Raw genomic sequence first — 223799 nt, 5'->3', positions numbered from 1 at the left:
GGCCGGGTCGTGAAGACCTTGATCGGCTCGTCGCGTCCCTCCACCTGGAAGGAGGCGAACGCGCCCTCGGACCGGCCGATCCAGTTCCGCTGCATCAGCAGGATCTCTTCGGGCCACTCCAGCAGCGACATGTCGTCCAGCAGGCGCTGCGCGTACTCGGTGGTCTTGAAGTACCACTGGGTCAGCTCGCGCTTGGTGACCTCGAACCCGCAACGCTCGCAGCGGCCCTGCACAACCTGCTCGTTGGCCAGCACGGTCTGGTCGTTCGGGCACCAGTTCACGTACGACGCCTTGCGGTAGGCCAGCCCGCGCTCGAAGAACCGCAGGAACAGCCACTGCGTCCAGCGGTAGTACTCCGGGTCGGAGGTGTGCAGCCGGCGCGACCAGTCGAAGCTCAGCGCGTACCGCCGGATCGACTCCGCCTGGGTCTCGATGTTGGCGTAGGTGTACGTCGCCGGGTGCTCGTTGCGCTTGATCGCGGCGTTCTCGGCCGGCAGCCCGAAGGAGTCCCAGCCGATCGGGTTCATCACGTCGTAGCCCTGCTGGAACCAGAACCGGGCCAGCACGTCGTGCAGTGCGAAGACCTCGCCGTGGCCCATGTGCAGGTCGCCCGACGGGTAGGAGAACATCGTCAGCGCGTACCGCCGCTCGGCCGATCCGTCGTCCCGCGCCTTGAACGGGTCGAGCTTCTCCCAGACCGGCCGCCACTTCGCCTGCATGGCGTCGAAGTCGTAGCCTCCCCGGTCGATCGGGCCGTCCGCCGCGTGCTCCTGCTCGCTCACCGTCGTACTCCTGCATCGTGTGTTGTTTGAGCAAACCCTGCCAGACGCCGTTCCGGCGCATAAAAAAGCCCCTCGCACAGGAGGGGACGCCGTACTGACCGGCGCTCATCGGGCGCCTGGATGCCAGTACGGCTAGCTAAGGAGCAGGTTCACTCGCATAGCACCAGATTACCCCATCCGCCAGCGCGATGTGACCGGGTTCACCGACCGGCGAAGGTCGTGCCACCGGTGCGTCGGTACTCCCCCGGTGTCCGGCCGTACCTCCGGCGGAAGGCGGTACTGAACGGGCGGACGTCGGAGTAGCCGCACGCGTGGGCGACGGAGGTGATGGTCGTCGACGGATCGAGCAGCAGCTGCGCGGCCAGCTCGAGGCGGAGGCGGCGCAGGGTGGACATCAGCGAGGAGCCGGTCACGGACCGGAACAGCCGCTCGGCGTGCCGCTCCGACAGGTGGACCGCGGCGGCGACCTCGCGGACGGTGATCGGCCGGGCCAGGTTGTCCAGCAGCAACCGCTGCATCGCGTCGACCACCACCGCGTCCCGCGCCTGCGACCGGGCCGTCGGCTCGACGGACAGGTCCTCGTCGAAAGCGAACGCGCGAGCGGTGTCGAGCACGAGCGTCGCGCCGAGGGCTGCCAGCGATGCCTGGTACCCCGACTGCGGGGCCGCCGCCTCGGCCGCCATTCCCCCAACCGTCGCGGCGAGCCCGCCCGTCCGCGCCGACACCACCGGCCCGTCGGTCCTGGTCAGCCCGGACCACCACCCCGCGCCCATCGGTCCTCGCGTGACCGGGCGGAAGGTGAAGCCCCAGAAGGCGATGCCGAGGGGATCGGCCCGGCTGGACTCGATCTCGTGCGCGTCGCCGGGGCGGGCGAGGAAAACGGTGCCGGGGCCGACGGCGTACTCGGTGTCGCCGGAGGTGAAGCGGCCCTCGCCGGCGTACGCGAGGCAGACCTCGTGGAAGGAGTGGCTGTGCCGGTAGTTGAGCCAGTACTCCGGCCGGTAGTGCCCCCAGCTGACGAAGTCCGCGCGGAACCCGTCGACCTCGCAGGACTCCAGCAGCCCCGCGAGGTCGACGAACCGGTCCGCCGTAACGACCGAACCCAAACTCAAACGCCGCTCCTGCCGGTCGGGTCCACTCCCCTCAGCATCATGCCCTGCCCGAGCGAGTGGTCGTGCGTCTTCACCGCGGGCGGGTCCGCCGGGTCGCGGTACTGCACCAGCCACGTCGTCCGCGCCTCGTCGCTGACGTTCACCCCGGACCCGTGCACGGTCAGGTAGGTGAAGAACAGCACGTCCCCCGCCTCGGCCGGCTGCGGCACCGCCGACTCGAACGGTACGTCGGGCAGGTGGAACGCGCCTTCCGGGTCGTGCTCGCGCGGCCCGTCGAGGTGGCTGCCCGGAACCACCCGGACACAGCCCTTCTCCTCCGGCGCGTCGTCGAAGTGGAAGATCGCGGCGCCGACCCGGTGCTCGGTGTGCGGGAAGAACGGGTGGTCCTGGTGCAGCGGGAACGGCGACCCGTTCTCCGGCGGCTTCACGAACAGCTTGGTGTGGTGCAGCTGCACGTTCTCCACACCCAGCACCGCGGCGGCCACGTCGGTGAACCGCGGGTCCACCAGCAGCCGGGAGAACGCCGCGTCGTAGAACTGCGCGTCGTGCAGGTGCTGGAGCCGCGTCGCGCCCTCGGACAGGCCCGCCGCGGACTGCCAGGTCGGGTCGTCGTCACGGTTCAGCTGGGCCAGCAGCTGGTGGCTGCGCTCCCGGTAGAAGGCCGCTTCCGCCTTGCTGAGCAGGCCTTTCACCAGGACGAAGCCGTTCTCGGCGTACTGCGCGGCCAATTCCGGCAGGTCCGTCCGGCTCGGCGTGATCGTCATCTCGAAGTCCTCCTGATCGGGTCCTTCGAGCCTAGGAACACCGGCGCCCGGGCGGCAGGACCGCGCCGGACGCCGATGTTCGCGAGACGGACACGCGGGGCCCGGGCAGCTACTCCCGCTCGGCCGGTGCGGCCGGGTCCGCCGGAACGACGATCGGGCGGATCCGGGCCCACAGCACGAAGAGGGCGGCGAAGACGAGCATCGCGATGCCGCCCCACAGGTTGATGTTCAGCCCGTCGGCCTTGGCGATCTCCTGCGGGTCGGCGATGATGCCGAGAATCGTCAGCACCACGCCGTACAGCCCGATCAGGGCCGCGATCACCACCCGGATGTCGAACGCCCCGGCTTTCTGCTTTTGGTCGGCCATCTGTAGTCCCCTTTCCGGGTCAGCCGAAGACGATGTTCAACGCGACGGTCAGGGCGAGCGCGATCCCGGCCAGCAGGGTCGGCTTGCGGTACCAGCCGTGGTCGCCCTCCTGGGCTTCCTCGGTCCGGTCGGCCTTCGGGGTCAGCGAGTACACCAGCCCCTTCAGCTCCTCGTCCGACTTCGGCGTGGTCCGCAGGCTGATCAGCACGCTGAGCAGGATGTCCACCACGAACGCCGCACCGGCACCGACGAAGCTCGCGCCCTGCCCCGGCAGGTTGATCACGCCGGTCTCGGAGAGCACGAACACCGCGACCGCGGTCGCCGTACCGCTGACCAGACCGACCCAGCCGGCCGTCGCGGTCATCCGCTTCCAGAACATGCCGAGAATGAACGTGGCGAACAGCGGCGCGTTGAAGAACGAGAACAGCTGCTGCAGGTAGTCCATCAGGTTGCTGTAGCCGGAGGCGATCGCGGCGGTGCCGATCGCGACCACCGTGCCACCGACGGTCACCCAGCGGCCGGTGCGCAGGTAGAAGTCGTCGCTGCGGTCCTTGACGATGTACCGCTCGATCAGGTCGTAGGTCATCACGGTGTTGAACGAGCTCAGGTTCGCCGCCATGCCGGCCATGAACGAGGCCAGCAGACCGGTGATCGCCAGGCCGAGCATGCCGTTGGGCAGCAGGTCCCGCATCAGCAGCAGCAGCGCGTCGTTGTAGGTCACCGAGTCGCCGGTGCCCGACTTGACCGCCTGCAGCTCCGGCACCGCGACCGCGGCGATCATGCCGGGCACGATGACGATGAACGGGATGAACATCTTCGGGAACGCGCCGATGATCGGGGTCCGCCGGGCGGCCGACATGTTCTTGCTGGCCATCGCCCGCTGCACCTCGACGAAGTTCGTCGTCCAGTAGCCGAACGAGAGCACGAAGCCGAGTCCGAAGACCAGTCCGATCACCGACAGGAAGCTGCTGTCGAACCCGCTCAGCTGGTTGCCCGGCCAGGCGCTCAGCTGCTCGGAGCCGGCGTTCGGCGCGACGGTGATCTTGTCCACCAGGCCCTGCCAGCCGCCGACCTTGTGCAGGCCGACGATGGTCAGCGGCAGCAACGCGGCGACGATGACGAAGAACTGCAGCACCTCGTTGTAGATCGCCGCCGACAGGCCGCCGAGCGTGATGTAGCTGAGCACGACGACCGCCGCGACGATCACCGACACCCAGATCGGCCAGCCGAGCAGCACGTTCACGATCGTGGCCAGCAGGAACAGGTTCACCCCGGCGATCAGCACCTGGGCGACGGCGAAGCTGATCGCGTTCACCAGGTGCGCGGGCTTGCCGAACCGGCGCAGCATGAACTCCGGCACGCTGCGGACCTTCGAGCCGTAGTAGAACGGCATCATCACGACGCCGAGGAACAGCATCGCCGGAATCGCGCCGATCCAGAAGTAGTGCACGGTGGGCATGCCGTACTGCGCGCCGTTGGCGGACATGCCCATGATCTCGATCGCGCCGAGGTTGGCCGAGATGAAGGCCAGCCCGGTCACCCAGGCCGGCAGCGACCGGCCGGACAGGAAGAAGTCCAGGCTGTTGGAGACCGCGCGTTTGGCCAGGTACCCGATGCCGAGCACGAAGACGAAGTACAACGCGATGATGAGGTAGTCGATCGCCTGGGCATCCAGCCTCAGGATCGATTCTTGCGCGAGCATCGGCCCTCCGCATCTATGACGCAAGGTGGTGTTACCGGTGGGGAACGTTACTCCTGGTTTCAACCACAGTCCCGGCGACCCGCGCCCCGGCGTTTCTCCACCTCGCTGTCCACCCGGGGCTGGTGCTCCGGCGACCTCCGCCGGTCTAATCTCGCGGCTATGAGTGCCTGGTCCGAGCTGAGCGGTCTGGCCGGACGCCACGGCCTGCCCGCCGGCCGGGGCCTGCTCGCCCGGTTGCTGATCACGATCGTCGCGATCGGCGTGCTGGCGTCTTCGACCCCGGCCGAACCGTGGGCGTGGGCCGTGCTCGCCGTCGGTTTCGGCGCGTTCGTGCTGGGCACGTTCCTGATGACCAGCCGCGCGCTGCTCTCCCTCGGCCTGCTCGCGTACGCAGCGCTCAGCGCCTCGGTGATCACCGGCATGCCCGGGTCGAACGCGCTGGTGCTGATGCTGGTCGGGATCACCGACATCGCGGTGATGACCTTCCCTCGCACGCCCCGGCTCCGGCGCAACCTGCCGCTGCTTGCCGTCGGCATCGGATGCGTCGCCGGCCTGGTGGCGTCGGCCGCATGGTTCGGCCGGTCGGAGAGCTGGTTCTTCAGCCAGCTGCTCTGGATGGCCGTGCTCGTCCTCTTCGGTCTCAACCGCCGGTACGACGAGGTGCGGGCGCAGCAGACGGCCGAGCTGCTGGAGCAGACGCGGCTGGCGCAGCGCGAGCACGCCCGGGCGGCGGCGCTCGACGAGCGGACCCGGATCGCCCGCGAGTTGCACGACGTGCTCGCCCACTCACTCGGCGCGCTGAGTGTCCAGCTCGAGGTCGCCGAGGCGCTGCTGGCCGAGCGCGGCGACACCGCGGGCGCCCTGGAACGGGTCCGGCGGTCGCGCCGGCTGGCGGTCCAGGGGTTGACCGAGGCCCGGAACGCCGTCGCCACGCTCCGGCAGGACGACGTACCGGCTCTGCCTGAGGCTCTCGCCGCGCTGACCGAGCAGCACCGGAAGGACCATGGCGCCGAGGCGCGGTTCGGCGTCATCGGCGTGGCCCGGCCGCTGGACCCAGGGGTGGTGGTCGCGCTGCTGGGCACCGCCAGGGAGGCGCTGACGAACGCCGCGCGCCATGCTCCGGGGCAGCCGGTCGAGGTGGGCCTGGAGTACCGGCACGCGGTCGTCCGGCTCGGTGTACGGAATGCGCTGGCGGCCGGCCGGAAGCCGAGCGAGCCGGTCGGGTACGGCTTGGCGGGGATGCGGGAGCGGCTGGCTCTGGTGGGTGGGACGCTGACGGCGGGGGCGAAGGGCGGGGACTGGGTCGTGCTGGCGGAGGTGGGCTATGAGTGAGCGGGTCCGGGTGGTGGTGGCGGACGATCAGCAGGTGGTCCGGGAGGGCCTGGTCGCGTTGCTCGGACTGATCGACGGCGTCGAGGTCGTCGGGGCTGCCGCCGACGGCGCCGAGGCGGTTCAACTGGTTGCCGAGCACAACGTCGACGTGGTGCTGATGGACCTGAAGATGCCGGTGCTGGACGGCGTGCAGGCGACCGCGCGGCTGACCGCGGACAACCCCGAGGCGGCGGTGCTGGTGCTCACGACGTACGCCGACGACGCCTCGATCGCCCAGGCCCTGCGCGCGGGTGCCCGGGGGTATCTGACGAAGGACGCCGGCCGGGTGGAGATCGGCGCGGCCCTGCGTGCGACGGCGGCCGGCCAGTCGACCTTCGATCCGGAGGTGGCGCGGCGGCTGGTGGCCGGTTTGTCACCGGCGCCGGCCGGGAGCAAGGACGGGCTGACCGCGCGGGAGACCGAGGTGCTGCGGCTGATCGCGCAGGGACTGAGCAACGGCGAGATCGCCGGCCTGCTGTTCATCGGCGAGGCGACCGTGAAGACGCACATCAACAACACCTTCGCCAAGATCGGCGCCCGGCACCGCGCCGAGGCCGTGCGCTACGCCTACCGCCACGGCATCGCCGAGGCCTGAGGCCGGTCCGCGAAGGTCAGACGGTGAGCTCGGCGACGACCGGGCGGTGGTCGCTGCCGGTGGGGTCCATCACCCAGGCCTTGGTCGGGGTGACGCCACGGACCATGATGTGGTCGATCCGCGCCATCGGGAACTTCGCCGGCCAGGTGAAGCCGAAGCCCTGCCCGGCCGCGCCCTGCGCCGACCGCAGGCCCGCCGTGACCGGCGCCAGGCTGCGGTCGTTCGCGGTGCCGTTGAAGTCGCCCATCACCACCACGCCGGCCAGCTTCTCGCCGGCGATCTGCTGCCCGAGCTGCTTGATCGTCTCGTTGCGCTGGTTGGAGGTGAAGCCGCTGGTGCCGATCCGGACCGAGGCCAGGTGGGCGACGTAGAAGGCGACCTTGCCCTCCGGCGTACTGACCTCCGCGCGCAGCGCGCGGGTCCAGGCGAAGCCGACGTCGACCGACGCGCTCTCCTCGACCGGGAACTTCGACCACAGCGCGACGGTGCCCCTGGTCACCACGTGCGGGTACGTCGCGGCGAACTGCTTCTTGTAGACCTTCAGGTCGGCCGAGGTGATCTCCTCCAGCGCCATCACGTCGGCGTCCGCCGCGAGCAGCTGCTGCGCCGTCCGGGCCGGGTCCGGGTTGGCCGCGTCGACGTTGTGCGACAGCACCCGCAGGTCGTACGGGCCGCCGCCCTTGCCCGGGATCAGCAGGTTGCCGAACATCAGCCCCCAGACCACCGCCGGGACCAGCAGCGCGACCCCGGCCGTCGCGGACCGGCGTACCAGCGCCGCCACCGCCAGCACCGGGACGGCGAGCCCGACCCAGGGCAGGAAGGTGTCCAGCAGGCTGCCGAGGTTGCCGATCGAGTTCGGGACGTGGCGGTGGAACAGCAGCGGCAGGGCGGACAGCACCGCGAGCACGGCGATCAGCCGGCCACGGCGCCACTTGCCCCCAGTGCGGCTCCGGCGGGCGGGACCACGCGGCGGGCGTTCGGCGAGAACGGTCTGGCGGTCGGACATGACAGTGATTGTTGCGGACAGCCGCTCCGGACCAAAGTCCGTGACACGTAAGGGGCGGGTAATTCATTCGATGGGACGACGAAGCAGCGCTGCGGCGACGCCGATCGGAGGACCCGCGGACCGAAATGACCAGCCGGTGGTCACCCCCTCGATCGCGCGGCGCACGGACCCGGCCGGACCGCGATCCTTGCCATCGGCAACATCAACCGCCGGCGACGGCGAACCGGACTCCGGCGGCTGCCGGCGCCGGACACGGTCAGCCCTGGCGCCTGGCCCCCACAGCGCCGACAATGCCGGTATGCCGCAGACCGAGACCGACGCCGCCCAGTCGTTCGTGGTGCGCAGGAGCCGCTGGGAGACCAGCGTCGGCCTGCTCTACCTGGGCCTGGTCGTCTTCGGCCTGATGGTGCTGCTGACCATCGGCTGCGTGGTGTTCGCCCTGGTCCGGGACGAGCCGGTCCGGGGGCCGCTGGAGGCCGTCTGGCTGTCGCTGGGCGGGATGCCGCTGATCTTCGCGGTCGGGCTGCCGGTCCTGCTGGGCGTCGGCTGGGTGACCACGGCCGAGTCGCGGCACGAGGACGACAGCGAGGACGTGCTGCTCGCGCTCGACAGCGAGGGCGTCTACCTGGGCGGCGACCAGCCGCACCAACTGCCTTGGGACCAGGTGCACGGCATCTGCCGCGTCGAGCGCCGGGACGTCGGCCCCGACGGCGACGAGGCGTGGCACGCGCACCTGATCGTGCTCAAGCACCCGGACGCCGAACTGCCCCGGTTGTCGAAGAACTGGGGGCCGTCCTGCGACTGGCCCGGCGGCCTGCTCACCAAGACCCTGTCCTTCGCGGAGCTGGAAGCCGCCGTCGCCCGGTACGCGCCGCACGTCGCCGTCACCGACCGCGGCCGCGTCGCCGGCTGAGGCGGCCGCGCCCGATCAGCTCTTGGTGGTGAGCAGCTTCTCCAGGTCGGCCAGCGTGGCCTGCGCGCCGATCGGGCCGAGGCCGAGGAACCACACCTCGTCGTCGACCCGGGCGACATGACCGGCCTTGACCGCCGACAGCGACTTCCACAGCGCGCCGTTCACGACGGTGTTCTCGGCCGTGGTCTCGGGCTTGCCGTAGCTGGAGTAGAAGATCCAGTCGCCGTCGGCCTGGCCGATGTTCTCCTGGGAGATCTCCAGCGCCAGCTCCTGGATGTCCTGCACCTTGGGCCGCGGCAGGCCGATGTCCTTGAGGATCACGCCGATGAACGACAGGTTGCCGTACAGCCGGATGTCGCCCGGCCGGAACCGGACCAGTGAGATCGTGGGCGACCCCTCGACCTTGTTCTTCACCTCGGTGGCCCGCTGCTGGTACGCGTTCAGCAGCTCGGTGGCCTTGGCCTCCTCGCCGAGCGCGTCGGCGACCAGCAGGAAGTCCTCCTTCCAGGGGAACCCCGGCCGGATGCTCATCACCGTCGGCGCGATCGCGCTGAGCTTGGCGTACAGGTCGTTGGCGCGCAGCTTGCTGCCCAGGATCAGGTCCGGCTCGAGGTTCGCGATCGCCTCGAGATTCAGCTCGGTGACGCCGCCGACCGTCGAGATGCCCTGCGCCTTGCCGGCCAGGTAGCTCGGTACGCCGCTCTGGCCCGCGGTGGTGGCCATCCCGACCGGGGTGGTGCCGAGCGCGAGCACGCCGTCCAGCTCGCCGCTGTCGAGCACCACGACCCGCTCGGGCTTCTTCTCCAGCGTGGTCTCGCCGAGCGCGTGCTTGACCGTGCGCGGGAAGGCGCCGTCGGCGGCGTCCGAGCCGAGCTTCGCGGTCTCCGCGTCGGCGGTCGAGAACAGCCGGCCGCCGGTGGCCACCTCGGTGTCCCCCGGTCCGGAGTCGGCCTGCGAGCCGCCGTCCCCGCCGCCACAGCCCGCCAGGACGACGGCCACCGCGAGCGCGCCGCCGAGGGCGAGCTTGATCCGGCTCTTCATGCCAGTTGCCTTTCTCCGGACAAATCGTCGGTCGAGGCTACATCGAGGGCGGTAAGGCATACCTAACGGGTCAGCCTTCGGCCAGCAGCTGCTCGAACGACAGCGGCACCGCGAACGGGTCCGCCACCCGGGCCGGCTCGCGCTGGGCGATCGCGCGGGCCAGCTGCACCGCTGCCCGGTCGATCCGCCGGGCCAGGGACTCGCCCGCCTCCTCGCCACCGGCCCAGTCCTCAGGTCCGGCGAAGACGCCGGTCGGCACGACGGTCGCCCGGAGGTAGGAGAACAACGGCCGCAACTCGTGGTCCAGCACCATCGAGTGCCGCCCGGTGCCTCCGGTCGCGGCGACCAGGACCGGCTTGTCCACCAGCGCCTGGTCGTCGAGCACGTCGAAGAACATCTTGAACAGCCCGTTGTACGACGCGCTGAACGTCGGCGTGACCGCGATCAGCCCGTCGGCCGCGGCGACCCGCCCGAGCACCGTCTCCAGGTCCTCGGAGGGGTAACCGACCAGCAGGTTGTTCACCAGCTCGTGCCCGTGGTCGCGGACCTCGATCACCTCCACCTCGGTGTCGATGCCCAGCGTCGTCAGCTCCCGGACCGTCGCGGCAGCCACCCGGTCGGCCAGCAACCGGGTCGACGAAGGCTGCCGCAGCCCGGCCGAGATCACCACCAGCTTGCGAGTCATCACCGCACCTCCTCAACGCTCTGCGGACCACCCACCGCGGCGAGGCTCGCCGCCTTCAGGGACTCGTGCGTCGGAGCTTCCGGTACGTGCGCCGGCCGCCCGACCGCGAACTCCTTGCGCAGGACTTCGGTGATCTCGCCCAGCTGGTCGATCTGCTCCAGCACGGTCCGGTGCGGAAGCCCCAGGCTGTCGACGTTGAACAGCTGCCGCTGGTAGTCGCCGGCGGCGTACTCGCGGAACTGCAGGATCCGCTCGGTCACCTGGTCCGGGCTGCCGACCAGCAACGCGGTGTCCCGCACGGTCTCCTCCAGCGAGGGGCCGCCGCCGTAGATCGGCGACGCGTCGTAGTACGGCCGGAACTCGCGGATCGCGTCCTGCGAGTTCTTCCGGACGAACAGTTGCGCGGCGAGCCCGACGATCGCCTGGTCGGCCGGCCCGTGCCCGTAGTGCTCGAACTGCTCCCGGTACAGCCCGACCATCTGCCGCACGTGCCGCTTCGGCCAGAACAGGTTGTTGTGGAAGAACCCGTCACCGTAGAAGGCCGCCTGCACGGCGATCTCCGGGCTGCGGATCGACCCGTGCCACACGAACGGCGGTACGCCGTCCAGCGGCCGCGGCGTCGAGGTGAACCCTTGCAGCGGCGTCCGGAACTTGCCTTCCCAGTCGACCACGTCCTCGCGCCACAACCGGCGCAGCAGCGCGTAGTTCTCGACCGCGAGCGCGATGCCGTCCCGGATGTCCTTGCCGAACCACGGGTAGACCGGGCCGGTGTTGCCGCGACCCATCATCAGGTCCACCCGGCCGTCGGCCAGGTGCTGCAGCATCGCGTAGTCCTCGGCGATCTTCACCGGGTCGTTGGTGGTGATCAGCGTCGTCGACGTGGACAGCATCAGCTTCGACGTCCGCGCCGCCACGTAGCCGAGCAGGGTGGTCGGCGAGGACGGCATGAACGGCGGGTTGTGGTGCTCACCCATCGCGAAGACGTCCAGGCCGACCTCCTCGGCCCGCTGCGCGTACTCGACCACGGCCTTGATCCGGCCTGCCTCGGTGGCCTGTCGCCCGCTCACGGGGTCGCGCGCCACGTCGCCCACCCCGAAGATCCCGATCTGCATGTCCGGTCGCCACCTCTCGTCGCACACTGTTCCCTTGGTTGACATGTCAACCGAAGGAGTGGCGCCACTATTCCCGGACCTCCGGACTTGCCCGGGGGCGTCAGGACGACGCGGCCAGCACCTCGGCCAGCTCGATCCGGCGGCGCTCGGTGGCCGAGCGGACCGCCGCCTCGACCATCGCCAGCGACGCGACGTTGCTGCGCGCGTCGGACTGCGCCGGGGCACCACTGCGCACACACCCGACGAACTCGGCCAGCGAGCCGGCCGTCTGCTCGGGCTGGTCACCGACCGGGACCGCGGCGACGGGATCACCGGTCACCGGGGCGTTGTCGCCGTCCCACAACGCGGTGCCGTGCTCGCCGCTCACCCGCCAGCGGCTGTTCCACGACGTCTCCTGGCCGGGGGCGCACCAGCTGCCGTGGAAGACGAACCGAGCGCCGCCGGGAAACTCGAAGATCGCGGTGGCGGCCGCGTCACCGGCGTACCAGCTCCAGCCGGGGTTGTACGACTCGCAGTACACGCCGACCGGGTCCGATCCGAGCAGCGCGCGGGCCGCGTCGAACTGGTGGATGGCCATGTCGACGAGCAGCGGGTACGGCATCTCCTCCCGGAAGCCGCCGAAGTGCGGTGCGCGGGCGAACTCGCAGGACACGCTCGCGATCCGGCCGAGCTCGCCGGCCGCGGTGCGGAGCGCGGCGAACTGATTCAGGTACCGCCGCGACTGGCTGATCATCAGCAACTGGCCGGTCTGCTCGGCAACGCCCGCGATGTACTGCGCGTCGGCGACCGTCGGCGCGATCGGCTTCTCGCACAGCACCGGCAGCCCTGCCCGCAGCGCCTCCTCGTTGACCGCGTTGTGCGCGGCCGGAACGGTGACGTTGACGACGGCTTGGGCGCCGGTGGCGTCCACCAGCTCGGACAGTGAGCGAGCGATCGGCACCAGCGCGGCCAGCTCACTCTCGCTCGCCTGCTGCGCCAGGCCGAGGTCGAGATCGACCAGGCCGACCAGCTCGGCGTCCGGTGAGGCGGCGATCGTGTGCAGCCAGGTACGGCCCATCGCACCGGCACCGACCTGGAGGATGCGCAGCGGCTCAGCCACTGAAATCTCCGACCGCGTGCCGGCGCAGCTCGGGAGCCTTGCGGGCGGGCCGGTCCTGGTGGGCCCAGGCGACGCCGTTCGCGATCACCCTGCGGACGGCCTGGTGGTGGTAGACCGGGTACTCCTGGTCGCCCGGCGAGAAGTAGAAGATCCGGCCGTGCCCCCGGCGGAAGGTGCAGCCGCTGCGGAACACCTCGCCGCCGCTGAAGTTGCTGACGAAGACCAGTTCGTCGGGCACCGGGATGTCGAAGAACTCGCCGTACATCTCCTGCGCCTCGATCTCGATCGGCTGCGGCACGCCCTGGGCGATCGGGTGCGTCGGGTCGACGGTCCAGACCAGCTCCCGGTCCCGCTCGTTGCGCCAGCGCAGCGAGCAACTCGTGCCCATCAGCCGCTGGAAGATCTTCGAGTAGTGCCCGGAGTGCAGCACCACCAGCCCCATCCCGGCGAGCACCTGCTGCTGGACCCGCTCGACCACCTCGTCGGCGACGTCCCCGTGCGCCAGGTGTCCCCACCAGACCAGTACGTCGGTAGCGGCCAGCACCTCGGCGGTCAGGCCGTGCTCCGGCTCGTCCAGCGTGGTTGTCGCGACCGTCGCGGCGGCGCCCAGGTTCTGCTCGATGCCCTGCTTGATCGTGGTGTGCATGCCGTCGGGGTAGATGGCGGCGACGCTAGCGTCCCGCTGCTCGTGCCGGTTCTCGCCCCAGACGAGGACGCGGACGGGGTCGGTTCCGGGCATGGCGGACTCCACTCCTGGAGGCGGCGGGCGGCAGTGGTGATACGGACGGTAAAACGGTTAACCTGAGCCTAGCCGCGACCGCGGCCACCATGTCAAGACCTGTCCGGGAGTACTGCGTGCCGACGGTTCGCGATGTCGCCGAACGGGCCGGGGTGTCGATCGCCACCGTCTCGTTCGTGCTGAACGGCAGCAAGCCGGTCACTCCGGCGACCCGGCAGCGGGTCGAGGCGGCGGTCGCCGAGCTCGGCTACCACCGCAACGAGCTGGCCCGGGCGCTGGCCAGCCGGAAGACCCGCATCCTGGCTCTGGCGCACCCGACCGCGGAGCACCGGTTCGGCAGCTCAACCACCGACTTCATCACCTCCGCGGCCCGGGCCGCCCGGGCTCGCGGGTACCACCTCGTGCTCTGGCCGATCGACACCGACGGCCAGGAGATCCACGACCTGCTCGGCCAGGGCCTGGTCGACGGTGTGGTGCTGATGGAGGTGAAGCTCGACGATCCCCGGGTCGACGCGCTCGCCGCCTCCGGTACGCCGTACGCGCTGATCGGGCGGACCCGTGATCCGGCCGGGCTGGTCCACGTCGACATCGACTTCGACCGCTCGGTGGCCGACGCGCTGGACCATCTGCAGGACCTGGGCCACCGCGAGATCGCCTTCGTCACCGCCGAACGGCCCGGGTACGGCCCGAAGGTCAGGTCGGAGGCGGCCTATCGACGGTTGTGCGCCGAGCGCGGACTCGAGCCGCTGCTGCTGGAGTGTGCGCCGACCGCGCCGGCCGGTCAGGGCCTGATGCCGCGGCTCGTCGAGCGCGTGACGGCGGTGATGCTGATGAACGAGTACGCCGCCTTCGGCGTACTGACCGGCCTCGCCCGCGCGGGTCTCGGCGTACCGGACGATCTGTCGGTGCTGTCGTTCACCTCGCCGGACATGGGCGCGCTGGCGGATCCACCGTTGACCACGTCGCACTCCCCCGGCGCTGAGCTGGGCAGCCTCGGCGTGCACGCGTTGATCGACCAGCTGGAAGGGATCGAGCCCTCGGCGCCGCGCCTGGTCCCGTGCACGTTGGTCCCGGGTCAGTCGACGGCCAGACGGCCGTGAATGTGCGCGTCGTGCCAGCCGTCCGCGTGCAGCATCGATCCGCGCAGGACGCCTTCCACGGGGAAACCCGCTGCGGTGGCGACGCGGCAGGACTGCTCGTTCTGGGTCGAGTGGTCGATGGTGAGGCGGTGCAGCTTCAGCGTGGTGAAGCACCACTCGGTCAGCACGCCGACAGCCCGCACGGCGAGACCGCGACCCCGCGCTTCCGGTAGCAGCCAGTACGAGAGGTGGGCCTTGGCTTCGGCGAGGTCGATCCCCCGCAGCCCGATCTGGCCCAGGGCGCGGTCCTGCTCGTCGACGACCGCCCAGCTGGCGGCCTCCTCGTCGGCCCAGCGACGCGGCCACTGGGCGATCCAGCCGAGCGCCTCGTCGTCGTCATCGATCCGCAGGACGTGCCAGCGCTGGATCTCCGGACCCGCGAAGGCCCGCCGGACGGCTGGAGCGTCGCCTTCGTGCCAAGGTCGCATCCCGGTCAACCGGGGTTGTTCCAGCTCCCGCAGCGTCCCGGCGGCCAGGGCGGGCTGGGTCAGCATCGGCATGGTCGAAAGTATCCCCGACAGGCCCTAGGGCGTGTTGATCGATTCCCTGCAGTCGCGAGCAGGTGCCCGGTGCGGTGGCTCGGCGTGCTGGAGTGAAGGCCTCGATGTTTTTCCATCGTGGCCTTTGCTCCAGTGCGGCGAGGTGCCGTGCCGGGTGCCGCGCAGCACGCAGGGAATCGATCAACACGCCCTAGGCGCGGGGGACGCCGGTGCGCGAGAGCTGGCGCTCGACGGTGCTGAGGTTGAAGGTACCGGCGTGCCGGCCGTTCCACAGCTCGGCCATCACCATGTTCACCCGGAAGACCTGCTGCAGCGGCTCGATCGCGACCAGCTCGTCGGCGGTCAACGGCATGCCCAGATCGGCCGCCGCCTCCTGATAGCCCATCAGCAATCCAGGAGACCGGTGCACGCGGGCGATCACCAGCTCCCAGCTCCGGCTGTCGCGATGCGTGAGGTCGAAGTCGATCACCCCGTCCAAGGCGCCGTCCTCGCCGAAGTGCAGGTTCCACTCCGCGAAGTCACCGTGCACAACCGTCTGCGGCAGCTCGAGCAAGCCGTACTGCGCGACCAGTCGCTGGCCGTTCGCCATCGCCGCGTCGGCCCAGTCGGCCAGGTCGGGGCGTACTTCCCTCAAGGCACGGACGCCGAGATCCCAGTCCTGGAAGTCACCCATCGCCGGCAGGTCGCAGCCCTGGAAGAAGCCTGGCCGCTGCCCCGGGTCCAGCCCGCGCAGATCGGCGTGCAGCCGGGCGAGCAACCCGCCGCGCTCGACCTGTTGCGGCGGAGTCTCGTCGCGATGCGGGCAGCCCGGCACGAAGCGGGTTGCCGCCCACCAGCGTCCGTCGTACCGGATCGGGCCGGCGACGGTGGTCGGCACGTTCCAGCCGTGAGCTGTGAGGTGGGCGAGGACTCGCGCCTCGAAGGCAAGGTCCTGCTCGGTGCGGAGTACGTGGTAGCGACGAAGTACGACGGGCTGCCCGTCGCCGGTCCGCAGGAGCCAGTTGCCGTTGCCGGGATGCGCCGGATCGGTGCCCTGCATCGCCGTCGGCCTCGCGCCGGACAGTCCGAGCTCGGCGGCGACGTCGTCCGCGGCGGTGGGCATCCGGCCATTATCGGGGTGCGACGGGCTCGGCGCACGGTGATAATCGGCGGCATGGACCTGCGGCTGCGCGCGATCGAGGTGACCGACGGCGTGGACGCCGTCCGGGCCGGCTTCACTCCCGAGCTCGTTGCCGTCGACAACGAGGTTCTGGTCGGTTGCGGAGCGCTGCGCTGGTGGGACGAGTCGGACGGGACCCGGCTCTACCTTCTGCTCGGCTGGGTCGAGCCCGTACTGCGCGGACGTGGCTACGGCCGCCGAATCCTTGCTCAGCTGGAAGATCGAGCCCGGGAGCACTTCGCCTGCCACCCTGCGGACGTGACGCCGATGTTCGGCGGCAACACCCGCGACGACGACCCCACGGTCGAGGCGTTGCTGCGTGCCGCCGGCTACCACGTCGCCTTCACCCGGGTGCAGCTCACGATGGAGCTCGACGCCGCGCCGATGGTCGACCTGCCGGCCGGGGTGGAGCTGCGGGCCGCCTCGGAGCAGGACCACCGCGCGGTCTTCGAGGCGAACGCCGAGGTGTTCAGCGACCGCTCGCTGGGCTACGTGCAGGACAGCTTCGAGGAGTTCGAGCGTGAAGCGGCCGAGGACTTCGGCGACCACGAGCTGTGGACCCTGGCGTACGCCGGCGACCGCCTGGTCGGCTGGGTGATCAGCGCGATCGAGGAGGATGGCGTCGCCGACACCCCGTGGGTCGGCGTCCGTCCGGACTGGCGCCGCCGCGGCCTCGCCTCCGCCCTGCTCCGCGCGAACCACGCCCAACTGCTCGATCACGGCGTTCGCACCACCGGCATCTGGACCCTCGAGGAGAACCCCACCGGCAGCGTCGCGCTCTACGAGTCCCTCGGCTACCGCCCGGCGGCGCGGCAGCCGAGGTACCGCAAGGAGTTCTAGTCGACGATCGCCCCGCAGGTCAGGTTGAGGACGGCGCCGGTCATCGCGCCGGCGTGGTCGGACACCGCGAAGGCCGCGGTCCGGGCCACCTCGTTCAGTTCGGGCAGCCTGCCGAGCGCTGTCCCGTCGATCAAGTGCTGCAGGCTGCCGTCGTCGGGGTTCACCCACTCCGGGTGGGTCTGGGGCGTGAAGTTGGGTCGCAGCGCGACCACGCGCACGCCGTACTTGCCGATCTCGCCGGCCAGCGACCGGGTCAGGCACTCGATGGCCGCGCAGGCGAGGCTGAAGCCGCCCATCTCGAAGCCCGACTCCCGGGCGGCCGACGACGACAGCATCAGGATCACGCCGCTGCCCTGCGCGGTCATCCGCCGCGCGGCCGCCGTCGCGGTGACGAAGTTGGTCCGGGCCGCGTCCTCGACCGGCCGGACGAAGTCCTCGACCGACATCGCGGTCAGCGCGACGTCCTGGGTCTCCCGGACGCTGACAGCGTTGCAGCAGATGTCGATCGGCCCCTCGACGGACGCGACGTGGCCGGCGACCGACTCGGCGTCGTACGCGTCGACGACGGCCGTGGACGCCCAGCCGCCGGCGGCGGTGATGTCGGCCGCGACACGTTCCAGCTTGGCCGCGGTGCGCCCGGCCAGGTACACCCTGGCGCCCTCGGCGGCGAACGCGCGGGCGAAGGCCCCGCCCATCGCGCCGCCTCCGCCGTAGACGATCGCGGTCTTGTTCTCCAGCAACATGGCCCTGCTCCTTCGTCGATCCCGGAAACACTTCTCACCCGGGGACGAAGCCGGCCCGACGATCTCGACATCGCGCAGACCTGACCCGACCATCACGGGGGAACGGCCGGGCCAGGCTACCTGCGATGGTACCTGTCGAAGGCTGCCTCAAGGTGTCGATCCTGAGTGGTTTCGCGCTGACCGGCCAGCGCGGCGGCACTGTCGCTGAGCCGGATGGCGTCCACAGTGGCGTACCGGAGCCGGCGGGGTTCACGACTCCAGGCAGTGAGCGGGCAGCCGCCGATCCGCACTGTGCGTGGTGGCTGCCGTTTGCTCCGGACCTGCGCCGGGCACCGGATCCCTGGCGGTGCGTTTGTGCCGCCGTGAGGCTTCACGCTAGGAGGCGTGTCATGGGTATCGGTGCGGGAATCTTCCTGCTCGCGGTCGGCGGCATCCTGTCCTTCGCGGTGTCGGACCGGATCAGCGGCGTCGACCTCACCATGGTCGGCTACATCCTGATGGGCGCCGGCGCCATCGGCCTGATCCTGGCCGTGGTGCTCAACAGCCAGCGCTCGCGTTCGTCCCACACGACGGTCGTCGAGGAGCGCCGCGCCCCCCGGCTGTAGGCCGCAGCCTTCGTCCAGCTCTGGTGGGCCTGCCTCAGGTCGCCAAAACAGCCACCACACCGGCCCCCCGTTGTGACGGTACCGTCACACTGATATATCTTGAGACAGTACTGTCGCAAGGGAGCCGCGTGCCCAGCAACCGCATGCAAGAGCTTGGAACCGCTGTCCGCGTCGAGCGCAGACGGCGCCAGCTCTCGCAGGCTGCAGTGGCCGCCGCCACGGGCGTCTCCCGCGAGTGGCTCAGCCGGCTCGAGAACGGCGCGCCGCGGCTGGAGGCGGACAAGGTCCTGCAGGTGCTGGACTTCCTTGGTGTTGCCGTCGTACGACCCGAGGAGCACCCGACCCGGGCCGACATCGCCAAGGCGCAGAAGGTCGCCTGGTCGATGGAACTGGAAGCGCAACCGCTCACCGAAGAAGGCTTCCAGAAGGTGCTGCGCAAGGTCGTTCAGCACCGATTGACTCGCTCGACCGCGTGAGCCACGCCGACCTGGGAGGCGACGAGGACGGTCAGACTCCGGTCGACGCCGACGATGCGCAGTACCTGACACCGGAGTACTCGTTCATCCGCACTCGCGGCGAACTGAACGACGCGGAGGCCTCCACATCGTCGACGCCGTGCTGTGGCTCGACGACGCGGTGACCTCGCCCGACGCCCTACTCAGCCAGAGCTTCCTCCGGGAACTGCAGCGGCGGATGTTCGCTGACGTGTGGTCCTGGGCCGGGCAGCTGCGGCAGCGGGACACCACCATCGGGGTCCGGCCGGCCCACATTCAGAAGCAACTGCAGGCGCTGCTGGGCGACGTCGCGTACTGCATCGAGCACGGCATGGACGACCGGACCGAGACTTGTGTTCGCTTCCACCATCGGCTGGTCTTCATTCATCCGTTCGTGAACGGCAACGGACGTCACGGCCGACTGGCCGCCGGGTCCCTGGCGGCCGTTCTTGGCTGCGACGACCTGACCTGGGGTGCACGGCGGCGGCCGCCCAGCGGCCGAGGCTCGCCAGGAGTACTTGACGGCGCTTCGCGCGGCAGACCGAGGTGACTACACGCTGCTGCTTGCCAGTGCTGTCGGCTGACGCATCCGGTACCGCGACGTACTGTGAACGGATGACCAGACCCTCGGAGCACGCCACAGCGCAGTACGCGGGATCGGACGCGCGGCTGAGAGCGCGGATGGCCGTGCACGAGTACGGGACCAATCCGCAGAACTGGTTCGCCTGGCTGGCCGAGCGGCTCGACGTGCGCGGCGACGTCCTGGAAGTCGGCGCGGGCACGGGCAAGCTGTGGAGCGAGGTCCCGTACGACGGGGCGCGGCTGACGCTGACCGACTTCTCGGAAGCGATGTGCGCGGAGCTGCGTCGGGTGCCGCGCGCCGTCGTCAGGCAGGCCGACGCGACGGATCTGCCGTTCGACGACGCGAGCTTCGACCTCGTGATCGCCAACCAGATGCTCTACCACCTCGACGACCCGTCGGCAGCCTTGGCCGAGTTCGCGCGCGTGCTGCGGCCGGGCGGACGACTGGTTGCCGCAGTCAACGGGCAGGACCACATGGACGACCTGCGTGCTCTCGGCCGGGTGATCGGCCGTCCCGGGCTGATCCGCGGTCTGGTGATGAACGACGTCGTCGCGGAGACGGTGGGCCCGCTGGTGGCGGAGCACTTCAGCGACGTCGCGGTCGAGCGCTATCCGTCCGACCTGCAGATCCCGACGGTCGAGCCGGTGCTGGACTACCTCAACAGCCTGACCACCTCGTCCCTCACCGCCGACGAGCAGGCGGCAGTGCGGGACGTCGTACAGACTCGGATCGATGCCGACGGCTACTTCTTCGTCCGCAAGCACGTCGTCCTGGTCACGGCCCGCGGCTGAATCACCAGCGCAGGTCGCACACCACCGCCTGGTGGTCCGACGGCGTGATCCCGTCCACGGGGTCCCCCGCGAGCTGTGCCTGGGTCACCTCGACCTCCTGGGAGAACGTGCCCGGGCGGTAGAAGATGTGGTCGATGCGCTGGTCCCGCAGGTCCGGCCCGGCTTCGTCGGGAGACGTGATCGCGTCCGGATCACCGGTCCAGGCGTCGCGCAGTACGTCGTAGAGGGGGCCGAGCACGCGACTGGTCGGACCGGCGTTCAGGTCGCCGGCCACGATCACCGGCGCGTCTCCGTCGTACGCCGGATCGGTGGCGAGCTCGGCCAGCAACCGCGTCTGCGCGATCCGGTCGTCGGTGAACGCCGGCTCGTACTCCAGGCACGACGTGACGACGTGCAGCGTGACCTGCGGGTGATCCAGCGACGCGACGACCGCGACCGGCTCGAGCTGCCGGTGCCGCGCCGGCATCGTACGGACCTTCCAGTCCGCGATCGGCCAGCGACTGAGCAGCCCCATGCCGAGGCTGACCGGGTCGTCGCCGCGCGCGATGTCGGTCTCCGGCGGGTAGGACGGACCGGCGTACCGGCAGTGCATGCCGAGCTGCTCGGCCAGGGTCTCGACCTGCTCCGGCCAGGCTTCCTGCACCGCGACGACGTCGGGGCCTACGGCACGCAATGTCGCCAGGATCGCCTCTTGACGGTCGACCCACTGCGGGCCGAACCGCCACCAGAGGTTCCAGGTCATCACTCGCACGGTCGTCGCGCTCATACCTCAACCCGTTCCCACGCGCTGCTGCTCCATGCACGCGGCGACGTCGATGCTCAGACAGGCGGCGCCACGCTCGCATCCAGCCGCCCCGACCGCCGCAACGCCTCGGCGACGAACCCGCTGGCCTTCAGCTCCTCAACCACGGTCGCCAGAAACGCGACCGTCTCCGCCTGCCGCCCCTTCCTGGTCGCCACCGCCTGCCGGATCTCCATGAACCGCTGCTGCACGACCCGCACCCCCGGCATCCTCGCCACGAACTCCTCCACCGGCCGCCGAATCCCCGCTCCCGCCTCCAACCCCTGGCCCAGGAACACGTCCACGCCTTCAGCTCCCCGCACGATCGATGCCCGCTGCAACGTCCGGGTCAGGAACAGGTCGTACGCCGAACCGTCCTTCACTCCCACCCGAACCCCGTTGCGATCCACGTCCTCCGGCGCCACGATCGCGGAGTCCTCCGGTACGACGTACACGCCTTCGATCACCACGTACGGCGCCGTGAACACCACCTCGTTCGCCCGGGCCGGCTCGACCGCCAGAAACGCCAACTCCGCCCGCCCCTCCACCAACGCCGCGAACGACTCCCGGGCGGCACCGAAGCACAAGAACTCGACTTCGGCCCCCAGCCGCCGGGCAACCTCCGTCGCGATGTCCACCGTCACCCCACGAGGCGCTTCCGGTGTTCCTTGCGCCAGCACCGGATTGCCCAGATTGATCGCGGCCCGCAGCACTCCCCCAGGAGCCAGCTCCCCAGCAACAGTGGTCATACCCGCGACCCTACGCGCCACGGCTCTCGACGCGGCGCACCTCCACCACTCGCCAACCACGGCCAGGGGCGCCGACGGCACCACGCTCACGCCTGCGACGACCGACCGGCCAGAGGTTGGTAAGTGGTGGAGATACCGCATCACCAGACGCCGTGCAGACTGGGCGCGTGGTAGCCGTCCTCATGACCCTCGGACCGCTGGCGGTCCTGGCCGGCTTGTATTTCTGGACCCGCTCACTGGTAACCAGCCGCTGGCGCCGAAGCCCCGGCTGGTTCGCCGGTACAGCCGCGCTCCTGCTGCTCGCCACGGGACTGGCCTACGTCATCGGCTCCTTGGCCGGCGCCAACCTCGACCCCGAGAAAGCCCGCCACGCCGACGGCGAACGCTACGACGCCACCTACCGCCGCGCTCACCTCGACGAGTACACCCAGTGGTTCCCCCTCCACGACAAGTGCCACGCCGGCTACGACCTGGTCCCCGCCTGGATCAACCCCGCCCTGGTCATCCTCCCGGTCCTGGCCACCGCCTGCCTCGCGTACGCCGTACTGCTGACCGTCACCCGCGGCACCAAGCTGCCGACGACGTGAGTATCCGCCAACTGCGCCCGCGCCATTCCCCGGACCCGACCTACAGTGCCGGTTGAGCTACGGCTGGCCAGGCTCTGTCATCGACCGCGAGCCACGGCTCGTCCGCGGCGGCCATCGGAGTGATCCCGGTGAACGCCCGGACGTCGTGGTGGAGGTGTGACTGGTCCACGTAGCCGGCGTCCGCCGCGACGCGCGCGGGGGCATGGCCGCGGACGAGGCGGTGCATCGCGTGGTCGAAGCGGACGAGCATGGCGGCGCGTTTGGGAGTCAGGCCGAGCTGCGAGCCGAAGCGCGACCAGAGTCGTTGCCGGCTCCATCCGGTGCGGGCCGCGAGGTCGCGCACACTGATCCGGCCGCGGCTGGCGACGATCTGGCGCCAGGCAAAGGCCACCTCGGGCTCAACCACCGGTCCCGCGGGCAGGCGTCCAGATAATTCCGTGGTCATCAGGGCGAAGCGCTCCTGCCACGTTCCGGCCTCGTGCAGCCGTTCACGCAAGCGCGGTGCGTCGCGGCCCCACAGGTCGTCGAGCGCGATGACGCTGCTACCCAGCTGTTCGAGCGGCAACCCGAGCAAGGTGTGTGCGGTCGGCGGAGAGAGGCGGATCTGTACACACGCGACGCTCTCGACGCGCACCCCGAACGCGCTGAAGGCGAGCCCCGCCGCCAAACTCTCCGTACGCAGGCGTCCGGCGGCGCCCTGGATGTCGAAAGGGCGGTCGCCGAACTCGAGCCCCACCGTGACAGCCGGGTGCGGAATGGCGCGTACTTCGACCGGACCGCGGATGCGGAATCCCGCCATGTCGACCCCGGGCAGCGCCGTCGCCTGTGCCGGGCGCGCGATCTCCCAGTCAGCGGCGGCGGCTGGCCGGCGTACTGGTTGCACCCGTCAACAGTACGAGCGGTTCGCCGACGGGAACAAGGCGCCGACATTTCTCCAAGACGGGCTTGCCCCGGGCGGTCGAGGGTGTCGGTACCCGGAACGACTCAGAGCGGAGAACGATGGACGAGACGACCAGTACGCCGGGCCGACACTCTCAGCGCGCGGGCGCACCGCCGTACGGGACGCACGACCGGCGGTCGGGGAGTCGGCGGCGGCGGATCGCGCTGTTGACCGCCTCCGGACTGGTTGCGCTGCTGGCGTGGAACACGGTGGTGGTGTCGACCAAGACCGCCGGGGCGACCGGTCAGCAGATTGTGCGCGTCCCCGGCGGGGACCTACACGTCGTACAGGACGGGCCGGCCAACGCTCCGGCCGTCGTACTCCTGCACGGTTTGGCCGGCTCGACGCGGTGGTGGGACCCGGTGCTGCCGGCGTTGCGGGACCTGCACGTGATACGCATCGACCTGCTTGGGCACGGTGAATCAGCCAAACCGGCCAACGGCTACAGCATCGCGGAGCACGCCGCCCGGGTGGGTGCGGTGCTCGATCAGCTCGGCGTACGCCGTGCGACCGTCGTCGGGCATTCCACCGGCGGCGCCGTCGCCACGTCGCTGGCCGAGCAGCGCCACGAGCTCGTGACGGGGCTCGCGCTCATCGACACCGGCCCGCGAGTCGACGCGTTCCTCGGCGAAAGCTTCGTCGCCAAGCTGATGACGACACCGGTGGCTGCGCAACTGCTCTGGCGGCTACGAACCGAGAGCGCGATCCGCACTGCGCTGAGCACGGCTTTCACCCGTGAGGTGCAGATCCCCGACCAGCTCGTCGCCGACGTACGGCGGGTGACCTACCGCAGCCTCACCGCCACCGACGAGGCTTCCACCGCGTACCTGACGGAACGACCCATTCCCGACCGCGCCGCCCGCCTCGACCTGCCGACCCTGGTGATCTTCGGCTCGGCGGACCGCCGATGGCAGCCGTCGTCCGCCGAGGACTACCGCCGAGTCCCCCGCGCCCGGATCGAGATCCTCGACGGAGTCGGTCACACCCCCATGTACGAGGACCCCGGCACAACCGGAGCCCTGCTGCACCAGTTCGCCATCGGGTGATCGGCTGCAGACGCTCCAGGGCGTTGAGCGACGACCCGACGGTCAAGCCGTCAGGATCGGAGTGGTTTGGGCGAGGGCGATGCGCCAGTCGCCGGCGGCGCGGGTCAGTACGTACGTCATGACCGCGGTGGTCGGCAGGTCCGTCGGGCCGGTGGCGGGGCGTTCGTCGTGAATGGTCTTGGCGAGGCTCACGATGGCGACATCCGGGGTGGCGAACCGAATGTCCTCGATGTCCAGCACGGTCCGGACGTCCTTGAGCGGCGTTGCGAGTCCTTCCGCCATGGCTGATCGGAAGGCTTCACGGCCGAACACCCGGCGGCCGGCGAGGTTGATGAGCACCAGGTCGTCGGTGTGTAGTGCAGGCAGTGCATCGGCATCGAACTGCGCGTCCTGGCTGCGAGCGACCAGGTCTCGGATCAACTGCTCGTCGGAGGTCATGCAACGAACGTAGGACTTCAACACGAGTTGAGATCAAGTCACTGACCCTGAAGCCTCGGGAACTTACTGGAGCGAACTCGCGTCGCGGGCCGCCCACGGGTTGCACTCGTAGACCGACGGGGCGACGCGAGCCGAGGACTTGACCGACGGGTGCCGGCCCCACGTGAACCAGCTCGCGATGTTGCGGTTGGTGCCGTGCTGCCGCAGTTCGCCGGGGCGGTCGCCGGCATGGCTGTTGTTCTCGAGCGCCTGCTGGGAAAGCGACCTGGTGATCGAACCCCGGCCGGCGTTCATGCCGTAGAACATGCCGGAGAAACACCACGCCTGGAGCTCCAGCTGGCGGGAGAGCAGCTGTCCTGCCTGGCTCGAAAAGCCAACGGCCTGGGCGCGCGCGTGGTACGCCGCCATCACGCCGATCTGCTGCTGCAGGTGGTGCCCGTACTCGTGGGACAGCACCGCCAGGGCATAGCCCTCGCCGTACCGGGCGATGGACCGCATCGAGTCGAAGGGCATCACGATCGTCTGGTCGGCCGAGCAGTAGAACGCCTCGCGTCCGGTGCTGTTGCGCCCGCAACCCCCGGCGTACTGATTGCCTTGGGCACCTGCCCACAGCCGCGGGCCGGCCAGGGTGAGACCGAAGTGCGCCAGCGTTGCTCGCCACGCCCGGTCATGACAGGCGATCGCGGCGCTGTAGTACGCCTTGGCAGCAGCCGCCTGGAGCCTCCACCCGGGCAGCCGGCAGTTCACCGCCCGGATGCCGTAGCCCGGCTGGAGATGGACCGGATTCGCTCCCAGCAGCGGATCTCTGGACACCGGCCCGGAGACCCGCGGCGACCAGGCGGTCCGAGCGGCCGTCGGCGTGGGCACAGCTGTCGGAATCGGCGCGCTGGTCGGCGTGACCGAGGGCAGGATCGGAGGCTGCGTCGGCATCAACGACTCAGTCGGAGCGGAGCTGACCGTCGGCCGCACACCCCCCGGCCGGGCAGTCTCCGCAGCACCGCACGCTGTCGCCGCCAGCGCGACCGCGGTCGTAGCCACCGCCACCATCACGGACCTCGACACCACGACACCAACTCCTTCTCGGGGGCTACGGCAGCATACGAAGAACTCCGGCCGTCTGACGGAGCAACTAGCCACCAGGTTCCCGTCGAGCGGTCAGGACTCCCCCGGACGGACGACGCCGGTCTCGTAGGCGAGAACGACGATCTGCACCCGGTCACGGAGCTCCAGCTTGGTCAGGATGCGGCCGACATGGGCCTTCACCGTCGCTGCCGAGACCATCAGTTCGCCGGCGATCTCGGCGTTCGAACGGCCCTTCGCCACCTCCACCAGGACCTCACGCTCCCGGTCGGTCAGCTGACCGATCCGTGGATCCGGGTCCGGCGCGGCGCCCGGAAGGCGCGCGGCGAACGCGTCCAGCAGCCTGCGCGTGACCCGTGGCGCCACCACGGCGTCGCCGGCCGCGACCGCGCGGATACCGCCGAGCAGGTCCTCGGGCGGCACGTCCTTGAGCAAGAATCCACTGGCGCCGGCTCGTAGCGCGGCGAAGACGTACTCGTCCAGGTCGAACGTGGTCAGCACCAGGACCCGGGCCGCCGAGCCGGTCTCGACGATCCGCCGGGTGGCCTGGATGCCGTCGACAACCGGCATCCGCACGTCCATCAGCACCACGTCCGGGCTCAGCGCGCGCGTCATCGCGACCGCCCGCTCGCCGTCGCCGGCCTCGCCGACCACCTCGATGTCGGGCTGAGTCTCGAAGACCATCCGGAACCCGATCCGGAGCATCGGCTGGTCGTCCACCAGCAGCAGCCTGGTCATCCGGCCACGCGGTCATCCGTGCGCAGCCGGGCCCACACGCACCAGCCGCCGACCGCCGTCGGCCCGGCTTCCAGCTCGCCGCCGTACGACGCCGCGCGCTCGGCGATCCCAGCCAGACCGTGCCCGCCGGACCGCTCATCCGCCGCGTCCGTCCTCGCCTGGCGGCCGGCGCCGTCATCGGTGATCATCAGCTCCAGATCCTCCTCGGTGCAGCGGATCCGGACCTCGGCACGGGCCCGCCGCCCGGCGTGTTTCAGCGTGTTGGTCAGCGCCTCCTGGACGATGCGGTAGACCGCCAGTCCGGCCCCAGGCCCCCAACGACCCAGGTCACCCTCGCGAATCAGCGACACCCGCAGTCCCGCCGTACGAACCTGGTCCAGCAGCAGGTCGATGTCGTCGACACCGGGCTGTGGGCTCAGTACGTCGCCCGACCGCAGTACGTCGGACGGCCGCGCCACCAGCTCGTCCTCGGCTCCAGCCGTCTCGCCCTCGCGGAGCAGGCCGAGGAGCCGGCGCATCTCGCCGAGCGCCTGGCGTCCGGTGGCAGACACCTTCGTCATCGTGTCCGCGGCCCGCTCGGGCGACCGGGTCGCCGTGTACGCCGCGCCGTCGGCCAGCGCGATCATCACCGCGACGTTGTGCGCCACGATGTCGTGCACCTCCCGCGCGATCCGGGTCCGCTCGGCGCTCACCGCCAGCCGCGCCTGCTGGTCCCTGTCCCGAGCGAGCCGGGCGGCGCGTTCCTCCAGTTGCGCGAGGTACGCCTCCCGCGTCCGGAGGTTGAGGGCGAACAGGATCACCACGGCGACGATGGCGGTCACCCCGACGGCCGATCCCCAGGCCGCTTGCTCGACCAGCGTGACGGTCAGCACCGTGGCCTCGACCGCCACCAGCGCGGGTACGAGCCGGCGACGCGTTCCGTGGCGGGCCACGGTGTAGATCGCGACCATCGGCATCACGACGGTCGCCGCGGTGTCCACGCCGACCAGTTCCGCACCCCAGGCCAGGCCGAACACGAGCCAGAACACCACCGCCGGCGCCCGCCGACGCCAGACCAGCGGGACTGTCATGAGCACGAGCCAGCCCCAGCTCGCCAGGTCCGGTGAGCGGTCGCTGAACTGGGCCCGGCTGGCCTGGATCGCGGCGCACACCGCACCCACCGCAACCGCCGCGGCGACGTCCCGGAGCGACCGGTTCCGCTCCGCGAGTGCTCGCACTTCCGCAAACCCGCCCATGCTCCCGAGGGTACGTACTGCGGCCCGCCGGGCGCCTCGCCAACCATCGACAGGTACCCGATTCCGCGATCGCGCCTGCTGACTCGGTGCGGGACTGGTCATGCATCCCGCCGGTTGAGCACCACGGCGCCCGCCGCCAACGCCAGCGCGGACCAGCCGACTACAACCAGCGCAGCCACTCCAGGAGACGCCATCTCGAACCCGCCACCACTGCCGTCGACGGAATACATCGCCTGCGCTGCGGCAACCGGTGAGTACGGCGCCACGTCATCGTGCACAGCGTCGGGCAACGCGGCGGGCAGCAACGACGGCACCACCAGCAGGATCGTCACCAGCGTGGTGATCGACCCGGCCGTGTGCCGGAGCGCCGTGCCCAGGCCGAGCCCGATCACGCCGAAGGCCACCGGCGCCGCGGCGGCCCCAAGGACGGCTCGCAGTACGGTCGCGTCGTCCAGCGCGACGTCGGCACCGCTGGTGGCACGACTGGCCAGGAAAGCGCCGAAGCAGACGACCAGCATCACCACGGCTGTCACGCCGACCAGCACGAGCGCCTTCGCCCAGAGCACGGGCAGTCGCCGGGGAACGGCGGCGAGCGTGGCCCTGATCAGTCCCGAGCTGTACTCCCCCGTCATCATCAGTACGCCGGACACGCCGATCACCAACGAGAACAGGTCGACGCCCAGGAACGCGCCACCGGCGACCTGTTCCAGCGTCACGGCCGTTGCCTCGTCGTTCGCCTGGCCGCGTTGCACCGAGCCGATCACCGCGGCCAGCCCGATCGTGACCAGGGCCGTTGCCCCGAGCACGATCCAGGTCGAGCGCAGCGACCAGAACTTGGTCCACTCCGACCGAATGACCCGGCGGAACGTCACGCCGTACGGCATCTCGTTGCCAATGGCAATCGTAGTCATGCCGCCACCTCGGCCTGTCCGCGCTGTGCCGTTTCGTCGGCGGTGTACTCGACCGCGGTCCGGGTGAGCTCCATGTAGGCCTGCTCGAGGGATGCTCGTTGCGGCGTGAGCTCGTGGACGGCGTACCGGTGTTCGAGGGCGAGATCGGCGATCGCCGCGGCGGTCAGTCCGTTGACGATCAGCAGGCCCGCCTCGTCGCTGGAGACGGTGGCGCCGTGCCGGACAAGCAGTTCGCGCAACTCGGTCCCGGCCGGCGTCCGAACCAGCACCTGGCCCACGCCGACCCGGGCGATCAGCTCGGCGACGGTCGTGTCGGCCAGCAGGCGGCCCCGGCCGATGATCACCAGGTGGTCGGCGGTCACCGCCATCTCGCTCATCAGGTGGCTGGACACCAGCACGGTCCGGCCTTCGGCCGCGAGTTCCTTCAGCAGGGTCCGGATCCACAGCACGCCATCGGGATCCAGCCCGTTGACCGGTTCGTCCAGGATGACCGCGGCCGGATCCGCGATCAGCGCGGCCGCGATGCCCAGCCGTTGCCCCATGCCGAGCGAGAAACTGCCGGCCCGGCGATCCGCCACCGCGCCGAGTCCGACCAGGTCGAGCACCTCGTCGACCCTGCCGGTGGAGAACCCATGGGTCTGGGCCAGGGCGAGCAGGTGGCTGCGCGCGGTTCGCCTCTTGTGCAGGGATTTCGCCTCCAGCAGGGAACCCAGTTCGCGCAGCGGCGCGGCGTGATCGGCGTACCGTCTACCGTTTACGGTTGCGGTGCCGCTGGTGGGCCGATCCAACCCGACGATCATCCGCAACGTGGTGGACTTGCCGGCGCCGTTCGAGCCGAGGAACCCGGTCACCTGCCCAGGGCGTACCGCAAAGGACAGCTCGTCGACGGCGACGGTGTCACCGAAGTATTTGGTCAGTGCCTGAGCTTCGATCATGCTGCCGACGCTAGGTTCCAGGCGTCTTCGCCACGACCGCCCCGAGGCTAGACCTGTGCCCCCGCGCCTACGCCTCAGGTCTACCCGGCTTCCGACTTGGCACGCGTCCGCGAACTTCGCCACAGCTTCGTGTGTCGCTGTTGCCCAGCTCATGCAAGAGGCCGGTTCCCCTGACGGGAAACCGGCCTCTGACCTGCGGTGGAGCTTAGGGGATTCGAACCCCTGACCTCTTCCATGCCATGGAAGCGCGCTACCAACTGCGCCAAAGCCCCGCGGTGTCTTGCGACTCCGGAAGTTTAGCGGATGGGGGGCCGCAAAGAAAAATCGGTATCGGATGGGTGGAGGGTGACGATGAACACGGGTGGGGCGGGTGCGTCGGGCTTGCGGTGGGGACGCTTCGGCGTGGGGCATCGCCTCCTCAGTGCGCCGTGTCGGGAATCTCTTCGGGGATGAGCGGTACGGCCCGGAAGGAGGCCTCGTCGCCGCGGTGGATGTAGATGACACCCTCCAGAGTGAGGTCGTCGAGCAGGACGGCCCAACCGCGCCCGCTGGTGGGGTCCAGCTCGTCGTAGCCGTCCCAGCTGAACTCGACGCCAGGACGGCCTTGGATCTCGGTGGCCCGGCAGTCCAGCGAGCCTTGCACGGCAACAACCACGAATTCGCCGGTGCGGTCATCGGCGAACTCGATGTAAGCGGGCTCGACGAGATGGAGAGCGTCATCGTCGAACTGGTCGAGCTCGACGATTCGCCAGCGTCCTGCAATGGCCATGGTCATGCTCCGCGTCGCTTTGCCGGGTCAGGGATGGGGCTGCGGGTCGTCGCTCATGACGGGTTCGGGGAGGGAGCCGGCGTTCCACTCCTCGATGCGCCAGCGGTTGTGGCGGCTGGGGAGCAGGGAGACCCAGTTGCAGTTGGAGAGGCCTCCGAAGGCGGGCCAGTGGGCCTGGGGGATGCCGAGGAAGAGGCAGATGCCTACGCGGGCGGCCAGGCCGTGGGTGGCCACCACGACGGTGTCGGAAGCGGTGGCCTGGTCGACGGCGCGGGTGAGGGCGGGGGCGAAGCGGGCGGCGACCTCTTCGACGGTTTCGCCGGCGGTGCCGCGGCGCTGGGGTTCGCCGGCCCGGATGCGGGCGGCGGCCTCGGGGTGCAGGTCGGCGAGCTCGGCCATCGTCAGGCCGGCCCAGTCGTCGACGTCGATCTCGCGCAGCGCCTTGTCGTACTCGACGGTCAGGCCGGTCAGGGCGGCGAGCTCGGCGGCGGTGGAGGCGGCGCGCTGGAGGTCGCTGGAGAACAGACGGGTGGGCGCCAGGGAGGCGAGGCGGGCGGCGGCGGCGCGGGCCTGCGCCTGGCCGACCTCGTCGAGCGGGATGTCGGCCTGGCCCTGGATCTTGTCCTGGAGGTTCCAGGAGGTCCGGCCGTGGCGCCAGACGATCAGGCGTCCTGCAGTCATAACGCGTGCTCCCGGTGGTGAGGAGCCGGCCCATCCGGCCGGCGGCGGTCAGGCGTCGAGCGAAATCAGCGTTGCGGGGCAGTCACTGCCTCGGACTGGTACGGGCCGCCGGAGCAGTTCGACGGACAGGGCATGCAGCGGTTCGACGGTCACCAGCCGTCGGGCGGCGCGCACGGTCGTCAACCCCGGTCGAGGCGTCCCGCAACCGACACCCCCAGGTACGGCGTACGGGCGGACGCGCTCAGTCCGTCGGCGCGCCGGGGACCGGCGACGGCAGCGGGATCGTCGGGCAGTCGCGCCACAGCCGCTCGAGCGAGTAGAAGCTGCGCTCCTCGGTGTGCTGCACGTGGATGACGATGTCCAGGTAGTCCAGCAGCACCCAGCGGCCCTCGCGGGCGCCTTCGCGGCGGACCGGCTTGGCGTCGAAGTCGACGCGGAGCTTTTCCTCGACCGCGTCCACGATTGCGCGGACCTGGCGGTCGTTGGACGCCGAGGCGACCAGGAACGCGTCGGTGATGGCGAGCTGCTCGGAGACGTCGAACGCGAGCACGTTCTCCGCCTTCTTGTCGTGGGCTGCCTCGGCTGCCGCGGTGAGCAGCTCGACGGCACGTTCGGAGGCTGGCATGAAGTTCCTTCTAGTGGTTGGTGTAGAGGTCGCGCTTGGCGATGTACTGGACGATCCCGTCGGGCACCAGGTACCAGGTGGGGTTGCCCATCGCGACCCTGGCCCGGCACTCGGTCGACGAGATCGCCAGCGCCGGGACTTCGAGCAGCGTGATCCGGTCCATCGGCAACCGGTCCAGCGGCAGCTCGGTGGCCTCGGTCCCCGGCCGGGTACAGCCGACGAACTGGGCGAGCTTGAACATCTCGTCGACGTCGCGCCAGGTGAGGATCTGGGCCAGCGCGTCGGCGCCGGTGATGAAGAACAGCTCGGCGTCGGGGTACAGCCGGGACAGGTCGCGCAGCGTGTCGATCGTGTACGTCGGGCCGGGCCGGTCGATGTCGACCCGGCTGACCGAGAACCGTGGGTTCGAGGCGGTCGCGATGACCGTCATCAGGTACCGGTCCTCGGCGGGCGAGACGTTGCGCTCGGTCTTCTGCCAGGGCTGACCGGTCGGGACGAAGATCACCTCGTCCAGGTCGAAGTACGACTGCACCTCGCTGGCCGCGACCAGGTGGCCGTGATGGATCGGGTCGAAGGTGCCACCCATCACGCCAAGGCGCCGGACCCGCTCCGGGAAGTTCACGTCAGCTCATCCGCCGCTCAGCTGTGCGGCCGGCCGTTGCCCAGGATCACGGTGACGGCCAGCAGGGCCACCAGCACGAACAGGGAGAACCCGCCGTACCACCACGGCGAGATGTGCGACGCCTCGCCGGCAGCTTCGGTGAGGGGCGCCAGTCGGGGCAGGAGTTCGGAAGCCATGGAGCAGAGCCTATCTCGAACGGCCCCGGACGAGCGCGACCGGTGGCCTCAGTGGGCCGTCCGGTCGCGCGAAGGGGTCAGTGCCGGCGGGTCGAGCGGGTCAGCAGCCGGCGCCAGACCGAGGGGCCGGTGGCGGCGCGCTGATGCATCGCGGCGACACGGCGCATCTCGTCGATGTGGGCACGGGCGACGTCGGGGGTGATCATGATTCCTTCACTGGGTTGTGACGAGCGTCCGAGGGGGCATCCCCGGACACTTGAAAGTGTACGGCATAAGCTGACGCAACACAAACGAATTAAAGGTAGATCAACGGATCTTCCTACGAATCTGCGGTCAACAGGAGTCTTCATGGATGCGATCGATCGGCAACTGGTCGAAGCCCTGCGCGCCAACGGACGGTCCAGCTGGGCCGAGCTCGGCCGGGTGGTCGGCCTGTCCGGACCGAGCGTCCAGGAGCGGGTGAAGCGGCTCGAGGAACGCGGGGTGCTGCTCGGGTACCGCGCGGTGGTGGCGCCGGAGCAGGTAGGGCTGGGCACCAGCGCGCTGATCGGGCTGTTCCAGCGCGACGACGTGGAGACCGACGACATCGTCGAGGGTGTGCGGGAGATCGCGGCGGTCGAGGACTGCTGGTTCGTCGCCGGGGACCAGGAACTGGTGGTCAAGGTCCGGGTACCGGACGTGCACGAGTTGGAGGCGGTCGTCGGTCAGCTCCGCCGGGTCAACGGCGTGGTCAGGACCCGGACGACGGTCGTCCTGTCGACCCGCTGGGAAGCCCGTCCGGCTCCCCTCCCCCAATAGCCGCTCCGGCATCCTTCACGGCCGCGACCTCCGGCCCGACGGCCAGGCTGACGCCGGTCCGGCCGGCGGCTCGTCCCGCGACCAGCACTGCTGCGGCCGCAGCGAAAGCCAGTACGGCGGCCGCCGGGTAGAGCAGGTCCGGCACATGCTCGTACGCCGTACCGCCGAGTGCCGGGGCCAGGAACATCCCGCTGATCGACGCGGCGGCGTACAGGCTGGAGTACCGCCCGACCATTCCCTCCGGCGCCGCGTCGGCGACATGCGCGGTCGCGGTCGGTTTGTAGAGCATCTCCCCGCAGGTGATCACCGCAACCGCCAGCGCCGCACCGCCAAGCGCCGGCCACACGCCCAGCGCCGCCAGACCGATGCCGACGAACACGAACCCGACCGCGACCACCCGCAGCGCCCGATGCCCACCGAGCCGAACGGCCAAGGGCGCTTCCAGCAGCACGATGACGACTGAGCTCAGGCCGATCAGTACGCCGTACGCGACGGCCGGCGAGCCGGCGTCTCGCAACAGCAGAGGCATCGTGGCGAACAACTGTCGGTAAACCGTGTCGACAACGACGATCGCGGCGAGCAGCACCAGGATCGAGCGGTCCTGCCGCAGCGCGCTCCACAGCCCCGACGCTTGCCGGACGACCACTCGTGACGCCCGAGGCACCCAACGCCAGACAACCACCGCCAGCACAAGACTGGTCGCCGCGTCGATGACGAACACCAGCGAGAAGTCGTACGCCGCGAGCAGTCCGCCCAGCGGCGGCCCGATCGTGAACCCGGCGTTGCTGGCGGACCGCGACAGGGCGATCCCCTCCCGCCGCCGATGCGCGGGCATCGCGGTCGCGACGAGCGCGCTGAGGTTCGGTCGACTGGCTCCACCGCAGAGTCCGGCGACGGCGGCCAGGACGGCGAGGCCGGTGGTCGGCACGATCGGCATCGCCAGGCAGGCGACGGCCCAGCTCACCTGACTGCCGACCGCCGCGGCCCGCAGGCCGAACCGGTCGCCGATCCAGCCACCGCCGAGATTGCCCCCGAGCAGCCCCACGCCGTACGCCGCAGCGGCGAACCCGGCCTGCTGCGGGCTCATCCCGCGGTCCTCGACGAGGTAGAGCGTCAGGTAGAGCCACGCCAGAGCGCCGGCCGAGCTGACCAGTTGGCCGAGCATCACCGCCTTCAACCACCCGGGAAGCTCCGCCACCCGCCGCCAGTACGCCGTCATCCGCGCCCCTCGCCGTCGTCTTTGCGTCGCCGTCGCCGTCCGGCATGGCCGTCGTCCTGCGTAACCGTCGTCTGCACGAGCCGCCGTGGCGGGTACAGTGAGTTTCCGAAGGGAACTTAGCCGGGCGGCTACCTTGGGCGCAACTGGCACGGGTCGAGGAGGCACTATGCGGCGCAGCAGTTTCTCGCCGGAACCGGACTGCGCGATCGCCCAGTCCCTCGCGGTCGTCGGGGACGGGTGGGAACTGCTGATCGTGCGGGATCTCGCCCGGGGTCTCGATCGGTTCGACCTGTTGGCGGAGTCGCTGCGGATCTCACGCAAGGTGCTCACCGAGCGGCTGGGCGGTCTGATGGACAGCGGCGTCGTCGAGCGAACGGCGTACCAGGAGCGGCCTACTCGGTACGCGTACCAGCTGACGGCGCGCGGGCGTGCGTTGCTGCCGGTGCTGGTCGCGCTGCAGGACTGGGGAGATCGCTGGGTTCTGGGCGACGGGCAGTTGACCGGGACCAACGCCGAGTCGGAGCCCACGGCCCATCGGCTGCACGAGCTCGTCGGCGCGGCCGTTCCGGCGGGATTGTTGCTACCTGCAACCGGCGGGGATGGCCCGCCGGAGTCCGTCGATGTGGTCGACGGGCAGGCGAAGGCGACGGTGCTCTTCGGGTATCCGGCGACAGGGCGGCCGACTCCGTTGCCTGCAGGCTGGAGTGAGATCGCGGGCGCGCACGGGTGCACGTTGGAGAACAGGCTGTTCGCGGAGCGGTACGACGAGTTCCGGGCGGGCGGGATCGCGGTGCACGGGGTGAGCACGCAGCGGCCGGAGGAGCAGGCGGCGTTTGCGGAGGCCGAAAAGATTCCGCACGTGCTGCTGTCGGACGTGGAGCTGCAACTGGCGGCGGCGCTGCGGCTGCCGACGTTCCGCGCCGGCGGGGTTGGGCGGCTCAAGCGATTTGTCCTGGTGGTCGGCGCCGACCGGGTCGTTCGCGCGGTGCGCTATCCGGTGACGGACCTCGCCGACGCCGTCAACTGGGCGTTCACCACCGCATCGGATCAGGCCGGTGGAGGCGCGGAGCGGCGTGGTTGAGGGTGCCGCAAGCAGGCTGTGGTGAAGGCGACCGGCGACGGGATGCGGACCGACCTGCGCAAGCTCGTCGTCAGCCCGCCCGATGGCTGACCCAGCCGGCCGGCCGAGTCAGCCCGGGAGTCGCCTGCGCGGCATGATCAGGTCCTGATCTGGCCCTCGCCGATGACGACGTACTTCGTGGACGTCATCTCCGGCAGGCCCATCGGACCGCGGGCGTGCAGCTTCTGGGTGGAGATGCCGATCTCGGCGCCGAAGCCGTACTCGCCGCCGTCGGTGAAGCGGGTGCTCGCATTCACCACCACGGCCGCCGAGTCGACCGCCTGCACGAACCGCCGCGAGGCCGCTTGTGACCGGGTGATGATCGCGTCGGTGTGGCCGGAGCTGTACTTGCGGATGTGCTCGACGGCGCCGTCCAGCGAGTCGACGACGGCCGCGGACAGGTCGAGCGAGTTGTACTCCGCGGCGTGGTCCTCGTCCGTCGCCGGCACCACGTCCTTGCCGAGCGCAACAACCTTGTCGTCGCCGTGGACCGTGACGCCCGCGTCGGCCAGCGCGGGCAGCGCGGCGGCGAGGAACTCGTCGGCCACCGTCGCGTGCACGAGCAGCGACTCGGCCGCGTTGCAGACGCTCGGCCGCTGGGTCTTCGAGTTCAGCAGGATGGTCAGCGCGAGATCGAGGTCCGCGTCGGCGTCGACGTACACGTGGCAGTTGCCGACGCCGGTCTCGATCACCGGCACCGTCGACTCCGAGACGACGGTCCGGATCAGGCCGGCGCCGCCGCGCGGGATCAGCACGTCGACCAGCCCGCGGGCCTGCATGAGCTCCTTGACCGCGGCCCGGTCGCCCGGCACGCCCTGGATCACATCCGCGGGCAGGCCGGCCTCGACGACCGCGTCCCGCAGCACGGCGACGATCTCCGCGTTGGAGGAGGCGGCCGAGGACGAGCCGCGCAGCAGGACGGCGTTGCCCGACTTCAGGCAGATCCCGGCGGCGTCGGCGGTCACGTTCGGGCGGGCCTCGTAGATGATGCCGACGACGCCGAACGGCACCCGGACCTGCCGCAGCTCCAGCCCGTTCGGCAGGGTGTAGCCGCGGACGACCTCGCCGACCGGGTCCACCAGGCCGGCGAGCTGCTCCAGCCCCGCGGCCATCGCGTCCACCCGGCCCCGATCCAGGGCGAGGCGGTCGACCGTCGACTCCGGCGTACCGGCCTCGCGGGCGGCGGTGACGTCGTGGGCGTTGGCCGTGACGATCCGGTCGGCGTTCGCCCGCAGGGCCGCCGCCATCGCGTGCAGGGCCGCGTCCTTGGTGGCACGGGACGCCGCGGCCAGCGCGTACGACGCTTCGCGGGCCCGGCGGCACAGCTCGATGATTTCACTCACGCCTTCATGGTATGGCGATCGCCGACCAGCCCGCGCGACCGTCTCAGCGCCTGTGGACAACGCTCAGGCGAGGGAGGCACTCCGCTGACGGAGCAGCTTGACGGCGGCGAAGACGGCCAGCGCCAAGCCGGCCGCCGCCAGAACGACCGACCACAGCACCGAGCCGCCGAACGCCAACGGAAGGAAGCCGAGCATGGCCGGTGCGCCGAGCAGAGCGCCGACGGCGTTCAGCGGCGTCATTCCCGGGATCAGACCGACCTCGTCACCGTCGACGGACCACCAGCCGCGCGCGGTCGACCGCTTCAGGACGGCGGACTGCAGCAGCAGCGGCAAGCCCGACAGCGCGAACAGACCGACGTACAGCCACAGCAGCCACCCACTGTGGCCCCAGCTCTCGGTCTCGACCCGCTCCCCCGGCTCCGGTTCGATCAGGACCGGAGCACCTTCCCAGAACAACGCCTCTGCTTGGTCACCGTCCGCCAGACGCCGGCTGTCAGCTGTGGAGAGGTCGACGTCGGCGTAGACGCGTCCCCCCACCTCCAGCCACCACTCGCTGCCCGGACCGCGCGAGTAGTGCGGCCCGGACAGCACCACGGGAACGCGTTCCAGGCAGCCCTGCGGAGCCGCCACCGCCGCTTCCGGGCGAACCGCTGAGCGGGGACACTCCCCCGCGCTCGTCATGCCCCTCGCATCGGCCAGCGCGCCCGGCACGGTCGCCAGGATCAGCAGGCCGAGGGCGCCCACCAGCAGGGCGTACAGCACGACCAGCCCCGGCCGGGTCCAGAACGCGCGACGCCAGAACTGCCACCACCGCGCCGGCTTCCGGCGTCGCTTCGCCATCGCCCGTCACCCCCAGGTCTCGATCACCCTGGTGACGATGTACCCATCGGCGGCGCGGCAATCGCGCGATGGCGTGCGCGAGCGGCACGACGGCGGCCAGCGCCGGGTTAAGCGCGCGTCAGACGGCGCAGACATCTCACCCTCGCGTGGTCGTTGACGAAGGCGTCGAGCAGTTCGGCGTACCCGGGTCGGCTCCTCGAAGTGCGGGAAGTGACCGGACCGCTCGAAGGTGACCACCCGGCCGCAGGTCCTGGAAGCGGTCGCCCAGTCCCCAGGCCAGTTCGTAGGTCTTGTCCTCAGGAGTCAGTCGGCGCGGCGACGCGGCCAACGCCCGGCACGCCACCGCCCGCAGCAGGACGTCCAGGTCCAGCCGGTCGTCCGGCCCCACCGGGTCGGACCGCAGAACCCCTCGCTGGTCCGGCGCGATCAGCCGCACGTGCCGGGACAGCCACGAAGAGGTTCGCGCCGTTGAGCTGCACCATCACAGCAGCACCAGATCATCCCGATGGACCACTTCGCGCTCGTACGCCGCGCCGAGCTCCCGCGCGAGCTCCCGGGTCGAGCGCCCGAGCAGTCCGGGGAGTTCAGCGGCGTCGTAGTTGACCAGGCCGCGGGCGACGACGGTGCCGGCCGGGGAGACCAGGTCGACCGGGTCGCCGGCCGAGAACGTGCCCTCGACCCCGCTGATCCCAGCCGGCAGCAAGGACGTACGGCGTTCGGTGACCGCGCGGACGGCGCCTTCGTCGAGCTGGAGCCGGCCCTGCCCCGAGGTGGCGTGTTCCAGCCACAGCAGGCGGGTCTTGCGGCGGCGTCCGGTCGGGTGGAACAGCGTGCCGACCGGTTCACCGCGCAGGGCTTCGCCGACCCGGCCCGCCGACGTCAGGACGACCGGAATCCCTGCTGCGGTGGCGATTCCGGCTGCTTCGACCTTCGTCTGCATCCCGCCGGTGCCGACGCCGGAGGACCCGGTCCGGCCGATCTGCAGCGGCTCCAGGTCGGCCGGGCCGCGGACGTCCGTCAGCATCGTCGTTCCGGGTTTGCGCGGGTCACCGTCGTACAGGCCGTCGACGTCGGAGAGCAGGACCAGCAGGTCGGTGTGCACCAGGTGGCTGGTCAGTGCGGCGAGCCGGTCGTTGTCGCCGAACCGGATCTCGGTGGTGGCGACTGTGTCGTTCTCGTTGACGATCGGCACCACGCCGAGTTCCAGCAGGCGCGCGAACGTGCGGTACGCGTTGCGGTAGTGGCTGCGCCGGGTCACGTCGTCGACGGTCAGCAGCACCTGGCCGACCCGGAGGCCGTGCGCGGCGAAGGCTTCGCCGTAGCGGGCCATCAGCAGGCTCTGCCCGACCGACGCGGCCGCCTGCTGGGTGGCCAGGTCACGCGGCCGCGAGCGCAGTCCCATCGGCGCCAGGCCGGCTGCGATCGCACCGGACGACACCAGCACCACCTCGGTGCCGTCGACGCGCCGGGCGGCGAGCGCGTCCACGAGCAGCCGGAGCCGGTCGAGGTCGATCCGGCCCCGCTGGGTCAGTGACGACGACCCGACCTTCACGACGATCCGCGTGGCCTTGACGACCTCCGCGCGTGACTTCATCGCTCACCCGTTCTGATCGGGTCCCTGTCCCGCGGTCTGCTCGCGCGCCTCTTTGCGCGCCAGCTTCTCCGCGGCCTTCGCTGCCGCCTTCGCCTCGGCCGGCGACAGGTCCACCTCGTCGTCGACCCAACCCTGACCGTACTCCGACAGGTCGCCGGAGGGACTCAGCTCGCCGGACCGGACGGCGTGGTACTCGCTGTCCTTCGCCTTGCGCCGCTGCACCGCCGGGCGCGGCTCCTCCAGCCGGTGGTCCTCACCGCGCCGGGCCAGGATCTCCGCACCGGCCTGGACCTCCGGCGCGAAGTCGAAGACGACCGCGTTCGGGCCGTCGCCGATGATCACCTCGTCGCCCTCGACCGCGCCACGTTCCAGCAGTGCCTTCTCGACGCCCAGCCGGTTCAGCCGGTCGGCCAGGTACCCGGTCGCCTCGGCGTTCGCGAAGTCGGTCTGCCGGACCCAGCGCTCGGGCTTCTCGCCCTGCACCAGCCAGCTGCCCTCGGGGGTCTGGCGGACCTTGAACTCCGGTCCGCCGGTCGCCTGCGGGCGGATGACGATGCGCGTGGTGTCCGGCTTCTCCTGCTCGGCGCGCCGCGCGGTGACCAGCTCGGCCATCGCGTACTTGAGCGCCTCCAGCCCTTCGTGGCTGGCGGTCGAGATCGAGAACACCCGCAGCCCGCGCTGCTCCAGCTCGGCGGTCACCATCTCCGCGATCTCGCGGGCGTCCGGTACGTCGACCTTGTTCAGCGCGACCAGCCGCGGCCGGTCCTCCAGGCCGCCGTGCGCCTTCAGCTCGGCCTCGATCGTGTCGAGGTCGCTGACCGGGTCGCGGCCCGGCTCGTACGTCGCGCAGTCGATCACGTGCACCAGCGCGGCGCAGCGCTCGACGTGCCGCAGGAAGTCGTGGCCGAGCCCGCGGCCCTCGCTGGCGCCCTCGATCAGGCCCGGCACGTCGGCGACGGTGAACGTGGTGTCACCGGCGACGACGACGCCGAGGTTCGGGATCAGCGTGGTGAACGGGTAGTCGGCGATCTTGGGCCGGGCCCGGCTGATCGACGCCACCAGCGACGACTTGCCCGCGCTCGGGAAGCCGACCAGGCCGATGTCGGCGACCACCTTGAGCTCGAGAACGATCGTGCGTTGCTCGCCGTCCTCACCGAGCAGGGCGAAGCCGGGCGCCTTGCGGGCCGAGCTGGCCAGCGCCGCGTTGCCGAGACCGCCCTTGCCGCCCTGCGCCGCGACGAACTCCGCGCCCGGGCCGACCAGGTCGGCCAGGATCTCGCCCTCCGGCGTACTGATCACGGTGCCGTCCGGGACCGGCAGGATCACGTCGGCGCCCTTGCTGCCGGCCTGGTGATCACCCTTGCCCTGGGCACCGTTCGTCGCGGAGCGGTGGCCGGAGCGGTGGTAGTCGACCAGCGTGGTCAGGTCGGGGTCGACGCGCAGGATCACGCTGCCGCCGTCACCGCCGTTGCCGCCGTCCGGGCCGCCGAGCGGCTTGAACTTCTCCCGGTGCACCGAGGCGCAGCCGTTTCCGCCGTTGCCACCGGTGACGTGCACGGTGACGCGATCGACGAAGCTGGGGATCGCCATCGGTTCTTCTCTACTTCCTGCAGGTGAATGTCTGTTACCAAAGCCGAAAGGCGGGCCGCGGTATTCCGCGACCCGCCCTTCGTCAGAGCTGTGTACGTGCCGGGTGGCGGTGTTACTCCGCCGGGGCCGGGACGATGTTGACGACGCGGCGACCGCGACGGGTGCCGAACTCCACCCGGCCCTCGGCCAGCGCGAACAGCGTGTCGTCGCCACCGCGGCCGACCAGCGTGCCCGGGTGGAAGTGGGTGCCGCGCTGACGGACGATGATCTCGCCGGCGTTGACCAGCTGACCGCCGAACCGCTTCACGCCGAGCCGCTGCGCGTTGGAGTCGCGACCGTTACGGGTCGACGCTGCTCCCTTTTTGTGTGCCATGGGTGATCAGCTCACTTCTTCTTCGCGTCGATCGCGGTGACCTTGACCTGGGTGTAGTGCTGACGGTGCCCCTGGCGCTTACGGTAACCGGTCTTGTTCTTGTACTTGAGGATGTGGATCTTCGGGCCCTTGGTACGGCCGAGGACCTCGGCCGACACGGCCACCTTGGACAAAGCGGCGGCATCGGTCGTCACGGTGTCGCCATCGACGACGAGGACTGCGGACAGCGACACCGTGTCGCCGACCTGGTCCGTCAGGCTGTCGATCTCGATGACATCGCCGACGGCGACCTTCTGCTGGGTGCCGCCACTGCGCACGATCGCGTACACCGTGGATCTCACTCTCTGTTTGTTCGGAAGTCTTACCGGACCTGGTGACTGGGAGGGGCGTCCCTCACAAAGTCACACCGTCCACACATAAAGGAGGTACGCGTGACGCGCACCGACTGTTGAGTTTACTACGCTAGCGGAGCGAACTCATAATCGGGTCAGCGGCCACTGGACACCAGCTCCACCGGCGCCTCGCCACCGCTGTCCGGCGCCGAACCGCCCTCGTCGCCGGCGGACTTCGACCGGCTCCGGCTGCTCCGCCGGCGGCGGCTGCTGCGGGAGGACCCGTTCGGCTCGGCGGCGTCGGTCGGCTCGGCCGTCGCCTCGCCGGTCCCGGCGTCAGCGCCGGCCTCCGCGCCGGATCCGGCCGAACCATCGGTCCGGTCGGCCGGGCCGTTGCCGCGGTCCTCGGCGGCCGGAGCCTCGGTGGCGGGCTCGGTGGCGGGCTCGGACGTACCGTGCCCGTTGCCGGCGTTGCCGTTGACCGTCGCGGCGGCGATCTGCGCCAGGCGCTGAGCGGCGTCGCTGTTGTGCTGGACCGGCTCCGGCGTCTCGGTGTGCTCGTCGTCGCGGCGGCCCTTGCCACGGTTGCGGCGGGAGCCCTTCTTGCCCTCGCCGTCCCCGGTACCGTTCTTGTGGTCGTGGCCGTTCTTCTGCTCCGCGCCACCGCGGCCGTCCTGCCGGCGGCGGGACTCCTTCGGCTCGTCGTGCAGGATCAGGCCGCGGCCACCGCAGTGGTCGCAGTTCTCGCCGAACGCCTCGAGCAGCCCGGTGCCGATCCGCTTGCGGGTCATCTGGACCAGGCCCAGCGAAGTCACCTCGGCGACCTGGTGCTTGGTCCGGTCCCGGCCCAGGCACTCGACCAGCCGGCGCAGGACCAGGTCGCGGTTCGACTCCAGCACCATGTCGATGAAGTCGATCACGATGATGCCGCCGATGTCGCGCAGCCGCAGCTGGCGGACGATCTCCTCGGCCGCCTCCAGGTTGTTCTTGGTGACGGTCTCCTCGAGGTTGCCGCCGGAACCGGTGAACTTGCCGGTGTTCACGTCAACGACCGTCATCGCCTCGGTCCGGTCGATGATCAGCGAACCGCCCGAGGGCAGCCAGACCTTGCGGTCCAGCGCCTTCTTGATCTGCTCGTCGATCCGGAAGTTCGCGAACACGTCGCCGTCGCCGGTCCACTTCGCGACCCGCTCGGCCAGGTGCGGCGCGACCGCCGAGACGTACTCGCTGACCTGGTCGAAGGCGTCGTCGCCGGAGATGACCAGCTTGGCGAAGTCCTCGGTGAACAGGTCGCGCACGACCCGGATCAGCAGGTCCGGCTCACCGTGCAGCAGCTGCGGCGCCTGGCCGGACTTCGACTTCTTGTCGATGTCCTCCCAGTACGCCTGCAGGCGGCTGACGTCGGCGGTCAGCTCCTCCTCGGTCGCGCCCTCGGCCGCGGTGCGCACGATCACGCCGGCCTCGTCGGGAACGATGTCCTTGAGAATGCCCTTCAGCCGGCTCCGCTCGGTGTCGGGCAGCTTGCGGCTGATGCCGCCGTTGCCGCCGCGCGGCACGTACACGACGTACCGGCCGGGCAGGCTGATCTGGTTGGTCAGGCGGGCGCCCTTGTGGCCGATCGGGTCCTTGGTCACCTGGACCAGGACCGCCTGGCCCGACTTCAGCACCGACTCGATCTTGCGCGGGCCGTTGCCGCCGCCGAGGGTGTTCCAGTCGACCTCACCGGCGTACAGCACGGCGTTGCGGCCCTTGCCGATGTCGATGAACGCGGCCTCCATGCTGGGCAGCACGTTCTGCACCCGGCCGAGGTACACGTTGCCGATCAGCGAGACCTGCTCCTCCTGGGCGACGTAGTGCTCGACCAGGACGTTGTCCTCGGACACCGCGATCTGGGTCAGGTCGCCGCGGGCGCGGATCACCATCGCCCGCTCGACCGACTCGCGCCGGGCCAGGAACTCGGCCTCGGTGACGATCGGCGCGCGGCGGCGGCCGGCGGCGCGGCCCTCGCGGCGGCGCTGCTTCTTCGCCTCCAGCCGGGTCGAGCCCTCGACCGCGGTGATCTCGTTCGCGGTGTTCTTGCTGCGCGGCTCGCGGACCCGGACCACGATCTCGTCCGGGTCGTCCGGCGCGGAGGCGGCGTCCTCGCCCTTGCGGCGGCGACGGCGACGCCGGCGGCGCGACGAGCTGCCCGAGCCCTCGGCGTCGTCCTCGGACTGGTCGGTGTCCTCGGCGTCGGCCTCGGCCTCGTCGGCCGGCTCGTCGTCGTTCTCGTCCTCGTCGTTCTCGTCGGCGCTGTCCTCGGCGCCCTCGCCGGACTTGCGGCGACGACGGCCACCGCGGCGACGGCGACGGCGGCGGGTGCCCTCGCCACCCTCGTCACCGTCGGAGTCGTCGGCCTCGGCCTCGACGTCGACGTCGGCCACGGTGGCGTCGTCGGCGGACAGCTCACGGGCTGCTTCCAGCACCGGCTCGGCGCGGTCGGCGGCGACCTCCTCGGCGTCGCGGCCACGACGGCTCCGGCGGCGCCGGCTGGTGCTCGGCTGCTCGTCGGTGTCCGCCGCGGTGCCCGGTCCGTCGGTCAGCTCGTCGGCAGCCTGCGCGTCGGCCACCGGGGCGGCGTCGGCGGCGGCACCGCGGCGGCTGCGGGTGCGCTTGCGCGGGGCCTCGGCCTCCGGCGTGGCCTCGACCGGGCTGGTGGAGGCGGCCTGGGGGGCCACCTCGACCGGGGCCTGGAAGATCGGGGCGGCGACCGGGGCGCGGCGGCGGGAGCGGCGGGTCGGGGCCTCGGGGGTCTCTTCGGGGGTCTCTTCAGCGGTGGGGGTGCTGGAGGACGGGCCGCCGAGGGAGACGTACGAGGTGCCGGTGGTGGTGATCGACTTCGGAGCACTCGTGGTGACGGAGGCCTGGTCGTCGCCGGCTGAGGACGTGTCGTCGGTCTCGGCGGCGGTGTCCTCGGACTGAGCGTCCTCATCCTCTTCGGCGTCCGCCACCGGGCCGTCGGTCAGAGGGGAGTCGGGGGTGAGCAGGTCGGGCTGGGGGGCCGCGGACTTCTTGGTGGTGCGGCGGCGGGTGGTCTTCTTGGCCGGTTCCGGCGCGGCCTCGACGACCGGGCCGCCGTCGGCGGGGGTCTCGGGGGTGGCCTCGGCGGCGGTGTCCTCGGGCAGGGGGTCCTGGCCGGTCGCCTTCCGGGCGGTCTTCTTCACCGTGCGCTTGGCCGCGGTCTTGGCGGCCGCCTTCTTGGCCGGCGCCTTGGCCGCGGTCTTGCGGGCGGCGGTCTTCTTCACCGGGGCGGGCGCCGGATCGGCGGCCTCGGCGTCGGACTGGGTGCTCACCACGGCGGCCTCGGCCGGCTCCGCGGCGGACGCGGCGGCCTTCTTGACCGTGCGCTTGCGCGGCGTGCTGCTCTTGACGGCCGTCTTCTTGGCGGCGGTCTTTCGCGCGCCGGCCTTGCGGGCCGGCTGGTCGGTGGCGGCCACGTCGGCCGCCTCAGTCGTGTTCGGCTCGTTGTCGAGCATGCAGTGCGGGTCTCCTCAGGCCCTCCGGCGCATCCTGCGACCCCTGTCACGGGTCCGGCGCGCCCAGACGGCGGTCACGGTTCGCCGCTACCGGCGGGGAGCCGGCACGGCGGAAGCCTGCTGGGGTCCCGCTCCCCTGCGCTTCAGGGCACAGTCGGAGCGGCGACGGCGCCCTCCGCTGGATGCGTCTCGTGGTCGACCGCCTGGCCGGTCGCGGTCGCCTGGTTGGCGTCGCGGTCACGAGCGAGCGGATCGTCCACTGTGCCGGAGGCCGCGATGAGCGGGCCCTGGGCGAGCCTGGTCAGCAGAGCCGGGCCCGTCACCGGAAGCGTCGCTACTTCGAGCACGCCGGCGAGAACGTCGTCGGGTCTCACGGCCGGGGTTCCGTGCCGTAACACCACTTGCAGTATCGCACACGTCGCAACCGGCACCGGTTCACTACCGACGGTGAGTCGGAGAACGGCGTCCCGACAGTCAAACGACCGAAGCCCTCGTTTGGTCATGCGCTCGACCAGAATTTCCTCCCGCGCCAGGAACGCCTCGACGGCGCTCGCCGCGGCGGCCGGATCCACGCCCGGGAGCGCGATCTGCCACTCGCTGGCCTCCAACTGCTCGGCGAGCGAACCCCCGGTCGCGGTCACCACCTCGAGCACGTCCAGGCCGGTCGGCAGCGCCTCGTCGAGCGCTGCGCGGACCACATCGGGGTCGCGCTGGTGTGTGAGCGAAATCTCCAGGTACTCCGCCTCCGAGGCGGCCCCGGTCGGTGCGGCCCCGGCGTACGAGATCTTCGGGTGCGGGCTGAAGCCGTGCGAGAACGCGACCGGGAGCTCCGCGCGGCGGACCGCCCGCTCGAAGGCGCGCTGGAAGTCGCGGTGCGACGTGAACCGCAGCCGCCCGCGCTTGGCGAAGCGGACCCGCAGCTTCTGGACCGCGGGGAGCTGCTGGGACGGCGGAGCTTGAACAGGTGCCACGTTCGCATTCTGACAGCCTCCGGGCCGGGACTTCACATCTCGGCCGGACGGTCGGACCTACCGGCCCCGGCCGGGCGAAGTGACTCAAGTCACACAGACGCCGTTCACAGCCGCTCCGGCCGGCGGGTCGGCCGATCGACGGTCGGCCGATCTGCGGGTCGGCCGGGACCAGTCGGCTGGTCAGGTGGACCCGGCCGGCGCGGGATCGTCGCGCCGGCCGGGGTCTGAAGTACAGGTCGGAGGTCCTGGTAACTCGGAGGTCCTGGTAACGAGGTCAGAGGCCGGCGCACTGGCCCGAGCGTGGCCCGGCGACCTGATTCGGAGCCTGCAAGTTGCCGGGCGCGAGGGTGTTGCCCGAGCAAGCGAGCGGGCCGTTGACCGTATTGCCCGCCAGTACGACGGGCTCCGCGGTCCGGGCGCCGACAACCGAGACCGGCCCGCTGACCGTGCTGCCGACCACCACCGCCGCCCCCGTCGTCCCCTCCAGCGACACCGGCCCGTTGACCGTACTGCGGAGCAGGTGGACCTCACCCGCGCGCGACGCGTGCACCGGGCCCACGATCCGGGTGTCCGTGGCCACCAACGACGCCCCGGCGCGCACCGTGACCGGGCCGTTCACCGTCGCGCCCTGCAGGCAGGTGACCCCGCTCGCCACGACCAGCGGCCCGTTCCGTACGCCGGTCACAGTGCTGGTGCAGGCCGGAGCCGGCCGCAGCAGCGTGACCGCGAACCGGCGCGCGTCGCCGATGTTGCCGGAAGCATCGATCGCGCGGTACTCGACCTGGTGCCGGCCGTAGCCCGGCGGCACGTCGTCCCACGGCACCACTCGCGGCACCCCGAGCTTGCCGTAGACGAGTTGGTCGATCTCGGTGCCCTCGGCGGTGAACCGGAACGGCGCGTCCGCGTCGGTCGGCCAGCCGTAGTAGTTGTACCAACCGTCGCCGTTGACCCGGAACTCCGGCACGACGTACCCCGGGCTGTCGTCGGTCGCAGCCAGCTTCATCGTGAACGCGTCGTTGTACATGTACTCCGGTCCGGATGGCTTGTGCACCGTCAGCAGCGGCTTCGACAGCGTCGCGGTCACCTCGGCCTGCACGGCGTCCACGGTCCAGGTCCGGGTGTCGGCGCCGACCGTCGCGGTCAGGGTGTGCCGGCCGGTCAGCTTCAACGGCTCCAGGTCGAAGTCGCGGTCGTTGCCCGGGTTCGCCACCGGCACCCCGTCGAGCGTCCACGTGACCGCCGGCTGGGCCGTGTCGGACTGCGTGGTCTCGGCGTAGACGACCTCCTCCGCGTTGACCGGGTGATCGGTGGCGGTCGAGGTGGTGAAGGTGGTGCCGACGGACTGGGCCGGCGGCGCGGGCCGGGTGGTGTCGACCGTCCAGGTGCGGGTCGCGGTGAGGGCGGCCGAGGCGCGCACGGCCGGGTCACGGACGAACTCGGTCGGGTCGACGATCTTCGCGGTCACCACGTGCGTGCCGGGCGTGAGCTCGAGGGCGCCGAGATCCAGCGCGCGGCTGTTGGCGGTGTCCAGCACGGTGCCGTCGAGGGTCCAGGTGACGTCGAGCTCGTGGCTCGCGGGGTGCAGAGTCTGCAGCCAGAGGACCTGGTCGGCGCTGACCACGCCGGGCGGCGTACTGCCCTGGAAGAGCGTCGCACGGGACGAGATCCGCTGCGTCATCCGCTCCCGGGAGACCTGGTCGAAGTAGTAGCCGAGCACCTTCATCATCGAGTGCCGGCTGGGCCGCCAGATCCCGGACCCGGCGTACTGGCCGGCCTCGTACCGGCCGATCCGGCCGCCGCTCTCACTCTCCTCCCCGAGCCAGCGCCACCACTTGCGCTGCTGCGCCAGCATCTCCTGCTCGGTGAGCACGGTGTGGTGGATCGAGCTGGGCTCCCCACCGACGTACGGCGCACCGCGCTCGCCGCGGGCGTAGTAGTCGTACTCGTCCTGGAGACCGCCGAGCGAGTGGCCGAGCTCGTGCGGCGTGATCAGCGCCGACAGGGCGTTGCCGCCGGACGCGGTCGCATAGCTGCCGCCCGCCCCGCCGTACGTGTCGCTGTTGCCGATGGCAAGAATCTGCCGGTTGGCGGAGCTGGTCCCGGCCACCAGGTCGGCGTACTGCGCGGCGGCGGTCGCGCTGACCGTCAGCAGGCGCTGCACGCTGGCCGGGTTGCAGCCGCCCCAGAAGCCCATCTGCAGCGGGGTGTCGACTTTCGGCGAGCTCAGGCCCGGGTCGCAGTCGACTCCGCTCTGCGGCGACGGGATCTCGAGCGCGTAGACGTTGAGGTAGTTGCGGTACGACTTGAACGGCTCGATGCTCCAGAGCACGTTCAGGTGCTTGTCCACCTGCTCGCGGAACTTCGGCAGCTCGGCGGCGGTGTAGCCGTCGCCCATCACCACCAGGTTGAACCGCGACGTCGCCGGCCCGGTGACCTGCAGCGGGACGACCGTCGCTTCCGCCGCCGCGGCGGCGCTCGTCGTACCGGCGGCCGTGCCTCCTCCGGCCGCCGTCGCGACCGCGAGCGGCAGACCGGCGAACACCGCCGCCGCGACCCCCAGCACCGCCGTCAGCCGGCGCACCCTGAAACCAGTCCTCACAACTGCGGCCCTCCTGCTCCGGGCGCCCCCGACGTGGCCCGTTCGGAGCCCGCCGTGAGAAGCCTACGAACCACCTGGCCTCCTTGTCAGCGGTTGCCGCGCGCCGTTCGTGATCGCCCGACGGGCCGGCAGCCGCCGCGACCCGGCGGCACAACGGCGCCGTACGGCGTCAGCGGGCGTCGTACGGCATCATGAGTCCTCGGGGGTTCGTGAGGAGAGGACATCGATGACGCAACCGGCACAGTCGCCGCGGCCCGAACCGGACCGCGACCACCCGGTGGACGAGGCCGGCGACGGTGACGGCAAGGGCATCTACTGGCTGCTGAAGAACGTGCTGATCGGCCCGCCAGTCAAGCGGCTGTTCCGGCCGAAGGTCGAGGGCGCCGAGCACGTGCCCGACCACGGCCCGGCGATCATCGCCAGCAACCATCTGTCCTACGCGGACTGGATCTTCATGCCCCTGGTGGTCCGCCGCCGGGTCACCTTCGTGGCGAAGTCCGACTACTTCACCGGGGCCGGACTCAAGGGCCGGTTCCAGCGCGGCTTCTTCAAGGGCACCGGGCAGGTCCCGATCGACCGCTCCGGCGGGTCCGCGTCCGAGGGGGCGATCCGGGCCGGGATGAAGGTGCTGGAGCGCGGCGAGCTGTTCGGCATCTACCCCGAGGGCACCCGCTCGCACGACGGCCGGCTGTACAAGGGCCGGACCGGCGTGGCCCGGCTGGCGCTGGAGACGAAGGTCCCGGTGATCCCGTGCGGGGTGATCGGCACCGACGTGGTCGCGCCGCCCGGCAAGGTGGTCGCGTCGCTGGCCTCCCCGACGGTCAAGTTCGGCGAGCCGCTGGACTTCTCCCGGTACGACGGGATGGAGGGCGACCGGCTGATCCTGCGCGCGGTCACCGACGAGATCATGTACCGGATCATGGAGCTGTCCGGCCAGGAGTACGTCGACATGTACGCCACCAAGGCCAAGCAGCTGGAGGGCCGGGCGGTCACCGGCGCCCCGAAGAAGGTCCGCAAGTCGGACACCTCATCCGGGAGCTGAGACAGCCGGGGTCTACGCTGGACGACGTGGACGGACCGATCGCGTACCAGGGTGAGCCAGGCGCCAACTCGGCGATGGCGTGCACCGAGATGTTCCCCGACCGCGAGCAGTTGCCCTGCACGACGTTCGAGGACGCGCTCGAGGCGGTCAGCACCGGCCGGGCCGCGCTGGCGATGATCCCGGTCGACAACTCGATCGCCGGCCGGGTCGCCGACATGCACCACCTGCTGCCGGAGTCCGGGCTGCACATCGTCGGCGAGCACTTCCTGCCGATCCACTTCCAGCTGATGGGTGTGCCGGGCACGACGCTCGACTCGATCCGGACCGTGCGCAGCCACGTGCACGCGCTCGGCCAGTGCCGCAAGATCATCCGCGAGCACGGCTGGTCGACGGTCGTCGCCGACGACACCGCCGGGGCCGCCCGGGAGGTCTCCGAGCTGGGGGACCCGACAGTCGCGGCGCTGTCCCCGCGGGCCGCGTCCGGCCTCTACGGGCTGGACATCCTGGCCTCGGACGTCGAGGACGAGCACCACAACACCACCCGGTTCCTGGTGCTGTCCCGCGAGCCGGACGTGCCGCCGGTCGGGTCCGGTCCGGTGATCACCAGCTTCGTGTACCGGGTCCGCAACGTGTCGGCCGCGCTGTACAAGGCGCTCGGCGGGTTCGCCACCAACGGCGTCAACATGACCAAGCTGGAGAGCTACCAGCTCGGCGGTACCTTCTTCGCCACCCAGTTCTACGCCGACGTCGAGGGCCACCCCGAGGACCCGAACGTCGCCCTCGCGCTGGAGGAGCTCGCCTTCTTCTCGGTCGAGGTCCGCCTGCTCGGCGTCTACCCCGCGCACCCCTTCCGCGACCGCATCGCCGAACCGGCCGCCAACCGCGCCCTCCGCCCCCACCACTGACCGATGCGGGTCACCCGCGTCACCCCGGGCCACCCGTCGGCGGTGTACGGCGAGGGGTCGGCGGGACCGGCGAGGGACGGCGGCGGCGCCTCGGCGGCGCCCGCGGGGAACGGCGCCGACCCGTTGGCGACGGCCGGCGACATCCCGTCGGCTGGTAGCGACGCGGCACCCGCCACGCCCGGCGTCGACCCGTCGGCGGCATCCGTGGTGGGCCGCGTCGACCTGGCTTCGGCGTACGCGGTGTTGGAGGAGGTTGCTTCGCTGCGGGAGTTCCCGACGCTGCTCCCTCGGGCCGAGGCGGAGACGTTGCTGCGGGATCCACCGCCGGAGTACCGGTTCGCGTGCTTCGCGTGTGTCGACGGCTCGCGGGTGGTCGGAGCTGCCTGGCTGACCTTCTCCCAGTCCGAGAACCGGCATCTGCTCGTCGCTGACCTCGCCGTTCTCCCGTCGGCCCGTCGTCGAGGCGCCGGCACGCTCCTGCTCGACGCCGTACGCCAGCAGGCCGCCGCCGACCACCGCACCGTCGTACTCGGCGAGACCTTCACCCCGTACGCCGCCGCGGGCCCGGTCCCGGGTCCGGCCTTCGCCGAGGCGCACGGCTTCACTCGCCAGTACTCCGCGCTGCACCTCGTTCTCGACCTGCCCACGGACCGTCTGGAAGCGCTCGCGGCCGAAGCGGCGCCGTACCACCGGGAGTACGAGCTGATCAGCTGGCCGGACGCGTGCCCGGCGCAGTACGTCGACGAGTACTGCGGGTTGCTCGGCCTGGTGGATCAGGAGGTCCCGCTCGACGAGCTGGCGATCGAACCGAAGCGCTGGACGGTCGAACGGCTGCGCACGGCCGAAGCCCATCGGCGCGAGCACGGCCGGACCGGATGGACGACGGTCGCCGCCGCGGGCGGGGTGCTGGTGGGGTTCACGGAGCTCGCCGGGACCCCGACGCGGCCGGGGCAGTTCGAGCAGCGGTCGACACTCGTACGCCGCGAGCACCGGGGCCGGCGGCTCGGAATCGCGCTCAAGGCCGCGAACCTGCAGGCGGCGACCCGCTCGGCGCGCGACGCCCCCGGCACGGTCCACACCTGGAACGCCGAGGCGAACCACCCGATGCTCGCGGTGAACCAGCAGCTCGGCTTCCGCGTGGTCGAACGCCAGGACCTCTGGCTCCGCACCTCACCCCCCACCTGCCCCCTTCCCCCACCCGCTCCTCACCCGCCCGGCAGCCCGCTCCGATGGGTTAACCCTTCAGATGATTGGTTGGCCCCCCAGAATCCGCTGGGCCAACCCTGCACCTCGCGGGCTAACCCCGCAGACGAGTGGTCGCCTCACCGGAATCTGCTGGGCCCACCCCGCGTCGCGTGGGTTAACCCTCCAGGCAAACGGTTGGCCCACCGGATTCTGCTGGGCCAACCCTGCGTCTGACGGGTTAACCCGCGAGACGCCGGGGGTGGAGCGCCACGGCGTCTGGGCCAGGCCCGCTGACCGCACGTCCCATCCCCCGGGGCTCCCCGCCGGCGCCGAGCACACCCCGGACGCGACGCTTCGGTCCCGCACGTTCAGGGGTTCACCCGCCAAGTTGTGGGTCCACCCACCCGAATGCGATGGGTGGACCCAGCATTTGGCGGGTTATCCCCCGAAAGAGCGGGCGGGGGGCAGGTTAGCTGGGGGTGGGGTGGGTCCAGGTTTCGGTGGTGGTGGTGCCGGGTTTGTACTGGCGGGGTTCGCGGGTTTCGTCGGCGAAGGCCTGTTGCCAGTTGGTGCGGGGTTCGAGGTACTGGTGGACGGTGTGCGGCAGGGTGACCGGGGCGCCGATGGGCATGGTGTCGACGCCGGGTTGGCGGCCGACGAGGCGCCAGGAGTCCTCCGTGCCGGCCGGGCCGCGGTACTGCGCGACGACGTGCGCGAGCTGCCGGTCCGAGTGGATCGTACGGCGGAACCCGTCGAAGAACTGGCCGCGCCGGGTGTCGACCAGGCCGTAGACGAACGGGCTGCCTGCCAGCGAGCCGTCCGGGGCGAGGCGGCCCAGGTAGGAGACCAGGAAGGCCTTGAACTGCTCGTTCGGGACCGGGCGTCCGAGCCGGCCGAGGAACAGCTGGTCGCCCAGCGGCTGCAGGTTCCAGGTCGACATCTCGCCGCCCGTGGCGGTCCTGCGCTGGTAGCCGAAGAAGGAGACGAACCCGCGGGCGTCCGCCCGCGGCACGCTGACTTTCACCGGTTTCGCCGTCCGGACGTCCAGCACGACGGCGGCGTCCCGGCGTACGTCGAACTCGGGCTGCACGATCCGGTAGTGCTGGCCGGCCGGCCCGAAGACGGTGGCGTCCAGCACGTACTTGCCCTTCGGCAGCCGGGTCACGTCCCGTCCGTCGAAGGGCTCCCAGCTGTCCAGCCGCGCGAACGACACGAACGCCTGCCCCGCCGGGACCGGCTTGCCGTCCGCGCCCAGCGTGGTCACCGCCACGTCGTAGCTCTCGACCTCCTTGTCGACCACCAGCGGCACAACGACCTGCTGCGCACCAGCGGTCGCGAGGAGCCGCCCGGTGTAGAGGCCGTCGGGCCCGGCGTGCGTGGTGTCGGAAACGATCTGCACCGAAGCTTCGCCACCGGCGGCGACAGTGAGCCGCTCAGCGCTCAGCCGTAGCGCGCCGGCCGGAGCCGGACTGCTGCCCGCCTTCAGCTCAGCCCGCAGGTCGAGCGTGACCGGCGTGCTGCCGAAGTTGCGGTACGTCACCTGCCGGGTCACCGGCTGGTCGTCGGCATGCGGCCAGCGCGCCGTCCCGAACGACACACTGGTCGTCGCGGCGACCACCGACTGCCCGACCGCCCGCGCCACGTCGACCCGCCCGGAACCCTGCTGGTACGGCGTGAGCTCCGGGTTGGCCTTGGCGGTCGAGGTGAGCGCGGCCTTCAACTCCGGCGCCTTCCAGCCGGCGTGCTGCTGCGCGAGCAGCGCGGCCGCCCCGGCGGCGTGCGGAGTCGCCATCGACGTGCCGGACATCTTGGCGTACCGGTCGCCGACCGGCTCCTCCGGGTGCGAGCCGCCGGCCCGCGCGGCGACGATCCCGACGCCCGGTGCGGTGAGGTCCGGCTTGATCGCGCCGCCCCGGCCCGGGCCGGGGGCGGAGAAGTCGGCCAGCTTCTCGTCCGCGTCGATCGCGCCGACGGTCAGCGCCGACGCCGCGGTACCGGGTGACTCGACCTCACGCCCGTTGTTGCCTGCAGCAACGACGAACAGCGTGCCGGCCTCTCGGGTGAAGCGGTCGAGGGCCTGCTCGAGCGGGTCGGTCTCGTCACCGGCCGGACCACCGAGGCTGAGGTTGACGACCTTGGCCTGCTGCGCGACCGCCCACTCGACACCGGCCAGCACGGTCGACTCCGAGCAGTACCCGAAATCGTCGCAGACCTTGCCGTCCAGCAGCTTCGCGTCCGGGGCGACACCCCGGTGGCCGTTCGTTCCCTTGCCGGCGATGGTGGAGGCGACGTGCGTGCCGTGTCCCCCGGTGTCGGCGGCCGGGTCGGCGGTGAAGTTCTTGGCGGCGACGACCTGCCCGGCCAGGTCCGGGTGCGTGCTGTCGATGCCGCTGTCCAGCACGGCGACGGTGACGCCCTTGCCGGTGTAGCCGGCCTGCCAGGCGGCCGGGGCGCCGATCTGCGGGACGCTGTGGTCGAGCGACGTGTGCAGCGTCCGGTCCAGCCAGATCTTCGTTCCGGTCGCCGTCTGCCGGCCGATGCCCTGGACACCGAACTGCTGGAGGAACCCGGCGGCCTTCGCCTTCGGCACCGACAGCGCCGTACCGGACTTCAGCGCGCGGACCGTCGTGGCCTCCCGCGCCGCGACCGTCGAGCCGGTGACCAGCACCGGGATGTCGCCGCGGGCGGCGTCGTCGTACCCGTCGCGCACCAGCAGGTCGAGGTCGAACAGTCGGCGATCCAGCTGCCCGCTCTGCACGGCGGCCCGGACGTCCGACGGCATCACCGTCCACTCTTCGGCGGTCCGGCGGCTCTCGAAGCCGACCTGCTCACGCCCGGCGGCCTGGACGATCGAGACCCGGTCCCGATCACCGCCGCGCAGCACGACCTGATCGCCGGTGATCAGCGTGACCACCTTGTCCGGGGTGGCCACCGGTGCGGCCGGTTCGGCGGCCTGGGTCGGCAGTGGCACCAGCAGCAGCGCCGGGGCCAGCAGGGCGAGCACCCATCGTCTTGTCCGCACGCGTCTCTCCTTCGTCGTCGGCTCCTCACCTCTTCATGTCCGGCCACCCGGCCGAACATTTCGGCCGGGTCGGAAACAGCCGGCGCGCGGCCGAGGCCAGAAGGTCGCCGGATGCGGATCGTGGAGGTGGACGGGCGGGACGGCGCGGTGTTCGAGCGGTTCTTCCGGGTGCGGGAGGAAGTTCGACAAGCGGAGCAGGAGTTTCCGGCCGGGCTCGGGCTGGAGGAGGCCCGGCTGGTGTTCGCTGCCGAGCACGCGGACGAGCGGTCCGACGGCTTCGGTCTGGTCGACGGCGACACCTGGCTCGGCATCGCCTGGCTCGACTGGTCGCTGCAGGAGAACACCCACCAGGTGGAGGTCGAGCTCGCCGTCGACCAGCAGTTCCGTCGGCAGCGCGTCGGCACCCGGCTGCTCGAAGAGGTGAAGGAGCGCACCCGTGAGGACGGCCGCACTCAGCTGTCCGGCTCCGCGCTGGGCGACCCGGTGACCGGGACCAGCGCTGGTACGGCGTTCGCCGAGGCGCGCGGGTTCGCCCGGAAGCACAGCGAGCTGCACCAGGTCCTGGAGCTTCCGCTGGCCGACGCCACGATCGACGGTCTCGAGCGGCAGGTGCCGGGGTACGACCTGGTGCAGTGGCGGGAGAACACCCCGCGGGAGTGGCTGGCCGAGTTCGCCGACGCGCTGACGGCGATGACCCGCGACGTGCCGCAGGGCGACCGCGGGCTGGAGATCACCCGCTGGACGGCGGAGCGACTGCTCGACCGCGAAGCGCGCCGGATCGCGCAGGGCCGGTTCTGCCACACCACCGTCGCGGTCGACGACGGCGGCCGGCTCGCGGCGTACACGCAGATGGGCGGCAATGCCGCGGCGCCGGACCGGCTGTACCAGTACGACACCTTCGTTCGGCCCGAGCATCGTGGGCGCCGGCTCGGGCGGGCGGTGAGGATTCCCAACCTGCGCTCGTTGCAGGCCGGGCTCGACCACCCGGCCGTGCTGCACACCTGGAACGCGCCCGAGAACGCCGCGATGATCGCGGTCAACGACAGGCTCGACTTCCGCCCCGCCGACCACCGGATCAGCTTCCAGCTGGGACTCTGAGTCCTGGGCTCAGCCGAAGGTCCAGTCCGGGTACCCGCGGTCGAGCAGTTCGCGGTGGCCGGACCAGTCCGCCGGGTCGGCGCGCTCGGGGTCGAGCGGATCGGCGTGGCCGCCGACGAGGCGGTAGCCCCAGGTGAAGGCGGCGATCGGGACCAGGACGCGGGTGTGGATCACGTCGGGCGCGATCACCAGCAAGGTCGTCGCCCGCCAGTCGCCGTCCGGGTGCTCAGGATTGGCCGGTGCGTCGAAGAACGTCGGCAGGTGGCCGTAGATGTAGAGCGGCGCGGCGCTCGCGAAGTACGGCAGGACGTCGACCGACCGCTGGTCGTCGAAGCTGCGATGCACAAGCTGCACCCAGCCCATGATCGCGTTCAGGCCGGAGCCGTGGTACCGCAGAGTGGCAGTACAGATCGGGAAACCGCGGTACGCGTCGGCGTTCAGGTCGGGCACGACCAGCTGGTGGCCCGACGCCCACGGGTCGTCGTTGGCCAGCACCCGGACGTTGACCAGTCCGCGGTGCCCGCGGGTCTCGAACGGCACGGACAGCTCTCGGCGCATCGACGGCCTCCCCCTTGAGGTTTCAGGCAATTCTCCCCCAGCCAAGGCGCCTGCACGTGCGTTGATCGACCGGATCGGCACGCCCTAGGCTGACCGGGGTGACGGATCTGGACTGGAACGGCTGCCTCAACGCCCGGGACGTCGCCGGCCTGCCGACCCGGTACGGCGGGACGACCCGCGCCGGGATCATCCGTACCGACTCGCTGCACCAGCTCGACGACGCCGGGTGGGCGGCGTTCCACCAGGTTCGGGCCGGGTTGGTGCTCGACCTGCGCTCCGACTGGGAGATGACCGAGCCGCACCCGCTCGACGGCGACCCGGCGTACCGGCGGATTCCCTGGATCGACCCGGTCGCGGACCAGCGGCGGATGCCGGCCGACGAGCCGCTGATGGTCGACATCTACCGCGGCAGCCTCGACCGAAACCAGGGCCAGATCCTCAAGGCGTACCGGGCGATTGCCGAGGTGCCGCTCGACGTACCGGTTGTGGTGCACTGCCGCTCGGGCAAGGACCGGACCGGGCTGCTGGTCGCACTGCTCCAGGAACTGGCCGGTGTGCCGGGGGACGTGATCGCGGCGGACTACGCAATGAGCGAGACCCGGCTCGGCATCCCCGACCGGATCGCCGCCCTGCCCGGGACCGACGAGGAGCGCGCGGCGGCCGGCCTGCTGTGGCGCAGTCTGCCGGAGACGATCCTCGGTGCGCTCGACCATGTCGACCAGCGGTACGGCGGGGTCCGCGCGTACCTGGCGCGGTGCGGGTTGTCCGCGCGGGAGATCCACCGGCTCGGGCTGCGGCTGCTGACGCCGGTCGAGTTCGAGGCGGTGGTGTTCGACTTCGACGGGCTGCTGATAAACACCGAGACCACACTCGTGGAGAGCTGGCAGGCCGAGGCGCGGGACCTGGGGCTGCGGGTCGGAATCGCCAGCAGCTCGCCGCGGTCCTGGGTGACCGGGCACCTGGAGCGGGTGGGCGCGCTCGACCTCTTCGACCTCGTCGTGACCGGGGACGAGGTGGCCGCTCACAAGCCGGATCCGGCCGTTTACCAGCTCGCGCTGTCCCGGCTCGACCTGCCCGGCCGGCTGGCGGTTGCCGTCGAGAACACCGCGCACGGGGTCGCCGCCGCGGCGGCTGCCGGGATGCGGACAGTCGCGATGGCCACCCCGGACGTACCGGCCGAAACGCTGACCGGCGCCGGTCTGGTGCTCACCGGCGCCGACCAACTGTCACTCAGCGAGGCGTTGTTCGCCGTGTCGCCGTAGGACTCAGACGACCGACAGCGGCATCAGCTTCTTGCCGGTGGGGCCGATCTGGATCTCGGTGCCCATCTGCGGGCAGACGCCGCAGTCGAAGCAAGGGGTCCAGCGGCAGTCCTCGACCTCGATCGCGCCGTCCTCCTCGAGCGCGTCCTGCCAGTCCTCCCAGAGCCAGTCCCGGTCCAGGCCGGAGTCCAGGTGGTCCCAGGGCAGCACCTCGGCGTACTCGCGCTCGCGGGTGGTGTACCAGGCGAGGTCGACCGGCTCGTCGGCCAGCGCCTGCTCCGCGCAGGCGATCCACCGCTCGTAGGAGAAGTGCTCGCTCCAGCCGTCGAACCGGCCGCCGTCGCGCCAGACCGCCTCGATGATCCGGCCGACCCGGCGGTCGCCGCGGGACAGCAGGCCCTCGATGATGCCGGGCTTGCCGTCGTGGTACCGGAAGCCGATCGCCTTGGCGTACTTCTTGTCCGACCGGATCGCCGCCCCCAGCTTGGCCAGCCGGGCGTCGGTCTCCTCGACGCCGAGCTGCGCGGTCCACTGGAACGGCGTGTGCGGCTTCGGCACGAACCCGCCGATCGACACCGTGCAGCGGATGTCGTTGCGCCCGGACACCTCGCGGCCGGTGGCGATCACCCGCTTGGCCAGGTCCGCGATCGCCAGCACGTCCTCGTCGGTCTCGGTCGGCAGCCCGCACATGAAGTACAGCTTCACCTGCCGCCAGCCGTGGCTGTACGCCGCCGCGACGGTACGGATCAGGTCCTCCTCGCTGACCATCTTGTTGATCACCTTGCGCATCCGGTCCGAGCCGCCCTCCGGGGCGAAGGTCAGACCGCTGCGCCGGCCGTTGCGGGAGAACTCGTTGGCCAGCGTGATGTTGAACGCGTCGACCCGGGTGGACGGCAGCGACAGCGACACGTTGCTGCCCTCGTACCGGTCGCCGAGGCCCTTCGCGACGTCGGCGATCTCGCTGTGGTCGGCGGAGCTCAGGCTGAGCAGGCCCACCTCCTCGAACCCGGACTGCTTCAGCCCGTTCTCGACCATGTCGCCGATCGTGGTGATGCTGCGCTCGCGCACCGGCCGGGTGATCATGCCGGCCTGGCAGAACCGGCAGCCCCGGGTGCAGCCGCGGAAGATCTCCACCGAGTACCGCTCGTGCACGGTCTCGGCCAGCGGAACCAGCGGCTTCTTCGGGTACGGCCAGGCGTCCAGGTCCATCACGGTGTGCTTCGCGGTCCGCCACGGCACGCCCGGCCGGTTCGGCGCGACCCGCTGGATCCGGCCGTCGGGCAGGTACTCGACGGTGAAGAACTTCGGGATGTAGACGCCGCCGGACTTGGCCAGCCGCAGCAGCACCTCGTCCCGGCCGCCCGGACGGCCCTCGTCCTTCCACTCCCGGATCACCTCGGAGATCGCCAGCACGATCTCCTCACCGTCACCGAGCACCGCCGCGTCGATGAAGTCCGCGATCGGCTCGGGGTTGAACGCGGCGTGCCCGCCGGCGAGCACGATCGGGTCGTTCTCGCCGCGGTCCACGGCGTACAGCGGGATGCCGGCCAGGTCGAGCGCGGTCAGCATGTTCGTGTAGCCGAGCTCGGTGGAGAACGACAGCCCGAACACGTCGAAGGCGCGGACCGGCCGGTGGCTGTCCAGCGTGAACTGCGGGATGCCGTTGTCCCGCATCACCTTCTCCATGTCCGGCCAGACCGAGTAGGTCCGCTCGGCGAGCAGGTGCTCCCGCTCGTTCAGCACCTCGTACAGGATCTGGACGCCCTGGTTGGGCAGCCCGACCTCGTAGGCGTCCGGGTACATCAGCGCCCACCGGACGCTGACCGAGTCCCAGTCCTTGCTGACCGAGTTCAACTCACCGCCCACGTACTGGATCGGCTTCTGCACACCCGGCAGCACCGGCTCCAGGCGGGGGAACAGCGATTCGACAGTCATCAGATACTTCCGCTACGGGGGACAGACCGCCTACCAGCCTAACGCCGCCCGCCCTGCTCCCCCGCATCCACCCGACTACGTCAGTCGGCGACTGCCTGTGATCAGCCGAGGTGGGTCAGCAGCAGGGGGTTGACGGTGTCGGGGTGGGACCAGGTGACCAGGTGGGCGGCGCCGGGAAGGATCTCGAGGTGCGCGCCCGGGATCTGGGTGGCCAGAGGGACGACGGTTTCCGGTGGCACGGAGGCGTCGGACTCTGCGGTGACCAGGAGGACCGGGGCGGTGATCGAGCCCAGGTCCGGGGTGAGGTCGAGGGCGCTGAGGGCCTCGCAGCAGGCGGCGTAGCCCTCGGCGGGAGTGGCAAGCAGTTGCTGCCGGATCAGGTCGACCTCGTCCGGGTGCGCCTCGGCGTACTCGGGCAGGAACCAGCGGCCGAGCGTCGCCTCGGTGATCGACTGGGTGCCCTCGGCACGGACCTGAGCCGCCCGGTCGATCCAGGTCTGGGCGTTGGCCGCGGGGTTGACTGGCGGGCAGAGCAGCGCGAAGCGGTGGAAGCGGTCCGGCGCGTTCTGCGCGAGCCAGAGGCCGACGGCGCCGCCGAGCGAGATGCCGACGTACGACGCCTGCTCGGCACCGAGCTCGTCGAGCAGCTCCAGCACGTCGCCGCCGAGGTCGTCGATCGTGTACGGGCCGGGCGGCGCCTCGGACGCGCCGTGCCCGCGGTGGTCGAAAGCGACGACCCGGAAGTGGTCGGACAGGGCGTCGAGCTGCGGCGCCCACATCGCGTGGTTGGTGCCCAGCGACGACGCCAGCAGCACCACGGGAGCATCCTCGGGACCGGTTGCCTGGTAGTTGAGTCGCATGGGTCCCACCTTAGGGACTGCCGGCTGGTCGCGGGCAGGTCTGCCGCGTCGGATCCCACGGGGCGGCGTACGGCGCAGTGCTAGCGTCCGCGGCATGTCGAAGGGTGTCCCGGGTCTGGATGGCGTCGTCGAGCTGGCCGCGGTGGTGCGCAGCGGGTTCGTGGAGAGCCGGCACTTCGGGATGGCGGTGGTGCTGGATCCCGAGGGCAGGCAGCTGTACGCCGCGGGCGATGCGGAGGCGGTGATCCTGCCCCGGTCGACGGCCAAACCGCTGCAGGCGGTCGGCTGCCTCGTCGCCGGCGCCACCTTGGACGAGCGAGCTACGGCGATCGCCGCCGGCAGCCACACCGGCGAGGACCAGCACGTCGCGCTGGTCGACCGGATGCTCTCGTCGGCGGGTCTCGACCGCTCAGCCCTCCGGTGTCCGCCCGACCGCCCGGAGGACGAGCCGACCCGCTTCCGCTTGATTGCCGAGGGCATCGGTCCGGAGGCGGTCCGGATGAACTGTTCCGGCAAGCACGCGGCCATGCTGCTGGCTGCCGTCGCCGGCCATTCCGCCGGGGCGGACGCTGACCCGGCGGCCGGCTATCTGGAGCCTTCGGCGCCGGTGCAGCGAGTCATCCAGGCGGAGATCGAGAGGTTGACCGCGGCAACCATTGATGTCGTCACCGTCGACGGCTGCGGAGCTCCCCTGCTCGGTATGCCGTTGTCCGGCCTCGCCCTTGCCTTCGGCCGTCTCGCCACCGCGTCGCCCGGCAGCCCGGAGCACCAGGTCGCCGCCGCGATGCGTGCCTACCCGCAACTCGTCGGCGGCCGCGGTCACCTGAACACCGACACCATGCGCCTCCTGCCCGGCGTTCTCGCCAAGGGCGGAGCCGAAGGTGTGATCGCCATGGCCGCGCCGGACGGTCACGCGGTGGCGGTCAAGGTCATCGACGGGAACCCCCGGGCGACGACCGCCCTGGCCCTCACGCTGCTCGCGAAGTGCGGAGTGGACGTCACGCCTGCCGCCGAACTGCGGCACGTCCAGGTCCTCGGCGGAGGACGTTCGGTGGGGCGGATCGTCCCTGCCATCTAGCCAGGCACCGACGGTCGAGGCCTACGGCCACGTGGTGGTGACCTCCGCGGTGGACCGGAGGGCGGCCAGAGACTCGGCTGCTTGGTCGAAGGCGTTCCTGGCCGCCGCGGACAGCGGGCGGAACGGGGAGAACGTGACCTGGAGGCGGTTGTCGGTGAGGCGGTGGCGCCAGGTGCCGACGATCTCGCCGTCGAGCAGGAGGGCGCCAGGATTCGCGACCGCCCGCCACAACTCGCGCTGATACTCGCGGTCGGGCACGACCAGTGAGCGCTCCCCCAGCAGGTACGCGTCGGAGGGCGGCAGCAGCTTCGCCGTACTCGGCAGGCGGCCGTCCAGCAGCGATTCGAGGTCGGCGGTGAGGGCCCAGCGTCGCTTCCCCTCGATCCGGCAGGCGGTCAGCTCCTCGGCGAGCAGGCTCCACGCCTCCTTGACGGCGCCGGCTTTGTAGTCGAGCCAGGTCGCGACCTCCGCCGGGCTGGTCACGCCGACCAGATGCACGTAGCGCCGGAACAACTCGGCCCGGGCCGTATCCCGATCCGCTGACGGCTGCGCTCCCGCAGATCGGAACACCGTCGGAGTCGCCTGCGCGTCCAGCTCGAACCCGGCCTGCAAGGTCGCCTTCCGGAACAGCCTTTCCCGGACATGAACCGACTGGCACCGCTCACACCACGCCCGCACGCCGTCCGACACCCGGCCGTTCAGCTCTTCACTCAAGTCCGGCCGTGACACCGCGTCGCCACGAACCACCTCGCGCATCGCCGCGGCGACCTCGTCGACCTCGGCGCCTTCCTGCGCGTCGAGCGGGTACAAAGCGGCGGCCAGCAGCGGCAGGTCGGTCCGCCTCACCACGTACGGCGCGCCGCGGGCAGCCATCACCACGGCGACCGGTCCGCCCGGCTCGAACAGAGCGGTCACCGTGTCCGACGACTGCTGCGTTCTCGCGGCGAGTCCGATCGCGCCCGAACCCGGCGGAGTGTTCTGCAGGCCGAGACCCAGGAGTGGGGTGTCTTGTGTCCGGCGAGCAGGCTCGGCCAGTGCCTGGACCACCGCGCGGTGCCCCAGAACCTGCTCCCGGCGCAGTTCCGGCGTCTCCATACGGGCACTGTACGAAGGGCCTCCGACAGTTCGCGCGGCCTTCGGGTGCCGATGTCAGCGGTAGAGCGCCAGTGCTCCGGTCAGCGAGTCCACCGCCGCGCGCGGCCCGTAGATGCCGAGCCCGAAGTACTCCAGGTCCTCGGCCTTCGTACCGCCGATCGTCGCCGCGAACTGCTCGTACGTCCGGGACTGCTGAGCCACCTGGTTCATGTCGTGCACGGTGACGCCGCCGCGAGAGGCGGCGGCGTCGCGGAGCTCGCGCAGGCGGTCAGCCGGCGCCCGCAGTACCGGAATCGGGTGAGCGCACATGCCGGTGTGCACGGCTCCGGACGCGTCGGTCACGGACGGGCCGACGACGTCGTCGTGGTGATGCCCGAGCGCGACGCCGAGCAGTGCGGCGGTGTTGAGCGCGACACCGACCGGCGCCTCGGCGGCGACGACGACCACCATCTTGTTCGCCAGCATGGCCTGATTCCCTTTCGTGTGCCCGATACAACGCCCAGAAAGCTAGCCAATCGATCAGTCTGGTGAACGCCGGACCGAACGAAATTCGGCGTACGGGGCAAACTGGTCGGCATGGACGAACTTGATACGGCTCTGCTCCGGATGCTGCAGAACGACGCGCGCCGTACCAACCGCGACATGGCCGCCGAGCTCGGCATCGCGCCGTCGACCTGCCTGGAGCGGATCCGCGGCTTGCGGGACCGCGGCGTGATCAGCGGCTACCACGCGGCCGTCGACCTGCAGGCGATCGACCGGTCCACGCAGGCGATCATCTCGATCAAGCTGCGCCCGCAGGCGATGGCGGTCGCAACCGCGTTCCAGGACTACGTGCAGAGCCTGCCGCAGACGCTGGAGATGTTCATGGTGTCGGGCGCCTCGGACTTCCTGGCCCACGTCGCGGTCAAGGACACCCAGGCGCTGCGCGATCTCGTCCTGCACCTGGCCAAGCGGCAGGAGATCGGTGACATCCGCAGCTCGGTCGTGTTCGAGCACCACCGCCGCACCACCGTGATGCCGCTCAGCTGATGGCCTCCCCCTGTACGCCGCACGCCGGCTTCCGGTACGCCGTACGAGGTCAGGCGAGGACCGCGACGGCCTCGATCTCGATCTCGACCAGCAGTCCCGGTTCGGCCAGTGCCGCGACGCCGATCCCGGTGAACGGTGGGACAGGGCTGACTCCCAGCTTGGCGAACGCGCGGGCGGCGCCGGCGAGGAAGTCCGGCATCTTGTCCGGGGTCCAGTCGACCAGGTACGCGGTCAGCTTCGCCACGTCGTCGAAGGTGGCGCCGGCCTGATCGAGCGCGGTGCCGAGGTTCAGGTACACCTGCTCCACCTGGGCGGCGAGGTCTCCTGCACCGACCAGCGTTCCGTCGGCGTCCCAGGCGACCTGGCCGGCCACGTAGATCTGCCGGGAGCCGGTCGCGACCGACACCTGCCGGTACAGGTCGATCTCGGGCAGTCCGGCGGGGTTCATCACGGTGATGGGCATCTACTGACCTTCCTAACTCTCTTGTGGTTACTCAGGAACTGTAGGAGAGTGTGGAGCGCCAGGGAAGAACGCACTTTTCAGTGACCGGGGAACCAGATGGTGATCAAGCAGTACAGCGGCGCCCCCGAGGACGCCGATCTCACCCGCGCGGACTCGCTGGCGCGGGAGATCTTCTCCGACATCGCCAACAAGTGGGCGTTCCTGATCATCGAACTGCTGGACGACCGCACGCTGCGGTTCAGCGAACTGCGCCGGGAGGTCGAGGGCATCAGCCACAAGATGCTCACCCAGAACCTGCGCATGCTGGAGCGGTACGGCCTGGTCGAGCGGTGCGTCCACCCGACCGTGCCCCCGCGCGTCGAGTACACGCTCACCGAACCGGGCCGCGCCCTGCGCGAGACCGTCAGCGGGATGTGCGACTGGACCCATCAGTACCTCGGCCACATCGAGGCCGCCCGCCGCCGGTTCGACGGCTGACCGGACGAGTTTCCGGCTGACGGTCAGACCTGGTGGGACCGGAGGTGGATGTTCTGCAGCAGGCCGATGGCCAGCAGGCCGGCGAACATCGAGGACCCGCCGTAGGAGACGAACGGCAGCGGCAGGCCGGTGACGGGCATGATGCCGAGCGTCATGCCGATGTTCTCGAAGGCCTGGAAGGCGAACCAGCAGACGACGCCGGTGGCGACCAGGCGACCGAACGCGTCGCGGGCGTTGACGGCGATGCGCAGCCCACGCCACAGGATCAGCACGAACAGCGCGATGATCGCGCCGGCGCCGATCAGGCCGAGCTCCTCGCCGGCGACGGTGAAGACGAAGTCGGTGTGCTGCTCGGGCACGAAGGCGTTCTGGGTCTGCGAGCCGTGGAACAGACCCTGGCCGAAGACGCCGCCGTTGCCGATCGCGATCCGGGCCTGGTTGACGTTGTAGCCGATGCCCTGCGGGTCCTGGGACGGGTCGGCGAACGCGACGAAGCGCGCCAGCTGGTACTCCTTGAGCACGTTGAACTGGATCGCCAGCGCCGCGATCACGGTGCCCGCGCTGACCAGGCCGAGCATCCAGCGCTTCGGCACACCGGACACCGCGATGATGCCGAACACGATCGAGCCGAGCACCATCACCGTGCCGAGGTCGGGCTGCAGCATCACCAGCACCACCAGCACCGCGGCGACGCCGATCGCCTGCGCGACGTCGACGGTCCGGGCGCTCTCCCGGTGGTTGGTCTCGCCCTTCTCGGCGATCAGCAGCGCCATGCCGACGATCACCGCGAGCTTGGCGAACTCGCTCGGCTGGACCGACAGCCAGGGCAGCTCGATCCACGACCGGGAGCCGTTGATCACCGCACCCACGCCCGGGACCAGGACCAGGATCAGCCCGACCAGCGACGCGACGTACAGCAGTGGGGCGAAGATGCGGACCCGGCGGTGCTCGGTGAGCGCCGCGCCGACGGCGAGCACGGAACCGATGGCGAAGTTCAGCGCGTGCCGGACCAGGTAGGCGTGCTCGTTGCCGCCGGTGAGCGAGCTGCGCTGGTGGGTCGCGGACCAGATCAGCAACGCGCCGATCGCGGCCAGCGCGACCACCCCGAGGACAAGCACCCAGTCGGCCTGCCACAGAGCCGAGCGGCGGTCCAGCCGGGCCCGGACCGCAGGCATCCCGGTCAACAGGCTCATGGCGTCGCCTGCTTCGCCGGCGGTGCCGCGGGTTTGAGGTTGTAGAGGGCTTCGTAGATGCGCCGCACGGCCGTACCCGACGCGCCCGAACCGGTTCCGGCCTGGCTGATCATCATCACCACGGCGTAGCGGTCGGTGTAGGACGCGAGCCACGAGGTGGTCTGCTTGCCGTAGACCTCGGCCGTACCGGTCTTGGCGCGGACCGGAACCCGGTCGAGCGGGAAGCCGTTGAACTTCCAGGCCGCCGTCCCCGTCCGGACTGTCTCCTGCAGCGCGCGATCGATGTACCGCAAGGTCGTCGCCGGCACCGGCAGCCGGGCGGAGATCTTGGCCGGCACCGGCTGGACCTTGCCGTTCGGCCCGACCAGCTTCTTGGCCACCCGGGGCTCCCAGAGAATGCCGCCGTTCGACAGCGCGGAGTAGACCGTGGCCAGCTGCACCGGGGTGAGGGTGGTGTCGCCCTGGCCGATCGCGAAGTTCACCGCGTCACCCGCGCGGTAGCGGTAGCCGTCGACGCAGAACTCCCGGGAGAACTGCTTCAGGAACGCCGACGTGCCGGCCGGCGGCCGCTCGGCGAGCTTGCAGTAGTAGTCCTTCTGGGCGTCGTAGTACTGCTTCTTCCACTTCCGGTCGGCGATCCGGCCGGCCGCCTCGCCGGGCAGGTCCACCCCGGTCGGCCGGCCCAGCCCGAACTTCTTCGCCATCTCCACCAGAGGGTCGAAGGCGTCGATGTTGCTGGAGTCGCCGCCCTCCTTCAGCCACAGGTCGTACGCGATCCGGTAGAAGAAGGTGTCGCAGGACAGCGCCAGCGCCTCGTCGAAGCCGATCATGCCGTAGGAGGCGGACTCGTAGTTCTTGAACTTGCGGTCACCGACCTCGAAGAACGACGTGCAGTCCAGCCGGGTCTTCGGGCCGTACCCCGCGCCCATCGCGGCCGCCGTGGTGATCGGCTTGAACGTCGACCCGGGCGCGAGCTGACCCTGCAACGCGCGGGACAGCAGCGGCGTGCCCGACGCCGGCGAGTAGAGCGCGTCCAGCTCCCGCTGCGAGATTCCACCGACCCAGACGCGCGGGTCGTACGTCGGGTAGCTGGCCATCGCGACGACCTGACCGGTCTTGGTGTCCATCACCACGGCTGCCCCGGAGTCCGCGACGTAGTTGCGCTTGGTGATCTTGTCGTACTGCTTGCGGGCGGTCAGGATCGCGCTGCGCAGCTCCTTCTCGACCGCCGCCTGGATCCGGGCGTCGATGCTGGTCACCAGGGTCGCGCCCGGCACCGGCGAGGTCTGCTTCTCCACGCCGGTGGTGTAACCGATCGCGTCGACGACGACGTTCTTGACGCCGGGCGTGCCGCGCAGCATCGCGTCGTACGTCCGCTCGAGCCCGGCGCGGCCGACCAGGTCGGAACGGTGCGGGACGGAGTCCTGGCCGGACTTGTCCAGCTCGTCCAGCTCGGAAGTGGTGATCGGCGAGAGGTAGCCGACGACGTGCGCCGCGTTCACCCCGTACGGCGCCGGGTACGCGCGCAGGGTGGCCGACTCGGCGCCGACGCCCGGGAAGTCCTCCCGGCGCTCCATCACCTCGATCGCGACCTGCGCGCTGACGTCCTTCGCGACCGGGATCGGCTGGTACGGCGTACCGTTCCAGCAGGCGGGTGGCTTGGACGCCCCGGGCTCACCGCACAGCATCGTGCGCGCCCGCAGGTCGGCCGGCTTCTGGCCGAGCACCTTCGCGAGCCGGTCCAGCATCGCCTGCTGCTGCGCGTCGGGCAGCTTCGCGAGCACCGACCGGTCGACCGTGATCACCAGCGACACCCGGTTGCCGACCAGCGTGCGGCCGGCGGCGTCGACGACGGCACCCCGCGGCGCCGGGATCAGCACCTCGCGGGTGTGGTTCTTCGTGGCGGCCTGGGAGTAGTCCTCCGACGACAGGACCTGCATGTACCAGAGGCGGGCGAACAGGGTGAGGAACAGGGAGAAGACCAGCACCCCGATGACGAACAGCCGCAGACGCGCCTGGAGCGGGGCCGGGTCGAAGCTGCCGGAGCTCATGACAGCACCCGGCGGCGCTCCCGGGCCGGCAGCAGCCGGCGCATCGTCCAGAGCACGAGCGGAATCACCACGATCGCGGCGACCACGTCGTACCCGGCGGCGATGCCGAGGCGGACGCCGAACTGGCTCCAGTCGACGGTCGGGTCGTGCAGCACCGCGCCGGTGGCGGAGTACACCAGCAGGGACAGCGCGGCGGAGAGCACCACGGTGCCGGCGGCACCGACCGGGCCGACCGGCGCGGCCGAGGCTTCGCGCCGGATCATGCCTGCCAGGTAGCCGCTCAGGGCGAGCGCGAGCGCCCACCGGCCGGCCGTGTGGTCCGCGGGCGGCACGATGTCGAGCAGCAGTCCGCCGGCGAACCCGGTGATCGCGCCCCACTCCGGCCCGCGGGCCAGGGCCAGGCCGACCACGACGATCAGCACCAGGTCGCACGTCACTCCGGCGACGGCCAGGTGCGGCAGGATCGAGGTCTGCACGGTGACCGCGAGGATCAGGAACAGCGCGGCCAGCCCGTACCGGAGGGGGATCATCTCACCGCTCCTGCGCCGGCGTGAGCACGGCGCGGGGCGCCCGGGCCGGTGGACCGGTGACCACGCCGACGGTGTCGATCCGGGTCGGGTCGACGAACGGCTTCACCGTGGCGGTGGTGCCCAGCGCGCCCGGACTCGGCGTGACCGACGTGATCGTGCCGATCGGCACGCCCGGCACGTACGGCGCGTTGCCGCGCGATCCCCAGGTGACGATCCGGTCGCCGGCCTTGGGCCGGGCCCGCTGGTCGACCAGCCGGTAGTCGAGCGTGCCGCCGGGTTCACCGCGGCCGGAGACGAAGCCGAGCGCCAGCGTCGAGTTCAGCCGGCCGCCGACGGTGGAGTTGCGGTCGCCGATCAGCAGCACCGTGGCGGTCGCGTCGGTGGCCCGCACGACGCGACCCACCAGCCCGTCCCCGTTCAGTACTGTCATGTCCGGCCGCACTCCGTCCGCCGTTCCGGCATCGATGGTCACTGTGTGGTGAAAGCTCTGCGCGGCCCCGATCCCGATCACCCGGGCCGGCGTCATCGTGAACGCCGGAGCCAGCTTCAGCAGGCGGTCCAGCTCGGCGGCGCGCTTGCGGGCGTAGTCGGTGGTCCGGAGCTCACTGGTGAGTTTCGCGTTGTCCGCTTGGAGTTTTTCGTTCTCTGCTTGCAATCTATCCAGTTCGGCGAACCGGTCGCGGAGGTTGTCCACAGGTTGCCGGGCCGACGTCGCGCCGGACTCCAACGGGCCGAAAACCGCCGCGGCGGCGTGCCGGAGCGGCTCCACGGGTGAGCTGACCGAGCGGCGCGCGTCCAGCACGATCAGCGTGCAGGCGGCCAGCACCACCAGCGCCAGCACGGTCCGGCGGCGGCGGATCTCGCGCGGCAGCCCGGCCGAACGGACCAGGCCTCTCGCGGGGGTGCCGAGGTCTTTGAGCATGGTGAAGGCCTCAGCGGCCGTCGGTGACGAGGATGCGGTTCAGCGTCTCGATGTTGTCGACGCACTTGCCGGCGCCGAGCACCACCGCGTCCAACGGGTTCTCGGCGACGTGGATCGGGATGCCGGTCTCGTGCCGGAGCCGCTCGTCCATGCCCTTCAGCAGGGCGCCGCCGCCGGTCAGCACGATGCCGCGGTCGACGATGTCGCCGGCCAGCTCGGGCGGAGTCTTGTCCAGGGTGGCCTTGACCGCGTCGACGATCGCGGTGATCGGCTCCTCGATCGCCTGCCGGATGCTCGCCGAGGAGACCTTCACGGTGCGCGGCAGGCCGGACACCATGTCCCGGCCGCGGATCTCGGAGTCCGGACCGTCGGCGGTCGGGAAGGCCGAGCCGATGGTCATCTTGATCTGCTCGGAGGTGGCTTCGCCGAGCATCAGCGAGAACTCCTTCTTGCAGTAGCTCACCACCGCCTTGTCGATGGCGTCGCCGGCCACCCGGATCGACTGGCTGGTGACGATGCCACCGAACGAGATCACCGCCACCTCGGTGGTGCCGCCGCCGATGTCGACCACCATGTTGCCGGTGGCGTCGCGAACCTCGAGGTTCGAGCCGAGCGCGGCGGCCATCGGCTCCTCGATGATGTAGACCTTGCGGGCGCCGGCCATGTAGCCGGCGTCGCGGACCGCACGCTGCTCGACCGCGGTGATGCCCGACGGCACGCAGACCACGATCCGCGGCTTGGCGAAGTACCGGCGCCGGTGCACCCGCTGGATGAAGTAGCGCAGCATCTGCTCGGCGGCGTCGAAGTCGGCGATCACGCCGTCCTTGAGCGGCCGGATCGCGGTGATGTTGCCCGGCGTCCGGCCGATCATCTTCTTCGCCTCGTGCCCGAACGCGACCGCCTCGCGCGGCTCGTCGGTCCGGATCGCGACCACGGAGGGCTCGTTGAGCACCACGCCGCGGCCCCGCACGTAGACCAGGGTGTTCGCCGTGCCGAGGTCGACCGCCATGTCGCGGCCGAGCATGCTGTTCGCCATCGCAGGCGCCCCTCCCGCTGCTCGGGTCCCGGGATCACAGGCTAAGCGCGGACCAGGCGCCACCCGGGGACCGACACGACTCCGTCCGTCCGGAACAGAGTGTATCGGTCCCCTTACGGAGTGAAGTCAGACACTCCGCAGCTTCCGCAAGCTCATGTCAGGGCCTTGCGCGCCCGCCGAGGTGCCGCAACGGCAGCTACCGTCCCGCCAGAAGTAAGCCTGCTGAAACGGTCCAGGCTTCGTCGAACACGCGGATCACATTCGCCGGGTCTCCCTGAGGCCGGCGATTGAGAGTTGCCACAGCTGTCATCCAGTCGGTTGATTTCGTCACACCGCCAATTCCCATGTTGTAGCCGACCCGGATGGATTGCTCCCGGCTGACGTACCTGTTCATCGGACTGGCACTCCTCGTCTTGTTCAACCGGTCCTCGAGAAATCCGATGTAATAAGCGGCGGCCTTGACAGACCGATGGATGTTGCCTCGGTCGGTCAGCCCGCGAGTGTCCCGCAGTCCGTAATCGATCGCCCCGCCGGAGAACTTCTGCGCGCGCAGGAACGCGTCCAGCTGCATGTTCGCCAAGCCGACGCTCTGGACGTAGATGTTGTTGTCATCCTTCACACCGGCGTGGTCATCCCCGCTTTCGGTGATGAGGATGGCCAGCAACAATTGCGGATCCACCCCCGCCTCGTTGGCGTACTGGGTGAGTTTGGCGAGGAAGTCGGGAGTCATGTTGTCGCCGAGCCACTCCTTGACGATGTTCTTCCCGGACGCTGTGGTGCAGCGACCGATCGAACACAGATTCATGGTGCGGGGAACTACTCGCGCGGAGTTACGCTTCGCGGCCTGGCAGCCGGACCTGTCCCCCTTGCAGGAGGCACCGAAGTCGTTGAACCTGGCGCGGGATGCCGGCGGCTTCGGCTTCGACTTCTTCTTCGACGCCGCATTGTTGACGGCTGCCTGGTTGCTGTAGGAGCGGCCGCTGTCGCCCTCGAAGAGCAGGAGGCCGTCGGGATCGGTGAAGGTGGCTGGGCTGTTGTTGGCATAGGCGTAGGGGTTGAGTTGCTGGGGGTCTTCGGGGTCGATGACGGGATCGACCGACAGGAAGCGGCCGAGTTCGGCGTCGTACTCGCGGGCGCCGAGGCGGGTGAGGCCGGTACCGGGGTTGGGGGTGCCGCCGACGAAGGCCCGGGTGCCCCCGGTCCAGCCGGTGCTGGTGCCGCGGGGGTTGCCGAAAAGGTCGAAGCGGCGTGGGGTCACCTTCTGGGTGGCGTCGGTGATGCCGAGCTGGGCGGTGCCGTGGCGGTCGGCAACGGTCCAGGTGAAGCCGGCGGCGGTGCGGGTGCCGATGCCGTCGTAGTAGCGGGTCCCCTGGGCGGCGCCGGTCGCGGTGGTGACGGTCAGTTCGCCGCTGCCGACGAACAGGGTCGCCGAGCCCTCGTCCTGACGGATCAACTGGTTGCCGTCGGCGTCGTACAGGTACTTCGTGTCGCCGACGGAGGCCAGCAGACCCTCGTCGTCCCAGGTGAGCGTCTGCGGAGTGCCGGCCGGACCGGGCCGGCTGACCGTGTTACCCGCCTCGTCGTAGCTGATCTGGGCCGCGGTGGAGCCGGTGGTCACCGACGTCACCGCGTGGGGCCGGTCCACGCCGTCGCCAGCGGTCGGGTAGGTGTAGGTGGTGACCGCATCGGCTGCTCCGCCGACTCCCTTGTCGACGAGCTTGGTCCGGTTGCCGATCAGGTCGTAGCTGAACTCCTGCCAGTACGGCGCCGGGCCCCCGACGACAGAGCTCGATGGCGCGGCGGCGCACTCGTCCGTCGCCGTCCATGCGGCCTTGGTGCGCCGAAGATGGTCGTAGCGGTAGCACTGCGTGTCGGTCGGAACGCCCGGAATCGCCTCGCTGCTCCGGAGCACGTTGCCTGTCTGGTCGTACCTGTACGTCAGCATGTCCAGCAGGACCGAGCCGTTCAGCTCCTTGTCGGTCCTGACTTCGGCCAGCCGGCCAGTGCCCTCCTCGTACGTCATCGTCCGCCAGTACCTCCGGGCGTCCGCACCCAGCTCGAGCTGCGTCACCTGGCCGAGACCGGTGTACTCCGTGTCCGTGACGTAGGGCAGCAGACCGGTCGTCGTGTCCGGCAGCCCGTGGTCGTCGTACTGGAAGGCGATGCTCTCCGCAGCCAAGTCTCCCAGCTTCGGGAGCCGGGTCGACTTCGCACTGCCGTCGGCGGCATAGCTGACGGTCGTCTCATAGCTGCCGGCGAGCGGACCGGTCGGGACGGTGACCTTCTCCCCTGTCGGGAGCCCGGCAAGGTTGTAGCCGGTCACCGCTCGCACGTAGGTGTCCGTGCCGACGTGGCGGGTCGAAGCCGTCAGCGAGCCCTTGGACAGAGTGTCGTAGAGCCAGCTGGCCACGGCCGTGCCGGAGCCGAGCTTCGCCTCCACTCGGCGACCGAGGTCGTCGTACGTCGAGGTCAGGACCCGCCCGCGGGCATCCTTCGTGCTCACCAGCTGACCGGCGTCGTCGTACGTGAGCTCGGTGATCCCCTTGTCGGGGTCGTCCGCGCGCACCTTCCGGCCGAGCACGTCGTACCCGTACCGCCAGCTGTTGCCGGCGGCATCAGTGATCCGAGACAGGTCGCCACGCTTGGTGTACCCGTACGTCGTGCTGTCGGCCTCGCTCGTGGTCGTCCGACCCTGGTACTGCAGCCTGGCGGTCACCCGGCCACGCGCGTCCGAGACCGTGGTGGTCAGCGTGCCGCCCTCCGGGGGCAGCACAGTGACCCGGTCGCCGCCGTACGTCGTGGAGGTCGTCCACTGCGCCACGTTGAACTTGGCGTACGTCTCGGTGACGGTCCTCTCGGCGCCGTCGTACGTGAGCACCATCGCCGTCGGTACCGCCCCGGCATCCGGCATGTACAACGTCGTGCCGGGTGACGAGTCCGCGTTGTAGTAGCCCGGCCGCCTGACCGACGTCAGGCCGCGGCTGTTGTACAGCACGTCCGCCAGGATGCGGCCGCCCGCTGGACTCGGCGCCTGCGTCTGCCGCTCGCGCAGGAATCCGTCGAACAGGCTGTACGACGCCACCTGGTTGTCGTTGGCCTTCAGCGTGAGCGTCTTGATCCAGTTCGGCCCACCGCTCTGGCGTACGCCGTACTCGTAGTGCAGGTGCGGTGTCTGCAGCACGACGTCCCGGCCGGGCTTCCAGACCTTGGTCAGGCGACCGAGCGCGTCGTAGCGCAGGGTCGTGCTGCGCAGGTTGGCGTCGACCTGCTTGACCGGTAAGCCCCAGGACGGCGTCAGGGTCTCCGTGCTGACGTGGCCGAGTGGGTTCGTGCGCTTGACCTGGGTAGTGAGCCCGAAGGTGTCGGTGTACTCGGTCCTGGTCAACCGGTTGAGCGCGTCCCGCTGCTCGATCGGCCGGCCGAAGCCGTCGTACCCGGTCGTGCCGGTCGTGACGTAGCCGGCGACTCCGTCGCTGTACGACTTCGCCTGCTCGGTCCGGGTCGCGTCACCGCGCACGGGCTGCGCTCCGAAGGCGCCGCCGTCGTACGACGTGCGGGTTTCCTCGATCGCGTCGGCCGGCAGAGACGGAGTCGCGCCGCACGCCACCCCGACGGTCCGGTCAGCGCTGGGCAGGCGGACGAGCATGGCCTGGGTGTTGTGCACGTACGTCGTGGTCGTGCACCGGTCGTCCGCGGCGGTCGCCACGTCTCCGAGATCGTTGACCTGCGTCGCGTTGCCGTACTGGTCGTACGTCGTCGAGACTTCGGTCCGGCGCACGCCACCGGCAGCCAGCGGAGTGCGGGTGCGAACCTTGGCGTCCTCGACCTGGTAGGCCTTGTCGCTGCCCTGGGTGGCGGTGAGGCGGGACCACGGGTCGTGGATCTCGGCGTTCACCTCACCGAAGCCGACGCCGTTGTAGGTCACCTGCTCGCGGAGAAAGCCGGCGTACGGCTCGAGGTCGGCCACGGCGGCGCCGGTCGTGTCGACGACGTTCACCGCCTTGCTGCCCCCGGAGGCGAGCCGGTCGCCGTGCATGCCGCGGAAATACTGGTACCGCGTGGCTGAGCGCGGCGCGTCCGGCTCCTGCCGACCGTCTCCCTTCACCACCACGACCTTCTCGTAGCCACGCCACTGCGACCACGTGCGGTACTTCGCCTCGATCAGCGGGTTGTCGTCGTAGGCCCAGGCGGCTGACCCCTCGTAGACGTAGGAGGTCACCACGTCCTTGGCATCGGTGACCAGATCGTGCTCGGTGGTGGACGCCACCACGTACTTGTGGAACCAGTTGTCCCGGGGCTCCAGCTCGGGAGGCAACGTCCACTTGACCGGGTAGCAGCGCTTGCCGTTGTTGTCCGCGGCCGTCGGTACGGCTACCGGTGTGCAGTCCGGGGCGGCGTAGGCGACGGTGATCTCCCCACCCGACTCGGTGGTGACGGAGGTGATCCGCGGCTTGTAGAGCGCCGGCATGCCGTCGGTCGGTGTGTCCACTCGGTTCGGGAGCAGGGTCGGCGTGAACTTGACGGCCGGCAGGCTGACCGGGCTTGCCGTCACGTCGGTGCCGGTGACGAGTCCGCTGTGGCCGATGCTGTCCAGCCACAGACCGGCGGCGGTGCCGTCGCCGGGCGCCAGGTACCTGTGGGCAAAGTTCCACCGCTCCACGTCCGCGTAGCCGCCGCTGCCGGTGGATACCTGGGTGGTCACACTCGCAAGCCGTTTGGCGGACCAAAAGGTCGGCGACACCTTGTCGGGGCAGGTGGCGCTCGCACACTGCAGATCCCACGGCACATCGGGCCAGGCCGGACCAGTGCTCTGCGTGGCACAGTTCTGCCCCGGTACGCAGCGGTCGGCACTGCTGAAGACCACCCGGGCCGGCGCACCGCCGTACGCGGTTGCCTTGGTGGTGCCGTAGTCGATCCGCTGCAGGACACCGCCACGCACGTACGTCGCCTTGGTCGCGCCCAGGTTCTGCCCGTAGGCGTTGGACTCGACGCCGTAGAAATAGCTCATGGTGTTGCCGTGCGGGTCCACGACATGGTCCAAGTTCCACCGGTACGCCTGCTGGCAGGCCGACGCCGCGAAGGTGGCCTGGTGGCACGGTTCGCCGGTGTCGTTGCCGAACACCGGTACTGTCCACGCGGACTGCGCCGTCTCCTTGCCGCTGACCCAGCCGGGCAGCCTGTTCAGGCCGAAGTAGTACTGCGTGCCGTCGGTGGTGGTGATCCGCCAGTACTCCCCGTTGTCGTCGCCGTTCACCGCGCCGGTGAGCTGCTCCACCCTCGTGCCGTCGTCGTCCTTGGGGTGCCAGACGCCGTTGTCCAGCACGAGCTCACCGGACTGTTCGCCGAACGACATCGTGGCGTTGGTGGTCTCCCAGCACAGGTCGCCGGTCTTGGTCTGCCCGTTGTTGCCGCCGAGGTCGATCGCGCACGCCTTGTAGGAGCGCTCGATGAAACCCTGCGACAGGTCCCAGCCTTCCCCCAGCCACGACGACTGGTTGTTGGTGGCGACAGTGCGTCCGTCGGAGGCCTGCGACGAGTACGTTGCCGCCAGGTCCGGAGCCAGTCCACCCGGGACCGGTGGTGTCCGGAACGGGTAGCTCCACGTGAAGCCCCCGCCAGAGTTGGAGACCTGCCACTGAGCGGACGGTGCCAGCGAGGTCGCACGGTAGTCGCCCGTGCTACCGCTGGAAGCGGACGTCACGGTGAAGGTCCGCGCGGTGCCGTCCACCGGCACCTCAGCCGAGACGGTGCCGGCGTCGACGTCGTTGCCGACGGGCTTCACCCGCGGGTCGGGCCGCTCCGGCACGATTGCGAGCCGGGCCGCCCAGTCACCGCCGTACACGTCCTTGAACGCGCTGTAGTCGACAGTGACCCGCACGGTGCCTGCAGCCGGTCGCGCACCGGCCGCGTGGGCGTCGGAGCGGCGGAGGGCGAATCGCAGCTCGCCTTCGCGCCCTGGATGGAGCTGGACCCGTACTTGACCGGGTACGGCGTCACCGGTCGCGCGCGGCGCCCCGATCCGGACGGGCAGCGCGCCGGCCCGGACGGCAGCCGCGCCGGCGCGGGGCACGCTGACATCCGCGGTGCCGGCTGTTGGCCAGGCTGTTCTCGGCATCGGTGTGCTCGGTCGTGGCTTGTCGGGGACCGCCGCCGGCGTGAACGCCTGTCCGGGCACGGACGGGACGCGTTGCGCCGGCGGTGCCACCGACGTTGCCGGAGGGCTTGGCGCGGCCTCGGCCGCCTGGGCCGGCACCGTCAGCGCGATGCTCAACAGTCCCGCGATCACCGGCACCGCGCGGCGGTGCCACTGCGTGCGATGGTGCATTCCTGGCCTCATCTCAGGGTTCGACATCTCAGGGTTTGACGACGACGTAGCCCAGCGGGCGATCGACCGTCTGGCCTTCGCAGTTGGGGTCGGTGGAGTCGAAGAGCTCGTTCCAGCCGGCCAGGCAGCGGAAGACCTGCCGGCTGGTCAGAGCAGCGGGCGGCTCGGTCCACACGTAGCCGGACGAGCCGATGACGGTCTTGCCCTCGCAAGCCGGATCGACGGAGCTGAACACGTCCGCACCGGTCGTGCACTGCATCCAGGCGGTCGTACCGGGCTGCTCGGTCATCGACAGGTAGCCCAGGGTGCCCTCAGGTTTCGGACCGCCCGGCAGCGCGCGGGTGCTCGATACGTGGTCGTAGGGATAGCCGCTCGCGACGTGCCGGACCAGACCGGCGTACGCCTTCGTGTAGCCGAGCAGGAACTCCATCTCGCCCTTCTCCTCGCAGCCGGCGTCGGTCGAGGCGAAGTGCGCGACGTTGTAGATGTAGCAGCGGTAGACCGGAACGCTGTCGACCCCGTCGGGCTTGCTGATCCAGAACTGCCCGACGGCGCCGAGGTTGGCGTGGTCGGCACAGTCCAGGTCCAGGAAGTAGTCCCTGGTGTTGTTGCGGCAGGAGTAGATGGTCCGGGTCCCCGGCGTGCCCGCGGGAGCCGGGACGCCGAGTGATGCCTCGTAGTGCGAGCCCGGCGGTACCGGCCCGTTGGTGACGATCCGGAGTCCGTTGGTGTTCGTGAATCTGGCCAGCTGTGCTCCGTACCGGCTCGGCCGGGAGCTCACCGGGGCGCCGTACTCGCTGAGCACCTGGTCACCCGTTCTGGCACCGGTCCAGACGTGGACGTCGTCGATCTGGCCCAGGAACGGGGTGGCTGGTCCGCCTGCCTGCTGACCGGCGCCGACGCGGAAGGCGCCGCCGGCTGTTGCCGCTGACTGGGCCGGCACGAAGCCACCCTCCTGCTGACCGTCGACGTACAGCCGGAGATGGCCGGCAGCGTGGTCGTAGACGCCGGTCAGCTGGGTCCAGGTTCCTGCCTGCGCCAGCTGGTCGGAGTCGACGACCGCCGTTGTGGTCGCACCGGTCGGAACCGAGAACGACCACTTGTGGTTGTCGCCGCGGTACCGCAGCTCGAAGCCGCTGGCCTGCGGGCCGTTCTGACTGAGCACGGTCCGCGTCGTACCGTCGGTCACGTCGAGTCGCACCCTGGCGCTGACGGTGAAGCCGGAGTCCGTCCGGACCACCGGGTCCGTGGTGCTGACGGTGCCTCCGGAACCGTCGAACCGGATCCCACCGGCGCCGACGTCGCCGGTGCTGCGGGTCACGCCGGCTCCGAGCGTGCCGAGCCGGTAGTTGCCGGAGACGTCCACCGCCGGACCGCTGCCTTCCTCGAACGGCCAGAACAGCTCCTCGGTGGCCGGCCGGCCGGCGAGGTCGTCGATCTCCGGCTCGGTGAGCACCCGCTGGTAGATGCGGGCGTCGTCGATCGAGCCGAGCCAGTAGTTGGTCATCGCCTTCTGGACTTGAGCGGCGCCCAGCTGCGCCAGCCCGGTCGCCTGCCACGGGGTGGTGTGACCGTTGACGGTGGCCGGTACGCCGTCGACGTAGAGCCGGATCTGCTTGGCCGCGTCGTCGAAGACGCCGGTCAGATGGGTCCAGCGACCTGCCACCGCGGCGGCCGGCGACTGGACGACGTCGCGGAAGGCCGTGTCGGAGTTCGTCGCGGGCAGGGTGAAGTTCCACCGCTTGGTGTTGCCGTTGTACTGCAGGAAGAAGCCGCTGATCGTGGAACCGCTCTGGCTCACCGCCGTGCGGAACGTCGAGTCGGCCTGGTCCAGCTTGACCCACGCCGCGACCGAGAACGACTTGCCGGTGTCGACCGCGGACCGCTTCGAGGTGGTGACGGCCGCGGTCCGGGTGCCGTTGAACCACAGGGCATCGCCGTGCCGGCCACCCCGCCACGCCACCGCGCCACCGCTGGGTAGAACGCCGTCCAGCCGCGCCGGAGACTCGTCCACCACCGCGGTGTCCGTTCCGTGCCCGTCCAGTCGCCAGTGCGCGACCGGCGGCGTTCCCCGGCCGACGAAGAACGAGTACGTCGTCACCACCGCCGAAACGTTGCCCGCCTTGTCGACGGCGCGAACGGTGAGAGTCTGCCGGCCGTCGTCCGGTGGGGTCACCAGAGTTCGGGCGACACCGTCCGCACCGATCGCGACGTAGCGCTCCTGCAGGGGCTCGCCGTCGCCGCCGCCACTGGCGTCCGCACCCTCCAGTGTGTAACGGAAGCCCGCCACGTCGGCGTCACGGCCGGAGGTGTCGCCGCCGGCCGTGAACTCGAAACCGCCGGTGAAGCCCACCGCACCGCTGGCCGGGCAGTTCACCTGGTCCGGGCACCGCTTGTAGGTCGGTGAGGTCACGCCGGGCGCGTACTTCGGGGCCTCCGTGTCGATCGTGACGTCACACCACGGCGACGGCGCGGAGTGGTCCACACCGTCGAACCCCGCGACGCGCCACGACAGCATCCGGCCGTTGACGTTGAACTGGCCGGGCACGTCGATGCTGAACCGGCCCGGAGAGTTCAGGCCGGTGGTGGTGACGGCGTACAGCTGGGTGGTGTGGTTGCGCTCGTACAACGTGTACTTCGCCTGCAGGGTGCCGCCGTCCTGGTCGGCGATCGTCGACCACAGCCGGGGCCCACGGCTCTGCTGCGGCGCGGACAGCTGCGGATTGATGCGGACCTCGCCGGCGCCGACGCCGCACGGCTTGCCGTTCTCGACCGTCAGGTCGGTCGGCACGCCGGGCACGGTGTTGTAGGTGACGCTGAGCGAAGGGTTCCAGGCGAACTTGCGCCAGTTGAGCTGGTCGGACTCGTTCCCGGCGCTGAGCCGGACCGTAGTGGTCCGCAGGCCGGTGCCAGGGCTTGTCGACCAGTTGACGACGGCATGCGCGTTGTACTCGGCGTACTGCTGCGACGGGCAGTCGGAACGGCCGCCGGCGACGTTGCGGCCCCCTAGGTCGAAGACTCCGGCCGGCTGGTTGCTCCAGGTGGTCCCGGTTCCGACCGGACCGGTGCCCCAGGCACGGACCGGGAGGGCGGCGCAACTGGGGGAGTAGACGTTCAGGGCCCGGAAGCTGGCACCGAGGATGTGCTTGCCGTTGAGCCAGCCGGTGTCGTACTGGAAGAACGCCCGGGCCACCCCGATGCCGTTGCACCAGCCGTCCTCGTAGCACCGCCCGACCTTCGCGACGCCGTCCCCGTCGCCGCCCCAGTAGCTACCGCTCGGGTAGCCGGAGAAGACCATCGCCCAGCCGGTCTGGGCCGGGGCGACCGGACTGCCCGGTACACCGGCCGCGAGGCTAGGTCCCGCAGCCTGTACCGGCGCAGCCTGCAGAGTGGCAGTGAGCGTGCCGTTCGGATTGGCGACCACCTTGCGGGTCGGTGTGCGCTGCGCAGTCACCTCCACCGAGCGCTTGGTGCGGCGCGCTTCGGCGAGCGCCCGGGTGCCGGAACCGCCTGGTGCGGTCGCGGCGGCCGGTTCGTTCGCGGTGGGCCTGGTTGTGGCGGGCCCAGCTGTGGCGGCCGCCGAGGTGGTCGTTGCCGGAGTTGCTCCGGCCGGCGTCACCGGCAGCAGTATGGCGACTGCTGCTGCCAGCGCGAGTCGTCTCGGCCGTCGCCTACCGCCGCCCCGGAGTCTGTGTATGAGCGCAAGCGCTTGCCCCACGGTTCCCTCCCTCATCCGCGGGCCCGCAGTCGGCCCGTCGCAGCGAGGATGAGGTGACGTCCTTTCAAAACGCTGTCAGTCCGGATCCGGCAGCGTGAAGCGCTTCGACGGGCGCAGCAGAACGGGTCGGAAACTGCGGGGCGGTGACGAGAGAAGCGCCCGGGTGGTGCCGCCGCCCAGTCGGGCGGCGGCACCACGCGCCCCCAGATCTCGCCCCTCCCCTGATGGGCGAGCGCTCCTCCCCACAGGCGCGACGCGGGTGACTGCGAGCCGGGCCTGAGGACCAGGACCGCGGTGACCGTGCGCCGCCACAGCTTGCCTGCTCGGGCATTCATCGCGCTTTCGTGCGGCTTTCGCCCGCCGTGGGGGCCAGAATGGCCGGATGGAGTTTCGCCTGCTCGGCCCGGTGGAGGTCCTCGACGACTCCGGCCGGCGGATCGAGCTGGCCGCGAACCGGCTGCGCGTGCTGCTCGCCGCCCTGCTGCTCCAGCCCAACCGGGTCGTCGCCGGCCAGGAGCTGATGGACACGCTGTGGGAGGAAGACCTGCCGGCCCGTCCTCGCGCGGCGCTGCAGACCTACGTGTCCCGCCTCCGGACTCTGCTCGGCCGTCCGCTGATCCGCACCGAGGCCGCGGGCTACGTGATCGCCGTCGACGCCGGTGACATCGACCTGACTCGCTTCCGAGACCTGGTTGGGGCCAGTACTGAGACCACAGATGCGGGCGAGCGAGTGCAGCTACTGACGGCTGCGCTCGCTTTGTGGCGAGGAGAGCCGCTGGCTGGGCTGGTCGCTGGGGCACTGATCCGCGACGCCATCCCCACGCTCACCGAGGAGCGGCTCCACGCCACCGCGCTACTGCTGACCGCCCGGCTCGAGCAAGGCGACCACGCTGCCGTCACCTCGGAGCTGCGCGGCCTGACCCGCCGGCACCCCCTGCGCGAGTCGCTCTGGGCTCTCCTCATGCAGGCACAGATCAAGGCCGGTCGGCCGGCGGATGCGTTGGCCACCTTCAGCGAGGCGTCCCACCGGCTGGCCGACGAGCTAGGTCTCGACCCTGGCCCGGGGCTGCGCCGTCTGCATCAAGCCGTACTGGCGACGGACGCCCGCGCGGCCGCCGTACGGAGTACGCGTGAGGTGATTCCGCATCAGCTGCCGACCGTGGGGCGGACGTTCGTTGGCCGGGACGCGGAGCTGGCTGAGCTCGACCGCGTGCTACTGAGCTCCACCGGGTCCATCGCTGTCATCTCAGGGACCGCTGGCGTGGGCAAGACCGCGCTGGCGGTCCGCTGGGCCGAGCGGGCGAGCGTGCAGTTCCCTGATGGTCAGCTGTACGTCAACCTGCGCGGCTTCGACCCGACCGGCGAGCTGGTCTCGCCGGAGGACGCCGTGCGCGGGTTCCTTGACGCGCTGCAGATGATGCCGGGCCGCATCCCGTCCGGCGCGGCCGCGCAGTACGCCCTCTACCGGACGCTGCTGGCGAACCGCCGGATGCTGATAGTGCTCGACAACGCGCGGAACGCCGCCCAGGTCCGTTTTCTGCTTCCAGGTGGGAACACCTGCCGCGTGGTCGTCACCAGCCGCAACGCACTACCGGGCCTGCTGGCGGCAGAGGGCGCTCACCCCCTCTCACTGGATCTGATGGACCGCGATCAGGCCCGGTCGTTGCTGGGAGATGCCGTAGGACGTCAGCGCCTGCAGGCCGAGCCGGAGGCGGCCGAGGAGCTTGTGACGCTCGCCGCCCGGCTGCCACTCGCGCTGTCGCTGGTGGCAGCTCACGCCGCCGCACACCCCAGCTGGTCACTCGAGGCCGTCGCAACCGACTTACGCCGTACCAGGCAAGGGCTTGACGTCTTCGCCGGTGAGGACGAGGCGACCGACCTGCGTGCCGTCTTCTCTTGGTCCTACCAGCTCGTCACGGCCACCTCGGCACGCGTGTTCCGGCTGGCCGGCGTACATCCTGGTCCTGATCTGCCCATCGCCGCCGTCGCCGCGCTCGCCGGTACGACGCCCGGCCGTGTGCAGCCCGCGCTGGACGAGCTGGAGCGCGCTCATCTGCTCACCCAGCACTCCCCCGGCCGCTACTCGACCCACGACCTCCTGCACGTGTACGCCGCGGAGCTCGTCCGGCAGCACCACGAGCGACACGATTCGCTCCGGCGCCTGCTCGACTACTACCTCCGTACGGCAGACGCCGGTGACCAGTGGTTGCGCCCACACCGAGACCCCGACGAACTGCCCGAGCCCGCCGGTACGCCGTACGCGCAGAGCTTCGGCGGTTACCAGGAGGCGTTCGACTGGTTCGAGGAGGAGTGGACGAACCTGGTTGCGCTGGTGGAGCAGGCGGCCCGTCGGGAGTTCGACACGCACGCCACCCAACTGGCTCGCACGATCACCGGGTTCCTGGAGCGGCGTGGGCTGTGGAGCACCTGGGTCGACGTCATGGCGACCGCCGTGCGCGCCTGCGAGAGGTCCGGCGACCGCGCGGGACAGGTGATGGCCCGTCGCTACCGTGCTCACGCACTCGCGCGGCAGCAGCGACTCGACGAAGCACGGGTCGAGGCGGAGACCGCGCTGGAGCTGGCCAAGCACGACCGGGTCGCTCAGGCGTGGTGCGAGCGGATGCTGGCTTTCGTCCTGGCTCAGCAGGACAGGCTCAAGGAGTCCTTCGAGCATGACCTGATCGCCTCGAACCTGTTCAAGGCAGCAGGTCACCGGACCGGCCAGGCGCTCGCGCTGAACTCATTGGGCCTGCTGCACGCCTCGGCGTTCGGTGAGTACGAGCAGGCGCTCCAGAACTGCCGGGAGGCTCAGCGGCTTTACCAGGAGGTCGGCCACAAACTCGGCGAAGCCGCCACCTGGGACCACCTCGGGTACACCTACCGCGCCCAGTCCTCGCACCAGGACGCCATCAGCTGCTACCAAAAGGCTCTTGCGCTCTACCGTGACCTCAACGATTTGTACTATCAGGCGCTGATGCTGCAGCATCTCGGTGACGTACAGCTCGAGCTGGGGGACGAAAGCGCGGCGGGCGGCTCGTGGGCGTCGGCACTCGCTCTCCTGACCGAGATCGACCACCCCGCCGCCGAAGCACTGAACGAAAGGCTCCGCGCCCTCGGATCCGACCTCGGCGACAACCGAATAGCCTCTCGGGGCATCCACGGCTGAGCGCACCAGCCCGGCGTTCCCATGGCGCCTTGTCCGTACCAACCCTGCCGTCATCACGCCGGTCCGTCTGGGGGAGACCAGCTTGTCCTTCGCCGCGCCACTGTTCCTGTGGTATTTCCTGCCCGCGGTGCTGCTGGCCAGCTGGATCCTGCCGCACCGCGCCCGCAACGGCGTGCTCGCGGTCTTCTCGCTCGGGTTCTACGCCGTCGGCGGCAAGGAGTTCGTGCTGCTGCTGCTCGCCCTGATCGCGGTGAACTACGCCGCGGGCCTGGCGATCGGCGCACTGCCGCTGCGGCGCCGCAAGGCGGTCGTGGTGGCGACGGTGCTCGCCGACCTGGCCGTGCTGGCGGTCTGGAAGTACGCCGGCTTCGCCTCCACCGCGGTGAGCTCGATCGCGAGCTCGCTCGGCCTCGGCGACACCCGCGTGGTCAGCCTGGCGCTGCCGATCGGGATCAGCTTCTTCACCTTCCACCACCTGTCGTACGTCGTCGACGTGTACCGCGGCGTCCGGCCGCCGATGCGCAACCCGCTGACCTTCGTCACCTACATCGCGATGTTCCCGCAGCTGGTGGCCGGGCCGATCGTGCGGTACCACGAGATCGCCGACCAGCTGAACGACGCCCGGCGCGACCGGCTGGCCGACTTCGCCGAGGGCTTCCCGCGGTTCGCCTGGGGCCTGTTCAAGAAGGTCGCGATCGCCGACTCGCTGGCCCCGATCGCCGACGCCGCGTTCGCCTCGCCCGACCCGTCGACGTCGACGGCCTGGATCGGCGCGCTCGCCTACACCGGGCAGATCTACTTCGACTTCTCCGGCTACTCCGACATGGCGATCGGGCTCGGCATGATGTTCGGCCTGCGGCTGCCGGAGAACTTCGCCCGCCCGTACTCCGCGATCTCGGTGACCGACTTCTGGCGGCGCTGGCACCAGTCGCTGTCGCGCTGGTTCCGCGACTACCTGTACGTGCCGCTCGGCGGGAACCGGGGCGGCACGTTCCGCACGTACCGCAATCTGAGCATCGTGTTCCTGACCACGGGTCTGTGGCACGGGGCCGCGTGGACCTTCGTGATCTGGGGCGCGTTCCACGGCCTGCTGCTGATCATCGAGCGGGCCACCGGACTCGGCAGCTCGGACCGCTGGGCCGGGCCGCGCCGCGCGATCACCTTCCTGCTGGTGGTCTTCGGCTGGGTGCTGTTCCGGGCCGAGTCGCTGCCCGCGGCCGGGCGGATGCTGCAGGCGATGGTGACTCCGGAGGGCTGGTCGATCGCGCCGGACGTGGCGGTGCTGCTCTCCGGCCACCGGATCCTGCTGCTCGTGCTCGTGCTCGCGTCCACCCTGCTGCCCGCCACCTGGGTGACCGGCCGGGTGATCGACGGCCTGCAGGACAACACCCCGGTCTGGGCCCGCCGCTCGGTCCGCGGTATCGCGGTCGCCCTGGCCCCGTACGCCGGCATCGTGGCGGTGGCCGGCACGTTCAGCCCGTTCCTGTACTTCCAGTTCTGAGGGTGATGTGGTGAAAGCCAGTCGGATGGCCGTGCTCGCGGTCGCGGTCGTGTTCGTGTTCGGGCCCGCCGCCGGGTACCTGGCCGGCTTCCGGCAGGCGCCGGTGGACAACCGGGCGATCGCGCCCGCGCCGGAGGCCTCGGACGGCTTCGACGCGCTGGACGCGGTCGGGCCGTGGGCCGCGGACCGGCTGGCCGGGCGGTCGAGCGCCGTACGGGCCAAGTCGTGGTTCGACTTCCACGTGCTGCGGGAGGTGCCGGCCTCGAACAAGGTGGTCCGGGGCTCCGACGGCTATTTGTTCCTGGGCGAGGACTTCACCAAGGCGTGCAACCTGACGCCGGGGTTCAAGCGAGGGCTGGACGGACTCGCCCGGCTGGCCGAGGTGATCCGCCAGTCCGGCCGCAGGGTCGTCTTCACCGCCGGCCCGAACAAGTCCTCGGTCGTGTCCGAAGCGCTGCCGTCCGTCGTACCGAAGGGGCAGTGCGCGCTGGACGGGATCGCCACCCAGCAGCAGATCCTCGACTCGTACCAGCACTCGCTGTGGGTCGGGGTCCGCGAGGAGCTGACGAAGTCGCAGACGTACTGGCGGACCGACTCGCACTGGTCGGGCGTGGGATCCGCGGTGTTCGCCAAGGCGCTGGCGGCGAAGCTGGATCCGCGGCTGGCCGCCCGGATCACCACCACGCCGGACTCCGTCACCAAGACCGCCGACCTGAACGTGCTGCTCGGACTGACCGAGACCGAGACGCCGCCGTCGGTGCAACTGTCCGCGGGCGGTACGGTGACTCCCCGCCCCGGCTACGCCGCCTACGACCCGCTGAAGGTGCTGTACGGCGTGGAGAAGTGGACCACGACGCCGTCGACCGGCCTGATCGGCGGCAAGTCCGTCATCATCGGCGACTCGTTCGCGTACTCCGCGCTGGGCAACCTGCGGCCGCTGTTCGCCGACGGCACGTTCCTGTGGATCGGCCACGTCAGCGAGGCTCAGATCTTCGCTGCCATCAAGGAGTCCGACACGGTCGTGATCGAGATCGTCCAGCGCAGCATCACCCCGGCGCACCCCTTCGCCACCCCGGCCTTCCGCCAGAAGGTGGCCGCCGCACTGCGCTGACTCCGGGTCCCCCGGCGCGGACCACCGAGCAGTCGCGCCGGGGAGCGGGCGTCAGGGGACGTCGGGGAACCAGAGCTTGATCTCGCGAGCGGCGGACTCCGCGGAGTCCGAGCCGTGCACGAGGTTCTCCCGGTTGGACAGCGAGAGGTCGCCGCGGATCGTGCCGGGAGCCGCCTTGCGGCCGTCGGTGGCGCCGTTCAGCGCGCGCACGACCTCGATCGCCTCGTCGCCCTCGAGCACCAGGGCGACCAGCGGGCCGCTGGTGACGAACGCGCGCAGCGGCGGGTAGAAATCCCGCTCGACGTGCTCGGCGTAGTGCTGGTCGGCCGTCTCGCCGTCGATCGTGCGCAGCTCCATCGCCACGATCGACAGGCCCTTCGCCTCGAACCGGCCAAGGATCTCGCCGACCAGGCCACGGCGTACGGTGTCGGGCTTCAGCAGGACGAGGGTGCGCTGCGACATGTCTCTCTTCTCTTTCTCGACGGCTCCGCGACGGGGCGGTGGTTGGGCCGCGAGCCTAACCGGCGGAGGCTTCGTGCGCCCGCTTGGCCTCTTCGATCCGCCGGCCCAGCACGATCGCCATCACCCAGAACGCGCCGAACGCGAGTCCGAGCACGAACATCACCGGTACGACGAAGCCGAGCCCGATCGCGCCGGCCTGGACGGCCCAGCCGAGCACGTAACCGGCCTGGGTGCGCAGCAGACCGGCCGCGACGATCGCGAGCACCGCGAGGCCGAGGCACAGCGGCAGCGCCGTACTGGCATCCACGCCGGCCACCGAGATCATCACGATCGTGGCCAGCGCGAGCACGATCGACTCGAACCCGAGCACGATCGACGCCAGCGACCTCATCGCCGGTCCCCGTCCTTGGGCTTGCGGACCAGCAGGGCGCGGGCCTCGCCGGCGGTGATCACCGAACCGGTGACCAGGACGCCGCCGCTGCCGAACGCGATCGCGTCCTGCTCGGCCAGCCGCAGCGCCTCGTCGATCGCGTCCACCAGGCGCGGGCGGACCAGCACCCGGTCCTCGCCGAACACCTCGGCCGCGATCTCGCCCAGCTCCTCGGCCGGCATCGACCGCTCGAACGAGTTCCGGGTGCAGACGATCGACTCCATGATCGGCTCGTACGCCTCGAGCACGCCGTACACGTCCTTGTCCCGCATCACGCCGACCACGCCGATCAGCGGGTTGAAGGTGAACGCCTCGGACACCGTCGCCGCGGTCGCCTCGGCGCCGTGCGGGTTGTGCGCGGCGTCGACGATGATCGTCGGGCCGGTCCGGACCACCTCCATCCGGCCCGGCGAGGTGACCTCGGCGAACCCGGCCTGGACGACCTCGGTGGTGACCCGGCCCTCGGTCTGCTCGGTCGCCCCCAGCAGCGCCTCGACGGCGGCCAGCGCGGTCGCTGCGTTGTGCGCCTGGTACTCGCCGTGCAGCGGAAGGAAGATGTCCTCGTACTCGCCGGCCAGGCCCTTGATCGAGATCAGCTGCCCGCCGACCGCGACCGTGCGGCTGGTGACGCCGAACTCCAGTCCCTCGCGCGCGACCTGCGCGCCGACCTGGGCGGCCCGGCGCTGCAGCACCTCCAGCACGTCGAGGCTCTGCTGCGCTATCACCGCCGTCCCGCCCGGCTTGATGATCCCGGACTTCTCGCCGGCGATCGTGACCGGGTCCCCGCCGAGCAGGTGCGCGTGGTCGACGGCGACCGGGGTGATCACCGAGACCACGCCGTCGGCCACGTTGGTGGAGTCCCAGGTGCCGCCCAGGCCGACCTCGAGGATCGCGACGTCGACGGGCGCGTCGGCGAAGACGGCGAACCCCATCGCGGTGATCACCTCGAAGAACGACAGCGGGTGCTTCTGCTCGGCGTCGACGACGTCCAGGTACGGCGCGATCTCGGCGTACGCGGCGACGAACTGCTGCTCGCTGACCGGCTCGCCGTTCAGCGTGATCCGCTCCCGGACCGTCTCCAGGTGCGGGCTGGTGAACCGGCCGGTGCGCAGCCCGGCCTCGCGCAGCAGGGAGTCGATCATCCGGGCGGTCGAGGTCTTGCCGTTGGTCCCGGTCAGGTGCACCACCGGGTACGCCTTCTGCGGGTCGCCCAGCAGCTCCACCAGGCGCTGGATCCGCTCCAGGCTGGGATCGATCTTGTTCTCCGGCCAGCGGGCCTGGAGCTTGGCCGACACGTCGGCGTAGGTGAGGTCGCTCATCAGGACGCCAGTCTAGTGAGGGCTGTGGATATCCGGTCGGAGCATCCCTTGACAACCACTACGATTGTGCGCATGACCGAGATCTCCCGCGTTCCCGACAAGCCCACCCTCGAAGGCCTCGAGGAGAAGTGGGCTGCGGTATGGCGGGAGCAGCAGACCTACGCGTTCGACCGGACGGCCGAGCGGGCCGACGTCTACTCGATCGACACCCCGCCGCCGACCGTGTCCGGGTCCCTGCACGTCGGGCACATCTTCAGCTACACCCACACCGACCTGATCGCCCGCTTCCAGCGGATGCGCGGCAAGAAGGTCTTCTACCCGATCGGCTGGGACGACAACGGCCTGCCCACCGAGCGCCGGGTCCAGAACTACTACGGCGTCCGCTGCGACCCGACCCTGCCGTACGACCCCGACTTCACCCCGCCGGCCAAGCCGGACCCGAAGAAGCAGCTCCCGATCAGCCGGCAGAACTTCGTCGAGCTGTGCGGCGAGCTGACCCACATCGACGAGCAGGCGTTCGAGGCGATGTGGCGCCAGGTCGGGCTGAGCGTCGACTGGTCGTACCTCTACACCACCATCTCGGAGGACTCGCGGCGGACGTCGCAGCGAGCCTTCCTGCGCAACTTCGCCCGCGGCGAGGCGTACCTGTCCGAGGCGCCGACGATGTGGGACGTCACCTTCCAGACCGCGGTCGCGCAGGCCGAGCTGGAGGCGCGGGAGTACGCCGGTGCCTTCCACCGGATCGCCTTCCACGGTCCCGAAGGCCCGATCCACATCGAGACCACCCGGCCGGAGCTGATCCCCGCCTGTGTCGCGCTGATCGCCCACCCGGACGACGAGCGCTACCAGGCGTTGTTCGGTACGACGGTCCGCTCGCCGCTGTTCGGTGTCGAGGTCCCGGTCCTGGCGCACGAGGCGGCCGAGCCGGACAAGGGCGCCGGTATCGCGATGTGCTGCACCTTCGGCGACCTGACCGACGTCCAGTGGTGGCGCGAGCTGCAACTCCCGGTCCGTACCGTCATCGGCCGCGACGGCCGGCTGCTGCGCGAGACGCCGGAGTGGCTGCAGGGCTCCGAGGTCGCCGGCGCCGAACTCTATGCCGAGCTGGCCGGCAAGACCGTCTTCAGCGCCCGCGAGCTGGTCGTGGCGAAGCTGCGCGAGAGCGGTGACCTGGATGGCGAGCCGAAGCCGACCCAGCGGATGGCGAACTTCTTCGAGAAGGGCGACAAGCCGCTCGAGATCGTCTCCACCCGCCAGTGGTACATCCGCAACGGCGGCCGCGACGCCGACCTCAAGGCCGAGTTCGTCGAGCGCGGCAACGAGCTCGGCTGGGTCCCCGAGCACATGAAGCACCGCTACCTGAACTGGGTCGAGGGGCTGAACGGCGACTGGCTGATCTCCCGCCAGCGCTTCTTCGGCGTGCCGTTCCCGGTCTGGTACCCGATCGGCCACGACGGCGAGCCGGACTACGACCACCCGCTGATGCCGAGCGAGGCCGAGCTGCCGATCGACCCGACCTCGCAGTGCCCGCGCGGGTACGACGAGTCCCAGCGCGGCAAGCCCGGCGGTTTCCAGGCCGACCCCGACGTGATGGACACCTGGGCGACGTCGTCGCTCAGCCCGCACATCGTCTGCGGCTGGGAGCGCGACCCGGACCTGTTCGCCCGCACCTTCCCGATGGACCTGAACACGCACGCCCACGAGATCATCCGTACCTGGCTGTTCTCCCGCGTCGTCCGGGCCCACTTCGAGAACGGCACGCTGCCGTGGGCGCGGTCGATGATCTCCGGGTTCGTCGTCGATCCCGACCGCAAGAAGATGTCGAAGTCCAAGGGCAACGCGATCGTGCCGTCGGAGATCCTCGACAAGTACGGCTCGGACGCGGTCCGCTGGCGCGCCGCGATGGCCCGGCCGGGGCTGGACTCGCCGTTCGACGAGTCACAGATGAAGGTCGGCCGCCGGCTCGCGATCAAGGTCCTGAACGCGTCGAAGTTCGTGCTCGGCTTCGGGGCGACGTCCGCGGACCCGACCGCCGTCACCGAGGCGGTCGACCTGGCGATGCTGCACAAGCTGCGCCAGGTCGTCGGCGAGGCCACCGCGGCGTTCGAGCGGTACGACTACACCGGCGCGCTGGAGGTCAGCGAGCGGTTCTTCTGGACCTTCTGCGACGACTACGTCGAGCTGGTCAAGGAGCGCGCGTACGGCGGTCAGGGTGAGGCCGCGGCCAACTCGGCGAAGGCGGCGCTCGCGGTCGCCCTGTCGGTCCAGCTGCGCCTGCTCGCGCCGTACCTGCCGTTCGCGACCGAAGAGGTCTGGTCGTGGTGGCAGGAGGGCTCGATCCACCGGACCAGCTGGCCGGTCGCCGACGTCGACATCGCGGTCGCCGAGCAGGACCCGGCCGTGCTGGACGCGGTCGCCGAGGTGCTCGCCGGCATCCGCGGCGCCAAGTCCACCGCACAGGTCTCGATGAAGACCGAGGTCAGCAAGGTCGAGGTCACCGGCCCCGCCGCCCGCCTCACCCTGGCCGAGCGCGCCGAGAACGACCTGCGCGCCGCCGGCCGCATCACCGGCGAGATCGTCTGGAGTCCGGAGACCGACGCCGACACCGTCGCGGTCGTCGCCACGCTCTGACCTTCGGCTTGGCCGACACGCCCTCGTCCGTAACGCCCGCTTCCTCCCGGAGGCGGGCGTTACCGCTTTCACCGCTACGACTACGCTGCGAAGTCAGTCGCCCGATATGGAACCATCGGGTGCGACCCGGCGACCAGGCCTGTCCGAAGGAGCACCCCCGATGAGCGACGAGAACCAGCCCCCCACCGGCACCCCCACCCCGGCTGACTCGACCCCCTCGGACAAGCCCGCGAAGAAGACGACCCGCCGCCCCAGCAAGAAGTCCACCGCGCGGACGCCGAAGCCGACCACGCCTGCGCCGGCGGAGCTTCCCTTCGAGCCGCCGGCCCCGACTGGTTCCACGCCCGAGCGCAAGTCCCGCAAGACGACCGCCACGCCGGACTCTCCTGCGCCGTCGGAGTCGTCCGCTGAGCCGGAATCTCGGGCGACGCCCGAGTCGTCCGCAGCATCCGCATCGCCCGCGACGCCGGACACGTCCCCCACTCCGGCATCCTCCTCGACGCCGGACTCGGGCCCCGCCGCGGCGTCCCCGTCCGCCCTGGAGTCATCCGCTGATCCCGCTGCTCGGGCCAAGCCCGCGAAGGCGAAGAAGGCCGCCGCCTCGAAGTCCGGTCGGACGCCGATGCCGTCGCAAACTCCGATGCCTGCGCAGACTCCGATGCCCGCGCAGACTCCGATCCGCCCGCCGAGCACCACCAAGTCCGCCGACGACGCCTCCGAGACCGGCCGAACAGGCAAGGCCACGGCGACCGCCTCCGCAGTGTCGGCCCCCAAGTCGCCGTCCGCAGGAACCGACGAAGGCAACCGCACCTCGGCAACCAAGTCCGCCGAAACCAGCAGCACGCCGCCGGCACCCGCCGTTCCCGGCACACCTGCAAAGCCGACCGCCGAAGCCACAAGCAACTCCCCCGGCTCGACCGAAGCCTCCGGCAAAGGTTCGGCACCGACGAACAAGGTGCCCGCAGCAACCAACAAGTCCACCGGCGTCCCGGCGGCCTCCCCGGTCAACCCTGCCTCGGCCGCCAGCTCAACCGTCGGCTCCGCAGGCGACTCCGCGAGCTCCCCTGTAACTACCGCCAGCACTTCTCCCGGTTCAACGGGCACTAGCCCTCACAGTTCCTCGCGCCCGGCCGGAACGCCTGCAGCCAAGGGCACTGGAACCGCAATCCCCCCAGCCGGATCGCCTGGCGCGGGAGAAACGTCTGCTGGTGCCCCCGAATCTCCTTCGGCGGGCTCACCTACCGGTGCAGCAGGAGCCGCTGCGGCGCCAGCCGGCGGGGCTGCGGGACCGAGTTCGTCCGGGCCCCTGCAGTCGACCGGTCCGGCTGATACTTCGAGCACGACTGATCCCGGCGGCCCCGCTGGTCCTGCCGGCGCGGCTGGTCCTGCCGGCGCGGCTGGTCCTGCCGGCGCGGCTGGTCCCCGAGGTGCGGCTGGCCCCGCGAGCGCACCCGCGCCGACGCCAACCCCTGGTACTGCGAACGCGACCGGCGCCCCCAGCACCGCTGGCCCCGCAGCGGCGGCTGGAGCCGCGGGTACAGCAGGTACTGCTCACGCATCCGGCCCAGCGGGTACACCTGGCAAGCCAACCAAGGCCAGTCCCACAGGCACAGCCGGTACCACAAGCACCACCACCCCGGCGGGTACGCCTGGCAGCCCGGCCACCAGCAGCCCGGCGGGTACGCCAGGCGGCCCGAACACGACCGGCCCAGCCGGGACGCCCGGTTCGGCCACCGCCGTTGGTTCAGCCGGAGACGGGGCTGGAGCCACCGGCGGTGCAGGCAAGGACACCGCCAGAAAGGGCTGGCGGCGCAATCCCTGGGTCACCGTCGGGGGCGTCGTGCTGGTGTTGCTGGTGCTGGCCGGGTTCGGGTACTTCGCTGGGCTGGGGCCGATGAACCGGTTGAACACGGCTCGGGACATCACCCCGCCGGCGAAGCTCGCGGGGCTGGAGCGGATCAGCGACACCCAGGTGCGGGACCAGTTGAAGCTGGATCAGACGCGGGAGGCGTTGAGCCGGATCAACGACGGCAAGCAGGCGACCGTCGAGGCGTACGGGGATCTCAACGGCAAGCGCATGTACATCGTGATCGCGCTGCGCGGCAAGGTCGACATCGACAAGACGATCAAGGACTCCGGCGCGACGCCGGACCAGGTGCGCGGGATCGGCGACTCGATCTGTGTGACGGCGACCGACACCCTGCCGACGCAGTGCTACCGCGGGTCGAACACGTTGACTGTGATCGTGCAGGCGGCCAACGACGGCGTCACGGTCGACGAGGTCGGACCGGTCACCGACGAGGCGTTCAACGCGATGAAGTAGGGCCTGGGAACACACCACCCAGGCCGGCACGGCCGCCGTCGGTATCCGGCGGCGGCACCGTCCCCCCACCTCCGCTCTCCCCGCCCAACCTCGACCTTGAGCACCACCCAGCCACCGGAAGCATCGATTCCTGACCGAGCGGTGCTCAAGGTGGGGACTTGGGAGATCGGTCTGCCGCCCGCGGCACGGCCGGGCTCGGCGGCGCCGGAGAAAGCGACGAAGGCCGCCGGCCCCGGAAGGGACCGACGGCCTTCAGCGGTTCAGAGGCCCCAGCGGCTCAGCGCCGGCACCGTGACACGAGTCTTCGCCTCACGCGCGCTCGCCGGCGGCTCGAACGGCTTGCGGTCCTGGGTGCAGGTCGAGTTGTCGGCCGGTGCCTTCAGACCGACCAGGTACGCGGTGATCATCGCGTCCGCGCAACTGCTCTTGCCGATGGTCGCGTGGCCGTAGCCCTCGACCGTGACCATGCGCGCGTCCGGGTAGAGGTCGGCGTACGGACGGGTCGCCCGGTACGGCGTGGCCGGGTCGTAGCGGGTGCCGAAGACCAGCACCGGCGCCTTCACCGACAACTTCCACGGACCGAGGAACGCGTCGCCGTCGCGGACCGGCATGAACTCGCAGGTCTGGCCGACCCAGGTCCGCATCCGGCCGAAGTGCGGAGCGCGGCGGTCCGCCTCGTCGGCGAACTGCTGGTACGCCAGCGGCTGCCCGCTGTGCCGGGCCTCGATGCACGGCTGCAGGCTGCTGCCGATCGAGGTGTACTGCTCCTTGCGCCGGTTCCACTCGATCAGCGCCTGCGGGACGGCGGCAACCTTCGCGGTACGGACCGGAGCGGCAAGCTGCGCCAGCAGACCGGCGAGGTCCGTCCACCCGGCCGCGTCGTAGAGGCTGAAGAAGATCACCTGGACGGCGACCTGGTAGGTCACCTTCAGCGTGGTCCCATCGCCCAGCGGTACGTCGACCGGGTGGGTCTTGAGCCGTTCGAGCAGCGCCTCCGTCACCGTCGACGGATCGCCGAGCTGGGCCAGCGGGCACCGGGCCGCACCGGCTTTCTTGCACTCGGCAAGGAACTGGGCGAACGTCTCCGCTCCACCCTCGCCCTGCCGGAGCCGCACGCCGACCGGCCGGCGGTCGCCGTCCGAACCGGAGTACCACTCGGGACTCAGCGTCCCGTCCAGCACGAGCGCGCGGACCTTGCTCGGGAAGAGCTTGGCGTACGTCGCGCCCAGGTACGTGCCGTACGAGTAGCCGGCGTAGCTCAGCTTGTCGTCGCCGACGGCCCGGCGGAGTACGTCCAGGTCGCGGGCGACGTTCGCCGTGGAGTAGTGCTTCAGGCGGTCCGGCGAGGTCGTCAGGCAGCCGGCCGCCAGCTTCAGGTTCGATCGCGTGTACGCCGCGGTCTCGGCGGGCGTCAGCGGGAACGGCGGCACGCCCTGGAAGACGGCCGCCTCCTCGGCGGCGGTCGGGAAGCAGAGCACCGGGTCGGACTTGCCGACACCGCGCGGGTCGAAGCCGAGGATGTCGAACCGGGCCCGCACCTGCGGGGTGTAGGCGACCTGCGCCGCCTGCTGGACGAAGTCGACGCCGGGACCACCAGGTCCGCCCGGGTTGGTGAACAGCGTGCCGATCTTCCGCGCCGGGTCGGACGCGGGCAGCCGGGTCAGCGCGATCGTGGTCGTCGCGCCCCGGGGACGGTCGTAGTCGGTCGGCACCTCGACCGTCGCGCACTGGAACTTGGCCAACGCCGGTGCGCTGCCGCAACTCTTCCACGCGATCTTCGGCACGGCGACGCGCGCGGCCTTCGCGGCTTCCCGCCGGGCAAGCGCCTCATCGCGCCCCCGCAGCGCGGCCGAAGCCCCGGTCACAGCCTGCGCGGCGACGCGGTCCTGCACGCCCGACGCGGCGGCGCGGTCTTGCACGCCCGGCGCGGCGCTGCGGTCCTGCGTGCTCGGCACGGAGGTCTGCCCGGCGTACGCCGTACCGCCCGGTCCCGCGGCCGCGGCGACGATCGGCGCGGCGGCTGGTACGGCCATGGTGGCGGCGAGTGCCAGGGTCAGAGTCGTCCTGGTTGTTCTTCGCACGGTTCTCCCTCACTGGTCGGCGGGTACGGAGCGGCACCCGCAGCACCGACGCTACGAGGCCCGGCCCTCCGCAGGCGTCCACCACAAGAAGGAGGCCGGTATCCGCCTCGCAGCGGATACCGGCCTCCTCACCGAACTGACGAACCAGCCCTCAGGCGGTCTTCTCGCGTCGCTCCCGCTTGCGCTCGATCTGGTCCCGCGGGATCAGCGTCGGGTTGACGTTCTCGAGCACGACCTCGCCGGTGACGACGACCTTCGCCACGTCCTCCCGGCTCGGCACCTCGTACATCACGTTCAGCAGGACTTCTTCCATGATCGCGCGCAGCCCGCGAGCGCCGGTGCCCCGCAGCAGTGCCTGGTCGGCGATCGCCTCGACCGCGTCCTCGCTGAACTCCAGCTCGACGTTGTCGATCTCGAACAGCCGCCGGTACTGCTTGACCAGCGCGTTCTTCGGCTCCGAGAGGATCTTGATCAGCGCGTCCCGGTCCAGCGGGGACACGGTGGTGATCACCGGGAGCCGGCCGATGAACTCCGGGATCAGGCCGAACTTCAGCAGGTCCTCGGGCATCACGTCCGAGTAGCCGCTGACCTCCTTCGGCTTCTCCGGCTCACGCGAGGTGTTGAAGCCGAGCGTCTTCTTGCCGACCCGCTGCTCCACCATGTGGTCCAGGCCGGCGAACGCGCCACCGACGATGAACAGCACGTTGGTGGTGTCGATCTGGATGAACTCCTGGTGCGGGTGCTTGCGACCGCCCTGCGGCGGCACCGAGGCCGTCGTTCCTTCGAGGATCTTCAGCAGCGCCTGCTGCACACCCTCGCCGGACACGTCCCGGGTGATCGACGGGTTCTCGCTCTTGCGGGCGATCTTGTCGACCTCGTCGATGTAGATGATGCCGGTCTCGGCCTTCTTGACGTCGTAGTCGGCCGCCTGGATCAGCTTGAGCAGGATGTTCTCGACGTCCTCGCCGACGTAGCCGGCCTCGGTCAGCGCGGTCGCGTCCGCGATGGCGAACGGGACGTTCAGCATCCGGGCGAGCGTCTGGGCCAGGTACGTCTTGCCGCAGCCCGTCGGGCCGATCAGCAGGATGTTCGACTTGGCCAACTCGACTGCCTCGTCCTTCGCGTGCCGGCCGGCGCTCGAGGTGCCCTGACCGTCACGGACCCGCTTGTAGTGGTTGTACACCGCCACCGCGAGCGCCTTCTTCGCCACGTCCTGTCCGACGACGTACGCGTTGAGGAAGTCGTAGATCTCCCGGGGCTTGGGCAGCTCCGTCAGACCGACCTCGGAGCCCTCGTTCAGCTCCTCCTCGATGATCTCGTTGCAGAGATCGATGCATTCGTCGCAGATGTAGACGCCGGGACCGGCGATCAGCTTCTTGACCTGCTTTTGGCTCTTACCGCAGAACGAGCACTTCAGCAGGTCGCCGCCGTCACCTATGCGTGCCACCGGGACAGATCCCTTCTCTGAGCAGTCGAACCGGGCCGGGAACTCACAGGGCCCGGATCCCGTTTTCGACGGTACCGCGCCAAGGGCCGAAACGCCGTGCCGCCCGCCGCGTTGGAACTACGCCGGTGGCGAACGCACAGTCGCTTGACAGCCCTCGACGGGCACCGCCGAAGCGGGGTGATCGGTCAGACGCCGGCCGGGACCGGGGTCTTCAGGGTCTGCAGCACGTCGTCGATCAAGCCGTACTCGATCGCCTGGTCGGCGGTCAGGAACTTGTCCCGCTCGATGTCGCGGGACACCTCCTCGTGCGACTTGCCGCTGGCCTCGGCCAGCATCTTCTCCAGCAGGGCGCGCAGGCGCAGGATCTCGTTCGCCTGGATCTCGATGTCGCTGGACTGCCCGTAGGTGCCCTCGGTGGCCGGCTGGTGGATGATGATCCGGCTGTTCGGCAGCGCGAGCCGCTTGCCCGGCGTCCCGGCGGCGAGCAGCACGGCCGCGGCGGAGGCCGCCTGGCCGAGGCAGACCGTCTGCACGTCCGGCTTGATGTAGCGGATCGTGTCGTAGATCGCGGTCAGCGCGGTGAACGAACCACCCGGCGAGTTGATGTAGATGCTGATGTCGCGGTCGGAGTCCATCGACTGCAGGCACAGCAGCTGCGCCATCACGGCGTTCGCGATCTCGTCGGTGATCGGCGTGCCGAGGAAGATGATCCGGTCCTCGAACAGCTTGGTGTAGGGGTCGATCCGGCGCATGCCGTACGACGTGCGCTCCTCCCACTGCGGGATGAAGTAGTTCATGCTCGTGTCCTTACCTGGCTGAGTGGGAGATCAGGAGTTCGGGCTGCCGCTGCTGAGCTGGGCGGCACTGGCCACGACGTGGTCGATGAAGCCGTACTCCTTGGCCTGGTCGGCGGTGAACCAGCGGTCGCGGTCGGCGTCGTTCTCCACCTGCTCCAGGGCCTGGCCGGTGTGCTCGGCGATCAGCTTGAACAGCTGGGCCTTGATGTGCAGCGACTGCTGGGCCTGGATCTTGATGTCCGAGGCCGTACCACCCATGCCGCCGGACGGCTGGTGCATCATGATCCGGGCGTGCGGCAGGGCGAAGCGCTTGTTCTTCGCACCGGCGCAGAGCAGGAACTGACCCATCGACGCGGCCAGGCCCATACCGACCGTGGCGACGTCGTTGGAGATGTACTGCATGGTGTCGTAGATCGCCATGCCCGCGTCGACCGAACCACCCGGCGAGTTGATGTACAGCCAGATGTCCTTGTTGGGGTCCTCGGCGTTGAGGAGCAGCATCTGAGCACAGATCGCGTTCGCGTTGTCGTCGCGAACCTCGGACCCCAGGAAGATGATCCGGCTGCTCAGCAGGCGCTGGTAGATGTGGTCGTCGAGTCCGCCGGAACCGTTGCCGCCCGCGGCGGTGGGGCTGGCTGCAAATGTCTCGTTCACGAAGCCGACATTACTGGGCGGCGGCGACAGACCTAAGGCCGGTCGGCAAGTGTTCGCTCACGGCGCACCCTGTCTGCCCTGAGCGAATTCCTGCCGGTCCGCCGGTACGCCGCCCGCCGGGTGCGCCCGGCGTACCGGGAACGAGGCTTGACCTAGAGCGCGGTCTAGCCGGTTGCCTGGCGGCATGCGCTATCTGACACTGGGAACGGATCCCGCCCGCAGCCGCCGGGTGAGCCGGCTCGCGCTCGGCGCGATGCTGATGGGCACCCGCACCGACGAGTCGACGTCGTACGCGATCCTCGACCGCTACGTCGAGGCGGGCGGCAGCTTCATCGACACATCCAACAACTACGCCTTCTGGATCAACGGCACGCAGGGCGGTGAGAGCGAGCAGCTCCTCGGCCGCTGGCTCCGCAGCCGCGGCCTGGGCGACGAGGTCGCGATCGCGACCAAGGTCGGTGGGCGACCGCCGCGGCCGGCCAAGCAGCTCTCCGAGGACCTCGAAGGGCTCGCGCCGGAGGTGATCAAGGAGTCGGCCGCGCGCAGCCTGGAGAATCTGGGACGCGATCGGCTCGACGTCTACTACGCCCACATCCCCGACCCGGCGGTACCGCTGGCGGCCCAGGTCGAGGCGTTCGGCACGCTCGCCGCCGAGGGGACGGTCGGACTGGTGGGCCTGAGCAACCACTGGGCCTGGCAGGTGGAGCGGGCCCGTAGCCTCGCGGCGCAGGCCGGTCTGCCCGCTTGCGAGGTGCTGCAGTACCACCACACCTACTTCCGGGCACGCACCGACCAGGCTGGGCTGCGCTCGCGGGACGGGAGCATCGGTGTCACCGATGGTCACCTGCTCAGCTATCTGCGGGCCGAGCCCGGCTTGGCCTTGGTGGCCTACACGCCGTTGCTGAGCGGTGCCTATGTGCGCGCTGATCGGCCGCTGAGCGACGTGCACGACCACGCCGGCACCCGGGCGCGGCGGGTAGTGCTGGACGAGGTGGTTCGCGAGACGGGCGCGACGCCGAACCAGGTTGTGCTGGCCTGGCTGATGGGTGGCGAGCTGCCGATCATTCCGCTGGTCGGCGCGTCGTCGGTGGCGCAGCTCGACGAGAGCCTCGGCGCGGTCGATCTCGAGCTGACCCCGGACCAGCGCCGGCGCCTGGACGCAGCCGACTGACCTCCGATCCCGGCAGCACCCGTACGGCGTACGCAGCGACGCCCCGGATCCGAGGGGATCCGGGGCGTCGCCGGTGGTTCGTCAGGTGCGAGGCGTTCAGGCCTTCGCGGGCTCCTCAGCCGGGGTCTCCGCCTCGGCGTCGGTCGCGGCGTCCGCCGCCGGGTCGGCGTACGAGCCGTCCGGGAGCAGCGTCTTCAGCTCGACCTCGTTGCCGGAGGCGTCGGTGATCTTCGCGTTCTCGACCAGGTAGGCCAGCGCCTTGCCGCGCACGACCTCGGACACCAGGCTCGGCACCAGGTTGTTCTCGACCGCGTGCTGGGCGAACTGGTCCGGGCTCACGCCGGAGCGCTGCGCGTGCCGCACGATGTGCTCGGTCAGCTCCTGGTCGTTCACGCTCAGGTCCTGCTTCTCGGCGACCAGGTCGAGCACGAACTGCGCCTTGATCGCGTCCTCGGAGCGCTTCTTCAGGTCCTCGTCGAACTCTTCCTGGGTCTGCTCCTCGCTCTCCAGGAACTGCTCGAAGGTCATCCCGGAGTAGCCGAGCTGCTGCTCGAGGTTCTCCCGGCGGGCGGCGACCTCGTCGGTCAGCAGGCCCTCGGGCACCGGCACCTCGACCAGGGTGAGAATCTTCTCCAGCACCGCGTCGCGGGCGTCGCCGGCCTGCTCGAGCCGCTTGCCGCGCTCCAGCCGGGTCCGGACGTCGGCCTTGAGCTCCTCGGCCGTGTCGAACTCCGACGCGGTCTGCGCGAAGTCGTCGTCGAACTCCGGCAGCTCCTGCTCCTTGACCGCCGTCACGGTCACCTCGACGTCGACGTCCTCGCCCTTGAGCGCGCCGCCGACCAGCTGGGTGACGAAGGTCTTCGACTCACCCGCGGTCAGGCCGAGCACGGCCTCGTCCAGGCCGTCGAGCAGCTGACCGCTGCCGACCTGGTACGACAGGCCGGTCGCCTGCGCCTCCTCGATCTTCTCGCCGTCCTTGGTGGCGGACAGGTCGAGGGTGATGAAGTCCTTGTCGGCGACCGCGCGCTCGACCGGGTTCAGCGAGCCGAACCGCTGCCGCAGCGCGTCGATCTGCTCCTCGATCTCGTCGTCGCTGATCGCGATGTCCTCGACCGAGGCCTCCAGGCCGTCCAGATCGGGCAGCTCGATCTCCGGCCGCACCTCGACCTCGGCGGAGAACTGCAGGTTCTCCTTGTCGTTGAACTCGGTCACGTCGACCTCGGGCCGGCCGATCGCCTTGACCTGGTTGTCCTGCACCGCCTGCGAGTACAGCTTCGGCAGCGCGTCGTTGATCGCCTCCTCCAGCACCGGGGCCCGGCCGACGCGCTGGTCGATGACCTGCGGGGGAACCTTGCCCTTGCGGAAGCCCGGGACGACGATCTGCTGGGCGATGCTCTGGTACGCCGCGTCGAGGCTCGGCTTGAGCTCCTCGAACGGCACCTCGACGATGAGCCGGACCTTGGTCGGGCTCAAGGACTCGACGGTGCTCTTCACGGTGGCGGTTCTCCTTGGTCGATGACGATCACGGCAGGCCCGAAACAGGCCACGCCGCAGGTGCTGCAGGGGTTTGTCGGGGCGACAGGACTCGAACCTGCGGTCTCCTGCTCCCAAAGCAGGCGCGCTAGCCACTACGCTACGCCCCGCAGTGACCGAACGAGTCTAGTGGACGCGAGGTAGTGCTCGCTCCCCCACCCTGCCTTTCGACCCTACTGCGCCCACCCCAGCCCTTCGACCCCACGCTCCCGGAACCCGTTTTGAGCCCGCCCCCGCGATGTGGAATCATGTCCGAGCGCCCCCCAACCGGGCGTCCGCGGGTGTAGCTCAATGGTAGAGCCCCAGTCTTCCAAACTGGCTACGCGAGTTCGATTCTCGTCACCCGCTCGAACGACAGAGGCCCAGGTCAGAGGCAACAACCTCCAGCCTGGGCCTTTCGCTCGCGTGGGCCGCTCCCCACCTCGTGCAATTAGCGTGCAATTAGCCGGTCGGCACCAGCAGCCCGGCCGCACCATCGTCGTCATCGGTCGTGCCCTCAGTGATGGCCTTGATCTGGCGTTCAACTAGCTCGTTGAGCCAGTTGGCAGCTATCAGGAGTGCGGGGCAGGTGTGGTGCGCTGGCACGCTTCGCCTCGATCCCTCACCCGCATACTTGGGGGCGTGGCGGACGAACCAACCCAGCGTCGGCAGGACCTCGGAGCCGACAGAGGCGATGTGGTCTTCGGCCTGGCGCTCTTCGGTGTGCTTCTTGTCGTCGCCGCAATCACAGCGGATGTCGACACGGCAGCCGGTCTACTGATCTTGGTGGTTGGGGCATTCGGATGTCTGGTCCTGATCGTCGCGCTAGTTCGGCGCAGTCTCAGGCGGGGGCTATCAGACGCCGCGCGCTGGTCATTCGGCTTCGTGGGTCGCTGGTTCTCCTTCTGGTAACTGTGACCTCTACGTGCCCTAACCGGTGGTCGTCGGCGGTCGCTCGCGGGGTGTTGTGGGCATAGGTTTCAGGTGTGGAGAGCCCATCCGCGCGGGCAGTCGGCCGGGCTTCCACACTGGCTACGCGAGTTCAATTCTCGTCACCCGCTCCAGCCTGAGGGGCCACCGTCGCCGGTGGCCGGCCCTTTCTCATCTCGATCCAGCCTTGTACGACCGTGCCGTCGCACCGGCTCCGCCGCCATCGCCGTCCGGCGTGTCCCACCCAAGCTGTTGACCGCGGTGGAACATGCGACATGGCCTCTGCTCCCGAATGGACGTTCCGCCACGCCGACCAGCTCGCCGACCACTGGTGGTGGCGGCCCGGCTGGAAGGTCGGCACGCGGTTCTACACCTGGCACATCAATGTCTTCGAGGACGCCACTCCACTCCACCGGCTGGCCGCCAGCTACCAGGCCCAACTGTCGACCGTGCCGGGACTCGACATGATCCCGCAGCAGTGGCTGCACCTGACCATGCAAGGCGTCGGATTCGTCGAGGACGTGTCGACCGTCCAGGTAGACGCGCTCCTGGACGCCGCCCACTCCCGGCTCGCCGAGGCGGAACCGGTCAAGGTGCGATTTCAGCGGCCAGTCATGCGCCCGGAGGCGATCGCCCTTCCGTCGGACCCGGTGGAGCCCGTCCAGCAGATCCGGCACACCGTACGAGCCGCAATCGCCGATGTGCTCGGACCGGACGGAGCACCGGACAATGCCGACGGCTACCAGCCACACATCAGCCTTGCGTACGTCAGCACCTCTCAGCCTGCTGCCACCGCGCTCGACGCGATCAACCGCGTCACAGCCGACCCGGCCGACCTGACGATCAACGCCGTCTCGCTCATCGAGATGCACCGCGACAACCGCATGTACGAGTGGCGGACCGTTGAAGCCGTGCCGCTCGGTCACTCTGCACTGTGATCCGCCAATAGACCCTTGACGGATGTCGCCAGCTGATCTGCTGCAGGTCTAGGAGCTTGCCGACCGATGAGCCGTGCGAGGTAGCGCAAGGATCCTGCCGATCACCGAATGCGCCCCTGTTCAGTCGAACCAATTGAAAAGGAGGTCGCCGACCGTCGTCGGACCGTGATACAGGACGTCTTTCCTCCGACTCTCTGGCAGAGCGTGAAGGTCGGCCTCGCTGATCTCCGCTGCCAGTTGAGTTGCGCTCGCAACGCGCAAACCGTGCGCTTCGAATACTTCAGGGCTGGGAACCACGCGGAATCTCAGCGGACCGAACTCGGGCACATTCTCGTGTTCGGACGCGGCGACGAGACCGATCGCTGCGTTCAAGAGAAGGCGAAGGGTCGAGTCACTGGACAGCTGAACGCGAACCCCGTAGTAGTTCCAGCCCGGCCCGGGCATTCGCACTTCTCCTACGAGCTGCGTGCCGCTCGGCTGCCTCCGGATCCACTGGTGCACCGCAAATATCCATGTCCGGGCGGCCTCGGCATCGACTGAGCCGTCGATGCTCTCCGGTGTTACATCCGTAACCGTCATATCGGAAGCGTGTCACCCACTCAGGCAGCGAGAGCCCCGCCAGCCGCAGCTCCGCAGCAAAGGCCCAGGTCAGAGGCGCCGGCCGCCGACCTGGCCTTTGGGCGCGTGGCCACCTTCCAGCCTCGTACGGCTACGCGGCGGTGGAGTCACTCCACCTTGGGTTGGGGCTTGAAGCGGCGGATCTCGTGGGGCCAGCCGCAGGCCTCGGCGATTTTGCCGGCCCACAGCTTGGCGGTTTCGTCGTCGGGCACGTCGACGAGAGCGAAGCCGCCCAGGAACTCCTTGCTCTCGACGTACGGTCCGTCGGTGATCAGCACCTCGCCACTGGTGGGGTCGGCGCTGTAGATGGGGCCGTCCTCCTCCTCCAGCCCGCCGGCGAAGACGTAGACGCCGGCGTCCTTCATCTCGTTCACGACCGCCATGGCGAGCGGCCCGCGGCCGCGGTACCACTCCTCGGGGTGGTCACCGACCCACTGCTGGTTGAAGTAGATGAGGTACTCGGGCATGTCTGCTCCTTCGGCTCGAGCGGACCCGCTGTCCGCCTCCACCCACGCTACGAACGGCGTCCGGGGATTCCGACAGGCTCTCCGCGGAACTTTCGCGGACCTCGGCCGCTCGGCGTTTGCAAACCCCCGGCCCCGTTCGCGCGGACCGTGCGCCACGTGCCAGGCTCTGCGGCGTGAGTCATCGAGCGTTCTCGGCGCGGGCGCGGCTAGTCGTGTCTCGTTTGGCGGAGCGTGCCGGGGTGCTGTGCGCAGTCGCGCTCTCGGTGTTCGCCGTACTGGCCGGCTGTGCGTCGACGCCGGCAGGCCCGAGTGAAAGAGCTGCCATGGACGAAGCACCCGCGCGTTTCACGATCGTGCCTGACGACTACCACGTGCCGTACGCCGGAACCGCCGGGGACGGCCGGAGGTTCTTCCTGAGCGACGAGCTGTTCGTGCCAGGGGGGTCGGCGTACGTCGGGGTGTTCCTGTGGAAGGCCGACGGCACGTTCGATGAGGTGAGGGTCGACGAGGTCGTGCGGCCTGCGGGACTGCCGCCTGGACAGGCGGCCCCGGCTGACGCGGACCAACTGGTTGCTGCGCGGCTCGCCCAGCTCGGCGATTACGTGCTGGAGCCGATCGAGGTCGAGCCGTTCACTAAGACGGTTCGCGGCGTGACGTTCGGCTTCGCGGTCACTCAATTCGAAGGCATGTACTCGATCAACGTCGAGCCGGGAGACTTCATCGCGTACTACGCCCCGTGGGACGGGCTCGAGTACGACACGTAGAGCGCGGCGCTGTCGGGCGAGGGTCAGGTGGGTGCGGGGACCCAGCACAGGCAGAACGGGTGGCCGGCTGCGCGCAGGCCTGCCGCGACGACAGCGGGAATGAGCGGGAGGTAGAACCCCAGCACGGCGGCGCGGGTGCCGGTTTCAGTTGGGGCGCCGAGTGAGTGCAGCGCCAACGCGATACCCGTCAACCAGCAGGCGGCCATCCCGATGATCGCGGCCGCTGCCACTTCGAGCCGCCACAGGCTTGGACGCGGTAGTGCTCGTCGTGCGTCGCGCAGGTTTCGACGTCAGCCGCGGGCGGCGTACCAGCGCAGGACGCGGAGGGCTCGGAGGGTGTTCCAGCGGCTGGGATGGCCTACTTGCTCGGTCAGGTCGACCGGCATGGTTCCGGGGTAGCGGGTTTGCAGGGGCCAGCGGCCGGTGGAGTCGCGGTGGGAGGTGACGAGGTCGACGGCTTCGGCGGCGCGGGGGTCGGGGTTGGTGCCGGTGGTGCGGAGGTACTCGAGGCCTCGGAGTACGTCGTAGTGCCACCACGCCGGGAACGCGAACTGGGTCCAGCTCGTGCCGCCCTTGCGGTCGCGTTCGATCAGCTCGCCGGTCGAGCGGCGGCAGAGTCGGCGGGTCAGGAGGTACTCGTCGCCGCGCAGCCTGGCCTCGCTCACGGTTGGGGTGGCGCCTTGAGTTCGCTCCCACTCCAGGAGTGCCTCCAGGACGCAGATGGTGGTGTTGAACGAAGAGCGGGTGGCGCCGTTCTCGCGTTCGCAGTTCCAGCCGCCGTCGGGGAGTTGCTCGCCGAGCAGCCGGTCGATCAGCCCGCTGACGTCCTGGCCGAAGTACGCGCCGACTGCGGCGACCTGGCCGTTGATGCAGGGCTCGACCTCGCCTTCGAAGAAGCGGTTGGCGTCACGCTCCGGCGGGCCGGTTCCCCGCCAGGTCACGTTCTCGCGGACCCGGTCGATCGCCGTGCGCGCCGGGGCGCCGTCGGGGTCCAGGCCGAAGTCGCGCAGGAGCATGAGGGCGTGCATGGTCGAGTCCCAGCCGCGGTTCCACGCCGTACCGGCCCAGGTGCCGTCATCGCCTTGCAGGCCGAGCAGTTGCGCCCCAAAACCCTCCGTCGCGACCAACGCCCGCTCGGCCGTGACCGCCTCCTCGGTCGCTCCTGCCACATCGCGCATGACCTGCCAGCGCACGGAGGGATCGGAATCGAGCAGCCACTCCACCACCGACGCATCCACGTCTGACTTGATGCTCACTGCCACGCTCCTACGAACGAAAGTTGCCGCGTCCACTCAGCATCGCAGAGCCCGTACGTCGTACCGCACGTGGTGCTCGATCAGCACGGCGACGATCACCGCCGCGGCAGGGTTCTTCCCGCTGACCCTCGTGCACCGGGCCGGCTACCCTTCCGCGCCGCGGCCGAGGGCTGCATGATCGGACTTCCTGGAGGCGGCTCGACGAGGAGAACTGATGGCGACTTTCACCCGGTCCGACAACCTGCGCGGAGCGGAGTTCGTCGACGCGGACCTGCGCGGCGCCCGGTTCGTCGGGGCCGACCTGACCGGCGTCGTGATGCGCGGCGTCGAGATCCGGGACGCCGAGATCGACGCGCCCTGGCTGTCCGACGGTCCGAACCACCTGCGCGTCAACGACGTCGACGTGGTCCCGTTCGTCGAGGCCGAGCTCGACCGCCGCTTCCCCGGCCGCGCCGACCGGCGGGCCACCGATCCGGACGGACTGCGCGCGGCCTGGGCAGCCCTCGAACGCACCTGGGCCGCCACCTTGGAACGCGTCGCGACGATGCCCGCCGGCACGGTGGACGAGTCGGTTGCCGGCGAGTGGTCGTTCGCGCAGACACTGCGGCACCTGGTGCTCGCCACGGACCTGTGGTTGGGTTACGCGGTTCTGCAGATCGAGCGGCCGTTCCACCCGTTGGGGCTGATGGGTACCGGCGCCGAGGAGGACGGCTTCGACAGGTCGGTGTTCACGACGACCACCCCGTCGTACGCCGAGGTGCTGGAAGCTCGCGCGAGCCGGGTCGCCATGGTGCGCGACTTCCTGGCCACGGTGACGGCCGACGACCTCGCGACGCCCCGCAAGAACCCGTGGGCTCCGGCGCACCCGGAATCCACCCTCTCCTGCCTGCACGTCGTGCTCGAAGAGGAATGGGAGCACCACCGCTACGCCGTACGGGACCTTGCCGCCCTCGAGTCGGCGCGCGGCGTCTGAACCGTCGATCCCGGCCGACGGCACCCGCGGCGACCACGAGCTCATCGGCGTCGCCGGCGGCCGGAGGTCGCGAACCAACGCTCCAGGTGCTCCGTCGCTTCCGTTCCGCTACCGGGGTGAGGACGTGGCCGAACTGGGCGAAGGCGACGATCGGGGTCCAGCGGGTCCGGCCTGATCGGGCGGTCCGTCGCGCACCCGGGAGCGGGGGGGATCGCCCCTGCGGGGAGATTGTTGCCTCGAACCACCCTTTGAAGCCGAAGCCGGCCAGCGCGACGCCGGGGAGCAGGTTGGCGAGGCGGGTGACCAGCAACGGTCGGAGCTCCACGCGACGATCGTGCCGGGTCGCCGGGGTCAGGTGGTGCAGTGGGCGCGGAGGTACAGGAGGCAGGGAACCTCGCGCCAGACGGGGGTGTCGAGGGATGGTTCGGCCATGCGGTCGATGGTCAGGCCGGCGGCGGTGAGGGTGTTCACGTACGTGCTGAGGGTGCGGTGGTAGGCGCCGACGGGCAGGGGGTTGCGGTGCTTGCCGGGGCCGTCCCAGTAGCCCTCGGCGAAGTAGCGGCCGACGGTACGGCGTACGGACTGGTCGACGTGGTCGACGATCTCGCCGGTGGCGGGAGTCTTGAAGCACGGGTGGGTGATCGAGAGCACGAACCAGCCGTGCGGCCGCAGGATCCGGGCGACGGAGCCGAGGGCGGCGGCGAGGTCGGGGATGTCCATCAGCGCCATGTGGCAGACGGCGCCGTCGAACGACTCGTCGGCGAGACCGTCCAGGGTGTGGGCGTCGCCGTGGTGGTAGACGATGCCGAGCGGGTCGGTCTCCTCGTGCTGCCTGGCGATCGCCAGCAGGTTCCCGGAGGCGTCGAGGCCGGTGACGTCGGCGCCCTGCGTCGCGAGGTAGCGCGCCTCCCGGCCCTGGCCGCAGGCGACCACCGCGACCTTCTGGCCGGCCACGTCGCCGACGAGCTCGGCGAAGGTCGGATCGTCCAGCACGGCACCGGCCCCGACCCACTCGTCGTAGTCGTCCGCCACGTCGTCGTACGCCGAACTGAGCGTCATCCTCGTTCTCCTTCGTCGATGCTGCTCCAGGCCTGTACGCCGTCGTCGTCGGCGCGGGCGAAGGTCCAGGGCGTCGGGTCGGTCGCGGGATCGTCCAGGTATGCCGCGGCCGGCACGCTGATCGGCGGGTACGGGACCTGCCGCACCAGCCGAGCCGCCTCCTCCAGCGGGAACCATCGGACCTCGAGCACCGAACCGTCGGGGTCGTCGACGGCAAAGTGTGGAACGGGTGCTTCGACTGCGTAGTTCCAGGACCGCGAGAGTGTCTGCTGCCGGCAGATGACGGTCGTCGTCCAGATCAGGGCGAGGTCGTGCTCGGCGACACGCAGGCCGGTCTCCTCGCGCAGTTCCCGGACGGCGCCTGCGGTCGGCGACTCCCGCGGCTCGACGGCACCGCTCGGTAGGTTCCAGTAAGGCTGGCCCCAGGCGTCGTACTGCTCGCGGACGAGGGCGACCTGGTTCTCGTACCGCGCGACGACTCCGGCGTACCGCTGCATCGGGTGAGGTTATCCCGGCGATTGCCGCTTGCGCCGGTGTCTGCGGAGGCGCCGCCAGTCGCGGGTGGAGACGAGAGCCGAGGATCCGAGCTCGGCGAGAACTTACCGTTGGTCGCGGCGGAAGAGGGCGGTGAGGAGGAAGGGTTCGCCGAAGTACGGGGAGGTCGGGGATTCGTCGTGCATGGGGCGGAGTTCGCGCTCGGTGAGGTCGGAGAAGATCCAGCGCAGGTTGTCGGGCGTGTAGGCGAGGCCGCCGTGGAGCTGGGACTGGCGGTAGTAGTCGACGTCGTCGAGCTCGGAGCCCATCCGGCCGGCGGCGAACGTGGTGAGCGCGAGGTGACCGCCGGGGGCGAGGACGCGGTCGAGCAGGGCGAGGTAGCTGATCCGGCGGTGGGGCGGGAGGTGGTGGAAGCAGCCGGAGTCGTAAATCAGGTCGTACGGGCCGGTGAGCTGGTCGTTGGGCAGGGCAAAGGCGTCGCCGCAGTGGAAGGTGATGGTGGCGCCGGCGTCGCGGGCCCGGTCCTCGCCCCAGGCGATCGCGGTCGGCGAGAGGTCGACGGCATCCACCTCGAAGCCTGCGGCGGCGAGATGCAGGGCGTTTCGGCCGGGGCCGCAGCCGAGGTCGAGGGCGCGCGCGGGCGCGGCGGCGTCGCGCTGCTCCGGCGCGCTCGACGGCGTGCGGTCCAGCGCAACCTCGGCGTCGGACTGCGGTCGAGTGGGAGTGACCAGCCCCCTGGACAGATACCCGACGAGGTTCTCGTCCGGTTTGGCGACGAAGAACGGGATCGGCCGGTCGCGGTCGGCGTAGAAGGCATCCCACCAGGACGCGCCGTCGGTGGTCCACCGGTTGGCCTCGGGGGGCAAGAGGGTGTCGAGCAGTTCGAGGACGTCGTCGATCGTGCGGATGGTGCGATCCATCCAGTCACCTTCTCAGGCCGGCGGCACCAGCTGGTCCGGTCGTACGCGGAAGATCTTGCGAATTCGCGCGGGCACAGCAGGGTGCATTCGTGGGGATCGGACGCATACTCGGAGGAGGGGAAAGGCGGGGGACATGAAGGCGAGACATCGGGGGCACGGCGGGGTCGTGCAGGTAGGGACTGACGGGGACTGGCGGTACACGCCGGTGGGGACGGTGGCGTTCTTCGGGGTGCCGGTGATCGCGGCGTGGGCGGCGTGGAGGCTGGACGAGTCGTTCGGCATGGTGGCGCGGGTGCTGTGGGCGTTGCCGGCGGTGCTGCTCGTCGCGGTGGCGGTGGCGCTGACGTTGCACGCCGGGCGCAGCCGAGGCCGGCGGCGGCTCGTCGGGAGAGCGATCGGAGCCGAGCAGCGGGGCGTACCGATCCATCACAAGTCGTAATGACTGTGAGCCCCGTCACCGCACGGGGCCCGAACCCGGTCATTGCAGGAAGCGGCAGTTACATCACCCGGTGATGCAATTTCCGGGACATCCGCCCAGCCCTGGGCGATACTGGAAATCGCGCCGTTTTCCGGTCGCCACCCACCCACAGCCGAGCATGTTGGGAAGTGCGCCCCTCCAGATGCCCTCAGAGCACCCTGCCCAAGCGCCGTCGATCGCTCCCCCTTCCTCCCGCGCCCCCGCCCGCAGCCGTAACCTGTGGCGGCTCCGGCCCTACCTCCGGCCCCACCGCAAGCGCCTGGTGATCATGTTCTCCACGGCCATTCTCGGGGTCGGCGTCAGCTTGACCGTCCCCCTGGTCACCCGGGCCATCATCGACGGACCGGTCACCCGCCGCGAGCTCGACCTGCTGGTCCCGCTCGCCTTTCTCGCCCTCGGGCTCAGCATCAGCGAGGTCCTGCTGGTGTGGATGCGCCGCTGGGCCCAGTCCCGGGCCGTCAGCGACCTCGAGGCCACCCTCCGGCACGACCTGTACGTCCGGCTGCAGTCGCTGCCGATGGAGTTCCACAACCGCTGGCAGAGCGGTCAGCTGCTCAGCCGGGTCACCGTCGACCTGTCCACGATCCGCCGGTTCATGGGCTTCGGCCTGCTGTTCCTGGTGATCAACATCCTCCAGCTGGTGCTCGTCACGATCCTGCTGCTGCGGCTGTACTGGCCGCTCGGCGTGGTGGTGCTGGTCGCCGCGGTGCCGATCATCGTGGTGTCGCTGAAGTTCGAGAAGAAGTACCTGGCGATCTCCCGCCGGGTCCAGGACCAGCAGGGCGACCTGGCCACCCGGATCGAGGAGTCCGCGCTCGGCTTCCGGGTGATCAAGGCATTCGGCCGCCGCGAGCACGTGAAGCGTCAGTTCGACGACGGCGCGGTACAGCTGTACGGGACCTCGATCGAGAAGGTCCGGCTGGCGTCGCGGTTCTGGACCTTCCTGGAAGTGGTCCCCAACCTCACCCTGGTGGTCGTGCTGCTGCTCGGCGCGCTCGCCGTCGGCCGGGAGGCGATCACGCTGGGCACCCTGGTCGCGTTCATCACCTTGATGCTGTCGCTGATCTGGCCGGTCCAGTCGCTCGGCACCATTCTGGCGATGGCGCAGGAGGCGATGACCTCGGCGGACCGGATCAGCGAGATCCTGGACACCCGGTCGTCCATCGTCTCCGGCCCGGAGCAGCTGGAGAACCCCCGCGGTCACCTCCGGTTCGAGAACGTCAGCTTCCGGTTCACGCCGGACTCCGCCGACGTGCTGCACGACATCAACCTCGACCTCACCCCCGGTACGACGCTGGCGCTGGTCGGCGCGACCGGGTCCGGCAAGACCACGCTGACCGCGCTGGTCCCCCGCCTGTACGACGTGACCGGCGGCCGGATCACCATCGACGGCCACGACGTCCGCGACCTCGACCTGCAGTCCCTGCGCAGCGCGGTCGCGTCGGCCTTCGACGACCCCACGCTGTTCTCGATGTCGGTCCGGGAAAACCTCGCCCTGGGCCGGCCGGACGCCACCGACGCCGAGATCCAGCAGGCGCTGGAGATCGCCCAGGCGACGTTCGCGAACGACCTGCCCTGGGGTCTGGACACCCGGGTCGGTGAGCAGGGCATGTCGCTGTCCGGTGGCCAGCGGCAACGGCTCGCGCTGGCCCGGGCGGTGCTCGCGCAGCCGGCCGTGCTGGTGCTCGACGACACCCTGTCCGCGCTCGACGTCCACACCGAGGCCCTGGTCGAGGAGGCGCTGCGCAACGTGCTCGCCGCGACCACCGGCATCGTGGTGGCGCACCGGGCGTCCACGGTGATGCTGGCCGACCAGGTCGCGCTGCTGGAGAACGGGACGATCACGCACGTCGGCACGCACGGCGAGCTGCTCGCCACCGTCCCGGCGTACCGGCAGTTGCTGGCCGCAGAAGAGGAAGAGGTGCACGCATGACTGTGCACATTGCCGCGCCTCCGGCACGGCGGGTCACGAGCCTCAACTCCCGGCCTTCCCTCGTCGCTCCGCTCCTCAGTCCAGGCCGGGAGGCCTCATGACCGAGCAACCACCTCAACCTCAGGAGCCCGAGTCCGAACCGGGCGCCAGACCGGGGTCCCGGCACGGGACCCAGACGATCGACCGGGAGGAGTCCTGGCGCGGGTACGCCGAGCAGTCCGACGACGAGTTGTCCCGGGCAACGACCTTGCGGCTCAAGGAGCAGTCCCGGGCGTTGCTCGGCGAGCTGCTGCGCCCGTACCACAAGCTGATCTGGATCCTGGTCGGCATCGTCGTGGTGGAGAACGCGGCCCGGCTCGCGGTGCCGTACCTGGTTCACCTCGGCATCGACCACGGCATCCCGCCGATCCTCGCCGGTGAGGGCAGCACGACGCTGCTCACGGTGGTCGGCGCGGTGTTCGCGTCGGCGGTGATCCAGGCGTTCGCCCGGCAGGTGTTCCTGATGCGGGCCGGCCGGCTCGGTCAGACCATCCTGCTCGGGCTGCGCCGCCGGGTGTTCGACCACTTCCAGCGGCTGAGCCCGTCGTTCCACGACCGGTACACCTCGGGCCGGGTGATCTCCCGGCTGACCTCGGACGTGGACGTCATCGACGAGATGCTGGAGACCGGGTTCGACGGTCTGGTGACGGCGCTGCTGACCCTGGTCGGTACGGCGGTGCTGCTGCTCACGCTGGATCTCGAGCTCGGCCTGATCGCGCTGCTGTCGTTCCCGGCGCTGTTCTTCCTGACCGCGTGGTTCCGGCGCCGCTCGGCGATCGTCTACCGGCGAACCCGGGAGGCGGTGGCGCTGGTGATCGTGCACTTCGTCGAGTCGATGACCGGAATCCGCGCGGTTCAGGCGTTCCGCCGCGAGCCGCGCAACGAGCAGATCTTCCACGGCGTGAACGACCGCTACCGGGAGGCGAACCTGGAGTCGTTCCGGATCAACGCGATCTTCATGCCGTCGATCAAGGGCGTCGGCAACATCACGATCGTCGCGATCCTGGCGTACGGCGGCTGGCAGGCGTACCACGGGCACGTCACCGTCGGCGTGCTGACCGCGTTCCTGCTCTACCTGCGGCAGTTCTTCGAGCCGCTGCAGGACATCTCGCAGTTCTACAACACCTTCCTGTCCGCGAGCGCCGCGCTGGAGAAGCTGTCCGGCGTGCTCAACGAGACGCCGGACGTGCCGGAGCCGAAGGAACCGGCCAAGCCCACCCGGCACGCCCCCGGGCACCTCGAGCTGCGCGAGGTGAAGTTCTCCTACGTCGACGGGGTGCCGGTGCTGCCCGGGCTCGACCTCGACGTCCCGGCCGGGCAGACCCTCGCCCTGGTCGGTACGACGGGCGCGGGCAAGACCACGATCGCCAAGCTGGTGGCCCGTTTCTACGACCCGACCGGTGGCCAGGTCGTGCTGGACGGGATCGACCTGCGCAAGCTGTCCGAGGACGACCTGCGCGAGCGGGTGGTGATGGTGACGCAGGAGAATTTCCTGTTCACCGGCTCGGTGGCCGACAACATCCGGTTCGGCAAGCCGGACGCGACGATGGACGAGATCGTCGAGGCGGCCAAGGTGATCGGCGCGCACGAGTTCATCGTCCGGCTCCCCGACGGCTACGAGACGGCGGTGGAGAAGCGCGGCAGCCGATTGTCGGCGGGGCAGCGCCAGCTGGTCGCCTTCGCCCGCGCGTTCCTGGCCGACCCGGCGGTGCTGATCCTGGACGAGGCGACCTCGAGCCTGGACATTCCCAGCGAGCGGCTGATCCAGCGCGCGCTGCGCACCATCCTGGCCGACCGCACCGCGATCGTCATCGCCCACCGCCTGTCCACGGTGGAGACCGCCGACCGGGTGATCGTGCTCGAACACGGCCGCATCATCGAGGACGGCCCACCGGAGATCCTGATCGGCGGCGGCGGCCACTACGCCGGCCTCCACCAGGCCTGGCAGGACTCGCTGGCCTGACCCGGTGGATCGATGAACTGCTGAGCAACCAGGCCCCTTCCCGTCGCGCCGGGAAGGGGCCTGGTGCGTCCTAGGGGACGAGCAGGACCTTGCCCACCGTCCGACGCGCCTCCAGGTCGGCGTGGGCCCGAGCGGCCTCTGCGAAGGCGTAGGTTTGCCCGACGTACGGCGTGACGTCCCCGTCGGTGACCCAGCCGAACAGCTCCGTCGCTCGTCTCGGCAGCTCGTCACCGACCACGAAGTCGCGCAGCGTCGGCCGGGTCACGGTCAGCGAGCCGGCCGGCCCGAGCCGGCGCAGGTCGAAGGGCGGGACCGGCCCGCTGGATTGCCCGTACAGCACCAACGTGCCGCGGCGACCGAGACAGCGCAGCGAGTCCTCGAAGGTGGCCCGGCCCACGCTGTCGTAGACCACCGCGGCACCCTGCGCGGATCGGCCACGGCTGGTGCTTTCCTCCCGCACGGCGTCCACCAGGTCCTCGTACGCGACGACCCGGTCGGCGCCGGCCTTGCGGGACAGCTCAGCCTTGTCCGGCGTCGAGACCGTCGTGATCACCCGGGCGCCTCGCACCTTGGCGATCTGCGTCAGCAGCAGGCCGACCCCGCCGGCGCCGGCCAGCACGACGACCAGGTCGCCCGGGCCCACGACGTACGAGTCGGTGGCGAGGTAGTGGGCGGTCAGTCCCTGGGTCGGTAGCGCCGCGGCGAGCTGGTCGGAGATGCCGTCCGGCACGGCGATCAGCCGGTCGGCGGGAATCACCAGCTCCTCGGCGTACGAGCCGGTGATGCCTTGCCAGCAGACGCGGTGGCCCGGAACCCATCCGGTGACGTGGGCGCCGACGTCCACGATCGTGCCGCTGCCCTCGTCGCCGGGGACGTACGGGGTCTTCCGCGGGTAGGCGCCGGTGCGTTCCTGGACGTCGAGATAGTTGACGCCGATCGCCGCGACCCGCACCCGGACCTCGTGCGGCGCCGGCACCGGCGACGGCCGCTCGACGATCCGCAGCATCTCGGCACCACCGTGACCGGCGACCTCGACGACCCTCATCCGTGGACCTCGCCGCGGTGGAACGCCTCGACCACCTGCTGCACCCGGTACGCCGTCGCGAAGTCCGCCAGGTCCGCCGACGCGTCGCCGCGGATCGCCCGGGCGAACAAGGTCAGCCGGGTCGCCTCGTCACCACGAGCCCCGGACAGCGGCACCGGCGCCCACTCATTGCTCTTGGCAACGAAGAGCTCGCTCCAGTCCCGCAGCAGGTACGAGCGACCGGATCCGCGCAGCACCCACTCGTAGCTCTCCGGCCCGGCCGCCTCGGCGACGGCGGTGACCTGCACCGGTACGTCCCCGGCCCGGAACAGTCCGAAGGCCGCCACCTCACTGCGGGTCCGGTCACCCGGCCGGTGCTCGAGGGCCAGGTGGATCGGCGCGAGCGGACCGACCAGCCGATCGGTCAGGTACGCGAAGTGCGAGAAGACCTCGCGGACGAACCCGCCCTGCGCCCGGCCGTCCAGCCAGCCAGCGCCGGCCTGGAACTCCCGGGGCCACCGGGGGAACGTCAGCCTGACCTCGACCGACCGGAGCTCCCCCGCAGCGCCGTCGCGCAGTACGCGTTCCAGGTGCCGCGTCGCGTGCCGGTCGGAGAGGGCGAAGTTGACCGCCGCGGCGGCACCCACGTCAGCAGCCGCCTTCGCCGCCGCCTCGACCATCCGCTCTCCGTCGGCCAGGTCGACGGCGAGCGGCTTCTCGCAGAACACCGAGTGGCCGGCCCGGAACGCCGCCTCGACCAGTTCGGCGTGGGTCGCCGGCGGGGTGGCGATGTAGACGGCGTCGAGGTCGTTCGCGGTGACCACCGAGCCGGCGTCCTCGGTGAACCGGACGCCGGGATGATCCGGCGCGTACCGGGACACCGTCGATGCGTCGAGGTCGGCCGCCGCGACCACCTGGTACGAGCGGTGCGCGGCGGCAACGCGCAGAACTTCGGCGCCCATCGCCCCGAGGCCGACGATGCCGAGGCGCACTGGTGCAGTGGTCATGCCGTCGAGTCTGGGAGGTGTCGGGTCTTCAGTCCATCTACTCTTCTTGGATGGAACCGTTAAGGCCGGACTTCATCGACGACCTCCGTCGTCTGCGCGTGCTGCGGGAGTTCCGGGAACGCGGCACGGTCACGGCGACCGCCGCCGCCCTGCACCTGACCCCGTCCGCGGTCTCGCAGCAACTGGCCGGCTTGGCGCACGACGTCGGGTTCCCCCTCACCCGGCGCGACGGCCGCCGGATCGTGCTGACCGCCCGCGGCCAGACCTTGCTGGCGCACGCCGACGCGGTCTTCGCCCGGCTCGAGCAGGCCCGCCACGACCTGCAGACGTTCGACGAGACGCTGCGCGGCGAACTGACGATCGGCGCCTTCTCCTCGGCGCTGGCCGGGTTGCTGCCCGGCGTACTGGCGTCGTTGCGGGCCGACTTTCCCCAGCTGCAGGTGTCGCTGCGGCAGCTCGAACCACCCGGCCTCTTCGACCTGCTGGACACCGGCCGGGTCGACATCGCCCTGGCCGTCAGCTTCGACGGCTCCCCCGCCACGCGCGACCCGCGCTACCACCGCGTCGAGCTGGGCGCGGACGTGCTCGACGTCGCCCTGCCCGCCGGCCACCCGCTGGCCGCCGAAGCCGCGATCGACCTGCGCGCCCTGGACGACGACCTCTGGATCACCGGTACGCCGGAAGGCTGCTGCGCGGTGATCACCTCGACCGCCTGCGCCGCCGCCGGTTTCGCTCCCCGGGTGGCGCACCGCGTCGACGACTGGCTCGCCGTCACCCAGCTGGTCGCCCAGGGACATGCCGTTGCCCTCGTCCCCCGGCTCGCCCAGCGCGACCTGCCGGCCGGCCTCACGATCCGGCCCGTCCTGGGCGCGAGCCCTCAGCGCCACCTCTTCGCCGCGATCCGCGAGGGCGCCCAGAACTCGCCGCTGCTCGCCACCGCCCTCACCCACCTCAGAAGGGCGGCGACCTGACGGCGTACGGCCCCTCCCTCGGCGCGTTGTCGGTGGCGCTTTGTACGTTGGCGGCATGTTGCGGACGTTGGCGGTGGAGAGTTACCGGTCGCTGCGGCGGGTGGTGATGCCGTTGGGCCGGTTGAACGTGGTGACCGGCGCCAACGGCAGCGGCAAGTCGAGCTTGTACCGGGGCCTGCGGCTGCTGGCGGACGCGTCGCGGAACGGCGCGGTGGCGGCGCTGGCGCGGGAAGGCGGCTTGCAGAGCACTCTGTGGGCCGGGCCCGACCAGCTCGGGAAGTCGGTGCGCCGGGGTGAGCATCCGGTCCAAGGCACGGTGCGGTCGGGGCCGGTGAGCCTGCGGATGGGGTTCGCGTCCGACGACTACGGCTACGCGGTGGATTTCGGGCTGCCGGTGCCGGGCGGCGCGTTCGACCTGGATCCGGAGATCAAACGCGAGGCGCTCTGGGCCGGTCCGTTCTTCCGGCCGGCGGCGGTGCTGGTGGATCGGAAGGGCCCCGGCGTACGTATCCGCGGCGCCGATGGCGAGTGGCAGGACGGCGGGTACGCCCTGCAGACGTTCGACAGCATGCTCAGCGAGTTCGCCGACCCGCAACGGGCACCGGAGCTGCTGACGGTTCGCGAGCGGATGCGGTCCTGGCGGTTCTACGACCACCTGCGCACCGACGTGGACGCCCCGGCCCGGCAGGCCCGGATCGGGACCCGCACCCCGGTGCTCGACTCCGAAGGGGCGGACCTCGCCGCGGCGCTGCAGACGATCAAGGAGATCGGCGACAAGGCCGCCCTGGACCAGGCGATCGAGCAGGCCTTTCCGGGCAGCTCGGTGGCGGTCGAGACCGCATCGGGTCGCTTCCAGATCGCCTTCCGGCAGCACGGCCTGCTCCGCCCGCTGGCCGCGGCGGAGCTGTCCGACGGCACCCTGCGGTACCTGCTCTGGGTCGCCGCGCTGCTCACGCCGCGACCGCCGGAGCTGCTGGTGCTCAACGAGCCCGAGACCAGCCTGCACCCCGATCTGCTGCCCGCGTTGGCGAATCTCGTCGTCACCGCGGCCAAGGAGACCCAGGTGATCGTGGTGACGCACGCCCGGCCGTTCCTGGCCGCGCTGCAGGCCGGTGCGGAGGAGAGCGGTCAGGAGCTGAGCACGATCGAACTCGTGAAGGAGTTCGGTCAGACCGCTATCGCGGGTCAGGGCCTGCTGGACGAGCCTCCGTGGAAGTGGCCGACCCGGTAGCCGACCCGCCGGCGACTCCATCCGCACCGGCCGCCTCACCGGACGTGTCCTTCACCGACTCGAACCGGACCAGGATCAGTGCCCCGATCGCCGTCAGCACGAAGCCGCCGAGCGCCCCGGCGTACCAGCCGTCGCGCACCGCGTCGTCGAGAACCAGGACGCCGACCGCAGCCGGTGTGATCGTCTGCAGCGCGATCATCGGCGTCGTCGCCAGCGTCACCGAGCCCCGCTGCAGCGCGAGCGAGTAGAGCACGAATGCCAGCGCCCCGCTCAGCGGCAGCGTGTACGTCGCGGGTGCACTGAGCAGTTCCCCGATCGAGCCGTCGGGCAGCAACCGTGCCGAGATCGCGACACCGGCGTACCCGAGACCGGCGAGCAGGCCGAGCAGGGCGGTCGAACTCGCGTGCTGCGACCGGCTCGCCAGCCCACCGAGCACGGCGATCGCGACGAGTCCGACGATCAACCCGATGCTCAGTCCGTGGTGACGAGCGCTGTGGCCCGCCTCACCGGCCGAGACCGCGAGCAGTCCGAGGCCGACGCACACACCGACCACCGCGGACCACTCGATCGCGGACAGCCGGTCGCTCATCAGCCGGGTGGCGAGCAGCGCGGTGACCACCAGGCTGGCCGCGATGCCCGCCTGCGCGAGGTACAGCGGCAGCAGCCGCAGCGCCACGAAGTGCAGCCCGAAGCCGGCCAGGTTGAGCACCAGTGCGGCCAGGAACGCGGGCTGCTTCAGCAACGCCACCACGAAGCCGGCGAGCCGGCGCGGATCCAGCTCGGAGCCGGTCGGCACCTTCCGGGAGCCGACCGCCTGCAGGATCGCGGCGATCCCGAACACCACGGCCGCCCCGAGCGCGGCTCCCAGACCGAGCAGCACTCAGACTGCCCTGCGTCGCGGTACCCAGAAGGTGAGGTAGAGACTCAGCACCGCGTAGTACACGAGGTAGGCCAGCGACACCGCCACCACGAGCGGGTGCGGGTCGGGCATCTGCGTCAGCAGCAGCGCGTACGCCGCCAGCCAGATCGCCGTGCTCACCAGGTTCATCGTCCGGAACGCCTTGGTCCGCGAGGGGTACACGTACTTCACCGGTACGAACACCAGGATCGAGCAGACCACCAGGATCGTGCCGGTCACCGCCGGGGCCAGACCGAGCACCACCACGTAGAAGGCGACCACGTTCCAGTAGCTCGGGAAGCCGAGGAAGAAGTGGTCGTCGGTCTTCGCGTCGACCCGGCAGAACTGGTAGCTGGAGGCAAGCAGCGGCAGCGCCGCCAGCACCGCTCCCCAGCTGCCGGACGGCAGGTACCCACCGGTCCAGAGCAGCACGATCGGGGCGAACGCGTAGGTCAGGTAGTCGACGATGTTGTCCAGCATCGCGCCGTCGAACCACGGGATGGTTTCCTTCACCCGCAGCCGGCGGGCCAGCATCCCGTCGGTACCGTCGATCACCAGCGCGGCGAGCCCGAGCCACAACGCCCGGACGGCGTCGCCGTCGACGGCGGCGATCACGATCAGCAGCGCGAGCACCGTTCCGCTCGCGGTGTAGGCGTGCAGTGCCAGACCGGCCAGACGCAGCCGCGTCGAGCCGACGAACGGTTCACGCACCGCGTCGTGTGTGGTCAGCAGAACTCCCAGAACTCGGCCGACGCCAAGCGCCGGACTCTCCCGGCTCAGCGTCTCACAAGCCAGGTGCTCGGCCGGTCACCGCCTGCCGTCGGCAGTGGATCTGAGCACGGACTTTACCGGGCCGGTCCGCCGAGCGCCGCCGGATCACCGACGACGCCGGCACGCTCACCGTCGGCACCGGCGGACGCTCAGCGGCCGGTGCTGCTCAGTCGACCGGCTCGAGCAGGAACTGCGGCAGCTTCCGGGTGGTCTTCTTCTGGTACTCCGCGTAGTCCGGGTAGGCGTCGACCGAGCGCTTCCACCACAGGTCGTACTCCTCGCCGTCGATCTCCCGGGCGACGTACTCCCGGGTCTCGGTGCCGTCCTGGAGCGTGACCTTCGGGTTCGCCTTGAGGTTGTAGTACCAGACCGGGTGCTTCGGCGCCCCGCCGAGCGACGCCACCGCGCAGTACACGCCGTCGTGCTCGACCCGCATCACCGGGACCTTGCGGATCTTGCCGGACTTGTTGCCGACCATCGTCAGCAGTACGACGGCCATGCCGCCGAAGCCGGCCGGTTCGGTGCTGCCGGCCGCCTCGATCTTCTCGACGGCGCTGCGGACCCAGTCGGTCGGGCTGGGGGCGTACTCGGGTTCTGATGACATGTCACTAACTCTAGTCACCAGCGAGGGTCGCGGTCGCTGCCCGGCGTTTCCTCGGCGATTTCCTTGAGCGCCGCGAGCCGTTGGTCCCACTGCGCCGCGACAGCTTCCATCCAGCGGGCGGCCGCGGTCAGTTCGTGCGGCCGCAGCTCGAACCGTACGTCGCGCCCGTGCCGCCTGCTGTCCACTACCCCGGCCTCCCGCAGTACGGCGAGGTGCTGGACGACCGCCTGCCGCGAGACCGGCAGGTCCCGGGCCAGCATGGTCGCGGTCGCGCCACCGCACTCGGCGAGCAACTCGACCAGCCGCCGCCGGGTCGGATCGGCCAGCGCCGCCAGCACGATGCCGGCAGGATCAAGGGCTGTCGTCAGAACTCCTTCACCAGCGTGGCCAGCTCGGCCAGACCGCCGTCCCAGCCCTGTTCGGCGTTGTCGGCGTGCTCGGCGCGAGCCTGCTCGGGCAGATCGAGCCGGTCGAAGCCGCTCTCCACCACCGTGAGTCGGGTGCCTTCACCTTCCGGGGTGAGCGTGAACTCGACCAGGTTCGAGTTGCCCGGCACCGGGTCCACGCCCGGCTCGACCGCATACCGGTACGCGAACCGCCGGCCCGGCTCCACCTTCTCCACGAAGCCGCGGAACTCGCCGTGCTCGTCCCAGCGCAGGACGACCTGGCCGCCAGGACGCAGGTCGAGCTCCGCGCCGCCGAACGCGTACCACCGCGCCAGCGACTCCGGCTGGGTCACGGCGTTCCAGACCTGGTCCGGGCGGGCGTCGACGTACACCTCGCGCTCGACACTTCTCTCCACGATCACTCCGTCCACTCGGCGACCCGTCCACCCTGGCACGACGTACGCCGGATGTGCAAGTCATTGCTTGCACGTCAGGCAATGCGCTGCTGGGCCTGTCGCGCCCGAGCCACCCGGGCCGCGCGCTCGCGTTCCATCCGGGTCCGCGGGTCGAGGTGGTCCGGCAGTGACGCCGGTCCGGCGACGTGCAGCAGCAGCCAGGTCAGCCGCCAGCGAATCCGGTAGGCCACGCTGAGTCCCTCGTTTTTCGCGCTCATCGCTCGCTCCCTCGCCGGACGCGTCGCCGGCCTTCGCAGGCTTTACTTGGTGCATCAATAGTTGGTGTGCCAAGTGTTAGTGTAGTCCAGATCGGAGGAGGAGACGTATGTCGCAGACCGAAGAGGTGGACCTGCTCGCGCTGGACCGGCAGGTCTGTTTCGCGCTCGCGGTCGCTTCCCGCAGCGTCATCGCGTTGTACCGCCCGCTGCTGGAGCCGATGGGCCTGACCCATCCGCAGTACCTGGTGATGCTGGCGCTGTGGGGGGAGTCGCCGCTGTCGGTCAAGCAGCTCAGCAACCTGCTGCAGCTCGACCCCGGCACACTGTCGCCGTTGCTGAAGCGGCTGGAGGCGGCCGGCTACCTGACCCGCGGCCGGGACCCGCGCGACGAGCGGTCCCTGGCGGTCGAACTCACCGCGACCGGCAAGGCGCTGCGCGCCGAGGCGCTGAAGATCCCGCCCGCGATCATCGACCGGCTCGGTCTGACGATCGGCGAGCTGGAGTCCCTGCACCGCAACCTGACCCGCGTGATCGCCGCGGCGACCAGCTGATCGGCGAAGCCTCAGGGGCCGACGCACTCCTGCAGCTGGGCTGCGGTCGCGATCTTGCCCTCGATCCAGCGCCGGCGCAGGAAGTGCGCCTTGAGCAACCGGTGCACGCCGTCCAGCACGACCAGCCGGCCGCGGTAGGCGACCAGGTGGATCGGGAAGTCCAGATCGGCGTCCATCACCCGCTGGTAGTGGTCCCGGAAGTTCATCGGGGTCTCGGTGACCTGGCGCGGCGTGACCCGGAACGGTTCGCCGTTCAGCTGCCACAGCGGCAGGTCGAACATCCAGACCAGGTCGGCCACCTCGACCGGCTCGGTCCGCAGCTCCAGCGCCCAGAGCTTGCCGATCTTCCACCGGTCCGGCGGAAACACCTCCCGCACCGACGGCGGCATCCGCGCCACCAGTTCCTCGAACGACACGTCCGGCGCGCTCGCGTCCGCGCTCATCCCATCGACCGCCACGATCGTGCAGGCTACGCGATCCGCCGGGCCACCACGACCACGTTGCTGAGGTAGGCCTCGCCGTTCCAGTCCTCGCAGGTCACCAGCACCAGCCGCCCGCCGACCCGCTGGTCGAACAGCTTGCCCGCGGCCGCCGCCAGCGTCCGCTTCCGGTACGTCGTGACGCCGGTGACCTGGTACCGCAGAACGCCGCGCGAGGTGGTCAGGGTGACGACGGCGCCGGTCCGCAACCGGTCGAGGTCGTCGAAGGCCCCGCCTCCGTCGTGCACGGTGTGCCCGGTGATCACGGCCGAGCCGCGCGCCGCCCCGGGCTGCGCACCACCCGACCACCACCCCACCGTCGACGGGTCGGACGGCGGGGTCAGCTCGCCCCCGTCCGCCCGGATCGCCACGACCGGCGCGACGATGCCCAACTGCGCCACCGCGATCCGCGCCGGCCGGCCCGGCCGAGCCGGCACCGCCTTGGTGGGCGGCCGACGAGCGGGCTTTCGGGCGGCACCCGGTGTGGTCGCCATCCGGGCGGACGCCGACGGGCGAACCTCGGCGTGGGTGACCGGTAGCCTGCCGGCGCAGGCCGCGTCCCCCGCCGCGGGGAGGCAGCTCTCGGACGTGCCGTCGCCGGGATTTGAGCGTCCGCCGTCATGGGTGAAGTGGGTGTAGGCGCCGGCCCCGAAGGTCAGAAGACCGGTGAGGGCGACCAGCCCGCTCCTGCGGAGAGGAGCGGGCCGTCCACGGCGTCTGCCGGTGGTCACGTCAGACTGTGCTTGCCGCGGCGCCGGAGTGCGACCGCGCTGCCGATGGCCAGCATCACGCCGCCGGCGGTGAGCAGTACGCCGCCGAGCAGACTGAGCGGACCGGAGCCACCGTCGCCCTGCGCTCCACCGGTCAGACCTGCGTCGATCACGGTCGGCACGGCCGGGCTCGGGGAGTCCGGGGGCGTGTCGTCGGTCGGCGCGGTCGTGCTCGGCGCCGGCGTACTCGGCTCGTCGGCCGGCGGGACGCTCGGCGTCTCCGTGTCCGCAGTGCCCGGCGGGATCGTCGGCGGGCTGGTCGGCGGCGTCGTCGGAGCAGTGGTCGGCGGCGGCGTCGTCGGTGGGGTCGTCGGCGGCGTCGTGGGTGCAGTGGTGGGCGGGGTCGTCGGCGGAGTGGTGGGCGGGGTCGTCGGAGGCGTCGTGGGTGGCGTCGTCGGCGGCGTACCGCAGCCCTCGACCCAGAAGACCTTGTGCTTGGTGTCGTTGCCGATCGAGCCGTCGGCGTGCACGGTGATCTTCACGTGGTAGCCCTGCTGCGGGTGCGGCGGCCCGGTGAACTTCAGCGTGTAGGTCTGCTTGGCGTCCAGGTCGTTCCCGCCGCCGGCCGCGTCCTCGCCGATGAACAAGGTCTGGTCACCCGACACCACCTGCAGCCCGCCGTCGGCGGTCGGCGCCTGGTCGGCGAACTCCACCTCCGCCTGCAGCTCCGCGCCCTGGTCGTAGTTGTAGAACTCGACCAGGAACGAGCAGCCCTGGTGCGGGTTGTTGTCCGGCGGACCGGACTGGATGTCGACGCCCTCGATCTTGATCGTGCCGTTGTTGCCCGGCGGATCGGCCTGCGGCGCCGCCGGGCGGCCCGCCGGACCGGCCGAAGCCGCTGACGCCGCCGGAGCCGCGACCAGCGCGGCCGTTCCCAGCAGCAAGCACAGCGCGCCGGCTGCGGCCACAGCGCTCGCGGTCCGGGCTCGAACTCCCGTTGTCACCATCTCGCTCTCCCCGTTCCCCGTTCGGTGCCCCCGAGGGAATGGTTGCCGAATTCAACCGAATCGGCACCTTCCGCCCCCCTGCAGTATGCGCCTTTTGTTGCCTAGGTCAACCGGATGCGCCGAGCAGGCGCAGTACGGCGTGGCGGTGGCGGCGACTGGTGCCGGACTGGGTGGGGCGATTCGTCGGGAGGGATTCGGCCAGTTCGGCGGGATGGGTCTGGCGGTGGATGACGACGATGGCGGAGTCGTCGCCGGGGCCGCCGATCTCGACCACCAGCTCCTCGGCGGCGCCCCGGAAGCCGTGCGCGACCAGTCGCTCGGCGTGCCCGGCCAGCCGGTCGGTGCCCAGGCCGATGTCGCGGCGCGGCGTCTCCACCATGCCGTCGCTGTAGAGGAACAGCGCGTCGCCGAGCTTGAGCTGGCCCTTGTTCACCGGGAACTCGGGCGCCTCGACCAGGCCCAGCAGCGGGCCGTCGGAGTCGCGGGTGGCCCAGCGGCCGGACCACGCGTCGAACTGGATGGCCGGCGGGTGGCCGGCGGTCCGGACCTCGAACTCACCGCTGCGCAGGTCGATCGCGACGTGCACGACGGTGGCGAAGTCGTCGTCCCAGTTCTGCCGGCGCAGGTAGTGGTTCGCCGACGGCAGGAACTCCTCGACCGGGACCACACCCAGCAGGCCGCCGAACGCGCCGGACAGCAGCAGCGCCCGGGTGCCGGCGTCGATGCCCTTGCCGGACACGTCCACCAGGGCGACCTCGAGCTGGTCCTCGCCGCGGGTCGCGGCGACCACGAAGTCGCCGGAGAACGACTGTCCCCCGGCCGACCGGATCGCCGCCTCCGCGCGCCAGCCCGCCGGCAGCCGGGGCAGCTCGCCCTGGGCGGTCAGGATGTCGCGCAGCTCGATCAGCATCGACTCCCCGCGGGTGCCCTGCACACCGAGCCGGCTGCGCACCTTGGCCCCGGTGAGCACGATCCAGGCGACCAGGCCGAGCGTCAGCATGAAGCCGATCTTGGGCATGTCGGCCGCCAGCCCGGACACCACGTACGAGCCCGTCGTGAGCGCCACGAACGTGAGCACCATCAGCGACTTGAAGCGCAGCAGCAGGCCGCCGAGCAGCAGCGGAACGATCAGCGCGCTGGGCGGCACGTGCGCCGGCAGCGTCTCCGCGAGCACGCTGATGGCCACGGTGAGCACCAGCAGCGCGCCGAGGGTGAGCGAGTGCGACTTGCGCGCGCGACGCAGCAGCGATCGAGCCGCCCGCCGGACGTCCCGTCGCAAGCCAGCGAAACCGCCGTCACCGCTCATGGTGAGAAGAAGATAACGGCACCGGCCGGTCCGCGCATCACATCGTCACAACTTCTTGACCTGCGGCTTTTTCGCCGCCGTGCTGCGTGACGCGCGGGACGCCCGCGCCGGGGTGGCCGGTGGCTTGCGGGTCTGCCCGGTGCGCTGGCACTTCGGGCACCAGAACAGGTTGCGGCCGGCCAGCAGCTCGGTCCGGATCACCGAGTCGCAGACGTGGCAGTGCTGGCCGTGCCGACGGTAGACGTAGACCTCGCCGCCGTGGTCGTCCCGCCGCGGGTCGCGGCCCATCGCCTCCGGGGTGTGGTCGTCGGTGACGGTGTCGATCCGGCCGGTCTCCACGCCGTACTTCATCAGCTCGAGCAGGTCGGTCCACATGCCCTGCCACTCGCGCTTCCGGACCAGGTTGCCCGGCGTCATCGGGTGCAGCTTGGCCCGGAACAGCACCTCGGCGCGGTACACGTTGCCGACCCCGCTGAGCACCTCCTGGTCCATCAGCAGCCGGCCGATCGGCAGCTTGCTGCGCTGGATCCGCTTCCAGGCGAGGTCCGGGTCGGCGTCGTCGCGCAACGGGTCCGGGCCCAGCCGCCCGATCAGCGCCTCCCGCTCGCCGTCGGTGAGCACCTCACAGACCGTCGCACCGCGCAGATCGGCGTACGCCGCGTCGTTCTGCAGCCGGAGCCGGACCTGGCCGACGGGTTCGGGGATCGGCGCGGACCCGAAGTCGACCTTGCCGATCAGACCGAGGTGGATGTGCAGCCAGCCGCCGCCCTCGAAGTCGGCGAGGAAGTGCTTGCCGTGGGCTTCGGTGTGCCGCAGCACGCGGCCGTCGAGCAGCGCGGCGCCGTCGACGAACCGGCCCTGCGGGCTCGAGGCGCGGACGACCCGGCCGCCGAACGCGTCCCAGACGTCGTTCGCCAGCCGGTGCAGGGTGTGACCTTCGGGCATGATTCCTCGTATGGGGACGACGTCAGGACCAGACAGAGCCGGTGCCGGCCGAACCGGCACGGACCGGGGCCGCACCGCGCCGACTCCGGCCGTGATCGGGGTCGGCCGCTCGATGCGCGCCCGGGACGTGTCCCGGCCGCGGGCCGAGCAGCCTCACGGGGGCGAACACGTTCAGGATCAGGACGATTCCGGCAGCGGCGGCAGCTCGCCGGTCCGCTCGTAGGAGCTCAGCATCTCGATCCGCCGGGTGTGCCGGTCCTCGTCGGAGTAGCCGGTCGCCAGGAACGTCTCGACGAAACCGGTGGCCTGCTCGGTGCTGTGCATCCGGGCGCCGATGCTGATCACGTTCGCGTTGTTGTGCTCGCGGCCCAGCCGGGCGGTCTCGTCGCTCCAGGCCAGCGCGGCCCGGGCGCCCTTCACCTTGTTCGCGGCGATCTGCTCGCCGTTGCCCGAGCCGCCGATCACGACGCCCAGGCTGCCGTCGTCCTGGACCACCGCCACGGCCGTGCGCAGGCAGTACGGCGGGTAGTCGTCCACCGCGTCGTACACGGCCGGGCCGTGGTCGACGACGTCGTGCCCGGCAGCCGTGAGGTGCTGGACCAGGTGGTTCTTCAGTTCGAAGCCGGCGTGGTCAGAGCCGATGTGCACTCGCATGGGCCAGAGTCTTGCAGCTCCGCGCACGGTCCGGCACGCCGGGACCACTCCGGTGGAGGTTGATCACGTCGTCGCCGCCGGAGAGCCGCCCGGCACGGTCAGGCTGCGGGTCAGCTCGGTCACGTCGGCGTACGCCTTGCTGTACGGCGTACCGGGCGGGTGCAGGGTGTAGACGGCGACGATCGTCCGGTCGCCGGGACCGACGGTCCCGGTGGTGTGCAGGGCGTCGCTGGTCAGGTCGATCCCGGCCGCCACCGGTTCGGCCCGGTCCGAGCTGAAGCCGCTCGACCCCAGGAAGCCGGACCAGCCCTGTTTGAGGGCGAAGGGCGGCGCGAAGGCCGACGCGATCCCGAAGTACTGGTCGAAGCCGTCGGTGCCGTACCGCGTCGCCTGGTGCAGCCGGCCCAGCACGCACTCCCGCACCGGAGCCGGGGCCTGCTCCAGCAGGTACCGGTAGATCCGGACGGTGTCGGCCGGGGTGATCCCGACGTACCCCCAGAACCCCGGGTGGGTGGCCGGCGGGCGGGTCGTGTGCGTGAGCCCGAGCCGCGCCGCCATCCGGTCGACGAGGTCGCCGCCGCCCAGCTCGTCCCAGTAGTGGCTGGCGGCGTCGTCGTCACTGCTGCGCAGCATCACATCCAGCCGCTCGCCGTCCGCCGGCCCGAGCTCGTACGCCGGGCCGCGGTCCCACAGGAGGTCCAGCGCGATCAGCAGCTTCACCACGGACGCGGAGCGGAACTGGTGATCCTGGTTCAGCTGGTCGGTGAACCGGCCGGCCCGGCGGTCGTAGACGGCGGCGCCCGCCACCACACCGGGCGGAACGACCGTCGGGCTCTCGGAGGGACCGCCACGCACAAGTTTCACCAGGAACCCACTCACCATCGCCGGAAGGACTTCGTCGGTTACCTTCCCGCCTGTCCGGCATTCGTTCAAGCCCTGTACACCAGGCCGAAACTCACCCGGGCGTCGAAGGACCGGCCCACCCCCCGAGGAGCGAACCGGTCCGGGGAGTGTGCTCAGTCGAAGATCGGCTCGCGGTCACGGGTGCGCTTGAGCTCGAAGAAGCCCTCGGTGCCGGCCACCAGGCGGACGCCGTCCCACAGCTTGCCGGCCGCCTCGCCCTTCGGCGCCGGGGTGACCACCGGGCCGAAGAAGGCGACGCCCTCGACCGCGATCACCGGCGTACCGACCTCCATGCCGACCTGGTCCATGCCGGCGTGGTGGGACTTGCGCAGCGCCTCGTCGTACTTGTCGGTGCCGGCGGCCTCGAGCAGGCTCGCCGGCAGCCCGGCCTCGGCCAGCGCCTCGGCGAGCACGTCGCCGTCGCTGCCGTTGGTGCCGCGACCGTCGACATGGATCCGGTTGCCGAGCGCGGTGTAGAGCGGCAGCAGCACCTCGTTGCCGTGGGCCTGCTCGGCCGCGATCAGAACCCGGACGATGCCGAGCTTGCGCTGCCAGATCGCGTCGTGGTCCTCGCGGTCCTCGTTCAGCACGGCCAGGCTCATCACGTGCCAGGTCGTCCGCACGTCGCGGACCTGCTCGACCTCGAGCATCCAGCGAGACGTCATCCAGGCCCACGGACAGGCCGGGTCGAACCAGAAATCGGCGGAGGCAGTCATGGGGCGATCGTACAAACCGCAACCAACCGGTCACGGCCGGGCATCGCACCGTCACCGTCCGGCAGCACCCGGCACCGGCAGGGAAACGGTTACGCATCGGTGCGGAAGTCGCGGGGAAACCCTCGGCCAAGCGTGCAGCCAGGTGCATAGGATGCCGACATGCCTGGAACCAACCTGACGCGCGACGAAGCGCGCACCCGCGCCGGCCTGCTCAGCGACGTGAGCTACGCGATCGAGCTCGACCTGAGCACCGCGGCCACCGGCGCACCGACGTTCGCGTCGACGACCACCCTCACCTTCGCCGCCACGGCCGGCGCCAGTACCTTCGCCGACCTGATCGCGGCGACCGTGCACGAGGTGACGCTGAACGGCCGCTCGCTCGACCCGGACACCGTGTACGACGGCGCCCGGATCCAGCTGGACGGGCTGCAGGAGCGCAACGAGCTGCGGGTGGTGGCCGACTGCATCTACTCGCGTACCGGCGAAGGGCTGCACCGCTCGGTCGACCCGGCCGACAAGGAGACCTACCTCTACACCCAGTTCGAGGTCCCGGACGCGCGCCGGGTGTTCACCACCTTCGAGCAGCCGGACCTCAAGGCGCCGTTCACCTTCACCGTGTCCGCCCCGGCCCGCTGGGTGGTCATCTCGAACGCGCCGACCCCCGAGCCGACGCCGTACGCCGGCGAGAACGGCGAGGAGCTGGCCCGCTGGGAGTTCGCCCCGACGGTGCCGATCTCGACCTACATCACCGCTGTCGTGGCCGGTCCGTACCACGTCGTCACCGACGTCTACGAAGGCCCGAACGGCAACTACCCGCTGTCGCTGCTGTGCCGCCCGTCGCTGGCCGAGCACTTGGACACCGCGGACCTGTTCGAGGTGACCAAGCAGGGCTTCGAGCTGTTCGAGCGGGCGTTCGGTACGCCGTACCCGTTCGGCAAGTACGACCAGGCGTTCGTGCCGGAGTACAACATGGGCGCGATGGAGAACGCCGGCTGCGTGACGCTGCGCGACGAGTACATCTTCCGCAGCCGGACCACGCACGCCGAGCTGGAGAGCCGCGCGAACACAGTGCTGCACGAGCTGGCGCACATGTGGTTCGGCGACCTGGTCACGATGAGCTGGTGGGACGACCTGTGGCTGAACGAGTCGTTCGCCGAGTGGGCCAGCCACTGGGCCCAGGCGACCGCCACGACGAAGTACGCCGACGCCTGGACGACGTTCTGCAACGCCCGCAAGACCTGGGCGTACCGGCAGGACCAGCTGCCCTCGACGCACCCGATCGCCGCGGACATGGTCGACTTCCACGCGGTCGAGGTGAACTTCGACGGCATCACCTACGCCAAGGGCGCGTCCACGCTGCGCCAGCTGGTCGCGTTCGTCGGTGAGGACACCTTCATCAGCGCGCTGAAGGAGTACTTCGCCGACCACGCGTTCGGCAACACCGAGCTGGCCGACCTGCTGAAGCCGCTGGAGAAGGCGTCCGGGCGCGACCTGGACGACTGGACCGAGCGCTGGCTGCGCACGGCCGGCGTCAACACGCTGCGGGCCGACTTCGAGGTCGACGCCGACGGCGCGTTCTCCCGCTTCGCGATCGAGCAGACCGCCGCCCCGGACTTCCCGGTCCTGCGGCCGCACCGGCTGGCCGTCGGTCTGTACCGGCGGACCGGCACGGGCCTGGTCCGGACCGAGCGGTTCGAGGTCGACATCGACGGCCCGCGCACCGAGCTGGCCGAGCTGGTCGGCGCCACCCAGCCGGACCTCGTGCTGCTGAACGACGACGACCTCACCTACGCCAAGATCCGGCTCGACGAACGGTCCCGCGCGACGCTGGTGGAGTCGATCGACCAGCTCGCCGAGTCGCTGCCGCGGGCGCTGGCCTGGGGCGCGGCCTGGGACATGACCCGCGACGCCGAGATGCCGGCCTCGCAGTACGTCGAGATCGTGCTCAAGGGGATCCGCGCCGAGACCGACCTGACCGGCGTCCGGTCGCTGCTCAACCAGGCGACCGCCGCGATCAACTCCTACGCCGCACCGCAGAACCGGGCCGCCCTGCGCGCGCAGTACGAGGATGCGCTGGCCGAGCTGCTCACCGCGGCCGAGGCCGGCAGCGACCACCAGCTCGCGTTCGCCCGCGCCTACATCGCCGGGGTGTTCTCCGACGCCGGCGCGGACCGGCTGGCGCGCTGGCTGCAGGGCGAGGACCTGCCGGCCGGCCTGGTGGTCGACACCGATCTGCGCTGGACGCTGATCGTCGCGCTGGCCCGGCTGGGCCGGATCGGCGCCGCCGAGATCGACGACGAGCTGACCCGCGACACCACCATCACCGGTCAGGAGCGAGCCGCCCAGGCCCGCGCCGCGCGGCCGACCCCCGAGGCCAAGGAAGAGGCCTGGCGGATCGCGGTGGAGTCCGAGGACACGCCGAACGAGACGCAGTTCCGGACCATCCTGGGCTTCCAGCAGCCGGGCCAGGAGGAGCTGCTCCGGCCGTACGTCGACCGGTACCTGAGCGCTGCCAAGGACGTGTACACCCGGCTCGGCTCCTCGATGGGCGAGAACGTGCTGGTCTACCTGTCGCCGCGCAACCTGGCCGAGGACGCGACGCTGGAGGCGCTGACCAGCTGGCTCGACACCGAGACCGAGGCGATCGACGCCCCGACCCTGCGGTACGTCGGTGAGGCCCGGGCCGACCTGGTCCGGGCCCTCGACGCGCAGCGCCGCGACGCCGAAGGCTGATCCTGCGTACTCCCCCGTCCGTGCATCGATCCGGTGCACGGATGGGGGAGACTAGAGTGGTGGCTTCCCCTGATCCCGCCCTTGCTGGTGCAGCTGCAGTTGCCCTGACCGGACTGGCCGAGGCGTACCGTCCCCGGCCGGTGACGCCGTTGATGCCCTGGCGCTTCGCGCACCGGCTGGTCAAGCCGTACGTGATCACCGCCCGCGGCCGCTCCTGGGACGACGCGATGGTGGCGACGGCCCGCTCCGCCGCCACCCGGCAGCTCGAGTTCGACGACGCGATGGGCGGCCTCGGGCTCGGGGTCGTCGTGCTGCACCTGGCCGACGACGGGACCCGGATGGTGGTGCAGAGCTGGGCGAAGAACTTCCAGTCCCGGCTCAGCATGTTCAGCGGCCTGGACGTGCACGACCTGCGGCCCGCGCCGATCGGGGCGGCGCCGTCGGTGTGGGAGCTCGAGGTGCTCAGCCACGAGCGTTCGTCGTACGTGCACCACATCCTGAACGCCGAGGTGGACGTCGACGGGTGGCTCGAGGACGCCCTCGACACCCGCCCGGCGCCCAAGCTCGACGGCATTCCCTCCGGCACCTGACCGCAGGCCGCTCCGCCGCGGTCAGGAACAGATCGCCCGGTCGATCAGCCGCCGGGCCGCGTTGTCCTGCGCGAAGACGACGTCGAGCGAGTCGTACAGCTGCGACGACATCGACACCACCGCACTGCGCTCCCCGTCGCCGGTCACGGCCAGCCGGGTGCGATAGCCGAGCTGGTCGCCGCCCGGGATCCACACGGTGCCGCCGCAGGCCAGATCGCGGGAGAACAGTCCGAGTCCGTAGCGCGCCCCCGGCCACAGCTGGGTCGCGGTCTCGTCGACCGGCACTGTCCGGGTCATCTCTCGCAGCTCGGCCCGGCCGAGCAGCCGCCCGTCGAACAGCGCCCGCTGGAACGTGTCGAGGTCCGCGAGCGTGGAGATGTACCCGCCGGACGCGTCGACGTCGATCAGCTGGGTGGTGTCGACGTACCGCTCCCCTGCGGCGAACCGGGTGTAGCCCTTGGCGTGCGGCTGCTTGATCCCGGGACTCGTGCCCGGCCAGTAGGTGTGCCGCAGTCCCAGCGGGCGGACGATGCGCCGCTCGACCTCGTCGTACCAGCGCCGCCCGGTGACCGCCTTGATGACCAGGCCGACCAGGTCGTAGCCGGTGTTCGAGTACTTCCAGCCGGTGCCGGGGGCGAAGTCCGGCGCGTGGCTGAGCCCGGCCCGGACGATCTCCTCCTCGGTGTGGATCGCGAACCGGCGCTGGTAGTACTGCTCGGCGGTGTCGATGGACGGGAAATTGCCGTCGTAGATGCCGGCGGTGTGCTGCAGCAACTGCCGGACCGTGATCAGCCGGCCGTCGTTGCCGTTGCCGCGGACGTAGCCGGGCAGCCACTTCTCCACGGTGTCGTCGAGCCGCATCCGGTTCTCGCCGACGAGTTGCAGCACAACGGTCGCCACCAGGGTCTTGTTGGTGCTGCCGATCCGGAAGTAGCCGTCGGCACGCGGAGGTCGACGCCGGCCGAGCTCGGCGACGCCGTCGGTCACGGTCCGGGACCGCCCGTACTGCGAGGTGGTGCGCGCCAGCACCCCGGTGACTCCGACCGCGGTGATCTGTTCCGCGTCCTGCCGCAACGGATCGGGCCGGGCGACGGCAGGTGCGACCGGTACGACGGAGAGCGCCAGAACGGCGGCCAGCAGCGTCTTGATGGGCACGGATAACTCCTCCGGGAGGTGAATGGTTTTCCACCACGTTGCCAACGGCCGGAGCTCTCCACCATCACCCGTGAACCCGGACAGTGGTAGCGCGAACGCTACCCGTGACAGTCAAACGTTTGCTGGTCAGCACACAGTCGCAGGTCGGCTCCGGTCCGCGTTCCGGCGGAAACAAAGAGATTTCCGGCACCTGAAGAGCACTCACTTCTCGGGTGGATCAGGCTTAAGCTGATCCGGAATCCGAGGGAAAGGAACTGGGGAGGACCTTTGCCGTGACGCATCTGGACCACCGAAATCCCGCGGCGGACCTGGCCAACGCCGCCGGTACCGCCTTCGCGCCGTCGCCGCGACCCCCAGCGACGTCTCCCGGCACGTCCACCGCGACGCCCGCCGAGCAGGCCGCCGAGCAGGCCGCCGACCGGATCGTCGGCCGGTCGACCGTGCCGCTGCCCCAGGTGGCGATCGGCCGGTCGTCGGGCCCCGACGTACTGATCGGCGCCCCGGCCGGGTCCGACCGGGCGGTCGACACCGGCGCCGGCGTCCGGCTCGGCGCGGCACCGTTCGACGGGCTGCTCGACACCACGCCCTCGCGGCACGTCGCCGCCGCGCACGCGACGACGTACGCGCTCGCCGAGGAGACCGACTACTACCCGCTCGCTGACGCCGTCCGCCCGACCGGCGGCCACCGCGCGAGCCGGAGCGCCCGGACCAGCTCCGCAGTGCCGTCACGCGGCCGGCGCGCAGACCGCTCCGGCGATGGCGCAGGGCACGGTACAGCCGGCAACGGCGGCAACGGCGGCCGGCGTGGCCGCGGTACCGGAGGCGGCACCGGAGGCGGGCGCAAGCGCTCGTCCGCCGTGATCGGCGCGGCCGTGGTCGCGAGCACGGCGATTCTCGGCACGTTCGGCTTCATCCTGAGCAACGGCACCACGCCGGACCCGCAGGCCGGCTCCGGCACCGTGCGTGACACCGCGACCTCCGCGCCGCCGAGCACCGAACCCGCGCCCGCCCTGCCGAGCACCGCCAAGGCCGACCGCAAGCCGGCCGTCACCCCCTCGGCCTCGTCGGCGCCGCCGAACACCGGGCCGGAGTCGCCGAAGTTCCGGCGCGGCCAGTGGATCGCCGTGCTCGACACCTACCCGACCGACGCGGGCATGGCGGCCGACCAGCTGGCCAAGGATCTGGCCGGCCAGCTGATCAAGGCCGGCGTACCGGCGAAGGCCCTGCTCGCGACCGGGCAGTACCCGGGGCTGACGACCAGCGACCTGCGGCCGGTCTCCGACGCCTGGATCGTCTACATCGGCCCGGCGACGTCGTCCGAGGCCGCGATCAACCTGTGCGTGTCACCGAAGATCCAGCGGATCCACGCGAACAACGCCTGCCCGACGTACGAGCCGGCGAGCGCCGCGGGCTGACCTTCGCCGCCGAGCGCCGCGGGCTGACCTCACTCAGCCTGCGTGCCGGGAGCCGCGATCCGCGGCACGCGGTCGGTCGCGAGCCGGGCGTGCAGGTGGGAGTCGTGCCGCCGGCCGGTGACCTCGACGTAGTAGTCGCGCATGGTGCCCTCGAGCTGGTACCCCGCGGTGGTCGCGACGCGGCAGGACCCCTTGTTGACCAGGGCGTGGTCCAGTGACAGACGGTGCAGCCCGGCGCCGCCGCCCTCCGAAGGCGTGAACGCCCAGCGTGACGCGGCGTCCAGGGCCCGCGCGGCGAGCCGGCGGCCTCTGGCGGCCGGCGTGATCCAGTAGGCGGCGACCGCCTGGTCCGGGACCCGGTGCACGTCTCGCAGCGTCACCGAGCCGAGCAGCTCGCCGGAGGCCGTGTCGGTGACGGCGAACATCGCATGTCCCATCGACCAGCCCTCGAGCCGCGGTTGCAGCCAGCCACGGGCGCGCTGATCGGCCGGGAGCCCGAGCACCGCCGAACCGGCGGTCCAGCGCAGGATGTCCGGGTCGGTCATCGCGACGGCGACGCCGGGCTCGTCCGCCGGGGTGAACGGCCGCAGCAGGAAGTCACCGGCCGGGATCTCCACCGGCCGCAGCTCGCGGGCCGACCGACGTACCGTGCTCATCAGGTCCTTCCAGGAGAACGCCCGCGGCAGCTACTGCTGGTGCGGCTCGTTGGCGTGCAGCAGCGGCGCCTGGTGCGCGTGGTCCCCGAGCTGCTGGATGCCGGTCACCAGTCCACCGGTGAGGTCACCGGTGGCGAACGACGTCTGCATGGTCAGCGCGGCGAGACCGGCCGACTGGTCCGACAGCTGGCGCTTGGCGGCGGCCCCGGTGACGATCTCCAGCCGGCGGCCGGCCGGGTCGACGTACACCAGCACGGTGCGGTCGGGGTCGGGCAGCTCGTTCAGCAGCTCGAGCGCGAACGGGCGGGTCTCGGAGTCCGCGCCGCCGACGTAGACCGAGAAGTGCAGGCCGGACACGGTCTCGGCGTGCCGGACCGCGCGCTCGATGTCGAGCAGCTGGTCGTGGGTGAAAGCGTCACCAGCTGGCACTTGCGCCTCCGGTCGATCGGGCGACGGCCTGCGGGGCGGTCGCGGACGGCGAGCTGCCGGCCGGCAGTTCGGGCAGGTTGGCCGGGTCCGGCTTGGTCGTCACCGGGCCGTTGATCCAGACCGGCGGCGCCCACCAGGACAGGCCCGGGCGGTAGCGCGGGCCGCGCGCGATCGACGAGGCGAAGACGAGCAACGCCACCACCGCGATGATCAGCGCCGGGATGCCGACGAACACCAGCAGGGTGTGGCCGGAGAGCTGAGGAATCACACTCCGAAGCCTAGGCCATCACCCTGTTCCGATGGCCACAGGGGACGCTCCTCGAAACCTGGGGCGGTAGGTTTCGAGGAGCGCTCGGACCCAGGACGGCTGCTACCGCACCCGGGCGGTCAGAAGCGGACGTCGGAGCACTGGTAGAAGGCGTTCGCGGTGTCGGCGATCGTCCAGACGGCGAGGATCATGTGCCGTCCGGTCCGGGCCGGCACCCGGCCGGTGTGCGCGACGTCGTTGGCCGGGCGTGCGCCGTTCATCGGCACGGTCAGGAACGGCGTGAGCTCGAGCGCGGAGCGGGTCAGCCGGGCGTTCTGGTTCCAGCCCGGCTTGGTGATGTAGTACTTGAAGTCGGTGGTGCTGTGCGCCGCGGTCAGGCGCCAGCGGAACGTGTAGTTCTGGCCGGAGACCAGCTGGGTGGCCGGCCAGGCACCGCCGCGCTGGTCGTTGAGCTGGTCGAACTGCGCCAGTCCGGCCGAGCAGAGCGTGCCGTCGGCCGGCCCGCCGTTCGGGAAGCCCTTCGGGCCCTCGGTGCTCTGCGGCTCCCACTGGATCTGGCCGCAGTTCTGCACCGTGCCGTTCGCGCAGTGCTTGGCCCGGCTGATCGGTGCGTTGGTGTAGCCGTGACCGTAGGCCATCGGCACGGAGGTGGCGACCGTCAGCGACAGGGCGCCGACCGCGATTCCGGCCAGGCTGAACTTGCGTGCTCGCATCATGCGGACACTCCTTCGGTTTCCCGTTCAAGGGGGGCGGTGGGGAAAGGTGAAGGCGCCTTCGTTGGCAATAGATAACAACCGTTCAAATCTATTGTCAACGGTTCGTGAGCACGTGCTGACGGAAAGTTGTCACCCGGCGATCGACCCTGCCGGTCGCTCAGTGTCCGAGGACGCCGATCAGCCGGCGCAAGCGGGTGTTGTTCGGCAGGTCCTCGATCAGGATCGGCAGGCCGCCCGGACCACCCAGCGGGACCCTCCAGTTCGGGTACTCGTCGGTCGTGCCGGGCTGGTTCTGGGTCCGCCGCTCGCCCACCGCGTCGGCCAGCGCCACCCCGATCAGCTTGGCCGGCGTGTGCGCGACGTACCGGTGCAGGGCCTCGACGATCCGCTCGACCTCACCCTCGTGGCCGGACAGCAGGTGCCGCTCGCGCAGGGCGCTCAGCCACGCGTCCCGCTCGGCCTCGTCGACCTTCAGTTCCTCGGCGACCGGCCGGGTCAGCAGGCCGAGCCGGTCCCTGAGCTCGACGTGGTCGCCCGCCAGGTAGCCTGCGGTCGGCGGCAGATCGTGCGTGGTGACCGTGGCCAGGCAGAGCTCGCGCCACCGCTCGGGCGGCAGCGGACGGCCTTGGTCGTCCCGCTCGAACCACAGCACTGAGGTGCCCAGCACGCCCCGCTCGGTCAGGTAGTCGCGGACCCACGGCTCCACCGTGCCGAGGTCCTCCCCCACCACCACGACCCCGGCCCGGGTCGCCTCCAGGACCAGGATCCCGATCAGCGCCTCGTGGTCGTAGCGGATGTAGGTGCCTTCGGTCGGGCTCTCCGGCGAGGTGACCCACCAGAGCCGGAACAGGCCGAGAATGTGGTCGATCCGCAGCCCGCCGGCGTGCCGCAGCTGCGCGCGGACCAGGTCCCGCCAGGCGGCGTACCCGGTCCGGGCCAGCGCGTCCGGGCGCCACGGCGGCTGCGACCAGTCCTGGCCCTGCTGGTTGAAGGCGTCCGGCGGAGCGCCGACGTGGATGCCGGCCGCGAGCACGTTCTGCAGGGCCCAGGCGTCGGCGCCGTCCGGGTGCACCCCGACGGCCAGGTCGTGCAGGACGCCGAGCGCCATCCCGGCGTTCCGGGCCCGGGCCTGGGTCCGGGCCAGCTGCTCGTCCAGCTGCCACTGCAGCCAGCAGTGGAACTCCACCGCGTCCGGATTCTCGTTGCGGAAAGCAACAACCGCCGGAGCGGCCGGGTCCCGCAGCTCCTCGGGCCACTTGCTCCACTCCGGTCCGTGCACGTCCGCGATCGCGGCCCAGGTGGCGAAGTCGATCAGCCCCTGCCCCTCGCGATCGCAGTACGCGCCGTACTCCGCGATCCGGCCGATCGACGGCCGGACGCCGAACAGCAGCTGCAGCGCCTCCCGCTTGGCCGCCCAGACGGTGTCCCGATCGAGCGCGGTGGCGTCCTCGTTCAGCGCCCGGGTCTGCAGCCCGAGGGTGCGGACCCGGTCCCGCTCGGCCGGCGCCAGGTCGCCGTACTCGTCGATGTCCTCGATCCGCAGGTAGATCGGGTTCGCGAACCGGCGCGACGCCGGCAGGTACGGCGACGGCTCCATCCGGCCGGACGTCTCGGCGGCGTGCAGCGGGTTCACCAGGACGAACCCGGCGCCCAGGTCACCGGCCGACCAGGCGGCCAGGTCGGCGAGGTCGTGCAGGTCGCCGATGCCCCACGAGCGGCGTGACCGCACGGAGTACAGCTGAAGCACCCAGCCCCAGTTGCGCTCCAGCTTCTGCGGCTCGAGGCGCTGCGGGGTGACGATGAGCGTGCCGGTGAACACCTCCGGGTCGCCACCGATCCGCGCGCAGATCCGGTGGTAGCCGAGCGGCAGGTCACCGGGCAGCTGGAAGGTCGCCTCGCCGATCTGGACGCCGTCCACCCACTCCGGCTCGACCCAGCGCTGCTGCTGCGGGACGTCCCGGCGCTGGCCGCCGTCCTCCAGCTCGACCCAGACCTCGACCGGCGACCCGTGCGGCACGTGCACCGCGAACCACGGCGTCCAGCCGGTCCGCATCACCACCGTGGGCGGCAGGACCCGGCGCCAGCGGGACTGCTGATACTCGACGAGGGCATTGGCCGCCTTGGCCGGCGTGGAGGCGTCCACACCGAGGGCGCCCAGCACGGCCGACACCACTTCCCTGGAGACCTGCACATGTTTGCCCTGCCAGTCCCAGTACTCCGTCGCCACGCCATGGGCAACCGCCAGATCGACAAGGGCCGCGGTAGGAGCTGTCACGCGTGCGAGTCTGCCGCATTCACGCCCTTGGAGCAGTAACCAGCGCGCCGGAATCCGCCCAGTGGCGTGTCACCTCGACTCTGTGACGAGCTGGGCCGCCTCCTGCGCACAGCCCCAGCCCAGGGTGATGCCGCTGCCGCCGTGGCCGTAGTTGTGCACGACCGGCACGCCCGGGAGCAGCTGCTCGTCCCGCTCGAGCCGCACCTCGGGACGGCCCGGGCGCAGGCCCACCAGCGCCTCGATGACCTCGGCGCCGGCCAGTGCGGGCACCAGATCGGTGCAGCGGGCCACGATCGAGGCGGTGGTCGCGTCGTCGACGGCGGTGTCCCAGACGCCCTGGTCGAGCGTGCCGCCGAGGATGCAGTCGTCGGAGCGCGGATGGACGTAGGCCCGGCCGGCCGGATGGTGCTCGTCACGCACCGACAGGCGCACGCCCGGGTTGCGCACCCGGACGATCTGGCCGCGGATCGGGTACGTCGTACGGTCGCCGACCAGCTCTCCGGCGGCCAGGCCCGCGCAGTTGACGATCACGTCGGGAGCGAGGTCGAGCAGTTCGGCCAGGCCGGCGACCCGGCGTACGACGTGCCGGCCGCCAGTGTCCAAGTAGCGCTGCCGCAGGCGCGGCAGATACGTCGGCATCTCCACCAGGGGAACGGTGAAGCGGAGCCCGTGCGAGTAGCCGGCCGGAAGCTCGTCCTTCGTCGCCGGCCGCACCTCACCGACCGCCGCGGCCCACGGCTGCGGACCAGGCTCGGCCCGGTAGACCACGAGGGACTCCCGCATCACCACCCCCGGCACGCCGCGCTCCGCCTCCGCCGCCAGCACGTCGTACGTCGTACTGCCCCAGCCGGTGACCTTGTCGGCCGGCCCTGCGGAGGTGGGGAACCAGACGGCTGCCGCGAGGTGAGACGTCGTCGCCTCGGTGGCGTCGGCGCTCACCACGACCACATCCGCACCGCGCTCGCGCAGCAGCAGAGCCGTGGACAGGCCGCTGACCCCGGCACCGAGGACGACCACCCTCATGTCACACCTCTGCGCTGCCGACGGGACAGCAGAAGCACCGCGACGAGCAGTGCGGCGCTGGCGACGACCAGGCCGATCGCGACGCCCGCGACGTTGTCGGTGAGCTGATAGAGCGCTGTCGGCCAGATCACCAGCAGGATCGAGCACCCCACCACCGCGTACGCCGACGCGTGGACGCGGCCGTAGGCGACCAGCAGCGCGGCCGGACCGGCAGTGCCGACGGCGAGCGCCATCACCTCGCCACGGTCCTGCACCAGCCAGCAGATGGAGGAGCTGAACATCGCAGCACCGGCCAGGGACCACGCCGTGACCTGGTCGCGGAACAGACCGACCAGGGCCAGCACGAACGCAACCAGGATGAAGCCGGTGCCGGCGATGCCCGCACTGTTCGTGTGCACGCTGTCGTCCGGTGTCAGGACGTCCGAGGTGAGCACCAGCACGCCGACGGCCAGGATGCCGAACATCGCCACCAGCAAGGACGATCCGCGCAGCCACCAGACGCCGACAGCGGCCAGGGCCAGCGCGACGGCGACTCCGGCGATCCGGCCCGCCGCACCTTCGACCGCGACGTACGTGGCGAAGCCGGCGACGCAGCAGCCGAGCGACGCCAGCGCCGAACTGAGCTGGTCCCGGCGCCGGAACAGGGCCAGGATCACCGCCGACGTCAGCAGCAGGACGGCGGCGCTGGTGCCGGTGGTGATGCGGGCCGCGCGGCCCATCTCGCCCCAGTTGGCGACCGTGAGCAAGGCGACGGCGCCGAGCAGCAGCGCCCCGCCGATGTAGCCGAGCACCTCCACCAGCGCCGACGGGTGCGGAGCCGGGGGTGGGACCGGGCGCATCGCCCGGGACGGCGTCAGCACCGGATCGGTCCCCCGGGACGGGGTCGGCACCGGATCTGTTCCCTTGGCAGGGGTCCGCACCGGGTCCGTCGCCCGGGACGGGGTCCGGACGGGATCAGTGCCCTTGGCGGGGGTCGGAGCCGGGTCGGTCGGGGCCCGGTGGCCGGTGCGGGAACGATCCGCGGCGGCGGCGTCACGCAGGGCGTCCGCCTGGTACTGGCGCAGCACTCCGGCACTCACCAGCCGCTTCAGCTCGTCATCCAGCCGGCTCGGCATAGACCGTCTTTCCTCCTCGCATCGTGGGGCGCGGGTGGTGTGGGCGACACCGGCGGGCGGGTCACTACAGTAGGCCGACGAGATGCCTATTCTGCTCAGTCACCCCGTGTCCTTGTTCAGTCACCCCCTGCTTTCCCTGCCCGAGCAGTTCCCCACCTTCTTCCGTCGTGGCAACGACGGGCAGCTGGAAGTGACCGACCAGATCGTCATGGTCCCGGCCCGGATCGCCGGGCTGATCGTGGCGTTCTTCGTGATCCGCTGGCTGCTGCACAAGGCGATCCGGCGGTTCGCCCGGCGGACCGGCAACGGCGCGGTCGCCGGCGTGCTGGCCAAGTCGAAGCTGGGTCAGGGATTCGTCGAGAACACACTGGCCAACGAGCGCCGGACCCAGCGGGCGGAGACGATCGCGTCGCTGCTCTGCAGCGCGGTCACGATCGTGCTCACCGCGGTGCTGGTGGTGATGGTGCTGGCCGAGCTCGGCTTCAACATCCTGCCGGTGGTCGCGTCGGCGAGCATCATCGGTGTGGCGCTCGGCTTCGGCGCCCAGACGCTGGTGAAGGACTTCCTGGCCGGGATCTTCATGATCTTCGAGGACCAGTACGGCGTCGGCGACCTGATCGACATGGAGAAGGCCACCGGCGTGGTCGAGTCGGTCGGCCTGCGCGTCACCCGGCTGCGCGGCGAGGACGGCACCATCTGGTACGTCCGCAACGGCGAGGTGCTGCGGATCGGCAACCTGACCAACCGCGACCCCGCCGCCGGCCCGACCGGGGTGGGCTCGGCCGCCGAGAAGGAGGACGAGAACCTCCAGGTCGTCGAGGTCCCCACCGAACCAGCCACCACCTCCACCGGCAGCACCAACAACTCCCGCCCCGCCGCCGGCCACGAACCCAAGGAATAGCCGAGCGCCCCGTCCCGCCTGCCCACACCGCCCTCGCCGAGGGCCGGGCACGCGAGCAAGCACGCAGCGGGGGTTGGGGGCCGATCGGCTTCCGATTTCCCTCCCAACGCCGACGGCGCCGGTCCCCCGTAGGGGTCCGGCGCCGTCGGGTGGTGAGGTCAGGCGGTGAAGTTGACGTCCAGGGTGATGGGGGTGGCGGCCAGGGCCTGGGAGACCGGGCAGTTCTTCTTCGCCTGCTCGGCGAACTCGGCGAACTGCTCGGCGGTCAGCCCCGGCACCTTGCCGTTGACCGACAGCTTGATGCCGGTGATGCCCTCACCCGGCTGGAAGCTCACCTCGGCGCTGGTGTCGATGGACTCCGGCGCGTTGCCGGCGCCGGCCAGCGCGTGCGACAGCGCCATCGAGAAGCAGGTCGAGTGCGCGGCCGCGATCAGCTCCTCCGGGCTGGTCTTGCCGTTCGCCTCGTTCGCGCGCGACGCCCAGGTCACGTCGTACGTGCCGATCCCGGACGACTCCAGGGCGACCTGACCGGCGCCCTCCATCAGCGAGCCTTCCCAGTGGGCCTTGGCGGTACGAATGGTTGCCATGCTCGTCAGTTCTCCTTCACGAGAGCTCAGCCGCCGGACACGTCGATCGCGCCGGGGTACTGCGGTTCATCAGTGTTCACCATGCTGTGCGCGGCCATCACCATGTACTTCCAGATTTCCTCGTCCCGCTCCGGTGGCAGCGCGATCTCGTCCAGCGCGGCCCGCATGTGGCCGAGCCAGCGGTCCCGCGCCCCCGGGGTGACGGCGAACGGGTGGTGCCGCATCCGCAGCCGAGGGTGCCCGCGCTGCTCGGAGTACACGCGTGGTCCGCCCCAGTACTGCTCCAGGAACATCCGGAACCGCACCTCGGCCGGACCGAGGTCCTGCTCGGGGTACATCGGGCGCAGCTCCGGGTCAGCGGCGACGCCACGGTAGAACGCCGCCACCAGCCGGTGGAACGTCTCCGCGCCGCCGACGGCGTCGTAGAAACTCTGTGGCTCACTCATCGCTGTTCAGTGTCTCAAGCCGCCGAAATCCGGCCGACGAGGGCTGCCCGCTCGGTGTCGGTGAGCGGCCGCTTGGTGTGCGTGTCCGCGGTCACCGCAACCAGCACGGAGCTCGCTTTGGCGTAGACCAGCTCGGACCCGTCGACGCGGTCCACGATCTTGGCCGCCAGCGTGAACGACGAGGTGCCGACCGACTCGACCCAGAGGTCCACCACGTACGGCGGGTGCCGGAGCAGGATCGGGCGCAGGTAGTCCACCGTCTGGCCGGCCAGCACCACCGGGGACGACGTGAACAGGTCCTCGGCACCGAGGCCGAAGATCTCGGCCAGGAACGCGATCCGGGCCTCCTGCAGGTAGTCGAAGTACCGGACGTTGTTCACGTGGTCGTAGGAGTCGATGTCGGACCAGCGGACCAGGACCGGGTGGCTGAACACACTCATGAGCCCACCAGCTTCGACAACGCCTCGCGCTCGACCTCGGTGATCCGGCGCAACCGGCCGGCACCGAAGTCGAACGGGACCAGCCGGGTCCACGCCTCGACGTACGTACGCCGCGGCGCCGGGTCCAGGATCTCGTAGCCGACCGTGAACGACGCGGCCTTGATCTCGCTGATCCACAGCTCGATCCGCACCGGCTCCGGCCGGAACCGCAGCGGCGCCCGGTACCGGACCTCGTGCCGCGACACCAGCAACCCGGTCTCCAGCTCGTTCGCGCCGAGCTCCTTCGCGGTCCGGAACAGGAAGTCCACCCGGGCGTCCTGCAGGTAGTCGACGTAACGGCCGTTGTTCACGTGGCCCAGCGCGTCCATGTCGCCCCAGCGCAGCGGACACGCGTAGACGTGCCGGTTGTGGCCGTGATCGCTGTGATCATGCACACGGCGATCATCGCATCCGGACCGCACCGCCCGCGCGCGGACGTGGGTAAGGTCATCCCCGGGCAGGTGCCGTCGAGCGAAGGAAGTGGGCCGGATGACCGAGCAGCAGCGGGTGGCGATCGTGACCGGGGCAGCCCGGGGAATCGGCGCTGCCGTGGCGCAGCGGCTCGCGGCCGACGGCAACGCGGTCGCCGTCCTGGATCTCGACGAGGCGGCCTGCACGGGCACGGTCGAGGCGATCACCGCGGCCGGCGGCAAGGCCGTCGCGGTCGGCTGCGACGTGAGCAGGTCCGACCAGGTGACCGCCGCCGTCGAGCGGGTGGTGGCCGAGCTGGGCGCCCCGACGATCCTGGTCAACAACGCCGGCGTCCTGCGCGACAACCTGCTGTTCAAGATGTCCGAGGACGACTGGGACACGGTGATGTCGGTGCACCTGCGCGGCAGCTTCCTGATGTCCAAGGCCTGCCAGGCGCACATGGTCGAGGCGGGCTACGGCCGGATGGTGTTCCTGTCCTCGACGTCCGCGCTCGGCAACCGCGGCCAGGCGAACTACGCGTCCGCGAAGGCCGGCCTGCAGGGGCTGGCGAAGACGCTGGCGATCGAGCTGGGCAAGTTCGGCGTCACGGCGAACGCGATCGCTCCGGGCTTCATCGAGACCGACATGACCGCGGCGACCGCGGCCCGGGTCGGCGTCGACTTCGAGGAGTTCAAGAAGGCCACCGCGGCCACCATCCCGGTCAACCGCACCGGCACGCCGGAGGACATCGCCGCCGCCGCGTCGTTCTTCTGCAGCAAGGAGGCCGGCTTCGTCTCCGGCCAGGTCCTGTACGTCGCCGGCGGACCCCGCAACTGACAGGAGCTGGGACCACCATGGCGAAGTCCTTCACCGGTGTCGACGAGGTCGTGCACGCGGTCGGCACCCCGCTGGGTGAGACCGAGTGGCTGGAGATCACCCAGGAGCAGGTGAACCAGTTCGCCGAGGCGACCGGTGACCACCAGTGGATCCACGTCGACGTCGAGCGCGCCGCCCAGGGCCCGTACGGCGGCACGATCGCGCACGGTTACCTGACCCTGAGCCTGATCGCCCGCTTCGGCGAGGAGCTGTTCTCGGTCTCCGGCGTCACCGCCAAGCTCAACTACGGCGTGAACAAGGTCCGCTTCCCAACCCCGGTCCCGGTCGGCTCCCGGGTCCGCGCCGGCGCCTCGATCGCCGGCGCCCAGCAGACCCCGGCCGGCGTCCAGGTGTCCCTGCAGTGGGTGATCGAGCTCGAGAACTCCACCAAACCCGCCTGCGTCGCCGAAACCGTGGTCCTGCTGGTCCCCTGACCTCGACCGGCGCCAGACGACCGGCGTCGGAGCTGAGCGGCGTCCGTCAGAGCGGGCAGATGAGCACAGCGTGCCGGGCGAGAATGCTGTAGCCGAGCCAGCGGTTGACCGCGATCATCGGCTCGTTGCCGACGTAGTTCGCGGTGTACATGCGGGTGATGTCGGCCGCGGCAGCGCGGTGCAGCGCCTCGCACTTGACCAGCTTGGCGAGGCCGCGGCCACGCTGGTCCGGCATCGTCGCGGTCATCTGGGACCAGAGCAAGCGGTCGTCGCCGTTGCCGAGGGTGAAGCCGACCACCCGGTCGCCGTCGAGCGCGGCGACGCTCAGGTCGAGCCGCAGGCCGGGCGCCTTCCAGGTGCCAGCGAGCCACTCGTCGTACGGCCGGGCGGCGATCCTGGCGTCGCCCGGTTTGGTGCGTTGGGCAACTTCGTCGGCCTCGTAGACCTGGTGCGGGTCGAGCCGGTCCAGCGCCGACAGCCGCAGACCTTCGGGGACGGGCGGCCGTGGTGGAGCGTCCCGCGGGTCCATGCCCACGTAGTACACCTCGCGGGTCTGCCGGTACCCCCATCGGGCGGCCCACTCGACCGAAGCCGGGTCCGCGAAGACCCGGGCGCTGACGGCACCCGCCGCCTTCAGGGTCCCGTGGGCCAGCTCGAGCAGCTCGGTGCCGATGCCCTGGCCGCGGAAGTCCGGATCGACGACCAGCCGGAGCTGCCCGTCGAGCGGGACCGAGCCGGCGATCAGACCGGTCGTGGCCCAGCCGACCACTCGGCCACCCTCGGCCGCAACGAACGTCCCGGAGCCCGGCGGCGGCGCCTGACCGCCCTGCAGCCGGTGCCGCAGGCCGGTCGCCGTCACCGCGAAAAAGGGCACCACCCGGTCGTGCATCGCCACTGCCGACTCGATGTCGGCCGGCTCGGCGGGCCTGATCTCCATCGCAACTCCTTCACCCGAAGTTGTGGCGAAGATACGCCCCGGCCGGGCCGATCAGGTCTGGACCGGTGTCAACACGCGGACGAACTTCGCTGGGTGAGCGGGTCACCGCCTGCCCGGTACCCACCGCGTCACAGCGTGCGCAGCAAACCGGTCTGGGTCTCCACCCGGCGGTAGCCGAGCCAGTTGTTGACGGCAAGCATCGGACCGTTCTCGTCGTCGTTGGAGGTGAACGCCCCGGTCACCCCGGCGGCGGCCGCCCGGCGCAGCGCGACCGACTTCACCAGCTTGGCCAGCCCCCGGCCCCGGTACGCCGGAACGGTCCCGGTCATGCCCGCCCAGGCCCGGTCCCCGTCGGTCTCCACGGCGGTGAACGCCACCATCTCGTCGCCGGCCATCGCCGCGACCGACAGCGCCTTGTCCAGCGCGGGCCCCTGCCAGATCTCCCGGAGCCACTCGTCGTAGTCGATCGCGTCGAGCGGCGAGTCGCCCGGCTCGTCGAGCGACGCGATGGTGTCCGCGGTGTACGCCTGCCGCGGCTCGACCTCGTCGAAGCCGACCAGCCGGATGCCCTCCGGCGTCGGCGGCTGCTCCGGCAGCACCCGTGGGTCGAGCCCCGCGTAGTGCATCAGCCGCGAGCCGTCGTACCCGCGTCGCTTGGCGAAGTCGAGGCCGGCCGGCGTCGCGAAGGTCCGCACCCGCACCGCGCCGACCTCGCCCAGGTGCTCGTGCAACTGGCCGACCAGCGCTCCGCCGATGCCGCGGAGCCGGTGCTCGGGATGGACGTACACGGTGAGCCAGGCCTGCCCGGCGTCACTGGTCCAGGTGTTGATGCCGGCCGCGCCCCACCCGACGACCCGGCCGTCCACCTCCGCGACCAGTCTCAGCGCGCGCTGCTCCGGCACGACCGCCTCGATGTCGTGCCGCGTCGTCGCCGGTGACATCACGGAGTACGAGTAGACGGCCCGGCGGACGGCGGAGACCGCCTCGGCGTCGTCGGGTACCGCCGGCCTGAGATCCATCCTCGGACGATAACCGCGCCGCTCGCGCACCCGCCATCGCATTTCGGTGCGCAGCTGGGACGCGATCGCAACGACGGAGAATTCTGTCCCGAGCCGGTCTGGCACTAGGGTTGCCGGGTGCCCGTGATCGCGACCACCGCGCTGACCAAGCGCTACCCCCGGGTGACGGCACTGGACGAGCTGACGGTCGAGGTGGGGACCGGCGTGACCGGGCTGGTCGGAGCCAACGGCGCCGGCAAGTCGACCCTGCTGAAGATCCTGCTCGGACTGATCGCCCCGACCGCCGGAAGTGCCATCGTGCTGGGACACGACGTGGTCACCGGCGGCGAGGCGGTCCGGGCGCTGGTCGGCTACATGCCCGAGCACGACTGCCTGCCGCCCGACGTGTCGGCGACCGAGTTCGTCGTGCACCTGGCCCAGATGTCCGGCCTGCCGGCGACCGCCGCCCGCGAGCGCGCGGCCGACGTGCTGCGGCACGTCGGCCTGGACGAGGCCCGCTACCGCCCGATGGGCGGCTACTCCACCGGCATGAAGCAGCGGGTCAAGCTCGCGCAGGCACTGACCCACGACCCGCAGCTGGTGCTGCTCGACGAACCGACCAACGGCCTCGACCCGGCCGGCCGCGACGAGATGCTCGCGCTGGTCCGCCGGATCGGCACCGAGTTCGGCATCCCGGTGCTGATCACCTCGCACCTGCTCGGCGAGCTGGAGAGTGTGTGCGACCACATCATCGTGCTGGACGGCGGCCGGCTGCTGCGGTCGGAGTCCAAGGCGGCACTGACCGGTGAGACCGGTGTGCTCACGATCGAGGTGCGCGAGCTCGACGGCCGCGACCGGTTGCGCGACGCGTTGTCCCGCGCCGGGGCCCGGGTCCGCACCGACGGCCCGCTGGTGCTGGTCGAGATCAGCGGCGAGCAGACCTACGACCTGGTCCGCGACGCGATCGCCGAGCTGGCCCTCGGCCTGGTCCGGGTCGAGCCGCACCGGCACCGGCTGGAAGAGGTGTTCAGTGTCTGACCAGCTTCCGGAGCAGCAGCCCCGCTCCGGTGTCATCCACGACATCGGCTACCGGCACTACGACGGCCCTCGGCTCGGCCGGTTCGCGATCTTCCAGGCGCTGCTGGTGTCCAGCCTGCGGCACGCCTACGGGATCGGCCGGTCGGGCAAGTCGAAGGTGATGCCGATCCTGCTGCTCGCGGTGATGGTGGTCCCGGTCGTGGTCATCGTCGGGATCCAGAACGTGATGAAGTTCGACGAACCGCCGATCGTGCCGATCGACTACGTCTTCATCCTGCAGCCGGTGATCGCGCTCTACCTGGCCTCGCAGGCGCCGCAGCTGTTCTCCCGGGACCTGCGCTACCGCTCGATCGTGCTGTACCTGGCCCGGCCGCCCCGGCGTACGGACTACGCGTTGGCGAAGCTGTCCGCGCTCGTGCTGGCGCTGATGATCCTGATCGGGCTGCCGCTGTTCATCCTGTACGCCGGTGCGCTGCTGGCCAGGTACGACGTCGGTGCGATGACCAGGGAGTTCGCGACCGGCCTCGGCGGCGCCTTCCTGCTGTCGGTCCTGCTGGCCGCGATCGGCGGGCTGATCGCGGCCGCGACGCCGCGGCGCGGATTCGCCGTCGCCGCGATCATCGCCGTGCTGATCGTCTCGTTCACCGCGGTGATCACCACCACGGCGATCCTGTCCCCCGAGGGCGACCTGACCGAGCCGGCCGCGCGGTACGCGAACCTCGGCTCGCCGTTCACGCTCGCGGACGTGCTGACCCGGTTCGTGCTCCGCGTCCACAGCGAGGGCAACTGGGTGGCCACCACCCAGCAGGGACTGGTGTTCGCCGCGGTCTACCTGCTGCTGGTCGGTCTCTGCGTGTGGGGCGTCAACGCCCGCTACGCCAAGGTGGCCCGCGGATGAGCGTCGTACGGATCGACAAGGTCTCCCGCTGGTACGGCAACGTCGTCGCGGTGAACGACGTGACGATGACGATCGGCCCCGGGGTGACCGGGCTGCTCGGCCCGAACGGCGCCGGCAAGTCGACGCTGATCACGATGATGGCCGGCTTCCTGCCGCCGTCGGTCGGGGCGGTCACGCTGGACGGCGTACCGGTGTGGCGGAACCACAGCGTCTACGCGCAGATCGGCCTGGTGCCGGAGACCGAGGCGGTCTACGACTCGCTGACCGGCGCTGCCTTCGTCCGGGCCAACGCCGAGCTCCAGGGGCTGCCGTCGCCGGGCGCCGCCGCCGACGCCGCGATCGAGGTGGTCGCGATGCAGGACGCCGCCGGCCGCCGCATCGCGACGTACTCGAAGGGCATGAAGCAGCGGATCAAGATGGCCGCCGCGCTGGTGCACGAGCCGTCGCTGCTGCTGCTGGACGAGCCGTTCAACGGCATGGACCCACGGCAGCGGCTGCACCTGATGGACCTGCTGCGCAAGATGGGCGCCGAGGGCCGCACCGTGCTGTTCAGCTCGCACATCCTGGAGGAGGTGCAGCAGGTCGCGACCCACATCGAGGTGGTGGTGTCGGGCCGGCACGCCGCCTCCGGCGACTACCGCGCGATCCGCACGCTGATGACGGACCGCCCGATGCTGTACCGGTTGCGCACCAGCGACGACCGCCGGCTCGCCGCCGCCCTGATCGGCGACCCCTGTACGTCGGGCGCCGACCTCGACGTGTCCGCGCTGCAGGTGCGGGTGGTCGACTTCGAGCGGTTCAGCAAGCTGGTCCCCGCACTGGCCCGCGATCTCGGCATCCGGCTGCTCGAGGTCGCACCGACCGACGAGTCGCTCGAGAGCGTGTTCTCCTACCTGGTCGGGAGGCGCTGATGGTGGTCCGGACGATCGCGCGACTGACGCTGTCCACGCTCTTCGGGCACCGGCGCGGCGTGCTGCTGTTCATAATGCCCGGCGTGTTCCTGGCGCTGTGCGTGCTGCTGGCCCTGACCGTCGACGACAAGGACGGCCTGGCGCCGGCCCTGCTGCAGCAGCTCGGGCTGGCGGTGATCCTGCCGCTGGTCGCGCTGGTGGCCGGCACCGGAGCGCTGGCGAGCGAGATCGACGACGGCTCGATCGTCTACCTGCTGAGCAAGCCGGTCAAGCGGTCGACCATCGTGCTGACCAAGGCGCTGGTCGCGTTCGGCGTGATCGTCGCGCTCGGCGCGGTGCCGATGCTGGTCGCCGGCATCGTGCTCGCCCCGGACGACGTGCAGACAGCGGTTGCCTTCGGCATCGGTGCGGCGGTGGCCGGGGCGGCGTACACGGCGATCTTCCTGGCGCTGTCGGTATTCTCGGGCAACGCGGTGACCATCGGGCTGTTCTACTCCCTACTCTGGGAGAGCGTGATGGGCCAGTACGTCGACGGCGCGAAGGTGCTGTCGATCCAGCAGTGGTCGCTCGCGGTGATCCACGAACTCACCGACGGCCTGAACGTCGAGTCAGCGGTGAAACTTCCGATCGCAAGCATCCTGCTGATCGCCGTCACCGTACTCGGCCTCACCCTCGCCATCACCAAACTCCGCTCGCTGGTGCTTTCCAGCGCGGAGTAGCTCGTTCCCCCACGCGGCCTGTTCCACCAGCGCACTCAGCCACCCGCGCCATACGTCCCCACCGCAGCCCTCGCCAACCCAAGCAGCTCCCCCCGCAAGTCCACCGGCTCCAGCACCTCCACATCCGCCCCGAACCCCAGCAGCACCGCACAAGCCGCCTGCCGCACCCGGAACCTCATTCCCAGCTGCGGCCACCCCTCCCGCCCGGCCTGCCGCCCGCCGGCCGCCACATCCCGGACCCCCTCCCCTCGCTCCAGCATCGGCGAGGCGATCCGCCGCACCACCGCCACCAGCTCCGGCCGCACCCGCACCACCACGTCGACCCCCGGCGGCTTCATCGCCTCCAGCCCCGAGCGCAGCCGCTCCCACTCCGCCTGCAGATCCAGGTCGGCCGGCCGCTCAGCCGCCTGCTCGAGCACCTCCGCCGCCTCGACCCGCGACACCCGGTACATCCGGGCCACCCCACGATGCGCCGCAACCAGGTACCACCGCCCCGCCTGCTCCACCAGTCCCCACGGATCGACCGTACGACGCTGCGCCCGCCCGGCCGAGGCCGACGCGTAGCGCAACCGGACCCGCCGACGGCTCACCACCGCCCGTCGCAGGACTGGCAACGCCTCGATCTCCTCCGCCGCCGCGAACCACCGCCGCCGATCCACCAGGATCGCTCCCGACAACGCGTCGGCATCGTCCTGCAACTGCACCGGCAGCGACGCCGACAACTTCCCCATCGCCGACTGCAACGCGTCCCGCAGCCCGAGCTCCTCGGACAACGACGCCCGGCCCGACCAGGCGAACAACGCCTGCGCCTCCCGCGGCGTCAGCCCGCTCACGTCCGCCCGGTATCCCGGCAGCAGCACGCACCCGCCGTTGCGCCCGCGCTCGGTGTAGACCGGCACACCGGCCGCCGACAGCGCCTCCATGTCGCGCATGACCGTGCGCGTCGACACCTCGAGCCGCTCGGCCAGCTCCCGCGCACTCAACCGCGGATGCCGCTGCAGCAGCAGGATGATCTGCAGCAATCTGTCGGCTCTCACCGAACTATGACACTGGATGTCTTATATACCGCGCAAGGCTGGGCCCCTCATCAACTGAAGGAGCCACCCCATGACGGACCCCCGTCCCACCCTCGGACTCGCCCTCGACCAGGTCGGCCGGATCATCGACGCCGTCCGGCCCGAGCAGCTCGACCTGCCGACCCCGTGCGACGAGTACGCCGTCCGCGACCTGCTCGGCCACCTGCTCAGCGTCGTACGCCGGATCGACCACGCCTTGCAGGGCGGCAATGCGCTCGACATCCCGGTGATCACCACCGGCACCGACGACTGGTCGGCGGACTGGAAGACCTACCGGGCCGCGGCGGATGCCACGCTCGCCGACGACACCCTGCTCACACGCGTCTGCCGCCTGCCCTGGGGAACCGTGCCCGGCGCCGGAGCCGTCGCGGCGTACTCCGGGGAGCTCACCACGCACAGCTGGGACCTGGCGACCGCGATCTCTCGCGAGGACCTGCTCGACCCGGCCCTGGCCGAAGCGGTGCTGCCGACGGTGCAGCAGTTCATCCCCGCCGATCCCCGCGGCGGGCCGATCCCCTTCGGCGCGGTCGTCCCGGTGCCGGCCGACGCCACGCCGTACGTCCGGCTGGCCGGCTGGATGGGCCGCCGGGTCTGAAATCACGCGCGCAACTGTCAGGGGTGAAGTATGCTCACGCCCATGACAGCTGATCCGCGGACGATGCTGGCCGACCTGTTCGTCGCCGACGGGCCGAGGCCCGAGTTCGCCGAGCCGTTCCAGGTCTTCGCTCCGCTGATCGGGAGCTGGGACCTGGACGTGCGCTGGTACGACGAAGCCGGCGCGGTGGTCCGGCAGACCGAGGGCGAGTGGCACTTCGGCTGGGCACTCGACGGCCGGGCGGTGGCCGACATCTGGATCACCCCGAGTCGGGCCCGCCGGCCGGTCGACGGGGACGGCGAGTGGGGGCTGTCGATCCGGCTCTACGACCCGGAGCTCGGCGGCTTCCGCTCGACCTGGATGGGCCCGAAGCACGCGTTCGTGATGACGTTCATCGGCCGCTCCGGCGAGGACTGGATCACCCTGGAGGCCCGCGAGCCCACCGCCCACCGGACCCGCTGGATGTTCACCGGCATCACCCCCACCGGCTTCCACTGGCGCAACGAGGACGAGTCGGCCGACGGCACCATCACGCTCCGCCAAACCTTCACCGCCATCCGGCGCCAGCCGCAGAGCTGACCCGGGCTGTGGCCGGTCCTACTGGACGATGCCGCCGTTCAGGGTCAGGCCGCCGTCGATGGTGACGGTCTGGCCGGTGATCCAGGACGCCTCGTCGGACAGCAGGAACCAGACCAGCGATCCGACGTCCTCGGGCCGGCCGAGCCGCTGCAGCGGGTAGCTCGCGGCGACGTCGTGCTCGCGGCCCTCGTACAGCGCGCCGGCGAACTTCGTCTTCACCACCGCCGGCGCGACCGCGTTGATCCGGATCGCCGGCGCCAGCTCGACCGCGAGCTCCATCGTGACCCGCGACAGCATCGCCTTGGTCGCGCCGTACCAGCCGATGCCGGGCGACGGCGCCAGGCCGGCGACCGAGGACAGGTTGACCACGGCGCCCCCGTGCTCGCCCATCCAGGCGTCGCGGCAGGCCTTCACCCAGGCGATCGTCGCCAGCACGTTGGTGTCGACCATCTTGGCCGCCACCGCGCTGTCGACGTCCAGCAGCGACCCGTAGATCGGGTTGATGCCGGTGTTGTTCACCAGCAGATCGATCGACCCGTACGTCGTGAGCGCGGCCTCGACCACCTGTGCCCGGTGCTCCGGGTCGGCCGCCTTGCCCGCGACGGCCAGCGCGTTCTGCTCGCCGCCGAGCGCCTCGACCGCCTGGTCCAGGGTCTCCTGCGTCCGCCCGGTGATCACCACCCGCGCGCCGTCGGCGACCAGCCGCTGGGCGACCGCCAGCCCGATTCCGCGGGACGCCCCGGTGACGATCGCCGTCCGGCCCTTCATCGCCATCACCACGAACCCGCCGGGAGCAAATTCAGCCGGCCCATGTCCATCAGCTCAGGCGCTCCAGGATGACGGCCATGCCCTGACCGCCGCCGACGCACATCGTCTCCAGGCCGAACTGCTTGTCCTCGAACTGCAGCCCGTTCACCAGCGTCGTCATGATCCGCGCACCGGTCGAGCCGAACGGGTGGCCGAGCGCGATCGCGCCGCCGTGCACGTTCAGCCGGTCCTCGTCGATGCCCAGCTCGCGGGCCGAGCCGATCACCTGCACCGCGAACGCCTCGTTGATCTCGACCAGGTCGATGTCGCCGATGCTCATCCCGGCCCGCGCCAGCGCCTGCTTCGACGCCTCGACCGGGCCGAGACCCATGATCTCCGGGGACAACCCGCTCACCCCGGTGGAGACGATCCGCGCCAGCGGGGTGAGGCCGAGCTCCCGCGCCTTGGTGTCGCTCATGATCACCACGGCCGCGGCACCGTCGTTCAGCGGGCAGCAGTTGCCGGCCGTGACCGTGCCGTCGGGGCGGAACACCGGCTGCAGCTGACTGACCTTCTCCAGCGTCGTCCCGGCCCGCGGCCCGTCGTCCTTGCTGACCACCGTGCCGTCCGGCAGCGTCACCGGCGTGATCTCGCGCTCGAAGAAGCCGTTGGTGATCGACTGCTCGGCCAGGTTCTGCGAGCGCACGCCGAACGCGTCCTGGTCGGCCCGGCTGATGCCGCGCAGGGTGGCGACGTTCTCGGCGGTCTGCCCCATCGAGATGTAGATGTCGGGGATCAGCCCGTCCTCGCGCGGGTCGTGCCAGGTGTCGTTGGTCTCGGCGTACTTCTCGGTCCGCTGCACCGCGTCGGCGAACACCGGGTTGAACGAGCTCGGGTCACCGACGCCGGCCGAGCCGAAGTTCTTGTACCGCGAGACGCACTCGACGCCGGCGCTGACGAAGACGTCGCCCTCACCGGACTTGATCGCGTGGTACGCCATCCGGGCGGTCTGGGTGGACGAGGCGCAGAACCGGTTGATCGTGGTGGCCGGGGTGTTGTCCCAGCCGAGCTGGATCGCGACCCGGCGGGCCATGTTGCCGCCGTGCTCGTCGTGCGGCTCGGCGCAGCCCAGCATCAGGTCCTCGATCTGGTCGCCGGTCAGGCCGGCCTGGTCGACCGCGGCCTTGATCACCTGCACGGCCAGGTCGTCCGGCCGGAGGTCCTTCAGCGACCCCTTGTGGGCCCGGCCGATCGGCGACCGCGCGGTGGAGACGATGACTGCTTCGGGCATGAGGGGTCCTTCCTACAGGCCGAGGTCGCGGCCGATGAGTTCCTTCATGATCTCGTTCGAGCCGGCCCAGATCTTGGTCACCCGGGCGTCGCGCCAGGCGCGGGCCACCCGGTACTCGTTCATGTAGCCGTAGCCGCCGTGCAGCTGGACGCAGGCGTCCAGGATCTCGTTCTGCACCTGGGCGCTCCACCACTTGGCCTTGGCCGCGTCGACGGCGGTCAGCCGGTCCTCGTCGTGCGCGACGATCGCGTTGTCGACGTACGCCTGGGTCACCTCGGCCTTGGTGACCAGCTCGGCGATCAGGAACTTGTTGTACTGGAACGAGCCGACCGGCTGGCCGAACGCCTTGCGCTGCTTCACGTACTCGATCGTCTCGGCGAGGATCTGGGTGGCGTGCGCGATGTTCGACACCGCGGCGCCGACGCGCTCCTGGGCCAGCCGCTCCATCATGTGGATGAAGCCGCGGTCCACCTCGCCGAGCACGTTCTCCTCCGGCACGAAGACGTCCTCGAAGAACAGCTCCGACGTGCCGGACTCGGTCTGGCCGACCTTGTCCAGCTTGCGGCCGCGGGCGAACCCGTGCATGCCCTGCTCGACGGCGAACAGCGTGATGCCCTTGGCGCCCTTGCTCGGATCGGTCCGCACGGCGGTGATGGTCAGGTCGGCCATGTCGCCGTTGGTGATGAAGGTCTTCGAGCCGTTCAGCACCCAGCCGCCGTCGACCTTCTTCGCGCTGGTCCTCAGCCCGGCCAGGTCGGACCCGCCCGACGGCTCGGTCATGCCGATCGCGGCGATCAGCTCGCCGGAGCAGAACTTCGGCAGCCAGCGCTGCTTCTGCTCCTCGGTCCCGAGATCGACCAGGTACGGCGCGGCGCAGTCGTAGTGGATGCCGAAGCAGCTCGACAGCGAGGCGGAGATCTTCGACAGCTCCTCGGCGAACACCGCGTTGAACCGGTAGTCGCCGACGCTGGACCCGCCGTACTGCTCGGGCACGTCGAGCCCCAGAAAACCCTGCTTGCCGGCTTCCAGCCAGGCGGCCCGGTCGATCGTCCTCTGCTCGAGGAACTGCTCCATCCGCGGAACCAGCGAGCGGTCGCAGTACTGCTTCGCACTGGCCCGGAAGGCGTGGTGGTCCTCGCCGAAGATGATGCGGTCCATCGCTGGGCCTCCCGAGATTGACGACGTTGCAAGGCGTGAGACGCAGGGCTAAGCGCTTGCTTAGCTTCGCGAATCCACGGCAGAGTGTCAACGTGTCCGCAGTCACCAGTCCCCTCGTCTGGGAGCACGTCCAGCCGGCCGCCGCCCGCCGGCTGCTGACCGGCGCCATCGACGCCTTCGCCGAGCGCGGCTTCCAGGCCACCACCACCCGCGACATCGCCTCCCGGGCCGGCATGTCCCCCGCCGCGCTCTACGTGCACTACCCGTCGAAGGAACGGCTGCTCTTCGAGATCAGCCTGTACGGCCACCGAGCCGCCTTGGAAGTACTCCGCGACGCCGGCGACCCAGCCCCGGACGACATCCCAGGCGATGCCGCGCCGGAGAGTTCTTCCAGCGCATCCGTGACCGCCGACCGGTCTCCGGCGGAGCGGTTGCGGGCGATGGTGTCGGCGTTCACGGCCTGGCACGCCGAGCACCACACGATCGCGCGGGTGGTGCAGTACGAGCTCGCCGCCCTCACTCCCGAGCACCTCGCCGAGGTGGCGGCCATCCGCCGCGCGATCTCCGCGCAGCTCGAGCAGGTGCTCGCCGACGGCGTCGACGACGGCTCGTTCGCCGTCGAGGACCTGCCGGGCACCACGCTCGCCGTTCTGTCCCTGTCGATCGACGTCGCCCGCTGGTACACCCCGCACCGCGCCAAACCCGAGGATCTCGGCACCCTGTACGGCGACCTGGCGCTGCGCATGGTCCAGGCCTGACCGAGCCCGGAAACACCGAAGGCCCCGGTTCCCTCGCACGAGGGGCCGGGGCCTTTCGGAGGACGGGTCAGGCCTGCAGCGCCGCCTGGACGTCCAGGTGGATGTCCACCTTGTCGCCGACGAGCAGCTTGCCACCCTCCAGCGGGACGTTGAAGTCGATGCCCCAGTCCTTGCGGCTGATCGACGCGGTCGCCTCGAAGCCGATGATCGTCTGGCCGTAGGCGTTCTGGTCGACGCCGAGGAAGTCGACGGCGAACTCGATCGGCCGGGTCACGTCCTTGATGGTCAGCTCGCCGACCAGCGTGTAGTCGTCGCCGTTCGGGCGCAGCGCGGTGCTGGCGAAGGTCATCTTCGGGCTCTTCTCCACGTCGAAGAAGTCACCGGAGCGCAGGTGGCCGTCACGCTGCTCGCTGCGGGTGTCGACCGAGGAGAGCTCGACCGTGACGGCCGCGGTCGACTCCTCGAGGGAGTCCTTGACGACGATCTCGCCGGCGAACTCCTTGAAGGTGCCGCGGACCTTGGTCATCAGGTGCCGAACGGTGAAGCCGATCTCGGTGTGGGCCGTGTCCAGCGCGTAGGTGCCGGCCACCAGGCCGGGGATGGTGCTGGTCGCGGTCGTGGTAGCGGTGTCGCTCATCGGGGGGTCCTTTCGGGAAGTACGGGAGGAGGTCACGCCGTCCGGCTCGAACCGGTAGTTCAAGTTTCAACTGATGACCCTGACGCTAGTAGTGAACGGTTTAAATGTCAACTACATTCCCGCTACACTGGTCCGGTGACGATGACGACTGGCACCCGGTGGCTGGACTCCGAGCAGCAGGTGGCGTGGCGCGCGTACCTGCTGGGCACTGCGCGCCTGATGGCCAAGCTCGACGACGACCTGCGTCAGTTCGGCCTGGGGATCAACGACTACGAGATCCTGGTCCGGCTGTCCGAGGCGCCCGACCGCCGGCTGCGGATGGCGGAGCTCGCCGACCGGCTGCACCAGAGCCGCTCCCGGCTCACCCACACCGTCGGCCGCCTGGAGGCAGCCGACCTGGTCCGGCGTACGTCCTGCACGAGCGACAAGCGCGGCGTGTGGGCCGAGCTGACCGACGCCGGCTTCGCCCTGCTCGAGCAAGCGGCCCCCTTCCACGTCGAAGGCGTGCGGGAGAACCTGGTCGACCTCGTCAGCCCTGAGGACTTTGCCGCCGTCGGCCGGGTTTTCGACGCCGTCTCCGAGCACATCGGGCAACGCTGACCCTGACCGGTCAGGCCGGCAGCGCGTCGATCGTCTCCTTCAGCACTTCGTCGAGCGGCGTCGCGGTGACTCCGAGAACGGCCTCGGTGTGGGCAGAGTCGAGCACGTGCGGTTCGCGGTCGAGATACTGCATCTCGACCAGTTCCGCCATGATCGAGTCCCGCTCGCCGACCCGGACCAACTCCTCCAGCGGCATCGCGGTCAGCTGCGGCCCCGGAGCTCCCGCCAGCGCAGCCAGTCGCGCGGTGAGAGCGCGAACCGGCAGCGTCGACGTCGACGGCACATGCCAGACATTGCCCCAGGCCGCGTCGTGCCGGGCTGCGGCGATCATCGTGCGGGCCGCATCGTCGATGTAGGTCCAGCTGTGCTCGACGTCGAGGTCACCGGGGTACGCGGCCGGAGTACCGGCCAGCAGGTGCGGCAGGACGACGAGGTTGTAGACCGACAGCGTGTCCACACCGAGGAAGTCGCAGGCGCGGACATCGGTGACCCGGACGCGCCCGGCCTGATGTGCTTCCAGGGCGTCGGCCCACAGCTGTGCGCGCACCCGCCCCTTCACCGTGGTCGGCGCCGAAGGCAGGTCCTCGGTGATCGGTCCACTGACCGGGCCGTACGCATAGGTGTTACCGAGCATGACGTAGTCGGCGCCGGTCCGCTCGGCCGCCGCGAGCATTGCGCCGGCGAGCGGTGGCCAGTCGGTCGGCCACCGGTCGTACGCCGGCATCGCACAGTTGTAGAGCGTGAGAGCACCTTCGGTCAGGCGGCCGAGCCGGTCGGCATCGGTGGCGTCGGCGGCTACTGGTTCGATGCCGGGGTGGCGTGGGCCGGAGCCGCTGCGGGTGACGAGGCGGACTCGCTCGCCCTCCTCCGCGAGCAGCCGAGCGAGGGCGCGGCCGGTACCGCCGGCACCGACAACAACAGACAACGACATGTGGTCCTCCAAGGGATGGTGTTGCCTCGACCCTAAGAGCGCGGACTTCGACGAGACATGGCCATCGCGCTCCAAACCATATCCAGTCGTCTGACACCTAGACTTGACGGGATGGACGTACTCAGCGATGTACTGGCCGCTCTGCGGACCGGACGACCGCATGCGGCGCGGACCCAGGCGGAGGCGCCCTGGGGGATCCGCTTCCCGCCGAGCGACAGCGCCGGCTGTCACGTGCTGCTCGAGGGCTCCTGCTGGCTGATCCCTGCGCGGGGTGAGCCGATCCAGTTGGCCGTGGGCGACGTGGTTTTCGTGCCGCACGGCACCGGCTACGCGCTGGCCGATCGCCCGGGCAGCCCGCTGGTCGACTTCCAGGTGGACGCGGACGACGCCGCCGTGGTCGAGGAGATGACGCTCGACGGGACGGGGACGACGACCCGGCTGCTGTGTGCGGCGTACTACTTCGATCGGGCCAGCAGTCACCCGCTGCTCGATGAACTGCCGGAGGTCGTCCACCTGCCCCTCCGGCTCGGGCAGCACGCGTCGCTGCGTGCGGCGGTCGACCTGCTGGGCGCCGAACTCAGCGAACCACGCGCAGGCACCTCCGCGATCCTGTCGGGCCTGGTGGACATGTTGCTGCTCTTCGTCCTGCGCGGCTGGTTCGACGAACAGGTCGCGCGATCCGCGCGCCCCGACGTAGCTGGCAGCGCATCCCCCGCGGGCTGGGCCAGCGTACTCGGCGACCCGGCACTGACCGCAGCACTGCACGGCATCCACGCCCGACCAGAACACCCCTGGACAGTCTCCGAGCTCGCCGCCCTGTCCGGCCTGTCCCGCGCCACCTTCGCCAAACGCTTTGCCGGAGCAGTCGGCCGGTCCCCGCTCGCCTACCTGACCTGGTGGCGCATGACGCTGGCCGCCCGCCGCCTCCGCGACTCCGACGACCCCCTGCGCACCATCGCCACCCGCACCGGCTACGCCACCGAGTTCGCCCTCGCCAAAGCCTTCAAACGCGAGTACGGCGTAGCCCCCGGCCAGTACCGCCGCCAATCCTCCGAACTCCTACCCGCGTAAACCCCGCGCCCGGCGACCCCGCGGCCCTGCAACCCCACACCCCCGGCACCCTCGCGGCCCGGCGACCCCACGACCCCGCAGCCCTGCAACCCCACACCCCCGGCACCCTCGCGACCCCGCGCCCCCGCGACCTCGTGACCTGGCCGGAGACCGGGCGTCGGGCCCCGTCACCAGGCGACTGCCCGCCCGGCGGTCGCATCGGCAGCTCCACACCGCATTCGTTGCCGGATCCGCCCCGCAGAAAGCGACAGGCCCGCTCCAGCGATCGCTGGAGCGGGCCCGAGTGCGCGGAGAGAGTCAGTCGCGGGTGAGCTTCCGGTGGGTGACCCGGTGCGGGCGCGCGGCCTCGGCGCCGAGCCGCTCGATCTTGTTCGCCTCGTAGGACGCGAAGTTGCCCTCGAACCAGAACCACTTCGCCGGGTCCTCGTCCGTGCCCTCCCAGGCCAGGATGTGGGTCGCCACGCGGTCCAGGAACCACCGGTCGTGGGAGATCACCACAGCGCAGCCCGGGAAGTCCAGCAGCGCATCCTCGAGCGACTGCAGCGTCTCGACGTCCAGGTCGTTGGTCGGCTCGTCGAGCAGCAGCAGGTTGCCGCCCATCTTCAGCGTCAGGGCCAGGTTCAGCCGGTTGCGCTCACCGCCGGACAGCACCCCGGTCGGCTTCTGCTGGTCCGGGCCCTTGAACCCGAACGACGCCACGTACGCGCGGCTCGGCATCTCGAAGTTCGCGACCTTGATGTAGTCGAGCTCGTCGGACACCTGCTGCCAGACCGTCTTCTGCGGGTCGAGCCCGCCGCGGGACTGGTCGACGTACGAGATGCGGACCGTGTCGCCCAGGCGCAGCGTGCCCTGGTCCGGGATCTCCTCGCCGACGATCATCCGGAACAGCGTCGACTTGCCGACGCCGTTCGGGCCGACCACGCCGATGATGCCGGCCCGGGGCAGCGAGAAGCTCAGCCCGTCGATCAGCTTGCGGTCGCCGAAGCCCTTGACCAGCTTGCTGACCTCGAGCACCGTGCTGCCCAGGCGCGGACCCGGCGGGATGTTGATCTCGTCGACGTCGAGCTTCTTGGCCCGCTCGGCCTCGGCCGCGAGTTCCTCGTAGCGCGCGAGCCGGGCCTTGCTCTTCGACTGCCGGCCCTTCGCGTTCGACCGGACCCACTCGAGCTCGCGCTCCAGGATCTTCTGCCGCTTGGCGTCCTTGCGTCCCTCGACGACCAGCCGCTCCTGCTTGGTCTCCAGGTACTTCGAGTAGTTGCCCTCGTACCCGTAGGTCTTGCCGCGGTCCATTTCCAGGATCCACTCGGCGACGTTGTCCAGGAAGTACCGGTCGTGAGTGATCGCCAGGACGGCGCCCGGGTACTTCTGCAGGTGCTGCTCCAGCCAGAGCACCGACTCGGCGTCCAGGTGGTTGGTGGGCTCGTCGAGCAGCAGCAGGTCGGGCTGCTGCAGCAGCAGCTTGCACAGCGCGACCCGGCGGCGCTCACCGCCGGACAGGTTGTCGACGATGGCGTCGGCCGGCGGGCAGCGAAGCGCATCCATCGCTTGCTCCAGCTGGGCGTCGACGTCCCATGCGTTGCGGTGGTCGAGCTCGGTCTGCAGGTCACCCATCTCGGCCAGCAGGGTGTCGTAGTCCGCGTCCGGATCGGCCAGCTCGGCGGAGATCTCGTTGAAGCGGTCGAGCTTCTGCTTGGTGTCGCCGACCCCTTCCTCGACATTCTCCAGCACCGTCTTGCCCTCGGTCAGCGGCGGCTCCTGCAGCAGGATCCCCACCGTGGCGTCCTCCGCCAGCCGCGCCTCACCGTTCGAGGGCTGGTCGAGCCCTGCCATGATCTTGAACAGCGATGACTTGCCGGTGCCGTTCGGCCCGACCACGCCGATCTTCGCGCCGGTCAGGAAGTTCAAGGTGACGTTGTCGAGTACGACCTTGTCGCCGTGCGCCTTCCGGACGTTGCGAAGCGTGTAGATGAATTCCGCCATGAGCCAGAGCCTATGCGCTGCGCCCCACCGACACCCAACCGCCCGTCGCCGCCGGACCCGTCAGGCGGCCTCCTGGGCGACGAAGGGCGGGTCGTCCGCGGCACTCTGCTCGCCGGACGACTCGGCTCGGTGGGACAGGTCCCGCATCTCGTCGTCGGGGGAGCTGGGCGGGCTGCCGGCCGCCGACGGCGGGGTCTTGCTGAAGCTGGTGGTGCCGCGGGTCAGGTCGTGGCCGACAGACAGAGCTTCGATCACCGTCCGGGAGCGTGGCTCGCCGTCCTCGGTCCACTCGGTCGTCTTGAGCCGGCCGTGCACGACGACGGGATCGCCCCGGCCGACCGAGTCGGCGACGTTCTGTGCCAGCGTGCGCCAGCACTCGACGGTGAACCAGGTCGTCGGCCGGTCGATCCAGATCCCTTTGGCCCGGTCGAGCGTGCGGGCGGTGGAGCCGATCCGGAACGACGCCAGCGCGTGTCCCCCGTTCACCTGCTTGAACTGCACGTCGCCGCCGACCCGCCCCTGCAGGGTCAGATAGGTCTCACCACTCATGTCACACCAGTCCTCTCGATCGCGGATGTGCTGTCACCAGAGAAGATGCCGCGACCACCGCGACTCCGGCGGACGACTTCACCGCCTGGGGACAACCAAGCCTTAGCCTTGACTTATATAAGTCAGCACCGGCATTGTGGGACTCGGCACGACCATCCACCACAGGCACCAAGGCAGACAGGGAACAGATGGACATCCTGGAACACATCACCGCGGTCCAGCGCGAAGTCACCCGCACGGGCGAAACGGCCTCGGTGCTGATGCGCCGGAGCTACCAGGCCGAGATCGAGGACGTCTGGGACGCGCTCACCGACCCGGAGCGGATGGCTCGCTGGTTCTCGCCGGTCACCGGCGAGCTCAAGGTCGGCGGCACCTTCCAGATCCAGGGCAACGCCGGCGGAGAGATCATCGAGTGCGAGCCGCCCAAGCGCTACAAGGTCACGTTCGGCGGCCCGACCAGTCTGCTCGAGGTGCGGCTGACGCCGGGACCGGGCGAGACGACCGAGTTCGAGCTCGAGCACTCGATGGAGGGGCCGCCCGCCCCCGGTGGCGCCGGCGCCCTGTACGTCGGACCTGGCTGGGACGGCGCGATCCTGGGCCTGGGCCTCTACCTGGCCGGCGAGCTGACCACCGACGACGACCCGACCGAGATGGCCAACTCCCCCGAGGTGGTCCGCTACAACGAGCAGTCGATCTACGCCTGGATCGACGTCATCCGGGCCTCGGGCACCACCAGCGAGCAGGACCTCAAGGCCACCATCGAGATCGCGATGGCGCAGTACGTCCCCGGCAAGACCCCGCCGGAGTAGCACTCGCAGCACCACCTGGAACACCGAAGCGGGACCGTGAACAGGTCACAGCCTGTCCAAGGTCCCGCTTTGCTGTGCAGTCGCCCCGCAGTACGCCGGACCAGCGGTGGCGACGGGCTCAGCGGCGCGCGACGGCCAGCTTGTCGCGGCAGGTCGTGTACGCGTCGAGCTCGGCCTTGGCCGGGTCGATGACGTGGCTGTCGGCAACCTTCTCCAGCTCGCTGCGCAACGCCCGCGACACCAGCCGGGCCCGGCGGTTCGCGCCGTTCGAGGCGAACACCCGGCACGCCACCGCGACCAGGACGCCGAGCAGCACGCCGCCGATCAGCATGAGCGTCGCGTACGGGATCCCGTTCCAGCGCGGCAGCGGCGGATCGTTCAGCTGCAGGTACCCGAACACTGCGAGCGCTCCGAGCCAGACTGCCCCGCCCAGCGCCACCAGGAACAGCACCCACTGCAGGAACCGCGCGACGCCCCACCAGCCCGGCGTCGAGCTCGAGCCGAGATCGGTCCGGGCGACCGCCTGGTCCAGCTCGTCGCCGAGGGTCTCCTCGCGGCGGCGGATCGCCGACCGGACCGAGTCGGCCCACGGCCGCGACAACCCCGCGGCCGCCTTGTTCGTGATGCTGCGGACCGCGGTGTCCATCCGGGCCCGCTGCACCGGAGTCGCCGCCGGCAAGGAGGACCGGGCGATCGACACCTCGGTCGACGCCGATTTCCGCAGCGCCTTGCCCTGCTGCTTGGGCAGCTGGTCCAGGTGCAGCCGCCGCAGCGGGTCGGGCCGGAACCGGCCGAGCCACTTCGTCACCGGCCACCCGGTCGCCGCGCGCGCCCGCTGCAGGTACGACCGCCGTACGGCGTCCACCACCACCGGTACGCCGCTCGCCTCGGCCAGGGCATCGACCAGTTCGGTGACGTCCGACTTGGAGATCTCCGGCGTCTTCGCGTTGCCGCACTGGCTCGCCATCCGGTCGGCGACCCGGTCCACGTCGGCCGCGAGCCGCTCCCGCGCGGCGCGCTTGTTGGCGACCCGCTTGACCAGCAGGTTGCGCAGCTCGTCGAGGCCGTCGCCGCTCACCGCGGACGTACCGACCACGGTCGGCGACTTCAGCCCGTCGGACTTCAGCAGCCGGTCCAGGTCGGACAGGCAGCTCTTGCGCTGCTCGTCGGTCAGCTTGTCGACGTGGTTCAGCGCGAACACCATCACCGACGAGTGCGACGCGAACGGCTTGATGTAGCGGTTGTGCAGCGCCGCGTCGGCGTACTTTTGCGGGTCGACCACCCACACCAGCACGTCGACCAGCTCCACCAGCCGGTCCACGATCAGCCGGTGCTCGACCTCGGTGGAGTCGTGGTCGGGCAGGTCGAGCAGGACCAGTCCGTCCAGGTCCTCCGAGTGCTGCTCCTCCAGGGAGCTGCGGTGCTGCACCTGGTGCCGCCGGGGAATGCCCAGCCAGTTCAGCACCTCCCCGGCGGGCTCCTCGCCCCACACACAGGCCAGCGGCATCGAGCTGGTCGGCCGCCGGGTGCCGATCGCGGCCAGGTCGAGCCCGGTCATCGCGTTGAACAGCGACGACTTGCCCGAGCCGGTCGCGCCGGCCAGTGCGACCACGGTCAGGTCGCCGGACATCCGCAGCCGCTGGCCGGCCCGGTCGACGATCTGCGAGGCCTCGCTGAGCACGACCTGGTCCAGCCGGCCCTTGCCGGCCTCGGCCGCCTCCTCCAGCGCCTCGATCTTGGTCAGGACATCGGAAGAACCCCTCACCAGGCCCTTGACCGTATCCACAATTCCCGTCACGTGCAGTCCTCCACCGCGCGCGCGGCCTCGGTCAGTTGCCTGGGTGCTTCCGGGTCGACCGGATGCTGGTCGAGCACAGCCAGGTAGCGGGCGAATTCGGCATCCATCAACGCATGAACCCTAGCGTTCAGGTCCTCACGGGCCTTCGCTGCCAGGGTGCGCACGGCCTGGTCACCGAACACCGCCTCCAGCAGTTTCTGCCCCACCACGGCGGTCCCCGCCCCGACCCCGACCTCGGCACCGGTCGGGATGCCCGCGGTGCTGGCGAACACCACGACCATCAGCGCCAGGCCGATCCCGTTGACGCCGTACGCCAGGATGCGCGCGGTCGAGCGCTTGTCCGCGCCCTCCTTGCGCACCAGGTCGAGCACGAAGCCCTGCCACTCCCGGACCGCGCGACTCGCGGCGGCCGGGAACTCCTTCGACATCCGGCCGAGGTCGCGCTCACCCGCGGCGAGCAGTTGGCGTCCGGCGGCCGTCGACTGCCAGGACTCCTCGGCCCGCTCGGCCGCCGCCTCGGCGTGCTCGCGCAGCAGCGACTCCAGCCCGGACTCCACCGCGTCGGTGAGGTCCCGGGTCGGCGGCGGCTTCCCGACCACCGCCGTACGGACCTTGTCGCGCAGCCGGCCGACGTTGGTCTGCAGACCCTTGAGCAGCTCGCCGGTGCCGACGAACTCCTGCCAGCGGGCGAGCACCTCGCCGCGCAGCATGGTGCCGTCGACGGTCGCCTGCTCGATGTCCTTGACCGCCCGGTCGTACGCCGTCTGGGCGGTGGAGCGCAGCTCGACCAACGTGTCGGCCTGGTCGCGCACCGCCTTCGAGAACGCGGGCGCCTTCTTGGTCATCGCGGTCACGGCGCCCTGCAGCGTACGGCGTACCACCGCCGACCGCGCCTCCGCGTCGGCCGCCAGGTCGACCAGCCAGTCCTTGATCGAGGCAACCGTCTCGGCCGGCAGCATGCCGTCGGCGTCGACCACGGTCTCCTTGATGCTGAACAGCGGCGAGTCGCCCAGCCCGCGCTCCAGCAGCATCTGCGCCAGGTGCCCGGTGATGTCGTCGATGGTGTCGGCCGGAGCCCGGTCCAGCACCACCGCGACCGCCGTACTGCGGTCCGACGCGCTCTGCAGGAACTCCCACGGCACAGCGTCGGCGTACCGGGCCGCGGTGGTCACGAACAACCACAGGTCGGCCGCGGCCAGCAGCTGGGTGGCGAGATCGCGGTTCGCCTCGACGACGGAGTCGATGTCCGGCGCGTCCAGGATCGCCAGGCCGCGCGGAATGGTGTCGGCGGCAACCAAGCGGATCTGTCCCGGGTCCTCCGTACCACCCGGGCGGTCGCCGCTGGAGCGGGCCATGCCCGGCAGCACCCGGTCGCCCGCGAACCACTCGGCGTCGTCCGGGTTGTGGATCAGCACCGGCGACCGCGTGGTCGGGCGCAGCACGCCCGGTTCGCTGACGACCTGGCCGATCAGGCTGTTCACCAGCGTCGACTTGCCCGCACCGGTCGAACCGCCGACCACCGCGAGCACCGGCGCCTCGAGCTGCACCAGCCGCGGCAGGATGTAGTCGTCCAACTGGTCCAGCATCGACTTCTGCTGCTGCCGCGCCTCGTCGGCCCCGACCACGTCCAGCGGCAGCTTGCTGTCGGCCAACGCACCCCGCAGCCGCATCAGCGCCGTGATCAACGCCATCGCCGCCTGCTGCTCAGCCGCCTTGGCCGCGACCTCCTCCGCCGACAACACCACCTCGTCGCCGTCGTCGCCGTCCGCAGCCGCCACACCATCGCCGGCCTTGCCGCCGTCGCCGTCCGCAGCCGCCGCACCATCCCCGGCCTTGCCGCCGTCGCCGGCCTTGCCCTTGCTTCCGGCGCCGCTCACCACGCCAGCGCCGGCCGCCACGCCCTCGGCAGCCCCAGCGCCCACGCCGGACGCCGCGCTCTCGGCGTCCGCGGCAACCTCGTCAGCGCCAGTAATGTCCTCGGTCGCCGCGCTACCGACGGCTGCAACGTCCTCGGCGGACCTCGCGTCGGCGTCGGTCTCCGCAGCCTCGACATCCTCGGAGGACTCTGCGTCGTCCTCATCTGCGTCCTCGGCAGAGGTGGCGCTGCCACTCGCCGGCACTTCCTCGGCGGCTTCACCCTTTGCGGACGCCTCGCTGTCGACGGCTGCCACACGTGTGACGTCCTCGGCGGTTGCATCGCCTCCGGCGGTCCCCGCCTCATCCGCGTCACCAGGAGTCGACTTCCCGGCACGCCCAGCCTTCGAGCTCTCGACGGCACCAACCTTCTCGCCCGCCGCCGCTGCCGGCTCAGTCTCGCCCTCTGCCGCATCATCCGCGCCTACGGCATCAGCGTTCGCACCGGTCGGCTCCGCGACGTCCCCGCCCACCGGCGTACCGGCAACGTCCTCCGACCGCTCCGCCTTCGCAGCCTCAGCACTGATCCGCGCCGCCTCGGCCGCCGCGGCTGCCTCCAGCTCAGTCACCTCGTCGACATCAGTCGACGCGATGACCTGCGGATCGACCATCCGCTCCGACTGCGGTACCTCCACCGGCATACCGTCCGCGTTCTTCGGCAGCCCGATGATGATCTCGCCGTACTCCAACGGGAACCCGTCGGGCGACTCCTCCGGCTCGTACACGACGCCGACGCTCGGCCGCTCGCCACCCGCGTCCGAAGCACCACCAGCAGTCGCCTCCGACGCAGGATCCCCGGCCTCCGCATCAGCCGCGCGGCCGTCCTTCGCCGTCGCCTCAGCCGCGCCCTCGGGAACCTCCGGGTCCACCTCGTCCACAGCCTCGACGTCGCCGCTCGCCTCCGGTACGCCGCCCTCAGCAGCCGGCGGTCCACCCGGTGAATCGGCGCCCTCGGCATCCTTCACCGCAACCCCGGCCTCGGCCTGCCCCTTCAGGGACTCCTCGACCGACGACTCCGCCGCAGACTCCTCGGACGCCTTCACCGACTCCTCAGCAGCCGCAGCCGGCGCACCGGAGCCGACCGAACCACCAGCAGCCCCGTCCGCAGCCGTCGCGCCACCGGCCGTCGCCACCTCCGCCGCAGGCCCGTCGCCCGCAGCCTCCGACTTCCGGCGCCGCCGACGCCAGAAGCTCTTGCCCTTGGCACCTGCCTCGCCCGTCACCGCGGCCGGCTCCTGGGCAGGCTGCGCCCGGTCCGGAACCTGCGGCTCATCCGAGCGCTCCGAACCCTCACCAGCTGCTGACCTGACGTCAGCCACGGTGTCCGTCCACGAGCACAGAGTGCCCGGTCGAACAGCGCAGAAGCAAAGTCATCTTCATCCCGTGTGGCGGCGTGGACGGGGGGCATTTCACTGCGACGGTGGATACGGACCGTATCCTCCCGGCGGAGCCTGCGGTCCAGTGGGTCCCGGTGAGTAACCGGGCCGGCCCGCCGGGTAGCCGGGTTGCCCCGAGGGATACCCTGCTTGACCGTCCGGATAACCCCCCGGCGGATAACCTCCGGGAGCCCCCGGACCACCTGCTTGCGGACCACCCGGCGGCTGCTGACCCCCGGGGTACTGCGGCGCTCCCGGGTACTGCGCGCCGTTCGGGTACTGCGCCCCGGCGTACGGCGGCACCGGGCCCGCCGGGGCGAACTGCGGTACGGCGGTCGCGAACGCCGGCATCGGCGGGAACGGCACGCTCGGCCGGCGCTCGCGCAGCTCGTCGAGCAACCTCTTCTCGGTCTGCAGCTCGTCCGCGCCGACCACCTGCCGGACGATCTTGTCGCGCAGGTACGCCAGCTCGGTCGCGGTGTGCTGGAACGCCTTGGCCGCGGCCTCGGCCTGCGGGCCGTAGCGCTTCGCGTTCTGGCGCAGCGCCTTGCGGCCGCGCAGCGTCGCGATCAGCGGGACGTCCTGACCGTTCAGCCAGCCGAACCGGACGTAGTCGTACAGCCGGGACGCGATCATCTGCCCCTCGCGGGAGCGCATCACCAGGGCGAAGACGACCATGCCGAAGAACAGCGGCACCATCAGGAAGAAGTACATGGTGAGGAAGCCGCCGCCACCGGCCCAGCTCGCGCCGCCGTTCCACAGCCCGTGCATGAGCACCGCGGCGAGGTAGCCCACCACCGGCGCGAGGAAGCGGACCGCCGTACTGCGGTGCCGGACCGCGATGCCGATGCCGATCGCGGTGAACGACGTGAAGAGTGGATGCGCGAACGGCGAGGCCAGCCCGCGCAGGATGAACAAACCGATCACGCCGCGCACGCCGGCCGCGTTGCCGCCCTCCTCGGAGAGCTGGTCGAAGATCCGGCCGAAGTACAGGATGTTCTCGGTGAAGGCGAAGCCGACGCCGACCATGCCGGCGTACACGAGCGAGTCGATGATGCCGTCGAACTCCTTGCGCCGGACCAGCGCCAGCAGCAGGATGACCGCGCCCTTGGCGAACTCCTCCACCGGCGGCGCCACGAACACCGCGGCCCGGCTGCCGCCGCTCGCGGTCTCGTGCAGCAGGTCCGCCGCCCGGGTGTTGATGAAGATCGCCGCCAGCGTGGCGATGAACGCGCCCCAGCAGAGCGCGAACACGATGTACTTGAGCGGCTCCGGTTCGTAGCGGTCCAGCCACAGGTACAGCGCGATGATCAGGATCATCGGCACGAAGGCCAGGCCGATCCCCCACATGAACCCGCTGGCGCCGACCGACTTCGCCACGATGCCGAAGATCAGCAGCCCGGCGATCGCGAACACGACCACGATGCCGATCCCGATCAGCAACCCCTGGTTGCGCCGCTGTCCGGGAACCGGGTGCGGTCCCAACCGGTTCGGCTGCGGGTACGGCGGTCCGGACGCGCCGGCCGAGCCGGTCGCCACCGGTTGCGGCGCGTCGGCAGGGCCTCCTGAGGGGTAACTCATGCCCGCAGCCTAGTTGGAGTCCCGGCACCACGGCAGAACCGCCCACTCAGCGTTACCGGGATGGAACGACCGACCTGCACCGATGCCTCTGCGTCCCCGCCGGCTCACACTGCGTCGCTACCCCGCCAGCCCGCACCCGGAACCCGCGAGCGCGATCACCTCCCCATCTGAGAGACTCTTCCCCGTGCCACCAGCACATGCGCCCGTAGCTCAGCTGGATAGAGCGTCGGACTTCTAATCCGTTGGTCGCAGGTTCGAATCCTGCCGGGCGCGCCAACAAAAACGCAGGTCAGCCCAGGGCCTGTAGTTCCAACGTCCGCCACATGCTCGATCCGTGGGGCTATTCGTGGTGCGAATGGGAGTCAAGCCGAGTCGATCAGGGTGTCCTAGCGGTCGCTTGCAGATACACCCAGCGCCACTCGGCGGCGGGTGCGCTGCGAGCAACGGCCGTCGCTCATAGTTCCCCTGCGAAGCGGGTCGACGGTTCGACTGCCCTTGACCACAACCCTCAAGCGTGAGTCGGGCTCGCCTGGTGGCCGCCCGTCCCCGTAAACCCTTTAGCGACCATCCGTAGTTGCGGCGTTGCACGCCTCAGCACTGCCGTCTACGCTCGCGCCGTGCCCGCGCTCCTCTGCCCGTTCTGCAAGAGTCACGCCACCTTCTCGGAGGTATGGTCCGCGAATGGGAACCCGATGGGCCTGCAGCGGACGGGGTTCGTGGGTGTCGACCGTCTCGCGGTCCTGCAGTGCAACAACACCAACTGCCAACTCGTGGTGACGGCCGCGATGGGCGGTCAAGATGTGAGGATCCATTGGCCTAGCGCGATAGGCGGCAAGGATTTCCCGGACGTCCCTGAGGCCATCGCCTCATCCGCGAACGAGGCACACCTCGCGTTAAGCGTCGGGGCATTTCGTGCCGCAATCGCGATGGCCCGCGCTGTGGTTGAGGCGATCGCGAAGGCCAATGGCATCACCTCGGGCACCCTGATGAGCAAGATCGACGGCCTTCGTCAGGCAGATGTGATTTCAGAAGCGATGAAGGAAGCCGCTCACGAGATCCGATTTGCAGGCAACGAGGTTGCGCACGGCGACCTCGTCACTGATCCGTTGACCCGCGAGGACGCCGAAGAGGTACTGGGATTGATGGACGCGATCATTCTCCGCGTCTACCAGGAGCCCGCCCAAGTGGCGAGGGTCCGCGAACGGCGGGAGTCCAGGACAGGCGGATCGGGCACCACACCTGCCCCGTCCCCCTGACAGATGCACAGGTCAGCGCGGCGGGCCGCGTGGGCCGGCCCGCCGAACGTGCCCGGCGAGCGCGCCCGGAGGCACGCCTTCAACCACATAAGCGATCGGCAGCGGGGATGAATCAGTGACCTTCTCATTACGAGGAGGAACGACGGCGTCACATCCGCTCTCATCAGGCGTTTTGAGCTTCGCGGCGCCCGCCTACGGTGCCGAGATTTTCCATACGTACGCCCAGGTTGATGCCACGAAGGATGCCACGCACCACGTCTCTTGGGTCGCGAGTCGCCTCCACACCGGTGTTCACCTGATGTCCGCGAGAACTGCCAAGATGCCCAAGATGGGCGCACAGCCGCTCGATACGAAAGGGCTGCGGATGCTGGAGCGTCTGCTCAAGTCAGCCCCGGAGAACGGCCACCAGCGGCGTGCATGACTTCTGCAGATTGTCGGTGCCTGCTGGGATCGTGTTGTGGTATGGAGATCACTGAGCAGGTGTTGGCCGGTGTGCCGGCCACCGGGTTGGTTCGTGTACCGCTGGCCGAGTTCGGTTCGGTGTGGCGGGTGGCTGAGGCTGAGTGTGTGCGGCTGGTGATGGCGACCCCGCTGGGGGAGACTTCGTGGGCAGCGTCGTACGCGTCGGCGGCGATGAAGACGTGCAGGTGGCTGGCGGGAACGGATGTTCCGCTCGGTAATCCGGCAGATCCGTTGTGGACTCCTGCCGAGGCACCGATTGTGCCTCCGTCGGGCGTTCCGATCGGCCCTGCGTCGCAGGAGACGTTGCGGCGACTGTTCGACGAGACGCAGGTCGCGCAGCTCACGTCTCCTGACGGGTATAAGACGCCGGGCATGCCGGCGAGGCCGGGTTACTTCGAGGGTGTGATCGAGACGCTGGAGTGGGCGCATCTCCACGGCCCTCGCCCGCGTCTGGAAGGAATCTCCGCTGTCCAATGACCTGTCGAGTTTTAACCTCGGCCCAGCGTTGTGAGCGCTTGGCCAGCGACCGAATCGGACTTGTGGACAACTTTGGAGCGCCAGGTCGAGATTCGTGCATCCTTGTTGTAGGGCCTCGGGGACGCGGCCACACCCGCCGGACCCGTCACGCGCCGAACGGCTCCGGGGCATCCGACGGGTGCAGGCCACCCCGAGCGCCCGCACGATGACTGGCCGAGCAAGGAAACCGGGCAGCGCAGCACTGATGCCGCGGAGCCCAGTCTTCACGCCCTGACCACTGCAGGAAGCTGCAAATTCACCCGCTGACACGGGATCCGAAGCCCTCTTCTGGCATGGCGAGCTGAAGAGGGTCAGGGCTGATCCTCGGACGGGCTACGGTGCCATCACCTTGGCCAAACTCGGAGGCGACCTTGCAAAGGTACCTGACCCGGCTGCTGAACCGGCGCTCCTGGCCGTTCGTCCTGCTCGGTCAGCTGATGCTGGCCGGCTACCTGTGGGCCGAGATCTCTACTTACTTCGAAACGCGCCTCGGGACGACATACGTGAACTGTCCGGGCTGCGCTTCGAGGGAGCTGCTCAGCCAGTTGGGCGACGTCACCTATTTCCTGGCCGTGGTTCTGGTCCTCGTCGGCGCTGTCGTCTCGCGAGGCGGTGCCGGATGGTTCGAGCCCACCCGGCGACCTCTGCGGGAGTACGCCGCCGAGCTGGCCGCTCTCAGTGTGCTTTCTCTGGTCCTCGTCTTACCGATCATGGTCAGCCTGGCGTGCACCCTTTGGTTCTCACTCGACAGGACCATCGTGACCGGGCAAGGTGGCGAGATCCTGGCCATCCTCGGCTGGGGTCTCGGCATCGGCGTGGCCGGTGCCTGGACCGGCGCCAGCCTAACTCTCGCCGTCAGAAGCTGGCCGGTTGCGACCGGAGTGCTTTGGGTCGCAGCTGTCGCCGAGGTGCTCACCGTCGAGGACGGGTACGGAAACCCGACCATGAACCGGTTAGGCCCCTGGATGCCGATGGTCAACTACAACGCCCTGCTCCACAACGGCACCACGTATCAGATCCACGCTCCCGGCAGCGGTACTCCGCGGAGCACCGGATGGGCCAAGCTCTCCTTCGAACACGGCCTAACGTTTTTCGCCGGCTTCATCCTTGCCGTCGTCCTGTTCGGCGGGATCGCCAGCTTGATCCGTCACCAGCTGGCCAGGAGAGCGGTGGCGGAAGGGCACCGGTAAGTGAGTTGTTCTCGGGGTGCTGCGCACTGGCGAGGTGCTGAACACCAAGGAGATGTCGGCCGCGTTCCGCGAGGCCTGCGCCGAGGACACCCAGCCGACACTGTTGCCGGACGCCCCCGTTTCACCGAGGCGATGGCCGCGAGTTCGGCGCCGACGTGACGCACATACAAGACCCTGACAGGCGGCCTGATGCGAGCAGGGCCACGAGGGTAGCTGTACTAAGCAGCAGCCGCAGGAGCCGGTGGGTCGGCCTCTGCTCCGCCAGTATCGAGGACGAATCGCTGCATGGCCCCCGACTTCGAAGCTGTCGGGGATCACCGCGGCCGGGCCGCCGCCGATGCTGCCCGGCATGCCCGAGGGCGAGACCGACCTGGCCAACTTGTGTCGACCAGCATCACCACCAGCACCCACCCGTGCAGCGGAGTTCTACGCCGACCGGGCAAGAATGGGGTCACAGCCGCTCGACACGACCCGACTGCGGATGCTGGAGCGTCTGCTCAAGTCAGCCCCGGAGAACGGCCACCAGCCCCCACTAGAAGCCGCTGACGCCGTAGATCGGGCGACGACGCCGTCCATCAGGCCCGAGTTCAAGGTGCCTCCTGGGCCGACATCGGCGACGCGGCCGGCATCAGCCGCCAGTCCGCGCACGAGCGCTGGGGACGGTAACAGTCCTTATCAACAGGTCGTGAAGACCCTGGATTTTGCATGACCCGGGTACGAGTCGCCGCCGATCAGCTACGGATCTCCGTGACCACGGTCCGTGGTGCACGCCGAGCGGAAGATCCGCTGTTGAGGTCGGAGCGGCAGCGTCTCAACCAGGTGACCGAACTAACCACCTAGACGACACAGGCTCGGGAAGTTCGCTGACGTATTCATCCAGACCGCGATCCTGCGCAAAGACGCTCGATCGCGCCTTGTCAAACGGCAACATGTCGTCAACGAGCGTTCGATACTCGGGCTCTTCCGCCCTGGTAGCCCCGTGTCTCCGGCGGGTCTGGGAAAAGTTGTCTGGCCTTCCGCGCACACTGACACAGTCAGTCCGCTACTAGACCCCTAGGAGGTCGTCATCGAAACGACGCCGCCCGCTCACCCGCCCGACAAAAAGAAGGTCAGAACCACTCGCCGTGTCTGGAAAACAATGCGGGTGATCCTGACCCTCTGTTCGCTGCTGTACCGCTGGTGGGACGACTGCTGATCTAGCAGCCACCAACCCGGGGCTGGTCCTGTTGACGCAGGGCCAGCCCCTTCAGCGTAGAGCGCTGGCGCTCTGGGTCAATCACCACGGCCAACGCATACGAAGTTTCGTCGCACAGTCACCCAGGGCCAGGCCAGGGCGGGCCACCCCTGCCGGTGGGGTCAGGGCACGATCCGACCAGGGCCCTCTGCCGCTCGGCCGGTTGCTACGCCGCGGCGTACGGGGTACTGGATCCGGACACCGATCTGATCCGGGAGGTTGCGCTGCCAGCAGGTGATGTCGAGACGTACTACGCGGCGGGTGCGTGGCACAGTCGGGTTCAGGGCGAGGCCGACCCGTTCTTCAGCGGCGGCACGAAGGCTGAGCAGGTCGCGAAGGGCCGCGACGAGGCGCGCCGGCGCCAGGTGGAGCACATCATCAAGAACGAGGACGGCCAGATTGCCGAGCGCAACAGCTACGGCCACGATCCGCGCAGCGTCCCCGGGTAGCCGGTGAGCTGAGTGGCGCCTTCACGGGGGAAGGCCAGCTCGGGATCGACGAGGTTGCCGGCCGATCTGGTCGGACCGGTCGACGTCGAGCTCGCGCGCCTGGTCGAGACGATTCCGGGCGAATCAGCGCTGCCTGGCGGCAGTCGCTTCGATATCAAGTGGGATGGATATCTTCACTGAACTCTGTGAGGGTTTCCGGCCGATCGTTTGCAGGGTGGGTTTTGGCCTGTTCGGATACTCAAGTTGTTGGGCCGTCATTGATCGGGAGAGCCAGGGCGCGGCCAGTCTCCAGGGCAGCAGCGACGCTCTTGGTCAGCTGTTGCTTCAGCTCGACGGCTTCTTCACTCAACTTCTCGACCAGCCTCGACTGATCGGTCGTCGCGGTGCTGGCCAGCAACTCGATGTAGCCGTCGTCATCGCGCAACGCTTCCTGCAAGGCTGCCTCTGCTCGCACGATCGCATCCGCTTCGCGGACCTGTTCGGCGTACTTCTCCAAGGTGGCAACCTTGCGCTCCATCGCCTCCTCGGTCACCCGCAACGCCTCCGCCTGTGATCCGAGTGCACCGGCCAGGTCGGCATCCAACGCTCCAGCGCTGATATCGCGGTGCCGTGCCCGTAGCACCGACAGCTTTTGCAGAACTTGCCCAAGGTCCCACAGTTGTTCCGGCAGCACCACGTCGTTGTGGATGTCGTCCAACAGACCACCCTTGCTGACCTCGGCTTCCCTGACCGCTCGAACGGCCGCCTGAGCGCGGAGCATCAGTCTCTGAGCCTCCGCGTCCCAGTCCTTCGCGTGCAAGTACTTGCCGTGGTACTCGTACGCAGCGGTGCTCTCCACCCGCCCCGTACTCGCGGCCCACACCATCAAGGCAAAGAACAACAGCCCGATCACGCCGAGACCGCCCGACACCCAGCTGGCCGCTCCATCCGGCAAGAGATCCACGGCAAACGAAGTGACCAGGCCCCAGGCGGCCACCTCTACGACCAGGAAACCGATCAAAGTGCCCAGGGTGCCGAACGGGCTAGCCCGTAGGTCCGAACGTGGCTTCACAGCAGGAAGATTCGCCGCAACCATGACGCCGGGCTCGCTGAGCAGCAACTCGCGGTCATCGTCCGGCACCTCGGGCGCGAAAACCGGCTCTGGCTCGGCCGATCGCGACGCCCCTGGAGCCTGTTCCTCACTCAACGTATCCACCCACTCCATCACTCTCCCGGCGCACCGGGTAAGCCACCCGCCCAGAGCAATTGACGTTACCCGCACTCGTTCGGTTCCCGTGGCCAGGGCCACATCGGAGCCGTGAAGAGTTCAGTCAACTGGCCGCGCGGTCGTCGTCCGCGACGTCGACGGGGCGCGGATCTGGTCGCGGCAGCGCAAGGAACTCACCGACCGGTTCCCCGACGTCGCCGCGGCCGCGGCCGCCCAGCTGCCCGCTGGCGCTGTCGTCGACGGCGAGCTGGTGATCTTCCTCGACGGCCGGCTCAGCTTCGACGCGCTCCAGCGCCGCCTGGTCACCACGCCGGCCCAAGCCCGCAAGCTGGTCGCGTCGACGCCGGCGCCGTACGTCGCGTTCGACCGGCTTGCCTACTGCGGGGTCGACCTGCGGACCCAGCGCTGGACCAGCCGCCGTGCCCGGCTGGAACAGATCGCCGCGCGGTGGCAACTGCCGTTGCAGGTCTCGCCGGTGACCGCGGACCTCGAGGAGGCGCGGGAGTGGTTCGACGTACTGCCCGAGGCGATGGGGATCGAGGGCCTGGTCGTGAAGGGCGCGAACTCCCGCTACGTCGGCGGCGAGCGCGGGTGGCTGAAGGTGAAGCGCAGAGACTCCGTCGAGGTGATCGTGGGCGGGGTGATCGGGCCGATCGAACGGCCGGAGGTGGTGATCGCCGGCCGGTACCGCGACGGGGAACTGGTCGTCGTCGGGCGCACCGTGCCGCTGAACCCCGCCCAGTCGGCCGAGCTCGGCACGATGCTGCGCCCCGCCCGCTGCGGGCACCAATGGCCGGACGAGATCGCCTCGCAGCGCTGGGGCGGGAAGGACTCGAAGAAGCCCCTGACCAAGGTTCGCCCGGAGGTGGTGGTCGAGGTCAGCGCCGACGCAGCGATCCAGGCCGGCCAGTGGCGCCACCCCCTGAGGCTGCTCAGGCCCCGCGCAGACCTGCAACCAGAAGACGTCTCAGCCCTTCCTGACAGCCCGGCCGGATGACCACGCCCGGGAGAGCACGAAGCCCCGGCGCGTAGCCGGGGCCTCATGTTGCTCACGGTTCAGAGTTCCCACCGCGGACTCTGGGCTACTGAAGTAGTCACCACCGAAGTCACGTTTCAGCCCATGAGGACGATTTCGCGGACACGCTGCTCGCCGTTCTCATCGGTCTCGACCACGGCGAGTTTGTTGCCCTTCGCGACTTCGTCCTCGACGAACTGCAGTACCGAGATCGCGCGGCGGATCGTTTCGGTGACCGAGGCCGCGCGCCGGCTGGCCAGCAAGCGCAGCACTTCCATCGTGTCGCGAGCCAGGTTCACCGACAATCTGGCGATCCCAGTCTCCGTGGCTGGTTCCTTCTCCAAAGCCGCCCTGCAGCCGGATCGTGGCACCTTGGCCGCGCTCGGCCATCAGTTGCGCTTCTCGATCTTGCGCAGTTCACCCTCGGGCGCCCACGAGAACCCGCCGTCGGCCTGCCGAATCCGCGCGATCCACCGGCCACCCTCGCGGACCCAGGCGTCGACCGCCCCGACCGGCTGCCAGATCCGCTCGACCGCGACCGGCGGGTCGACCCGCCGTACCGTCTCGGGCAGGCGGTGGCCGTGCGCGTCGTACTGCAGTTCCAGCTCGGCGGCCTCAGCAACGGCCTGCTGCCGGCTCAGCCCGGAACCGCGCCGCCCGTTAGCGGCGTTATCCCAGACCGACCAGTCGTTATCCCCGTTGCCAGGGCGCACAATGAAGCGTCCCACCATGACCCCAGAGTGCCACACATTCGAAAGCATGTTCTACTGACGGAGAGTCACGGTTCGGCGCGGATGCCGGGCGCCTGCGGTGAGCCCGGAGCTTATCGTGCGGCTGGCTTCACTGCGGTCGAGCCCGAGGCGGCCGGCGGCGGACAGCAGCTCGTCGCGGGCTGTGCTCTGGTCAAGAAGGTCGGCGCCGACGAGTTGGCCCAGGGCGAAGGCGGCGCGGTTCAGGGTGTCGTTGCGGTGTCCTTCGGTGGCGGCCAGGAGTTTGTCGAGCTCGCCGCTGACCGCGGCCAGGGTGTACGCGCTGGCGTCCTTCAACTGCTGTGTGGCGGTTCGCGCGGCCGTGGGCTGATCAGGGCTGCGGGTCAGGGCGCCGGTGATCCATGCGGGCAGAGGCTGCGGCGCTGTCAGGCTGGTGGTGGCGTACCAGCCGGCGAAGGTGACTGATCCGGCGGCAACGACGTAGCCCCCGTGGCCGCGGGTGTCGATCTTCCATCCCAGCCGCCCGGCGGTGTTGCCGAGCCTGATCCCGTCTGGCTGCCGGAAGTACAGGTGCGAGCCGCCCGAGGCGGTAGCGACGGTGTAGGTGGCGGGAAGCTCCTGGCCGGCGTCAGCAGCGAGCAGGGCGAGCACGTCACCGCCGCTGGCCGCTCCGCGACTGTGCCAGGGTTCCGGCGCGGTGTCGCCGGCGCCTTTGGGGCGGTCGAGGTCAACGACCACCAGCCCGGAGCGGCCGGCGGCGACGCCGATGTTGTACGGGGCGCGTCTCCAGATCTGGGCGATGCTCAGGTGGTCGGTGGTTGCGGCGTGCTCCCAGTCCTCCACTGCCGGGGTCTTGCGGCCGGGTACGAGCGGGAACACGGCCATGCCGCGGTCGGCGTGCCAGTGCGCCGCCCGGCTGAGCAGCTGCTGCCCAGCGTCCAGCTCACCCCGGCGGGTTCGCGGCCTGGTCGCGCGGGTCACGGTTCCAGTCCTTTCCGGTCGCGGTCGACCCGCTCGGTCCGCACGCGTTGCGCGGGCGGGGCGCCGTGCTGGTCACGCAGTTCGAGGTAGACACGGACACCGAACGAGCCACGGTTGGGGTAGGCACGCTCCCCGCCGGCCACCTCGAACTCGACACGCAGGTGCTCGACCAGCCGCGCGATCTCCTCAGGCTCTCCGGACAGCCGGACCTTGATCGTCACCTCTGCTCCCCCATCCGGGTCAGGGCGTCGCGGTCGCCGTTGAACAGCACGTACAGCGGCCCCCGGTCGGGCAGGTCGTCCACGTCACACCGGGCCGGAACACCCTCGTCGGGGCACTCGACGGTGCCGGCGTAGTAGTCGCCGTCCTCGTCCCAGAACAAGATCCAGGCGACGCCGGCGGCATCGAGCACAACCGGGCAGGTACCCGGCGCCCACGTGATGAGCCGGTCCAGGTCGTCAGCGGTGGCCACAACCGCACCGTTGGGAATCCTGGACGGGAAGTGCCCACCCTCCCAACTGCCGCTGCCCTCACAAGGCCATGCCAGGCCGCAGCGAGTGCAGGTGACGCCGTGGGATGCGGCGTGACTGGCGGGGTCGAGGCCGTCGTGAGCGGTGTCGTTGGTCACGGGTCAGTCCTCCGTGATGGCGTTCGTGGGTACGCCGTAGTGGGTGAGTTCGGGGATGCGCAGGTGCGGCCAGTGGCCGGCGGCCAGGACCGCCTCGTGCATGCGGAAGTTGCTCCAGTCCGGAAGGAGTCCGCCGGGCAGGGGCGTGGCGGCGCGGGCGTGCTGGAACAGCTGCGACTCGATGCTGGAGTCCCACCCGTTGGTCTGGTCGGCGAAGTTGTCGCCCGGCTCGTTGGGGTCGAGCAGCCGGACCGTGACGGGTACGTGGGCGGGCAGCAACGATCCAGGGTCGGTGCGCAGCCGCTCGGCCTCGGTGTTGATCGTGTCGACGACGGCCGCCCGGTAGCTGGCCAGGTCGGCGTCGTAGAGGTCCCAGATCAGATCGTCGACGGCCTGCATCCGCTCCAGCTCGTCGACGGTGAGCTGGCCCCGCCCGACCACGACAGGTCGCCCGTCCGGACCAGGCTTCTCCACTGCCTCGTACCTGGAGCCGAACAGCTCGCGCCCGATGTGGTCCGCGCTGGCCTCGTACACGAGGTAGACCCCGAGGTCGTCAAAGGCGTCCTCCGGATTGATCACGACCTCAACCGGCGCGGTTCGGTAGCTCATCAGGTAGTCGTCGTCTTCGCCGACCGTGCTGGCCAGCAGACTCCGTACGCCGGCGGCCTCCCACGATCCCGGTCGGCCGGCGATCACGGCCTGGCTGCTGCCGAGGTTCGCGGCGACCGTTGCGAGCAGGTGGGTGATGAACTCGGCGCCGTCTCCGGGCCGCTGCCCGGCGTTGATCGCGCGGATCGCGCGGGTCACTGCGGTCGCGGCCACCTGGAAGTCGTCCGGTTCGCTGGTGCTGGAAGTGTCGTTGGCGGGGATGGTCATGTCGCCCTCCTGAGGGGTTGTGGGGATGGGGGCGGGCTGGCGCCCGCCCCCGGTGAGGTTCAGGTGGTGGTCAGGCCGGTGAGGTCGTGTCCGAGGGATTCGGCGACGGCGGCGATCAGGTCGCGCGCGGCGGGTGGGGTGACGGCGTTGCCGAGCTGGCGGACCTTCTCGCGCTTGTTGCCCAGCACCACGTAGCCGTTGGTGAACGCCATCCCGGCCGCGACCTCGTGCGGCTCCAGCATCCGGAACAGGCAGTCCTCCACCGCGACGGTTCGCGGCTCCAGCACCGACTGGTGCCCCGCGGTCGTGAGCGTGCGCAGCGTCTCGGTCGCGGGTGTGCACATCTCCGCCCCGCCGGTGCGGGAGCTGTTGTTCCGCATCACGAGCGCGTACCGGTCGCGGGTAGTGAACGTGCCGTGCGGCTCCGTCGTCTGTCGAGTGGTGGCGTTGCCGTAGTACGGCATCAGCAGTCCGTGGTGGTTGCCTGCGGCAGCGAACGTGTCGAACGGGTCGGACGCTTGCTTGGTCGTGTTGTTGTTGCGCAGCGGCACCACCAGCGCCTCGGACTCCCGCGTGGTCCTGGTCCGCATCACGTCGGCCACCGTGGTCGCGGTCTCGTTCCAGGTCCCACCCGCAGGGACCAGCAGCCCGGTCTCGTTGCGGGTCGTCATCGTGCGCAGCGCTTCGGCCAGCGGAGCGGCGGTCTTGCCGTCGCGGCCCTCGACCGGCACCAGCAACTCCGGCTTGGCGTAGCGGGCCAGCCCGGCCCGAATCCGCGCCATGGTCTTGTCGGCCAGCGGCCGGGCCCTGTCCCCGATCCGCTCCCCCGTCAGGCTCCAGTCGATCGCCGCCGCCGCGGGCAGCCAGCCCGGCTCCACCACCTGGTTGCGGCAGGCCACGTTCGGGCAGCGCCACACGTACTGCGCCCGGTAGCGTCCCCAGGTCCGTTCCGGCTTCTTCCACGCCTGCATCGCCCGCACCACCCGGTCACACCCAGTGCAGTACGCGTTCGGCCGGGTCCACCGGTTCAGGTCCGGGCACCCCGACGGGCGCAGGTGAGCCACCACGTACAGCCGGTCCCTGGACTGCGGAGCCGGGAGCCCACCGGCTTGGGCGTGCATGCTGTTCAGGTAGACCACGTGCACGCAGTAGCCCAGTGCGTCCAGCCCTGAGCGCCACGCCGGCCACAGCACCCACAGTGCTGCGTCCACGACGTTCTCGACCACGATCGCGTCGTAGCGGTGGTGCTCGGCGAACCGCACCACGTCCCACATCGTGGCCCGCGACCGCTCGGCCGCCTCGTCGGGCAGGGTGTCGCCGAACAGGTCCGGCATCGCGTCCACGTTGCGCTTCTTGCCCTTGGCCTGGGAGTGGTTCGTGCACTCCGGCGAAGCCCACAACACATTCGTGCGCGGGTAGCGGCGCGGCTCGACCTGCGACAAATCAGCACAGTCATGGTCGGTGCCCGGGTGGTTACTGTTGTGCGTCTCCACAGCCAGCTTCCAGTGGTTCGCGGCCAGCTTCACCGTCACCCCCGGCACCTGCACCGCACCGGTGCTCGATCCCCCGGCACCGCAGAACAGGTCAGTCATCGTCAGCGTCATCGGTTTTCAACCCCTTCGTGGTTGGTGCGGGGAGCGCCGGTGGGTGTCTGGTGGTCCTTCACCACAGCGCTCCCCGAGTCAGGTGGTCAGTCGGCGGTTTCGAGGTGTTCCATCAGCACGGCGTCCGCGTCGTCCGGAGTCGGTCCGCAGAACTCCTGCCCGCACGAGCAGGTGCTGACGAAGTCGTCGCCGTTGTAGGGGTGTTCGCCCAGTGGGGTGGCGTCGCGGTGGTTCATCACTTGGTGCCTCGCGCGCTGGACGGGCAGCCCGGTCGGCCGCAGCCGACCTGACGCTGCGGGCTGCACCACGGCGGGCAACTGCTGGTCTGCTGGGTGGTGGTCGTTGTCTTCGGCATCTGGGTTCCCCTGTCGCTGGTGGCCGTTGTGTGACGGCAGCCCCTCGGGGGCCTGCCGGCAACTGCCGTCTGCCGGGCCGCTAGAGGCTCCAAGAACAAGAGGGTTCTCGGCTGGTGGACAAGGAAATAAGCGAGCGCAGCGAGCGCCGCCGTCCTCCAGGCGAGAACCCTCTTGTTCTTGGAGGGGGCGGTCTGGCACCAGGCCACCAACCCCAGCCACAGAAGGGACTTCGTCCCGGCCGAAGGCCGGGATGCTTGCCCACCCGGCGGGCGGGCAAGCATGGCTAGCATCAGTTCTCGCCGTAGCTGCCCAGCTCGGTCGCCGGCGCGCTGTGGTCGTGCTGCTGGGTGGCCTGGGCTGTCGCGGTGTGGGTGTGCTCGGCGCGGGTGTCGTCGGCGTTCCACTGGGCCAGTTCGGCCTCGCGATCGCTGGCGGCTTGCCGCTGGTCTTCCTCGATGCGTTCGTGGACCCGTTGCACGGCCAGCTGGGCACGGGTGACGGCGACCGTGCAGCTACTGGTCTCGGTTACAGGTCGAGGCTCCAGCGACGCCGGCGCAGCGTCATCGGCTTGGTGGGCGTTCAGGTCGTCGCGCGGATGCTCGGCTTGGCGTTCGGCCTCGTCGTTCGCTGTGGTGTCGTCCCGGCACGCATCGCCGCTGCTCTCGGCGGCCTCGGCCGCTGCCCGCTCCTGCATCGCGCGCAGGTACACCTCGTCCTCGAAGACGACAAGCTCCAAGTCATCCTGCTCGACGTTCTGGTCGGCCGCGGTCGTCACTTCGGCCTCGTTCTGTTCGGTGCCGCCCGCTTGGCTGGCGTCACGGTCCATCACGTCGGGTGCGGCCTCCCATCCAGCGGCAAGCCATCTGGCCTCAGACTCGGCGTCGCTGGGAATGTCGGCCTCGTGAGTGTCGGCATAGGTCTCGCTAGTGCGGCTATCGCTGCCGCGCGGTTCGTCGCGGTGGTCGTGGTCGAGAAGCTCGGCCCGGGCACCGGTGGTGTTGTTGCTCAGCCGATGGACGGCGCTGTTGATCGCATGCTCGGTCACCAGGTCGTCCGCGCAGGCGTCGTCGCTGCGGGGCAGCGTGAGACCTTGCGTGGTGAGTTCCTTTTCGATGCGGGCCTGGACGAGGTTTCGCTGCTCGGTGATGTACTGGTGGCGGTCGTCAGCGGCCAGGGCGCCCACGACGGCGTTCCACTGGTCGGCTTGGGCTTGTTCGGCCAGTCGGTGGGCCGCGTCGCGGTACTGCGCGGCGGCGGTGGAGTCGCCGTTGACGACCGCTTGGTCGGCCTGGTGTGACAGGGCCTGGACCACAGCCTGTTGGCCAAGGTCTGGCGGGTCGAGCGCCATCCACTCGTCGGCGTTGTCGACGCGGGCGCTCGCGCGGACCGGGCTGGTCACGGCCTCGTCAGCGCGGGTCGATGCGTACAGCGCCGGGAACAGTTCGCGGTAGCGCTGGTCGACGTCTGCCGATACATCGACGTCGTAGGCCCGATCGCCGCTGCCGCTGGGGTGCAGGTCGGCGGGGACGGTGAACCTGTCGGCGGCGCGGTCGAAGCGGGCGTTGTGGATCGCGGTCGCCTCGTCCAGGGCGGCCCCGAACGCGGCCTGGTCGAGGCTGGCCAGCCGGCCCGCTTCGAAGTCGGTCGGGCTCATTTCTGCGGAGTTTTCGTACTGGTCGAGCAGGGCGGCCACATGGTCGGCGTACTCGGCCAGCACCTGCGCGCGTTCGTGGTTGCCTGTGGTGCGGGCGTCGTTGGCCACGGCCAGGACCCAGGCATGTATTGCTGCGGCGTGGTCACGGACCTCCCAGCGAACCGGTGCCGGCGGCTGGTATGCGGTGGTGTCAAGGATCGGGTGCCGCTGCTTGGCCGACCAGCCCGGCAGCGTGGCGAACAGCTGCTCGTACCGTGGCAGCAGCACGTCCGGATCGACTGCTCCAGACGGCGCAACCTCGTCCGGCAGCGTGAAGCCGGGGCCCGGGTAGAGGCGGGCGTTGAAGTAGCGGGCGTGCTCTTCGGCCTCCCGCAAGAACGCTTCCCGGTCCACCCCGGCGGGCGCGTCCTGGCCCTCGGAGCGGTAGAAGTCCGCCTGCAGCGTGTAGGTCTCGACCAGGGCGTCCAGCTGGGCGTGGAACTCGTCTATGACGGCGTACCGGTGATCCTGGCCGTTCTCGACAGCCGCCCACTGCTCGCCGTTCAGGTAGCCGCGGACCCTGGTGACATCCGCGGCCGGGTGGTACCCGGCCGTCGACACGTCGCTGGCTGGCTCAGTGGGCCCGAAAACGACGTCGGCCGCGGCTTGGTCGTGGGACAGGTGCGCTCGGCCGATCGCGTCCCACTCGGCAAAGCGCGCCGGCAGGTCCGCCTCGGTGACGCGGCCGGTGTCGAGGTCGTGCGCGATGTAGCCGAGTTCCTCGCCCATGGTGCGCCAGATCGCGTCATAGGTGCTGGCACGGGTGGAGTCTGGTGTGGTGTCGGCCAGCTGGCGCAGGGCGTTGAGCCGATCAACGGCCGGTGCCAGAGCGGGATCGGCGGGGACCTGCGGGTCGCCGAGGATCTGTTGCAGTCGTGCGGCGATGCGGCTGGGCCAGGTGAAGCGCTCATTCATGGGTGTTGTCCTTTCGGGGTCGGGTCAGTCGTCGAGGCTGAGCGAGTTGTGCTCGTCGCGACTGGTGGTCGTTGTGCGGCTGTCGCTGTGGTGGGTGTCGTCGGCGTGCCAGCGGGCGAGTTCTTCCTCGCGGGCGGCGTCCTCGGCTGCCTCGACCGCACTGTCGGCTTGTTCGCGCTGGCGCAGCTCGATGAGGGCGCGCTGGGCGCGGCGGATCCCTTCGGCGATTTCGTCGGCGCTGGGCACGCGCGCGGTCGCGGATTCGAGGACGCGGTCCTCGTCGCTGGCGATGACCCGCACGTCGGCGGGCGCCAGCTCGTTGTGCATGGTTGATGTGTCGTCGCGGTCGACCGCTGCCTCGTCGGCGGTCTGCTCGTCGCTCGTCTGGTGGTCGGTGTCGTCCTGCGAGACGGTGTCGTCGACCGGGTCATGCTGGTCGACGAGGTCGGCGTCGGGAACGTCGGCTACGTCGATGTACTCGGCGCCTTCGCCTGGGGCGGTGAGCTGGTCGTGGACCGGTTCGGCTTCCGCGAGCTCGTCGCTGGCCCGGGCGGTGCGCAGGTCGTGCTCGCGCTCGGCTGCGATGTCGGTGAAGTCCTGTTCGTCGGTGATCGCGCGGTGCGGGTCCTCGGCGCGGCGGGCGTCGCGTTCGGCGGCGAGCCATTCCGCGGCGGTGGTGCGCTCGTCGGCTGCGGTGACGTCTCGGGCGTCGAGTTCGCGCGCGGCGCGGCCGGCCGCGGCCCTGGTGGCTGCGGTGTGTGCGAGCCATTCACCGCGCGCGGCCTCGATCGCTTGCAGTTCGGCGGCGCGGGCGTCGTGGGCCTGGGCCAGTGCGCGGGCCTCGGCGGCTTCGGCGGCGAGCTTGTCGCGTAGCTGCGGGTCGCTGCTGGCAGCGGCTTCGGCGTCTCGCAGGGTCGCCTCGGTTCGTGCCCGTTCGGCGGCCTGGGCCGTTCCCGACAGCTCTTCGCGGACGTAGGGCGGTGCCCAGGTCTGCTCACGCTGGTATGCCGCGACCCGGACACGGAGCTGCCCGGTGGTCATCTCGGCTTCGGCGCGCTGGTCGGCGGGCCGGCCGAGTGCGTCCCACGCGGCGCGCCAGGCCGCGTAGGTCTCGGTCTGTCCGGCGGCCGGCGCGGGGCCGATCGCGTCGGTGTCGGTGTCGTACCCGGCCAGGTCGCGGTAGCCGGCGACCGCGGCGGCGCGCGCGATCCAGGCTTCGCGCTGGTCGGGGTCGCTGTGGTCGGGGCAGTTCCCGATCCAGTCGGTCAGCCAGGCCGGCGACTGCTCGGCCAAGTCGAACGCGAGATCGCGAGCGGTGGCGTCGGCCTGGGTTGCCAGCTCGCGCAGGTAGGTGTCCCATTGCGGGTCGCCGGTGTGCGGGAGCCGCTCGGAGTAGGTGGTGCCGTTCGGGTCCAGCGGCACGTTTTTGGTGATCCGGGCGTGGATCACGTTCGACAGTTGCTTGGCGTCGTCCAGGCCGCGGCGCTCGATCGCGTCGATCAGGACCGGTCGCGGGTCCTGTCCGGCCAGTTCGACGCGGCGCAGCAGACTGGTCAGGGTCGCCGCGCCGGCCTCGCTGGCCAGTGCGGTGCGCTGGGCGTCGGTGAGCAGACCGGCTGCGGTGGCCTCGTCGAGCCAGTCGGCGGCGCGGCTGGCGGTGGCCAAGGTGATGCCGTCGGCCAGCAGCTCGGCCGGCGTGCGGTGGCGCGCGGCTTCGGTGGCGGACTCTTCGCGGGCCTCGGTGGCCGAGCGCTGGCGGCGTTCGTCGTCGCTGTCCATGATCGAGGCCAGCACCGCGACCGGTGTTCGGTGCAGCGAGGCGGCCGTCTCGCCGGTTTCGGCGTCGGCCGCGGCCGAGCGGGTGACGACGTAGATGGTGTTGGCGTGGCGCCCGCGGCTGGCCTCGACGTACAGCGCGTTCAGCGACGTCGCCGAACTGGCCACCGCGTGGGCTGTGTCGACGCTGAGCCCTTGGGCGGAGTTGACGGTGGCGGCGTAGCCGAGCGCGACGTGCTCGGCGACGTACCGGGCGGGCAGGGTCATCGTCTCGTCGGGCACCCGGTCGCGGGTGCCGTGCTGTAACGGCGCGACCCGCAAGGAGCCGTCGGGCAGTACTTGCAAGACTTCGTACTCGCCGCGGTTGATCGCGGCGCGGCGGTTGCCAGACAGCCGCGCGACGCTCCAGTCGTTCTTGCGGGCCTGGATCAGGTCGCCGCGGCCGGCGTAGGTTCCTTGCAGCCCGAGCTGGACCCGGTGCTTGTCGTCGACGAGGCCGAGGTTGACCAGCCGGTTGCGCAGCTGGGCCGCGACGCGGGCGGCTTGCTCGTTGGTGTCGACGATGAGCAGCGAGTGCTGGCCGTTGAGGCGGTCGGCCAGCCAGGCGTCCCCGGCGAGTGTCTCGGCGCGTTCGACGTGGCCGCCGTCGATGATCCGGCCGTGCCGGTGGTACTCGCCCAGCACGGTCTGGTCACCGGTACGCAGCCGCAGCGACGCTGGGCCTTCCCAGTCGGCGGCGAAGCGGTGGGTCTGGGTGAGTTCGTGGGTCAGTGCCTGGCCGGTGACCAGGCCCATGCCGCCGCCGGCGCCGACCGCGGCGAGCTGGCGCTGGTCGCCGACCAGCAGCAGTTTCGCCTCGGCCTGGTCGCACAGGCGCTGGATCGAGGCGAGGTCTTTGGTGTTGGCCATGCCGGACTCGTCGACCACGACCAGATCACCCGCGCTCAGCGCCCACGCCTTGTACTCGCCGCTGGCGGTGCCGGCGGCGATGGAGGCCTGGGTTTGCAGCCAGCGGGTGATGTTGCGGGCCGTGACGCCGTCGGCGGCCAGTACCTCGGTCGCGACCTGCGACGCGGCCAGGCCGACGACGCGGCGCTGCTGGCCGTGCCACAGCGCGGGGTCTTCCCATGCCTTGGCCAAGGCGCCGACGACGCGGGATTTGCCGGTGCCGGCTGGGCCGATCAGCGCCTCGACCTTTGCGCCGGAGCACAAGATGTTCTGCACCGCGGCGGCCTGGTCGCCGCCGAGTTCCAGGCCGCGGTCGGCGAGCTGGCGCACGAAGTGCTTGGCGTGCTGGGCGGTCATCACCGGCGCGCCGTGGGCGTAGCCGGCGCGCGCCAGCGCCCGCTCGGCGTTCAGGTGGCCCGGTGTCGCGAACGTCGCCCGGCCAGGTGCCCGGTACGACGATTCGCCGTTGGCCAGGCGCAGCTGCTCGGGCAGCTGGCTGGTCCCCGGCCGCTCCGCGTCCAGCGCCACCGCCCGCTCCAGGCCCTTCGCGGTCAGCCCGTCCAGCAGCTCGATCAGCTCGCCCGGTTCCATCGCGCCGAGCTCATCCGGCAGAGCCAGACTGATCGCGCGGGTCAAGTCACCGGCGCGCCACTCGGCCTGGGTCTCCTGCACCCTGGCCAGCGCCTGCTCGAGAACCGCGTCGGCGTCGAAGTCCTGCACCGCCGGCTGAGCCTGACGGGTCGCGAGCACCTGATCGGCGACCCGCCGCAGTCCGCCGGACACCTCGGCGCGCAGCTCCGCGTCCCACCGCTCCAGGCGTTCCGCGACAGTTTCGCCGGTAGGCGACTTCGCCTTGCGGGTAGCCAAGGTGGCCTGCTGCTGGAGCCGGTCCAACTCCAGGCCGTTCGGCGCCCGCTCGAACCGCTCACGAAACTCATCCACCAGCGCGGCGGTCTTCTTCGTGATCGCGCGGCGCCGCGTCGAGAACAGGTCCATCACGTCCTGGTCGATCCCGACAATCTCGCGGGCCTCGCCATCGTCGCGGAGCTTGAACTGCACCCCGAGCGTCCGGGTCAGGTGCTGTTCCAGCACCCGCTCCCCCACCGACCCGGCCGCGGACTGGTACTTGTACATCGCCTTGGAGTCGAGAGTGCGCCACTTGCCGTCCGCGCCCTGGACCCGGTTCAGGATCGCGTTGTGGACGTGCAGCTGCGGGTCGTGCTCGCGGCTGTCGTGCTGGAAGAACGACGCGACTGTCCACTCGTGGGCGTCGGCCCACCGGCCACTGGCGCCGCCGTGGTGCCCGACCCGCACATACCCGGCCTTGTCGGCCAGGTAGTCCAGCGCGGCCCGGTTCCCTGCCCAGATCGCTTCCTCGACCGCTTCGCGGTGCTCCGTCCAGGTCGCGGCCTCGGTCTCGGCCCGGTGCACCGCTTGCTCGAACCGGTGCACCGCGGCCACGTCGCCGGTGCGGTGCGCCTCGGCCAGTGCACCGCGCGCCGCCTGCACCGCACCACGCGCCTGCACCTCCTGGGCCTCGAAGGCGGTGTGCAGGACCGTCACCGACTTCTGCACCGAGAACGTCGCATCGTGAAACGTCACGTTCTGCTGCGCCTTCTGGCCCGCCTGCACCATCAACTCGGTGCGCCGCTCCGCGTCCGCACCGGGCTCACGAGCCAGTGCGGCCTGGTACAGCTGCTGCTGGGTCTTGTACGCCCGCCCGGTATGTCCCAGCGTCTGCGCCTCGTCCCACTTCGCCGGGTCGCGGAAGTGCTCGTCGCGCGGATCGATGAAACGCTCATACAGCGCGGTCATGTCCTGGGTGTCGACCTCGCCGGCCAGGCCCAGCGCCTCCGCGCCCCGCCCGTACCAGCGCCCCGGCGGCTCCCCGGCCGCCGTCGCGCCGGTGTAGTAGTTCTCCCGCCCGGTCGCGACCGCGCCGGTCAGATAGTCGGCGGAGTGCCCACTGACGACGCTCATCACCATGCCGCACCCCCGGCCAGCGGCCCGCCCGCAAACCCCGCTCGCGACGGCGCCGGAGCGCGGCCAGCCCACCGACGACAAACGGAGTCGGGGCTCCATCTGATCGTGATGCCATGGTGTGTATCGAGGTTCTTCATCCTGCATGTCTCTGCTGAGGGGTGGTCGATCGGGTTTTCGGACCTGGCTGCTGCGGATGTCTGGCTGACTTGGCTGCTGGTCGCTGATCGGGTCTTGCTGGGGGTGTTCATCGGGTGCTCGTTTCGAGTTCGCGATCGGTGGTGGTCTCGTCGCTGCCGTTCTCGTCGTCGTCGGTGCTGGTTGCTGGGGTGGGCTTCCCGGCCTCGGTGACGAGCTGGAGTTGTCCGGCGATCTGCGGCGCGCCGGACGCGGCGGCGGCCCCGCCTCCTTCGGTGGGCTCGGCCCACCCGGCCATCTCCTGCAGGCGCTTGGCCCGGGGGAAACCGACCGGGCGGCCGAAGGCTTCCTCGGTAACGCGGCGAATCTCGCGCTGCCCCAGCGGCGCACCGCCGTGCTCGGCGGCGTGCCGCACCACCGCATCGAGCAGTTCGGCATCCGACGGCCCCGCGGTCTTGCGCGGTGCAGCATCGGGCGTCTCATCGGCCCGGCGCGGTGCGGGCGCACCGGAGGCGGTGTCGCCGTGCACCGGTACGGCTGGTGCGGTGCGGGTGGCGTGGTGCACCGGTGCACTGGGTGTGTCGGAGCGGAGCGCACCGAGCAGGTAGGCGACCAGCCACAGCGGTGCACCGGCGGGCTCGGCCTCGGCCCGGGGCGTGTCGGCGCCGGTTGTCTTGTCCGGCTCGGGGTTGGTCGTCAAACCGAGCGCGGCGGAATCGACCAGGGCGAGCAGTTCGCCAGGCGTAAGCCGTCCGCCAGCGGGCAGCAGGGCGGCGAGTTCGCTGGCCGACAGCAGACCGTCGCGGATCGTCTGCAGGCACGCGCTCCGGGCCGCGCGGGCGGCGTCGAACGGCCACAGCTTGCGGCTCGGGCACAGTGTCGCCAGCCGAGACGCCATGCGCACGACTTGCTGGACCAGCGCCCGCGCCGCGACCGGATCGTCGGTGCCGGTCCTGGACAGGTGCAGCCACACGCGGGTGGTGATCACCGGCGAGGTGAACCAGGTCAGCGCCGACAGCCGCGGCCTGGCCGGCTGGGCCAGCTTCATGTGCAGGCGCAGCAGATGCGCGAGCATCTCGACCAGCACCGCGTAGGCCAGCGGCGCGAGCGCGTGCGCGACCGCATCGGCGATCCCGGCGGCGGTGTCGACGTTCAGCCACACCGTGCCGCCGATGAACACGTACGTCGTCACCAACGCGCCCGGGATCCGCCAGCCCCGGGTCAGTGCCGCGAGCCTCAGCGCCGTGCAGGCGACGATCATGCCGTCGGCGACCAACGGCACCAACGGGCTGTTGAACCTGACCGACACGGCACCGAACGAGCGCACACCGCCGATGACCGCCACACCGGATGCGGCGACGATCGCGACCGTGATCAGGACCCGACGGCCGGTGAACGCGCCGCGCTGCCCAGCCTGAGCTACCGAGCGAGCCGCACGGCGGATCAGCCAGCCGATCGCGACGGCCATCGCCGCGGCCACGACCAGCGCGGTCAACCCGGCCGCGATCATCGGCCCGGTCAGGTCGTCGCCGGCCGGCACCCAGCCCGGTACAGCACTGGCCTGTGCGACGGTGGCGGCGGTCATCGCCTGCCTCCTTCGGTGGTGGGGACGACGGACAAGCCGCCGGGGCGGGTCGTGGTGATCTGCTCACGGGTCGGGACCGGGCCGGGCTCGTTGCGTCGCTCGGTCCACCAGGCGACGATGTCGTCGGCGGCCTCGACCAGCGGCACCGAGACGGTGGTGCTGCCGGGGGTCTGGTCGCGGTGGGCGAGCAGGTCGCAGCCGTCGGCGTAGGTCTCGATCCGTTTCGTGACGCCGGGCCGCTGCCGGTCGTGCCAGTCCCCGGCCAGCCGGACCTGGGCCTGTGGACCCTGGTAGGCGGCGGTCCAGGCGAACATGAGCCAGACCAGTTCCTCCACGATCTCGCCGTGCCACATCCAGCACGCCGGCAGCGACTTGCGCGCGTCGCCGTAGCGCAGGTAGATGTCGCGCATCCAGGCGATCAGGTCCCCGAGCAGCTGCTGCGCGGGCTCGGGGTCGTCCAGCGGCAGGTTCAGCCACGACGGCACCGGCTCGGCCTCGTCCTTCTTCCCTGCCGCCGGGGCCTTGCGCATCGCCTCACCCAGATCGGTCACGGCCTGGGCGAGCTGGGTCACCTGCGTCGCGCTGGCAGTGTTCCTCAGGCCCTTCTTCATCGCCGCGTGGTCGCGGCGCATGGCCTCGAACTCGCGCGACAGCGCCGACACCGCCGCCAGCGCAACCTCGCCGGGCTCGGTCAGGTCGTCGTGCTTCATCCCTGGTTCTCCTCGTCGTCTTCGGCGCCGGTCAGGTCGAGGACCGCCTGGGGGTCCAGCGCGACCCGGCCCGTCACGCGGCCGTTCTCGTCGTAGGCCAGGTCCGCGGTGATCCCGCGCCGGCCAAGCTCGATCACCGCCTGGTAGGCGCGCAGCTCATCGCCGGGCGACCCGGTCTGCGATCCGATCGGGGTGGTCATGCCGCTCCCTGGTCCAGTCCGGCCCACTCCTGGCCGGTCTCGGTGTCGGCCGCGGCGTCGGCGACCTGGTCGTCGCGTCGCCAGGCGGCGTACTGCTCGTCCACCGCCTGCTCTCCGTCGCGGTCGGCGTGCTGGTTGTCGGCGACAACGGTCGCGACCGTTGCGGCGGCACGCTCCACCGCCGCGGTCGCTTCCCGCTGCTCCGCCGATTCCTCCACGTCCTCGGCGTCGTCGTCGGTGTCAGCGGCTTGCCAGCCATGCAAAGTGCGCCAGGCGTCGGTGCCGCCCTCGGTCGGCGTGACACCGGCCGCGTGGCAGTCGCCGCACAGCCGGTCGGTGGTCCGCACGAAGTGCTCGACCGGACCGCACTCGGCGCACACCTTCCGCGCCGCCAGCGCCTTCTGCACCGCCCCCAGCTGCTTGTCGGTCGCGGTTCGCTTGGTCTTGGCTTTGTCGTCCACGTAGAGCCACGCGAACCGGCGATCCCGCTTCCACGTCAGCCGCGCGAACGGCTCCTGACCACCGCGGCACAGGCCACGCTCGCGCAGCTGGCGGCGGGTCGACAGCCCGGACGGGGCCTGGCCGAACTTGAACTCCGGCAGGCCGTCACGGACCCGGCCGGGCCAGCGGCGCCCGTCCCACAACCGCACCCACTCCACCTCGCGGCCGGTCATGACCGGGCCTCGGTGAGGAACCACACGGTCTTGCCGGTGCTGGCGGCGTACTCGATCTCGCGCCGGGTCGAATCGCCGACGTAACCGCCCGGGTTGACGACATAGACACAGTCGGCGAGGTCGATCTTGGCCAGGTGCAGCCGGTCGAGCCGTGCCTTGGCGTCGTCGCTGACCTGGTCGCCGTCATGGACGAAGACACCAGGCGCGAGCACGATGTACCCGGCCAGCGTCAGTTGCCGGTTCACCGAGGCCATGGCGTCGCGGAACCGGGTCGACCCGCAGATCGTCACGATCCGGCCGGTCCGCCGGCCCAGCGCTGCGGCGACCTCGTGAGCCGCAGTCTGCAGGTCGGCGACCTGCCGTCGCAGCGCGACCAGCTGCCCCCGCTGCACGTGGATCGTGTTGTCGCGGACACGACAGGCGTCGCAGATCAGCGCGTGGCCTCGCGCTCGCGTTGGCCGACGCAACCAGGTCGGTCGCCTCATGACTGTCCTCCGGTCGCGCGGTCGTCGCGAGCCACGAGCTCGCGCTGCTGTGCGCGGTCGGTGTCGCGTGCGGCCAGGGCAGCGCGAGCGGTGCGGGTGGCGGTGGTGAGTCGCCTGCGCGCGATCAGCTCCCGTACCGGGTCGGCCGCTTCCAGCCACGCCACAACAGCAGTGGCGCGGTCACGCAGCCCACCGGCCGCGACCTGCGCATCCCCGACGAGCGGGACGAGCATCCACGAGCACCGGTCCAGCAGCCACTGCCCGGCCCTGTCCTCCGCACGGTCGGTCGCGGCGGTCACCGCCTTCACCGCGGACTGGTTCACGAACCAGGCCTGCACGGCTGCGACCCGATCGGCGTAACGTTCGGCGCGCACGTCCCAGGTCTGGTAGTACATGCGGGTCTTCACCACGACCGGCGGCATGTTGTTGCTGATCACCAGCATCTGGCGGGCACGCAGCTCCCCGACCTGTCCCGGCGTCAGCACCGGCCTGCTACGCAGCGACTCTTGCTTCGACCCGGTCGAGCGGTCACGGGTGACGGCCGGCTCATCGCGCTCACCGGCCAGCGTCGACCAGTACTTCAGGTCGTCGTCGTCGCCGGAACCACCGAACACGACCTTGGTCGCGGTGTTGGTCAGCAACGCACCGGTCGCGGCGTCGCCGAACCGTTTGCGCAGCTGCGCGCGCGACTGTGCCGCGATGTGCATACAGATCCCGCGCGACCCGAAGTCACCCGACCACTTGTCCAGCGGAATCAGGCAGATCAGCGCGGCCTCATCCAGCACCATCGTCAAGAACGGGTCCAGGCGCTGCCCCGGCAGCCCGGCCGCGATCGTCTCGGCGCGCCGTGCCAGGTCGGCCGTCAGCGACGTGACCAGCGGCGCGATCTTGTTGTCGTCCTTGCCCAGCAGATACACCGACCCGCCGGTGGCCAGCAGCTGCTCGATGTCGAACTGCTGACCGCCCGGCGCCGCCGCCTCGACCGCCGACTCCACCGACAGCCACGACAGCGCGGGCATGATCCCGGTGGTGATCGAGGACTGCGTAGCGGGGTTGTTCTTGAAGAACTGGGTGGCGTCCGACACCATGCCCTCGGCGGCTTTGCCGGACAGCCTGAGCTCGAACAGCACCTCGCTCATCGCCGTCTCCGACGGGTTCGCGACCCAGCGCTGCACGTCGAACATCGAGTAGCCGCCCAGCGCCGCGGCGTGCAGCAACGACTTCAGGACGTGCTTGGCGAACCCGTCCCACCGCTCGCCGGCACTGTCGCCGCCACGGCCGATACCGTCGATCAGGTCGGCCGCGCGGTCCATGGCGGTCGCCGCGACCTCGCACCCGGTCAGCGGGTTGAACCGCACGAACGAGACGCGATCGTCGGCCGCCAGCTTCGCGGCGAGCTTGGATCCCGGCTGGACCACGCCTGAGGGGTCGAACACCCACACCGGGCCATGCGCCGCGCGGCACCGGTAGGTGTGCTCCAGCAGGTCCAGCTTCGTCGAGGTCGTGATCAGCGCGCCCGGCGCCTTGCGGGCGTACTTCATGATCTGCTGCGTTTTGCCCTTGCGCGGGCCGCCGAACGTGATCGTGTGGTCCTCGGCCGACGACCACACCGAGAACAGCCCGACGCGGGCGATCTTCACGCCCAGCTCGTCGAGGCGGACCCGGCGTCGCGCCCACCGCGACACACCCGCCAGGTGCGGGCGCAGCTGGACGGCCTTGCGGCGCAGCACCCGCGCCGACGCGCCCTTCCACACATCCACCGACGACGCCATACCGTCGGTCTCGCGGCCGGCCCGCCCGAGGCGACGCAGCAGACCCCGCGAACTCGACCGCGACAACACCAACCGCGCCACCGTCGCCACCAACACCACGGCCCCGGCAGCGACGAGCATCCACCAGTAGCCGCGCACACCGACCGAGGCCGGCAGCACCCGCGCCAGCAGCCCCGCGTACAGCAGCCAGGCCGCGAACACCACACCGGCACCGACCGTGCGGTTCACCGCCACCAAGGCCAGCGACACCGCCACCAGCACGCCCGCAGCGATCAGCCAGCCACCCGCACCACCGGCCACGTGCGTCGCCGACGCCACCACGCCGGCCAGCACCAGCCACAACGGCACCGCCAGCAGCAAGCCGGTACCGACCCGCCAAAACAGCAACAGCCCCGTCGCGACACCCACACCGCCGGCACCAGCCATCCACCACCCGGCCTTCACCACACCGGCCACCAGCGAAGGAAACTGCGCCGTCAGCGACGCCGAAGCCGACGGCGCCAACTGCACCAGCGTGACCCCCGCCACCACCAGCAGCACCGACAAGGCCAGGAACCTCGGCATCACCACGCCGTCACGAGCACTCGGCCGACGCATCATCACTGCACCTCCCCTTCATCGCGACGCGCCGCTGCGTCGTTCGCGCTGTGATCGACGGCCTTGCGCGTGGCGCTCGCCGGCGGGGCGTCGGTTGCCTCGATCAGCAACCCGGCCGCCACGTGGTACGGCAGGCCCTCGCGAGTCGCCAGCTCCAAAACCTGGCGCCGTGCCGACACGTAGGCGATCCCCGCGTGAGCCGAGAACTCGCGCGCGGCCCGCTTCAACCTCTTGTCCGCGGTCATCACGCACCACCGACCAGCACGCCGGCCACCGCAAACACCGCACCCAGAACGACCGCGACGAACGACACCCGCAGCCACTGGTGCTTCGTCCAGGCGATGTCAGCCAGCCGCTTGGCCTGGTGCACCACCGCCACCAGCGGGTCAGCGACCTTGTCGAGGTACGTCGACGAGAGGTGGTTGTCGACCAGCTGCTCGACCGAGCGGACCCGGACCGCGCCGAAGTACAAGAACTCCCCCGGCACCAGCGCATCAGCCGGACGGTGCAACCGCGGCACCACCACCAACAGCGCGGAACCCAGCGCCACCGCCAACGCCACCAGCGACAGCCCGAACGACACGCGCACACCCAGCGGCGAACCGTCCGACTGCGACACCAGCGTCAACACGACCGCCGCCAGCGCGGTCTCCACCGTCGCCGCGAAACCCGCCTTCGTGTCCGCCTTGTCGATCGCCGCCGCGGCCGAATCGTGCATCCGCCACGCCAGATCAAGACCCGCCCGGCCGCTCATCGAGCACCACCCGCACGCATCGGCTCGTCCGGCTGAACGTTGTCGCGGTAGGACATGTGCGCTCTGAGGGTCTCCATCGACTCCCGCGTGATCGCCACCGACTGAACCTCGACCCCGCCGAAGCGACGCACCGCACGGTAGTGCGCACCGCCGCAAGCGAACCCGGCCGTCACACCCAGTGCGGCCGCCACGTCGTTGACCTCGTCAACCTCGGCCACGAAGTCCTCGCCGCGCGGCCAGATGTCCGCCTGCACCTTCGGCAGCGGCAGCTCGGGGTGATCCGCCACGAACGCGGCCAGCTCAAACAACCCACGGATCAACGCCGCACGATCCGCCGGCACCTCCAACATCCCGAACCGCGGCACCCACTCCATGCCGCCCTGAACCTCATCAGTCATGCTGTAGACCTCTCGAACTCGTACCTGAGTGATGGGAGAACCGGCCCCGGATCGGTTGGCGCCCTGACGGGGCCGGTCTTGCTCGTGCGGAGGCTGCCGAGTCATCCCGTCATCAGCACCTCTCGCCAATCAGCGGTGCTAATCACTGCACCGCGTTCGATTGCCGCCTTGGCCAGCGAATCGATCGCGCCAGCCGGCACGACGATGCGGCGTCCCACACGAACGGCCGGGAAGGCCCCAGCGGCGATCGCGCGATAGACGGTCATCGCTGAAAGTCCAAGCTCCTTTGCGGTCTCTTCGACCGTTAGCCAAGGACGCCTGCCTGCATCGGTAGAGCTGTCGTTCATTGAGGACTCCTTACTCGGCTTTACTAGATTGACCTAGGTTAACCTAGGTCACTTGAGACTACAAGGGTTCGGCCACTCGCGACCTAGGTCGACTACGGTTCAGTTATGACCGTGAGCAGCAACGACCCCCGGCCCTCGTACGTGCAAGTGGCCGACTCACTGCGGGAGGCCATTCGTTCCGGCGAACTGCCCCCCGGCACACGCCTTCCGTCAGGTCGCGAACTGGCCACGCAGTTTGGCGTCGCTCTGATGACCGCGCAGAAAGCGGTCGACGCTCTCCGCGCCGAGCATCTCGTCCGATCCCACCGCGGCCGGGGCGTCTTCGTTGCGGACGACTCAGCTGTTCCCGAGGACGACCTCGCCACTCTGCGCGCCGACATGTCCCGGCTTGCCGATCGGGTCGCTGAATTGGAGCGTCGCGTCGGCGTGGACAACGACTCCCGATAGCCCGCCCAGGCCACCGTGTCTCGATCGTCCCGACTCTGCTTCGCCTTTTTCGCTGCACAACTCGATTCAACTGAAGCTGCACGCCTCATCCGAGAGCACGGACGCGGCACTCACTAGGCATCGACTAGGCATCAGCGTGACGCCTGCCCGGAACGGGCAGAATGTCCCCATGGCGACCGCATCGCGTTCAAGCAGACCCAACACGGCGCTTTACAACCTTCGAGATGCTCGGGGCGAGAGCCAGGAGGACGTAGCCGCAGCCTTGAACCAGCTGTCTGGCGAGCGTGGGCGTGCGACCGCAGTCACGGGGAACCATGTCAGCCGCTGGGAGCGAGGGGCGAATTACCCATCGCCGCTCTACCGCCAGTTGCTCGCCGAGCACTTCGGAGTCACCGTCGCCGACCTCGGGCTTGTCCGTCAGCGATCGGTGCCAACCGGGCATTCAGCTCCGATGGTCGGGCCGGCGGGCGACGTACTCATCTTCAGCGATGGCGAACCCGACGAGGATCCGGACGTTGTGGCCAGCAAGGAGGAGTGGCTGCTGGTGCGAAAGCAGATCAACGCTTTTCACACTCCCCTCATGCACGCTGCAGCAGAGCTGTACCCCGAAGCAGCGCGCGTGGGAACAACCGGGCTGCTCGCTGATCCGTCGTGGATCGTCGACGGGCCGCTGATCGACCTAGCCGAGGTGAAGATCGAGATTGACGAGACGGCGGGTCCGGCTCCGATCGACGGCACTGGTCCGGAGACGGAGCTGGTCCGGCCTCTCCGGTCGCCGAACGCGCGCTACGAGCGTTATAGCCACGCCGTTCGCGACGTCGCCCGTCCCCGGCTGTTCGAGAACCGGCCCTCGTGGAGACTGACCAGCGCCACCTTCGACGGTGGTAGCGCGCGCCTGTCCTTCGGCGACATGACGTACTTCGACGCCATGGACGTCAGCGAGGCGATCGCGCACGAGACCGCGGCCGGCCTGGTCGTCAACGGAACATCGGTCGCTCCCCCGACCTGGCGCGGCCTCAAGCTCCGCAAGGCCGTCGGAGACCCCTTCGACCTCCAACGCCGAGCGCAGATCCTGTCCATCAACACGCTCACCATCCGCCTCGACAAGTCGGGCAGCGGCACGGTCATCCTCCACAACCGCAGCGCCGCGAACGTGGCCACCTCCGGCGGCATCATCGGCGTCATGCCAGCAGGCGTGTTCCAACCCTCAACCATCCGAGCCGGCCAGCGCGGCGACGACTTCGACCTGTGGCGCAACATCATGCGCGAGTACTCCGAGGAATATCTCGGCAACGCCGAACACGCAGGAGATGGCTACGGCGCTGACTACTCCACCGAGCCCTTCGCGTCGCTTAAGCAGGCCCGTAGCGATGGCCGCTTCCGCGTCTACTGCGCTGGCCTCGCGCTCGGCGCATTGGATCTCTGGGCGGGACTCGAGACCATAGCCGTCATCGAGGCCGAGGTGTTCGACGACATCTTCGCTGGCCTGGTCGACGCCAACGAGGAAGGAACGGTCCTGCGCATCGGCGCGGCTGTTCCGACGGTGCACGTTCCGTTCACCGAGCAGGTGATCGACGAACTCCACGGCACAGGACGGCTAGCACCAGAGACCACCTTTAGTTTGCGAGCGGCCTGGCAGCACCGGGCGCAACTTCTTGCGCGCTGAAACGCGTCTGAAGTACTCGATCCTCTCGTGTGGGAACCGAAACTACGACGAGAGCAACAGCTGAGGATTTGGGAGGCGACCGATTTTGACTTCGGAAGAAGCGGAACTCGAGAAACCTGGTGAAGCATTCCTTCTCGGCGCCGGATTCTCAAGAGCAGTCAATGATGAGATGCCCACTATGATCGAGCTCGGAGAAGCAGTCGTCGATAGACTTGGGCTGAGCCGAACGGACCCATTGCAGCGATTTCAGGGCGATGTCGAACGATGGATGTCACATCTGGCAACGGATCAGCCCTGGCTGACCGATAGCGAGAACTTACACAACCGAGCACTCTTTATCGAAGCCAGTGAAGCTGTTCGCGATTGCATCGAAGCTGCCGAAACATTGGCGACACAGTTCGATCCGCCTGAGTGGCTCCTGCGCCTCGTACTTCACTGGTCGTACTATCGCTGCCCGATCATCACGTTCAATTACGACCTCTTGATTGAGCGAGCTGTCAGGCATCTTCGACTATGCGCAACGCTCGGCGATCTCTACGGAATCAGCATCACTTCGCGACACCCGCCAGGCACGGCCCTAGCCTTCAGTGCCGGGAGGCCAGCGAAAGATCTACTCACACTATACAAGCTGCATGGGTCAGTTAATTGGCTCTATAACGGTCTAGGAGCCCCACCGACCGATCCTATTACGTTGAGTCAAGAGCTCAACTCTTGGCAAACCTCCACGAGGCGACCTTACGACGACAGCTGGGAAGACGATGCTTGGAGACATTCGCCCGGTTACCGTTTCATCAACTCCGGCCTGCAACCTTTGATTGTTCCGCCCGCGGGGACCAAAAACGACTTCTACAAGAATCGCGCACTGAGAGCGCAATGGAGCCACGCTTCTAAAGCAATCGGTCGCAGCAGCGGCTTAACCGTGATGGGATTCTCCTTCCCAGCCAGCGACTCGCAGGTGCGGGACTTTTTGACGTCATCCTTCACCGCCGACAGGCTGAGTATTGTCGATTACAACAGCAAGGCTGTGGATAGGCCAAAAGAATTTATGCGTGCCGACACGACGATTGAACAGCACTTCGCGGGAGCTTCCGCATTGCCGGATTACGTCGGCAACAAGTGCGGTCAAATTCTGCGTTGGACGCAATTGCAGCCAGATGCCGAAGGCGCACATCGGGTATTGATTAATTGTGGCGACGAGCAGTACCCGCTACTGCTCGACACGAAGAACCATGATCCGGTCAGCGCGGTCATACGTCTAATCAACCAGAGATGGCCAAGAGCTGCGGACCGCTCTACTTTTGAGACATCCGGCAAGTATTTCTTAGGAGAACCCGTTATGGGGCCCGCTTACCTCGCGTATCTTCCCAAGCACACAGTTAGCAGTTCGATGTAGTATGGAAACTGGGCGCCCGCATGCGTCGGCGCTGGCATCTAGCGGCCACGGGGCTGCGCCACGACCGTCGCGCGTACCCCTCGTGAGGCTGTGACTAAGCCTGCCTCGACCAACAGTGCGACTGCACGATGAGCCGTGCTCACCGCGACTCCGTATCGCTCCGCCAGCGTCTTCATGGGCGGGAGCGGGGCGCCAGCCCCGACGAAGCCGCAAAGGATGGCGCCTCTCAAATCGTCCGCGATCTGACGGTATGGCTCCCGTTCCTCGGCGTCGGCACGCGGAAGGCTCAGTATCTTGGCTGACTTATCACTCTCGGGTTCTGAACGGACCGCTGGCCGCGCCGGCATGCGCACGACCATGGCGCCCGCAGCGCGCTGGGATCGCTCAGCGTGATAGGCGGTGTAAGACTTCAGCGTGGTCGAGCCGCCTCCGCCGTGTCCGAGACGTGATGCGACTACGTTGATATCGGCGCCGGCCGTTATCAGCTCGGTTGCGTGGTAAGCCCGCCAGTTCTTGAGCTCGGCGTCGATCCCAAGGCGCGACGCCATCCGAGCGAACTTCTGGGTCGCGGTGTCGGGCTTAAGAGGTGCCACGCCGTCGGGTTCCGGCGAGAAGATGTACGCAGTCCTGCGGAGGGTGGCGCCGAGTGCTGCGGCCTCGGCCTGCTTCCGTCTGTAGCGCTCTTGCAGCATGAGGCGTGTCTCGGGATCGAGGACGGTCCGGCGGTGTTGGTGTGTCTTGGTGTCCTTGATCGCCCAGCCGCCGCCGGGCGCCTTGGCCAGCGCCTGGTGCACATCGATGACGGCTGCCTCGTCAGTGTCCTCGGGGTCCTCCAAGTGCTTCCATTGGAGTGCGCAGTGTTCACCCCGACGGTTGCCCGTTGTCGCTTTCGAAAAGATGAACTCGCCCCAGTCGACACTGATTGCGTACGCGGCGTTGATGAGTCGTGCTGCTTCAGCAGCGGACGGCGGCCTCGGATTCGGCGTTGGCATCGACGGTTTGTCTGCCTGCTCGGCAGGGTTCCTTGAAATCCACTTCCACTTGACACCGCGGGCAAGTGCGCCGCTGATGATCCAGTGAATTGTTCGGATGGTGTTGTCTGCGAGAGGTACGCACACGTGCGACTTGCACGCGCGACGGCAGGAACGGCAGCCGTCGGGGTTCGGTGGCTTGCAGGGCTGGTCGCGGTGCTCGTCGCAGAGATGTCCGGCCTTCTCTGTCCTGTGATCGATCAGCCGCTGACGCTTCGTGCAGTGCTTCGAGCACCTGCGCATGGTCGCGTACAAGCTGTCGAGGGCCTCCGCGTCCCCCAGTTTGGTCAGCGGGAGGGAACCCAGGTGTGGCGCGATGTGGAGGCGGTACTTCGACTCGTAGTCGCGTCGAGTGGACTCTGCGATGTCGGCAACCTCCAGATGACGCTCGATCAGCTGGCCGAGTGTCGCCCGGGTCTTCGGATTGCGCTGTTCGTCGATCTCGTTGAGGAGCCTGGTCTTGGCCTGCTTGACGAGCTTCTTCTGGTCAGGCCCCGGCTTGACCGTCTCGGTGAGATACAGCCGCGTCTTGGTGACTTGATCGAGGCCCGCATAGACCTTTACTCGGACGGAGCCTGAGGGCAGCAGTTCCTCCTCGCCGCGGGAGCGCGGCTTTGGTGCAGCCTTCTCGGCAGGTGTGCGGGGCTTCGCCATACGACCCAGTGTAAGCCTCAGGCGTGGGGCTATCCGTGGTGCGAAACAGGGTCAACTGGTGTTGGTCGGAAGCGTGCAAACGAGGTTGGAATGCAACCCTTGCAGGCGGAAGTCAACTGCCGAGACCATGAACGACGCACTTCTAATCCGTTGGTCGCAGGTTCGAATCCTGCCGGGCGCGCAAGCTCTGATCAGGCAGTATGCCCCTTCGGGCATACTGCGTTCGTGGTCCGTGGAACAGTTGGTGGACAAACCGCTGCAGACTCCGCCCCCTTGGGGAAGCGCCGCAGGGTCACATCGAGCAGTTCTGTGGGAAGTTCCGCGCCGTCGTTTCCGTCGGCACCGATCCCCCGACTGGCAACCGGCGCGTACTGCGAGGCTCTTTGTACGAAAGGGAGAAGGCGTCGAGCGGGAAGCGCGCGACCGCGGCGTGCGCTGGAAGTACCTCACGACAAACCCCGCCGAACTGGTTCAGCCGCCCGCACCCAGGAGAACCACCCCAGACCCGCCATCCAAGGAGAAAGCGGCGGCCATCCTCAACAAGGCGTGGACGGAACCAGCTTGGGGCACGCTTCCTCTGGGTGGTCATGGTCACCGGCTGCCGGGCGAGGCGAGCTCTGCGCCCTCCGATGATCCGGCGTCGACCTCGACCGCGGCAAGATCACAATCGACGCCGCCATGACACGCACATCGAAAGCAAGGCCAAGTCAGCGAAGCCCTGGCGGGTGCCGATCACGACCGACGTGTTCCCTCGCTCTAGGCTCCCGGTGTGAACCTCGTTATTCCCGACCAGGTCCGCAGGACGGTCATAGCCGACGGGAACGAATCCTGGCTGGACGAGCTACCAGGCGTGGTCGACTCGCTGGCTCAGGACTGGTCTCTGACGATCGGTCCCAGTCTCGCGGGCGGTCACGTCGCTCTGGTTGTCGAGGTCACGCTGGTTGACGGTACGCCGGCGGTTCTCAAGATCGGGGTGCCAGGTCGGGACGTCGGACCGGAGGCCATGGCGTTGCGCCTGGCGAATGGAGGGGGATGCGCCGAGCTGTTGGGCGAGGACCTGAGTCGGCAAGCCCTGCTGCTGGAGCGCCTTGGGGCTCCGATGCAGGACCTCGTGGCCGACCCTGCAAGCCGCCACGACTTGTTGTGCGACGTGGCGGTTCGCCTGTGGCGTCCGATCGGTCCCGACGTCGACCTTCCAAGCGGCGCGACGTTGGCTGAGCAGTACGCCGATCGGCTGCCAACACTGTGGGAGCGGGCGGGGCGACCGTGTTCGCCGGCCACTGTGGCGGACGCGCTGGATTGCCTGAAGCGCCGTCGCCTAGCCCACGACGATCGGACCGCGGTTCTGGTCCACGGTGACATCCACGAGCTGAACGCCCTGCAGGCGAGTGACGGCAGCTACAAGCTCATCGATCCCCTCGGGTTGCGGGCCGAACCGGCGTGCGATCTCGGCACCATCGTGCGTTGCAACCCCGGCCTCGGCGATGACCTCCGGGTGCGGACCGAGCGGCTGGCTTCTCGTACGGGCGTGGATGCCACCGCCATCTGGGATTGGGGAACCATCCACCGCGTCCTCAGCGGCGTCTACGCCTGCAGTATTGGCTTTCAGCCCTTCGGCGATCTGCTGCTGGCCGAAGCGGATCGCCTCACGGGGTAGTCACCGTGGCAGCCGCCGCCACCGGTCGCCGGTTCAGCTACGGTTTCGTCGTTCGGCCGAGCTGGTTGATCTCGGCCAGGGTCATTCCGAGTTCCTCGCGGAGGAAGGTACAGATGACCCAGTGACGGGCTCGGTCCACGGCGTACTCCGAGAGCGTGATCCCCGCATGGTGGAGGAACCGCCCGGTCGGCAGTTCGGCACACAGCTGCTGGTAGTCGCGGGTCTCGGTGATCAGCTCGTGCCAGACCTCGTCGACGGCCTTGCTGAGCGGGAAGAACCTCTGCCCGGCCTCGGACGCGATGACGAGGAAGCGCAGGCACTCCTTCACCTGGATCGTCAGCTCGGCCTCGGGCGATCCGGCAGTCGTGGCCGCACCACGCGCAGGGCATGGTCCACCAGACGGGCGATGGGGTCGTCCTGGCCCGGACTGCCGTCGCGAGAGCTGTCCCGGTTCTCGCGGACCGGCACGTCAGCCAACCGTGAGCCAGCACCGATTGGTGTACCGCTCCAGCTCCTCGAAGCGGTCCTCGAGCAGGTCGGTCAGTTCGTCCATCGACATCTCGTTCTCCTTGGCAGCTCGGCGGGGAAGCGACTCGACTCGGGCGCACAGCGGCAGGACATCATGAGCGTGGGCGGCCGGCCATCATTTCGATGAGTGCCGAACAGGCTCGAGCCGCGACGTCCGCCCTGCGACGGTGATGCGAGGCGGCCGAGTGCCTGCCGGCCGTCGCCGGCCGGCAGGGCAGAATCGGACTGTGAAGAAGCCCGAGGCCGACCCCGTCATCGCGCGCAACCGCAAGGCTGCCCACGACTACCACCTGGGCGAGTCCTGGGAGGCTGGGATGGTGCTGCAGGGGGCGGAGGTGAAGGCGCTCCGTGCGGGGAGGGCGTCCCTCGTCGGCGGCTTCGCGACTGTCGAGGAGCGGGAGATCTGGCTGCACGGCGTGCACATCCCGCAGTACTCCCAGGCCCGCTGGTTCAACGACGGCTCCCGCCGCAAGCGGAAGCTGCTGCTGCACCGGGCGCAGATCGACAAGATCGAGCGCAAGGTCAACGAGAGCGGGTTGACGATCGTCCCGGTGCTGCTCTACTTCAAGGACGGTCGGGCGAAGGTCGAGATCGCCCTGGCGCGCGGCAAGAAAACCTGGGACAAGCGGCACGCACTCGCCGAGCGCGAGGCGACCCGGGAGGCCGAGCGGGCGGTCAGCCGCCGGTTGAAGGGCCGCCGGGACTGATCAGCGGTGCGTACGCCGCCTGCTGCGGGTGGTGCCCGGGTCAGTGCTGGTCGGCGTACTCGTCGTGGTGGCGCATCCAGCTCATCGTCGGGTCCTGCGGCCAGCCCGGCGGAGAGTCCTCCCACTGCTCCTGCCGGCCGTAGGGGGTCAGGTCGAGCAGGTTGTGGTCGACGCGGAGCCGGTCCACCCCGCGGGCTTGCGTGAAGTAGGTGCGATAGACCTGCTCCCCGTCGCGCAGGAACACGCTGAGCCCGAAGCCGCCGTCGAGCCCGCAGTCGGCGGCGAACGTCGTACCGCGCGAGGAGTAGAACGGCATCGTCCACCCCATCCGGCGGCGCCACGAGAACAGCTGCTCCGCCGGCATGTCCGAGACGACGGCGAAGGTGGTGTCCCGAGCGTTCAGGTGGGCGAGGTGTCCGATGTTGTCGACGAAGCTCGAACAACCATCGCAGTACCGGTCCGGGCCGAGGTCCATCATCTGGTAGACGATCAGCTGTCGGCGTCCTTCGAAGAGATCCGCCAGGCCGGCTCGCCTTTGCTGGCCGGCGAACACGTAGTCGGCCTCGAAGCGCACCATCGGCAGCCGCCGACGCTCCGCCGCCAGGGCGTCCAGAGCTCGGGTGAGCTCCTTCTCCTTGACCAGCAGCGCATCCCGGGCCTGCTGCCACTGCTCCGCTGTGACGACGGGTGGCAACTCCATGCAGTTCTCCTGATCGCCGATCCTCCACTACTCGGACCACGCCAGCATGCCGCGCTCGAACGGCGGTCGACAACCCTTGGACGGTCAACCGAGCTTGAGCAGTAGTTCGGCGAGTTCGGCCGGCATGGTGATCATGCAGTCGTGGCCGGTGGCGAGTTCCCACACCTGGGCGGGGCTGCCGTTGGGCTGTACGGCCGGGACCGGGCGCCGTTCGAAGCCGTCCGGTCCGACAGTGCAGTGGATCTGCGTCCGAGGGATCTTGTGCACGTCCGGGTTGTCGAGCCGGACCGGTTGCTGGAGGCAACGTACGGGGTGGTCCGACAGCATCGAGCGCAGCCAGGCGACGTCTGCCGGATCCGTGACTCCGAACAGCCCGAACGGCCGCGGCATCTCCGGCAGCGGCGGCACACGCCAGCCACTGTCCGACTTCGTCGCGAGGTCGATCAAGACCTGGTTGGCCGCGGATGAGATGACCATGCCGGCGTAGCTGTGCCCCACGAGGACGACGTCGGTGAGGTCTTGCTCGACGATCGAGCCGACGATGCCGACGTGCGTGTCGAGCCCCACCTCGGGACCGAGCGGGTGAGCCTTGTCGCCGTACCCGGTCAGCGACGGGACCAGCGCGACGCCGTACGCCGCACTGGAGCGATGGATCGGCCTTTTCGTCGACTTCGTGATCACCAAGCAAGGACTCGCTGCTGCCGGCGCGGGCGAAATCCACTCCGGTCAGGACGCCTCCGAACTCATGCGCGGCGTCGGCGGCCTCTGCGCGGGCGCAGGCAGGAACCGTCGCTACGACGCTCGCCGCCTGGTCGGCCTGCTCATCGCAGGGCTACGCCAACCGCCTTCCAGGTGAGCCGAGCGCCCGTGGCATCTCCCCCGTTGCAGGAACTGACGCCTGCACGTTGCTGCAGAACCGTTGTCGGGTGAGCCTCAAGCTCCGCAGTCTGTTGGTCCGTCCCAATGATTGTCAGGAGCCAAGATGAGACTGCACCAAGCACTGCTTGCCATCCCTGTGCTGGCCGCCCTCGTGACCGGAGGAGCTGCCACCGCCGCTGCGGCTCCGGCACAGGGTGCCGAGTCGGTAGCCGCACCGGCGCGAGTGGCTCCCGCCGAATGCGGCGCCGGTACCGCGATCAAGTTCGGGGAGGTGAAGTCGCTGTCGCACAACACCGTCATCGGCTGGACCTACCTGCTCAGGTCAGGCTACGAGTACTGGGCCTGCGTCGAGTTCAGGTCCAACCTCGCCGAGGGGTACTGGGGAATGGCCCGGCTGCACATGATCGACGACGGGCTGCACATCGGAACCCTGCACTGCGACTTCCCCACCGGAAACGGTCACGTCACGGCCGGCGACAACACCTGCTACACCTCCAGGTCGTACGCGCCGTTCGCACACCGCACGTTCATCGCCGAGGGCGACTGGTACCGCGGCCTGTCCACGTTGGTCGGCCGAGGAACGACCGGGCCCTCCACTCGCTGAGCCTCGGCACCGCGATGGTAGGTGCAGGCCGACCATCGCGGCGTACGACCGGCTTGTCGCCCTGTACGACGATCCCCGGGCGCAGGCGTTCCAACCGCCGTAAGACAAGCCGGTGGAGACGCTGTTCGACGGCCACCACGCAGCTTCGAGGAGGCCGGTCTACGTGACTCGCCGTACGGACTGCTCCGCCCTCCCTTCAGCAAGCGACTCAAGAAGCCGAGTCCGCTCGTCGTAAGCTGCCGGCATGGCGAGAGTCAAGGTCGAGATCTGTGTCCCCGACAATCATGTCGCCGCGATCCTGACGGCGCTGGAATCCGCAGGCGCCGGACAGATCGGGCGCTACGACCGGGTCACCAGCTTCTGGCAGACGGGGGGAACCTGGCGTCCGATGCCCGGCGCCGAGCCCTTCGACGGTGAGATCGGCACCTTGATGCAGGGGACCGAGATGCGCGTCGAGTCCGAGTGCGAGATGTCAGCGGTACCCCAGGTGCTGAAAGCGGTGCGCGCCGCTCATCCTTACGAGGAGCCGATCATCCGATTCATCCCGCTGTACCAACCCACCGACGTCGAGCCCTGATCTTGGCTGCGTCGGACGAGATCGCCGTCCTAGCCAAAGGCGGATCGCTAGCCGGCAGGGCGGCGGGCGTACGTCTCGATCTCGATCTTCATCCGCGGGTCGGCGAGACCGCACACGAGCATCGTGGCGGCCGGCCGGACCTCGCCGAAGGCCCGACGCAGGGTGGGCCAGCAGGGCTCGAAGTCGGCTCGGTCGGGCAGGAGACAGCGCACCCGGACCACGTCGGCGAAGGTGCACTGTGCGGCGGTGAGCGCGGCCTCGATGTTGCGCAGGCACTGCTTCGCCTGCTCGACGACGTCGTCCGAGATCGTCATGGTGGCGTAGTCGAATCCGGTCGTTCCGGACACGTGCACCCAGTCGCCGTCGACCACGGCGCGGGCGTAGCCGATCTGCTCCTCGAACGTCGAGCCGCTGAGGATCGAGCGTCGTTCTGACATGCGCCGAACGTTAGGTGACCCAGCACGGAGACGTCCAACACAGCTTCGGGCACGACATGATGCGAAAGAGGTCACCGGCGCTTTGCTGAGCTATCAGATTCAGCCTGATCACGTCGAACTGGTCGACGGGGTGACCGAGTGGTACGACGGGGTGGCGGCCGGCCTCGAGCGCACGGTGCTGCCGGCGGTCGCCGAGCAGTTCGCTCGCGAGCGATGGGCGGCGCACGGCTATGCACCGGACGAAGAAGCGCTCGGCGAGACGGGCGACTGGACTCAGCTCCACCAGCGGGACCTCACCGACGTGGAGCAACCAGTTCTGCCGGCCGGGTTTCAGTTCCGCACTGCGGCCGAGGCCGGACCTGAGGCCGCCGTCCGGGCTCATGTGGATGCCTGGGCGCCCTCGACGTACACGGCGCAGAGCTACGAGGGGGGTGCGTGCAGACGGCGGCCTACCGCGACGACCTGCACGTCCTGGTGGAGGCGCCGGACGCAACGATGGCGTCCTCGGCGACCATGTGGTTCGACGAGGTGAACAAGACCATCGAGTTCGAGCCCGTCGGAACGCACCCGGCCTACCGACGGCTCGGGCTGGCCAGGGCGATGATGCTGCACGGGATGCGGCTGGCGCAGGAGGCCGGCGCTACCCACGCGACGGTCGTCTGCCTGGGTGCGCCGGGGCATCCCGCGGCGCGCGGCCTGTACTACGGCCTGGGGTTCCGGGAGCGCTCGCGGGACGCGCTGCTGATCAAAACCGGGACGGCGAGCTAGGGAGACACGCCATAGTCGAGCGTCAGGCGCATGTCGTAGTTGGGCAGGTTCTCGCCGCGGATCCAGTTCTGGTCGTTGGCCCGTTCCACCTCGAAGCCCAAACGCTCGAACGCGGGCCGCGCCGTTCGGCTCGCGTGCGTGTGGAGCTCGGCCAGCCCCAGCTCGCGGGCCTTGGCGACGACCGCGCCGACGAGGGCCCGGGCAGCGCCGCGGCCGCCGGCGTCCGGGTGGACAAAAAGCATGTCGAGCAGACCGTCGTCGGTGACGTCGCTGAATCCCACGACCCGCTCGTCCACCACCGCGACGAAGGTGTGGGCCGCCGACCGGCGTTCGTTCCACTCCACGAGATCGGCCGATGCCGGCGCCCACGCGGCGATCTGCGCCGGCGAGTAGTCCTTCGATGCTGTGTCGCGAATGGCCCGGAAGTACGACTCCCAGGTCGCTTCCGCGTCGTCAGGGACGTAGGCACGCACGTCAACACTCACGCCGGGACGATACCCCGGCCACGAGCTCGCCGATGAGCCCGGCCTCGTAACCGGAGCCGGCGCCGGCCTCCATGACTTAGACCCTCGGCGAATAGTGTGCGCTGACCACACGCCACGTTCTACCGTCCTTGTCACGCGTCGATCACGCGCGACGGGGACAGCAGGGCCTTGCTGTGGGAGGGCCACGGCGAGTTCGAGCCCCGAGGGCAGAATTGGAGACCAGAGTGCGCTTCACCAAAGCGATCGCGGCAGTGGCGATGTTGTCGGCAGGTCTGGTGGCATCGATTCCAGGAGCAGCGTCGGCAGCACCCGACGACAGCGTCCCGGTGCGCAAGATCGAGCGCCAGATGCAGACCGTGCAAGTCCTCTCCGTGACCGAGTCGGGCGACCAGTACGTGTTGTCGCTCGCCAACGGCCGGGAGATTTCCCTGTCCGCCAAGGACTACGCCCGATGGAGCAAGTCGACCTACGGCGCCGAGGCCTTGGCGCGAATCGCCAATGGCGGGATCTCCACCAACAACCAGACCGTTGGCAACTGCGGGATGGAATACCTGTACCTGTACTCGGCAGGTCACCGCGAGCTGAGGGTGGACACCGGCTGGAGGCTCGTCAACTCCGTCATCGTTTCCCAGATCTGGGTCGACATCTACGACAACGGTGGTCACACCGAGCGCTACTACGGCACGAGTTGGGACGACGGCGCATGGGACGTCTCCGAAACCCTGCGGAACATGACCTCCGGGATCGCCCGAGGTTGGGTGGACCCGGCCAGCTACGCGACGCTCGTGGACGGCAGGATCTGCTACACGCTCATGCCGTCGTCTGAGGCGATGATCCGCTAGTCGCCGGACGAACTGCTCGATGGCACCGCCGAAGGTTCCGGCCGGCCCTTCGGCGGTTGCCATGTCGTCCTGCTGCCTTGCCGGAGGCTGGCCTGCACATCACTCTGCCCTGCCGTTCCGCCGATGATCAGCACGGCGCGATCGCCTGGTGCAGGCTCTCGGTGACGTACTCTCGCGCGATCGGATCAGCGCCCGCTGGCTGCGGCAGGTCAGAGGCTTCGATCAAGGCGCTCGCCAGTCAGATTTCGGAGGTTGAGGTCCGCACGGTCATGCGTTCGCCGGGCCTGGCGAAGATGCTCAGGATCTCGGCCGCCTCCTCGCCGGTGCTGCCGAACCAGTGCGGAACCTGGGTGTCGAACTCGGCGATCTCGCCGGCCCCGAGCACCCAGTCCCGCTCGCCGAGCACCAGCCGCAGGTGTCCCGACAGCACGTAAATCCATTCGTGCCCGTCGTGCGCGCGTGTCTCCGGGATGACGTTGCCGGCCGGGACGACGATCTTCCACACCTGCATGCCGTCGGGTTGCCGAGTGAGTGGGATGACGGTTCGGCCCTTCACCCGGCCCGGCTTCAGGCGGATGCGCGGGTCCCCCACCTCGGGCGCGCCGACCAGGTCGTCGAGCGGAGCCCGGAAGGCGAGCGAGAGCGCGAGCAGAAGTTCCAGGGTCGGTCGGCGCCGGCCGGTCTCCAGTCGGGAGAGTGTGCTCTTCGAGATACCGGTTGCTGCCGCCAAGCCGGCCAAGGTGATGCCTCGCTGGACGCGGAACCGCTTCAGCCGCGGCCCCGCCTGCTCGAGCACGGCGGCGATGCTCGATGAGGTCTCGTCCACGGACCTCATTCCACCCCGGATTCCCACAAACGGCAACGCCGCTTGGCGACCGGCCGACCGGGCTTCAGGCTGGGGACGTGACCAACTCCACCACCCGTCCTGCCGGCCCACCGACCAAGCACCAGTTGGCGCTGATGATCTGGCTCGCGGTCTTCCCGACCCTGACCGCGCTCAACCTGCTGCTCGACGACTGGCTGAGCACGCTCACGCCCGTACTGCGCACGTTCGTGCTCGCCACCATCGCCGTACCGATCGTCATCTACGGCCTGATGCCCCGGCTGCACCGACTCCGGGTCCGCCTCCTGACCCGGCGCTATTGATCACCGGTCCCTTCCCTGCCCGCGTTCGGCCGGTCGGACAGCTTGAGCCAGACGACGCCCGCGATGATCACGGTGAGCCAGAGGGCCTTGACCGGGGTGAGCGTCTCCGCGAAGAAGACAGGTCCGAGCAGCGCGGCACCGACAGCGCCGATGCCGGCCCAGACGGCGTACCCGATGCCTACGTCGATGGTGCGAAGAGCCACGCTGAGGGCGAAGAGGGTGAGCAGGAAGAAGACCACCGCGACAAGCGACCAGGAGAGCACGGTGAAGCCCTCGCTGCCTTCGACGGAGAGGGCGTAGCCGACTTCGAAAGCTCCGGCGAGCAGGAGTACGAGCCAGGCGCGGGCCCGCTCGCTGCGGGCGGTGAGATCGGCGCCGGCGACAACGGTTTCGTTGCTCATGCGCGTTCCTTCCGTGGGATGCGGGTTCCGGGTCATCACACTGCTCCGCTCAGCTGGAGGCCGACGACGCCGACGATGACGGCGACGATGCCGAGGGCCTTGCGCCAGTCGAGGCGCTGGCCGAAGAGCAGGGCGCCGAGTACGACGATCCCGACGCCGGCGACCGAGGTCCAGATCGCGTACCCGACGCCGACGTCGAAGGTCAGCAGCGCCAGGCTGAGAAAGTAGGTGGCGATGCCGCCGCTGACCAGCGTCGCGGTGGTCCAGGCGGGTCGGGTGAAACCCTGCGCCTTGCCGGCCGAGACGGCGACGGCGATCTCGAAGACGACGGCGATGCCGAGGTGCAGCCAGTGCATAGGGCGTCCTTTCGTTGAGGTGATGCCCCTCGATCGTGAAACTTCACACTGGTGTCAACTGCAAGAATGGAGGCCGGAGGACAGCCCCCAGGAGGTCACATGCGCATCGGCGAACTGGCGGACGCCAGCGGCGTCAGCACCCGCTCCCTGCGGTACTACGAGGAGCAGGGGCTGATCAGGTCTCAGCGCACCCCCGGCGGGTGGCGTGACTTCGACAGCTCGATGGTGGAGCGGGTCGTCATGATCCAGCACCTGTTCGCCGCCGGGCTGCACAGTGCCACCATCAACGAACTGCTGCCCTGCCTGGAGGCTTCTCCCGAGGAGCGCACCGGGGTCATGGAGCAGTTGCTCGCCCAGGAAGTCGAGCGGCTCGAGGCCAAGCGCCGAGACATCGACCGTGAGCTGGAGACCTTGAAGGCACTGCGCGGCGACACGGCGCTGCCCGGCGAAGTCCCCTGCCCGGTCACGCGCCTTTGACGGTGCTTCGCCGGGGCCGACCGGTCTCCGGCTACAGCGTGTAGCCGCAGCACTCGAGCGGCGGTCGGTTCGCGGCACTCTCAGCGGGTACCTGAAGCCTTGTCGCGTTGAACACCAGCGCCCGCTGTGCAGGGAGACCGATGGCCACACTCCGAGTGCGAGGACGGTTGCTGAGCGTCACCGATCGCCTCGTCCGGCTGGCGCCATCACCGGTGCGCGCGTTCCTGAACACGCCGGTCACCGGCCCGCAGGTCCCGGACGGCCAAATCTCCGCGCGCATCCTGCGCTTCGTGTCGATCGCCTCCGTCGCCCTCACCGGCCTGCTCGCCGTCAGCCACGTCGTCAACACGTTGCTGTTGGACGGCCGCAGCGCGATTCTCAACGCCGACAAGGACCAGAGCGTGATGGGCTGGGCCGGCGTCGCGACGCAGGCGGCGGTGGCCGCGGTGCTCGGACTGCTCGCCGCGGCCTCCGTGCGGCATGCCACTGTGACCTTCTGTGCGGTGATGGTGGCGTTCCTGTCGTTCGACGACTTCATCCAGATCCACGAACGCGTCGGCGGCCTCGCGTCACCGTTCCCGCACGCTGGCCGGCTGCTGTGGCCGGTGTTCTACCTTCCGCTGCTGGCGATTCTGTTCGTTCAGCTCTGGCGCGTGGCGCAGGACACCGACCTGACCGAGCGGGCGCTGGTCCGCGGTGGCCTGCTCACGCTTGCGCTGTCCGTCCTGCTGGAACTCGGTACGCCGCTGCTCTTCGCAGGCGGCCAAGGTCGCGGCAGTCCCGGCTACGAGATCGAGGTGGCCATCGAGGAGAGCCTGGAGCTCGCCGGCTGGATGTGGATAGGCGGCGGCCTGGCGGCCTGCCTGATCCGACGCTGCCTCAGCGGCCGGGACCGCCCAGCCGACAGCTGACGCTGGGCGGCGTACCGAGGTCAGGCGCTCAGGACGTCCGGGTCGGCGTGGCCTGCGGCTCCCCGGGCGACTGTGACGGGGTCGCCGGCGGCCGCTGCACCCGGGTAGGCGTTGCCAACGGCTCCCCCGGCGACTGCGACGGCGTGGCCGGCGGCCGCTGCACCCGGGTAGGCGTTGCCGACGGCTCGCCGGGCGACTGTGACGGGGTCGCCGGCGGCCGCTGCACCCGGGTAGGTGTTGCCGACGGCTCCCCGGGCCAGCGCGACGGCGTCGCGGGGGGCGGCGGGTTCGTCACCGGCACGGCGACGGTGGGGGTGCTGGCCGGCGCCGGCGTCTTACCGCCGCCGGTGGAGGCGGCGACGACCGAGATCGTCGCACCGCTGGCCACGACCGCGCAGGCCGCGACGGAGACCACCTTGAAGGTGGTCCGGCGACGCAGCCGCCGCTCGCCACCACGCAGGACAGCGTCCAGTGGCAGCTCGCTCGGGGTCTCGCCCCGGTCGCGGTGGAAAAGTGATCGCATCTGTGCCTCGAATTCCTTGTCGTCGGTCATCGGCCAACCCCCTGCAGCTCGAACTCGATCGTCTTCCGCAACGCCCGGAGCGCCGCGGCCGTGTGCGCCTTGACCGTTCCCTCGGCGCAGCCCATCACCGCCGCCGTCTCGGTCACGCTCAGGTCCTCCGCGAACCGGAGGATCAGCACCATGCGCTGCCGTCTGGGCAGCCGGCTCAGCGCCCGCGCCAGATCGATCCGGTCGTCCAGCGACGCGTCGACCGTTTCCACAGCGCCGGCCGTCGGGTCGTCGCTCGACCGCTCCCGCCGGCGCCACATCCGCCTGGTCTCGCTCAGGTAGACGTTGAGAATCGTCTTGCGCACGTACGCGTCCGGGCTGTCCGCCGCGACCACCTTGGGCCAGACCACGTACAACTTCTCCAAACTCTGCTGCACGACGTCCTCGGCCAACTGCCGGTCGTTGCACAGCAAGTACGCCGTGCGCAGCCAACGGCTCTGCCGGGCGACGACGAACTCGACGAAGTGGTCCCGCGCTCCAGGGGGCATGCTTCATAGACGCGCCCAGCGCCGCATTCGGTTTAGCGGCGACTTCGACGACCTGCGCTCAGCGGGTTCCGGTGACCACGAGCATCTCGCACGGGCCGGTGAAGCCGGTGGGGGCTTCGAACCGGGAGAGCTCTTCGGTGATTTCCTGCCAGGCAGCGGCTCGCCCCGGCTCGTCGAGGCCGGAGAGCATCTGGTGCAGCGCGCCGAAGGACTCGCGTTCGAAGCGGACACACTCGGCGGCGGTCGGCATGCGCACCGGTGACGGGACTGTCGTGACGGTGATGTCGTAAAAGCCTGCCTCGGCGAACACCTGCTCGGCGACGCCGGGCCCACCAAGGCTGAACGGACCCGGCTGCCCCGGAAGCGGGGGCGGTAGGTCGGCCCGGCGGCGGATGATGCCGACGGGGATCGAGAAGAAGGCGTTGCGGTCCGGGGTGGAGTAGACCACGGCGGAGCAGCGGCCGCCGGGACGGAGCGCCCGGTGGATACCGCGCAACGCGGCGTGCTGGTCCGGAAAGTAGATCAGGCCGACCCGGGAGATCGCCGCGTCGAACGTGCCCGCGGCGAGCTCCGACAGGTCCTCGCCGTCCGCCTCCAGCGTCTCGACCGTCGACACCCCGGCCTCGGCTGCGACGCGGGCCGCGTACGCGAGCAGGGCCGGTGAGATGTCCGTGGCCAGCACGTGGCCGTTGGGACCTACGAGCCGCGCCGCGGCCAGCGTCTGCCCTCCCGCGCCGGCGGCGACGTCGAGAACGCGGTCTCCCTCGCCGACGTCGGCCGCGCGCAGCATGGTGGCGGTGGCCTCGCCGAGCCAGTCCTCGATGGCCGGTCCCCACCGGTGCCAGGCCTCGGCGGCCTGCTCCCACTGGGCCCGGGTGGTCCGCTTGAACCCGATCGGGTCGAAACTGACAGTCATGGTGTCCCCCTCTTGGTGAGGGTTCCAGCTGAGCAGCGGCGGCGGGTGGCGCCTAGTACAGGTTCTGGACTTCGCTGGTACGGATCCTGGACCGGGCGCACAATGAGCCATGCGTGAGTACGCCCAGTACTGCCCGGTGGCGCTCGCCAGCGCGGTGCTGGCGGACCGCTGGATGCCGCTGATCGTGCGGGAACTGGTGCTCGGCAGCCGGCGGTTCAACGACATCGACCGCGGCCTGCCCGGCATCTCCCGCACCCTGCTCAAACAGCGCCTTCTGCACCTGGAACGCAAAGGTGTGCTGGAGCGAGTCCCCGTTGCCCGCGGCCACGAGTACCAGCTCACGCCGGCCGGCCGCGACCTGGAGGGCGTGATCATGGCGATCGGCGAGTGGGCCGTGCGGTGGATGTTCGCCGAGCCGGAGCCTCGCGAGGTCGACCCGATCACGCTGACCTGGTGGATGTCGCGACGGATCGACCAGCAGGCACTGCCCGGGCAGCGGGTCAGCGTCGAGTTCGACTACCGCGGCGCCGACCCGACCCGGATCTGGCTTGTCCTCGACCGGCAGCAGGCTTCGGTCTGCACCGAGCACCCGGGATTCGCCTCGGACGTCGTGGTGACCACCGAGCCGGTCGCCCTGATGCGCGTCTTCTCCGGCATCGTCACGCTCTCCCAGGCGACTGCGGCAGGCAGCATCGAACTGACCGGCCCGCCCTGGCTCGTCCGCGCCCTCCCGACCTGGTTCCTCTGGAGTCCCTTCGCCCCTGCCGTCCGCGAACGAATCAGCTGACCGCGGCAGTTGCGCGCCTGGGACTGCGGCGTGATCCTCGTTGCCGGTGTCCGCGGAGGCAGCGTCGGGTACTCGGCCAACGGCGACATGATGACGCCGTTGGCCTTCCAGCCCGGGACTTCCTGACGCCCGAAGCCGAGTGTCAGGGCTTGCGCGGAACGTAGTGCAGCTCCGTGATGCCGCACTCGAACGGGGTCGCGGCGGCGAGCTCGAGCGGGACGGTGGTGGCCGGGAAGACGGGCAGGCCGGTGCCGATCGCGGTGGGGTTGACGAAAAGGTGGATGTCGTCGGCGAGCCCCTCGGCGATCAGCGCGGAAACGAGGGTGGCGCCGCCGTAGGCGATCAGGTCGCCGCCGGGCTGGTTCTTCAGCTCGGTGATGATCGTGGCCAGGTCGCCGCCGGCCACGGTCGCGTTGTCCCAGGGCGACTCGGCGAGGCTGTTCGAGACGACCACCTTGGGGGTGTTGTTCATCCAGTCGATCGACTCCTGCTCCTCGTGCTCCGGACCGGCCGCCCAGGCCGGGATGAAACCCTCGGCGAGCTTGCGGCCGAGCACGATGGTGTCGACCGACTTGGTGAGCGCGTTGATGTGCGCGCTGAGGTCGTCGGTCCAGGGAAACTGCAGCCAGTCCATCTCGCCGTTCGGGGCGCCCATGAAGCCGTCGACGGTGGTCTGGGTCTGGATCTTGAGCTTGCGCATCGGAGGTGCCTTTCGGAGCCGGTTGAGCTGATGCCCAGAGCTTGTCAGCTGCCGTTGACGGAATCTTTACGGCCGCACCGAAAGCCGCGTCGGGGCTGTCCCCGCCAGATCAGGCGGAGGGGGCATCAGTCGAGCGGGCCCGGCGCGCCGTGACACCGAGCGCCTGGCCCCAGCTCGCGGGCTGGCCGCCGACGGCAGGCTGGTCCTGACCATCGACTGAGCGACACTGGTCCGGTGCCGCTGGACGAAGCTCTGCAGGTGATGTCCCGCTACCTCGCGCGACGGGACGTCGCCGAGCTCGCCGGACCCGCTGATCTGCTCGTCCTGATGGGCAGCGCCGTCGTCGAGTCGGTCGAGGTCGTCGCGCAGGCGTACCACCGCGGCGCCGCTGCGCGGATCCTGGTCAGCGGCGGCCTCGGGCACTCCACTCACCACCTCGTCCACGCGGTCGAACGCCGCGGCCTGCCGATCCCCGCGGGGCACCGCCCCGAGTCGCACATCTTCCGCGACCTGTTGCACCGGTACGGCGTGGACCCCGCGGCCGTGACGGTCGAGGACGACTCGACCAACTGCGGCGAGAACGCGGCGTTCACCCGACGGCTGCTCGACCACGACAGTACGGCGTACCGGCTGGTGCTGGTGCAGGATCCGACCATGCAGCGGCGCACCCATGCCGCGTTCGAGCGGTCGTTCCGTGACCGGCCGGGCACGGCGCTGACCAGCTTCGCGCCGCTGATCCCCTGGATCGGCGACGACGCTGTCGGTGCGGGTCCTGGCGGTCCCCCGATCTGGGCGCGCGAACGGTTCGTCTCCTTGCTGCTGGGCGAGATCCGCCGGCTGCGCGACGACATCGACGGCTACGGTCCGCGCGGGCGGAACTTCATCGACCACGTCGAGGTCCCGCCCGAGGTACTCGCCGCCTTCGACGAGGCCGCCGCAGCGCATCCCACCCTGGTTCGCCCCTCCGGCGGCTGACGCGCCGCCACGTGACCTGGGGGCCCGTGGCACCTACCCGAGGAAGTGCTCGCGCAGGGCGGTCAGCAGCACCTCGGGCGGCACCTCGTGGAAGCTGCCTTCCAGTGCGGCCACTCGGGCGTTCGGCAGGGCGTCAGCAGCCTCGACAGTTGCCCGCTGCAGCCACTCGGGACTGGCGGTGCTGTGCAGCGCGAGTGTCGGCTGCTCGATCCCCGCGAGCAGCGCGGTCGGCACCTGGCTGTCGCCCAGCTGCAGGGCGTCGTAGACCAAGGTGGGTGCCACCGCTTCCATCCCCTTCCAGAACGGCATCGACTTCATCCCGTCGACCTGTTCTTGCGGCTGCCCGACGGCCTCCACCATGAACAGCTCGGCCGCGCCGCTGGGATCGCCGGCCGCGACGAACTCCTGCAACCGCTCGAGGTAGCGATCCGGCGCCGCCGGCGCACCGTCGACACGGAACGGCGGCTCCATGATCGCGAGCCGATCGAACGCGGACCCGGCAGCGGCCGCCCGGAGCAGCACCATCGCGCCGGAGGAGTCGGCGTACCCGTACGTCGCGCCGGTCGCCATCCGCACCGCTTCCAGGTCCTCCACCTCCCGCTCGACCGCGTACTGCGGCTGGTCCCCCGAGTCACCCCGGCCCCGCCGGTCGTACGTGACCACGGTGAACACCTCAGCCAGCACCGTCGCGCGCGGCACGTAGTACGAGCGGTCGGTCATCGCGCCCGCCACCAGGACCAGCGCCGGTCCCGCTCCGAAGGTGTCGTAGGCGATCGCCGTGCTGTCGGCAGAGATGACCTCGTCCATGATCTGTTCCTTTCACCGACCAACTGGCTGACACCCGTACGTCGAACAGCAGGACGTACGCGAGACACTCCGAGAATGTGATCTACCTCACATACGACCAGTGCACTGACGCGATTCTCCAGCACCTTCCACGCCGCTTTGCGCCCATGTAATACTGGATTATGTATACAGACGATCGGTATGCCGGCTACCGGACGCGGCGCCGCTCCTCCGGCCACCGGTCGCAGGAACGAGGCTGACCATGTTGCTCCGCCAGCTCGAGTACCTCGTCTCACTCGCCCGCGAACGGCACTTCGCCCGCGCGGCCGACGCCTGCTACGTCTCGCAACCGTCGCTGTCCGCCGCGATCCGCAAGCTCGAGCAGGAGCTCGACGTGCCGATCGTGCGCCGCGGTCGCCGGTTCGAAGGCCTGACCCCCGAAGGCGAACGCGTCCTGCTCTGGGCTCAGCGCATCCTCGCCGAGCGCGACGCCCTGCGGCACGAGCTGTCGGTGATGCGCGGCGGGCTGACCGGAACCCTCCGGCTGGGCGCGATCCCGACCGCGATGCCGGTGGTCTCGCTGCTCACCACGCCCTTCTGCGCGCGGCACAGCCAGGCCCGGGTGACGTTGGAGTCGCTGTCGTCGCGCGACATCACCCAGAAGCTGGCCGAGTTCGAGCTGGACGTCGCGATGACGTACCTCGACGACGACACCCTCGGCAACGTGCGCAAGACCCCGTTGTACGAAGAGCGCTACCTGCTGCTCACGCCCGGCACCAGCCCACTCGCGGAGCAACCGGTCGCCACCTGGGCGCAGGTGGCGGAGCTGCCCTTGTGCCTGCTGTCGCCGCAGATGCGCAACCGCCGGATCATGAACGGCTACTTCACCGACGACGGCGTGACCGCCGAGCCGGCGATCGAGAGCGACACCGTGTCCGGGCTCTACAGCCACCTGCACGGCAACCACTGGTCGACGGTGATCTCGCACGCCTGGCTGCACATGTTCGGCGTACCGGCGGGGATGCGGGTGGTGCCACTCAAGAGCCCCGCGCACGGACCCCGCGTGGGACTGGTGATCGCCGCGCGCAGCCCCGAGCCCGTCCTGGCCCGCGCCCTGCTTGACGTCGCCCGGCAGGCCGGCGTGCACACCGCTCTGGACGATCTGCTCGACGTGCACCTGATGGGTTCCAGCTATGCGCCGGCGCCCGCGCGATAGTCGTGCGCTATGCCGAGATAGCGAGCAAGCCTTTGACCCGGCCCTGCCACGGCGAGCACCCTGGAAGGGCAGAGAGAAAGTCCGCAGGGTGACCGAGGTCACGCACCGGTGTCCCGCGGCGTAACACCGGAGCAGTCGTCCTGTAACCGGGATCACGTGAGATGCGGGCATAGCCGGTGCACCAGGCTGGTTGAATGTATGCAGTAGGCAGTATTTGGCTGACAACTCCGGAGCCGGCGCGGTTCCGGAGCACCCCACCAGGAGACTCCGGGCCAGCCCGGAGCGGAGAGGCAGAAATGATCTTCACCCGTAGGTTCGGCGCTCTGGCGGCTCGTCCGCAGTTCCCGGATGCCCCGGAGCTGCAGCAGGAACTCGGCGTCGACGTGGAGCCGACCGGCGACACCCGGCGCGACGAGGAGTCGCAGCAGCCCGTGCGCGAGACGGCGGCTGCCTGACCCCACGCCCCGAACGGTGCTCCGGACAGGGCGCCCGGCCCCGGCCGGCGCCGGGATCCGGACCGCGGCGGCGGACTCCCCGCGGAACGCGATCCAGGGATCCGGAGCACCGGGAGCAGGGCGGTCCGGCCGGCTCGACGACGAGCATCGGCAACAGACCTGGCACTTGGTAGACTGTCTACCAAGTGCCATTACGTTGTTCGGGAAGGACCTCATGACCACACTCAGCGCGGGCGCGGACTCCTCGGCCGACTCCCCCGGCGTACGGCACGTGAAGCGGCCCCAGCCGCTGCGCGAGTCGGTCTACGAGGCCCTGACCGAGATGATCATCGACGGCACCCTGGAGCGCGGCCGGCACCTTGTCGAGGTGGAGCTGGCCGGCATGCTCGGGGTGTCGCGGCAGCCGGTCCGCGAAGCGCTGCAGCGGCTGAACAACGAGGGCTGGGTGGATCTGCGGCCCGGTTTCGGCGCGATGGTGCACGTGCCCGCCGAGGACGAGGTGGACCAGCTGCTGGCGGCCCGGGCCGCGCTCGAGTCGGAGTCGGCGCGACTGGCCGCCCGGCACGCGTCCAAGGACGCGGTCGCCCAGCTGAAGGAGCTCTGCAAGGTCGGGACCGCGTTCCAGGAGGCCGGTGACATCGACGGCGCGGTCCGCACCAACGGCGAGCTGCACGCGATGATCACCGCGATGTCGGGCAACCGGTTCCTGGTCGACTTCGCCGGCCAGGTCGACCGGCGGGTCCGCTGGTACTACACGCCGGTCGCTCCGGTCCGCGGCGCCGCCTCCTGGCGCGAGCACGCTCGCCTGGTCAAGGCCATCGGCGACGGCGACGAGGACAAAGCCGCCCAGATCATGCGCGAGCACACCGAGCACACCCGCACCGCCTACCACGAGCTGCAGTCCGGCCAGACGCCCGCGGCTGCGCTCCCCGAGAAGAAGCCGACCACCCGCCGCCGTCGCACAACGGACTGAACCCGCGGCCGAGCCGGCCGGGACCGCCGCTTCGTTTCCCTCGATCGCGCCCCGGCGGACCCTCGGTCCACCGGGGCGCGGTGCGCGGTCGGTCACTCGACGCCGGCGGACTGCTTCTGCTTGTCCAGCTTGGCGTCGCGGGAGGACTTCACCAGGCTGAGCACGGCGGTGAGCGTGAGCGTGCCGAGAATGATGCTCAGGGAGACCAGGATCGGGATCTCCGGCGCCCAGGAGACGCCGCTGTGGTGCAGGGCCTCGAGGATCAGCTTGACGCCGATGAAGCCGAGCACCACCGACAGCCCGTAGGACAGGTACACCAGCCGGTCCAGCAGCCCGCCGATCAGGAAGAACAGCTGCCGCAGCCCCATCAGCGCGAAGGCGTTGGCGGTGAACACCAGGTACGGCTCCTGGGTGAGGCCGAAGATCGCCGGGATCGAGTCCAGCGCGAACAGCAGATCGGTGGTGCCGATCGCGATCATCACGATCAGCATCGGAGTGGCGAACCGCTTGCCGTCCACCCGGGTGGTCAGTTTCGCCTCGTGGTACGTCTCGGTGGTCGGCAGCACCCGGCGGACCTTCGTCAGCACCACGTTCTCCTTGAACTCCTCCTCTTCCTTCGTGGTCGCCAGCTTCCACGCGGTGTAGAGCAGGAACGCGCCGAACAGGTAGAACACCCAGTTGAAGTGCGAGATCGCCTCCGCGCCGATGGCGATGAAGATGCCCCGCATCACCAGCGCGAGCGCGACCCCGACCAGCAGCACCTTCTGCTGGTACTGCCGGGGCACCGCGAACTTGCCCATGATGATGATGAACACGAACAGGTTGTCCACCGACAGCGAGTACTCGGTCAACCAGCCGGCGAAGAACTCGCCGCCGGACCGACCGCCCGCGGCAATCGTCAGGCCGACGCCGAACAGCAGCGCGATGCCGACGTAGAAGCTCACCCACAGGGTCGCTTCCCGCAGGGACGGTTCGTGCGGCTTCCGGGCCACGATCAGGAAGTCCAGCACCAGCAGGGCCAGCAGGACGGCGATGGTGATGATCCACGCCGACAACGAAACGGTCATGTGCGCCTCCAGTACTCTCCGGCGGTCCACGCAGGGCAGGCCGGTACGCCGCCGCCCGCGGCTGACGAGCAGTCGCGGGCGGCGTGCTTGTGCGGAAGTGGTAGCTGTACGGGCTAGGCGGTCCGGGCCTTGCGCTTCTTGCGGGCCCGGGCGGCCGCCTCCTTGCGGGTCTGGATCGACTGCGCCAGGTGGACGTACTGCTCGACCGTCCGCCGCGCGTACTGGTTGTGCTCCATGATGCGCGGCCACCAGTACCGGCCGAGCTGCTCGTGCATCCAGAGGAACCCGATCGCGAATCCCATGCTGAGCAGCGCCCGGAAGGCCAGGAACTGCCAGACCTGCTCAGGCAGCCCCGGCGACCCGGTCACCACGAACTCCGTCGTGATCGCGTGCACCATCAGGGCGAGCGGGAACCCGATCGTCCAGTAGACCGCGGCCGGGGCGAACACCCCGGCCGGCGCCTTGCCGAGACCGAC

The 223799-nt window shown here is 70.1% G+C and carries 223 protein-coding genes, 4 tRNA genes and 1 pseudogene (2 of these 228 only partly in view); 77 read left to right on the top strand and 151 right to left on the bottom strand.

The genetic code is table 11. The features are described from left to right. The 5 genes from leuS to KFLA_RS11705 form a co-directional block, all read right to left on the bottom strand. On the bottom strand, window positions 1–782 hold the 5' portion of the coding sequence (leuS, locus tag KFLA_RS11725) for a leucine--tRNA ligase (RefSeq protein ID WP_012920001.1). It extends 1705 nt beyond the left edge of the window; the window shows 782 of its 2487 coding nt (coding positions 1–782); the start codon lies at window positions 780–782; its stop codon lies beyond the left edge, outside the window. Window positions 783–982: 200 nt separating this feature from the next. After that, complete coding sequence (locus KFLA_RS11720) at window positions 983–1894, bottom strand: helix-turn-helix domain-containing protein (RefSeq protein WP_012920000.1); 912 nt, start codon at window positions 1892–1894, stop codon at window positions 983–985. Continuing rightward, window positions 1891–2658, bottom strand: coding sequence for a phytanoyl-CoA dioxygenase family protein (locus tag KFLA_RS11715; RefSeq protein ID WP_012919999.1), 768 nt, complete (start codon window positions 2656–2658; stop codon window positions 1891–1893). The genes KFLA_RS11720 and KFLA_RS11715 overlap by 4 nt, the downstream gene beginning before the upstream one ends. A 109-nt stretch (window positions 2659–2767) precedes the next feature. Continuing rightward, window positions 2768–3025: a hypothetical protein gene (locus KFLA_RS11710; RefSeq protein ID WP_012919998.1), complete on the bottom strand. Its 258-nt coding sequence runs from the start codon at window positions 3023–3025 to the stop codon at window positions 2768–2770. A 19-nt stretch (window positions 3026–3044) separates the two neighbouring features. Continuing rightward, a complete protein-coding gene (locus KFLA_RS11705; RefSeq protein WP_012919997.1) occupies window positions 3045–4727 on the bottom strand; it encodes a sodium:solute symporter family protein in 1683 nt (560 codons plus the stop codon). Window positions 4728–4886: 159 nt separating this feature from the next. On the opposite strand from KFLA_RS11705, the gene KFLA_RS11700 reads away from it, so the two are divergent. Then, a complete protein-coding gene (locus tag KFLA_RS11700; RefSeq protein WP_012919996.1) occupies window positions 4887–6059 on the top strand; it encodes a sensor histidine kinase in 1173 nt (390 codons plus the stop codon). Further along, window positions 6052–6693 carry a response regulator gene (locus KFLA_RS11695; RefSeq protein WP_012919995.1) on the top strand — a complete coding sequence of 214 codons (642 nt, stop codon included), beginning with the start codon at window positions 6052–6054 and terminating at the stop codon, window positions 6691–6693. The genes KFLA_RS11700 and KFLA_RS11695 overlap by 8 nt, the downstream gene beginning before the upstream one ends. 16 nt (window positions 6694–6709) lie before the next feature. Here the strand turns inward: KFLA_RS11695 and KFLA_RS11690 are convergent, their stop codons facing one another. After that, on the bottom strand, window positions 6710–7699 hold the full coding sequence (locus KFLA_RS11690) for an endonuclease/exonuclease/phosphatase family protein (RefSeq protein ID WP_012919994.1): 990 nt from the start codon (window positions 7697–7699) through the stop codon (window positions 6710–6712). 298 nt (window positions 7700–7997) lie between these two features. On the opposite strand from KFLA_RS11690, the gene KFLA_RS11685 reads away from it, so the two are divergent. Beyond that, the gene (locus KFLA_RS11685; RefSeq protein WP_012919993.1) at window positions 7998–8612 is read left to right on the top strand and encodes a hypothetical protein; all 615 of its coding nucleotides are present in this window, start codon (window positions 7998–8000) and stop codon (window positions 8610–8612) included. A 15-nt stretch (window positions 8613–8627) separates the two neighbouring features. Here the strand turns inward: KFLA_RS11685 and KFLA_RS11680 are convergent, their stop codons facing one another. The 5 genes from KFLA_RS11680 to KFLA_RS11660 all read right to left on the bottom strand — a co-directional run bounded on the left by KFLA_RS11680 (window position 8628) and on the right by KFLA_RS11660 (window position 13288). Continuing rightward, a complete protein-coding gene (locus tag KFLA_RS11680; RefSeq protein WP_012919992.1) occupies window positions 8628–9653 on the bottom strand; it encodes an ABC transporter substrate-binding protein in 1026 nt (341 codons plus the stop codon). A gap of 70 nt (window positions 9654–9723) precedes the next feature. Then, window positions 9724–10338 carry an FMN reductase gene (locus KFLA_RS11675; RefSeq protein ID WP_012919991.1) on the bottom strand — a complete coding sequence of 205 codons (615 nt, stop codon included), beginning with the start codon at window positions 10336–10338 and terminating at the stop codon, window positions 9724–9726. Beyond that, window positions 10338–11450 carry an LLM class flavin-dependent oxidoreductase gene (locus tag KFLA_RS11670; protein WP_012919990.1) on the bottom strand — a complete coding sequence of 371 codons (1113 nt, stop codon included), beginning with the start codon at window positions 11448–11450 and terminating at the stop codon, window positions 10338–10340. The genes KFLA_RS11675 and KFLA_RS11670 overlap by 1 nt, the downstream gene beginning before the upstream one ends. Before the next feature lie 100 nt (window positions 11451–11550). Continuing rightward, window positions 11551–12549 carry a Gfo/Idh/MocA family protein gene (locus KFLA_RS11665; protein WP_012919989.1) on the bottom strand — a complete coding sequence of 333 codons (999 nt, stop codon included), beginning with the start codon at window positions 12547–12549 and terminating at the stop codon, window positions 11551–11553. Beyond that, the gene (locus KFLA_RS11660; protein ID WP_012919988.1) at window positions 12542–13288 is read right to left on the bottom strand and encodes a ThuA domain-containing protein; all 747 of its coding nucleotides are present in this window, start codon (window positions 13286–13288) and stop codon (window positions 12542–12544) included. Before KFLA_RS11660 ends, KFLA_RS11665 begins: the two co-directional genes overlap by 8 nt. A gap of 116 nt (window positions 13289–13404) precedes the next feature. Here KFLA_RS11660 and KFLA_RS11655 point away from each other — a divergent pair, with 116 nt between their 5' ends. Next, the gene (locus KFLA_RS11655) at window positions 13405–14388 is read left to right on the top strand and encodes a LacI family DNA-binding transcriptional regulator (RefSeq protein ID WP_012919987.1); all 984 of its coding nucleotides are present in this window, start codon (window positions 13405–13407) and stop codon (window positions 14386–14388) included. On the opposite strand, the gene KFLA_RS11650 is transcribed toward KFLA_RS11655, so the two are convergent. Together KFLA_RS11650 and KFLA_RS37400 are read right to left on the bottom strand one after the other, a co-directional pair. Continuing rightward, entirely contained in the window at window positions 14364–14927 is a 564-nt protein-coding gene (locus KFLA_RS11650) for a GNAT family N-acetyltransferase (protein WP_012919986.1), read from the bottom strand. The two genes, KFLA_RS11655 and KFLA_RS11650, sit on opposite strands and share 25 nt — an antisense overlap. Window positions 14928–15117: 190 nt before the next feature. Then, the gene (locus KFLA_RS37400) at window positions 15118–16029 is read right to left on the bottom strand and encodes a phosphotransferase enzyme family protein (protein ID WP_012919985.1); all 912 of its coding nucleotides are present in this window, start codon (window positions 16027–16029) and stop codon (window positions 15118–15120) included. Between the two features lie 51 nt (window positions 16030–16080). Between KFLA_RS37400 and KFLA_RS37395 the strand changes: the two genes are divergently transcribed. Beyond that, entirely contained in the window at window positions 16081–16926 is an 846-nt protein-coding gene (locus KFLA_RS37395) for a GNAT family N-acetyltransferase (RefSeq protein ID WP_012919984.1), read from the top strand. Here KFLA_RS37395 and KFLA_RS11635 read toward each other — a convergent pair. Beyond that, window positions 16923–17669: an SDR family NAD(P)-dependent oxidoreductase gene (locus tag KFLA_RS11635; RefSeq protein WP_012919983.1), complete on the bottom strand. Its 747-nt coding sequence runs from the start codon at window positions 17667–17669 to the stop codon at window positions 16923–16925. The two genes, KFLA_RS37395 and KFLA_RS11635, sit on opposite strands and share 4 nt — an antisense overlap. Window positions 17670–18058: 389 nt before the next feature. Between KFLA_RS11635 and KFLA_RS11630 the strand changes: the two genes are divergently transcribed. From KFLA_RS11630 to KFLA_RS11615, 5 genes are all read left to right on the top strand, one after another. Continuing rightward, on the top strand, window positions 18059–18274 hold the full coding sequence (locus KFLA_RS11630; RefSeq protein ID WP_012919982.1) for a DUF6458 family protein: 216 nt from the start codon (window positions 18059–18061) through the stop codon (window positions 18272–18274). 143 nt (window positions 18275–18417) lie between these two features. Further along, on the top strand, window positions 18418–18750 hold the full coding sequence (locus KFLA_RS11625) for a helix-turn-helix domain-containing protein (protein WP_083792839.1): 333 nt from the start codon (window positions 18418–18420) through the stop codon (window positions 18748–18750). After that, entirely contained in the window at window positions 18747–18914 is a 168-nt protein-coding gene (locus KFLA_RS37900; protein ID WP_158307273.1) for a hypothetical protein, read from the top strand. The genes KFLA_RS11625 and KFLA_RS37900 overlap by 4 nt, the downstream gene beginning before the upstream one ends. Next, window positions 18890–19318, top strand: a complete 429-nt coding sequence (locus KFLA_RS11620) for a mobile mystery protein B (protein WP_049797317.1) — start codon at window positions 18890–18892, stop codon at window positions 19316–19318. Before KFLA_RS37900 ends, KFLA_RS11620 begins: the two co-directional genes overlap by 25 nt. A 65-nt stretch (window positions 19319–19383) precedes the next feature. Further along, a complete protein-coding gene (locus tag KFLA_RS11615; protein ID WP_012919980.1) occupies window positions 19384–20142 on the top strand; it encodes a class I SAM-dependent methyltransferase in 759 nt (252 codons plus the stop codon). A gap of 1 nt (window position 20143) precedes the next feature. On the opposite strand, the gene KFLA_RS11610 is transcribed toward KFLA_RS11615, so the two are convergent. Both KFLA_RS11610 and KFLA_RS11605 read right to left on the bottom strand, forming a co-directional pair. Further along, the gene (locus KFLA_RS11610; protein WP_012919979.1) at window positions 20144–20908 is read right to left on the bottom strand and encodes an endonuclease/exonuclease/phosphatase family protein; all 765 of its coding nucleotides are present in this window, start codon (window positions 20906–20908) and stop codon (window positions 20144–20146) included. A 53-nt stretch (window positions 20909–20961) separates the two neighbouring features. Then, a complete protein-coding gene (locus KFLA_RS11605) occupies window positions 20962–21672 on the bottom strand; it encodes a transporter substrate-binding domain-containing protein (protein WP_012919978.1) in 711 nt (236 codons plus the stop codon). 167 nt (window positions 21673–21839) lie between these two features. Between KFLA_RS11605 and KFLA_RS11600 the strand changes: the two genes are divergently transcribed. Beyond that, the gene (locus KFLA_RS11600) at window positions 21840–22259 is read left to right on the top strand and encodes a hypothetical protein (RefSeq protein ID WP_202797113.1); all 420 of its coding nucleotides are present in this window, start codon (window positions 21840–21842) and stop codon (window positions 22257–22259) included. A gap of 40 nt (window positions 22260–22299) precedes the next feature. Here KFLA_RS11600 and KFLA_RS11595 read toward each other — a convergent pair whose 3' ends face one another. Further along, window positions 22300–23142: a helix-turn-helix domain-containing protein gene (locus KFLA_RS11595; protein ID WP_041289278.1), complete on the bottom strand. Its 843-nt coding sequence runs from the start codon at window positions 23140–23142 to the stop codon at window positions 22300–22302. Between the two features lie 116 nt (window positions 23143–23258). Between KFLA_RS11595 and KFLA_RS11590 the strand changes: the two genes are divergently transcribed. Further along, window positions 23259–24245: an alpha/beta fold hydrolase gene (locus tag KFLA_RS11590; RefSeq protein WP_012919975.1), complete on the top strand. Its 987-nt coding sequence runs from the start codon at window positions 23259–23261 to the stop codon at window positions 24243–24245. Between the two features lie 42 nt (window positions 24246–24287). On the opposite strand, the gene KFLA_RS11585 is transcribed toward KFLA_RS11590, so the two are convergent. The 13 genes from KFLA_RS11585 to KFLA_RS39305 form a co-directional block, all read right to left on the bottom strand. Beyond that, complete coding sequence (locus KFLA_RS11585; protein ID WP_012919974.1) at window positions 24288–24683, bottom strand: SgcJ/EcaC family oxidoreductase; 396 nt, start codon at window positions 24681–24683, stop codon at window positions 24288–24290. Between the two features lie 63 nt (window positions 24684–24746). Further along, complete coding sequence (locus KFLA_RS11580) at window positions 24747–25613, bottom strand: neutral zinc metallopeptidase (RefSeq protein ID WP_148256610.1); 867 nt, start codon at window positions 25611–25613, stop codon at window positions 24747–24749. A gap of 225 nt (window positions 25614–25838) precedes the next feature. Further along, window positions 25839–26501 carry a response regulator gene (locus KFLA_RS11575; protein ID WP_012919972.1) on the bottom strand — a complete coding sequence of 221 codons (663 nt, stop codon included), beginning with the start codon at window positions 26499–26501 and terminating at the stop codon, window positions 25839–25841. Further along, a complete protein-coding gene (locus tag KFLA_RS11570) occupies window positions 26498–27736 on the bottom strand; it encodes a sensor histidine kinase (protein ID WP_012919971.1) in 1239 nt (412 codons plus the stop codon). The genes KFLA_RS11575 and KFLA_RS11570 overlap by 4 nt, the downstream gene beginning before the upstream one ends. Before the next feature lie 98 nt (window positions 27737–27834). Next, a complete protein-coding gene (locus tag KFLA_RS11565) occupies window positions 27835–28647 on the bottom strand; it encodes an ABC transporter permease subunit (RefSeq protein ID WP_012919970.1) in 813 nt (270 codons plus the stop codon). Further along, the gene (locus tag KFLA_RS11560) at window positions 28644–29582 is read right to left on the bottom strand and encodes an ATP-binding cassette domain-containing protein (protein ID WP_012919969.1); all 939 of its coding nucleotides are present in this window, start codon (window positions 29580–29582) and stop codon (window positions 28644–28646) included. Before KFLA_RS11560 ends, KFLA_RS11565 begins: the two co-directional genes overlap by 4 nt. A gap of 199 nt (window positions 29583–29781) precedes the next feature. Then, window positions 29782–29854, bottom strand: a tRNA-Ala gene (locus KFLA_RS11555). A gap of 146 nt (window positions 29855–30000) precedes the next feature. Then, a complete protein-coding gene (locus KFLA_RS11550; RefSeq protein WP_012919968.1) occupies window positions 30001–30351 on the bottom strand; it encodes a hypothetical protein in 351 nt (116 codons plus the stop codon). 27 nt (window positions 30352–30378) lie between these two features. Further along, window positions 30379–31032, bottom strand: coding sequence for a histidine phosphatase family protein (locus KFLA_RS11545; RefSeq protein WP_012919967.1), 654 nt, complete (start codon window positions 31030–31032; stop codon window positions 30379–30381). 241 nt (window positions 31033–31273) lie between these two features. Next, window positions 31274–31657, bottom strand: a complete 384-nt coding sequence (gene rsfS / locus KFLA_RS11540; protein ID WP_012919966.1) for a ribosome silencing factor — start codon at window positions 31655–31657, stop codon at window positions 31274–31276. Window positions 31658–31667: 10 nt separating this feature from the next. Continuing rightward, window positions 31668–32279, bottom strand: coding sequence for a nicotinate-nucleotide adenylyltransferase (gene nadD / locus KFLA_RS11535; RefSeq protein ID WP_012919965.1), 612 nt, complete (start codon window positions 32277–32279; stop codon window positions 31668–31670). A 17-nt stretch (window positions 32280–32296) separates the two neighbouring features. Beyond that, window positions 32297–32455, bottom strand: a complete 159-nt coding sequence (locus tag KFLA_RS38280) for a hypothetical protein (RefSeq protein WP_012919964.1) — start codon at window positions 32453–32455, stop codon at window positions 32297–32299. Window positions 32456–32532: 77 nt separating this feature from the next. Continuing rightward, window positions 32533–32661: a hypothetical protein gene (locus KFLA_RS39305; RefSeq protein ID WP_012919963.1), complete on the bottom strand. Its 129-nt coding sequence runs from the start codon at window positions 32659–32661 to the stop codon at window positions 32533–32535. Between the two features lie 142 nt (window positions 32662–32803). On the opposite strand from KFLA_RS39305, the gene KFLA_RS11525 reads away from it, so the two are divergent. Next, on the top strand, window positions 32804–33253 hold the full coding sequence (locus KFLA_RS11525; protein ID WP_012919962.1) for an Lrp/AsnC family transcriptional regulator: 450 nt from the start codon (window positions 32804–32806) through the stop codon (window positions 33251–33253). On the opposite strand, the gene KFLA_RS11520 is transcribed toward KFLA_RS11525, so the two are convergent. Beyond that, window positions 33186–34472 carry an MFS transporter gene (locus KFLA_RS11520; protein WP_012919961.1) on the bottom strand — a complete coding sequence of 429 codons (1287 nt, stop codon included), beginning with the start codon at window positions 34470–34472 and terminating at the stop codon, window positions 33186–33188. The genes KFLA_RS11525 and KFLA_RS11520 overlap by 68 nt on opposite strands. 166 nt (window positions 34473–34638) lie before the next feature. Between KFLA_RS11520 and KFLA_RS11515 the strand changes: the two genes are divergently transcribed. Beyond that, window positions 34639–35553 (top strand): winged helix-turn-helix transcriptional regulator, encoded by a 915-nt coding sequence (locus KFLA_RS11515; RefSeq protein ID WP_012919960.1) that lies wholly within the window; start codon window positions 34639–34641, stop codon window positions 35551–35553. 137 nt (window positions 35554–35690) lie between these two features. Here KFLA_RS11515 and KFLA_RS11510 read toward each other — a convergent pair whose 3' ends face one another. The 10 genes from KFLA_RS11510 to KFLA_RS11470 form a co-directional block, all read right to left on the bottom strand. Beyond that, on the bottom strand, window positions 35691–36935 hold the full coding sequence (locus KFLA_RS11510) for a glutamate-5-semialdehyde dehydrogenase (RefSeq protein WP_012919959.1): 1245 nt from the start codon (window positions 36933–36935) through the stop codon (window positions 35691–35693). 63 nt (window positions 36936–36998) lie between these two features. Then, a complete protein-coding gene (locus tag KFLA_RS11505; protein WP_012919958.1) occupies window positions 36999–37775 on the bottom strand; it encodes a hypothetical protein in 777 nt (258 codons plus the stop codon). 136 nt (window positions 37776–37911) lie between these two features. Continuing rightward, window positions 37912–38211, bottom strand: a complete 300-nt coding sequence (locus tag KFLA_RS37390) for a hypothetical protein (RefSeq protein ID WP_148256609.1) — start codon at window positions 38209–38211, stop codon at window positions 37912–37914. 45 nt (window positions 38212–38256) lie between these two features. Next, window positions 38257–39369 carry a glutamate 5-kinase gene (proB, locus tag KFLA_RS11500; RefSeq protein WP_012919957.1) on the bottom strand — a complete coding sequence of 371 codons (1113 nt, stop codon included), beginning with the start codon at window positions 39367–39369 and terminating at the stop codon, window positions 38257–38259. A 3-nt stretch (window positions 39370–39372) separates the two neighbouring features. Further along, window positions 39373–40959, bottom strand: a complete 1587-nt coding sequence (gene obgE, locus KFLA_RS11495; protein WP_012919956.1) for a GTPase ObgE — start codon at window positions 40957–40959, stop codon at window positions 39373–39375. Window positions 40960–41071: 112 nt separating this feature from the next. After that, window positions 41072–41332 carry a 50S ribosomal protein L27 gene (gene rpmA / locus KFLA_RS11490; RefSeq protein ID WP_012919955.1) on the bottom strand — a complete coding sequence of 87 codons (261 nt, stop codon included), beginning with the start codon at window positions 41330–41332 and terminating at the stop codon, window positions 41072–41074. Window positions 41333–41343: 11 nt separating this feature from the next. Further along, complete coding sequence (gene rplU, locus KFLA_RS11485) at window positions 41344–41661, bottom strand: 50S ribosomal protein L21 (RefSeq protein ID WP_012919954.1); 318 nt, start codon at window positions 41659–41661, stop codon at window positions 41344–41346. 158 nt (window positions 41662–41819) lie between these two features. Continuing rightward, window positions 41820–45179, bottom strand: coding sequence for an Rne/Rng family ribonuclease (locus tag KFLA_RS11480; protein WP_012919953.1), 3360 nt, complete (start codon window positions 45177–45179; stop codon window positions 41820–41822). A 143-nt stretch (window positions 45180–45322) separates the two neighbouring features. Continuing rightward, complete coding sequence (locus tag KFLA_RS11475) at window positions 45323–46150, bottom strand: TIGR03936 family radical SAM-associated protein (RefSeq protein ID WP_012919952.1); 828 nt, start codon at window positions 46148–46150, stop codon at window positions 45323–45325. A 274-nt stretch (window positions 46151–46424) separates the two neighbouring features. After that, the gene (locus tag KFLA_RS11470; protein ID WP_012919951.1) at window positions 46425–48749 is read right to left on the bottom strand and encodes a M64 family metallopeptidase; all 2325 of its coding nucleotides are present in this window, start codon (window positions 48747–48749) and stop codon (window positions 46425–46427) included. Between the two features lie 226 nt (window positions 48750–48975). Here KFLA_RS11470 and KFLA_RS11465 point away from each other — a divergent pair, with 226 nt between their 5' ends. The 3 genes from KFLA_RS11465 to KFLA_RS35505 are packed head-to-tail and all read left to right on the top strand — an operon-like array spanning window position 48976 to window position 52115. After that, the gene (locus KFLA_RS11465) at window positions 48976–49791 is read left to right on the top strand and encodes a lysophospholipid acyltransferase family protein (protein WP_012919950.1); all 816 of its coding nucleotides are present in this window, start codon (window positions 48976–48978) and stop codon (window positions 49789–49791) included. Window positions 49792–49817: 26 nt separating this feature from the next. Continuing rightward, a complete protein-coding gene (locus KFLA_RS11460; RefSeq protein WP_012919949.1) occupies window positions 49818–50696 on the top strand; it encodes a prephenate dehydratase in 879 nt (292 codons plus the stop codon). A gap of 3 nt (window positions 50697–50699) precedes the next feature. Beyond that, window positions 50700–52115, top strand: coding sequence for a GNAT family N-acetyltransferase (locus KFLA_RS35505; protein ID WP_012919948.1), 1416 nt, complete (start codon window positions 50700–50702; stop codon window positions 52113–52115). Between the two features lie 235 nt (window positions 52116–52350). Here the strand turns inward: KFLA_RS35505 and KFLA_RS11450 are convergent, their stop codons facing one another. Then, window positions 52351–54903, bottom strand: coding sequence for a S8 family peptidase (locus KFLA_RS11450; protein ID WP_012919947.1), 2553 nt, complete (start codon window positions 54901–54903; stop codon window positions 52351–52353). Between the two features lie 111 nt (window positions 54904–55014). On the opposite strand from KFLA_RS11450, the gene KFLA_RS11445 reads away from it, so the two are divergent. Beyond that, window positions 55015–56001, top strand: coding sequence for a GNAT family N-acetyltransferase (locus KFLA_RS11445; RefSeq protein ID WP_012919946.1), 987 nt, complete (start codon window positions 55015–55017; stop codon window positions 55999–56001). Window positions 56002–56010: 9 nt separating this feature from the next. On the opposite strand, the gene KFLA_RS11440 is transcribed toward KFLA_RS11445, so the two are convergent. Further along, window positions 56011–56559 carry a hypothetical protein gene (locus KFLA_RS11440; protein ID WP_012919945.1) on the bottom strand — a complete coding sequence of 183 codons (549 nt, stop codon included), beginning with the start codon at window positions 56557–56559 and terminating at the stop codon, window positions 56011–56013. 98 nt (window positions 56560–56657) lie between these two features. On the opposite strand from KFLA_RS11440, the gene KFLA_RS37895 reads away from it, so the two are divergent. After that, a complete protein-coding gene (locus tag KFLA_RS37895; protein ID WP_012919944.1) occupies window positions 56658–57821 on the top strand; it encodes an HAD-IA family hydrolase in 1164 nt (387 codons plus the stop codon). A gap of 3 nt (window positions 57822–57824) precedes the next feature. Here the strand turns inward: KFLA_RS37895 and KFLA_RS11425 are convergent, their stop codons facing one another. Both KFLA_RS11425 and pcaD read right to left on the bottom strand, forming a co-directional pair. Then, window positions 57825–59756 (bottom strand): TIGR03960 family B12-binding radical SAM protein, encoded by a 1932-nt coding sequence (locus KFLA_RS11425; protein ID WP_012919943.1) that lies wholly within the window; start codon window positions 59754–59756, stop codon window positions 57825–57827. Window positions 59757–59857: 101 nt separating this feature from the next. After that, window positions 59858–60616, bottom strand: a complete 759-nt coding sequence (gene pcaD, locus KFLA_RS11420) for a 3-oxoadipate enol-lactonase (RefSeq protein WP_012919942.1) — start codon at window positions 60614–60616, stop codon at window positions 59858–59860. A gap of 94 nt (window positions 60617–60710) precedes the next feature. Here pcaD and KFLA_RS11415 point away from each other — a divergent pair, with 94 nt between their 5' ends. After that, entirely contained in the window at window positions 60711–61694 is a 984-nt protein-coding gene (locus tag KFLA_RS11415; RefSeq protein ID WP_012919941.1) for an asparaginase, read from the top strand. 21 nt (window positions 61695–61715) lie between these two features. Here KFLA_RS11415 and KFLA_RS11410 read toward each other — a convergent pair whose 3' ends face one another. After that, window positions 61716–62789, bottom strand: a complete 1074-nt coding sequence (locus KFLA_RS11410; protein ID WP_012919940.1) for a winged helix DNA-binding domain-containing protein — start codon at window positions 62787–62789, stop codon at window positions 61716–61718. Between the two features lie 54 nt (window positions 62790–62843). Continuing rightward, entirely contained in the window at window positions 62844–63254 is a 411-nt protein-coding gene (locus tag KFLA_RS11405; protein WP_012919939.1) for a DUF2000 domain-containing protein, read from the bottom strand. Window positions 63255–63365: 111 nt separating this feature from the next. Between KFLA_RS11405 and KFLA_RS11400 the strand changes: the two genes are divergently transcribed. Further along, window positions 63366–63818 (top strand): Lrp/AsnC family transcriptional regulator, encoded by a 453-nt coding sequence (locus KFLA_RS11400; RefSeq protein ID WP_012919938.1) that lies wholly within the window; start codon window positions 63366–63368, stop codon window positions 63816–63818. Between the two features lie 49 nt (window positions 63819–63867). On the opposite strand, the gene KFLA_RS11395 is transcribed toward KFLA_RS11400, so the two are convergent. Then, entirely contained in the window at window positions 63868–64281 is a 414-nt protein-coding gene (locus KFLA_RS11395) for a RidA family protein (protein WP_012919937.1), read from the bottom strand. Window positions 64282–64377: 96 nt separating this feature from the next. On the opposite strand from KFLA_RS11395, the gene KFLA_RS11390 reads away from it, so the two are divergent. Beyond that, window positions 64378–64758, top strand: coding sequence for a winged helix-turn-helix transcriptional regulator (locus KFLA_RS11390; protein WP_012919936.1), 381 nt, complete (start codon window positions 64378–64380; stop codon window positions 64756–64758). A 23-nt stretch (window positions 64759–64781) separates the two neighbouring features. Here KFLA_RS11390 and rodA read toward each other — a convergent pair whose 3' ends face one another. The 7 genes from rodA to KFLA_RS11355 all read right to left on the bottom strand — a co-directional run bounded on the left by rodA (window position 64782) and on the right by KFLA_RS11355 (window position 80434). Next, window positions 64782–65951: a rod shape-determining protein RodA gene (rodA, locus tag KFLA_RS11385; RefSeq protein ID WP_012919935.1), complete on the bottom strand. Its 1170-nt coding sequence runs from the start codon at window positions 65949–65951 to the stop codon at window positions 64782–64784. Beyond that, entirely contained in the window at window positions 65948–68002 is a 2055-nt protein-coding gene (gene mrdA / locus KFLA_RS11380; RefSeq protein WP_012919934.1) for a penicillin-binding protein 2, read from the bottom strand. The genes rodA and mrdA overlap by 4 nt, the downstream gene beginning before the upstream one ends. Then, window positions 67999–68532: a rod shape-determining protein MreD gene (gene mreD / locus KFLA_RS11375; protein WP_012919933.1), complete on the bottom strand. Its 534-nt coding sequence runs from the start codon at window positions 68530–68532 to the stop codon at window positions 67999–68001. Before mreD ends, mrdA begins: the two co-directional genes overlap by 4 nt. 1 nt (window position 68533) lies before the next feature. Further along, window positions 68534–69454, bottom strand: a complete 921-nt coding sequence (mreC, locus tag KFLA_RS11370) for a rod shape-determining protein MreC (protein ID WP_012919932.1) — start codon at window positions 69452–69454, stop codon at window positions 68534–68536. Between the two features lie 10 nt (window positions 69455–69464). Continuing rightward, entirely contained in the window at window positions 69465–70490 is a 1026-nt protein-coding gene (locus KFLA_RS11365) for a rod shape-determining protein (RefSeq protein WP_012919931.1), read from the bottom strand. 196 nt (window positions 70491–70686) lie between these two features. Continuing rightward, complete coding sequence (locus tag KFLA_RS11360; RefSeq protein ID WP_012919930.1) at window positions 70687–76815, bottom strand: RHS repeat-associated core domain-containing protein; 6129 nt, start codon at window positions 76813–76815, stop codon at window positions 70687–70689. Window positions 76816–76843: 28 nt separating this feature from the next. After that, window positions 76844–80434 (bottom strand): LamG domain-containing protein, encoded by a 3591-nt coding sequence (locus KFLA_RS11355; protein WP_158307272.1) that lies wholly within the window; start codon window positions 80432–80434, stop codon window positions 76844–76846. Between the two features lie 481 nt (window positions 80435–80915). Here KFLA_RS11355 and KFLA_RS11350 point away from each other — a divergent pair, with 481 nt between their 5' ends. The 3 genes from KFLA_RS11350 to KFLA_RS11340 all read left to right on the top strand — a co-directional run bounded on the left by KFLA_RS11350 (window position 80916) and on the right by KFLA_RS11340 (window position 86311). Next, the gene (locus KFLA_RS11350; RefSeq protein ID WP_012919928.1) at window positions 80916–83699 is read left to right on the top strand and encodes an AfsR/SARP family transcriptional regulator; all 2784 of its coding nucleotides are present in this window, start codon (window positions 80916–80918) and stop codon (window positions 83697–83699) included. Window positions 83700–83781: 82 nt separating this feature from the next. Next, window positions 83782–85200, top strand: coding sequence for an MBOAT family O-acyltransferase (locus KFLA_RS11345; protein ID WP_012919927.1), 1419 nt, complete (start codon window positions 83782–83784; stop codon window positions 85198–85200). A 10-nt stretch (window positions 85201–85210) separates the two neighbouring features. Next, window positions 85211–86311: an alginate O-acetyltransferase AlgX-related protein gene (locus KFLA_RS11340; RefSeq protein WP_148256608.1), complete on the top strand. Its 1101-nt coding sequence runs from the start codon at window positions 85211–85213 to the stop codon at window positions 86309–86311. A gap of 51 nt (window positions 86312–86362) precedes the next feature. Here the strand turns inward: KFLA_RS11340 and ndk are convergent, their stop codons facing one another. The 3 genes from ndk to KFLA_RS11325 are packed head-to-tail and all read right to left on the bottom strand — an operon-like array spanning window position 86363 to window position 88522. Further along, complete coding sequence (gene ndk, locus KFLA_RS11335; RefSeq protein ID WP_012919925.1) at window positions 86363–86773, bottom strand: nucleoside-diphosphate kinase; 411 nt, start codon at window positions 86771–86773, stop codon at window positions 86363–86365. 55 nt (window positions 86774–86828) lie between these two features. Continuing rightward, window positions 86829–87164, bottom strand: a complete 336-nt coding sequence (locus KFLA_RS11330; RefSeq protein ID WP_012919924.1) for a DUF4233 domain-containing protein — start codon at window positions 87162–87164, stop codon at window positions 86829–86831. Beyond that, the gene (locus tag KFLA_RS11325) at window positions 87161–88522 is read right to left on the bottom strand and encodes a bifunctional folylpolyglutamate synthase/dihydrofolate synthase (protein ID WP_012919923.1); all 1362 of its coding nucleotides are present in this window, start codon (window positions 88520–88522) and stop codon (window positions 87161–87163) included. Before KFLA_RS11325 ends, KFLA_RS11330 begins: the two co-directional genes overlap by 4 nt. Before the next feature lie 72 nt (window positions 88523–88594). Here KFLA_RS11325 and valS point away from each other — a divergent pair, with 72 nt between their 5' ends. Next, the gene (valS, locus tag KFLA_RS11320; protein ID WP_012919922.1) at window positions 88595–91153 is read left to right on the top strand and encodes a valine--tRNA ligase; all 2559 of its coding nucleotides are present in this window, start codon (window positions 88595–88597) and stop codon (window positions 91151–91153) included. 93 nt (window positions 91154–91246) lie between these two features. On the opposite strand, the gene KFLA_RS11315 is transcribed toward valS, so the two are convergent. Together KFLA_RS11315 and KFLA_RS11310 are read right to left on the bottom strand one after the other, a co-directional pair. Further along, window positions 91247–92257, bottom strand: a complete 1011-nt coding sequence (locus tag KFLA_RS11315) for a hypothetical protein (RefSeq protein ID WP_012919921.1) — start codon at window positions 92255–92257, stop codon at window positions 91247–91249. A gap of 134 nt (window positions 92258–92391) precedes the next feature. Then, window positions 92392–92730: a hypothetical protein gene (locus KFLA_RS11310; RefSeq protein ID WP_049797314.1), complete on the bottom strand. Its 339-nt coding sequence runs from the start codon at window positions 92728–92730 to the stop codon at window positions 92392–92394. 263 nt (window positions 92731–92993) lie between these two features. Here KFLA_RS11310 and KFLA_RS11305 point away from each other — a divergent pair, with 263 nt between their 5' ends. Further along, window positions 92994–93476: a hypothetical protein gene (locus KFLA_RS11305; protein WP_012919920.1), complete on the top strand. Its 483-nt coding sequence runs from the start codon at window positions 92994–92996 to the stop codon at window positions 93474–93476. A gap of 260 nt (window positions 93477–93736) precedes the next feature. Here KFLA_RS11305 and KFLA_RS11300 read toward each other — a convergent pair whose 3' ends face one another. From KFLA_RS11300 to KFLA_RS11285, 4 genes are all read right to left on the bottom strand, one after another. Next, window positions 93737–95557, bottom strand: coding sequence for an alpha/beta hydrolase (locus tag KFLA_RS11300; protein ID WP_148256606.1), 1821 nt, complete (start codon window positions 95555–95557; stop codon window positions 93737–93739). Window positions 95558–95708: 151 nt separating this feature from the next. Next, complete coding sequence (gene clpX, locus KFLA_RS11295) at window positions 95709–97004, bottom strand: ATP-dependent Clp protease ATP-binding subunit ClpX (protein WP_012919918.1); 1296 nt, start codon at window positions 97002–97004, stop codon at window positions 95709–95711. Between the two features lie 185 nt (window positions 97005–97189). Then, complete coding sequence (locus tag KFLA_RS11290; RefSeq protein WP_012919917.1) at window positions 97190–97801, bottom strand: ATP-dependent Clp protease proteolytic subunit; 612 nt, start codon at window positions 97799–97801, stop codon at window positions 97190–97192. Between the two features lie 30 nt (window positions 97802–97831). Continuing rightward, window positions 97832–98455, bottom strand: coding sequence for a ClpP family protease (locus KFLA_RS11285; RefSeq protein WP_012919916.1), 624 nt, complete (start codon window positions 98453–98455; stop codon window positions 97832–97834). Window positions 98456–98639: 184 nt separating this feature from the next. Here KFLA_RS11285 and KFLA_RS11280 point away from each other — a divergent pair, with 184 nt between their 5' ends. Continuing rightward, complete coding sequence (locus tag KFLA_RS11280; protein WP_012919915.1) at window positions 98640–99626, top strand: aldo/keto reductase; 987 nt, start codon at window positions 98640–98642, stop codon at window positions 99624–99626. Window positions 99627–99722: 96 nt separating this feature from the next. Here KFLA_RS11280 and tig read toward each other — a convergent pair whose 3' ends face one another. Continuing rightward, window positions 99723–101120, bottom strand: a complete 1398-nt coding sequence (gene tig / locus KFLA_RS11275; protein ID WP_012919914.1) for a trigger factor — start codon at window positions 101118–101120, stop codon at window positions 99723–99725. A 76-nt stretch (window positions 101121–101196) separates the two neighbouring features. Next, window positions 101197–101269: transfer RNA gene (locus KFLA_RS11270), tRNA-Pro, on the bottom strand. 167 nt (window positions 101270–101436) lie between these two features. Between KFLA_RS11270 and KFLA_RS11265 the strand changes: the two genes are divergently transcribed. Both KFLA_RS11265 and KFLA_RS11255 read left to right on the top strand, forming a co-directional pair. Next, a tRNA-Gly gene (locus KFLA_RS11265) sits at window positions 101437–101507 on the top strand. Between the two features lie 836 nt (window positions 101508–102343). After that, window positions 102344–103006, top strand: coding sequence for a 2'-5' RNA ligase family protein (locus KFLA_RS11255; protein WP_012919912.1), 663 nt, complete (start codon window positions 102344–102346; stop codon window positions 103004–103006). Window positions 103007–103126: 120 nt separating this feature from the next. On the opposite strand, the gene KFLA_RS11250 is transcribed toward KFLA_RS11255, so the two are convergent. After that, entirely contained in the window at window positions 103127–103585 is a 459-nt protein-coding gene (locus KFLA_RS11250; RefSeq protein WP_148256605.1) for a hypothetical protein, read from the bottom strand. A 146-nt stretch (window positions 103586–103731) separates the two neighbouring features. Beyond that, window positions 103732–104091, bottom strand: coding sequence for a YciI family protein (locus KFLA_RS11245; RefSeq protein ID WP_012919910.1), 360 nt, complete (start codon window positions 104089–104091; stop codon window positions 103732–103734). Between the two features lie 323 nt (window positions 104092–104414). On the opposite strand from KFLA_RS11245, the gene KFLA_RS11240 reads away from it, so the two are divergent. Then, window positions 104415–104855, top strand: a complete 441-nt coding sequence (locus tag KFLA_RS11240) for a hypothetical protein (RefSeq protein ID WP_012919909.1) — start codon at window positions 104415–104417, stop codon at window positions 104853–104855. A gap of 290 nt (window positions 104856–105145) precedes the next feature. Here the strand turns inward: KFLA_RS11240 and KFLA_RS11230 are convergent, their stop codons facing one another. Next, entirely contained in the window at window positions 105146–106111 is a 966-nt protein-coding gene (locus KFLA_RS11230; RefSeq protein WP_012919907.1) for a hypothetical protein, read from the bottom strand. A 214-nt stretch (window positions 106112–106325) separates the two neighbouring features. On the opposite strand from KFLA_RS11230, the gene KFLA_RS11225 reads away from it, so the two are divergent. Then, entirely contained in the window at window positions 106326–107084 is a 759-nt protein-coding gene (locus KFLA_RS11225) for a DinB family protein (RefSeq protein WP_012919906.1), read from the top strand. 351 nt (window positions 107085–107435) lie between these two features. On the opposite strand, the gene KFLA_RS11215 is transcribed toward KFLA_RS11225, so the two are convergent. The 3 genes from KFLA_RS11215 to KFLA_RS11205 form a co-directional block, all read right to left on the bottom strand. Next, complete coding sequence (locus KFLA_RS11215) at window positions 107436–108143, bottom strand: class I SAM-dependent methyltransferase (RefSeq protein WP_012919905.1); 708 nt, start codon at window positions 108141–108143, stop codon at window positions 107436–107438. Further along, the gene (locus KFLA_RS35495; RefSeq protein ID WP_012919904.1) at window positions 108140–108640 is read right to left on the bottom strand and encodes an NUDIX hydrolase; all 501 of its coding nucleotides are present in this window, start codon (window positions 108638–108640) and stop codon (window positions 108140–108142) included. Before KFLA_RS35495 ends, KFLA_RS11215 begins: the two co-directional genes overlap by 4 nt. Window positions 108641–108742: 102 nt before the next feature. Then, a complete protein-coding gene (locus KFLA_RS11205; protein WP_012919903.1) occupies window positions 108743–109558 on the bottom strand; it encodes a class I SAM-dependent methyltransferase in 816 nt (271 codons plus the stop codon). A 166-nt stretch (window positions 109559–109724) separates the two neighbouring features. On the opposite strand from KFLA_RS11205, the gene KFLA_RS11200 reads away from it, so the two are divergent. The 3 genes from KFLA_RS11200 to KFLA_RS11190 all read left to right on the top strand — a co-directional run bounded on the left by KFLA_RS11200 (window position 109725) and on the right by KFLA_RS11190 (window position 113971). Further along, window positions 109725–109997: a hypothetical protein gene (locus KFLA_RS11200; RefSeq protein WP_148256604.1), complete on the top strand. Its 273-nt coding sequence runs from the start codon at window positions 109725–109727 to the stop codon at window positions 109995–109997. Between the two features lie 307 nt (window positions 109998–110304). Next, complete coding sequence (locus tag KFLA_RS11195) at window positions 110305–111969, top strand: ABC transporter ATP-binding protein (protein ID WP_148256603.1); 1665 nt, start codon at window positions 110305–110307, stop codon at window positions 111967–111969. 97 nt (window positions 111970–112066) lie between these two features. Next, a complete protein-coding gene (locus KFLA_RS11190) occupies window positions 112067–113971 on the top strand; it encodes an ABC transporter ATP-binding protein (protein WP_012919900.1) in 1905 nt (634 codons plus the stop codon). A 70-nt stretch (window positions 113972–114041) separates the two neighbouring features. Here KFLA_RS11190 and KFLA_RS11185 read toward each other — a convergent pair whose 3' ends face one another. Together KFLA_RS11185 and KFLA_RS11180 are read right to left on the bottom strand one after the other, a co-directional pair. Continuing rightward, window positions 114042–115016 (bottom strand): quinone oxidoreductase family protein, encoded by a 975-nt coding sequence (locus KFLA_RS11185; RefSeq protein ID WP_012919899.1) that lies wholly within the window; start codon window positions 115014–115016, stop codon window positions 114042–114044. Beyond that, window positions 115013–116002: a Gfo/Idh/MocA family protein gene (locus KFLA_RS11180; RefSeq protein ID WP_012919898.1), complete on the bottom strand. Its 990-nt coding sequence runs from the start codon at window positions 116000–116002 to the stop codon at window positions 115013–115015. The genes KFLA_RS11185 and KFLA_RS11180 overlap by 4 nt, the downstream gene beginning before the upstream one ends. Before the next feature lie 50 nt (window positions 116003–116052). Between KFLA_RS11180 and KFLA_RS11175 the strand changes: the two genes are divergently transcribed. After that, window positions 116053–116973, top strand: coding sequence for a LysR family transcriptional regulator (locus KFLA_RS11175; protein WP_012919897.1), 921 nt, complete (start codon window positions 116053–116055; stop codon window positions 116971–116973). Window positions 116974–117028: 55 nt separating this feature from the next. Continuing rightward, the gene (locus KFLA_RS11170) at window positions 117029–118204 is read left to right on the top strand and encodes an AAA family ATPase (protein WP_012919896.1); all 1176 of its coding nucleotides are present in this window, start codon (window positions 117029–117031) and stop codon (window positions 118202–118204) included. Here the strand turns inward: KFLA_RS11170 and KFLA_RS11165 are convergent. The 6 genes from KFLA_RS11165 to KFLA_RS11140 form a co-directional block, all read right to left on the bottom strand. Then, window positions 118149–119084, bottom strand: a complete 936-nt coding sequence (locus KFLA_RS11165; protein ID WP_012919895.1) for a hypothetical protein — start codon at window positions 119082–119084, stop codon at window positions 118149–118151. The genes KFLA_RS11170 and KFLA_RS11165 overlap by 56 nt on opposite strands. After that, window positions 119085–119813: a CDP-alcohol phosphatidyltransferase family protein gene (locus KFLA_RS11160; protein WP_012919894.1), complete on the bottom strand. Its 729-nt coding sequence runs from the start codon at window positions 119811–119813 to the stop codon at window positions 119085–119087. It lies immediately after the preceding gene. Between the two features lie 226 nt (window positions 119814–120039). After that, the gene (locus KFLA_RS11155; protein WP_012919893.1) at window positions 120040–120477 is read right to left on the bottom strand and encodes a nitroreductase family deazaflavin-dependent oxidoreductase; all 438 of its coding nucleotides are present in this window, start codon (window positions 120475–120477) and stop codon (window positions 120040–120042) included. 14 nt (window positions 120478–120491) lie between these two features. Further along, window positions 120492–120815, bottom strand: a complete 324-nt coding sequence (locus KFLA_RS11150; protein ID WP_237706774.1) for an ArsR/SmtB family transcription factor — start codon at window positions 120813–120815, stop codon at window positions 120492–120494. A gap of 26 nt (window positions 120816–120841) precedes the next feature. Further along, complete coding sequence (locus KFLA_RS11145; RefSeq protein ID WP_012919891.1) at window positions 120842–121279, bottom strand: SRPBCC domain-containing protein; 438 nt, start codon at window positions 121277–121279, stop codon at window positions 120842–120844. Between the two features lie 74 nt (window positions 121280–121353). After that, entirely contained in the window at window positions 121354–121536 is a 183-nt protein-coding gene (locus KFLA_RS11140; RefSeq protein WP_012919890.1) for a hypothetical protein, read from the bottom strand. 107 nt (window positions 121537–121643) lie between these two features. On the opposite strand from KFLA_RS11140, the gene KFLA_RS11135 reads away from it, so the two are divergent. Then, window positions 121644–122087 carry a MarR family winged helix-turn-helix transcriptional regulator gene (locus KFLA_RS11135; protein WP_012919889.1) on the top strand — a complete coding sequence of 148 codons (444 nt, stop codon included), beginning with the start codon at window positions 121644–121646 and terminating at the stop codon, window positions 122085–122087. Between the two features lie 11 nt (window positions 122088–122098). Here the strand turns inward: KFLA_RS11135 and KFLA_RS11130 are convergent, their stop codons facing one another. From KFLA_RS11130 to KFLA_RS11095, 8 genes are all read right to left on the bottom strand, one after another. Further along, window positions 122099–122545: a hypothetical protein gene (locus tag KFLA_RS11130; protein ID WP_237706773.1), complete on the bottom strand. Its 447-nt coding sequence runs from the start codon at window positions 122543–122545 to the stop codon at window positions 122099–122101. An 11-nt stretch (window positions 122546–122556) separates the two neighbouring features. Further along, complete coding sequence (locus KFLA_RS11125; protein ID WP_012919887.1) at window positions 122557–123297, bottom strand: class F sortase; 741 nt, start codon at window positions 123295–123297, stop codon at window positions 122557–122559. Continuing rightward, window positions 123294–124283: a hypothetical protein gene (locus KFLA_RS11120; RefSeq protein WP_012919886.1), complete on the bottom strand. Its 990-nt coding sequence runs from the start codon at window positions 124281–124283 to the stop codon at window positions 123294–123296. Before KFLA_RS11120 ends, KFLA_RS11125 begins: the two co-directional genes overlap by 4 nt. A 106-nt stretch (window positions 124284–124389) precedes the next feature. Beyond that, on the bottom strand, window positions 124390–125589 hold the full coding sequence (locus KFLA_RS11115; RefSeq protein WP_012919885.1) for a PP2C family protein-serine/threonine phosphatase: 1200 nt from the start codon (window positions 125587–125589) through the stop codon (window positions 124390–124392). Between the two features lie 45 nt (window positions 125590–125634). Beyond that, window positions 125635–126534 carry an Fpg/Nei family DNA glycosylase gene (locus KFLA_RS11110; protein ID WP_012919884.1) on the bottom strand — a complete coding sequence of 300 codons (900 nt, stop codon included), beginning with the start codon at window positions 126532–126534 and terminating at the stop codon, window positions 125635–125637. Window positions 126535–126711: 177 nt separating this feature from the next. Then, window positions 126712–127188, bottom strand: coding sequence for a ribose-5-phosphate isomerase (locus tag KFLA_RS11105; protein ID WP_012919883.1), 477 nt, complete (start codon window positions 127186–127188; stop codon window positions 126712–126714). 63 nt (window positions 127189–127251) lie between these two features. After that, entirely contained in the window at window positions 127252–128052 is an 801-nt protein-coding gene (locus KFLA_RS11100; RefSeq protein ID WP_202797112.1) for a hypothetical protein, read from the bottom strand. 152 nt (window positions 128053–128204) lie between these two features. Further along, window positions 128205–128807 (bottom strand): mycothiol-dependent nitroreductase Rv2466c family protein, encoded by a 603-nt coding sequence (locus tag KFLA_RS11095; RefSeq protein ID WP_012919881.1) that lies wholly within the window; start codon window positions 128805–128807, stop codon window positions 128205–128207. Between the two features lie 159 nt (window positions 128808–128966). Here KFLA_RS11095 and pepN point away from each other — a divergent pair, with 159 nt between their 5' ends. Together pepN and KFLA_RS11085 are read left to right on the top strand one after the other, a co-directional pair. After that, window positions 128967–131540: an aminopeptidase N gene (pepN, locus tag KFLA_RS11090; protein WP_012919880.1), complete on the top strand. Its 2574-nt coding sequence runs from the start codon at window positions 128967–128969 to the stop codon at window positions 131538–131540. 59 nt (window positions 131541–131599) lie between these two features. After that, window positions 131600–132130, top strand: coding sequence for a hypothetical protein (locus tag KFLA_RS11085; protein ID WP_237706772.1), 531 nt, complete (start codon window positions 131600–131602; stop codon window positions 132128–132130). 21 nt (window positions 132131–132151) lie between these two features. Here KFLA_RS11085 and KFLA_RS11080 read toward each other — a convergent pair whose 3' ends face one another. Continuing rightward, on the bottom strand, window positions 132152–133285 hold the full coding sequence (locus KFLA_RS11080) for a serine hydrolase domain-containing protein (protein WP_012919878.1): 1134 nt from the start codon (window positions 133283–133285) through the stop codon (window positions 132152–132154). A 272-nt stretch (window positions 133286–133557) separates the two neighbouring features. On the opposite strand from KFLA_RS11080, the gene KFLA_RS11075 reads away from it, so the two are divergent. Then, complete coding sequence (locus tag KFLA_RS11075; protein WP_012919877.1) at window positions 133558–134700, top strand: hypothetical protein; 1143 nt, start codon at window positions 133558–133560, stop codon at window positions 134698–134700. Window positions 134701–134729: 29 nt separating this feature from the next. Here the strand turns inward: KFLA_RS11075 and KFLA_RS11070 are convergent, their stop codons facing one another. The 7 genes from KFLA_RS11070 to KFLA_RS11040 form a co-directional block, all read right to left on the bottom strand. Further along, window positions 134730–135356: a GNAT family N-acetyltransferase gene (locus KFLA_RS11070; protein ID WP_012919876.1), complete on the bottom strand. Its 627-nt coding sequence runs from the start codon at window positions 135354–135356 to the stop codon at window positions 134730–134732. A 30-nt stretch (window positions 135357–135386) separates the two neighbouring features. After that, complete coding sequence (locus KFLA_RS11065; RefSeq protein WP_012919875.1) at window positions 135387–135785, bottom strand: DUF5130 family protein; 399 nt, start codon at window positions 135783–135785, stop codon at window positions 135387–135389. Next, entirely contained in the window at window positions 135772–136053 is a 282-nt protein-coding gene (ctaJ, locus tag KFLA_RS11060) for an aa3-type cytochrome oxidase subunit CtaJ (protein WP_012919874.1), read from the bottom strand. Before ctaJ ends, KFLA_RS11065 begins: the two co-directional genes overlap by 14 nt. 119 nt (window positions 136054–136172) lie before the next feature. Continuing rightward, on the bottom strand, window positions 136173–136769 hold the full coding sequence (locus tag KFLA_RS11055) for a lytic polysaccharide monooxygenase auxiliary activity family 9 protein (RefSeq protein WP_012919873.1): 597 nt from the start codon (window positions 136767–136769) through the stop codon (window positions 136173–136175). A gap of 157 nt (window positions 136770–136926) precedes the next feature. Then, window positions 136927–139044, bottom strand: coding sequence for a 4-alpha-glucanotransferase (gene malQ / locus KFLA_RS11050; protein WP_012919872.1), 2118 nt, complete (start codon window positions 139042–139044; stop codon window positions 136927–136929). Between the two features lie 69 nt (window positions 139045–139113). Then, window positions 139114–140067: an FAD-dependent oxidoreductase gene (locus tag KFLA_RS11045; RefSeq protein WP_012919871.1), complete on the bottom strand. Its 954-nt coding sequence runs from the start codon at window positions 140065–140067 to the stop codon at window positions 139114–139116. Then, window positions 140064–141182, bottom strand: a complete 1119-nt coding sequence (locus KFLA_RS11040) for a hypothetical protein (RefSeq protein WP_012919870.1) — start codon at window positions 141180–141182, stop codon at window positions 140064–140066. Before KFLA_RS11040 ends, KFLA_RS11045 begins: the two co-directional genes overlap by 4 nt. A gap of 106 nt (window positions 141183–141288) precedes the next feature. Between KFLA_RS11040 and KFLA_RS11035 the strand changes: the two genes are divergently transcribed. After that, window positions 141289–142083, top strand: a complete 795-nt coding sequence (locus KFLA_RS11035) for a mechanosensitive ion channel family protein (RefSeq protein WP_148256601.1) — start codon at window positions 141289–141291, stop codon at window positions 142081–142083. 158 nt (window positions 142084–142241) lie between these two features. On the opposite strand, the gene KFLA_RS11030 is transcribed toward KFLA_RS11035, so the two are convergent. The 4 genes from KFLA_RS11030 to KFLA_RS11015 are packed head-to-tail and all read right to left on the bottom strand — an operon-like array spanning window position 142242 to window position 143990. Further along, window positions 142242–142670: an OsmC family protein gene (locus KFLA_RS11030; RefSeq protein ID WP_012919868.1), complete on the bottom strand. Its 429-nt coding sequence runs from the start codon at window positions 142668–142670 to the stop codon at window positions 142242–142244. 26 nt (window positions 142671–142696) lie between these two features. Continuing rightward, window positions 142697–143116, bottom strand: a complete 420-nt coding sequence (locus KFLA_RS11025) for a globin (RefSeq protein WP_012919867.1) — start codon at window positions 143114–143116, stop codon at window positions 142697–142699. 14 nt (window positions 143117–143130) lie between these two features. Then, on the bottom strand, window positions 143131–143556 hold the full coding sequence (locus KFLA_RS11020; protein WP_012919866.1) for an acyl-CoA thioesterase: 426 nt from the start codon (window positions 143554–143556) through the stop codon (window positions 143131–143133). After that, window positions 143553–143990, bottom strand: coding sequence for an acyl-CoA thioesterase (locus KFLA_RS11015; protein ID WP_012919865.1), 438 nt, complete (start codon window positions 143988–143990; stop codon window positions 143553–143555). The genes KFLA_RS11020 and KFLA_RS11015 overlap by 4 nt, the downstream gene beginning before the upstream one ends. A 94-nt stretch (window positions 143991–144084) precedes the next feature. Here KFLA_RS11015 and KFLA_RS11010 point away from each other — a divergent pair, with 94 nt between their 5' ends. Then, complete coding sequence (locus KFLA_RS11010; RefSeq protein WP_012919864.1) at window positions 144085–144843, top strand: SDR family oxidoreductase; 759 nt, start codon at window positions 144085–144087, stop codon at window positions 144841–144843. 17 nt (window positions 144844–144860) lie between these two features. Then, complete coding sequence (locus KFLA_RS11005) at window positions 144861–145316, top strand: MaoC family dehydratase (RefSeq protein WP_012919863.1); 456 nt, start codon at window positions 144861–144863, stop codon at window positions 145314–145316. Window positions 145317–145362: 46 nt separating this feature from the next. Here KFLA_RS11005 and KFLA_RS11000 read toward each other — a convergent pair whose 3' ends face one another. Continuing rightward, window positions 145363–146253 (bottom strand): GNAT family N-acetyltransferase, encoded by an 891-nt coding sequence (locus tag KFLA_RS11000; protein ID WP_012919862.1) that lies wholly within the window; start codon window positions 146251–146253, stop codon window positions 145363–145365. A 128-nt stretch (window positions 146254–146381) separates the two neighbouring features. After that, entirely contained in the window at window positions 146382–147272 is an 891-nt protein-coding gene (locus KFLA_RS10995; protein WP_012919861.1) for a GNAT family N-acetyltransferase, read from the bottom strand. Between the two features lie 117 nt (window positions 147273–147389). Between KFLA_RS10995 and KFLA_RS10990 the strand changes: the two genes are divergently transcribed. From KFLA_RS10990 to KFLA_RS10975, 4 genes are read left to right on the top strand one after another with little or no spacing between them, the layout of a single operon-like run. Next, on the top strand, window positions 147390–148289 hold the full coding sequence (locus KFLA_RS10990) for an ABC transporter ATP-binding protein (RefSeq protein ID WP_012919860.1): 900 nt from the start codon (window positions 147390–147392) through the stop codon (window positions 148287–148289). Further along, complete coding sequence (locus KFLA_RS10985) at window positions 148282–149187, top strand: ABC transporter permease subunit (protein ID WP_012919859.1); 906 nt, start codon at window positions 148282–148284, stop codon at window positions 149185–149187. The genes KFLA_RS10990 and KFLA_RS10985 overlap by 8 nt, the downstream gene beginning before the upstream one ends. After that, on the top strand, window positions 149184–150098 hold the full coding sequence (locus KFLA_RS10980) for an ABC transporter ATP-binding protein (RefSeq protein ID WP_012919858.1): 915 nt from the start codon (window positions 149184–149186) through the stop codon (window positions 150096–150098). Before KFLA_RS10985 ends, KFLA_RS10980 begins: the two co-directional genes overlap by 4 nt. After that, on the top strand, window positions 150098–150817 hold the full coding sequence (locus tag KFLA_RS10975) for an ABC transporter permease (protein ID WP_012919857.1): 720 nt from the start codon (window positions 150098–150100) through the stop codon (window positions 150815–150817). Before KFLA_RS10980 ends, KFLA_RS10975 begins: the two co-directional genes overlap by 1 nt. Window positions 150818–150852: 35 nt before the next feature. Here the strand turns inward: KFLA_RS10975 and KFLA_RS10970 are convergent, their stop codons facing one another. Next, window positions 150853–151854, bottom strand: coding sequence for a helix-turn-helix transcriptional regulator (locus tag KFLA_RS10970; protein ID WP_012919856.1), 1002 nt, complete (start codon window positions 151852–151854; stop codon window positions 150853–150855). 70 nt (window positions 151855–151924) lie between these two features. Between KFLA_RS10970 and KFLA_RS10965 the strand changes: the two genes are divergently transcribed. Together KFLA_RS10965 and KFLA_RS10960 are read left to right on the top strand one after the other, a co-directional pair. Continuing rightward, window positions 151925–152488, top strand: a complete 564-nt coding sequence (locus KFLA_RS10965) for a TIGR03086 family metal-binding protein (RefSeq protein ID WP_012919855.1) — start codon at window positions 151925–151927, stop codon at window positions 152486–152488. A gap of 42 nt (window positions 152489–152530) precedes the next feature. Continuing rightward, the gene (locus tag KFLA_RS10960) at window positions 152531–153067 is read left to right on the top strand and encodes a hypothetical protein (protein WP_041289268.1); all 537 of its coding nucleotides are present in this window, start codon (window positions 152531–152533) and stop codon (window positions 153065–153067) included. An 18-nt stretch (window positions 153068–153085) separates the two neighbouring features. On the opposite strand, the gene KFLA_RS10955 is transcribed toward KFLA_RS10960, so the two are convergent. The 3 genes from KFLA_RS10955 to KFLA_RS10945 are packed head-to-tail and all read right to left on the bottom strand — an operon-like array spanning window position 153086 to window position 156263. Then, window positions 153086–153835 (bottom strand): SDR family oxidoreductase, encoded by a 750-nt coding sequence (locus tag KFLA_RS10955; RefSeq protein WP_237706771.1) that lies wholly within the window; start codon window positions 153833–153835, stop codon window positions 153086–153088. Between the two features lie 49 nt (window positions 153836–153884). Then, a complete protein-coding gene (locus KFLA_RS10950) occupies window positions 153885–155105 on the bottom strand; it encodes an acetyl-CoA C-acetyltransferase (protein ID WP_012919852.1) in 1221 nt (406 codons plus the stop codon). A 12-nt stretch (window positions 155106–155117) separates the two neighbouring features. After that, window positions 155118–156263 (bottom strand): acyl-CoA dehydrogenase family protein, encoded by a 1146-nt coding sequence (locus tag KFLA_RS10945; RefSeq protein ID WP_012919851.1) that lies wholly within the window; start codon window positions 156261–156263, stop codon window positions 155118–155120. Window positions 156264–156355: 92 nt separating this feature from the next. Here KFLA_RS10945 and KFLA_RS10940 point away from each other — a divergent pair, with 92 nt between their 5' ends. Then, window positions 156356–157021: a TetR/AcrR family transcriptional regulator gene (locus KFLA_RS10940; RefSeq protein ID WP_012919850.1), complete on the top strand. Its 666-nt coding sequence runs from the start codon at window positions 156356–156358 to the stop codon at window positions 157019–157021. A gap of 67 nt (window positions 157022–157088) precedes the next feature. On the opposite strand, the gene KFLA_RS10935 is transcribed toward KFLA_RS10940, so the two are convergent. Next, entirely contained in the window at window positions 157089–157658 is a 570-nt protein-coding gene (locus tag KFLA_RS10935; protein ID WP_012919849.1) for a YceI family protein, read from the bottom strand. Window positions 157659–157799: 141 nt separating this feature from the next. Here KFLA_RS10935 and KFLA_RS10930 point away from each other — a divergent pair, with 141 nt between their 5' ends. Continuing rightward, a complete protein-coding gene (locus KFLA_RS10930; RefSeq protein ID WP_012919848.1) occupies window positions 157800–158258 on the top strand; it encodes a MarR family winged helix-turn-helix transcriptional regulator in 459 nt (152 codons plus the stop codon). A 10-nt stretch (window positions 158259–158268) separates the two neighbouring features. Here KFLA_RS10930 and KFLA_RS10925 read toward each other — a convergent pair whose 3' ends face one another. Next, a complete protein-coding gene (locus KFLA_RS10925) occupies window positions 158269–159189 on the bottom strand; it encodes an NAD-dependent epimerase/dehydratase family protein (protein ID WP_012919847.1) in 921 nt (306 codons plus the stop codon). Between the two features lie 111 nt (window positions 159190–159300). On the opposite strand from KFLA_RS10925, the gene KFLA_RS10920 reads away from it, so the two are divergent. Beyond that, complete coding sequence (locus tag KFLA_RS10920) at window positions 159301–160260, top strand: AraC family transcriptional regulator (RefSeq protein ID WP_012919846.1); 960 nt, start codon at window positions 159301–159303, stop codon at window positions 160258–160260. A 297-nt stretch (window positions 160261–160557) separates the two neighbouring features. Here KFLA_RS10920 and ettA read toward each other — a convergent pair whose 3' ends face one another. Next, window positions 160558–162240, bottom strand: coding sequence for an energy-dependent translational throttle protein EttA (gene ettA / locus KFLA_RS10915; RefSeq protein ID WP_012919845.1), 1683 nt, complete (start codon window positions 162238–162240; stop codon window positions 160558–160560). Window positions 162241–162300: 60 nt separating this feature from the next. Then, the gene (locus KFLA_RS10910; protein WP_012919844.1) at window positions 162301–162789 is read right to left on the bottom strand and encodes a single-stranded DNA-binding protein; all 489 of its coding nucleotides are present in this window, start codon (window positions 162787–162789) and stop codon (window positions 162301–162303) included. Window positions 162790–162977: 188 nt separating this feature from the next. On the opposite strand from KFLA_RS10910, the gene KFLA_RS10905 reads away from it, so the two are divergent. Further along, entirely contained in the window at window positions 162978–163598 is a 621-nt protein-coding gene (locus tag KFLA_RS10905) for an SRPBCC family protein (RefSeq protein ID WP_012919843.1), read from the top strand. A gap of 118 nt (window positions 163599–163716) precedes the next feature. Here KFLA_RS10905 and KFLA_RS10900 read toward each other — a convergent pair whose 3' ends face one another. From KFLA_RS10900 to KFLA_RS39300, 3 genes are all read right to left on the bottom strand, one after another. Next, window positions 163717–165363, bottom strand: a complete 1647-nt coding sequence (locus tag KFLA_RS10900; protein ID WP_237706770.1) for a GTPase — start codon at window positions 165361–165363, stop codon at window positions 163717–163719. A gap of 29 nt (window positions 165364–165392) precedes the next feature. Beyond that, window positions 165393–168533, bottom strand: coding sequence for a dynamin family protein (locus KFLA_RS35490; RefSeq protein ID WP_012919841.1), 3141 nt, complete (start codon window positions 168531–168533; stop codon window positions 165393–165395). Between the two features lie 186 nt (window positions 168534–168719). Beyond that, window positions 168720–170267 carry a PrsW family intramembrane metalloprotease gene (locus tag KFLA_RS39300; protein ID WP_012919840.1) on the bottom strand — a complete coding sequence of 516 codons (1548 nt, stop codon included), beginning with the start codon at window positions 170265–170267 and terminating at the stop codon, window positions 168720–168722. 199 nt (window positions 170268–170466) lie between these two features. Between KFLA_RS39300 and KFLA_RS10880 the strand changes: the two genes are divergently transcribed. The 5 genes from KFLA_RS10880 (at window position 170467) to KFLA_RS10855 (ending at window position 175374) form a co-directional block, all read left to right on the top strand. Next, window positions 170467–170543 (top strand) — tRNA-Arg (locus tag KFLA_RS10880). 341 nt (window positions 170544–170884) lie between these two features. Further along, window positions 170885–171523, top strand: a complete 639-nt coding sequence (locus KFLA_RS10875; protein ID WP_148256600.1) for a DUF4145 domain-containing protein — start codon at window positions 170885–170887, stop codon at window positions 171521–171523. 462 nt (window positions 171524–171985) lie between these two features. Beyond that, the gene (locus tag KFLA_RS10865) at window positions 171986–172462 is read left to right on the top strand and encodes a hypothetical protein (RefSeq protein ID WP_012919838.1); all 477 of its coding nucleotides are present in this window, start codon (window positions 171986–171988) and stop codon (window positions 172460–172462) included. A gap of 476 nt (window positions 172463–172938) precedes the next feature. After that, on the top strand, window positions 172939–173691 hold the full coding sequence (locus KFLA_RS10860; protein ID WP_148256599.1) for a hypothetical protein: 753 nt from the start codon (window positions 172939–172941) through the stop codon (window positions 173689–173691). 1350 nt (window positions 173692–175041) lie between these two features. Beyond that, on the top strand, window positions 175042–175374 hold the full coding sequence (locus KFLA_RS10855) for a DUF2188 domain-containing protein (protein WP_012919836.1): 333 nt from the start codon (window positions 175042–175044) through the stop codon (window positions 175372–175374). 238 nt (window positions 175375–175612) lie between these two features. Here the strand turns inward: KFLA_RS10855 and KFLA_RS10850 are convergent, their stop codons facing one another. After that, window positions 175613–176578, bottom strand: a complete 966-nt coding sequence (locus KFLA_RS10850; protein ID WP_012919835.1) for a hypothetical protein — start codon at window positions 176576–176578, stop codon at window positions 175613–175615. A gap of 127 nt (window positions 176579–176705) precedes the next feature. Here KFLA_RS10850 and KFLA_RS10845 point away from each other — a divergent pair. Beyond that, window positions 176706–177578, top strand: a pseudogene (locus KFLA_RS10845) (ATP-dependent DNA ligase); the annotation flags it as partial. 116 nt (window positions 177579–177694) lie between these two features. Here the strand turns inward: KFLA_RS10845 and KFLA_RS10840 are convergent. From KFLA_RS10840 to KFLA_RS36580, 20 genes are all read right to left on the bottom strand, one after another. Beyond that, on the bottom strand, window positions 177695–177901 hold the full coding sequence (locus KFLA_RS10840) for a CopG family transcriptional regulator (RefSeq protein WP_148256598.1): 207 nt from the start codon (window positions 177899–177901) through the stop codon (window positions 177695–177697). Between the two features lie 84 nt (window positions 177902–177985). Continuing rightward, window positions 177986–178327, bottom strand: coding sequence for a hypothetical protein (locus tag KFLA_RS10835; protein ID WP_041289265.1), 342 nt, complete (start codon window positions 178325–178327; stop codon window positions 177986–177988). 33 nt (window positions 178328–178360) lie between these two features. Next, window positions 178361–179287 carry a bifunctional DNA primase/polymerase gene (locus KFLA_RS10830; protein ID WP_012919832.1) on the bottom strand — a complete coding sequence of 309 codons (927 nt, stop codon included), beginning with the start codon at window positions 179285–179287 and terminating at the stop codon, window positions 178361–178363. Then, window positions 179284–179508: a hypothetical protein gene (locus tag KFLA_RS10825; protein WP_012919831.1), complete on the bottom strand. Its 225-nt coding sequence runs from the start codon at window positions 179506–179508 to the stop codon at window positions 179284–179286. The genes KFLA_RS10830 and KFLA_RS10825 overlap by 4 nt, the downstream gene beginning before the upstream one ends. Further along, the gene (locus tag KFLA_RS10820) at window positions 179505–179759 is read right to left on the bottom strand and encodes a hypothetical protein (protein ID WP_041289264.1); all 255 of its coding nucleotides are present in this window, start codon (window positions 179757–179759) and stop codon (window positions 179505–179507) included. The genes KFLA_RS10825 and KFLA_RS10820 overlap by 4 nt, the downstream gene beginning before the upstream one ends. 159 nt (window positions 179760–179918) lie before the next feature. Next, on the bottom strand, window positions 179919–180791 hold the full coding sequence (locus KFLA_RS10815; protein ID WP_012919829.1) for a hypothetical protein: 873 nt from the start codon (window positions 180789–180791) through the stop codon (window positions 179919–179921). Window positions 180792–180850: 59 nt separating this feature from the next. Beyond that, window positions 180851–182395, bottom strand: a complete 1545-nt coding sequence (locus KFLA_RS10810; RefSeq protein WP_012919828.1) for a DNA cytosine methyltransferase — start codon at window positions 182393–182395, stop codon at window positions 180851–180853. Window positions 182396–182481: 86 nt separating this feature from the next. Then, window positions 182482–182631: a hypothetical protein gene (locus tag KFLA_RS37890; RefSeq protein WP_012919827.1), complete on the bottom strand. Its 150-nt coding sequence runs from the start codon at window positions 182629–182631 to the stop codon at window positions 182482–182484. 409 nt (window positions 182632–183040) lie between these two features. After that, window positions 183041–185359 (bottom strand): hypothetical protein, encoded by a 2319-nt coding sequence (locus KFLA_RS10800; protein WP_012919826.1) that lies wholly within the window; start codon window positions 185357–185359, stop codon window positions 183041–183043. A gap of 24 nt (window positions 185360–185383) precedes the next feature. Then, entirely contained in the window at window positions 185384–190063 is a 4680-nt protein-coding gene (gene mobF / locus KFLA_RS10795) for a MobF family relaxase (RefSeq protein ID WP_158307271.1), read from the bottom strand. Window positions 190064–190310: 247 nt separating this feature from the next. Continuing rightward, window positions 190311–191786: a DUF2637 domain-containing protein gene (locus KFLA_RS10790; RefSeq protein ID WP_012919824.1), complete on the bottom strand. Its 1476-nt coding sequence runs from the start codon at window positions 191784–191786 to the stop codon at window positions 190311–190313. Continuing rightward, window positions 191783–192496, bottom strand: a complete 714-nt coding sequence (locus KFLA_RS10785; RefSeq protein ID WP_012919823.1) for a hypothetical protein — start codon at window positions 192494–192496, stop codon at window positions 191783–191785. Before KFLA_RS10785 ends, KFLA_RS10790 begins: the two co-directional genes overlap by 4 nt. Next, window positions 192493–192696 (bottom strand): hypothetical protein, encoded by a 204-nt coding sequence (locus KFLA_RS10780; protein ID WP_012919822.1) that lies wholly within the window; start codon window positions 192694–192696, stop codon window positions 192493–192495. Before KFLA_RS10780 ends, KFLA_RS10785 begins: the two co-directional genes overlap by 4 nt. Then, the gene (locus KFLA_RS38275; protein ID WP_012919821.1) at window positions 192693–193370 is read right to left on the bottom strand and encodes an RRQRL motif-containing zinc-binding protein; all 678 of its coding nucleotides are present in this window, start codon (window positions 193368–193370) and stop codon (window positions 192693–192695) included. Before KFLA_RS38275 ends, KFLA_RS10780 begins: the two co-directional genes overlap by 4 nt. Beyond that, the gene (locus KFLA_RS38780; protein WP_012919820.1) at window positions 193367–193855 is read right to left on the bottom strand and encodes a hypothetical protein; all 489 of its coding nucleotides are present in this window, start codon (window positions 193853–193855) and stop codon (window positions 193367–193369) included. Before KFLA_RS38780 ends, KFLA_RS38275 begins: the two co-directional genes overlap by 4 nt. Beyond that, on the bottom strand, window positions 193852–196227 hold the full coding sequence (locus tag KFLA_RS10765) for a TraM recognition domain-containing protein (protein ID WP_012919819.1): 2376 nt from the start codon (window positions 196225–196227) through the stop codon (window positions 193852–193854). Before KFLA_RS10765 ends, KFLA_RS38780 begins: the two co-directional genes overlap by 4 nt. After that, window positions 196227–196469, bottom strand: coding sequence for a hypothetical protein (locus KFLA_RS10760; protein WP_012919818.1), 243 nt, complete (start codon window positions 196467–196469; stop codon window positions 196227–196229). Before KFLA_RS10760 ends, KFLA_RS10765 begins: the two co-directional genes overlap by 1 nt. Next, window positions 196469–196978: a Pycsar system effector family protein gene (locus KFLA_RS39295; protein ID WP_012919817.1), complete on the bottom strand. Its 510-nt coding sequence runs from the start codon at window positions 196976–196978 to the stop codon at window positions 196469–196471. The genes KFLA_RS10760 and KFLA_RS39295 overlap by 1 nt, the downstream gene beginning before the upstream one ends. Continuing rightward, window positions 196975–197352, bottom strand: a complete 378-nt coding sequence (locus KFLA_RS10750; RefSeq protein ID WP_041289260.1) for a hypothetical protein — start codon at window positions 197350–197352, stop codon at window positions 196975–196977. The genes KFLA_RS39295 and KFLA_RS10750 overlap by 4 nt, the downstream gene beginning before the upstream one ends. A gap of 125 nt (window positions 197353–197477) precedes the next feature. Further along, on the bottom strand, window positions 197478–197723 hold the full coding sequence (locus KFLA_RS36580) for a helix-turn-helix domain-containing protein (protein WP_012919815.1): 246 nt from the start codon (window positions 197721–197723) through the stop codon (window positions 197478–197480). Window positions 197724–197828: 105 nt separating this feature from the next. Between KFLA_RS36580 and KFLA_RS10745 the strand changes: the two genes are divergently transcribed. From KFLA_RS10745 to KFLA_RS37380, 3 genes are all read left to right on the top strand, one after another. Continuing rightward, complete coding sequence (locus KFLA_RS10745; protein ID WP_012919814.1) at window positions 197829–198170, top strand: GntR family transcriptional regulator; 342 nt, start codon at window positions 197829–197831, stop codon at window positions 198168–198170. A 169-nt stretch (window positions 198171–198339) separates the two neighbouring features. Further along, window positions 198340–199836, top strand: a complete 1497-nt coding sequence (locus tag KFLA_RS10740) for a helix-turn-helix domain-containing protein (protein WP_063822773.1) — start codon at window positions 198340–198342, stop codon at window positions 199834–199836. Between the two features lie 178 nt (window positions 199837–200014). Further along, window positions 200015–201229, top strand: coding sequence for an SIR2 family protein (locus tag KFLA_RS37380; RefSeq protein ID WP_012919812.1), 1215 nt, complete (start codon window positions 200015–200017; stop codon window positions 201227–201229). A 38-nt stretch (window positions 201230–201267) separates the two neighbouring features. On the opposite strand, the gene KFLA_RS10735 is transcribed toward KFLA_RS37380, so the two are convergent. Further along, window positions 201268–202914, bottom strand: a complete 1647-nt coding sequence (locus KFLA_RS10735; protein WP_012919811.1) for a GntR family transcriptional regulator — start codon at window positions 202912–202914, stop codon at window positions 201268–201270. Window positions 202915–203683: 769 nt separating this feature from the next. Between KFLA_RS10735 and KFLA_RS10730 the strand changes: the two genes are divergently transcribed. Then, window positions 203684–204571 carry an aminoglycoside phosphotransferase family protein gene (locus KFLA_RS10730; RefSeq protein WP_012919810.1) on the top strand — a complete coding sequence of 296 codons (888 nt, stop codon included), beginning with the start codon at window positions 203684–203686 and terminating at the stop codon, window positions 204569–204571. A gap of 37 nt (window positions 204572–204608) precedes the next feature. Here the strand turns inward: KFLA_RS10730 and KFLA_RS35475 are convergent, their stop codons facing one another. Continuing rightward, a complete protein-coding gene (locus KFLA_RS35475) occupies window positions 204609–204899 on the bottom strand; it encodes a glycine-rich domain-containing protein (RefSeq protein ID WP_049797306.1) in 291 nt (96 codons plus the stop codon). 427 nt (window positions 204900–205326) lie between these two features. Here KFLA_RS35475 and smpB point away from each other — a divergent pair, with 427 nt between their 5' ends. Next, entirely contained in the window at window positions 205327–205806 is a 480-nt protein-coding gene (gene smpB, locus KFLA_RS10720; protein WP_041289259.1) for an SsrA-binding protein SmpB, read from the top strand. A 40-nt stretch (window positions 205807–205846) separates the two neighbouring features. Here the strand turns inward: smpB and KFLA_RS10715 are convergent, their stop codons facing one another. Both KFLA_RS10715 and KFLA_RS10710 read right to left on the bottom strand, forming a co-directional pair. Next, window positions 205847–206506, bottom strand: coding sequence for a DUF899 domain-containing protein (locus KFLA_RS10715; protein WP_012919808.1), 660 nt, complete (start codon window positions 206504–206506; stop codon window positions 205847–205849). An 84-nt stretch (window positions 206507–206590) separates the two neighbouring features. Then, window positions 206591–207187 (bottom strand): alpha/beta hydrolase, encoded by a 597-nt coding sequence (locus KFLA_RS10710; protein ID WP_012919807.1) that lies wholly within the window; start codon window positions 207185–207187, stop codon window positions 206591–206593. A 301-nt stretch (window positions 207188–207488) separates the two neighbouring features. Between KFLA_RS10710 and KFLA_RS10705 the strand changes: the two genes are divergently transcribed. Beyond that, window positions 207489–207989 carry a hypothetical protein gene (locus KFLA_RS10705; protein WP_012919806.1) on the top strand — a complete coding sequence of 167 codons (501 nt, stop codon included), beginning with the start codon at window positions 207489–207491 and terminating at the stop codon, window positions 207987–207989. A 244-nt stretch (window positions 207990–208233) separates the two neighbouring features. Continuing rightward, window positions 208234–208566: a YqfO family protein gene (locus KFLA_RS10700; RefSeq protein WP_012919805.1), complete on the top strand. Its 333-nt coding sequence runs from the start codon at window positions 208234–208236 to the stop codon at window positions 208564–208566. Between the two features lie 47 nt (window positions 208567–208613). Here KFLA_RS10700 and KFLA_RS10695 read toward each other — a convergent pair whose 3' ends face one another. Together KFLA_RS10695 and KFLA_RS38270 are read right to left on the bottom strand one after the other, a co-directional pair. Further along, complete coding sequence (locus KFLA_RS10695) at window positions 208614–209003, bottom strand: RidA family protein (RefSeq protein WP_012919804.1); 390 nt, start codon at window positions 209001–209003, stop codon at window positions 208614–208616. 10 nt (window positions 209004–209013) lie between these two features. Beyond that, on the bottom strand, window positions 209014–209385 hold the full coding sequence (locus tag KFLA_RS38270) for a hypothetical protein (RefSeq protein ID WP_012919803.1): 372 nt from the start codon (window positions 209383–209385) through the stop codon (window positions 209014–209016). Between the two features lie 53 nt (window positions 209386–209438). Between KFLA_RS38270 and KFLA_RS38265 the strand changes: the two genes are divergently transcribed. Continuing rightward, window positions 209439–209771 (top strand): GNAT family N-acetyltransferase, encoded by a 333-nt coding sequence (locus KFLA_RS38265; RefSeq protein ID WP_202797111.1) that lies wholly within the window; start codon window positions 209439–209441, stop codon window positions 209769–209771. On the opposite strand, the gene KFLA_RS10685 is transcribed toward KFLA_RS38265, so the two are convergent. Next, entirely contained in the window at window positions 209768–210256 is a 489-nt protein-coding gene (locus KFLA_RS10685; protein WP_041289256.1) for a GNAT family N-acetyltransferase, read from the bottom strand. The two genes, KFLA_RS38265 and KFLA_RS10685, sit on opposite strands and share 4 nt — an antisense overlap. A 224-nt stretch (window positions 210257–210480) precedes the next feature. Here KFLA_RS10685 and KFLA_RS10680 point away from each other — a divergent pair, with 224 nt between their 5' ends. Next, window positions 210481–211098 carry a hypothetical protein gene (locus tag KFLA_RS10680; RefSeq protein WP_012919801.1) on the top strand — a complete coding sequence of 206 codons (618 nt, stop codon included), beginning with the start codon at window positions 210481–210483 and terminating at the stop codon, window positions 211096–211098. A 238-nt stretch (window positions 211099–211336) separates the two neighbouring features. Here the strand turns inward: KFLA_RS10680 and KFLA_RS10675 are convergent, their stop codons facing one another. After that, window positions 211337–211933, bottom strand: a complete 597-nt coding sequence (locus KFLA_RS10675) for a helix-turn-helix domain-containing protein (protein WP_012919800.1) — start codon at window positions 211931–211933, stop codon at window positions 211337–211339. Between the two features lie 68 nt (window positions 211934–212001). On the opposite strand from KFLA_RS10675, the gene KFLA_RS10670 reads away from it, so the two are divergent. Further along, window positions 212002–212244, top strand: a complete 243-nt coding sequence (locus tag KFLA_RS10670) for a putative antibiotic biosynthesis monooxygenase (RefSeq protein ID WP_012919799.1) — start codon at window positions 212002–212004, stop codon at window positions 212242–212244. Here the strand turns inward: KFLA_RS10670 and KFLA_RS10665 are convergent. Together KFLA_RS10665 and KFLA_RS10660 are read right to left on the bottom strand one after the other, a co-directional pair. Further along, window positions 212238–212645 carry a DMT family transporter gene (locus KFLA_RS10665; RefSeq protein WP_012919798.1) on the bottom strand — a complete coding sequence of 136 codons (408 nt, stop codon included), beginning with the start codon at window positions 212643–212645 and terminating at the stop codon, window positions 212238–212240. The genes KFLA_RS10670 and KFLA_RS10665 overlap by 7 nt on opposite strands. 35 nt (window positions 212646–212680) lie before the next feature. Continuing rightward, complete coding sequence (locus tag KFLA_RS10660; protein WP_012919797.1) at window positions 212681–213001, bottom strand: DMT family transporter; 321 nt, start codon at window positions 212999–213001, stop codon at window positions 212681–212683. A gap of 99 nt (window positions 213002–213100) precedes the next feature. Between KFLA_RS10660 and KFLA_RS10655 the strand changes: the two genes are divergently transcribed. Both KFLA_RS10655 and KFLA_RS10650 read left to right on the top strand, forming a co-directional pair. Beyond that, complete coding sequence (locus KFLA_RS10655) at window positions 213101–213478, top strand: MerR family transcriptional regulator (protein ID WP_012919796.1); 378 nt, start codon at window positions 213101–213103, stop codon at window positions 213476–213478. A 140-nt stretch (window positions 213479–213618) separates the two neighbouring features. Beyond that, complete coding sequence (locus KFLA_RS10650) at window positions 213619–214389, top strand: hypothetical protein (protein ID WP_012919795.1); 771 nt, start codon at window positions 213619–213621, stop codon at window positions 214387–214389. A 28-nt stretch (window positions 214390–214417) separates the two neighbouring features. Here the strand turns inward: KFLA_RS10650 and KFLA_RS35470 are convergent, their stop codons facing one another. Genes KFLA_RS35470 through KFLA_RS10635 form a run of 3 tightly spaced genes read right to left on the bottom strand, consistent with a single transcriptional unit; the run spans window position 214418 to window position 216364 of the window. After that, the gene (locus tag KFLA_RS35470; protein ID WP_012919794.1) at window positions 214418–214942 is read right to left on the bottom strand and encodes a hypothetical protein; all 525 of its coding nucleotides are present in this window, start codon (window positions 214940–214942) and stop codon (window positions 214418–214420) included. Further along, window positions 214939–215448 (bottom strand): SigE family RNA polymerase sigma factor, encoded by a 510-nt coding sequence (locus KFLA_RS10640; RefSeq protein WP_012919793.1) that lies wholly within the window; start codon window positions 215446–215448, stop codon window positions 214939–214941. The genes KFLA_RS35470 and KFLA_RS10640 overlap by 4 nt, the downstream gene beginning before the upstream one ends. 58 nt (window positions 215449–215506) lie before the next feature. Further along, window positions 215507–216364, bottom strand: coding sequence for a class I SAM-dependent methyltransferase (locus tag KFLA_RS10635; protein WP_012919792.1), 858 nt, complete (start codon window positions 216362–216364; stop codon window positions 215507–215509). A 109-nt stretch (window positions 216365–216473) separates the two neighbouring features. On the opposite strand from KFLA_RS10635, the gene KFLA_RS10630 reads away from it, so the two are divergent. Continuing rightward, a complete protein-coding gene (locus tag KFLA_RS10630) occupies window positions 216474–217151 on the top strand; it encodes a winged helix-turn-helix transcriptional regulator (RefSeq protein ID WP_012919791.1) in 678 nt (225 codons plus the stop codon). A 142-nt stretch (window positions 217152–217293) separates the two neighbouring features. Here the strand turns inward: KFLA_RS10630 and KFLA_RS10625 are convergent, their stop codons facing one another. After that, window positions 217294–217851, bottom strand: a complete 558-nt coding sequence (locus tag KFLA_RS10625) for a dihydrofolate reductase family protein (RefSeq protein WP_012919790.1) — start codon at window positions 217849–217851, stop codon at window positions 217294–217296. A 234-nt stretch (window positions 217852–218085) separates the two neighbouring features. On the opposite strand from KFLA_RS10625, the gene KFLA_RS10620 reads away from it, so the two are divergent. Then, on the top strand, window positions 218086–218826 hold the full coding sequence (locus KFLA_RS10620; protein ID WP_012919789.1) for a YdcF family protein: 741 nt from the start codon (window positions 218086–218088) through the stop codon (window positions 218824–218826). 33 nt (window positions 218827–218859) lie between these two features. Here KFLA_RS10620 and KFLA_RS10615 read toward each other — a convergent pair whose 3' ends face one another. Further along, window positions 218860–219633 (bottom strand): alpha/beta fold hydrolase, encoded by a 774-nt coding sequence (locus KFLA_RS10615; RefSeq protein WP_012919788.1) that lies wholly within the window; start codon window positions 219631–219633, stop codon window positions 218860–218862. A 241-nt stretch (window positions 219634–219874) separates the two neighbouring features. Between KFLA_RS10615 and KFLA_RS10610 the strand changes: the two genes are divergently transcribed. From KFLA_RS10610 to KFLA_RS10605, 3 genes are all read left to right on the top strand, one after another. Further along, complete coding sequence (locus KFLA_RS10610) at window positions 219875–220828, top strand: LysR family transcriptional regulator (protein WP_012919787.1); 954 nt, start codon at window positions 219875–219877, stop codon at window positions 220826–220828. Between the two features lie 296 nt (window positions 220829–221124). Next, entirely contained in the window at window positions 221125–221283 is a 159-nt protein-coding gene (locus KFLA_RS37885; RefSeq protein ID WP_012919786.1) for a hypothetical protein, read from the top strand. Window positions 221284–221497: 214 nt separating this feature from the next. Then, complete coding sequence (locus KFLA_RS10605) at window positions 221498–222256, top strand: GntR family transcriptional regulator (protein ID WP_012919785.1); 759 nt, start codon at window positions 221498–221500, stop codon at window positions 222254–222256. A 92-nt stretch (window positions 222257–222348) separates the two neighbouring features. Here KFLA_RS10605 and KFLA_RS10600 read toward each other — a convergent pair whose 3' ends face one another. Together KFLA_RS10600 and KFLA_RS10595 are read right to left on the bottom strand one after the other, a co-directional pair. Continuing rightward, window positions 222349–223323: a TerC family protein gene (locus KFLA_RS10600; protein ID WP_012919784.1), complete on the bottom strand. Its 975-nt coding sequence runs from the start codon at window positions 223321–223323 to the stop codon at window positions 222349–222351. 113 nt (window positions 223324–223436) lie between these two features. After that, window positions 223437–223799 carry the 3' portion of a hypothetical protein gene (locus KFLA_RS10595; RefSeq protein ID WP_012919783.1) on the bottom strand. 186 nt of this gene lie beyond the right edge of the window, so 363 of the gene's 549 nt are visible here — the last part of the coding sequence; its start codon lies beyond the right edge, outside the window; its stop codon occupies window positions 223437–223439.

The sequence above is a fragment of the Kribbella flavida DSM 17836 genome (genome assembly GCF_000024345.1).
GTDB classification, from domain to species: Bacteria; Actinomycetota; Actinomycetes; order Propionibacteriales; family Kribbellaceae; genus Kribbella; species Kribbella flavida.
This window is presented reverse-complemented; position numbering and strand designations above follow the sequence as displayed.

Excerpts from the sequence above, each read along its gene's own strand:
- KFLA_RS11715 (WP_012919999.1), bottom strand. The coding sequence starts at position 2,658 with ATGACGATCACGCCGAGCCGGACGGACCTGCCGGAATTGGCCGCGCAG.
- KFLA_RS11710 (WP_012919998.1), bottom strand. The coding sequence starts at position 3,025 with ATGGCCGACCAAAAGCAGAAAGCCGGGGCGTTCGACATCCGGGTGGTG.
- KFLA_RS11705 (WP_012919997.1), bottom strand. The coding sequence starts at position 4,727 with ATGCTCGCGCAAGAATCGATCCTGAGGCTGGATGCCCAGGCGATCGAC.
- KFLA_RS11700 (WP_012919996.1), top strand. The coding sequence starts at position 4,887 with ATGAGTGCCTGGTCCGAGCTGAGCGGTCTGGCCGGACGCCACGGCCTG.
- KFLA_RS11695 (WP_012919995.1), top strand. The coding sequence starts at position 6,052 with ATGAGTGAGCGGGTCCGGGTGGTGGTGGCGGACGATCAGCAGGTGGTC.
- KFLA_RS11690 (WP_012919994.1), bottom strand. The coding sequence starts at position 7,699 with ATGTCCGACCGCCAGACCGTTCTCGCCGAACGCCCGCCGCGTGGTCCC.
- KFLA_RS11685 (WP_012919993.1), top strand. The coding sequence starts at position 7,998 with ATGCCGCAGACCGAGACCGACGCCGCCCAGTCGTTCGTGGTGCGCAGG.
- KFLA_RS11680 (WP_012919992.1), bottom strand. The coding sequence starts at position 9,653 with ATGAAGAGCCGGATCAAGCTCGCCCTCGGCGGCGCGCTCGCGGTGGCC.
- KFLA_RS11675 (WP_012919991.1), bottom strand. The coding sequence starts at position 10,338 with ATGACTCGCAAGCTGGTGGTGATCTCGGCCGGGCTGCGGCAGCCTTCG.
- KFLA_RS11670 (WP_012919990.1), bottom strand. The coding sequence starts at position 11,450 with ATGCAGATCGGGATCTTCGGGGTGGGCGACGTGGCGCGCGACCCCGTG.
- KFLA_RS11660 (WP_012919988.1), bottom strand. The coding sequence starts at position 13,288 with ATGCCCGGAACCGACCCCGTCCGCGTCCTCGTCTGGGGCGAGAACCGG.
- KFLA_RS11650 (WP_012919986.1), bottom strand. The coding sequence starts at position 14,927 with ATGCCGATGCTGACCCAGCCCGCCCTGGCCGCCGGGACGCTGCGGGAG.
- KFLA_RS37400 (WP_012919985.1), bottom strand. The coding sequence starts at position 16,029 with ATGCCCACCGCCGCGGACGACGTCGCCGCCGAGCTCGGACTGTCCGGC.
- KFLA_RS37395 (WP_012919984.1), top strand. The coding sequence starts at position 16,081 with ATGGACCTGCGGCTGCGCGCGATCGAGGTGACCGACGGCGTGGACGCC.
- KFLA_RS11635 (WP_012919983.1), bottom strand. The coding sequence starts at position 17,669 with ATGTTGCTGGAGAACAAGACCGCGATCGTCTACGGCGGAGGCGGCGCG.
- KFLA_RS11630 (WP_012919982.1), top strand. The coding sequence starts at position 18,059 with ATGGGTATCGGTGCGGGAATCTTCCTGCTCGCGGTCGGCGGCATCCTG.
- KFLA_RS11625 (WP_083792839.1), top strand. The coding sequence starts at position 18,418 with ATGCAAGAGCTTGGAACCGCTGTCCGCGTCGAGCGCAGACGGCGCCAG.
- KFLA_RS11615 (WP_012919980.1), top strand. The coding sequence starts at position 19,384 with ATGACCAGACCCTCGGAGCACGCCACAGCGCAGTACGCGGGATCGGAC.
- KFLA_RS11610 (WP_012919979.1), bottom strand. The coding sequence starts at position 20,908 with ATGAGCGCGACGACCGTGCGAGTGATGACCTGGAACCTCTGGTGGCGG.
- KFLA_RS11605 (WP_012919978.1), bottom strand. The coding sequence starts at position 21,672 with ATGACCACTGTTGCTGGGGAGCTGGCTCCTGGGGGAGTGCTGCGGGCC.
- KFLA_RS11590 (WP_012919975.1), top strand. The coding sequence starts at position 23,259 with ATGGACGAGACGACCAGTACGCCGGGCCGACACTCTCAGCGCGCGGGC.
- KFLA_RS11585 (WP_012919974.1), bottom strand. The coding sequence starts at position 24,683 with ATGACCTCCGACGAGCAGTTGATCCGAGACCTGGTCGCTCGCAGCCAG.
- KFLA_RS11580 (WP_148256610.1), bottom strand. The coding sequence starts at position 25,613 with ATGCCGACGCAGCCTCCGATCCTGCCCTCGGTCACGCCGACCAGCGCG.
- KFLA_RS11575 (WP_012919972.1), bottom strand. The coding sequence starts at position 26,501 with ATGACCAGGCTGCTGCTGGTGGACGACCAGCCGATGCTCCGGATCGGG.
- KFLA_RS11570 (WP_012919971.1), bottom strand. The coding sequence starts at position 27,736 with ATGGGCGGGTTTGCGGAAGTGCGAGCACTCGCGGAGCGGAACCGGTCG.
- KFLA_RS11565 (WP_012919970.1), bottom strand. The coding sequence starts at position 28,647 with ATGACTACGATTGCCATTGGCAACGAGATGCCGTACGGCGTGACGTTC.
- KFLA_RS11560 (WP_012919969.1), bottom strand. The coding sequence starts at position 29,582 with ATGATCGAAGCTCAGGCACTGACCAAATACTTCGGTGACACCGTCGCC.
- KFLA_RS11550 (WP_012919968.1), bottom strand. The coding sequence starts at position 30,351 with ATGGCCATTGCAGGACGCTGGCGAATCGTCGAGCTCGACCAGTTCGAC.
- KFLA_RS11545 (WP_012919967.1), bottom strand. The coding sequence starts at position 31,032 with ATGACTGCAGGACGCCTGATCGTCTGGCGCCACGGCCGGACCTCCTGG.
- rsfS (WP_012919966.1), bottom strand. The coding sequence starts at position 31,657 with ATGCCAGCCTCCGAACGTGCCGTCGAGCTGCTCACCGCGGCAGCCGAG.
- KFLA_RS38280 (WP_012919964.1), bottom strand. The coding sequence starts at position 32,455 with ATGGCTTCCGAACTCCTGCCCCGACTGGCGCCCCTCACCGAAGCTGCC.
- KFLA_RS39305 (WP_012919963.1), bottom strand. The coding sequence starts at position 32,661 with ATGATCACCCCCGACGTCGCCCGTGCCCACATCGACGAGATGCGCCGT.
- KFLA_RS11525 (WP_012919962.1), top strand. The coding sequence starts at position 32,804 with ATGGATGCGATCGATCGGCAACTGGTCGAAGCCCTGCGCGCCAACGGA.
- KFLA_RS11520 (WP_012919961.1), bottom strand. The coding sequence starts at position 34,472 with ATGACGGCGTACTGGCGGCGGGTGGCGGAGCTTCCCGGGTGGTTGAAG.
- KFLA_RS11515 (WP_012919960.1), top strand. The coding sequence starts at position 34,639 with ATGCGGCGCAGCAGTTTCTCGCCGGAACCGGACTGCGCGATCGCCCAG.
- KFLA_RS11505 (WP_012919958.1), bottom strand. The coding sequence starts at position 37,775 with ATGGCGAAGCGACGCCGGAAGCCGGCGCGGTGGTGGCAGTTCTGGCGT.
- proB (WP_012919957.1), bottom strand. The coding sequence starts at position 39,369 with ATGAAGTCACGCGCGGAGGTCGTCAAGGCCACGCGGATCGTCGTGAAG.
- obgE (WP_012919956.1), bottom strand. The coding sequence starts at position 40,959 with ATGGCGATCCCCAGCTTCGTCGATCGCGTCACCGTGCACGTCACCGGT.
- rpmA (WP_012919955.1), bottom strand. The coding sequence starts at position 41,332 with ATGGCACACAAAAAGGGAGCAGCGTCGACCCGTAACGGTCGCGACTCC.
- KFLA_RS11480 (WP_012919953.1), bottom strand. The coding sequence starts at position 45,179 with ATGCTCGACAACGAGCCGAACACGACTGAGGCGGCCGACGTGGCCGCC.
- KFLA_RS11465 (WP_012919950.1), top strand. The coding sequence starts at position 48,976 with ATGACGCAACCGGCACAGTCGCCGCGGCCCGAACCGGACCGCGACCAC.
- KFLA_RS35505 (WP_012919948.1), top strand. The coding sequence starts at position 50,700 with ATGCGGGTCACCCGCGTCACCCCGGGCCACCCGTCGGCGGTGTACGGC.
- KFLA_RS11445 (WP_012919946.1), top strand. The coding sequence starts at position 55,015 with ATGCGGATCGTGGAGGTGGACGGGCGGGACGGCGCGGTGTTCGAGCGG.
- KFLA_RS11440 (WP_012919945.1), bottom strand. The coding sequence starts at position 56,559 with ATGCGCCGAGAGCTGTCCGTGCCGTTCGAGACCCGCGGGCACCGCGGA.
- KFLA_RS11425 (WP_012919943.1), bottom strand. The coding sequence starts at position 59,756 with ATGACTGTCGAATCGCTGTTCCCCCGCCTGGAGCCGGTGCTGCCGGGT.
- pcaD (WP_012919942.1), bottom strand. The coding sequence starts at position 60,616 with ATGCGACTCAACTACCAGGCAACCGGTCCCGAGGATGCTCCCGTGGTG.
- KFLA_RS11415 (WP_012919941.1), top strand. The coding sequence starts at position 60,711 with ATGTCGAAGGGTGTCCCGGGTCTGGATGGCGTCGTCGAGCTGGCCGCG.
- KFLA_RS11410 (WP_012919940.1), bottom strand. The coding sequence starts at position 62,789 with ATGGAGACGCCGGAACTGCGCCGGGAGCAGGTTCTGGGGCACCGCGCG.
- KFLA_RS11405 (WP_012919939.1), bottom strand. The coding sequence starts at position 63,254 with ATGCTGGCGAACAAGATGGTGGTCGTCGTCGCCGCCGAGGCGCCGGTC.
- KFLA_RS11400 (WP_012919938.1), top strand. The coding sequence starts at position 63,366 with ATGGACGAACTTGATACGGCTCTGCTCCGGATGCTGCAGAACGACGCG.
- KFLA_RS11395 (WP_012919937.1), bottom strand. The coding sequence starts at position 64,281 with ATGCCCATCACCGTGATGAACCCCGCCGGACTGCCCGAGATCGACCTG.
- KFLA_RS11390 (WP_012919936.1), top strand. The coding sequence starts at position 64,378 with ATGGTGATCAAGCAGTACAGCGGCGCCCCCGAGGACGCCGATCTCACC.
- rodA (WP_012919935.1), bottom strand. The coding sequence starts at position 65,951 with ATGAGCCTGTTGACCGGGATGCCTGCGGTCCGGGCCCGGCTGGACCGC.
- mrdA (WP_012919934.1), bottom strand. The coding sequence starts at position 68,002 with ATGAGCTCCGGCAGCTTCGACCCGGCCCCGCTCCAGGCGCGTCTGCGG.
- mreD (WP_012919933.1), bottom strand. The coding sequence starts at position 68,532 with ATGATCCCCCTCCGGTACGGGCTGGCCGCGCTGTTCCTGATCCTCGCG.
- mreC (WP_012919932.1), bottom strand. The coding sequence starts at position 69,454 with ATGCTCAAAGACCTCGGCACCCCCGCGAGAGGCCTGGTCCGTTCGGCC.
- KFLA_RS11365 (WP_012919931.1), bottom strand. The coding sequence starts at position 70,490 with ATGGCGAACAGCATGCTCGGCCGCGACATGGCGGTCGACCTCGGCACG.
- KFLA_RS11360 (WP_012919930.1), bottom strand. The coding sequence starts at position 76,815 with ATGCACCATCGCACGCAGTGGCACCGCCGCGCGGTGCCGGTGATCGCG.
- KFLA_RS11350 (WP_012919928.1), top strand. The coding sequence starts at position 80,916 with ATGGAGTTTCGCCTGCTCGGCCCGGTGGAGGTCCTCGACGACTCCGGC.
- ndk (WP_012919925.1), bottom strand. The coding sequence starts at position 86,773 with ATGTCGCAGCGCACCCTCGTCCTGCTGAAGCCCGACACCGTACGCCGT.
- KFLA_RS11330 (WP_012919924.1), bottom strand. The coding sequence starts at position 87,164 with ATGAGGTCGCTGGCGTCGATCGTGCTCGGGTTCGAGTCGATCGTGCTC.
- KFLA_RS11325 (WP_012919923.1), bottom strand. The coding sequence starts at position 88,522 with ATGAGCGACCTCACCTACGCCGACGTGTCGGCCAAGCTCCAGGCCCGC.
- valS (WP_012919922.1), top strand. The coding sequence starts at position 88,595 with ATGACCGAGATCTCCCGCGTTCCCGACAAGCCCACCCTCGAAGGCCTC.
- KFLA_RS11290 (WP_012919917.1), bottom strand. The coding sequence starts at position 97,801 with ATGAACTACTTCATCCCGCAGTGGGAGGAGCGCACGTCGTACGGCATG.
- KFLA_RS11280 (WP_012919915.1), top strand. The coding sequence starts at position 98,640 with ATGCGCTATCTGACACTGGGAACGGATCCCGCCCGCAGCCGCCGGGTG.
- KFLA_RS11255 (WP_012919912.1), top strand. The coding sequence starts at position 102,344 with ATGGCCTCTGCTCCCGAATGGACGTTCCGCCACGCCGACCAGCTCGCC.
- KFLA_RS11250 (WP_148256605.1), bottom strand. The coding sequence starts at position 103,585 with ATGACGGTTACGGATGTAACACCGGAGAGCATCGACGGCTCAGTCGAT.
- KFLA_RS11245 (WP_012919910.1), bottom strand. The coding sequence starts at position 104,091 with ATGCCCGAGTACCTCATCTACTTCAACCAGCAGTGGGTCGGTGACCAC.
- KFLA_RS11240 (WP_012919909.1), top strand. The coding sequence starts at position 104,415 with ATGGACGAAGCACCCGCGCGTTTCACGATCGTGCCTGACGACTACCAC.
- KFLA_RS11225 (WP_012919906.1), top strand. The coding sequence starts at position 106,326 with ATGGCGACTTTCACCCGGTCCGACAACCTGCGCGGAGCGGAGTTCGTC.
- KFLA_RS11215 (WP_012919905.1), bottom strand. The coding sequence starts at position 108,143 with ATGACGCTCAGTTCGGCGTACGACGACGTGGCGGACGACTACGACGAG.
- KFLA_RS35495 (WP_012919904.1), bottom strand. The coding sequence starts at position 108,640 with ATGCAGCGGTACGCCGGAGTCGTCGCGCGGTACGAGAACCAGGTCGCC.
- KFLA_RS11205 (WP_012919903.1), bottom strand. The coding sequence starts at position 109,558 with ATGGATCGCACCATCCGCACGATCGACGACGTCCTCGAACTGCTCGAC.
- KFLA_RS11195 (WP_148256603.1), top strand. The coding sequence starts at position 110,305 with ATGTTCTCCACGGCCATTCTCGGGGTCGGCGTCAGCTTGACCGTCCCC.
- KFLA_RS11190 (WP_012919900.1), top strand. The coding sequence starts at position 112,067 with ATGACCGAGCAACCACCTCAACCTCAGGAGCCCGAGTCCGAACCGGGC.
- KFLA_RS11185 (WP_012919899.1), bottom strand. The coding sequence starts at position 115,016 with ATGAGGGTCGTCGAGGTCGCCGGTCACGGTGGTGCCGAGATGCTGCGG.
- KFLA_RS11180 (WP_012919898.1), bottom strand. The coding sequence starts at position 116,002 with ATGACCACTGCACCAGTGCGCCTCGGCATCGTCGGCCTCGGGGCGATG.
- KFLA_RS11175 (WP_012919897.1), top strand. The coding sequence starts at position 116,053 with ATGGAACCGTTAAGGCCGGACTTCATCGACGACCTCCGTCGTCTGCGC.
- KFLA_RS11170 (WP_012919896.1), top strand. The coding sequence starts at position 117,029 with ATGTTGCGGACGTTGGCGGTGGAGAGTTACCGGTCGCTGCGGCGGGTG.
- KFLA_RS11155 (WP_012919893.1), bottom strand. The coding sequence starts at position 120,477 with ATGTCATCAGAACCCGAGTACGCCCCCAGCCCGACCGACTGGGTCCGC.
- KFLA_RS11140 (WP_012919890.1), bottom strand. The coding sequence starts at position 121,536 with ATGAGCGCGAAAAACGAGGGACTCAGCGTGGCCTACCGGATTCGCTGG.
- KFLA_RS11135 (WP_012919889.1), top strand. The coding sequence starts at position 121,644 with ATGTCGCAGACCGAAGAGGTGGACCTGCTCGCGCTGGACCGGCAGGTC.
- KFLA_RS11120 (WP_012919886.1), bottom strand. The coding sequence starts at position 124,283 with ATGGTGACAACGGGAGTTCGAGCCCGGACCGCGAGCGCTGTGGCCGCA.
- KFLA_RS11115 (WP_012919885.1), bottom strand. The coding sequence starts at position 125,589 with ATGAGCGGTGACGGCGGTTTCGCTGGCTTGCGACGGGACGTCCGGCGG.
- KFLA_RS11110 (WP_012919884.1), bottom strand. The coding sequence starts at position 126,534 with ATGCCCGAAGGTCACACCCTGCACCGGCTGGCGAACGACGTCTGGGAC.
- KFLA_RS11105 (WP_012919883.1), bottom strand. The coding sequence starts at position 127,188 with ATGCGAGTGCACATCGGCTCTGACCACGCCGGCTTCGAACTGAAGAAC.
- KFLA_RS11095 (WP_012919881.1), bottom strand. The coding sequence starts at position 128,807 with ATGACTGCCTCCGCCGATTTCTGGTTCGACCCGGCCTGTCCGTGGGCC.
- pepN (WP_012919880.1), top strand. The coding sequence starts at position 128,967 with ATGCCTGGAACCAACCTGACGCGCGACGAAGCGCGCACCCGCGCCGGC.
- KFLA_RS11070 (WP_012919876.1), bottom strand. The coding sequence starts at position 135,356 with ATGAGCACGGTACGTCGGTCGGCCCGCGAGCTGCGGCCGGTGGAGATC.
- KFLA_RS11055 (WP_012919873.1), bottom strand. The coding sequence starts at position 136,769 with ATGATGCGAGCACGCAAGTTCAGCCTGGCCGGAATCGCGGTCGGCGCC.
- KFLA_RS11045 (WP_012919871.1), bottom strand. The coding sequence starts at position 140,067 with ATGAGGGTGGTCGTCCTCGGTGCCGGGGTCAGCGGCCTGTCCACGGCT.
- KFLA_RS11040 (WP_012919870.1), bottom strand. The coding sequence starts at position 141,182 with ATGCCGAGCCGGCTGGATGACGAGCTGAAGCGGCTGGTGAGTGCCGGA.
- KFLA_RS11030 (WP_012919868.1), bottom strand. The coding sequence starts at position 142,670 with ATGGCAACCATTCGTACCGCCAAGGCCCACTGGGAAGGCTCGCTGATG.
- KFLA_RS11025 (WP_012919867.1), bottom strand. The coding sequence starts at position 143,116 with ATGAGTGAGCCACAGAGTTTCTACGACGCCGTCGGCGGCGCGGAGACG.
- KFLA_RS11020 (WP_012919866.1), bottom strand. The coding sequence starts at position 143,556 with ATGAGTGTGTTCAGCCACCCGGTCCTGGTCCGCTGGTCCGACATCGAC.
- KFLA_RS11010 (WP_012919864.1), top strand. The coding sequence starts at position 144,085 with ATGACCGAGCAGCAGCGGGTGGCGATCGTGACCGGGGCAGCCCGGGGA.
- KFLA_RS11005 (WP_012919863.1), top strand. The coding sequence starts at position 144,861 with ATGGCGAAGTCCTTCACCGGTGTCGACGAGGTCGTGCACGCGGTCGGC.
- KFLA_RS11000 (WP_012919862.1), bottom strand. The coding sequence starts at position 146,253 with ATGGAGATCAGGCCCGCCGAGCCGGCCGACATCGAGTCGGCAGTGGCG.
- KFLA_RS10995 (WP_012919861.1), bottom strand. The coding sequence starts at position 147,272 with ATGGATCTCAGGCCGGCGGTACCCGACGACGCCGAGGCGGTCTCCGCC.
- KFLA_RS10980 (WP_012919858.1), top strand. The coding sequence starts at position 149,184 with ATGAGCGTCGTACGGATCGACAAGGTCTCCCGCTGGTACGGCAACGTC.
- KFLA_RS10975 (WP_012919857.1), top strand. The coding sequence starts at position 150,098 with ATGGTGGTCCGGACGATCGCGCGACTGACGCTGTCCACGCTCTTCGGG.
- KFLA_RS10965 (WP_012919855.1), top strand. The coding sequence starts at position 151,925 with ATGACGGACCCCCGTCCCACCCTCGGACTCGCCCTCGACCAGGTCGGC.
- KFLA_RS10960 (WP_041289268.1), top strand. The coding sequence starts at position 152,531 with ATGACAGCTGATCCGCGGACGATGCTGGCCGACCTGTTCGTCGCCGAC.
- KFLA_RS10955 (WP_237706771.1), bottom strand. The coding sequence starts at position 153,835 with ATGAAGGGCCGGACGGCGATCGTCACCGGGGCGTCCCGCGGAATCGGG.
- KFLA_RS10950 (WP_012919852.1), bottom strand. The coding sequence starts at position 155,105 with ATGCCCGAAGCAGTCATCGTCTCCACCGCGCGGTCGCCGATCGGCCGG.
- KFLA_RS10945 (WP_012919851.1), bottom strand. The coding sequence starts at position 156,263 with ATGGACCGCATCATCTTCGGCGAGGACCACCACGCCTTCCGGGCCAGT.
- KFLA_RS10935 (WP_012919849.1), bottom strand. The coding sequence starts at position 157,658 with ATGAGCGACACCGCTACCACGACCGCGACCAGCACCATCCCCGGCCTG.
- KFLA_RS10930 (WP_012919848.1), top strand. The coding sequence starts at position 157,800 with ATGACGACTGGCACCCGGTGGCTGGACTCCGAGCAGCAGGTGGCGTGG.
- KFLA_RS10925 (WP_012919847.1), bottom strand. The coding sequence starts at position 159,189 with ATGTCGTTGTCTGTTGTTGTCGGTGCCGGCGGTACCGGCCGCGCCCTC.
- KFLA_RS10920 (WP_012919846.1), top strand. The coding sequence starts at position 159,301 with ATGGACGTACTCAGCGATGTACTGGCCGCTCTGCGGACCGGACGACCG.
- ettA (WP_012919845.1), bottom strand. The coding sequence starts at position 162,240 with ATGGCGGAATTCATCTACACGCTTCGCAACGTCCGGAAGGCGCACGGC.
- KFLA_RS10910 (WP_012919844.1), bottom strand. The coding sequence starts at position 162,789 with ATGAGTGGTGAGACCTATCTGACCCTGCAGGGGCGGGTCGGCGGCGAC.
- KFLA_RS10905 (WP_012919843.1), top strand. The coding sequence starts at position 162,978 with ATGGACATCCTGGAACACATCACCGCGGTCCAGCGCGAAGTCACCCGC.
- KFLA_RS39300 (WP_012919840.1), bottom strand. The coding sequence starts at position 170,267 with ATGAGTTACCCCTCAGGAGGCCCTGCCGACGCGCCGCAACCGGTGGCG.
- KFLA_RS10865 (WP_012919838.1), top strand. The coding sequence starts at position 171,986 with ATGGAGATCACTGAGCAGGTGTTGGCCGGTGTGCCGGCCACCGGGTTG.
- KFLA_RS10860 (WP_148256599.1), top strand. The coding sequence starts at position 172,939 with ATGCTGGCCGGCTACCTGTGGGCCGAGATCTCTACTTACTTCGAAACG.
- KFLA_RS10850 (WP_012919835.1), bottom strand. The coding sequence starts at position 176,578 with ATGGAGTGGGTGGATACGTTGAGTGAGGAACAGGCTCCAGGGGCGTCG.
- KFLA_RS10835 (WP_041289265.1), bottom strand. The coding sequence starts at position 178,327 with ATGGTGGGACGCTTCATTGTGCGCCCTGGCAACGGGGATAACGACTGG.
- KFLA_RS10815 (WP_012919829.1), bottom strand. The coding sequence starts at position 180,791 with ATGACCATCCCCGCCAACGACACTTCCAGCACCAGCGAACCGGACGAC.
- KFLA_RS10810 (WP_012919828.1), bottom strand. The coding sequence starts at position 182,395 with ATGACGCTGACGATGACTGACCTGTTCTGCGGTGCCGGGGGATCGAGC.
- KFLA_RS37890 (WP_012919827.1), bottom strand. The coding sequence starts at position 182,631 with ATGAACCACCGCGACGCCACCCCACTGGGCGAACACCCCTACAACGGC.
- KFLA_RS10800 (WP_012919826.1), bottom strand. The coding sequence starts at position 185,359 with ATGAATGAGCGCTTCACCTGGCCCAGCCGCATCGCCGCACGACTGCAA.
- mobF (WP_158307271.1), bottom strand. The coding sequence starts at position 190,063 with ATGAGCGTCGTCAGTGGGCACTCCGCCGACTATCTGACCGGCGCGGTC.
- KFLA_RS10790 (WP_012919824.1), bottom strand. The coding sequence starts at position 191,786 with ATGACCGCCGCCACCGTCGCACAGGCCAGTGCTGTACCGGGCTGGGTG.
- KFLA_RS10785 (WP_012919823.1), bottom strand. The coding sequence starts at position 192,496 with ATGAAGCACGACGACCTGACCGAGCCCGGCGAGGTTGCGCTGGCGGCG.
- KFLA_RS10780 (WP_012919822.1), bottom strand. The coding sequence starts at position 192,696 with ATGACCACCCCGATCGGATCGCAGACCGGGTCGCCCGGCGATGAGCTG.
- KFLA_RS38275 (WP_012919821.1), bottom strand. The coding sequence starts at position 193,370 with ATGACCGGCCGCGAGGTGGAGTGGGTGCGGTTGTGGGACGGGCGCCGC.
- KFLA_RS38780 (WP_012919820.1), bottom strand. The coding sequence starts at position 193,855 with ATGAGGCGACCGACCTGGTTGCGTCGGCCAACGCGAGCGCGAGGCCAC.
- KFLA_RS10765 (WP_012919819.1), bottom strand. The coding sequence starts at position 196,227 with ATGATGCGTCGGCCGAGTGCTCGTGACGGCGTGGTGATGCCGAGGTTC.
- KFLA_RS10760 (WP_012919818.1), bottom strand. The coding sequence starts at position 196,469 with ATGACCGCGGACAAGAGGTTGAAGCGGGCCGCGCGCGAGTTCTCGGCT.
- KFLA_RS39295 (WP_012919817.1), bottom strand. The coding sequence starts at position 196,978 with ATGAGCGGCCGGGCGGGTCTTGATCTGGCGTGGCGGATGCACGATTCG.
- KFLA_RS10750 (WP_041289260.1), bottom strand. The coding sequence starts at position 197,352 with ATGGAGTGGGTGCCGCGGTTCGGGATGTTGGAGGTGCCGGCGGATCGT.
- KFLA_RS36580 (WP_012919815.1), bottom strand. The coding sequence starts at position 197,723 with ATGAACGACAGCTCTACCGATGCAGGCAGGCGTCCTTGGCTAACGGTC.
- KFLA_RS10745 (WP_012919814.1), top strand. The coding sequence starts at position 197,829 with ATGACCGTGAGCAGCAACGACCCCCGGCCCTCGTACGTGCAAGTGGCC.
- KFLA_RS10740 (WP_063822773.1), top strand. The coding sequence starts at position 198,340 with ATGGCGACCGCATCGCGTTCAAGCAGACCCAACACGGCGCTTTACAAC.
- KFLA_RS37380 (WP_012919812.1), top strand. The coding sequence starts at position 200,015 with ATGATCGAGCTCGGAGAAGCAGTCGTCGATAGACTTGGGCTGAGCCGA.
- KFLA_RS10735 (WP_012919811.1), bottom strand. The coding sequence starts at position 202,914 with ATGGCGAAGCCCCGCACACCTGCCGAGAAGGCTGCACCAAAGCCGCGC.
- KFLA_RS10715 (WP_012919808.1), bottom strand. The coding sequence starts at position 206,506 with ATGGAGTTGCCACCCGTCGTCACAGCGGAGCAGTGGCAGCAGGCCCGG.
- KFLA_RS10705 (WP_012919806.1), top strand. The coding sequence starts at position 207,489 with ATGAGACTGCACCAAGCACTGCTTGCCATCCCTGTGCTGGCCGCCCTC.
- KFLA_RS10700 (WP_012919805.1), top strand. The coding sequence starts at position 208,234 with ATGGCGAGAGTCAAGGTCGAGATCTGTGTCCCCGACAATCATGTCGCC.
- KFLA_RS10695 (WP_012919804.1), bottom strand. The coding sequence starts at position 209,003 with ATGTCAGAACGACGCTCGATCCTCAGCGGCTCGACGTTCGAGGAGCAG.
- KFLA_RS38270 (WP_012919803.1), bottom strand. The coding sequence starts at position 209,385 with ATGAGCCCGGACGGCGGCCTCAGGTCCGGCCTCGGCCGCAGTGCGGAA.
- KFLA_RS10675 (WP_012919800.1), bottom strand. The coding sequence starts at position 211,933 with ATGAGGTCCGTGGACGAGACCTCATCGAGCATCGCCGCCGTGCTCGAG.
- KFLA_RS10665 (WP_012919798.1), bottom strand. The coding sequence starts at position 212,645 with ATGAGCAACGAAACCGTTGTCGCCGGCGCCGATCTCACCGCCCGCAGC.
- KFLA_RS10660 (WP_012919797.1), bottom strand. The coding sequence starts at position 213,001 with ATGCACTGGCTGCACCTCGGCATCGCCGTCGTCTTCGAGATCGCCGTC.
- KFLA_RS10655 (WP_012919796.1), top strand. The coding sequence starts at position 213,101 with ATGCGCATCGGCGAACTGGCGGACGCCAGCGGCGTCAGCACCCGCTCC.
- KFLA_RS10650 (WP_012919795.1), top strand. The coding sequence starts at position 213,619 with ATGGCCACACTCCGAGTGCGAGGACGGTTGCTGAGCGTCACCGATCGC.
- KFLA_RS35470 (WP_012919794.1), bottom strand. The coding sequence starts at position 214,942 with ATGACCGACGACAAGGAATTCGAGGCACAGATGCGATCACTTTTCCAC.
- KFLA_RS10640 (WP_012919793.1), bottom strand. The coding sequence starts at position 215,448 with ATGCCCCCTGGAGCGCGGGACCACTTCGTCGAGTTCGTCGTCGCCCGG.
- KFLA_RS10635 (WP_012919792.1), bottom strand. The coding sequence starts at position 216,364 with ATGACTGTCAGTTTCGACCCGATCGGGTTCAAGCGGACCACCCGGGCC.
- KFLA_RS10630 (WP_012919791.1), top strand. The coding sequence starts at position 216,474 with ATGCGTGAGTACGCCCAGTACTGCCCGGTGGCGCTCGCCAGCGCGGTG.
- KFLA_RS10625 (WP_012919790.1), bottom strand. The coding sequence starts at position 217,851 with ATGCGCAAGCTCAAGATCCAGACCCAGACCACCGTCGACGGCTTCATG.
- KFLA_RS10615 (WP_012919788.1), bottom strand. The coding sequence starts at position 219,633 with ATGGACGAGGTCATCTCTGCCGACAGCACGGCGATCGCCTACGACACC.
- KFLA_RS10610 (WP_012919787.1), top strand. The coding sequence starts at position 219,875 with ATGTTGCTCCGCCAGCTCGAGTACCTCGTCTCACTCGCCCGCGAACGG.
- KFLA_RS37885 (WP_012919786.1), top strand. The coding sequence starts at position 221,125 with ATGATCTTCACCCGTAGGTTCGGCGCTCTGGCGGCTCGTCCGCAGTTC.
- KFLA_RS10605 (WP_012919785.1), top strand. The coding sequence starts at position 221,498 with ATGACCACACTCAGCGCGGGCGCGGACTCCTCGGCCGACTCCCCCGGC.
- KFLA_RS10600 (WP_012919784.1), bottom strand. The coding sequence starts at position 223,323 with ATGACCGTTTCGTTGTCGGCGTGGATCATCACCATCGCCGTCCTGCTG.